Below are 228,649 nucleotides of genomic sequence, written 5' to 3'. Positions count from 1 at the left end.
CGCCAACCTGTCGGTGTCGCATGCCGAGTCGATCCGCAAGTTCCGCATCCTGCCGGTCGACTTCACCGAGGACACCGGCGAGCTGACCCCCACGTTGAAGCTCAAGCGCAATGTGGTGGCCGAGAAGTTCGCCTCCGATATCGAGGCGCTCTACCAGAAGGACTAGCGGCCCTCAGGCCAGCGTGGCCGGAGACGGCTGACCGCGCAGCAGGTCGGCCAGCCGGGCGGCCAGCGTGTCCCAGCGCCAGTGCGAGGTAACCCAATCGCGTCCGGCCGCGCCCATCGTGGCGGCCCGGTCCGGGTCGGCCAGCAATTCGGTGACGGCGTCGCCGATGTTGCGCACCGAGTTCCCGTCGACGACGAGTCCAGTCTTGTTGTGCTGCACGGCTTCTGGAGCACCTCCTGAATCGCCGGCGATCACCGGGACGCCGGTCGCCGAGGCCTCCAGGAAAACAATGCCGAGGCCCTCGACGTCCATGCCCGCGCCGCGAGTGCGGCACGGCATCGCGAACACGTCGGCCAGTGCGTAGTGGGCGGGCAGCTCGGCCGACGGCACCGCGCCGGTGAATGTCACGTGGTCGGCCACGCCGCAGTCGGAGGCCAGCGTGCGCAGCGTGTCGAGGTAGGGGCCGCTGCCGACGATCACCAGGGCGGCGCCGTCGACGCGTTGCCGGATCGACGGCCACGCCTTGATCAGCATGTCCTGGCCCTTGCGCGGCACCAGCCGCGACAGGCACACGACGGTGGGCCGCTCCCCCAGCCCGTAGCGGTTGCGCAGCTCGGCGCGACCGGCCGGGTCTGGGCGGAACCGGTCGGTGTCGACTCCCGACGGCAGGTACTCCAGCGACGCCGCGGGCCCGAACGCCGTCGCGAACCGGGACCGTGTGTAGCGGCTGACGAACGTCACCACGTCGGTGTCGTTGCCGATGCGACGCAGCACCGACCGCGCCACCGGAAGCATCGACCAGCCCACCTCATGACCGTGCGTGCTGGCCAGCACCCGGGTAGCCCCGGCCTGCCGGGCGCGGGCCGCGAGCAGCGCCAGCGGTGCGGCGGCGCCGAACCACACGGTGTCGATGCCGTGGTCGCGGATCAGCCGGCGCATCCGGGCATCGACCGCCGGCCCCGGCAGCATCAGCGTCCCCGGATGGCGCACCACCCGGTAGCCGGCCGCTTCGGCGTCGAAGGCGTCGGCACCCTTCCATTGCGGCGCGTACACCAGCACCGCATGCGACCCGGTGCTCACCAGCCGGCCGACGAATTCGCGCAGGTAGGACTGGATGCCGCCACGCCGCGGCGGAAAGTCGTTGGTTACCAGCAGGACCCGGCTCACTTGCGTCAGGCTAGCCTGACGACGATGCAGACCGGGCTGGGGGCACCTCCCGCTTGCGGGGGCGGTCTGAGGTGGGGGAACCCCCAGCCGCGTTGGGGGCACCTCCCGCTTGCGGGGGACGGCAAGGGGGCGAGTCGGGCAATCAGGCCCCGCCGACCATCCATTGCTGCCAGCGCGCGAGCAGGCCGGCCGGGTCGATGTCCAGTACGTCGCGGCCGGCGTTGTACGGGTCGGCGTGTGTGACGCCGCAGACGGCGAGATAGTAGGCGCGCAGCATCGGCGTCCCGAAGGTATCGGCGACGAAGCGAGCGAACCACCAGGCGCGGTCGTAGGCCAGCGAGCGCTGCGGCCCCGGGGTGTCCAGGTCGAAGTCCGACGGTAACGACACGGGCCGCGAGCGCTCCTCGGCCGGGACCGGGCCACTGGGCCGGGCAATGAAATCGGCGACGCCTTCGGCCAGCCATCGCGGCGCGTCGAGCGCGGTGTCGGCGCGCGACGCGTAGTGAAAAAGCTCGTGGGTCAACACGATTCGCAACGCCGAGTCGCTCATGGTGGCCGCGCCCGGGGCGAACACGATCCGCTGGCCGACGACCACCCGATGCGCGGGATCGATGCGATCGGCGACGGTGATCGCCGCGATGTCCGCCCACTGCTCCGGCGGTCCGCCTCCGGCGGCGGCGCGGAATTGGTCGTCGGAGCCGGCGGCAACCACCGAGATGTCGCGCGACCAGTCGACCCCCCAGAATGCCTCGACCTTGTCGATCGCGGTGCGTAGCTGCGCTGCGATACGGACCAGCAGGCGGTCGGCGGCCGCGCCACCCAGGCCGATCAACCGGACCTGGCGGTCACCGACGATCAGGGGCGCCCGCCCGGCGCTCGGTTGGCTGGGTGCGGGCGCGACCAGCTGTGCGGGTCTCATCCGTGCCTCGCGGGCGTCCAGCGGCACGGCGGCCGCCACCACGATCTCGACGACAAAAACCCAGGCCAGCAGGATCGGAAGCCATCGGCGCCGCCGACGGGATTGTCCCCGCGCGGGCCGATCAGTAACGGCGGGCGTCGTGAATCGGGCCTGCGGAGTTCATCGGCACCACCCGCACCGGCACGCCGTACGTGGAGGAATGGATCACCATGCCGTCACCGACGTAGATGCCGCTATGCGACGCGTCGGAATAGAAGGTCACCACGTCGCCGGGCTGCAGATCGGACAGCGCCACCGGCTGACCGCCGTTGGCCTGCGCCTGGCTGGAGTGCGGCAACGAGACGCCGGCCTGCTGGAAGGCCCACATCACCAATCCGGAGCAGTCGAATCCACCGGGTGCGGCACCACCCCACGAGTACGGCGTTCCGACCTGGGTCAGGGCGGCCTGAACGACGCTGGCGCGGTCACCGCCGGGGCCGCCCGGGGCCATTCCCGGCATCGGCATGCCGGGCAGCATTCCACCCGGAGGCGGCGCGTCACCCGGTGGGAACGCGCCGGGTGCCGGCGGGGCACCGGGCGGCAACGCGTCCGGCTCGGGTGCGCCGGGAGCCGGAGCCGCGGCGGGCAGCTGCCCGGGGTCGGCCAGCGCGGTGCGCTGCTGTGGTGTCAGAGATACGTACTGCGACTTCACGACGGCGATCTGTACCTGCAGCTGGCTCTGCTTGGACTGCAGGCTGGCTCGCACCGCGGCGGCCTGCTCGGCCGCGCTCTTGGCGTCGGCGGCGGACTTGGCCGAAGCCTGCTCGGCCCTGGCGGCCTGCTCACCCGCAAGGCGGAAACTCGCCATCTGCGTTGACATTTGGGTCGCCATCACGCGCTGGACGGCCAACTTGTCGATCAGCCCCTGCGGCGATTGGGCGGTCAGCATCGCCTCCATGCCGTCGACGCGGCCACCCATGTAGGTCGCGGCGGCCAGCTTGTTGACGGCGCTCTGGAAGCTGGCCAGCCGGGCCCGCGCCCCATCGACCGCGGCCTGGTCATCGGAGTGCTTCTTGTCCGCGGCCTGCTGGGCGGCGACCTTCTCGTTGAGGTCGAGCTGCGCGCTGTGCATGGCCTCGGTGGTCTGCTCCGCCTGCCGCGATAGTTCGGTCAGCTTTGCCAGGGCGTCGTCGGCCGGATCGGCCGAAACATTGGCGGCACAGACACCCGATAAGACCATCAGGCCTGCCAGCGTCCCGATGACTGACCGCGTGATGACACTCGAGATCAAATGCACGGAGCCGAAACTCAAAGTATTGCTTCCTTAAACTGCCATCGACATTCGAGGTCGAGCTGGGTTTAGGTCTCAGACAGGTTACGAAACGATAAAGGCGTTTGTCCAAACAAGATCGTTAAGAAAATGGAAAGATTTCTGTCATAACTATGTGAACGAGACGGGGCGGGTGGGGCGGCCAGGGGTTTTGGCACCCAGGGCCATTACGCGACACCGGACCCGCGGTTTCGATGAATGGGCACCAAACGCAACCGCGGTGCCATCCCCACCTCCGCGAGCACCTCGAGCGCGGCCCGCTCGTCCGCCAACAAAGTATCCGGTACCCCGAGTAGCACGCTGACCACGCAATCCCGGCATCCCGGGCCGCGCGCCGCGCAGTCGTCGCAGTCGATCACCACCGGCGCACCCGGTCCTGAGGCGGCGACACCTTTGCTGTCGGTTGGGCTGCTGGTTGGGCTGCTGTGGGCCATCGGAATCGGTCCTCTCATCCGGCTTGTCGTGCTCGACCCGAACGCTAACCGCGGGCACCGACATCTTTTGGCGCCCGCGACCCCGGCGTGGGAACGCCGCCGGTGTCGGTCCCGATGCTTAACGTCACGCCCATGGGTGTGACTGGTGGGACTCAACTGAGTTTTGCCGACTTGGAAACAGACCGGAAATCGCGCGGGGACCCGGGCTGGACGCCTTCCGACGACACCCCGTTGCGCGAGACCACCTTCGTCGTCGTCGACCTGGAGACGACTGGCGGACGCAGCCGCCCAAAAGACGGGGCGGCTGCCGACGCCATCACCGAGATCGGGGCGGTCAAGGTCCGCGGCGGCGTCGTGCTCGGCGAGTTCGGCACCCTGGTGGACCCGCAGCGCAGCATCCCGCCCCAGATCGTCGCGCTCACCGGCATCACGACGGCGATGGTGTGCGATGCCCCGACCATCGACGCCGTGCTGCCGATGTTTTTGGAGTTCGCCGGCTTGGACCAGGCGGCGGTGCTGGTCGCCCACAACGCGGGGTTCGACGTCGGGTTTCTGCGGGCAGCCGCCGAACACTGCGAAATCCGTTGGCCCCGACCGCAAGTGCTGTGCACGGTGCGGCTGGCGCGCCGCGTGCTGAGTCGCGAGGAGGCGCCCAGCGTGCGACTGGCCGCCCTGGCGCGGCTGTTCGCCCACCGGGTCGGGGGGGCCACCCAGCCCACCCACCGGGCGCTGGACGACGCCCGCGCCACCGTCGACGTGCTGCACGCGCTGATCGAGCGGGTCGGCAACCAGGGCGTGCACACCTACGCCGACCTGCGCGCGTATCTGCCCGACGTGACACCGACCCAGCGCCGCAAGCGCGTGCTCGCCGATCACCTGCCGCACCGGCCCGGGGTGTACCTGTTCCGCGGCCCGTCGGGCGAGGTGCTCTACGTCGGCACCGCCGTCGACCTGCGCCGCCGGGTCGGCCAGTACTTCACCGGTGCCGACCCCCGCGGCCGGATCAAGGAGATGGTGACGCTGGCCGGCTCCGTCGACCACGTCGAGTGCGCACACGCCCTGGAGGCCGGGGTTCGGGAGCTGCGGATGCTGGCCGCACACGCGCCGCCGTACAACCGCCGCTCGCGGTTCCCGCAGCGGTGGTGGTGGGTGGCCCTGAGCGACGAGGCGTTCCCGCGGCTGTCGGTGGTGCGGGCCCCGCGACACGATCGCGCCATCGGGCCGTTTCGGTCCCGCACCGACGCCGCCGACACCGCGCTGCTGCTGGCGCGGTTCACCGGAATCCGCACCTGCACAACGCGACTCGGCCGTTCGGCTCGCCACGGACCGGCCTGCCCCGAGGTCGAAGTGTCGCCCTGTCCGGCCGCGCGCGACCTGAGCGCCACGCAGTACGCCGCGGCCACGCAGCGCGCCGCGGCCCTGATCGACGGCGCGGACAACTGCGCCTTCGGGGCGGCCGTCGACCAGGTCGGCGCGCTGGCCGAGCATCGCCATTTCGAGAGCGCGGCGCGACTGCGCGACCGCACGGCCACCGCCGTCGAGGTGCTGTGGCGGGGCCAGCGGTTGCGGGCGCTGGCCGCGCTGCCCGAGCTGATCGCCGCCGCCCCGGACGGCAGTGGGGGCTATCACCTCGCCGTCATCCGCTACGGCCAGCTCGCCGCGGCCGGCACCGCCCGCCGCGGCGTGCCACCGATGCCGGTGATCGACGCCATTGTGGCTGGGGCACAAGCGATTCTGACGGCTGCGGCCCCGCTGGGCGGTGCGCTGGTCGAGGAGACGGCGCTGATCGCGCGCTGGCTGGTCACCCCGGGAGTGCGCGTCGTGCGGGTCGCCGGCGACATCGGCTGGGCCTCGCCGCTGCACTCGGCCGGCGCCTGGGCGGGGTGGGCCGCGGCGGCGCGCTCGGCGCGGCTGGCGGGCGAACAAGCGGCGCGAGGGCCGGACTCAGGCCTGCTGGCTGAACCGCACCCAACGCGCCAGCAGCTGTTCGGCGGCCCCGGAGTCGATGGCCGCGCCGGCCCGCTGCAGCCCGTCCTCCCACGCCGGCAACCATTCGGCGCGGCTGGATAGGCCCGCATGCGCGACGATCGCGCCCGCGGCGTTGAGCACGACGGCGTCGCGGACCGCGCCAGTGGCACCGCCCAGCACGGCGCGCACCTCCTCGGCGTTGGCGTTCGCGTCACCGCCCAGCAGCTGGTCGAGATCCGCGCGAGCGAACCCGAATCCCGCGGGATCGAACGTCAACTTGTCCACCGTGCCCGCCTGCACGCGCCAGATCGTGCTGGTGGTGGTCGTGGTCAGTTCGTCCAGGCCGTCGTCGCCGTGCACGACCAGCACGCTGGCGCGGCGCGCGGCGAACACCCCGGCCATCACCTCGGCGAGGTTGGCGAACGCGCAGCCGATCAGCCCGGCCCGCGGCAACGCCGGGTTGGTAAGCGGCCCAAGGAGATTGAAGACCGTCGGTATCCCGATCTCGCGGCGCACCGCCGACGCGTGCCGGTAAGACGGATGGAACGTGGGCGCGAAGCAGAACCCGATCCCGACCTCGGCGAGACTGCGCGCAACCTGATCGGGCCCCAGATCGATGCGCACGCCGAGGGCCTCGAGCGTGTCGGCGCCACCGGACAGCGACGACGCCGCGCGGTTGCCGTGTTTGACCACCGGTACCCCGGCGGCGGCGACCACGATCGCGGCCATCGTGGACAGGTTGACGGTGTTGACGCCGTCACCGCCGGTACCGACGATGTCGACGGCGTCGCCGCGGATCGCTTCGGCCGGGATGCGGCGCGCGTGGCTGAGCATCACCTCGGCCAGCTCGCTGACTTCGGCGGCGGTGGGCACCTTCATCTTCATCGCGACCGCGAAGGCGGCGATCTGGGCCGGGCGCGCATTGCCGGTCATGATCTGGTCCATCGCCCACGCGGCCTGACCGCGGGCCAGGTTCTGCCCGTCGGTCAACCGGCCCAGCAGCTGCGGCCAGGTCGGTGTGGCCCCGGGAGCCGACGCGGAAAACGCGCGGGGCGAGGGAGCCTCAGGTGAGAGAGCCACGCGCCGATGGTCCCACGTGGACCAACCGACACCTAACCGTCGTTTCCAGTCCCGGAAAAGTTCCACAAAAGCGACGCGCGGAGGCGAATTTCCGCCCCGGGTAGAGTTCAACAACTACAAAGCGTCATACTTGCGGATGTGACGAGTGCTGTAGGGACCTCGGGGACCGCGATCACGTCGCGGGTTCATTCGCTGAATCGGCCCAACATGGTCAGTGTCGGCACCATCGTGTGGCTGTCCAGCGAGCTGATGTTCTTTGCCGGCCTGTTCGCGTTCTATTTCACGGCGCGGGCGCAGGCCGGCGGGAACTGGCCGCCGCCGCCCACCGAGCTGAATCTGTACCAAGCCGTGCCGGTGACTTTGGTCTTGATCGCGTCGTCGTTCACCTGCCAGATGGGCGTGTTCGCCGCCGAGCGCGGCGACGTCTTCGGCCTGCGCCGGTGGTACGTGGTCACCTTCCTGATGGGACTGTTCTTCGTCCTCGGGCAGGCCTACGAGTACTTCCACCTGGCCACCCACGGGACGACCATCCACGGCAGCGCCTACGGCAGCGTGTTCTATCTGGCCACCGGCTTCCACGGCCTGCACGTGACCGGCGGGCTCATCGCCTTCATATTCCTGCTGGCCCGAACCGGGATGACTAAGTTCACCCCCGCGCAGGCGACGGCCAGCATCGTCGTCTCCTACTACTGGCATTTCGTCGACATCGTGTGGATCGCGCTGTTCACCGTGATCTATTTCATCCGCTGAAGGCCGGCGCTTTCAAAGAGGAATGAACAGGAGTGCTCGGTTGAAGAAACTGGGATTCACCCGATCCCGCGGCCGTAAGCCGCAGAGTCAGCCTCGCAAAAAAGCGCTGCAAGAGCAGAGCAGGCGGCGCCTTCGCCGTCGGCTGTCCGGCGGGCTGCTGCTGATGATCGCGCTGACCATCTCCGGCGGGCTGGCTGCGGTGCTGACCCCCACCCCCCAGGTCGCGGTCGCCGACGAATCGAACTCGGCGCTGCTGCGCAACGGCAAGCAGCTGTTCGACACGTCCTGTGTGTCCTGCCACGGCGCCAACCTGCAGGGCGTGCCGGACCACGGACCCAGCCTGATCGGCGTCGGCGAAGCGGCGGTGTACTTCCAGGTGTCCAGCGGCCGCATGCCGGCCATGCGCGGCGAGGCCCAGGCCCCGCGTAAAGCGCCGATCTTCGACGAGGCCCAGATCGACGCGATCGGGGCCTACGTCCAGGCCAACGGTGGCGGCCCTACTGTGGTGCGCAACCCCGACGGCAGCATCGCGATGCGCTCGTTGCGCGGCGACGACCTGGGCCGCGGTGGCGATCTGTTCCGCCTCAACTGCGCCTCGTGCCACAACTTCACCGGTAAGGGCGGCGCGCTGTCGTCGGGCAAGTTCGCGCCCGACCTGGGTGAGGCCAACGAGCAGCAGATCCTGACCGCGATGCTGACCGGCCCGCAGAACATGCCGAAGTTCGACGACCGCCAGCTTTCCTTCGAGGCCAAGAAGGACATCATCGGCTACGTCAAGAACGTCACCGAGGAGCGGTCGCCGGGTGGCTACGGCCTCGGCGGGTTCGGACCCGCACCCGAGGGCATGGCGGCGTGGATCATCGGGATGGTCGCGGCCATCGCGTTGGCATTGTGGATTGGGGCACGGGCATGAGCTCGGAAAGCACCGGCGTCGGTAAAGAGCCGGACCAGGCCGCACTGGCCTCGATGTCCAACCAGGAACTGCTCGAGCTGGGCGGCAAGATCGACGGCGTCGAGACCGTCTTCAAGGAACCGCGCTGGCCGGTCGAGGGCACCAAGGCCGAGAAACGTGCCGAGCGCGGCGTGGCCCTGTGGCTTTTGCTGGGCGGCGGGTTCGGGTTGGCCCTGCTGCTGATCTTCTTGTTCTGGCCGTGGGAGTACAAGTCGGACGGGCAGGCCGGCAACTTCCTCTACTCGCTGGCCACGCCGCTGTACGGCTTCACCTTCGGCATGTCGGTCCTGTCGATCGCCATCGGCGCGATTCTGTACCAGAAACGCTTTATCCCGGAAGAGATTTCGATCCAGGACCGCCATGACGGCGCCTCGCGCGACATCGACCGCAAGACGGTCGTCGCGAACCTGACCGATGCCTACGAGACGTCGACGATCGGGCGCCGCAAGCTGATCGGAGCGTCGTTCGGCCTGGGCATGGGCGCGTTCGGCCTTGGCACCCTGGTGGCGTTTGCCGGCGGTCTGATCAAGAACCCGTGGAAGCCGGTCGTGCCCACCGCCGACGGCATGAAAGCGGTGCTGTGGACGTCGGGCTGGACCCCGCGCTACCACGGCGAGACGATCTTCCTGGCGCGTGCCACCGGCGCCACCGACGGTGCTCCGTTCGTCAAGATGCGTCCCGAGGACATGGCCGCCGGCGGCATGGAGACCGTGTTCCCGTGGCGCGAGTCCGACGGCGACGGCACCACGGTGGAATCGCACGAAAAGCTGATCGGCATCAAGATGGGTGTCCGTAATCCCGTGATGCTCATCCGGATCCGGCCCACCGACATGCCGCGGGTGGTCAAGCGTCAGAACCAGGAAAGCTTCAACTTCGGCGAGTTCTTCGCGTTCACCAAGGTCTGCTCGCACCTGGGCTGCCCGTCGTCGCTGTACGAGCAGCAGTCCTACCGAATCCTGTGCCCCTGCCACCAATCGCAGTTCGACGCTTTGCATTTCGCCAAGCCGATCTTCGGCCCGGCGGCCCGCGCGTTGGCGCAACTGCCGATCACCATCGACTCCAACGGGTATCTGGTTGCCAACGGTGACTTCATCGAGCCCGTCGGTCCTGCATTCTGGGAGAGGACGACGACATGAGTCCAAAACTGAGTCCCCCGAAGATCGGCGATGTCCTGGCCCGCCAGGGCGAGGACATCGACACCCGGTATCACCCGTCGGCCGCGGTCCGCCGGCAGCTCAACAAGGTCTTCCCGACGCACTGGTCGTTCCTGCTCGGTGAGATCGCGATGTACAGCTTCTTCGTGCTGCTGATCACCGGCGTGTACCTGACGCTGTTCTTCGACCCGTCGATGGTGGACGTCACCTACAACGGCGTGTACCAGCCGCTGCGCGGCGTCGAGATGTCGCGGGCCTACCAGTCCGCCCTCGACATCTCCTTCGAGGTCCGCGGCGGCCTGTTCGTCCGCCAGATCCACCACTGGGCCGCGCTGATGTTCTCGGCGTCGATCATGGTGCACCTGGCGCGCATCTTCTTCACCGGCGCGTTCCGCCGGCCCCGCGAGGCCAACTGGGTGATCGGCTCGCTGCTGCTGATCCTGTCGATGTTCGAGGGCTACTTCGGCTACTCACTGCCCGACGACCTGCTCTCCGGTATCGGTCTGCGGGCCGCGCTCTCGTCGATCACACTGGGCATGCCGGTGATCGGAACCTGGCTGCACTGGGCACTTTTCGGCGGTGACTTCCCGGGCACCATCCTGATCCCCCGGATGTACGCCCTGCACATCCTGCTGATCCCGGGCATCATCCTGGCGCTGATCGGGTTGCACCTGGCCATGGTGTGGTTCCAAAAGCACACCCAGTTCCCCGGCCCCGGACGCACCGAGCACAACGTCGTCGGCGTGCGCGTCATGCCGGTGTTCGCGGTCAAGTCCGGCGCGTTCTTCGCGGCCATCGTCGGTGTGCTGGGTCTGATGGGCGGCCTGCTGCAGATCAACCCGATCTGGAACCTGGGCCCCTACAAGCCATCTCAGGTGTCGGCCGGCTCGCAGCCCGACTTCTACATGATGTGGACGGAAGGCCTGGCGCGTATCTGGCCGCCGTGGGAGTTCTACTTCTGGCACCACACCATTCCGGCCGTGGTCTGGGTCGCGCTGCTGATGGGTGCCGTTTTCGGCCTGTTGATCGTCTACCCGTTCCTGGAGAAGCGGTTCAGCGGCGACAGGGCCCACCACAACCTGCTGCAGCGGCCGCGCGACGTGCCGGTGCGGACCTCGATCGGCGCGATGGCGATCGCCTTCTACATGCTCCTGACGCTGTGCGCGATGAACGACATCATCGCCTACACGTTCCATATCTCGCTGAACGCGACGACGTGGATCGGGCGTATCGGCATGGTGATCCTGCCGCCGTTCGTCTTCTTCATCAGCTACCGCTGGTGCATCGGGCTGCAGCGCAGCGACCGGGCGCTACTTGAGCACGGCGTCGAGACCGGCATCATCAAGCGGCTGCCGCACGGTGCCTACATCGAGCTGCACCAGCCGCTCGGCCCGGTCGACGACCACGGCCACCCGATTCCGCTGGAATACGCGGGCGCGGCGATTCCCAACAAGATGAACAAGCTGGGCTCGGGCGGTACGCCGGGCAGCGGCAGCTTCTTGTTCGCCGACCCGGTGTCCGAGGATGCGGCGTTGCGCGAGGCGGCCCACGCCTCGGAGCAACGCGCGCTGACCGCGCTGCGGGAACGCCAAGAAACCAACGGCTCCACCAACGGCTCCACCAACGGCGAACACTAGCCGCCGCGGCCAGCGTCAGTCGGCGGCGCGCTGCTCTTGGGCGGCGCGCAGGATCGATCCCGCGGTCACGAAGACGGGCTTCTCCCGGTCGGCGGGACAAACCGAGAGGTCAGCTGCGCAGCGCAACACCATGAGCGCCAGCGCGTTGTAGGTCCCATACGGGATGACCAGCAGGTTGGCTTGACGGTCGCCGCCGCTGATGGTGATGATGTGGTGGCGCTTCTGGTCCCATCCCGGCCAATTGAAGTCCGGTGGTCGTTGCAGCGGTTGCCAATTGACGTTGATCGACGTGATGTCGCCCAGCATCGGCGTCAACATGGCGACCAGGTCGGGCAACTCAATGCTCATGCGGTCAGCGCGCGGCCACCACGCGCCGTCGATGACGCGGCCGAGCTCACGAGCCACCGATAACCGGACGGGTTTCGCTCGGCCTCGGGTGGCGAGGGGACGGCTCATCGCGGATGTCGGCTTGCGCTGCTGAGTGTCATACACTTCATGGGCGATCCCTTCACCGTCGACATCGCCCTCAAAGTCGGGGGCGGCGGAGCGGGGCGCCGATGCGGTTGTACCACCGCTGACAACGAGGCCAACTCACGCTTGACGCTACGCCACAGGTAGGCGATTCCCGAATATGACTGCGTGACGCGGCCCGAAAGTGGGGATGGCTGTCTTATGGCAATTCAAGACTGGAACGACGCACCCGAGATTCATCCGTCGCAGATTCGAGTGGGTGACGTCATCGGGACGATTCGCCCCACCGGTCAGCGCTACACGGTCAAGATGATCGGCTCACCGCACACCGGTCCGCGGCAGTGGACGTTTTTCTGCCGGGACGACGGGGGCCTGCAGCACACCAGCACGTTCCGGGACGGCGAGTTGGTCCGCCGGTACGCCAAAGCTTCGTGACACCCGACGACTAGGTTGCCGCGACTTCGCGGCGTAGCTGCCGAACATAGAGCCATTCGACTGCGGGCATCGCCGCGGTGAAGGCCGCGGCCACCCCGTAGCCGACCCAGGACGGGCCGTCCTGCCCGACGGCCATCGAGTACGTCGCCGCGGCGACGGCAATGAGTGCGATGCCCATCGTGCCGGTCAGCACGACGGTGCCGCGCAACCAGATCCGGTCCACGGCCTCCCCGGACCACTCCCCGTTCGCGCCGGCGATCGGTGTGCGCTGCGGGCGCACCCGTTCCACCACGGTGCGCGTGCCGGCCGGCCGGCTCGGCGGCCGTCCCTGCAGTGCCGTCGACCGAACGATCGGCGGTTCGGCCTTGGTCATCCGGCGGGCCCGCAGCAGCACCGGGATGGCCCCGGCGATGATCAACGCGGACACGATGATGACGGTGTACAACACCCAGGGCGTGCTGTGCGGATTGCGGGCCGCGCTGTGCAGGCCACCGCCGAGGTCGGCCAGCGCGACCGCGGCGGCCACGCTGACACCCAGCAACAGCAGCCAGATCGCGGCGCACGACCCCAGCAAGAGTCGATCGATGACATCCGGCGGAACGGTGTCGGATCCGCGTCGATACGCGGAGTATCTGCTGACCATCAGCAGCTCGTCTGGGGTTGGTCAGCATTGTTCGACGACAGCACCGTTCCGTCACTGGTGGTGATCGAGCAATTGAGCCGGCTAACCCGGAAGAGGCTGGACGCCTGCACGGAGCCGACGTCGGATTGCGAGATCGGTGTGACCGTCATCGACCACGGGATGTAGACGTTGTGCTGGGTGCGTGAGCGGCCGGAGGCGTCGACGTAGGTCACCGAGATGATGTCACCCGGTGCCTTGGTCCCGGTCACCGAATAGGTGACCTGCCGTGGACCGGCCGGCGTCGTCGATGGCGGTGGCGCCGGAGGCGGGGCCGCGGTGGCCGACGTCGTGGCCGGCGGCGGTGCGGTGGACGGCGCGGGTGGCGGCGGCGGAGGAGGCGGGGGCGGTGGGGTCACCGTCACGGTCTGGGTCTCCGTAGCTGTCGGGGGCGGTGGCGGCGGCGCTTCGGTGGTGGTCGGCGGCGGCGGCTTGGTCGTGGTGATCTCGTCCTGCACCGGCGGGGTGGAGGACGCGGTGGTGCCCGGATTGGCGAGTTGGCTGGTGTCGGTGCGCGCAAACAGTAGCGACACCGAAATCACGAGCGCGATCGCGGCCACGATGGCGGCGACGCCGACCACCCACGGCCAGCGCGGGGCGCCGGCTTCGTCATCCTCGTCGGCTGCGTCGTCGTAATCCTCGTAGTCGTACAGCCCCAGATCGGCCGGCACATACGGGCCGCTGATGAAATGCTCGGACTCCGGTGCGGAGTAGGCACGCGAATATGCGTCCGTCTGGCCGGTCTGCCCCGCCGCCGGTATTGCGCCGCTGTCGCTGAAGGGCTCGAGTTCGTGACGGCCAGGCAATTCGTCGCGCTCGTCTAATTCGTCGTCGGGCTCGCCGTCGGAATTCGGTTCGTGGGTGAGCTCACTGGCCGAATCGGATTCGTCGGGTTCCCATCCCGGGGGTTTCGGCCCGCTCATGTCTGCCTGCCCTGTCCAACTGCGTCACCTGCGCACGCGGCTTCAGGGGTACCTCGTGTCGCACGCGCTCGGGAGATTCTCATGTGCTTGCGCAAAACCCTACCGAACCGGGTAGCGCAAAGAAGTCTTGGCAAACGGGCGACGGCTCAACTGATGCCCAGATTGTTACCTTTGAGACGCAAATCAGTGCTTCTCGGGGCCCACGTAGTACTCGAAGACCAATCCGGCGGCCGAAGCAAGGATGAACACCACACCGGCGACGATCAGCCACGGCAGCCACAGCGCGATACCGACCGCGGCGACCGAGCCCGACAATGCGAGCATCAGCGGCCACCAGCTGTGCGGGGCGAAGAACCCCAATTCGCCTGCACCGTCGCTGATTTCAGCGCCCTCGTAGTCCTCGGGCCGGGTGTCGAGGCGACGGGCCACGAACCGGAAGAAGGTGGCCGTGATCAACGCCAAACCGCCCGTCAGCGCCAGCGCGGTGGTACCCGCCCACTCCTCGCCACCGGTGGCGTACAGCGCGGTCAGTACCCCGTAGAGCACCGCGCAGAAGACGAAGAACGCGGCGACGAATTCGAACAGCCTCGCTTCGATATGCATGGGGTGTCCTAACCGACTGGTTGGGTCTGTTCGCCGCGGCGAGTGTCGAACGGATGAGTGGTCACCGCCAGCGGAGACTGCGCGATCGCTTGCAGCGCTTGAGCGTTCGTCTTTCCCTCGCTGCGTTGCTGCAAATAAGCCTTGAAGTCGTTGGGCTCAACGACACGGACCTCGAAGTTCATCATCGAGTGATACGTGCCGCACATCTCCGCACAGTGGCCGACGAATGCCCCGGTCTTTTGGATCTCTTCGACCTGGAACACGTTGACCGAGTTGTTCTGCTTGGGGTAGGCCATCACGTCGCGCTTGAAGAGGAATTCCGGCACCCAGAAAGCGTGGATGACATCGGCTGAATTCAACACGAATTCGATGCGTTTGCCGGCCGGTAGCACCAATACCGGAATCTCGGTGGGCGTTCCCAGCGTCTCGATCTTGTCGAAGTTCAGGTAGGACCGGTCTTCGGTGTTGATGCCGCGGACCGGGCCGACGCGCTCTTCGCCGCGCTCGTCCTTGCCCTCGGGCTTGGAGACCATCGCCTTCTTGCGGGCCTCGTCGGCGCCGTCGTAGGTCAGCGTGCCGTCCTTGAAATTGACGCTCTGATAACCGAACTTCCAGTTCCACTGGAAGGCCGTGACGTCGATCACAACCTCGGGGTTCTTGTCCAGGTGCAGCATCTTCTCCTGCACCACGACGGTGAAGTAGAAGAGCACCGAGATGATCAGGAACGGCGTCACCGTGAGCACCAGCTCCAGCGGCATGTTGTAGCCGAACTGCCGCGGCAGTTCGGTGTCGGTGGCCTTCTTCCGGTGGAACGCCGCCGACCAGAAGATCAGACCCCACACGATGACCCCGACGACGAGCGAAGCGATCACCGCGCCGATCCACAGCTCCCGGTTGAGGTGGGCCTGCGGCGTGATGCCCTCGGGCCAGCCCAGGGCAAACACCGTCTGCCAGCTGCAACCACTAAGGGTGACCGCCAGCACTCCCAGCGTTCCGGCCAGCGCCAGCGGTCGAAATATGCGATGCGACAAACGCTGCGAACGGAACTGCCCGCCGGGTGTCACGTTGGCGCCTCCTGCTCGAACGTCGAATACTACGCAGCGTAGACCACGCCGCTCGGCCCGGCGACTAAACCCCGGCCGGTCGGGCGCCGCGTCGTCGCGACCGGCCCGGTGCGGCGTCCACAAGCGTCGCCGAAGTACGGCATATTGGTGGCCGTGTGTGGACTGCTGGCGTTCGTCGCGGCCCCGGCCGGCCTGAACGACCGGGCGGGCGGCCCCGGCGCTGCCGGGACCGATGACGCCATCATCCGCTCGCTACGCCTGATGCGGCACCGGGGGCCCGACGAGCCCGGCGGTTTGTTTGACCCAGACCATGACGGGGCCGTCGTGTTCGGCTTCAACCGGCTGTCGTTCATCGACATCGCACATTCGCATCAGCCGCTGCGCTGGGGACCGCCCGAGGCACCCGACCGCTACGTGCTGGTGTTCAACGGCGAGATCTACAACTACCTCGAGCTGCGCGACGAACTGGCCGCCCGGTACGGCGCCGCCTTCGCCACCGACGGTGACGGTGAGGCCATCGTCGCCGGCTACCACCACTGGGGCACCGAGGTGCTGACGCGGCTGCGCGGCATGTTCGCCTTCGCGCTGTGGGACACCGTCACCCGCGAATTGTTCTGTGCCCGCGATCCTTTCGGCATCAAGCCACTGTTCATGGCGACCGGCACCGGCGGCACGGCGGTGGCCAGCGAGAAAAAATGCCTGCTGGATCTCGTCGACCTGGTCGGGTTCGACACCGCGATCGATGAGCGCGCGGTGCAGCACTACACCGTCCTGCAGTACGTGCCGGAGCCCGAGACGCTGCACCGCGGGGTGCGCCGGCTCGAATCGGGTTGCTACGCGCGCATCCGGCCCGGATCGCCGCCGCAGGTCACCCGCTACTTCGCGCCGCGGTTCGCCGCGGTGCCGTTGACCCGCGACACCGAGCAGGCCCGCTACGACGAGATCACCGCGGTGCTCGAGGACTCGGTGGCCAAGCACATGCGCGCCGACGTCACGGTCGGGGCGTTCCTGTCCGGCGGCATCGATTCCACCGCGATCGCGGCGCTGGCCATCCGGCACAACCCGCGGCTGATCACGTTCACCACCGGATTCGAGCGCGAGGGCTTCTCCGAGATCGACATCGCGGTGGCCTCGGCCGAGGCCATCGGGGCCCGCCACATCGCCAAGGTGGTCAGCGCCGGCGAGTTCGTCGCCGCCCTGCCCGAGATCGTCTGGTATCTCGACGAACCGGTCGCCGACCCGGCGCTGGTGCCGCTGTTCTTCGTCGCGCGTGAGGCCCGCAAGCACGTCAAGGTGGTGCTCTCCGGCGAGGGCGCCGACGAGCTGTTCGGCGGGTACACGATCTATCGAGAACCGTTGTCGCTGAAGCCCTTTGACTACCTTCCCCCGCCGCTGCGGCGATCGATGGGCAAAATGAGCAAGCCGCTGCCCGACGGTATGCGCGGTAAGAGCCTGCTGCATCGCGGTTCGCTGACGCTCGAGGAGCGCTACTACGGCAACGCCCGCAGCTTCTCGGACGCGCAGCTGCGCGACGTGTTGACCGGGTTCCGCGAGCAGTGGACGCATACCGACGTGACGGCCTCGGTGTACGCCGAATCGGCGGGCTGGGACCCGGTGGCCCGCATGCAGCACGTCGACCTGTTCACCTGGCTGCGCGGCGACATCCTGGTCAAGGCCGACAAGATGACGATGGCCAACTCGCTGGAGCTGCGGGTGCCGTTCCTGGATCCGGAGGTGTTCGCGGTCGCGTCGCGGCTACCCGTCGAGGCGAAGATCACCCGAACCACCACCAAGTACGCGCTGCGGCGCGCGCTGGAACCCATCGTCCCCGCCCACGTGCTAAACCGGCCCAAGCTGGGCTTTCCGGTGCCCATCCGGCATTGGCTGCGCGCCGGCGAACTGCTGGAGTGGGCCTACGCGACGGTGGACGCGTCGCAGGCCGGTCACCTGGTCGACACCGCCGCCGTGCGCCGGATGCTCGACGAACACCGCAGCGGCGTCAGCGATCACAGCCGACGGCTGTGGACGGTGCTGATCTTCATGCTCTGGCACGCGATCTTCGTCGAGCACACCGTGGTGCCCCAGATCAGCGAGCCGGTCTACCCCGTACAGCTCTAGCAGCTGCGTGAACTCAGGCCGGCACTAGGCCAGTACGGAGGCGATTTCGGCGGCCGCCTCGTCGCCGTAGGCATCCGCCAGCCGCGTCTTGGCTTCCGCGTGGTCCCACGTCCACTCCTGCGTGCCGGTCGATTCCAGCACCAGCACGGCCACCAGCGAGCCCAGCTGCGCCGACCGCTCGATGCTCAGCCCGGCGCTGCGCCCGGTGAGGAAGCCGGCCCGAAACGCGTCGCCGACGCCGGTGGGGTCGGTCTGACTCTTCTCCGGCACCACGCCGACGTGGGTGGTGGTGCCGTCGCGGTCGACGATGTCCACGCCCTTGGCACCCAGCGTGGTCACCCGCAGGCCGACCTTTTCCTGCACCTCGTTGTCCGACCAGCCGGTCTTGTTGAGCAGCAGCTCCCACTCGTAGTCATTGGTGAACAGGTAGGCGGCCCCGTCGACCAGCTTGTTGATCTCCTCGCCGGACAGGCGCGGCAGCTGCTGGGACGGGTCGGCGGCGAAGTCCAGGCCGAGCTTGCGGCACTCCTCGGTGTGCACCACCATCGCGTCGGGGTCGTTGGCCCCGATGATGACCAGGTCCGGCTTGCCCACCGATGACACGACGTCGGAAAGCTTGATGTTGCGGGCCTCCGACATCGCGCCCGGGTAGAACGACGCGATCTGGGCCATGTCCTCGTCCGTGGTGCAGGTGAACCGGGCGGTGTGCGCGGTCTTGGAGATCAGCACGTTCTCGCAGTTGACCCCGTGGCGCTCCAGCCACTCGCGGTATTCGCCGAAGTCGTCGCCGGCCGCGCCGACCAGCGCGACGTCACCGCCGAGCACGCCGATGGCGAAGGCGATGTTGCCTGCCACGCCGCCACGGTGAATCACCAGGTCGTCGACCAGGAAGCTGAGCGAAACCTTCTGCAGATGTTCGGCCAGCAGATGCTCGGAAAACCGGCCAGGAAAACGCATCAGATTGTCGGTCGCAATCGAACCGGTCACCGCGATCGTCACGAAATATCCACCCTTCATCGGTAAGCGCGTCCAGCCTACCTACGCGTTTCGCCGGCCAACCAGACAGCGCCAGCGTCCGCAGTGGGCGCGAGGGGGTGCGCTAGCCTCCCTAGGGAACTCACTGAAGTCGCCGGGGCCGAATACTCGGGCGGTACCCGCTCGTGGTCGGTGTCTACCAACGTAGGAGAACCACAATGGGCGGTCCGCATTCGCCTAACCACGCTCTCGGCGGCGACCGACCGGTGCCCTACACCGAGCCGGTCGACTTCCCGCACGACGCTGCGGGTGGCGAAACTGCCTTCGCACCGCGGCCGGGCAACGAGCCTCCCCCGGGCGCCTACCCCGGCCCGACGCCGCCGCCGGGCTACCCGAAACGGCGCTCAACGCGACGGTTGGTCATCGGAGTGCTGGCGGCGATCGCGCTGGTCGCGGCGATGACGGCAGCGATCGTGTACGGCGTCCGCACCAACGGGGCCAACACCGGCGCCGCGTTCTCCGAAGCCTCGGCCAAGACCGCGATCCAGGGCTACCTGGACGCGCTGGAGAACCGCAACACCGACGAGATCGCCCGCAACGCGCTGTGCGGCCTCTACGACGGCGTCCGCGACCGCCGGTCCGACCAAGCGCTGGCCAAGCTGAGCAGCGACGCGTTCCGCAAGCAGTTCTCCCAGGTCCAGCTGACGTCGATCGACAAGATCGTGTACCTGTCGCAGTACCAGGCTCAGACACTGTTCACGATGCAGGTATCGCCCGCCGTCGGCGGCCCGCTGCGTGGACAGGTTCAGGGAGTCGCGCAGCTGTTGTTCCAGCGCGGCGAGATCCTGGTGTGCTCGTACGTGTTGCGTACCGGGGGCTCGTACTAACCCCGCGTCCTGGACCCCCAGGACGCCGGCGTCAGTTGAAGGAATCCCCGCAGGCGCAAGAACCCGTGGCGTTCGGGTTGTCGATGGTGAAGCCCTGCTTCTCGATGGTGTCCACGAAGTCGATCGAGGCGCCTTCCACATACGGAGCGCTCATCCGGTCCACCGTCAGCTTCACGCCACCGAAGTCGGCGGTCAGGTCGCCGTCCAGCGCACGGTCGTCGAAGAACAGGTTGTAGCGCAGGCCAGCGCATCCGCCGGGCTGAACGGCGATACGCAGCGCCAGGTCGTCGCGTCCCTCTTGGTCCAGCAGAGACTTCGCCTTGGTGGCGGCGGCCTCGGTCAGGATTACGCCATGGGTCTTGGCGGTCGACTCGTTTTGCACCGTCATTACTTCTCCTACATGCCTGTTGTTGGTTAGGTGCCCGGGCACCCGAACCGCTCGGGTAGAACCCAATGCCTCAACGGTACCTCGCAGGACCGCTATTCCCGAGTCGCGCCGCCACCTGTGACGCTAATCCCATCAGCTGGTTTGCGGCGTCGGCCAGCGCCAATCCCACCGAACCGGCGTACTCGGCCATGGACAGCGCGGACATGATGCCCGCCGTGCGCACCGCGGTTTTCTCCAGGCCGACCTGCCCGGCCAGCACGATCACCGGAATTCCCAGCGGGCCGGCCGCCGCGGCGAGCGATCCGACCACCTTTCCGTGCAGCGACTGCTCGTCGAACTTGCCTTCGCCGGTGACGATCAGCTCGGCAATGTCGAGGTCGTCGGCCAGATGGGTGTGCTCGGCGATGATCGCCGCGCCGGACTCGCAGCGGCCCCCAAGCGCAAGCAAACCCGCGCCGATACCCCCGGCGGCGGCGGCCCCGGGCTCCGAACTCACGTCGCGTCCGGCCACCGCTTCCAGCTGCAGCGCCCACGCCTCGAGGCGGACTTCCAGCGCCGCGACGGTCACCGTGTCGGCGCCCTTCTGCGGGCCGAACACCCTTGCCGCACCCCACGGCCCCACCAGCGGATATTCCGTGTCCGAGGCGGCGATCAGCTCGACGTCGGCCAGTTGGTGCCGGGCGACCTCCAGGCCGCCCAGCTCGGCGATCATGCCCTGCCCGCCGTCGCTGCACGCGCTGCCGCCCAGTCCCACCACGATGCGCCTCGCCCCGGCGCGCAGCGCCTCGGCGATCAGCTGCCCGACTCCCCTGCTGTGCGCAGCCAGCGCCGTCTCGGGGTCGGCGGGACGGCCAAGCAATGCCAGACCGCAGGCCTGCGCGATTTCCAGGTAGGCGGTCGCCGTCTCCGGATGCCAGACCCACTCGGCTTCGACGGTCGTGTCCAGCGGCCCGACGACCTCGACGCGCCGCTTCTGGCCCAGCCGGTTGGCCAGCACCTCGATGAAACCGGGGCCGCCGTCGGACTGCGGGGCGACGATGAACTGGTCACCCGGGCGGGACCGTCCCCAGCCGGTCGCGATAGCGGCGGCAGCTTCTAGCGCCGAAAGACTGTCGCCGTAGCAATCCGGGGCCACCAACACCCGCATAGCCGGCAATTGCAAACGACCCGGAGAAAGACCAGTGGCAACATCGTCCGAGGCCATCGAGCCGTTGTCCATCACCCGTAGCCGTTCATCACTGTTAAGGGTAGGTCCAACTAACGTGCGGCCGCAGAGCTATCGCGATGCCTGACGGGCCCATTCACCGAACCGGGCGAGTCGCGAAGTAACCTGGCGGTTGTGAAGTTGTTGGGCCGTAAGAAAACCCATGAAGAGGTCGGCGAAGGCGATCTCGTGACACCGGTCGTGTCCGATGCCGCCCTGGAAGCGGCGTCGCGCCGGTCACGCAGAACCGACCCCAAGGGCCGGCCCACACCCAAGCGCGAAGCCGGCCGGCGCAGCGCGAAGAAGGGCCCCGTCGCCCCGGCGCCCAAGACCGCCGCCGAAGCGCGGGCTCGCCGCAAATCGCTGGCCGGCCCGAAGCTCAGCCGTGAGGAGCGCAAGGCCGAGCGCACCGCCGGTCGGGCCCGGATGACCGACCGCCGGGAACGCATGATGGCCGGCGACGAGGCATACCTGTTGCCACGCGACCAGGGTCCAATCCGCCGCTATGTGCGCGACGTGGTCGATGCCCGGCGCAACGTGCTCGGCCTGTTCATGCCGGCGACGCTGGGTCTGCTGTTCGTCATGTTCGGTGCTCCGCAGCTGCAGCTCTACATCTCCCCCGCGATGCTGGTGATCACCGCGATCATGGCCATCGACGGCCTGATCCTGGGCCGCAAGGTCAGCAGGCTGGTCGACGAGAAGTTCCCGAGCAACACCGAAAGCCGTTGGAAGCTCGGTATTTACGCTGCCGGCCGGGCTTCCCAGATGCGCCGCATGCGGGCGCCGCGGCCTCAGGTCAAGCGCGGCAGCAGTGTCGGCTAGCCGTTGCCGGAAAGCCTCCTGACCGCAGTGCGCACCCTGGTGCTCGGCGGGATCAGGTCGGGCAAATCCGAGTGGGCCGAGGAAGAAATCGCCGCGTCGGTGCCGCCCGGGCAACCGGTCCGTTACCTGGCCGCCGGACGAAGCGACGACACCGATGCGGACTGGGTCGATCGGATCGCGAAACACCGCGGGCGTCGGCCCGCGCACTGGTCGACGGTCGAAACCCAAGACATCACCACCGAATTGCGGCAGTCCCCGCACACCCCGACCCTGATCGACGACCTCGGCACCTGGCTGACCGGGACCCTGGATCGCCACCAGGCCTGGGCGCACGGATCGGCGGCCGAAGCGGTGGACGAGATGCTCGACGCGGTCGGTGCGTTCGAATCCACGCTGGTGCTGGTCAGTCCCGAGGTCGGGTTGACCGTGGTGCCCGCCACCGCATCCGGCCGCCGTTTCGCCGACGAGCTGGGCTGCCTCAACCAGCGCGTCGCGGCACTGTGCGATCAGGTGGTGTTGGTGGTGGCCGGTCAGCCGTTATCGATCAAACCGTCAAGGAAATAATGGAATTCGCGCCGATCTCGTCACCCGACGCGGCCGCTGCCGCGGCTGCCCGCGCCCGGCAGGACACCCTGACCAAGCCGCACGGCGCGCTGGGCCGTCTCGAGGACCTGTCCGTGTGGATCGCATCGTGCCAGGGGCATTGCCCGCCAACGCAATTCGCGCGAGCCCGGGTGGTGGTGTTCGCCGGCGATCACGGCATCGCTAAATCCGGGGTGTCGGCGTACCCGCCGGAGGTGACCGCACAGATGGTCGCCAACATCGACGCCGGCGGCGCGGCGATCAACACGCTGGCCGCGATCGCGGACGCGACGGTGCGCGTCGCCGATCTGGCGGTGGACGCCGAGCCGCTCTCGGAGCGGATCGGAGCGCACAAGGTGCGGCGCGCCAGCGGCGACATCGCCGTGCAGGACGCGCTAACCGACGAGGAGACCGCCAGCGCGATCGCGGCGGGCCAGCGCATCGCCGACGAAGAGGTCGACGCCGGCGCCGATCTGCTGATCGCCGGCGACATGGGCATCGGAAACACTACCGCGGCAGCCGTTCTGGTGGCGGCGCTGACGAACGCCGAGCCGGTCGCGGTGGTCGGCTTCGGCTCCGGCATCGACGACGCGGGCTGGGCCCGCAAGACGGCCGCGGTCCGCGACGCGTTGTACCGGACCCGGCCGGTGCTGCCCGACCCGGTCGCCTTGCTGCGCTGCTGCGGCGGCGCGGATCTGGCCGCGATGGCCGGCTTTTGCGCACAAGCCGCGGTGCGGCGCACCCCGCTGCTGCTCGACGGCATGGCGGTGACGGCCGCCGCGCTGGTCGCCGAGCGCCTGGCACCGGGCGCGCGGCAGTGGTGGCAGGCCGGCCATCGATCCACCGAGCCCGGTCATGCGCTGGCGCTGACCGCGTTGGACCTGGACCCGATCCTGGACCTGCGGATGCGGCTGGGCGAGGGCAGCGGCGCGACGCTGGCCCTGCCGGTGCTGCGTGCCGCCGTGGCCACGCTGTCGTCGATGGCGACATTCTCCGAAGCCGGTGTTTCGAACCGGCCCGACGACGCTGCACCATCCCCGTGATTCGTTCGCTGGCAACGGCTTTCGCATTCGGAACGGTACTACCCGGGCGCGGCGGCGCCCCGATGGGCCGCGGCGCCATGACCGCGCTGCCGGTGGTCGGTGCGGCCCTGGGAACACTGGCCGCGGGCATCACCTGGGGCGGCTCGCTGGCCTTCGGTGCTTCCAGCCCGCTGCCGGGACTGCTTGCGGTGGCGGCACTTCTGCTCGCGACCCGCGGACTGCACATCGACGGCGTCGCCGATACCGCCGACGGACTGGGCTGCTACGGGCCGCCGTCGCGCGCCCTGGCGGTAATGCGCGACGGGTCGACGGGACCCTTCGGTGTCGCGGCCGTGGCACTGGTGATCCTGTTGCAGGGCTTGGCATTTTCGGCGCTCGACGCGACATTTCGACACGGGCTTCCCGCGATCGTCGTGGCGGTTGCCGCCGGCCGGGTCAGCGCCGTGCTGGCCTGTCGCCGCTCGGTGGCGGCGGCCGACGGTAGCGCCCTGGGCGTCCACGTCGCCGGTACTCAGCGGCTGCCGGTCGTCGCCGGCTGGATCGTGGCGCTGCTGGGGGTTTCGCTGCTGGCGGGTCCGCGGCCCTGGCAGGGGCCGGCCGCGGTGGTGCTGGCGTTGTGCTGCGGCGCGGTGCTGGTCGCGCACTGCGTGCGCCGCTTCGGCGGCATCAGCGGCGATGTGCTGGGCGCCGCAATCGAACTGACCACGACGGTCGGCGCCGTGGCGCTTGCCGCGTTGGTCCGCTGCTAGCCCAGCCGTGTCATCCAGCCGTGCGTGTCGGCGAAGGTCCCCCGCTGAATGCGGGTCAGCGTGTTGCGCAGCGCCATCGTCACCTCGCCCGGCTGGCCGTCGCCGATGGTGAACTCGCTGTCGGCGTACTTCACCCGCCCGACCGGCGTGATGACCGCCGCAGTGCCGCAAGCAAATACCTCGGTGATCTCCCCCGCGGCGGCCTTCTTCTGCCACTCGTCGATATCGATCTTGCGCTCTTCGACCGTGAAGCCCGCGTCAAGTGCCAACTGCAGCAACGAATCCCGCGTGATGCCCGGCAGCAACGAGCCGGACAGCTCCGGGGTGACCAGCCGCGAGGTGCCGCCGCTGCCCAGCACGAAGAACAGGTTCATGCCGCCCATCTCTTCGACGAAGCGACGCTCGACCGCATCGAGCCAAACCACTTGGTCGCAACCGTTTTCCGCGGCTTCGGCCTGGGCCACCAGCGACGCGGCGTAGTTACCCCCGAACTTCGCCGCACCGGTACCGCCCGGGCAGGCCCGCACGTAATCCGTTGACACCCAAACGTCGACGGGGTTGATGCCGTTTTTGAAGTATGCGCCGGCGGGCGAACCGATCAGCAGGTACCGGTAGTGCTTGGCCGGCCGCACCCCCAGCCCCGGCTCGGTCGCGAAGATGAACGGCCGCAGATACAGCGCCTCTTCGCCGCCCGCCTTGGGCACCCAGGCGTTGTCGACAGCGACGAGCTGGCGCAGGGATTCGAGGAAGAGCTCGTCGGGCAGCTCGGGAATCGCGATGCGCCGCGCCGACGCGCACATCCGGGCGGCGTTGGCGTCCGGGCGAAATGACACCACCGAGCCGTCGGCCCAGCGGTATACCTTGAGCCCCTCGAACACTTCCTGCGCGTAGTGCAGCACGATCGCGGACGGGTCCAGCTGGATTGGGCCGTACGGGATCACCCGCGCGTTGTGCCAGCCCTGGCCCTCGTCGTAATCGACCGAAACCATGTGGTCGGTGAAGAACTTGCCGAATCCGGGGTCGGCCAGGATGGAGTCACGTTCTGCGCCACTTGCGGGATTAGACGCGTGTTGAACGGTGAACTCTAGAAGGCCACTCGTCATGCGCCGATTGTATATGCGCGTACCAACAGGTTTTTCCCGCGTGAAGCGGCGGTGGCTAGCGCGTTTTCAGCTCGACGAACGGCGGGCGCACCACTTCACACTCCGCCGCGCGGCCGCGCACGTCGACCGTGACCCGCTGGCCGTCGTCGACCCCGGCGTCGGTGTCGATCAGCGCCAGCGCGATGCCGGCCTGCAGCGTCGGCGAAAACGTCCCGGATGTGGTGACCCCGACCGGGTTTTCCCCGACCTGCACCGTCAGCCCGGGCCGCAACACACCGCGGCCCAGCATCTTCAGACCCCGCAGCAGCCGCCTCGGCCCCGCCGACTTCTCCGCCAGCAGCGCTTCGCGGCCGAAGAACGCGTCCTTCTTCCAGCCGATCGCCCAGCCGCAGCGGGCCTGCAGCGGCGAAATGTCGAGCGACAACTCGTGGCCGTGCAACGGATAGCCCATCTCGGTGCGCAGGGTGTCGCGGGCGCCGAGACCGGCCGGTTCGCCGCCCGCGTTCGACACCGCCGTCACCAGCGCGTCGAACACCACGCCCGCGGTATCCCAGGGCGGCAGCAGTTCGTAGCCGTGTTCGCCGGTGTACCCGGTGCGGCAGACCCGCACCGGCACACCCGAGAAGACGGCGTCGGCGTAGGCCATGTAGTCCATGTCCGTCGGCAGCCCCAACTCGGCGAGCACGTCGGCCGAGCGCGGGCCCTGCACCGCCAGCACTGCGTAGGAGCGATGCTCGTCGGTGATGGTCAGCCCGTCGGGCCCGTTGCTGGTTTGGAAGGCCTGCAGCGCCTCGACCACCGCGGCCGTGTTGGCGGCATTGGGCACCAGAAAGATCTCGTCATCGTCGACGTAGTACGCGATCAGGTCGTCGATGACGCCACCAGAATGGGTGCAGCACAACGTGTATTGCGCCTTGCCCGGTTCGATGCGGCCGAGGTCGTTGGTCAGCGCGGAGTTGACGAACAGCGCGGCACCCGGACCGCGGACCAACGCCTTGCCGAGATGGCTGACGTCGAACAGGCCCACTGCATTTCGCGTCGCGTGGTGCTCGCTGACGGTGCCCGCGTACGACACCGGCATCAGCCAGCCGCCGAATTCGGCAAAACTGGCGCCCAACTCGCGATGACGATCTTCCAGCGGTCCGTGGTAGGGGTCCCGCCCGCTTGCCGGGGATGGCTCCGTCGCATCGCTCACGACGATCCACCCTAATCGTGCCTGCACCTGGCAGACTTCTGTAGGTGTCCGATTCCCTGGATTTCGAGGCGCTGGAGGCCGCTGGGGTGGCGAACGCGCGCGAGCGGGCCGACCTGATCAAATATCTGGACGACCTTGGCTTCACGGTCGACGAGATGGCGGAAGCCGAACTGCGCGGCCGATTGTTCGGCCTGGCCGGTGACGTTTTGTCGTGGTCGGGGCGACCGATTTACACGGTGCAGACCGCGGCCGAGAAACTCGGGATAGCAGCCGAAGAGGTCGCACGCGCCTGGGCTTTACTCGGCCTGACCGTCGCCGGTCCCGATATTCCGGTGCTCAGCCAGGCGGACGTCGACGCCCTGGCGACCTGGCTGGCGATCCGGGCGGTAGTCGGCCGCGAGGGCGCCTTCGGTCTGTTGCGGGTGTTGGGTGCTGCCATGGCCCGGTTGGCTGAAGCCGAGTCGACGATGATTCGCGCCGGCACGCCGGATATTCAGATGACCCACACCCGTGACGAGCTTGCCACTGCGCAGGCGTACCGCTCCGTCGCCGAGTTCGTCCCCCGGCTCGGCGCCCTGATCGACATCGTTCACCGTCACCATCTGATCAGCGCTCGAACGCATTTCGAAGGCGTTCTGCGCGACACGTCGGCCTCGGTGGTGTGTGGTGTCGGTTTTGCGGATCTGTCCGGCTTCACCGCGCTGACTCAGGCGCTGACGCCGGCGGAGCTGTCACATTTGCTCAACGAGTTCGCCGGCACCGTCTCGGATGTGGTGCACGCCGACGGCGGCCGGGTGGTGAAGTTCATCGGCGACGAGGTCATGTGGGTGAGTTCGGCGCCCGAGCAGTTGCTGCGGGCGGCGGTTCATCTGGTGGAGCACCCCAAAGCCCGCGACGAAGGATTGCAGGTCCGCGCCGGCCTCGCGTACGGCACCGTCGTTGCCATCAACGGCGACTACTTCGGCAACCCGGTCAACCTGGCCGCCCGACTGGTGGCCGCAGCGGCCCCCGACCAGATCCTGGCCACCTCCGAGCTGCGCGACGAGTTGCCCGATGTGCCCGCGGTCGCGTGTGGCCCGTTGGCGCTCAAGGGATTCGACGACCCGGTGCCGGCTTTCGACCTGAGTTCGGGGACGCTGCCGAGCTAAACCCCACCCCCGGTGACTAGGGTGTTTACGCGTGAGTACCGAACCGGGTTACCAGGCTCCTTCTGTCACTGTCGCCACGTCGCTGTCCAAACGCGGTGCGGGTTCGTCGGTATTGGTCTTGCCGGTCGTCTCGACCGGTGACGAAGACCGGCCGGGCGCGACCGTCGCCGCAGCCGAACCCTTCCTGTCCGAGGAAGCCGTCGCCGAGATCCTGGCCGGCCTGCAGGCACTGGACGCCACCGGCGCCAGCGAGCAGGTGCATCGGCTGGTGGTGTCGTCGCTTCCGGTCGCCAGCGTGCTCACCGTCGGCCTCGGGAAGCCGCAATCCGAATGGCCCGCCGAGACCGTCCGGCGCGCCGCCGGGGTGGCCGCGCGCTCGCTGGGCAAGGCCGAGTCGGTGATCACCACGCTGGCCGAGCTGCCCGGCGCGGGCGTCGCCGCCGCCGCGGTCGAGGGACTGATCCTGGGCAGCTACCGGTTCACCGCCTTCCGCAGCGACAAGACCGCGCCCAAAGACAAAGGGCTGAGCAAGATCACGATGCTTGCGACCGCCAAGGACGCGAAGAAGCAGGTCGCGCACGGCGCGGCCGTAGCGACCGCGGTGGCCACCGCCCGCGACTTCGTCAACACCCCGCCAAGCCACCTCTTTCCCGCCGAATTCGCCAAGCGCGCAAGGGCTTTGGGCGAGTCCGTCGGCCTCGAAGTAGAGGTGCTCGACGACAAGGCGCTGCAAAAGGGTGGCTACGGCGGCATTGTCGGTGTCGGGCAGGGCTCGTCGCGTCCGCCGCGGCTGGTGCGGCTGATCCACCGCGGCTCGAAGCTGGCCAAAGCGAAGAAGGGCAAGGCTGCCAAGCGAGTGGCCCTGGTCGGCAAGGGCGTCACGTTCGACACCGGCGGCATCTCGATCAAGCCCGCCGCCTCAATGCATCACATGACCTCGGACATGGGCGGTGCCGCCGCGGTGATCGCGACCGTCACGCTGGCCACACAGCTCGAGCTGCCGATCGACGTGATCGCGACCGTGCCGATGGCCGAGAACATGCCGTCGGCGACCGCGCAGCGGCCCGGCGACGTGCTGACGCAGTACGGCGGGATCACCGTCGAGGTGCAAAACACCGACGCCGAGGGCCGGCTCATCCTCGCCGACGCCATCGTGCGGGCGTGTGAGGACAAGCCGGACTATCTGATCGAGACGTCCACGCTGACCGGTGCGCAGACGGTGGCGCTGGGCGCCCGCATCCCCGGGGTGATGGGCAGCGATGAGTTCCGCGACCGGGTCGCCGCGATCTCGCAGCAGGTGGGCGAGAACGGCTGGCCGATGCCGCTGCCCGACGAGCTCAAGGACGACCTGAAGTCGCAGGTCGCCGACCTGTCCAACATCAGTGGGCAGCGCTTCGCCGGCATGCTGGTGGCCGGGGTGTTCCTGCGCGAGTTCGTCGCCGACGGGGTGAGTTGGGCGCACATCGATGTGGCGGGGCCGGCCTTCAACACCGGCAGCCCGTGGGGCTACTCCCCGAAGGGTTCCACGGGGGTGCCGACCCGCACGATGTTCGCGGTGCTCGAGGACATCTGCGAAAACGGCTAGCGGGTCAGCCGGCCGAGGAAGGCCTTTGCCGAGCCGACGGCGCGGCCAGCCGGTCACCCCATCGCCCGCGAGCGCGGCGCGGGCCGCGTTGCGTCCGCAGGCACCGTGCACCGAGCCGCCCGGCGTCGGCCAGCATCGAGGCGGCGACTAGGCCGTGGTGTCCGGCTCCGATGACGACGGCGTCGGCCGTAGCGTCGGCCACGGGCTACTTGACCTGGCTCGGCTCAAGGCGCTCGGCCAGCGCCGCCAGCCGCAACAGGCACTCGCGGTTGCGTGGGTAGACGGCGGCCAACGCCAGCCGATCGGGGATGATCTTCATCGGACCCGCCGCGGGCACCTCGATCATGTCGATCCGGCAGCCATCGCCGATATCGGTGAGCCGCAGCGTAATCCGGGCAGCACCGAGCGCGCCCAGGTGAGCGCGGAGCACGAGTTCCTCGCCCGGAGTGCAGCATTCGACGACGGTCTTGTCATTGATCACCAATGGCCACACGCCCACCGAGTGCCGGATCGCCGAGCCGGGCTGCGGCCAGTCTGAATCGACGGCACGGGTGCGGCTATTGCCCACCACCCACTGGGTGTAGGTCCATCCGTTGGCCATCGCGTCCCAGACCTGCTGGCGGGAAGCCCGCACCTCCCGGCTGGTGGCCATTTGTTCCGTCGACGTCATGTGAAGTCCTTCGCATCGGGGTCTTGGCCCGGGTACCCCGGGAAGTACGGCCCAAGCGCAGCAACCACGTCTGCGGTCCGACTGGCGCACAGATCACCGTTTAGCCACCTGTTTCGGTGGATAACCTCCCCACCGATCAGTACTCGAACGGGAGGCGAATCATGACGGTGCGTCGGTTGATCCTTGCTGTGGCAGCCGTGCTGCTACTGGCCGGTGTGATCGGGCTCTTGGTGCCGGTGTCGGTATCCGACGGCAATGGCGGTTCCTTGGGGTGCGGGAACGCTGTCGTCGCGGATCTCACCGCGGCGCGTAACGCCAACGACAAAAGCGTGGCAAACATCCCGATCGTCAACCAGGTGGTGCCGCACACCGATTACGTGGCGCGCTGCGAGTCGGAGCTGGGCAGCCGGCGCACCTGGACGATCCCGTTGACGGTCATCGGGCTCGTCGCGATAGCGGGCACGTTGCTCGTGCGCCGCGAGGGAGCACCGGCTGCCTAAGCCGGCGGCCAAGCACGCTGCCTGAGTCGCGCCATTTGGCGCCTGAGCGGGCTGGCGCCGGGCCGCGTGGGCTGACGCCGGGTCAGATCACCCGGAAGCGCGCCGTGCTGCGCAGCGCTTGCGGCAGCAGTCGCGAAACCCCGTACAGCGCATAGGCTTCCGGTGCCACCGGGCGAATCGGTTTGTTCTTGCGGACCGACGACAAGATCGCGTCGGCGACCTTCTCGGGCCCGTAGCGGCGCATCGCGAACATTTTGCTCAGCTGACCCCGTCGGCCGTCGACGTGCTCGTCGTGCTTGCCGGCGGCCGCGTCGAACCGGGTGGTGTTGATGATGTTCGTGTCGATCAGACCCGGGCAGATCGTGGTCAGCCCCACGTTGGCGGCGTCGAGTTCGGCGCGCAGGCAATCGGAGAACATGTACGTCGCCGCCTTGGACGTGCAGTAGGCGTTCAGCGACTGCAGCGGGGCGTAGGCGGCCATCGACGACACGTTGACGATGTGCCCGCCGGTGCCGCGCTCGACCAGGCGCCGCCCGAACGCCCGGCTGCCGTTCACCACGCCGCCGAGGTTGACATCGAGCACCCGGTCGAACTGTTCGGCGGGTGTGTCCAGGAACTGGCCGGCCTGCCCGATACCCGCGTTGTTGACCACGACGTCGGGCACACCATGTGCGGCGCAGACCCGCTCGGCGAACGCCTCGACCGCGTCGGTGTCGGACACGTCGACCACGTAGGCGTGCGCGACCCCGCCGCGCGCGGCGATCGCGGCCGCGGTCTCCTTGACGGCGGCTTCGTCGATGTCGCTGACGACCAGCTCCGCTCCCTCGGCGGCGAAGGCGTATGCGGTCGCGCGCCCGATACCGCTGCCGGCGCCGGTGACCGACACCAGCGTGTCGCCGAAGGCCCCGCGGGGACGGCCCACCTGCGCACGCAGCAGCGCGCGGCTGGGCGCCATGCCGTCGGTCAGGTCCGCGAGGTCGTGCACGGCGGCCGCCATCACTTGCGGGTGTGACATCGGCGAAAAGTGCCCGGCCCTGATGTCGCGCCGCCACAGCCGCGGCACCCACCGCCCGGTCTCGTCGTAGCCGTACGGCCGGACGTATTGGTCGCGGGTGTTGACGATCAGCTGCACCGGCACGTCGACGACGTGGATGGGTTGGCCGCGCACGGAGAACGAACGAAAGTAGTTGGCGGGATAGGTTTTAACCGAGCTGGCCGCATCCGCGGCCATGTTCGGGGAGTGATGGATCTGCTCAGCGGGAATGTTATCGACGACCATGCGCCGCAGCGCACGCACCGAGAAGGCCGCCCGAATCAACAGCGGCGCCAGCACCGGGATCGAGAAGAAGAGCATGTAGGTCAGCCGCAGCGCCTGGCTGATCGAGCGGGCGAACCGACGCGGGCGCCACGGTTGGCGCAGGCCGCTGAAGATGTATTCCACGAGCTGCTCGTGGCTTGGGCCCGACACCGACGTGAACGAGGCCACCCGGTCGCCGGCGCCCGGGCGTTTGAGGTACTCCCAGATACCCACCGAACCCCAGTCGTGGGCCAGCACGTGCACCGGCGCCCCGGGGCTCAGTTGGCTGGTCACCGCCGCGAAGTCGTCGGCGAAGTGCGCCATCGTGTACGACGAGACTTTCTTGGGCGACCCCGACAGCCCGACGCCGCGGTTGTCGTAGCGGACCACCCGGAACCGCTGCGCCAGCATCGGTACGACGCCGTCCCACAGCACATGCGAATCGGGCCACCCGTGCACCAGTACGACGGTGGGACCGTCGGGGTTGCCTTCCTCGTAGGCCGCGATGCGGACACCGTCGGCGCTGTCGACGAACCGCTGTATTGCCGGCATTGAACTTCCGCCTCCCCGCGATCTAGCAATGACCGACCCCGACGGTTCGGCACACCGCAGCGAGCGGGTCAGCCCTGGTTGTGTGCCGACGCAGAGGCAATGACAGGATAGTTTCGACGTCAACTTGCAGTACACCGCGGTGTGGTAAGTCAGATGTTGACCTGCGCAGACCCACGAGCGATCGAGGAGTCAAAAGACATGGCCTTCTCCGTCCAAATGCCGGCACTCGGTGAGAGCGTCACCGAGGGGACGGTCACCCGCTGGCTCAAGCAGGAAGGCGACACGGTCGAGCTCGACGAACCGCTTGTCGAGGTGTCGACGGACAAGGTCGATACCGAAATCCCCTCGCCCGCCGCGGGTGTGCTGACCAAGATCGTCGCCCAGGAGGACGACACCGTCGAGGTCGGCGGCGAGCTCGCCGTCATCGGCGACGCCTCGGAGAACGGGGCCTCCGCCGCGCCCGCCGAGGCGCCAAGCCAACCGGCAGCCGAATCCGCGCCCGCGCCTGAACCGGAACCCGAGGCCCAGCCGGAGCCGGAGGCCCAGCCGGAGGCCGACGCCCAGCCGGAACCCGAGCGTCAGCCCGAACCCGCCCGGCAGGCCGCGAGTTCAAGCAACGGCAGTGCGACGCCGGTCCTGATGCCCGAGCTCGGCGAGTCGGTCACCGAGGGCACCGTGACTCGCTGGCTCAAGAAGGTGGGCGATTCGGTCCAGGTCGACGAGGCACTGGTAGAGGTCTCCACCGACAAGGTGGACACCGAGATTCCGTCACCGGTGGCCGGAGTACTGATCAGCATCACCGCCGACGAGGACGACACCGTGGCGGTCGGCGGCGAGCTGGCCCGGATCGGCAGCGGATCCGCTGCGGCCGCCACACCGCCGCCCACGCCGCCGCCCGCGCCCAAGCCGGAGCCCAAGCCCGAGCCGGCACCGGCGCCCAAGGCCGAGACCCCGCCGGCCCCGAAGCCCGCTTCGGAGCCCACGCCTGCGCCCAAGCCCGAGCCGACCCCAGCCGCCAAGGCCGCACCGTCCGAGCTGGTTGCCGAGCCCCAGGGTGACGGCAGCCCGTACGTGACCCCGCTGGTGCGGAAACTGGCCAGCGAAAACAACATCGACCTTGCCGCGGTGAAGGGCACCGGCGTCGGTGGCCGCATCCGCAAGCAGGACGTGATGGCCGCGGCGCAGCGCAAGCAAGAGGCCGCGAAGGCCCCCGCGCCGGCCGCTCAGGCTCCCGCCGCACCGGCGGCCAAGGCTGCCGCGGCGCCGACTCCGGCACCGGCGCTCGCACACCTGCGCGGCACCACGCAGAAGGCCAACCGGATTCGGCAGATCACCGCCAAGAAGACCCGCGAATCCCTGCAGGCCACCGCGCAGCTCACCCAGACCCACGAGGTCGACATGACCAAGATCGTGGGGCTGCGCGCGAAGGCCAAGACGTCGTTCGCCGAGCGTGAGGGCGTGAATCTGACCTACCTGCCGTTCATCGCCAAGGCGGTGATCGACGCGCTGAAGATTCACCCCAACATCAACGCCAGCTACGACGAGGATTCCAAGGAGATCACCTACTACGACGCCGAGCACCTCGGTTTCGCCGTCGACACCGAGCAGGGCCTGCTCTCCCCCGTGGTCCACAACGCCGGCGACCTGTCGCTGGCCGGGCTGGCCCGCGCGATCGCGGACATCGCCGAGCGCGCCCGCACGGGCAACCTGAAACCGGACGAGTTGTCCGGCGGCACCTTCACCATTACCAATATCGGCAGCCAGGGCGCGTTGTTCGACACCCCGATCCTGGTTCCGCCGCAGGCCGCCATGCTGGGCACCGGGGCGATCGTCAAGCGCCCGCGGGTGGTGGTCGACGAGAGCGGTAACGAATCGATCGGCGTGCGCTCGATCTGCTACCTGCCGCTGACCTACGACCATCGGCTGATCGACGGGGCCGATGCCGGACGATTCCTCACCACCATCAAGCACCGGCTTGAAGAGGGAGCGTTCGAGGCCGACCTGGGGCTTTAGAGAGGCTTGAGCACGTTGGCCAAGCCCGTCGTCGCAATTGCGGGTTCCTCCGGCCTGATTGGCTCAGCCTTGGCTGCGGCCCTGCGCGCCGCCGACCATCGGGTGTTGCGAATCGTGCGCCGGACACCGACGAATCCCGATGAGCTGCACTGGAATCCGGAGAGCGGCGAGTTCGATCCGGACACGCTCACCGAGGTCGACGTCGTCGTCAATCTGTGTGGTGTCAACGTCGGCAAGCGCCGGTGGTCGGGCGCGTTCAAGCAGAGCCTGCGGGACAGCCGCATCACTCCCACCGAGGTGTTGGCCACCGCGGTCGCCGACGCCGGCGTCGAGACCCTGATCAACGCCAGCGCCGTAGGCTACTACGGCAACACCAAAGACCGCGTGGTCGACGAAAACGACCGCGCGGGAACGGGTTTCCTGGCCCGGCTCTGCGAGGACTGGGAGGCCGCGACGCTGCCGGCCCAATATGGCGGTGCCCGTGTGGTGCTGGCCCGCACCGGCCTGGTGATGGCCGCGGCGGGCGGAGCGTTGCGCCGGATGCGCCCGCTGTTCTCGGTGGGCCTGGGCGCCCGGCTGGGCAGCGGCCGTCAGTACATGTCGTGGATCAGCCTCGAAGACGAAGTGCGGGCGTTGCTGTTCGCGATCGGGCACCCGTCGCTGTCCGGCCCGGTGAACATGACCGGGCCCGCGCCCGTCACCAACGCCGAGTTCACCACCGCGTACGGCAGCGCGGTCAACCGTCCGACCCCGATGATGCTGCCGGCCTTCGCGGTGCGGACCGCGCTCGGGGAATTCGCCGACGAGGGCCTGCTGACCGGGCAGCGTGCCATCCCGTCGGCGCTGGAGCGCGCCGGATTTCAGTTCCACCACAACACCATTGGGGAGGCGCTGGCCTACGCTACCGCCCGACGCGACCAGGACTAGCGCCCTACGCGGCGTCCGGGTCGCCATCCTCGTCGAGTAGCAGTTTGTTGGGGTGGTGGTAGGTGTTGGTGCGGGGTTGGCCGCGATCCAAATGTGGTGGGGGGATCCATTCGGTGTGGCCGTTGGGGTGTTTGCGGGTCGTCCAGCCGCGGGGTTGCAACAGTCGGTGATGCGGTCCGCAGGCCAGGGTGAGGTTGTCGATGTCGGTGCTGTGGCATATCGCGTAGTCGCTGATGTGGTGGACTTCGCAGTAGTAGCCGCCGACGTCGCAGCCGGGTGCGCTGCAACCACGGTCTTTGGCGTACAACACAATTCGCTGTCCGGGTGAGGCGATGCGTTTGGTGTGATGCAGGGAAGCAGCTTTGCCCTTGTCGAAGATCGCCAGGTAGTGATGGGCATGGCGGGCCAGGCGGATCACGTCGGAGATCGGCAGCCGGGTGCCTCCGCCGGTGATCCCGTGGCCGGCGGCGGCGTCGAGCTCTTGCAGGGTGGTGGAGACGATGATCGAGGCCGGCAGCCCATTGTGCTGACCGAGGTCGCCGGAGGCCAGGACCGCGCGCAGGGCGGCGTTGAGTCCGTCGTGATTGCGTTGCCCCGGCGAGCGGGAATCGTGCTCGATGGCGTCCTGGCTGGGTGCGCCGTCGATACACGGGGCGTCGTCGGTGGGATTGCACATGCCGGGGGCGGCCAGTTTGGCCAGCACTGCCTCCAAACTTGCCCGCAGCTCTGGCGTCAACCAGCCACTCAGCGCCGACATGCCATCGGGTTGCTGGTGGCCCAGGGTCAGTCCCCGCCGCCGCGCCCGGTCCTCGTCGGTGTAGTTGCCGTCGGGGTTGAGGCAGTCGGCCAGCGTGTCGGCCAGCCCGGCCAACTGCTCGGGACGATATTGGGTGCCCTCCTTGGCCAACTTCGCCTCGACCTGCTCGCGCGTCACGGCGTCGATCCAGCCGGGCAACTGGTGATAGAACCGCCGGATCACCGCGATCTGCCCCGAACCCAACATGCCGTCCCGTTGCGCGGCGGCAGCAGCAGCCAACACCGGTGCCAACGGCTCACCGGTCAGTCCGCATCGCTCACCCAGATCGGCCGCTTCCCGGATCCGGCGGGCGGCCTCGGCACGGCTGATCAACGCCGACTCGGCGATCGCGTGGGAGAGTTTGCCGCCTAACTCCGCTGGAGTGGCTTGACGGGCAATCTGGTTGATCAGCCGATGGTCGATGGCCGGCAATCGCCGCCGCACTCGCTCGGTGCGCTCCAACAGCGCCAACCATTCCGGCGTGGTCAAGGCGTCAAGATCCAGCCCGAGCACACCGTCGACCGCGGCGTCCAACGCATCGAAGGCCGCCGTGACCTCCTCACGATCCATGACAGCCGCGGAACACATACCGTGAAACTATCCGCAGGCACCGACAGAAAATGCCACCTTGTGACCACTGGAACCAAAGTGGCGCAAGGTATTTCAGTATTCACGGTGGTCATCGTTTGTCGCTCGAAGGCAGGCAAAATCACCACGCCGCCCATCCGGTGTCCGGCGCGACGCCCACCCGAGTAACCTCGCCAACGTGACAAGTTCCATCCGGTCGCAGACCACCGCGATCGACGTCCGTCAACTGGGGACGGTCGAATACCGCACCGCCTGGCAGCTGCAGCGCGACCTGGCCGACACCAGGGTCGGCGGCGGCGGCGACACCCTGTTGCTGTTGGAACACCCCGCGGTCTACACCGCCGGGCGGCGCACCGAGCCGCACGAGCGACCGGTGGACGGAACTCCCGTCGTCGACACCGACCGCGGCGGCAAGATCACCTGGCACGGGCCGGGACAGTTGGTCGGGTATCCGGTGATCGGGCTGGCCGAACCCTTGGATGTGGTGAATTACGTTCGGCGCCTTGAGGAATCGCTGATCAAAGTGTGCCGCGATCTGGGCCTGGATGCGGGCCGGGTCGACGGCCGTTCCGGCGTCTGGCTGCCCGGCCGGCCCGCGCGCAAGATCGCCGCGATCGGCGTGCGGGTATCCCGGGCGACGGCCCTGCACGGGTTCGCGCTCAACTGCAACTGCGATCTGGACGCCTTCGGGGCCATCGTGCCCTGCGGCATCACCGATGCCGGGGTGACGTCGTTGTCCGCCGAACTCGGGCGCACTGTGACCGTTGACGAGGTCCGCGCGGCCGTCGCCGCGGCCGTGTGCGACGCCCTGGACGGGGTCTTACCGGTGGGGGCACACGACGCCGCCCGCGTAACATCTGCCATGTGACTGTCGCTCCGGAAGGCCGCAAACTGCTGCGGCTGGAAGTGCGCAACGCGCAGACCCCGATCGAGCGCAAGCCGCCGTGGATCAAGACGCGGGTCCGGATGGGGCCGGAGTACACCGAGCTCAAAAGCCTGGTCAAACGCGAGGGGCTGCACACCGTCTGCGAAGAGGCCGGCTGCCCCAACATCTTCGAATGCTGGGAGGACCGGGAAGCCACCTTCCTGATCGGCGGCGACCAGTGCACCCGCCGCTGCGACTTCTGCCAGATCGACACCGGGAAGCCCGCCGAGCTGGACCGGGACGAGCCCAGGCGCGTCGCCGAAAGCGTGCAGACGATGGGATTGCGGTATGCCACCGTCACCGGCGTCGCCCGCGACGACCTGCCCGACGGCGGGGCGTGGCTGTACGCCGAAACGGTGCGCGCCATCAAGGAGCTCAACCCGTCGACCGGCGTCGAGCTGTTGGTTCCCGACTTCAACGGCGAGCCCGCCCGCCTGGCGGAGGTGTTCGAGTCGCGTCCAGAAGTGTTGGCGCACAACGTCGAAACGGTGCCGCGTATCTTCAAGCGGATTCGGCCGGCGTTCACCTACCAGCGCAGCCTGGGCGTGCTCACCGCGGCCCGCGAGGACGGGCTGGTCACCAAGAGCAACCTGATCCTCGGCCTCGGCGAGACTCCCGACGAGGTGCGCATCGCGCTGGCCGATCTGCACGCCGCCGGCTGCGACATCGTCACGATCACCCAGTACCTGCGCCCGTCGGCGCGCCACCACCCGGTCCAGCGCTGGGTGAAACCCGAGGAGTTCGACGAGTTCGCGGCCTACGCCGAGGGGCTGGGCTTCGCGGGCGTGCTGGCCGGGCCGCTGGTGCGCTCGTCATATCGGGCCGGCCGGCTCTACGAGCAGGTGGTACGCGGCCGCGCCTCCGACGCCCTGGGGTAACTCGGCGCCGTCGCCTCGTATCCTTGGTGATTATGGCTAAACCCCGCAATACCGCCGAGAGCAAGGCCGCCCGGGCAGCGGCGGCCGCCGAACGCAAGGCCGCGGCCAAGGAGCGCCGCGGCCAGCTGTGGCAGGCGTTCAACGTTCAGCGCAAGCAGGACAAGCGCCTGCTCCCGTACATGATCGGCGCCTTCGTCCTGATCGTGGCCGTCTCGACGACGGTCGGCGTGCTGGTCGGCGGGTTCACCATGTTCACCCTGATCCCGCTCGGCGTGGTGCTGGGCGCGTTGGTGGCGTTCATCATCTTCGGGCGCCGGGCTCAGAAATCGATCTACCGCCAGGCCGAGGGGCAAACCGGCGCGGCGGCCTGGGTGCTGGACAACCTGCGCGGCAAGTGGCGGGTCACGCCGGGGGTGGCCGCGACCGGCCACTTCGACGCGGTGCACCGCGTGATCGGCCGGCCGGGCGTCGTCTTAGTCGGCGAGGGAGCGACGACCCGCGTCAAACCGCTTCTGGCCCAAGAGAAGAAGCGCACCGCGCGGCTGGTCGGCGACATCCCGATCTACGACATCGTCGTCGGCAACGGCGAGGGCGAGGTTCCGCTGTCCAAGCTGGAGCGTCACCTGACCAAGCTGCCGGCCAACATCAGCGTCAAGCAGATGGACACCCTGGAGTCGCGGCTGGCCGCGCTCGGGTCGCGCGCCGGCGCGGCCGTCATGCCGAAGGGGCCGCTGCCCAACTCCGGCAAGATGCGCGGCGTACAGCGGACGGTGCGCCGCAAGTAGGCGCTTCGCGGCTCAGCGGCGATCGCAAGCGCGGCGAAGCCGGGCGCCGGCGGGTCGTCGCCATCAGACTCAGCGGCGAACCACGGCGGTGTTCGTCACCCGGTCCTGAATGCCCCGCCCGTCCCAGTCGGTGAACAACGCCGGCACCACCAGGGCGACCAGCAGCCCGCGCACCACCACGCGGCCCACGCCCAGGCGTCCGTCCAGTGCGGTCACCCGAAGGCCGAGCGCCAGCTGACCGGGCGTGAATCCGTACAGCCGCACCGCCACCACACCCAGCAGAAGCCAGATCACCAGCACCGCCGTCGACAACATCCGTTCGGAGAACATGCCGAACGCCATCGCCAGCGCCGCCAGACCGTACGCGATCAGCCAGTCGACCATCAATGCCGCCAGCCGGCGTCCCAGCGACGCCAGTGAGCCCGGGCCGCTCTTCGGCAGGCCGAGCGTCTCGCCGGCGTACGCCGGGCGCGACTCCGGCATCATCGCCTCTTCGCCGGGTCGGGGCCGGCCGCGAAGGGCAGGGACGGGTTGCTGCGCCCGCGTGGCCGACCAGATACGATTTTGCGGTCCATGGGCCTCACAATAGAACCCGCCGTTGCTGCACTCCGATCTGTGGGACGCGTGGTCACGTAACCTCCGCGCAACACGGGGTTGATGGGCGGGCAACATCATCTCCATAGCGTCAGGCCGCGGATTACCAAGCAAAGGAGCATTCAGTGACGGAAAAGACGCAGGACGACGTCTTCAAACTCGCCAAGGACGCAAACGTCGAATTCGTCGACGTCCGATTCTGTGACCTGCCCGGCATCATGCAGCACTTCACGATTCCGATTTCGTTTTTCGACGAGAGCGTTTTCGAAGACGGTCTGGCCTTCGACGGCTCGTCGATTCGCGGGTTCCAGTCGATCCACGAATCGGACATGTTGCTCCTGCCCGACCCGGCTACCGCGCAAATCGATCTGTTCACCCAACACAAGACGCTGAACCTCAACTTCTTCGTGCACGACCCCTTCACCCTCGAGGCGTACTCGCGCGACCCACGCAACGTGGCACGCAAGGCGGAGAACTACTTGATCAGCACCGGCGTCGCCGACACGGCGTACTTCGGCGCCGAGGCAGAGTTCTACATCTTCGACTCGGTGAGCTTCGACTCCCGCACCAACGGCTCGTTCTACGAGGTGGACGCGATCTCCGGCTGGTGGAACACCGGCGAACCCACCGAGAACGACGGCACCCCCAACCGCGGCTACAAGGTCCGTCCCAAGGGTGGGTACTTCCCGGTGGCGCCCGTCGACCACTACGTGGACCTGCGCGCCCAGATGCTGTCGAATCTGATCGAAGCGGGCTTCAGCCTGGAGAAGGGCCACCACGAGGTGGGCACCGGCGGTCAGGCCGAGATCAACTACAAGTTCAACACCCTGTTGCACGCGGCCGACGACATGCAGTTGTACAAGTACATCGTCAAGAACACCGCTTGGCAGAACGGCAAGACCGTCACGTTCATGCCCAAGCCGCTGTTCGGTGACAACGGATCCGGCATGCACACCCACCAGTCGCTGTGGAAAGACGGCAGCCCGTTGATGTACGACGAGACCGGGTACGCCGGCCTGTCCGACACCGCGCGCTACTACATCGGCGGACTGCTGCACCACGCGCCGTCGCTGCTGGCGTTCACCAACCCGACGGTGAACTCCTACAAGCGTCTGGTGCCCGGCTACGAGGCCCCGATCAACCTGGTGTACAGCCAGCGCAACCGGTCGGCCTGTGTGCGTATCCCGATCACCGGCAGCAACCCGAAGGCCAAGCGGCTCGAGTTCCGTTGCCCCGACTCGTCGGGCAACCCGTACCTGGCGTTCTCGGCCATGCTGATGGCCGGCCTGGACGGCATCAAGAACAAGATCGAGCCGCAGGCGCCGGTCGACAAGGACCTCTACGAGCTGCCGCCGGAAGAGGCCGCCAACATCCCGCAGGCGCCCACTCAGCTGTCCGCGGTGATCGACCGGCTGGAAGAGGACCACGAATACCTCACCGAGGGAGGCGTTTTCACGCCCGACCTGATTGAGACGTGGATCAACTTCAAGCGCGAGAACGAGATTCTGCCGGTCCAGATCCGGCCGCACCCCTACGAGTTCGCGCTGTACTACGACGTTTAAGGACGTCCAAGTCGGCTTAAGACAACACCCGCGTGGCAGTCGCCGCGCGGGTGTTGTCGTTTATGTGACACGGATCCCGCCTCGCCGCCCGGGACCGGCGCCGCGTATCGACCAATCGCCCGACAATGTGGCGATACTCCCCGATCCGGGATTAGCGCTGATCCGGTGCTGGCCACGGCCTCGCACCGACTCTGCCGAAATGCAGCGAGCGCGAGGAACAGAGCTTAAGGTCGCGTTATCCCTGATCGTCGATGACGTCGGAAGGGGAGCAGTGGACGGAACGCCGTTCGGCCGCTACCGGCTGACCGAGTTGCTGGGCCGCGGCGGCATGGGCGAGGTGTGGCGCGCCTACGACCCGGAAATGAACCGCGTTGTGGCGCTGAAAGTGTTGGCGCCCAGCTTTGCCGACGATCAGGCGTTCCAAGAGCGGTTCCGCCGCGAAGCGCGATCAGCCGCCGGGCTCGACGAACCGCACGTAGTCCCGATACACGACTTCGGTGAGGTCGACGGTCGGCTGTACGTGACCATGCGGCTGATCCATGGCCGCGACCTACGCGATCTCCTCAACGACGGTCCGTTGCCCCCAGCGCGTGCAGTCGGGATCATCGAACAGATCGCCTCGGCGCTGCACGCCGCGCACGAAATTGGGCTGGTGCACCGCGACGTCAAACCGTCCAACATCTTGGTTGCCGAAGACGACTTCGCCTATCTGATCGACTTCGGAATTGCCCGAGCCGCAGCGGAATCCAGCATGACCATCACCGGCGCGACGCTGGGTACGCCGGCTTACATGTCACCGGAGCGGCTCAACGCGGGCCGCGCCGACGCCCGCGCTGATATCTACGCCTTGGCGTGCGTACTGCATGAGGCGCTGACCGCCCAACGCCCCTACCCGGGTGAAAGCCTCGAACAACAGCTCGTCGGGCACCTGACCTCGCCTCCGCCCCGGCCGTCCACGCTGCAACCGGGAGTGCCGGAAGCGATGGACGCCGTCGTCGCCACCGGTATGGCCAAAGATCCCGACCACCGGTACGCGACGGCCAAGGACCTCGCCCAAGCCGCGCGCGCCGCGCTGACAACCTCGGGTCAACGCGAGGCGGACTCGCCCCAGACTTCGGCGACCGCGGGCGTACCCACCCAATTCGCTGCGGTCCCCAACACGGCTCAACCTCTCCCACCGACTCCGGCATCACCCGGACGTACCAAGCTCGTCGTCGGTGCGGTCGGCCTGCTCGCCGTCGCGACCGTCGTCATGGTCATCGTCATCGCAACGACGTCATCGTCGGGCGGTGGAGTCGCGTCGTCGTCGCGAGTTTCGACGGCCCGCGGTACGGGGGCAGCGCCAGCCGGCAACCCCGTGTCGCGATTGCTGGCCGTGGTGCCCAACAGCGAACGTTGCACACCCGTTGCGCCGGCCCACCCCGGGTCGCTGGCGGCTGTACATTGCCCGACGGCGATAAGCGGCAACAGCTATTTGGAGGTGGTGTATCACCTATTTCCGGACCAAGCCACGCAGAACGACGCCTTCAATAACCTCAACTTTGTGCCGTGCCCGGGAGCGGCCTCGTCGCCCCAACCGTGGCAACGTCCTTCGGCCCAGCACACAGAGGGTCAGGTGGGGTGCCTGGTCAGTGACGGATTCGAAGTGATTTGGACGATTCAATCCCAACTGGTCACCGGTGACGCACGAGGCCAGCCACCAAATGCGAGCCTCGACAACGTGTACCAATGGTGGGCTGCCCAATATCAATGATCCATTGACTGTCACCAACACACCGAATTCAGCCGTAACTGAGGAACCCGCAATGACTTTATTCGTGAGCTACTCGAGCCAGGATCGGTCACCGGTCGACGCACTGGCGGCAACTCTTCGGCGGGCCCATCAACAGGTTTGGTTAGACCAAGAGCTCGGCGGCGGCGATTCCTGGTGGGCCCAGATCCTGGAGCAGATCCGCGCCTGCGATGTGTTCGTTGTGGCACTGTCGAGCAACTGGTTACAGTCCAAACCCAGCCAGTCCGAGCTGCGTTACGCGCAGGCCCTGAACCGGCCGATCCTTCCCGTTCGGATTGGCGACATCGGCAGCATGCGTGTCAATCCCCTTGCCGCGCTGCAGATCATCGACTACCGGGACCCCACGGTTGACGCCAGCATCCAATTGGTCACCGCCATCCACTCGCTCGTCAGTAATCCCCAACCGCTGCCCGATCCGCTGCCCGACGAGCCGCCGGTGCCATTCGGCTACATCACGCGGTTAGGCAACCAGCTCTCCGAAAAGGAGCTGAGCCCGCAGCAGCAGCTGCAACTCTTGGTCGAACTCAGATCCGGACTCGACGAGGACGGCGACGACCCCAGCGCCCGCGGCGATATCGCCCAACTGCTGCGCATGATGCGTATGCGGCACGACGTTACCTACCGCACCCGAAACGACATCGACAACGTCCTCGCTTCGATCGAGCCTTCCGACTCCGTAGCGGATCCATCGGCCACCATCGAGGCGTCGATGATCGCTACCCAACCCAATCCGGCCGGCCCACGCGACAGCAGCCCGGATGCGGTTACTTTACCTGCAGCACAAGGAGTTTCATCGACACAAGCCCGCAGCGCAAGCGCCACCCGGGATTCCCGCAAGCGACTAGTCATCATCGGCGGTGCCGCGGCCGCGGTCGTCGTCGCGATCGTCGCGGCAATTGTGCTCGTCACCCAGGGCTCGGGAAAGAAGCCGGCGGCGACACCGAGAGCCGCGCAACCGGCACCAACACCGCCCGGCTCCGCCGTGGCGGGCGGAGCACCTCCGGCAGCACCGGGCGGCGTGGTCCCCACGCCGACACCGTCCACCCCCCTGGACTATGTCCTCCTCGGCGCTCCGGAAGTCGCCACCATCATGGGGGTACCGAGTCTGGACATCGGCAATCAGACGCAGCAAATGGCCCCGGAATGGCAACTGTCAAACCCGAACTGCCTCAACGCGTTTTATCCCACCCAGGATCCGGCTTACGCGGGCAGCGGCTTCACCGGGGTGCGCGGCCAGTTGTTGCATGCCGGCGGCGATTATCGAGTCTACGAGGCCGCGGTGAGTTTCCCGACCGCCGACGCGGCCAACGCCTTTGTGGCGGCATCGGCGAACAATTGGAAAGCGTGCGCCGGATCAACCGTGACCGTAACCGCCGCCGCCGGTACGGCTCACTGGAATTTCGGGAACCCCGCCGGGGCCGCCCCCAAGATTACGCTGGAACGCACCCGTAAAGATGGCACCAATCAATGCCAGCGCGTGCTGAGCGCGGTGTCCAGTGTCGTCCTCGACGTGCTGGCCTGCGCCCCCGCCGTCCAGAACCGGGGTGTCGAGATCGCCGATCAGATGGCAAACAACGTCAAGCAGTGATCCGGGCTGTTGACACTGCCTGACCCCGACGGAGTATCGACCCCACCGCATACCCCGCGAACGCTCAGAATCCGGAGTCTCCGCCACCACCGGAGTCGAATCCGCCACCACCCGAATCGAATCCGCCACCGAAGTCAACGCTGCCACCGGAGTCGTAACCCCCGCCGTCACTACCACCGGCGAAGCTGACGTCGCCGCCGCCGGAGTAGGAATCGTCCGAGCCTTGGTAGTTTCCGTCGAACCCGACGTTTCCCTGCTGGCTGTCGTAGTCAACGTTCTGGCCGCCGCCGTAGCCGCTGTCCGTCCATGCCGAGTCGCGACCCGCCTCGAAGCCGTGCTCGTAGCTGCCGCCCCAATGGTCGTCCAGGAGCGCGTCCATCAGCAGGACATCGGTGAGCCCCCAGCCCCAGCCCGGCCCCCAGAACGCGTACGGATAAAAGCCCGGATAGAAAAACATCCCGTTGTAGTAGCCGCCGCCGTAGTAGTGCGGGTATCCCGGCTGCGGCGAGGTGCTGTAATTGTTGTTGTTGATCGTCACGCTCTGACCGGTTTCCGGGTTGGTCGTCTGCACGCTCGCCTGCTTGCGGTCCGCCACCGGGACTGAATTCACGGCGTTCACATCGGGTTTGGCGTCCGGGTACAGCTTCTGGTAGGCCCTGGCCACCGTCGCCTGCACGACCCGCAGGTGCGCCCGCGCGGCGGAGTAGTCACCGGACTGGTAGGCGTGCCGCGCCTCGTAGAGGCTTGAATTAGCCTTCGTCGCTTCGGCACTGACGTCGACATCGCTGCCGGTGACCAGCGCATTGTTGATATCGGTGACACCGGATTCGGCGTTGATCAACTCTTGCTTGATTTGGTCTTCCGCCTCGGCGTCCCTGCGGCGCTTACCATTTCGGCTCACGGCGAACACGATCAGACCCACCAACGCCAGCACAACCCCGATGACGATCAGCATCGTCCACAGCCACGCCCAGCTGGTGTGCTTCTGGCTCGAAACAGGAGACGTGGTGACACGTGAACCGGATGCCACGTCGACGTTCGCCAGCTTCCCGACGAACTCACTGGTCGCACCGAAGGGATCATTGCGGTGATCTCTGGCCGACTGACTCAGAAGTGGGTCGACGTTGTCGGCAACGGGCTTCGGCACGTTATAGGCGCGCACGTGGTAGCCCTTGGCGTCGATGACCAAGATGACGCCACTGAAATCCGGATGGCGACCCAGGATGACGTCGTGGATGGCGTCCGGTGTGGTCACCCCGGTCTGGTCGGGCGCAACCGCCGCAACCCACAGCGGCGGTGCACTGCTCCACGCCCAACGGGTGGTCAGAATCTGCTGGTTGACCTGGTCGGCATTCTGCAGCGGCGGCCTGCCCGCCGAGTCCGCCACCACGTGCGTCTGCGCGTTGAAGCGCGCCACCACCTGATCCGTGTAGGTGTCGGCCACCGCGGACGGCGCGAACAGCAAAGCCAGCGCCATGCTGATCGGGATCAGTGCAAAGCCCCGGCCACGTTGTGTCACGATTCTCCTGCAGCTAGTTCGTTATTGGTGGTGGCCGCAGGTCGGGTTGGCCACAGGCACGGTCATCGCGACGGCCGCCGCGATGTACGACTGATGTCTCACGTCCACCCCTTCGTGCGATCTTCGGGCCTCAGGCCACTCTAACGAGTCGGTCTGACACCCAAGATCCCGCGCGATGCGCCGGCGGGCTGCCCGTCGGCCATGTCGACAAGCTCGAGCCAACTTCCCGGAGCGATGTAGTGCCGCTTGACGTCCGCCCGGTGCATGTCGATCACCAACACGCCCGCATCCGTGACTTCGTACCTATCGAATGCTCCATAGTCGCGCGGTTCGCCGTTGCTGAACACAACCGTGAAAGGCATGGGTTCGAGTATGGCCGCGACCGAACTCGCCGTCTAGCCGTCGAGCGCGAGATCCTTGCGGAAGCGCTGCAGACCGTCGATCTTGTCGTCGAGCGTCGCGTCGGGTCCGGAGTAGAACATCCACGGCATCGTGATGATCCCGGTGATACCGGCATCCGCGACACGTTGATAGTCGGCGGTGGTGAAGGCGTCGGTCAGCGGCGTGAGAATGGTGAAATCGTCCATCGACAAACCCTTTTGAGCGCGCAGTTCACGCAGCTTGCCGACCGCCTCGATCGCATGCTCGGTCTTGATCAGGTCGCCGATCCAACCGTCGTTGCGCGCGGCCCGGCGCAATGCGGCATCACTGAGCCCGCCGACGTAGACCGGTATCGGCGGCGGAGTCGGTTGCATCTCCAGCCGTGGCGTCTGGTAGAACTCGCCGTCGAATTCCGTCCAGCCCGGCGACCACAGTGCGCGCATCAATTCGATCATCTCGTCGGTGCGCTTGCCGCGGCGGTCGAATTCTTCGCCCATCAGCGCGAATTCCTCACGGCACCAGCCGACTCCGATGCCGAGCTCAAGACGTCCCGACGCCAAAACAGCCGCAGTGCCAATGGCTTTGGCGGCCGAGTACGGATTGCGCATCGCGGGAATGTAGACCGTGGTGACGAACCGCAACCGAGTGGTGACCTGGGCCAGCGCGCCGGCCAACACCCAGGGATCGAGCCAGTCCGTGAACGGCTGCCAGCGCCGTTGTCCGTCTTTGGTGTACGGGTACGGCGTCTCGAGGGTCTCCAGGTTAACCACATGATCGGGTATACCGATGCCGTCGTAACCGAGTTCGTCTGCAGCCCTGGCGATCTCGATGATCTCTCGGGTGTTCAGAAACGCACTGCTGACGTAGAACTTCATTGGCCGTCCCGCGCCCACGCCGGTTCGATGAAGACGCCGTCAGCCTCCACGGTCACCCCTTTCGAATCCGAAATAGTGCCCCTCGCAAAGACTTTGACGCCCTCCGCGCGGTCGATCCACGCATCGCAACGGAGCGGGCCCAACGGAGTGCCGCGCAGGTACTTCACGCTGATGGTTCCGGTGAAACGCGCCTTGGACAATCCGTCGCTGGCCGCCTCGCCGAGCATGTGGTCGAGCACCAGTGCGCTGACGCCGCCGTGCACCAGGCCGGGCGGGCCCTCGTACGCGGTTCCCAGCACGAACTCGCTGTGGCAGCGCCCGTCTCCGTCGTGTTGGACGACGACGGGCGGCGCGATCGGATTGCAGGCACCGACGACGGCATTGCCCAGCGGCAGCGGACGGTCATCCACGCGAAAGCTGACGCCGACCGGCCTGGTCCGTTGCCGCAGCAACCGGGTGACGGCCTCGATCTCGGTGCGCGCCTTGGCGACGACGTCGTCGTCGGCCTCGGTCCGGATGGTGGCGTCGATGAGCTCGCGAACCGCGTCGGCCAACGGCGCGTAGAGACCCGTCACCCGATCAGCCTCTGCGGTGCTGAGCACCTCGAACATCGCCTCGAACGCGCCGGCTCCCTGGCTCAACTCCCGAACACCTTGCGCACCACCGCTTTTGCATGTCGCGTCACCCGCAAATAGTTGTCCAAGAACTCACTTCCATCATCGTTGTGCCAGCCCGCCGCGACCGCGACCGCATTCAGCTGACGTCCGGGCCCTGGCAGCTGATCGGTCGCCTTGCCCCGCACCAGCACCAGCGCGTTGCGCGCCCGCGTGGCGGTCAGCCAGGCCAGCCGCAGCAGCTCCACCTCGTCGGCGGGAACCAGCCCCGTCTCGGCGATCACGTCGAGCGATTCCAGCGTCGAGGTGTTGTGCAGCGCCGGGATCTCGTGCGCGTGCTGCAGCTGCAGCAGCTGCACCGTCCACTCGATGTCGGCCAGTCCCCCACGCCCCAGCTTGGTATGGGTTTTGGGGTCGGCGCCACGCGGCAATCGTTCCGATTCGACACGGGCCTTCATCCGGCGGATCTCGTGCACCGTCTCGGCGGACACGCCGTCGGCCGGGTAGCGCGTCTTGTCCGCCATCAGCAAGAAGCGCTGACCCAGTTCGGCGTCACCGGCGACGGCGTGGGCGCGCAGCAGTGCCTGGATCTCCCACGGCTGTGCCCACTGGTCGTAGTAGGCGGCGTAGGAGCCCAGGGTGCGGACCAGCGCACCGCTGCGGCCCTCGGGTCGCAGGTTCGCGTCGACTTCCAGCGGCGGGTCGACGCTCGGTGTCCCCAACAGGGTGCGCACCTGCTCGGCGATCGTGGTCGCCCACTTGACCGCTGCGGAATCTTCGACGCCACTGGCGGGTTCGCAGACGAACATCACGTCGGCATCCGAGCCGTAGCCCAGCTCGGCGCCGCCCAACCTGCCCATGCCGATGACCGCGATCGCCGCGGGCGCGCGGCCATCTTCGGGGAGGTTGGCCCGGGTCAGCGCGTCCAGGGCCGCCTGCAGCACTGCCACCCACACCGACGTCAGCGCCGTGCAGACGTCTCGTACCTCGAGCATGCCGAGCAGATCCGCCGAACCGATGCGGGCCAGTTCTCGGCGGCGCAGCGTGCGGGCGGCGGCGATGGCGCGCACCGGGTCGGGATGACGGGCCGCCGAGGCGATCAGCCCGCGTGCCACCACGGCGGGCTCGGTCTCGATCAGCTTCGGGCCGGCCGGGCCGTCGCCATAGTCCTGAATCACCCTGGGCGCGCGCATCAATAGGTCCGGCACGTAGGTGGAAGTCCCCAGCACGTTCATCAGCCGCCTGGCCACCGCGGGCTTGTCACGCAGCGTGGCCAGATACCAGGTCTCGGAAGCCAGCGCCTCGGACAGGCGCCGGTAGGCCAGCAATCCGGCGTCGGGATCCGGTGTGTACGACATCCAGTTCAGCAGCCTGGGCAGCAGCACCGACTGCACCCGGCCGCGGCGGCCGCTCTGGTTCACCAACGCCGACATGTGTTTCAGCGCCGTCTGCGGCCCCTCGTAGCCCAGTGCGGCCAGCTGGCGCTCGGCGGCTTCCGACGTCATGCCGTGCGAAATCTCCAGGCCGGGCGGCCCGATCGACTCCAGCAGCGGCTGGTAGAAGAGCTTGGCGTGCAGCTGGGACACCCGCACGTTCTGGTGCTTGAGCTCCTCGCGCAGCACCCCGGCCGCGTCGTGGCTGCCGTCCGGACGGATGTGGGCCGCGCGCGCCAGCCAGCGCACCGCCTCCTCGTCGTCGGCCTCCGGCAGCAGGTGCGTGCGCTTGAGCCGTTGCAGCTGCAGGCGGTGTTCGAGCAACCGCAGAAACTCATACGAGGCAGTCAGGTTCGCCGCGTCCTCGCGTCCGACGTAGCCGCCCGCACCCAACGCCGCCAGCGCATCGACCGTGGAGGCCACGTGCAGGGACTCGTCGCCGCGGCCGTGCACCAACTGCAGTAGCTGCACGGCGAATTCGACATCGCGCAGTCCGCCGCTGCCGAGCTTGAGCTCGCGAGCGCGGACCTCGGAAGGCACCAGCTGCTCCACCCGCCGCCGCATCGCCTGCACTTCGCCCACGAAGTCCTCGCGCTCGCAGGCGATCCAGACCATCGGCATCAACTCGTCGAGGTAGCGCTTGCCCAGTTCGGCATCGCCCACGGCGGCGCGGGCTTTCAGCAGTGCCTGGAATTCCCAGGTCTTCGCCCAGCGCTTGTAGTAGGCGACGTGCGATTCGACCGTACGGACCAGCTCACCACTGCGGCCCTCCGGGCGCAGTCCGGCGTCGACTTGGAAGCATGCGGTCGACGCGACCCGCATCATCTCGGTGGCCACCCGGGTGGACAGCCCGTCGGCCTGCTCGGAGACGAAAATGATGTCGACGTCGCTGACGTAGTTCAATTCGCGGGCACCGCATTTGCCCATCGCGATCACCGCCAGCCGCGGCGGCGTCTTGTCGCCGCAGACGGTCGCCTCCGCGGCCCGCAGCGAGGCCGCCAGCACGGCGTCGGCGGTGTCGGACAGCTGGGCGCCGACCACGGTGAACGGCACCACCGGCTCGTCCTCGACCGTCGCCGCCAGGTCGAGCGCCGCCAGCACCAGCAGATGGTCGCGGTACAACGTGGACAACCGCGGCACCACCGAATTCGGCACGGCCAGCGCGTCTTCGACGCACCCGATGAACGCTTCGTGCAGCTCGTCGCGCGTCGGCAATTTGACGTTGCCCCGCAGCAGCTTCCACGACTTCGGGTTTGCGACCAGATGATCACCCAGGGTCAGCGACGAGCCCAGCACCGAGAACAGTCGCCCGCGCAGGCTGCGCTCGCGGAGCAGCGCGGCGTTGAGCTCGTCCCATCCGGTGTCCGGGTTCTCCGAGAGCCGAACCAATGCCCGCAGCGCGGCGTCCGGATCGGGTGCTCGCGACAAAGCCCACAGCAGCTCGATGTGCGCCTTGTCGTCCTGGGCCGTCCAGCCCAACTGCGCCAGGCGGTCACCCGCGGGCGGATCCACCAGACCGAGCCGCCCGACGCTGGGCAGCCGGGGGCGCTCGGTCGTGGGTCTGGTCACGCCCAAAACGGTAGCGCAAGCCGCCGATCTCTTAGACCAACCGGCAGCGTCTGTGAGCTACAGCGACAGGTAGGTGCTCAGCTCGAAGGGCGTGACGTGGCTGCGGTAGTTCGCCCACTCCCGGCGCTTGTTGCGCAGGAAGAAGTCAAAGACGTGCTCCCCCAACGTTTCCGCGACGAGCTCGGAGGCCTCCATGGCGTGTAGCGCGCTGTCGAGGCTGGTGGGCAGCTCGCGGTAACCCATCGTGCGGCGCTCTTCGGGGGTGAGGTCCCAGACGTTGTCCTCGGCCTGCGGACCGAGGACATAGCCCTTCTCCACCCCGCGCAGTCCGGCGGCCAGCAACACGGCGAACGCCAGATAAGGGTTGCACGCCGAGTCGGGGCTGCGGACTTCGATGCGCCGTGACGACGTCTTGTGCGGCGTGTACATCGGCACCCGCACCAGCGCGGACCGGTTGGCCGCGCCCCACGACGCCGCGGTGGGCGCCTCGCCGCCGTGCACCAGGCGCTTGTAGGAGTTGACCCATTGGTTGGTGACCGCGCTGATCTCCGAGGCGTGCTCGAGGATCCCGGCGATGAACGACTTGCCCACATCCGACAGCTGCAGCGGGTCGTCCGGGCTGTGGAAGGCGTTGACGTCGCCCTCGAACAGGCTCATGTGCGTGTGCATGGCCGAGCCGGGGTGTTCGCCGAATGGCTTGGGCATGAACGACGCCCGCGCGCCATTTTCGATCGCGACTTCTTTAATGACGTAGCGGAACGTCATCACGTTGTCTGCCATGGACAGCGCGTCGGCGAAACGCAGGTCGATCTCCTGCTGGCCGGGCGCGCCCTCGTGGTGGCTGAACTCCACTGAGATGCCCATGAATTCGAGCGCCTCGATGGCGTGCCGGCGGAAGTTGGACGCGGAGTCGTGGATCGCCTGGTCGAAGTAGCCGGCGTTGTCGACGGGTTCCGGCGGGGTTCCGTCGTTGGGGCCGGGCTTCAGCAAGAAGAATTCGATCTCGGGGTGCACGTAGCAGGAGAAACCAAGGTCATTGGCCTTCTGCAGCTGACGTCGCAGCACGTGCCGCGGATCGGCCCAGGATGGCGAACCGTCGGGCATGGTGATGTCGCAGAACATCCGCGCCGAGTGGTGGTGGCCGCTGGGCGAGGCCCACGGCAGCACCTGGAAGGTCGACGGATCGGGGTTGGCCACGGTGTCGGATTCCGAGACGCGTGAAAAGCCCTCGATCGAGGAACCGTCGAAGCCGATGCCTTCTTCGAAAGCGCCCTCGAGTTCGGCCGGGGCGATGGCGACCGACTTCAGGTAGCCGAGCACGTCCGTGAACCACAACCGGACGAAGCGAATGTCCCGTTCCTCCAGCGTGCGGAGGACGAATTCCTTCTGTCGATCCATACGTCGAACAGTAGGCAATTGCTGTTAATTCCGTGTTACACGGGTGCTTAGTGCTCGGCACCCTTGTTACAGCCACCAGCGCAAACAGCCCCACCGGGCGCCGCGCCGGCTTCCACCGTTGCGAGACGCCTGGCGTGTCGCTCGCCCCAACCCCGCAACCATGCCCAGGCCGGCCGGTGAGCGGACGCTGGAAACGTCGTCGCGCCACGACAGCAAACGGCGTCGAAAGCCGCATTCCGATGATTCCTCAGCGCCGGCTCACCGACGAATCCGTACCGTCGGGCGCCAAGAGCAACACGGGGTTACGTGGCCCCACCACGGCACTGACAAACCCATAACCGACTCGGTCTTCATCCGAAATATGTAACCTGTTAAAGTGGTTACACGCAGTAAGATGCATTAGCAGGAGGTACTGAACGTGGTCACCAAACTTCTGGCCGTCGGAGCTATCGGTCTCGGTGTCGTTATCGGACAAGGCCCAAGCCAGGCCGCACCCGTCGTGGCGGATCCCGCGTTTCACGACCTCAGCTGCACCTGCCAGGCGCCGCCGCCAGTCCCGGGCCAGACCACCGAGGACCGGATCAATCAGGGTCTGCAAGACGCGCTCAACAGGTGAGACGACGAGCGCATCGACCGGGGGCGTCTGATTCTGACGTCGCTGAGGGTCGCTGATCGGTAGGTCGGCTCAGGGTCGGCAATGCAACGCCGGTGGCGGTGTGCCCGTTACGAAATAGCGCATGACGGAGCTGTCCACGCATTGGTTCCCGCCGAATACCGCGGTGTGCTGCGTCCCGTCGAAGGTGATCAGCGGTGCACCTAGCTGACGGGCCAGGCTCACGCCCGCCTGATACGGGGTTGCGGGGTCATGCGTGGTGGAGACCACGACGACCTTGCCGGGCGGCATCGCCGGAGCGGCGTGCGGCGCGGACGTCGCCGGCACCGGCCACAGTCCGCACAGATCGCGCGGCGCGTCGCCGGTGAACTGGCCGTAGCTGAGGAACGGCGCGGCCTGGCGGATCTGTTGGTCGGCGGCTATCCAGGTCGCGGCATCCGTTGGCGCCGGCGCATCGACACACCGGATGGCGTTGAATGCGTCTTGGTCGTTGTCGTAGTGCCCCTGCTTGTCGCGGCCCTGATAGTCGTCGGCGAGCAGCAACAGGTCCCCCGCGTCACTGCCGCGCTGCAACCCGAGCAGGCCGCTGGTCAGGTACTTCCAATGCTGCGGGGTATAAAGCGCATTGATCGTCCCGGTGGTCGCGTCGGCATAACTCAGGCCGCGCGGGTCCGACGTGCGTCCCGGCTTGGCGACGAGCGGGTCGATCAATGCGTGGTAGCGGTTGACGAACTGGGCCGGGTCGGTGCCCAGCGGGCACGCCGGCGAGCGAGCACAGTCCGCCGCGTAGTCGTTGAAAGCGGTTTGGAATCCCGCTGTCTGGCTGATGTTTTCCTGGATCGGGTCGACGGTCGGGTCGATGGCACCGTCGAGCACCATCGTCCGCACGCGGTCGGCGAAATGCTCGAGGTACGTGGTGCCCAGCTCGGTGCCGTAGCTGAAGCCGAGATAGTTGATCTGCTCGTCGCCCAGCGCCTGACGCACCATGTCCATGTCGCGCGCGACGGACGCGGTGCCGGCGTTGGCCAGGAAGTCTTTGCCCATCCGGCCCACGCATTCTTGCGCCAGTTGCCGGTAGATCTGCTCGATGTGCGACACGCCTGTCGGGCTGTAATCGACCATCGGTTCGGTGCGGTAGGCGTCGAACTCGGCGTCGGTGCGGCAGCGCAGCGCGGGCGTGGAGTGCCCGACGCCGCGCGGATCGAATCCGACCAGATCGAAGTGGCGGGTGATGTCACTGTTCTGCAGATCCGGTGCCATCCCGGCCACCATGTCGACGGCCGACCCGCCGGGTCCGCCCGGATTGACCAACAGCGACCCGATGCGCTGGCCCGTCGCCGGCACCCGAATGACCGCCAACTTCGCTTGTGCCCCAGTGGGATTGTTGTAATCAATCGGGACCGACACGGTGGTGCACTGTGCGGTGGGAACGTCGCTGCTGTCGGTGAGAACTTGGCTGCAACTACCCCAGTTCGCCGGCGAAGCCGCGGCCGGCGGCGCCGGGTTCGGGGTCTGGCCGGCCCCGGGTTCCGGCGTTGCGCCGGCCACGGGCAGGGACGGCTCGACGGCAACCAAGAGGCCTAACGACAGCAGCGCAGAGCTCAGCGATCTCAGGCGCGACATGGCTGTCAATCGTCGCAGCCTTCGGTACCTGTGACGGCGCGAATCGGTCACGCCTTGGTCTCGGGGCCGGCGCGTCGCCACAGCGAATCAGCTTTCGGGTGCCACTAGCACTTCGCGCCGTTCGGCGGGGTGGTGCCGCCGATCAGATACGCCGTCACGTAGTCGTCGACGCAGCTGTCGCCCTGGAACACGACCGTGTGCTGCGTGCCGTCGAAGGTGAGCAACGAGCCGCGCAGCTGGTTGGCCAGATCGACGCCGGCCTTGTACGGCGTCGCCGGATCGTGCGTGGTTGACACCACGACGGTCGGGGCGAGGCCCGGCGCTGACACCGAGTGCGGCTTGCTGGTGGGCGGCACCGGCCAGAACGCGCAGGTGCCCAGCGGGGCGTCACCGGTGAACTTGCCGTAGCTCATGAACGGGGCGATCTCGCGGGAGCGGCGATCTTCGTCAATTACCTTGGCGCGGTCGGTAATTGGCGGCTGGTCGACGCAGTTGATCGCGACCCGCGCGTCGGTGGCGTTGGTGTAGTGCCCCTTCTGATCGCGGCGCATGTACATGTCGGCCAGCGCCAGCATCGTGTCGCCGTGGTTGTCGGTCAGTTCCCGCAGGCCGTCGGTGAGGTGGTGCCACAGCGTCGGCGAATACAGCGCCATGATCGTGCCCACGACGGCGTCGCTGTAGCTCAACCCGCGCGGGTCTTTGGTCGGGATCGGCCTGCCGACTAGTTCATTGGTCGGGTCGACCATCGGATCGATCAGGCTGTGGTAAACGTCGACGGCCTTGGCCGGGTCGGTACCCAACGGGCAGTTCGCCTGCTTGGCGCAGTCGGCGGCGTAATCGTTGAACGCGTCCTGGAATCCCTTGGCTTGCCGCAGATCGGCCTCGATCGGGTCGGCGTTGGGGTCGACGGCACCGTCGAGGATCATCGCCCGCACGTTGTGCGGGAAGGCCTCGGCGTACGCCGCCCCGATCCGGGTGCCGTATGAGTAGCCCAGGTAGGTCAGTTTGTCGTCGCCGAGGGCCGCGCGGATGGTGTCCAGATCCTTGGCGACGTTGACGGTCCCGACGTTGGCCAGAAAGTCCTTGCCCATCTTGTCGAGGCAGCGGCCGACGAACTGCTTGGTCTCGTCCTCCATGTGCGAGACGCCGGCCGGACTGTAGTCGACGTTCGGCTCGGTGCGCAGCCGGTCGTTGTCGGCATCGGAGTTACACCAGATCGCCGGGCGCGACGACCCCACCCCGCGCGGGTCGAACCCGACCAGGTCGAACCGCTCGCGGACCCGCTTGGGCAACGACTGGACGACGCCGAGCGCGGCCTCGATGCCGGATTCGCCGGGGCCGCCGGGGTTGATCACCAGCGAACCGAGTTTGTCGCCCGTCGCGGGGAAACGAATCATCGCCAGCGTCGCGACATCGCCGCCCGGGTGGTCGTAGTCGACCGGCACGGCGAGCCTGCCGCACATCGCGCCGCCGGGAAGTTTCACCGATCCGCTGACGACCCGACACGGCGTCCACTCCACTGGCTGCCCCAATTTGGGGCCCGCCATCAGCGGATGTCCGGCGACAACGCGTACGCAGCCCCCCAGCAACAGCGTCACGGCAGCGATCGCTGTCGAGACAACAAGCATGCGCGCGAACCTGTCGCGGCGAGTCAGACTCATGCCAACACATGCTGCCAGAGAGAACCTGAGACTTTCGTGTGCGGCCGCGGCAGGTCGGCTACCAGTGGTTATCCCCTGTCCCCCGGCGCGCGCAATGGCACGTCTCACACTCTCGCGACGGTGCAACTGCACCCAAGAGATGGCAGAATAGCGAAAGTCAGACGAACCCGGGGACCTTTAACGGCCACGAGGATCGACCCGACCACCATTTAGGGACAATGATGTCTGAGCAGAACGTTTACGGTGCAAACGCGTCGGGTGAAGCGTCCAAAGCGCCCCGAACCAAAATCCGCACACATCACTTACAGAAAATGAAGGCCGAAGGCCACAAGTGGGCGATGCTCACGGCCTACGACTATTCGACCGCCCGCGTGTTCGACGAGGCCGGCATTCCGGTGCTGCTGGTCGGCGACTCGGCGGCCAACGTCGTGTACGGCTACGACACCACCGTCCCAGTCTCCATCGACGAGCTGATCCCGCTGGTTCGCGGGGTTGTCCGGGGCGCACCACACGCGCTGGTCGTCGCCGACCTGCCCTTCGGCAGCTACGAGGCCGGGCCCGCCGCCGCGCTGGCGTCCGCCACCCGCTTCATGAAGGAAGGCGGCGCGCACGCCGTCAAGCTGGAGGGCGGCGAGCGGGTCGCCGAGCAGATCGCCTGCCTGACCGCGGCCGGCATCCCGGTGATGGCCCACATCGGCTTCACGCCGCAAAGCGTCAACAGCCTGGGCGGCTTCAAGGTGCAGGGCCGCGGCGACGCGGCCGAGCAGACCGTGCACGACGCGATCGCCGTGGCCGAAGCCGGCGCATTCTCCGTCGTGATGGAAATGGTGCCCGCCGAATTGGCCACCCAGATCACCGGCAAGCTGACCATCCCGACCGTCGGGATCGGAGCTGGCCCGAACTGCGACGCGCAGGTGCTGGTCTGGCAGGACATGGCCGGAATGAGCAGCGGCAAGTCAGCACGATTCGTCAAGCGATTCGCGAACGTCGGCGACGAATTGCGCCGGGCCGCTACTCAATACGCGGAAGAAGTGGCCGGCGGAGTCTTTCCCGCCGACGAACACTGCTTCTGAGCTACTGCATTTGGCATCGACTCTTGAAGTCGGTCAGCGGCTGCCGAATTGCTTCAAGGTCGGCGTGCGCCTGCGGGTTGGCGTCCATGTACTGCTTGATCTGATCGCCAATTTCGCTGCGTGGCTGGCCTTTTAGGCTGGTGAAGTATGCGTTGACGTCCGGGTGGCTGAACAGATACACCGACGTCGCGGCCGCGACGCCCGACGAAACCTGGGCGAGATCGGCTGCCGTGCAGTTCGGTGGCGGCGGCCCCGCGTCGGGGTCCGCTTGAGCCGAGCCCGCGGCGGCCAAAAGGATGGCACCGCCGATAGCGCCGGCGGCAATTCCGCCGACGACCGCGCGCGAAGTGGCGAGAGCGAAAAACACCATCGTTAGCTCCTCCATCAGGTATCCGATACTTACCCGCACGCAAACCATAGGCGGTTCTGCGATTCCATGGACCAAATCCATTCATGTGGCAAAGAAGCAAAACCCCGCCGCGGTGGCCGCCGGGGCCGATATGCTTGCGAAATGAATCGGCGCCGCTGGATCGGGACACTGCTGGCAGTGTTGGCGATGATGCCAATTCCCGGAATCGTTGTCGCGACGGGATCTGCCGGGCAGGCGCAAGCCACGGTCTGTGTCGGCGCGGGCCGACGTGTATCGGTCAGCGGTTGCGCCAACGTCGGCGACGCGATCCAGCGTTACGTGCCGCCACCGGGGGATTACGCGCCGATGCCGGAGGACACTCCGCCGCCTCCCCCGCCCCCGTAGTCGGTCGCCCGGCGGGCCAATCCGTCCGCCCAGGCCAACGGTCGCGGACACGCCGCAGCAACGATCGCTGCGGGCGGCGCAAGTGTGGTGTGGCACCCTATGGGTAACCATTTACGAGCGTCGATGACCGTGTAATGCCACGTCGGCGCGCCCCCCTACGGAGCCGAAAAAATGCCAGAAACCTCGCGCCATCTGGAGGTCGAGCGCAAGTTCGACGTCCTCGATTCGACGGTCACACCGTCGTTCGAAGGCATCGCGACGGTGGCCCGGGTAGAGAAGTTGCCGACGCAATCGCTGGACGCGATGTACTTCGACACGCAGACGCAGGACCTCGCCCGCAACAAGATCACATTGCGTCGCCGCACCGGCGGCCATGATGCCGGCTGGCACCTCAAGTTGCCGGCCGGGCCCGACGCCCGCACCGAGATCCGCATGCCCCTGGGCTCCGCGGACGACGACACCGTGCCCAGCCAGTTGCTGGACGTGGTGCTGGCGATCGTCCGCGACCGGCCGCTGCGACCCGTTGCCCGGATCACGACTCAACGTGAAAGCCAGGTGCTGTACAGCATCGAGGGCGCACCGTTCGCGGAGTTCAGCAACGACCACGTGCGAGCCTGGTCGGCCAATGCGACAGACAGCCCCGACTCGGAGCCCGTCGTCCAGGAGTGGCGCGAGTGGGAACTCGAGCTCGACGAATCCCGTGGGGCGACCGACACCGAGCTGCTGAGTCGGTTGAGCAACCGGCTGCTGGACGCCGGCGGCGAACCCGCAAATCATGCGTCCAAGCTGGCGCGGGTGCTCGGTACAACGTTGCCGACCAACGGGTCTGAGCCGCCCGAAGATCCGGTGCAGCGCGCGATCGCCGAGCAAATCGACGAGCTAATCGTGTGGGACCGCGCGGTGCGCGCCGACGTCTTCGACTCCGTACACCAGATGCGGGTCACCACTCGCAAAATCCGCAGCCTGCTCAAGGACGCCCAAGCGGGATTGTCCGACGAAACCCACGCCTGGGTCCTCGACGAACTGCGCGAGCTCGCCGGCGTCTTGGGCGTGGCACGCGATGCCGAGGTGCTCGCGCAGCGCTACGAGCAAGAGCTCGACCGGCTTTCGCCGGAGTTGGTGCGTGGACCGGTGCGCGAACGCCTGGTCGAGGGCGCCAAGCGCCGCTACCAGTCGGGGCTGCGGCGGTCGCTGATCGCAATGCGGTCGCAGCGCTACTTCCGGCTGCTCGACGCGCTCGATTCGATAGTGGCCGAACGCCCGACTACCGCTACCGGAGAGCAGCCGGCACCGGTCACCATCGACGCCGCTTACAAGAAGGTACGCAAGGCCGCCAAGGCGGCCGCCGAAGCAGACCAGGCCGCTCAGGCGCACGAGGAGCAGGTCGCCGCCGGCGTCGACGAGGATCAGGACGACGACGAAGAGCACGATCGTGACGAGGCGCTGCACGTAATTCGTAAGCGCGCCAAGCGACTTCGCTACACCGCGGCGGCGACCGGGGCGGAGGACGTCTCCAAGCAGGCCAAGGCCATCCAAACGTTGCTCGGCGATCATCAGGACAGCGTGGTCAGCCGCGACCACCTGCTGCAGCAGGCCGATGCCGCGCACGCCGCGGGCGAGGACACCTTCACCTACGGTCTGCTCTACCAGCAGGAGTCCGATCTGGCCGAGAGCTGCCGCCAGCAGCTCGACGAGGCGCTGCGCAAGCTCGACAAGTCGGTGAAAAAAGCGCGCTGACTAGCGCTGACTAAGGGCGGGCGAGTTGGCCTGTAAGCCGGATTCTGTTCCCCACCGCCGCGGCATAAGCAACGGCGGCACGGCGGCGACCATCCATCTGGACACTCCGTTGCCGGGTGCCTCGAGCGGCCTACCCGCAGGCTCGGGCGAGCTACCCTCAATCGCCTGCGCGGCCGCACCTTTCGGGGCGGCCTTCTTGACCTTGCTTCGGGTGGGGTTTGCCTAGCCACCCCGGTCACCCGGGATGCTGGTGCGCTCTTACCGCACCGTTTCACCCTTACCACCGCGTGGGTGGCGGTTTGTTTTCTGTGGCACTTTCCCGCGAGTCGCCTCGGATTGCTGTTAGCAATCACCCTGCTCTGTGAAGTCCGGACTTTCCTCGACTCGTAAACACGAGCCGCGGCCGCCCAGCCAACTCGTCCGCACGAACACCGTACTCGCTGGTTAACCTCCTGGCCAGCGCCACGACGGCGGTGTGGGCGACCGATCGCGGCTGCCCGGCTATTACACAATTTTTCAAATCATTGCCTAAATAAGAAGTTGGTGCGACGCTGACCGCATGACAGATGCCCAAGGGTTCGTCGACCAGTCGGTCACGGGTCTCGCGGAGCCGCAGCCCATGTACAAGGTGTTGCGCGAATCGAACCCGGTATTCCGATCGGAACAGGCGGTGGTGCTCAGCCGCCTCGCCGATATCGAGATGGCACTCAAGCACACTGAGCTGTTTTCGTCGAACATGGACGCGGTCAACCTCGGCAACATTCGACCGCTGATTCCGTTGCAAGTCGATCCTCCCGAGCACGCGAAGTACCGCCGTGTCCTCGACCCGCTGTTCACTCCGCGGGAGATGGCCCGACGTGAACCACGCGTCACGGAGCTGATGAACGAGATGATCGACCGCTTCGCCGGGCGGGGCGAATGCGACTTCCACGCCGAATTCGCCGTGCCGCTGCCCTGCACCGTCTTCCTACAACTTCTCGGCCTGCCATTGGCAGACCTCGACAAATTCCTGGAATGGAAGGACGGCGTGATCCGCCCTGAGGGCGACTCCGGGTTCGACCGCCGCCACGAGAGTTCCGCGCCCGTGGCACAACAGATCTACGAGTACTTCGACCGTGCCATCGACGACCACATCGCCGTCCCGCGCGACGACGTGCTGTCCGCGATGATCGCGGCGAACCTGAGCGCGGAGGGCCGCCCGCTCTCGCGCGAGGAGTTGCTCGACATCTGTTTCCTGTTCCTGATCGCGGGCCTGGACACGGTCACCGACTCGCTCGACTGTTTCTTCGTGTATCTGGCGCGTCATCCCCAGCACCGTCATCAGCTCGTCGAGCAGCCCGATGTGCTGCCGCACGCGGTCGAAGAGCTGTTGCGTTGGGAGACACCGGTTCCCGGTGTTGCCCGCGTTGCCATGCAAGACGTCGAGGTGGGCGGATGCCCGATCAGCAAGGGTGAGCGGGTCAGCCCGCTGCTCGGCGCCGCCAACACCGACCCCGCCGAGTTCCCCGACCCCGAGTTGGTGGACTTCAACCGCAACCCGAACCGGCACCGCGCGTTCGGCGGTGGACCGCACCGCTGCCTCGGATCTCACCTGGCCCGGATGGAGCTGCGGGTGGCGTTGCGCGAGTTCCATCGGCGCATACCGGATTACGAGATCAAACCCGGCACTCAGCTGACTTACACGGCCGCACTGAGATCGGTGGAGTCGCTGCCGCTGGTCTTCGAAGTGTCATGAGTCGGGTGTCCGTCGACCCCGACCTGTGCACCGGGCACGGACGCTGCTACAGCCTGGCACCCGAGGTCTTCGACGCCGACGACGTCGGCCATTGCGTGGTGCTCGTCGAGGACGTCTCGGGTGAGCTGGAAGAGCAGGCCGCCGTCGGGGAGAAGAACTGCCCCGAGCAAGCGATCACGCTGTCGCGCTGAATAGACCACCCGGGGCCGCCCGGGAGTGTGCGCTGACGGCTAGGAGTGGGCACTGACGGCTTCGAGTGTGCGCGGGCGGCTTCGAGTGTGCACGCAGGGCGGAATTTGGGCGATTTCTCCGCCCGGGACGCACACTCAATGCCCGCCTATTTGCGGGCAATCGCGTGGTAGGCCATGTCGACGATCGCCGCACAATATTCCTCTTCGACAGGAGCGTCGGAGTAGAGCGCGCGAATGTTGATGGGCGCCAAGAGAACCTGGGTGGCGGCCACCGTGGTGATTCCGTCGCGTAGTTCGCCGCGCTGCCTAGCCCGGTCGATGATCCGGCGCACCACCCCGAAACGGGCCCGCCAGAACATCATTCGGGTTTCTTCGTCGTGACGCCCGCGCGGCCCCATCACCAACGCCCGCAGGAATGCGCGGCCCACTTCGGTGTTGACGCGCTTGGCGACGCTGATGGCCAATGCTTCCAGGTCCCCGCGCAACGAGCCCGTGTCCGGCACGTCACCCCAGGTCTCGAGATCAGCGAGCGCCGCATCGACGATCAGCCGTTGACGATCGCCCCAGTGGCGGTAGATCATTTCCGCGTCGATGCGATGACGCTCGGCCAGTGCCTCGATGCTGAATCGCTCGACGCCCCAGCGGGCCAACTCGTCGAGCACCGCCGGCATCACCTGCGCCCGGATATCTGCCGAGACGGCGTCCGGCAATTCGTCGGGTGGTTGATCCGGCGGCATCTACTACTCCTAGCGGCTAAAGGTAGCCGGTTTGATTCACGAGTCGCACCGAAGACGCCCCATCCGAATAGAACTCAGCGATGCTCAAGGATGCCAGGTCAAGATGCAATCTGTACAGGATCCCGGGTCCGGCATCCAGCGCCAGGCGCAGCAACATCTTGATCGGCGTGACGTGCGAGACGACCAGCACCGTGGCGCCGGGATGGCTGGCCATGATTCGCTCCCGCGCCTGATACACGCGTTCGAGCGCGGCATCGAAGCTCTCGCCGCCGGGCGGCTCCGTGCTGGTGTCGCGCAGCCAGCGGGTGTGTAGTTCGGGATCGCGTTCGGCAGCCTCGCCGAACGTCAGCCCCTCCCAGCCGCCGAAGTCGGTCTCGATCAGGTCGTCGTCCACGGTCACGTCCAGGCCCAGCGCCTTGGCCGCCGCGGACGCGGTGTCGTAGGCACGCTGCAATGGCGAGGAGATCACGGCGGCGATGCCGCCCCGCTCGGCCAGATACCGCGCCGCCGCTTGGGCCTGCCGGCGGCCCAGGTCGGTCAGTTCCGGATTGCCGCGCCCGGAATAGCGCCGCTGCACCGACAGCGCGGTCTGCCCGTGGCGCAACAACAACAGCCTGGTCGGGGTGCCACGCGCTCCGGTCCAGCCCGGTGGCGACGACGATTGCGTCGCAGCGGATTTCGCGGCGGGAGCCGCTGCGGGTTCGGTCGGCGCCGGCTCGGCGACCGCCGACTCGCCGTCCTGCGAACACACTTCGGCCGCGGCGTCCATCGCTTCGTTGGCCAGCCGATCGGCATGCTTGTTGCGTTCGCGCGGTATCCACGTGTAGCTGACCCGTTCGAAGCGCACCGCCAGCTTCCGGGCCTGCGCGTGCAACTCAATCAGGTCGGGGTGCTTGACTTTCCACCGCCCCGACATCTGCTCCACCACCAGCTTGGAATCCATGAAGACGTCAGCCTCACTGGCACCGAGCTTCGCGGCGTCTTCCAAACCGGCTATCAGCCCGCGGTATTCGGCGACGTTGTTGGTCGCCCGGCCGATGGCCTGCTTGCTTTCGGCCAGCACGGTGCCGCGACCCTCGGCGTGCACCACCGCACCGTAGCCGGCCGGCCCGGGATTGCCGCGGGACCCGCCGTCGGCTTCGATGACGACCTTCACTGGCCGGGCCCCTTGACTCGCAACAGGATCGCGCCACATTCCGGGCAGCGCACCACGTCGTCGTCGGCCGCCGCGGAGATGCGGGCCAGCTCTCCCCGGTCGATCTCGATCCGGCACGCGCCACACCGATGCCCGAGCAGCGGCCCGGCACCCGGTCCTCCCCCGGCGCGCTGCCGCTCGTAGAGGGCCGACAAGTCGGGATCCAGGGCCGCGGCCAGCCGGTCCCGTTGCGACGCGTGCGCCTGGCGGGTCTGGTCGATTTCGGCCAGGGCGGCGTCAAGCCCCTGCTGTGCGCCGGCCAGCTCGGCCTGCAGCGTCTCCATCGCGTCCTGCTCGGCGCTCACCTGGGCCTGCAACTCCTCACGACGTTCCATGACTTCCAGCAGCGAATCTTCCAGGCTGCGCTGACGACGCGTCAGGGTTTCCAGTTCGTGCTGCAGATCCGCCAGTTGCTTGGCGTCGGTGGCTCCCGAGTCCAGCAACGACCGGTCGCGGTCTTCGCGCTGGCGCACCGCCGTGATCTCCGACTCGTAGCGCGACACCTGAGTGTCCAAGTCCTCCAACGCGATTCGCGTCGCGCTCAGTCGGTCGTTGGCGGCGTCGTGTTCGCGCCGCATCCGCTCGATTGCCTCGCGCTGCGGCAGACGAGTGGCCCGGTGCGCTATCCGGGACAGCTCCGCGTCCAGCTCGGACAACTCCAGGAGCGAACGCTGCTGTGCTACTTCGGCTTTCATGAATTATCTCCACATGTTCCGTGGCCGAGATTCCAGGGGTCGGTACGAGTCGCGGACACGTGTACCGGGAAGTCCGCGCCGAAACGGGAGCGCAGTACCTCGGCGGCTTGTGCGCACCAGGGGAATTCGCTGGCCCAATGCGCGACGTCGATCAGCGCCACCTCCGAAGCCCGGCGATGCTCGTCGGCCGGATGGTGGCGCAGGTCGGCGGTCACATAGGCCTGTACGTCGGCGCGGGCAACAAGGCCCAGCAACGAATCTCCGGCGCCGCCGCACACCGCGACCCGCGACACGACGCTGTCGGGGTCGCCGGCGGCGCGCACGCCCCAGGACGTCTTCGGCAACGCAGCACCGATGCGGGATACGAAGGCGCGCAACGATTCGGGTTGGGCCAGCGTGCCGATGCGGCCCAATCCGGCCGCGCCCGGCGCAGGCACCAAGGCGAGGATGTCGAACGCGGGCTCCTCGTAGGGGTGGGCGGCGCGCATCGCGGCCAGCACGGCCGCTCGGGCCCGCGCGGGTGCGATGACCTCGAACCGGTCTTCGTCCACCCGCTCGAGGGTCCCGACGCTGCCCACCGCGGGTGTGGCGCCGTCATGCGGCAGGAATTGCCCGATACCGCTGACGCTCCAGCTGCAGTGCGAGTAGTCGCCGATATGGCCGGCGCCGGCCTCGAACACGGCCGCCTGCACCGCTTCTGCGTTCGCGCGCGGCACATAGATCACCCACTTATCGAGATCGGCCGGCTCCGACAGCGGTTCGAGCACAGCTTCGACGGTGAGACCAAGAGCGTGTGCGAGCGCGTCGGAGACACCGGGCGATGCCGAGTCGGCGTTGGTGTGCGCGGTGAACAGCGAACGCCCGCTTCGGATCAGCCGGTGCACCAGCGCGCCCTTGGGCGTGTTGGCCGCGACCGTGTCGACCCCGCGCAACAGCAGCGGGTGATGAGCCAGCAGCAGGCCCCCCTCGGGGACTTCGTCGACGACCGCCGGTGTGGCATCGACGGCGATCGTCACCGAATCCAGCACGTCGCCGGGGTCGCCGCACACCAGGCCAACCGAGTCCCATGATTGGGCAAGCCGGGGCGGGTAGACCTCGTCCAATACCTCGATCACGTCGGATAGCCGTGCGCTCACCGTTGCCTCCCACTGTTCGAGACGGGCAGGGCCGCCGAGATCGCCTGGACCAGCAGCGGCCACTCCCGGCGCACGGCGACCCGCAGATAGCTCTCGTCCAAGCCGACGAACGTGTCACAGCGGCGCACGGCAATCCCCTTGTCGTGCAGTTTGTTCCGCACGTTGACAGCATCGGGGACGCGGAACAGCACAAACGGGGCCCGGCCACCGACCACCTCGGCGCCCACCGCCGTCAGAGCGGCCACCATCTCGGTGCGCAAGGGCGCCAGCCGCGCGGCGTCGGCTTGCGCATCGGCAACCGCATCCGCGGCACAGCAGGCGTCGATGGCCGCCAGTTGCAGCGTGCCCACCGGCCAGTGCGCGCGCCGGGCGGTCAACCGCGCCAACACCTCTGGGGCGCCCAGCGCATAGCCCACCCGCAATCCGGCCAGCGCCCAGGTCTTGGTCAGACTGCGCAGCACCAGGACGTCGGCCAGCGAGTCGGCGGCCAGTGATTCCGGCTCGCCGGGAATCGAATCCGCGAACGCCTCGTCGACCACCAGGATTCGTCCGGGCCGCCGCAGCGCCAGCAGCTGCTCGCGGCGGTGCAGCACCCCGGTCGGGTTGGTCGGATTGCCCACCACGACGAGGTCGGCGTCATCGGGCACATCTGAAGCCTCCAACGCTGCGTCAAGGCCGAACGGCGGGTCGAGGACGACGTGGTGCACCGGCACGCCGGCCGCGCCCAGCGCGACGGCCGGCTCGGTGAACGAGGGCGCGATCAGCGCCGCCCGGACCGGCCGCAGGTTGGGCAGCAACGCGAACCCTTCGGCGCCCCCGGCCAGCGGCAGCACCTCGTCGCGGGCCCGGCCGTGCCGACGCGCGACCGCGTCTTGCGCCCGGCGCAGGTCCTCGATGCCGGGGTAGCGCCCCAGATCGGGCAGCCGCGCGGCCAGCCGCTCGATCAGCCAGTGCGGTGGCTGCGCAGGACGGACGTTGACGGCGAAATCGAGCATGCCCGGCGTGGCGGCCTGATCACCGTGATAGCGCGCCATCGCAAGCGGGCTCGGGTCTGGACTCGCCATCCGTGAAACACTAGTGCGCCGTCCTGGGAGCCCGGCAGGAACACCGTCACACCGCGTCGCTGCCCATCCAGGACAATGGTGGCGTGACAGGTGCAGTTTCGGCCGATGGCCAGGCCCCCCAGTTGGTGATCTTCGATCTCGACGGCACCCTGACCGATTCCGCGGCGGGGATCGTCGCCAGCTTCACCCATGCACTCGAGCACGTCGGCGCCAAGGTGCCCGAGGGTGACCTGGTGGCCCAGATCGTCGGCCCGCCGATGGACGAAACGTTCCAGCTGATGCTCGGCGAGGACGCCGACGCGGCGTTCACGGCGTTCCGGGCCGAATACGGCGCCCGGGGCTGGTCGAACAACAGCCTGTTCGAGGGGATCGAGCCGCTGCTGGCCGATCTGCGCGCAGCCGGCGTGCGGCTGGCGGTGGCCACCTCCAAGCTGGAGCCGACAGCACGCCGCGTCCTTGCCCACTTCGCGCTCGATCACCATTTCGAGGTCATCGCGGGCGCGTGCCCGGACGGCACGCGCCGTAATAAGGAAGAGGTGCTGGCCCATGCGCTCACTCAGCTGCAGCCGCTGCCCGAGCGCGTGCTGATGGTCGGTGATCGCAGCCACGACGTCGACGGGGCGGCCGCACACGGCATCGACACGGTCGTGGTCGGCTGGGGCTATGGCAAGGCCGACTTCGCCGACGGCTACGCCGTAACCGGAGTTACCCACGCGGCGACGATCTCCGATCTGCGGAGGGCGCTGGGTGTCTGAGGCATTGCACGTCACTTTCGTCTGCAGCGGCAACATCTGCCGCTCGCCGATGGCCGAGAAGATGTTCGCCGATCAGCTGCGGCAGCGCGGTCTCGCCGACGCGGTGCGGGTGACCAGCGCGGGTACCGGAAACTGGCACGTCGGCAGTGGCGCCGACGAGCGGGCGGCCAAGGTGCTGCGGGCCCACGGGTACTCCACCGCTCACCGCGCCGCGCAGGTCGACGACGACCACCTGGGTGCCGACCTGGTGGTGGCCTTGGGCCGCAACCATCTTCGGATGCTGCAGCAGCTCGGTGTCGAGAACGACCGGATCAGGATGCTGCGCTCGTTCGACCCGCGATCGGGCGTCCATGCCCTCGACGTCGAGGATCCCTACTACGGCGACCACGCGGACTTCGAAGAGGTGTTGGCCGTCATCGAGGCCGCATTACCCGGCCTACACGACTGGGTCGACGAACAGCTAGCGCAAAACGGGCACGGTTGATGCGTCACTTTCTCGCACGGTTGGCATTTTTGCTCCGGCCCGGCTGGATAGCGCTGATCCTGGTGGTCATCGCGTTCACCTACCTGTGCTTCATGGTGCTCGCGCCGTGGCAGCTGGGCAAGAACGCCCGCACCTCACGCGAAAACCACCAGATCGAGAACTCGCTGAACACCGCCCCGGTCCCGTTGAAAACCTTGTTGCCGCAGCAGGATTCGTCGGCGTCGGCGGCGCAGTGGCGACGCGTGACCGCGACCGGCCATTACCTGCCCGACGTGCAGGTGCTGGCCCGCTTGCGGGTCGTCGAGGGAGATCAGGCCTTCGAGGTGCTGGTCCCGTTTGTCGTCGACGACGGGCCGACGGTGCTCGTCGACCGCGGTTACGTGCGCCCCGAGCCCGGCTCGCACGTCCCGCCGATCCCCCGCCCGCCACAGGACAAGGTGACCATCACGGCGCGGCTGCGTGACTCCGAGCCCGCCGTTACCGACAAGGAGCCCTTCTCCAGAGACGGTGTGCAGCAGGTGTATTCGATCAACACCGATCAGGTCTCGGTGCTGACCAAGGTGCCGCTGGCCGGGTCGTATCTGCAACTGGTCGAAGACCAGCCGGGCGGTCTCGGCTTGATCGGCGTGCCGCACCTCGACGCCGGACCGTTCCTGTCCTACGGCATCCAGTGGATTTCGTTCGGCATCCTGGCCCCGATCGGGCTGGGCTATTTCGCCTACTCCGAAATCCGGATCCGGCGTCAGGAAAAGCAAGCGAAAGCGCCCGAAACCCCGATGACCGTCGAGGAGAAACTCGCCGACCGCTACGGCCGCCGCCGTTGAGTGTGCGGTGCGGGCGCCCTAGCCGCGCACTGGCCGCCATCCGCGCGCACTCAACGCCCTGGGCGCGCACTCGATAGCGCGGCCAGCAATGCCGCGGCCCCCAGCTGCACAACCCGCGACAGCGCGACCGCGCGGCGCAGATCGGCCGCGATGGGCTGACGCCCGTCGCCCAGGGTCGGGCGGATCTGCAGCTCGTGGTGATACTGCGTGGGCCCGCCCAGCCGCACACCCAGCGCGCCCGCGAAAGCCGCCTCGACGACGCCGGCGTTGGGGCTGGGATGGCGAACCGCGTCGCGGTGCCAAGCCGCGGCCGCGCCCAACGCCGACCCGCCGACCAGTGGAGCGCACGCCACCACCAGCCCCGCGGTTATCCGGGCCGCGACGTAATTGGCCACGTCGTCCAATCGTGCTGCGGCCCAACCGAATCGGATGTAGCGCGGCGAGCGGTGGCCGATCATCGCGTCCAGGGTGTTGATCGCGCGGTACATCAGCACACCGGGTACCCCGCTCGCGCTCGCCCACAGCAGCGGGGCCACCTGCGCATCGGAGGTGTTCTCCGCGACGGACTCCAGCGCCGCGCGGGTCAGCCCCGAGCCGTCCAGCCGGGACGGGTCGCGCCCACACAGCGACGGCAGCAGCCGCCGCGCGGCCTCGATGTCATTGCGGTCGAGCAGCTGCGCCATGTCCAGGCCGGTGCGCGCCAGCGAGGTTCCGCCCAGCGCGACCCAGGTCGCGGTGGCGGTGGCGGCGATCGACCACAGCGGGTTCCGGTTCGCGGTGGCCCGCTGTACCGCCGTGCCGATCAGGCCCACCGTGCCGACCGCGAGGCTGACGTGCAGTACGCCGGCGATCTTCGCGTCGCGGTAGGTGAACCGCTCCAGCCAGGCCGCCCCGTCGCCGAATGCCGCGACGGGATGGCCCCGTTTCGGGTCGCTCAGCGCGAGATCGGCCAGGCAGCCGACCAGCACGCCGACGATCCGGGTCCGCATCGCACGCACTTCGGCAGCGTCTCACATGCGCCTTGCGCGTCGCATCATTGCGCTCTGCCCACTTTGGGCGGGACCTAACGTCTGGGCCGTCGACGTGGTCTACTCGCCTGTATGAAGCCCGTGACCCGGGTCGCCGACCTGCTCAACGCGGCCGCGCCGCTGCTGCCCGCCGCGAACGTGATCATGCAGCTGTCCCTGCCGGGGGTCGGCTACGGCGTGCTGGAAAGCCCGGTCGACAGCGGCAACGTCTACAAGCACCCGTTCAAGCGGGCCCGCACCACCGGCACCTACCTGGCGGTGGCGACCATCGGGACCGAGTCCGACCGGGCGCTGATCCGTGACGCCGTCGACGTCGCACACCGCCAGGTGCGGTCCACGGCCGTCAGCCCGGTGTCCTACAACGCGTTCGACCCCACGCTGCAGCTGTGGGTGGCCGCCTGCCTGTATCGCTACTTCGTCGATCAGCACGAGTTCCTCAATGGCCCACTGGACGAGGCCAGCGCCGAGGCGGTCTATCAGGACGCCAAACGGTTGGGCACGACGTTGCAGGTGCCCGAGCGGATGTGGCCGCCGGACCTCGTCGCGTTCGACGAGTACTGGAAGCGTTCGCTCGACGCGCTGCGCATCGACCCGCCGGTGCGCGAGCATCTGCGCGGCGTGGCCGCCATGGCGTTTCTGCCGTGGCCGCTGCGGATGCTGGCCGGTCCGCTCAACCTGTTCGCGACGACGGGGTTCTTGGCCCCGGAGTTCCGGGCGATGATGCAGCTGGACTGGTCGCAACGTCAGCAGCGCCGGTTCGAGTGGCTGCTGTCCGCCTTGCGGCTGGCCGACCTGTTCATCCCGCACCGCGCGTGGATCTTCGGCTATCAGCTTTACCTGTGGGACATGCGATTTCGGGCCCGCCGCGGCTGGCGGATCGTCTAGATGACGACGCCGTCGACGGTGGCTCGGCCAGCGGCCCGATGCTGGGCCGCGCCCGTACAGTCGAATCATGACCTTCCCCGCCCTCAACCACGTCGCGGTCACGGTGCGTGACATCGGCGTCAGCGGCCCTTGGTACCGCAGACTTCTCGGCACCGATCCCATGCTCGACGAACACACCGACGCCGGATTTCGTCATCAGGTGTGGCTGCTGCACGACGGCACGGTGTTCGGCATCCATCAGCACGATCACCAGGCGCCCGACGAGAAGTTCAGCGAGCACCGCGTTGGCCTGGACCATGTCGGCTTCGGCTGCGCCAACCGTGCGGAGTTGCAGAGCTGGGTCGACCGGCTCGACGAGCTGGGTATCGCGCACGGCGGCATCGTCGACGAATCGTACGGCTCGGGGTTGAGCTTTCGAGACCCCGACGGCATCGCGCTGGAGTTCTTCGCGCCGCCGGGGTGACGCAGCGGGCCCCGCACCCGCCGAGCGTGAACTCCACGACGCACACCCGGCGTGTTGCGTCGTGAAATGCACACTCGAGCACCGTGGACGGCTGAGGGCTCAGCGAACCGTGCCGAAGAACGCACGCAGGTCCTCGACGAACAGCTCGGGTTGTTCGAACGCGGCGAAGTGACCGCCGCGCGGCATGTCGGTCCAGTGCGTGATGTTGTAGTTCGGCTCGCACCAGCTGCGGGGTGACTTCAGCAGCTCACCCGGGAAAGCGGCTACGCCGGTGGGCAATTCGACGCGGCCACCCCCGCCCCAGACGCTGAAGCTCTCCCAGTACAGCCGAGCCGACGACGCGGCGGTGTTGGTCACCCAGTACACCATCACGTTGTCGAGCAGCTCGTCTCGGCTCACCGCGTTCTCGGGGTGACCGTCGCAATCGGCCCAGTCCCAGAACTTCTCGACGATCCACGCCAGCTGCCCGACGGGCGAGTCGGCCAGACCGTAGCCGAGCGTCTGCGGCCGGGTGGACTGCTGCTTGGAATAGCCGGTGCCCCACTTGCGGTGGTTGGCCAGCCCGGCCAGAGCGGCTTTCTCCTGCTCGGTCGGATTGTCGAGGTTACCCGGACGGCCGATCGGCATGTTCAGGTGAATCCCCGCGCAATGGCCACCGTTTCGGCCGATCTGCGTGGTGACGGCGGCACCCCAATCGCCGCCCTGAGCGCCGTAGCGGTCGTAGCCGAGGCGACGCATCAGCTGCTCCCAGGCCTGCGCGATCTTCTCCACGCCCCACCCGGTGCGGGTGGGCTTGCCGGAAAACCCGTAGCCGGGCAGCGACGGACACACGACATGAAACGCGTCTTCGGCACGGCCGGACGCCGGATTGGTCAGCGGCTCAATCACCTTGTGGAACTCCACAATTGAGCCCGGCCAGCCATGCGTGATCACCAGCGGGAAGGCGTCGGGGTGCGGGGATCGCTGGTGAATGAAATGAATGTCCAGCCCGTCGATATCGGTGACGAACTGGTCGAAGCGGTTGAGCGCGGCCTCGCGAGGCCGCCAGTCGTATTCGTTGGCCCAGTAGTCGGCCAGCTCGCGGGTGTAGGCCAGCGGAATGCCCTGACTCCAGTCGTCCACACATTCGGCTTCCGGCCATCGAGTCCGCGCGAGGCGCGACCGCAGATCATCGAGTACGTCGTCGGGAACGTCGATTCGAAACGGCTTCACGCATTCATAGTGCCGCCGGGGTTGGACCTGGCGGCAGCCGCCCCGTCTGCGGTCACGGCCGCGTCGCTCTTACCGTTCTCTTAATATTTGTGTAACGTGTCCGCCATGGCCGAAGCGATCGCGACCGGCGCGCACCGCCACCTGCGCTCCAGCGCCGACGCCGCGGCGGCGTACCGCCTCGTGCAGGGACGCGTCGATGCGCTGCTGCGGGGCCGCACCGACGTGTGCGAGCGCGCCGTGCCGGCCTGCCCCGCGTGGTCGATTCGCCAGACGGTGTGCCACCTGGCCGGCATCGCCCAGGACGCGGTCGCGGCCAACCTCGACAACGCGGGCACCGACGAATGGACCCAGGCCCAGCTCGACCGTCTGGCCGGCCACAGCCTCGACGAGGTGCTGGACCTGTGGGCGACGGCGACCGAGGCGGTCACCGAATTCTTGGCGGCGAGCCCGAAACTCGTTGGTGCCCAAGCAGTTTTCGATGCCCTCATCCACGAACACGACATCCGCGGCGCGCTCGCCGAACCCGGTTCTCGGACAGCGGATCCGGCGTTCGCCGTGGCCGTCGGATTCTTGACGACGATGATCGACCGGACCATCCGGCGCAATGCGCTTCCATGCCTGCAATTGACGACCCCGACCACGGGAACCACGCAGCTCGGCGACCCCGCCAAGGCGCCCGGCCAAATCGCGGTTGAGCTCAGCGATTTCGAGGCGCTACGCGTCTTCGGCGGGCGGCGCAGCCGTCGTCAGCTGGCGACCCTGCCCTGGGAAGGGGACGTCGCGGAGCTGCTGCCGATCTTCCACACCGTCGCGGTGCGGCCGCCCGCCGACGATCTCTGCGAATAGAGCGGGCTGCTGGTCGGGGTTGGCACTGCCCGGTCTCAAGGTGCGACCCTGATCAACCCCGGCTCCTTCGGTGGCGAAGTCGGCGGAGGCGGTGGCGCGGGCGGCGAGGGCGGCGGCAACTGTTGCGGAGGAGGCGGCGGCGGTTCCTGTGGCGGAGGCGGAGCCACTTGTTGCGGAGGAGGCGGCGGCTCCTGCGGCGCGGGCGGCAGCTGCTGCGGAGGCGCAGGCAACTGTTGCGGAGGCGGTGGCTCCTGTGGCGGAGGCGCAGGCAAACGTTGAGGTAACGGCTGCTGTGGTCGAGGCGGTGCCGCGATCGGCGGCGGTGGTGCCTGGAGGTGCGCCAAAGGCGGTGGTTCGGGAATCGTCGGCGGGTCCGGATCGGCGATCCCTGCGGGGCGAACAATTCCGATCAGCGAGACGGGCGCGCTGCCATGAACCTGAAAACCCGCCGGGTGAATGCCGTCGGCGGCCCGCCGGGTCGGCTCATTCCATCCCGCTTTGGGACGGGTGATGAGGACCGCGAGTTTGCTCTTGTCGTATGGGCAGTAGGCCCCGACTGCTGCAATGACGAAGCGCCCCTCGGTGCGTGTGAGGGGGCCGCGGGCGATCTGGCTCTGGGACGGATCATCGCTCACGGCATTGTCAACCAGAGTGTCCACAACGCGGTTCGCCGGCGTGCCGTTATCCAGTGCCTGACAAACCTTGTGAGCCGTCTCGACGAGGCTTGGCACGCCTGCCACGGCGGGGACGCCTTCATCATCGAGAAGCGCCAGAAATTTGTCGTCGTTTGGGTCAGCCGCTGCTGCACCGCCGCGCACTATTGCAACGCCGCCGAGCAACGCGATGGCGGCAATCGGAATGCCGACATAGCTGGTGATGCCATTGAATCGGGAGGTGCCGGTTAACATGAGAGGGCTTCCATTCTGCAAGAGCCCGTCCCGACGGACTTCGGATAATCACCTAGGCCGCAGGTGTGATCGCCTGCGGGTGTCGTCGTTGACGGGCGCCGGATCCGTCTCTCAGGAGACATCGGCAGTAGGCGTCGTCCGGCGAAGTCGCCGGTGCTCGGTATTCTGAGCGATGTGCCGCCGGGCAAACGGAGATGACGGGCGAAGTGAACTTCGTCCATCTCAATGCATCCCAGCAGCCGCAGGACGATGCGCCTGGCAATCGCACTGCCGCTGGCCAACGACATAGCAAGATCGTACCGCCGGCGCTCGGCGTTGGCTGACTGTGAGTACGAGCTGCGAAAGATGTTTTGCCGATTGTGAAACATCAACTGAACGAACGTCTTTCGAGCGGCGAATCGGCTGGTTAGGGTGCTATAACACCGGCACAGCGCGACGATCCCGCCGACGGAGACCCATCACCACGCGTCGTCGAGACCGTCGCGATCGTCGCCCGTCGCGCGCTCGGCGTCGGTCACCTGACGATCCGCTTCCTGAATCAGCTTGCGGACCTCGTTCATCAGCTCGCGCATGTCGGCGCGCAAGGCATCGACGGCGGCGTACAGATCGGCCTTGGTAGCCGGTTGATTCGCCGCCGACAGCGGCCCGACGCCAGGTGCCGTGTGGGCCGCACTGGCGCTCTGAGAACCGGGTACCTCGCTCACGCTCCCAGACAATGCCATACCCAGGCAAGCAGCGACAACGGAACGCCGCGTTATCCGAACGGCTACCGCGCATTCACCCGTCGTCGCGGCCTAGCCGCCCCGTCCTGCACCGGCGGCGTCCTCGAGAAGATCGGCTGCCCGCGCAACGCTTTCGGCGGGTGCGGTCGTGGTGGTCGCTAGCTCGCGGGCCCGCGCAACGCAGTCCGGCGCGAGAATCGAGCGCAGCCCCGCGATCAGCAAATCCGGAGTGGTGGACCAGAATTCGCGCCCGAAGCCGACTCCCAGCCGGGTGACCGCCGCCGCCCACACCGGTTGATCGTCGCCGGCATGCCACAGGATCAACGTCGGAACGCCGGCGCGCATCGCAGTGGCCGTGGTTCCGGCACCGCCATGGTGGACGACCGCCCGACAGGCCGGGAAAACCGCCGCATGATTCACCGCGTCCACCAACTTCACGTGACCGGCAGGTGCAATGCCGGGCGGCCCGCCACCGATCAACGCCCGCTCCCCCAACTGCGCACACGCCGCGGTGATCACGGCCACCGTCTCGGCGGGATTGGGCAGCGTCATGGCGCCGCCGAACCCGAAGTAGATCGGCGGCGTTCCCGCGGCGATCCACGACAACACCTCCGCGTCGGCGTCCGTCGGCAACTCCATCGTCAGTGCCCCGACGAAGGGCCGCCGCTTACCCCGTTGCGCCCATTCGGCGGCCAGCCCGGGAAAGCAGAACTCGTCATATGCCTGGATTTCCAAGGGTTCTCGCGCGGGCGCGGCGACGTCGGGCAGGCTCAGATCGCGACGTTGAGCGTTGTGCGCCTGCTGGGTCAGCTCCCCCATCAGGCCGCCCGGGATCGCGGGGTCGCCAGGGAAGAAATGCAATGCCGCATGCGGGATTCCGTAGTATTCCGCGACATTGGCGGCCACGCGTTGCTCGCCCTTGCCCGTCACCAGCAGGTCGGCCCCATTCGCCAGCGCCTTGAAGCCCGTGCTCCAGTCCGCCAGGATCTGGGTGACGCGCCGCACGACGTCGTCCACGCCGCCCAGCGGCGGCGGATTCGTGCCGAACGCGACCGCGGCAAGCCCCGTCGACTCGACGAAGCCGAGCATCCAGGGCGGGACCGCCAGGCACACGTCGTGACCCCGGCTGCGCAGCTCGCGAGCGAGCGCGGCGAATGGCTCGACATCGCCGCGAGTGCCGTAGCCGGCCAGCACGAACTTCACGGACACTCCTGCTAAGTAGTTGTTGTATTCGGAGAACACAACCGCATTGCCCTCGCTATCGCTAGCCAGCAGGTCCTGCTCGCGCGTGTCCTCGACCGAATTGACGACCAAACCGGCAGAGCCATTGGCACGCAAGTGCCTCTTGGCGATGAACGTGTCGGCGAGCATTCCCGTGACCACCCATCCGGCGAGCGCTGCGACCGGAACGCACCTCGACATGGGCTTCCCGGCTAGGGCTGAAAAGCAGGAAGAATAGAGCCGGAATCGCGAATCTCCCAGATGCTGTTCTTGCTCACGCCATCGAAGTTGATCTTGTTCAACGTTTCTCGCGAATACGTGAGGTCGATGGCAACGTGAGTTGCGGTATTGCCGTATGGATCGGTCATCGGGAAGGTGCCCTGAACATTCACGGCGGAAGCGTCCGGGTAGGTCGCTCGTGCGTATCGGAGAATGTCGATGGTGTCGTGCCGCGCACCGTCTTTGATCATCGTCTCGGTGTAATTGTCCCGAATGGCGAATCGGGCGTCGACGACGTCGCCATCCGGGCCGCGAGAAATGGCGAAGGCCACTCCGTCTGGCTTCTTGGGGCCGATCGGGGTCGGTGGCATCGCCTCGGTCAGTGTCGACGGTCCAGCCGCGCCCGGACCGCTCGACGACGACGTCGCCTGGCTGTCATTCCTATCGTCGAAACCCCAGCTTTTGCCGATGATGATGAGCAGACCGAGCGCGACGAGTGCCGCCACGGCCAGGGCCGCCTTTCTCGAGATGTCCTTCTTCGACGGGTCCGCGGGTGAGTCCTTGAGCGGCTCCGCGGCGAAAGCCCACTCGCTGGTCCACTGCCGGCCGTCGAAGTACCGCTGCAACCCATGGCCGACCCCGGCAGGGTCTGGGTACCATCCCGGCGCCGACTTGGGCGGGGGCGGCGCATGTTCAGATGACATGTTGCACCTTTGTGTAACGGTGCCCTTCCGGCTACCCGGCACGACGGCCACTCAAAACCATGCTAATGGTCGCGCGACATCACGCTGAACGGGACGAACATTGGTGGACGCGGCCTGCGCTGGCGATGTCGGCGGACGCGGCGGCAGGGCAGCACCGCGGGCAGCATGCGCACCATCCTGAGCTGGTTGACAGTGTCAACCATGGTGCCTACTCTGGTAGACAGTGTCAACCAGGCTCGGGAAACGGGAGCAGCCATGCAGACTAGAGCGACTGCGACGACGTCGGCGTTTGCGCGTCGCTATGGACCGTGGGCGCTTGTGACCGGCGCCAGCGACGGCATCGGCCGCGAGTTCGTCACTCAGTTGGCGGCACGAGGTCTGAATGTCGTTCTGGTGGCCCGCCGCGCGGCGATGCTGGAGGCCTTGTCCGCTGAAATCGTTGAGCAACAACATGTTTCGTGCCGTGTGGTCCCTTTGGACTTGTCGCAACCCCACTCAGTCGACCGGCTGGTCGCAGCAACCAGCGACCTCGATATAGGACTCGTCGTGGCAGCGGCCGGCTTTGGGACATCAGGGCGATTGATCGACGCACCTTTGACTGCCGAAGTCGAGCTGTTGACCGTGAATTGCGCTGCAGTACTTGAGATGACGTGGCACTACGGGCGCCGGCTTGCCGAGCGGGGCCGCGGTGGCATCGTCCTCATGAGCTCGTTGCTGGGTTTCGCCGGCGTTCCACAAGCCGCCAACTACGCCGCCACCAAAGCCTACATTCAAAGCCTCGCCGAGGGCCTGAGCCGAGAATTCGCCCCCAGGGGCGTCGACGTCATCTCGTCCGCGCCCGGGCCGGTGCACAGCGGTTTCGCGGCTCGCGCGAATATGCACATCGCCGCCGCGACGAAACCCGCGGTGGTCGCCCGCGCGACGTTGAACGCCCTGGGTCATCGCAGCACCACCCGGCCGGGCGGGCTGGCGAAGCTACTGGGCTGGTCCCTGTCGCTGCTGCCGCGACCGCTTCAGGTCCTGGTGTTGGCGCAGGTGATGAAATCGATGGCGGTCGACGCAGAAAAGCCGCAGCCGGCGCCCGCCTCGTTAATCTAGGTCGTGACCGCCAGCCAGTCAGACAACACTGCCAGCGCCCGTGAGGCCTACATCGTGGCGGCTCAGCAAGTGATCGCAGAGCGCGGTGTGGAGAATCTGAGCTTGCGCGAGGTGGCACGCAAACTCGGCGTCTCTCATCAGGCGCCGTACAAGCATTACCCCAGCCGCGACCATCTGCTGGCCGAGGTGATGCGCCGCTGCTTTCAACGGTTCGCCGAATATCTGGACGCCCGAGAGCATTTCGATGACCCCGGCGACGAATTAGCCTCGCTGGGACGCCGCTACCTCAGCTACGCCCAACAGCACCCATTGGAATATCGGCTGATGTTCTCCACCCCCTGGCCGGAAACGGCCGAAGGCCCCGAGTTGGTGCGTGACGCGATTCACGCATTTGACGTACTACGGCAAGCCTTGCGTCGCATCCACGGCCCCGCAACGTCGAGCTCAGATCAGGTTGACCTCGACGCGCTGTTCATTTGGTCATCGATGCACGGACTGGCCGGTGCGTTGAACGGCGACGTCGTCGGCAGACTGCAGTTGGCGCCGGATGTGCTCGACCGCGCCACCACCCATGTCATGCAACGCATCGGGCACGCGCTGGAGGATTGACGGTGGGCAGGAAGTGAGCCGCACCTCTGATTGGGTGGGCGCGGACGGTATCGAACCGCCGACCGCTGGTGTGTAAAACCAGAGCTCTACCACTGAGCTACGCGCCCTTCACGCCGGACGCAGGCTACACGCCCGTCGGCCAGGACCCCAAACCCTCAGGCCCGCAACGCGGCCAGCGCCTCGGTCCACAACCGCTGATCACGAGCCTCACCGGGCTCTTTCATCTCGGCGAACTGGATGATCCCGGACCGGTCGACCACGAACGTGCCGCGGTTGGGATAGCCGCCGTGGTCGTTGAACACGCCGTAGGCCTGGCAGACCTCGCCGTGCGGCCAGAAGTCCGAGAGCACCGGAAACAAGAAGCCGCTCTCGATGGACCAGATCTTGTGCGTCGGCGGTGGCCCCACCGAGATCGCCAACACCACACTCTCGTCGTTTTCGAATTCGGGCAGGTGATCCCGCAGCAAGTCCAGCTCACCCTGGCAGATCCCGGTGAACGCCAACGGGAAGAACACCAGCAGCACGTTCTTGTCGCCGCGATAGCTGCTCAGGGTGACGCGCTGCTGGTTCTGGTCACGCAGCGTGAAATCGGGGGCCGTCGTCCCGACGGGCAGCATTAACGCTTCCCGGCGCGCGACTTCGGTTGCACCAGCCGGCTGGCGCTCCAGTCCCCCAGGTTGACCGACGACGTCGGCATCAGGCCGGCGGTCGGAGCCGCTTCGGCGATCTCGGCCGGCAGCACGTGGCCGGGCTTACCGGTCTTGGGCGTCAGCACCCAGATCACGCCGTCCTCGGCCAGCGGGCTGATCGCGTCCATCAGGGTGTCCACCAGGTCACCGTCGCCGTCGCGCCACCACAGCAGCACGACGTCGACCACCTCGTCGGTGTCCTCATCGAGCAGCTCGGAGCCGCAGGCCTCCTCGACCGCCGCGCGGATGTCGTCGTCGGTGTCCTCGTCCCAACCGAACTCCTGGACAACCTGGTCTCGTTGGACGCCCAGCTTGCGAGCGAAGTTCGAGGCGTCATCCGCCGCGACCACCGTGGAACCTCCTTCAACAACAACCTGCGCGCCATGCGATTGGGGATTATCGTCGCACAGCCAAAAGCTGGTTCACACTCCGCCTCAGAAGGACGCCAGGCACAATTTCAGCGCCTTGGTCTTGGTGTCGTTGAGTTGGTCGACCCGACGGTTGAATTCACCGGTCCCCGCGTGGGTGCCGATCGCGTTGGCCACGCCGCGCGCGGCGTCGATGTAAGCGTTGAACGCGTCCTTCAGCTGGGCCGATAGCGCATCGTTGAAATTGTTGCTCACCGTGGAGGCGCTGTTGTTGAGGGCGTCGATGGCCGGGCCCTCGAACGGGCCGGTACCGCGGCCGCCGTTGAACGCCCCGACATAGGCGTTCACCTTGTCGATGGCTTCCTTGCTGGTGGTGGCCATCGAGTCGCACGAGCTGCGGATCGCCTTGGTGGTCAGCGATTGCTGCCGCTGAGACTCCCGGACGCTGGACGTCGCGATCGAGGCCGACACCGACGACGAGACCGACTGCCGGTAGGCGGGAGCGACCTTCGTGTCGGGTGTGGCCGTGCCGTTCGTGACGGTGGTGCACCCCACGATGCCCATCAGCGCGGTGGCGATGCAGCCAAGCGCCAGCACGCCACGCTTGGGGAACTGTCCCCCGCGCGTCCGAGGGACGACTTTCCATCCGGTGAGCACGGTTTCTGACGTTACCGGGTGGCGATTGCCGGTGCCGTCAACGCACCGAGGTTTCGTGTCGCCGCGTGATGTTCGCCAGCGATCCGATTGCGGCTACCCGCCCGAGGCGCCGGTACGGCACGATAGAGAGACCGACACCCGTGCAGGTAACCGCCGACAACAGGAGCGGAAGTTGACGACCGAGTTCGCGCGCCACGATCTGGCCAAAACCCCAAGCAATGGAAGCGAACCCGACCGCGTCCGGGTGATCCGAGACGGTGTCGCGTCGTATCTACCCGACATCGATCCCGAGGAAACGTCGGAGTGGCTGGAGTCTTTCGACGCACTGCTGGAGCGCTCGGGTCCGGCGCGGGCCCGCTACCTGATGTTGCGGTTGCTGGAACGAGCGGGCGAACAGCGGGTGTCGCTGCCGGCGCTGACGTCAACCGACTACGTCAATACCATCCCGACCGAGCTGGAACCGTGGTTCCCCGGCGACGAGGACGTCGAACGTCGCTTCCGGGCCTGGATCCGCTGGAACGCCGCGATCATGGTGCACCGCGCCCAGCGTCCGGGAATCGGTGTGGGCGGCCACATTTCGACGTACGCTTCGTCGGCGGCGCTCTACGAGGTCGGTTTCAACCACTTCTTCCGCGGCAAGGCGCACTCCGGCGGCGGCGACCAGGTGTTCATCCAGGGGCACGCGTCCCCCGGGATTTACGCGCGCGCGTTCCTGGAAGGCCGGCTGACCGCTGACCGCCTCGACGGCTTCCGGCAGGAGCACAGCCACCCGGGCGGCGGGCTGCCGTCGTATCCCCACCCGCGGCTGATGCCCGACTTCTGGGAGTTCCCGACGGTGTCGATGGGCCTGGGCCCGATGAACGCCATCTACCAGGCCCGCTTCAATCACTACCTGCACGACCGTGGCATCAAGGACACCGCGGATCAGCATGTGTGGGCATTCCTCGGCGACGGCGAGATGGACGAACCGGAGAGCCGCGGCCTGATCCAGGTGGCGGCCAACGAGGCGCTGGACAACCTGACCTTCGTCATCAACTGCAACCTGCAACGCCTCGACGGCCCGGTGCGCGGAAACGGCAAGATCATTCAGGAGCTGGAGTCGTTCTTCCGCGGCGCCGGATGGAACGTCATCAAGGTGGTCTGGGGCCGCGAGTGGGACGCCCTGCTGCACGCCGACCGCGACGGCGCGCTGGTGAACCTGATGAACACCACGCCCGACGGCGATTACCAGACCTACAAGGCCAACGACGGCGCCTACGTCCGCGACCACTTCTTCGGCCGCGATCCGCGCACCAAGGCGCTCGTCGAATCGATGACCGATTCGGAGATCTGGAATCTCAAGCGCGGTGGCCACGACTACCGCAAGGTCTATGCCGCCTACCGCGCCGCCGTCGACCACAAGGGACAGCCGACGGTGATCCTGGCCAAGACCATCAAGGGCTACTCGCTGGGCGCGCACTTCCAGGGCCGTAACGCCACGCATCAGATGAAAAAGCTTGCGATAGAAGACCTTAAGTATTTCCGCGACGCCATCCGGATTCCGATCAGCGACGCTCAACTCGAGGAAGACCCCTACCTCCCGCCCTACTACCATCCCGGACCCGACGCCCCCGAGATCCGCTACATGCTGGACCGGCGTCGCCAGCTGGGCGGCTTCCTGCCCGAGCGCCCGACGAAAGCCAAGGCACTCAAGCTTCCGAGCCGCGACATCTACGCCCCACTGAAGAAAGGCTCGGGGCACCAAGAGGTCGCCACCACGATGGCACTGGTGCGCACCTTCAAAGAAGTGATGCGGGACAAGGAGATTGGCCCGCGTATCGTGCCGATCATTCCCGACGAGGCCCGCACGTTCGGCATGGACTCGTGGTTCCCGTCGCTGAAGATCTACAACCGCCTAGGACAGCTCTACACGGCCGTGGACGCCGAATTGATGTTGGCGTACAAGGAAAGTGAGACCGGCCAGATCCTGCACGAGGGCATCAACGAGGCGGGCTCGACGGCGTCGTTCACGGCGGCCGGCACGTCTTACGCGACGCACAACGAGCCGATGATCCCGCTCTACATCTTCTACTCGATGTTCGGGTTCCAGCGCACCGGCGACGGCCTGTGGGCCGCGGCCGACCAGATGGCACGCGGATTTGTGTTGGGCGCCACCGCCGGTCGCACCACGCTGACCGGGGAGGGCTTGCAGCACGCCGACGGTCACTCGCTGCTGTTGGCCGCCACGAACCCGGCGGTCGTCTCGTACGACCCGGCGTTCGCCTACGAGATCGCCTACATCGTCGAGAGCGGGCTGGCGCGGATGTTCGGCCCGAACCCGGAGAACATCTACTTCTACATCACCATCTACAACGAGCCCTACGTACAGCCGGCCGAACCGCACAACCTCGATCCCGAGGGCGTGCTGCGCGGGATCTACCGGTACCAGATGGCCAGCGAGCGGCGCACCAACACCGCGCAGATCCTGGCCTCCGGGGTGGCGATGCCGTCGGCGGTGAAGGCAGCCGAGATGCTGGCCGCCGAGTGGGACGTCGCCGCCGACGTGTGGTCGGTGACCAGTTGGGGTGAGCTCAATCGCGACGGGCTGGCGATCCAGCAGGCTCAGTTGCGTTATCCCGACAAGCCGGCCGGCGTCCCGTACGTCACGAAAGCGCTCGAAGGCGCCGGCGGGCCGGTGATCGCCGTCTCGGACTGGATGCGGGGCGTGCCCGAGCAGATCCGGCAGTGGGTGCCGAACACCTTCGTCACGCTGGGCACCGACGGGTTCGGCTTTTCCGACACCCGCCCGGCGGCCCGGCGGTTCTTCAACACTGACGCGGAGTCGCAGGTGGTGGCGGTTCTCGAGGCGCTGGCCCGCGACGGCGAGATCGACCCGTCGGTGCCGCTCGCGGCGGCGCGCCAGTACAAGATCGACGACGTCCAGGCCGCGCCGAAGCAGACGTCCGACCCCGGCGTCGCCTGACCGGCGCGCCCTCGCCCGTCGGCCACGCCGCGCCCCCGTCCCGCCGAGCGGCCGACACCCGACCCCCTTTGGCGGAAAGTTCCATAAATCGGGCGTAGGTTTTAGGGGTGAATGACAATCCCTTTGCCGGCCCGTTCGCCAAGCATCCGAGGTCGCCGCTCGAAACCTTGGACACGGTCCCGGACTCCGTGCTGCGGCGGCTCAAGCAGTACTCCGGGCGGCTGGCCACCGAGGCCGTCAATGCCATGGGCGAGCGGTTGCCGTTCTTCGCCGAGCTGGAAGCTTCCCAGCGGGCCAGCGTGGCGCTGGTGGTGCAGACCGCCGTCGTGAACTTCGTCGAGTGGATGCAGGACCCACACAGCAACGTCAGCTACACCGCGCAGGCCTTCGAACTGGTGCCCCAGGAGCTCACCCGCCGCATCGCATTGCGCCACAGCGTGGACATGGTGCGGGTGACCATGGAGTTCTTCGAAGAGGTCGTGCCGCTACTGGCCCGCTCCGAGGAGCAGCTGACCGCCCTGACGGTGGGCATTTTGAAGTACAGCCGCGACCTGGCGTTCAGCTTCGCCTCGGCCTACGCGGACGCGGCCGAGGCTCGGGGCAGCTGGGACAGCCGGATGGAGGCCAGCGTCGTCGACGCGGTGGTGCGCGGCGATACCGGCCCCGAGCTGCTATCCCGCGCGGCCGCGCTGAACTGGGACACCACCGCGCCGGCGACGGTGGTGGTCGGCACCCCGGCCCCCAGCCGCGACAACACCAACGGCGAGGTCGCCAGCGAACGAGCCAGCCAAATCGTCCGCGACACCGCCGCTCGTCACGGCCGCAATGCCCTCACCGACGTGCACGGCACCTGGCTGGTGGCCATCGTGTCGGGGCAGTTGTCGCCGACCGACAAGTTTCTGGGCGATCTGTTAAGCGCATTCGCCGAAGGCCCCGTGGTCATCGGGCCCACCGCACCGATGCTGACCGCGGCTTATCACAGCGCCAGCGAGGCGATCTCCGGCATGAATGCCGCCGCGGGCTGGGCCGGTGCACCGCGGCCCGTGCACGCCCGGGAGCTGCTGCCGGAACGTGCCCTGATGGGCGATGCCTCGGCCATCGTCGCGTTGCACACCGACGTGATGGGACCCCTGGCCGACGCCGGGCCCACTCTTATCGAAACTCTTGACGCTTACTTAGATTGCGGCGGCGCGATTGAGGCCTGCGCGCGCAAGTTGTTCGTTCATCCAAACACCGTGCGCTACCGACTCAAGCGCATCACCGACTTCACCGGGCGTGATCCCACTCAGCCACGCGATGCGTACGTGTTACGAGTCGCCGCGACAGTCGGCCAACTCAACTACCCCACCAACCCCTCTAGTGTTGGTAACAGCCCGGCAACGGCGGTTCCGCTGCCGGTCAGAGGAGGTTCTGCGGCGTCATCCGTGCGATAGTGATCCAGGCAACAGATCGCGGCACGGTATCGAATACGTAGCTTGTGGAGCGGTTTTGTGGAGTACCTACAAAAACCTAAGACGAGGTTCATAATCTGTTACACCCGCTAAAACCGTTTCCACAGTGTTCTCTTAGACACGTGATTGCATTACTCGCGCCCGGACAGGGCTCGCAGACTGAGGGAATGCTCTCGCCGTGGCTGGAATTGCCGGGGGCGACCGAGCAGATCACTCTGTGGTCCAAGGCCAGCGGCCTGGACCTCGTTCGGCTGGGCACCACCGCATCGAACGAAGAGATCACCGACACGTCGGTCACTCAGCCCCTGGTCGTCGCGGCCACCCTGCTCGCACACCAGGAGCTGACCAAGCGCGACGTGCTCGCCTCCCAATACGGCTCAGAAGACCTCATCGTGGCCGGTCACTCGGTCGGCGAGATCGCGGCCTACGCAATCGCCGGTGTAATGGCCGCCGATGACGCCGTCGCCCTGGCCGCCACCCGTGGCGCCGAGATGGCCAAGGCGTGCGCCGCCGAGCCGACCGGCATGTCCGCGGTGCTGGGCGGGGACGAGACCGAAGTCCTGGCCCGCCTCGAGCAGCTGGACCTGTTCCCCGCGAACCGCAACGCCGCCGGCCAGATTGTCGCCGCGGGTCCGCTGACCGCGCTGGAAAAGCTCGCCGAAGACCCGCCGGCCAAGGCCCGGGTGCGCGCTCTCGGCGTGGCCGGAGCGTTCCACACCAAGTACATGGCGTCCGCTATGGAGGGCTACGCCGCCGCCGCGGCCGCCATTGCGACCGCCGAGCCCACTGCCACGCTGCTGTCCAACCGCGACGGAAAGCCGGTCGCTTCGGCGGCGGAGGCGATGGAAACGCTGGTCGCTCAGTTGATCCAGCCGGTGCGGTGGGACCTGTGCACCGCAACGCTGGCTGAGCACGATGTCAAAGCGATTGTGGAGTTCCCGCCCGCGGGCACTCTCGCCGGCATCGCCAAGCGTGAACTTCGGGGGGTAACGGTACGTGCCGTCAAGTCGCCCGCAGAACTGGACGCGCTGGCTGACATCTGACAGCAGCCGCGGCCAGTACAACCGCATAAAAGCACATCAAACCGATTGCAACACAACATATTACGAAGGGAAGTAAAGGCTGTGGCCGTTTCGCAGGAAGAAATCATCGCCGGTATCGCCGAGATCATCGAAGAGGTCACCGGTATTGAGCCCTCTGAGGTCACCCCGGAGAAGTCGTTCGTCGACGACCTGGACATCGACTCGCTGTCGATGGTTGAGATCGCCGTGCAGACCGAGGACAAGTACGGCGTGAAGATCCCGGACGAGGACCTTGCCGGTCTGCGCACCGTCGGCGACGTCGTCTCCTACATCCAGAAGCTGGAAGAAGAGAACCCCGAGGCTGCCGAGGCGCTGCGCTCCAAGCTGGTCGCCGAGAACCCCGAGGCTGCTGCCAACGTCCAGGCGAGGCTGGAAGCGGACAGCAAGTGACCAAGCCTTCCACTGCTAACGGCGGTTACCCCAATGTTGTGGTAACCGCTGTCGCGGCGACGACGTCGATCGCGCCGGACATCGAGAGCACGTGGAAGGGCTTGCTGGCAGGCGAAAGCGGCATCCGCGTCCTCGAAGACGAATTCGTCGACAAATGGGATCTGCTCGTCAAGATCGGGGGGCACCTCAAGGAGCCGATCGATAACCACATGGGACGACTGGACCTGCGACGCATGTCGTATGTCCAGCGCCTGGCCAAATATCTCAGCGGCCAGCTGTGGGAGTCGGCCGGCAACCCGGAGGTCGATCCGGACCGGTTCACCGTCGTCGTTGGCACCGGTCTGGGCGGCGCCGAGCGGATCGTCGAGAGCTATGACCTGATGAACGAGGGCGGCCCCCGCAAGGTGTCGCCGCTCGCCGTTCAGATGATCATGCCCAACGGCGCCGCAGCCGTGGTCGGTCTGGAGCTCGGAGCGCGGGCCGGGGTCATCACCCCGGTCTCTGCGTGTTCGTCCGGCTCCGAGGCAATCGCGCACGCCTGGCGGCAGATCGTCATGGGTGACGCGGAGGTCGCCGTCTGCGGCGGTGTCGAGGGTCCGATCGAGGCGCTGCCCATCGCGGCGTTCTCGATGATGCGGGCCATGTCGACCCGCAACGACGAGCCCGAGCGCGCGTCGCGGCCGTTCGACAAGGACCGCGACGGCTTCGTGTTCGGCGAGGCCGGAGCCCTGATGCTCATCGAGACCGAAGAGCACGCCAAGGCCCGCGGCGCCAAGCCGTTGGCCCGGTTGATGGGTGCCGGTATCACCTCGGACGCCTTCCACATGGTGGCTCCCGCGGCGGACGGCGTGCGCGCCGGCCGCGCAATGAGCCGGTCGCTGGAACTTGCGGGCTTGTCCCCCAAGGACATCGACCACGTGAACGCACACGGGACGGCGACGCCGATCGGCGACACCGCAGAGGCCAATGCCATCCGGGTTGCCGGATGCGAGCAGGCCGCCGTGTATGCGCCGAAATCGGCGCTGGGGCACTCAATCGGCGCAGTCGGGGCGCTCGAGTCGGTGCTGACAGTGCTGACCCTGCGGGATGGCGTCATCCCGCCAACCCTCAACTATGAAACCCCCGATCCCGAGATTTCGTTGGACGTCGTCGCGGGCGAACCTCGCACCGGCGATTTCCGTTACGCGATCAACAACTCATTCGGGTTCGGCGGCCACAACGTGGCCCTCGCCTTCGGGCGTTACTGAGAGCACGACGTCCGGCGACGAGGCGGGCCGCAAACGGCCCGAGGAGGAGCCGGACGAATACGGAAGGAACGTTCGCCACACCCATGACAGAACTTGTTACGGGGAAAGCTTTCCCCAACGTAGTCGTCACCGGCATTGCCGCGACGACTGCCTTGGCACCCGACGCGCAGGAAACCTGGAAGTTATTGCTAGACGGCCAGAGTGGAATCCGCACCCTCACCGACCCGTTCGTTGAGGAGTACAACCTGCCGGTTCGCATCGGCGGGCATCTCGTGGAGGAGTTCGACAGTCAGCTCACTCGTATCGAGCTGCGTCGCACCGGTTATCTGCAAAGAATGTCGACCATCCTGGGCCGCCGGGTGTGGGAGAACGCAGGTTCGCCGGAAGTCGACACCAACCGGTTGGCGGTGTCGATCGGCACCGGCCTCGGCTCGTCCGAGGAATTGGTGTTCAGCTACGACGACATGCGCCAGCGCGGCATGAAAGCGGTCTCCCCGTTGGGCGTGCAGAAGTACATGCCCAACGGTGCGGCCGCGGCGGTCGGGCTGGAGCGGCAAGCCAAAGCCGGTGTGATGACCCCGGTTTCGGCGTGCGCGTCGGGTAACGAGGGCATCGCCCGGGCCTGGCAGCAGATCGTGCTCGGTGAGGCCGACATCGCGATCTGCGGTGGCGTCGAGACCCAGATCGAGGCGGTGCCGATCGCGGCGTTCGCCGCGATGCGCGTCGTGATGTCGACCACCAACGACAACCCCGCCGGCGCGTGCCGCCCGTTCGACAAGGACCGCAATGGCTTCGTGTTCGGCGAGGCCGGCGCGCTGATGGTGATCGAGACCGAGGAGCACGCGAAGGCTCGCGGCGCCAACATCCTGGCCCGCATCATGGGTGCCAGCGTGACCTCGGACGGGTTCCACATGGTGGCACCGGATCCCAACGGGGAACGTGCCGCGCATGCGATGCAGCGGGCGATTCAGCTCGCGGGCATCACCCCGGCCGAAATCGACCACATCAACGCCCACGCCACCGGAACCCAGGTCGGCGACCTCGCCGAAAGCAAGGCCATCAACCGGGCCTTGGGCGGCAACCACCCCGCGATCTACGCGCCCAAGGCGGCGCTGGGTCACTCGGTGGGTGCGGTCGGTGCGTTGGAATCGATCTTGACGGTCCTCGCGTTGCGGGAGCAGGTAATCCCGCCGACACTGAATTTGGAAAACCTCGATCCAGAAATCGATTTGGACGTGGTGGCGGGTAAGCCGCGGCCGGGCAACTACCGGTACGCGATCAACAACTCGTTCGGATTCGGCGGTCACAACGTGGCGATCACCTATGGACGGTATTAGAACCCAGCGGTATTGAACCCCGAGCACACCGGAAACAGGAGATCTGCGATGACACTCATGGCCCCCGAGGCGGTCGGCGAGTCGCTCGACCCCCGAGACCCGTTGCTGCGTCTGAGCAACTTCTTCGACGACGGCACCGTCGAGCTGCTGCACGAGCGTGACCGCTCGGGTGTGCTCTCCGCGGCGGGCACCGTCAACGGCGTACGCACCGTCGCGTTCTGCACGGACGGCACCGTGATGGGCGGCGCGATGGGCATCGAGGGATGCCAGCACATCGTCAACGCCTACGACACCGCCATCGAGGAGCAGAGCCCGATCGTGGGCATCTGGCACTCTGGCGGGGCGCGGCTGGCCGAGGGCGTCAAGGCATTGCACGCTGTCGGAACGGTTTTCGAGGCAATGATCCGCGCGTCGGGTTACATCCCGCAGATCTCGGTGGTCGTCGGCTTTGCCGCCGGCGGTGCCGCCTACGGGCCGGCGCTGACCGACGTGATCATCATGGCGCCGGAGGGCCGGGTGTTCGTCACCGGGCCCGACGTGGTGCGCAGCGTCACCGGCGAGGACGTGGACATGGCCTCGCTCGGCGGCCCGGAGACCCACCACAAGAAGTCCGGTGTCTGCCACATCGTCGCCGACGACGAGCTCGACGCCTACGCGCGCGGCCGCCGGTTGGTCGGATTGTTCTGCCAGCAAGGGCTTTTCGACCGCACCAAGGCCGAGGCCGGTGACACCGACATCAAGGCGCTGCTGCCCGAGTCGTCGCGGCGGGCCTACGACGTGCACCCGATCGTGACCGCGATTCTCGACCAGGACACTCCCTTCGAGGAGTTCCAGGAAAAGTGGGCGCCGTCGATGGTGGTCGGGCTGGGCCGGTTGTCGGGTCGCACCGTCGGCGTGCTGGCCAACAACCCGCTACGTCTGGGTGGCTGCCTGAACTCCGAAAGCGCGGAGAAGGCAGCACGTTTCGTGCGGCTATGCGACGCGTTCGGTGTTCCGCTGGTCGTGATCGTCGACGTGCCCGGCTACCTGCCCGGTGTCGACCAGGAGTGGGGCGGCGTGGTGCGCCGCGGCGCGAAGCTGCTGCACGCCTTCGGCGAGTGCACCGTCCCCCGCGTCACGCTGGTGACCCGAAAGATCTACGGCGGGGCCTACATTGCGATGAACTCCCGCTCGCTGAACGCGACCAAGGTGTTCGCATGGCCGGAAGCCGAGGTCGCCGTGATGGGCGCCAAGGCCGCGGTCGGAATCCTGCACAAGCGCAAGCTGGCCGCCGCGCCGGACCACGAGCGCGAAGCGCTGCACGACGAGTTGGCCGCCGAGCACGAGCGGATCGCCGGCGGCGTCGACAGCGCCATCGAAATCGGCGTTGTCGACGAGAAGATCGATCCGGCACACACCCGCAGCAAGCTCTGCGAGGCGCTGGCCGGGGCACCCGCACGCCGCGGTCGCCACAAGAACATCCCGCTGTAATTTCTGCTCGCGACTCACTATCGACGTAGCAACGTCGAAAGCACCTGGCGTAGTTCGCCTTCCGGGTCGGCGGGCAGCTGCTCGGCACGCCAGCCGACGAAGTCGTCCGGGCGGATGAGCAACGCGCCTTGCGGCGAGAGTCCGGTCGCCGCCGCCCACTCGTCGCCGTCGATGCGATGGGCGGCGATCGACGCCGAAGCCGCGGCGGCACACCATCGCTCGTCGCCGCTGAGCACGGTGAACTCGCCGCCGATCAGATCAAGCGTCGAGACCCCGTCGCCCACCCACACGTGTGGCACCCGGGTGCCCGGCTGGCCGCGCAACTCCTCCACCAACTCGCCATCGGACGGATCATCCGTGACGATCGCGGCCGAGCGGTAGCGGTAGCCCACCAGCAACGCGAACATCGAGCACTCTTCCTGCGGCGGCAGCAGCGGCCGGTCATCCTCGAGCCGGAGCAAGGGAATCGTTGGGCCGGAAAGCGATTGGCGGGCGGCGAACCGCCCGACCGGATGCCGTTCGGTCTGGTAGGTATCCAGCAGCGCCGGCCCGGCCGTACCCTGCAGCACCGCGGCCAGCTTCCAGGCCAGATTGTGTGCGCTCTGGATCGCGGTGTTGGCTCCCCCTGCTTTGAACGGCGGCATGGTGTGCGCCGCATCTCCGACGAGAAATACTCGCCCACAAGCGAATTGGTTGGCCACCTGCTCGTACGGCTGCCACGCCGCGATCTCGATGATGTCGATGTCCATCTGCTCACCGATCGCTTGGGTGAGCATCTCGCGGCACCGCCCCGGGGTGAACTGGTCCGCGGTTTCGCCCTTGCCGGGAAAATAGGTGGTGATGAACATCCCGAGGTCGCCGTCGGCGGCAATGAAGATGCCTTGTACGTCAGCATTTTTGACCTGCACGCCGCCGCCCTCGCCGATGTGCGCGACGAACTTGCGCCAGGGCGCCCGAAAATACATGAAAACCACGAAGATTGGCAGCGCTCCGTAGCCGGAGGTCGCGATGCCCAGCGCTTTGCGGACAGGACTGTGCACCCCGTCTGCGCCGACCAGATAGTCGGCCCGGACCGTCTCCGTCTCCCCCGAGTCTCGGTCGCGAATGACCGCGGTGACGCCGGTCGCGTCCGATTCGAACGACAGCAGCTCGGTGCCGTACCGCACCTCGCTGCCGTGGCGGCGCGTTGCCCTCAGCAGCATGGGCTCGGACCTGCTCTGCGGGCAGTACTGCAGGACCGGCTCGGGGCTCAACCCGTCCAGGCCGCCGAAAATCGCCTCGAAGTCGATCGCCGGTTCTTCCCTCGTGCTGTTGAGGGTCGGTTTGGTCACCACGACCGGCTCGTGCGCACCGATCGCGTGAACCTCGTCGCCCAGGCCGAGGCCGCGAAGGATCTCCAGGCTGCGGAAGCTCAGGTTGCGGGCTTTGGGATAGATGAACACCTCGCGGCGCTTTTCGACCACCAGCGACCGAACGCCGTGCTGGGCGAGCAGCGCAGACATGGCCAGGCCGCCCGCGCCGGCGCCGACAATCAGGACTGGAACCCGCAATATGATAGCCACTATGAAATGATAGCTCATGTCATATTCGAGAGTTGGCTAGCTGCCGGCGACCCCCGCGAGGAACTCCGCCGCCACGGCCACTACCCGCTCGCGATCGCGGGGCACCAGGCCGATCCGGGTTCGGCGGTCGAGGATGTCGTCGACGTCGAGCGCGCACTCGTGGGTGACGGCGTATTCGAACTCCGCGCGGGTCACGTCGATGCCCTCGGCGACGGGTTCGGTCGGGCGCCCGCAGGTGGCGGTCGCGACGACGGTGGGCGCCTCGGCGCCGTAGCGGGCGATCAGCGAGGCGGGCAGCCCGTCCGGCGAACCCGCGACCGGCCCGGGGTTGGATGGCGCCCCGATCAGCGGCAGATTGTGGGTCCGGCAGGTGGCGGCCGCTAGATGCCGCAGGCTGACGGCGCGGTCCAGGACGTCCTCGGCCATGAAGCGGTATTCGGTCAGCTTGCCGCCGATCACGCTGATCACCCCGGAGGGCGACTCGACGACGGCGTGCTCGCGCGACACGTCGGCGGTGCGGCCCTCCCCGGTGTCGATCAGCGGCCGCAGGCCGGCGTACGCGCCGATCACGTCGGCGGCCTGCAGCGCGGTCCCCACGGCGGTGTTCACCGTGTCGAGCAGGAATTCGACCTCACCGGCAGACGGCTCCGGCACATCGGGAATCGGGCCCGGCGCGGCTTCATCGGTGAGCCCGAGGTAAACCCGGCCCAGTTGCTCGGGCATCGCGAACACGAAGCGATTGAGCTCGCCGGGAATCGGAATCGTCAGCGCCGCAGCCGGATTCCCGAAAGCATCGGCGTCGAAGACCAAATGCGTCCCACGACTGGGCCGCAGGCGCAGTGAGCCGTCGATGTCGGCCGCCCACACCCCGGCCGCATTGATCACCGCGCGGGCGGACACGTCGAACGACTGATCGGTGCGCTGATCGGTCAGCCGCGCGGACGTGCCGGTGGCCTCGGATGCCGCGACGTAGGTGAGGATCCGGGCGCCGTGCTGAGCCGCGGTCCGTGCCACCGCCGTGACCAGGCGCGCATCGTCGATCAACTGCCCGTCGTAGGCCAGCAGTCCACCGTCGAGACCCTCGCGACGCACCGTGGGCGCCATCTCGGCCACCCGCTGGGCGGACACCCGGCGCGAGCGCGGCAAGGTCGACGACGGCGTTCCCGCCAGCGCACGCAACGCGTCACCGGCCAAAAATCCCGCACGCACCAGCGCACGCTTCGGGTGACTCATGGACGGCAGCAACGGCACCAGTTGCGGCATCGCGTGCACGAGATGAGGGGCGTTGTGCGTCATCAGGATTCCGCGTTCGATGGCGCTGCGCCGAGCGATGCCCACATTCCCGGTCGCCAGGTAGCGCAGACCACCGTGGACCAGTTTCGAGCTCCAGCGGCTGGTGCCGAATGCCAGATCGTGTTTGTCCACCAGCGCCACCCGCAGGCCGCGCGACGCGGCGTCCAGCGCGATTCCGGCCCCGGTGATGCCGCCGCCGATCACGAGCACGTCCAGCGGCGCGCCGTCGGCCAGTGCGCTCAGGTCGGCGGTACGACGTGCAGCATTCAAAGCGGTCATCAGGACAGGTATCCGTTCAGCGAATGAGTGAGTTCGACGGCCAGCGCATCGGCATCGAGAATCGGACGCACGATCCGCTCGGACTGAATCGTCGACTGCGCGATCAGCAACACCATGGTGGCCATCTGCAGCGGATCGCCCGCGCGCACACTGCCGTGGCGCTGGGCCACCCGCAACCGGTCGGCAAGCGCGCCGATCAGCATCTGCTGGCTTTCGCCGAGCCGCTCGGTGATGTAGATCGGCGCCAGGTGCGAGTGCATCACCGACATGATCAGCTCGTCGCGGCGCAGCAGATTGGCCACCGAAACAATCTGGCGCACCAGCGATTCACGGTCTTCTCCCAGCAGCGGCGCTTCTTGCATCACACCGGTGATCCGTTGGGTCAGCAGCGCGGCCACCACCGCGGGCGTGTCCGGCCAACGGCGGTACACGGTCGGCCGGCTCACACCCGCGCGCCGGGCGATTTCGGCGAGGGTCACCCGGTCGACCCCGAAATCGACCACACAGCTGGCGGCCGCCGCGAGGATCCGGTCGGCCACATCCAAACCTGCGTTACTGATTGACAGCATGTGTAATACTGTAACGCATGACGCATGATCTTGGGACCGAGCAACTCCTTCCGCCGATGAAATGGAACGCGTGGGGAGATCCCGCTAGCGCCAAACCGCTCTCGGACGGCGTTCGGTCGCTGCTGAACCAGGCTGTCGGCCTAGAAGATTCGAATCAAGCCGAACTCGGCCCCGATCAGGTGCAGCTGCGTCCGTCCGCGCTGCCGACGCAGGATCGCGATGCGCTCGCGGGGATCGTCGGCGCCCAGTATTGCCGCACCGACGATCGCGATCGGCTGCTGCACGCCGGCGGCAAGTCCACCCTCGACCTGCTGAAGCGAAAAGCCGCAGCTCAAGATGCGCCGGACGCCATTCTGCTGCCCGGTGACGACGAGACCGTCCTGAAAATTCTGCGTTACTGCTCCGAGCGCGGCATCGCCGTGGTCCCGTTCGGCGGCGGCACCAGCGTGGTCGGCGGCCTCGACCCCATTCGCGGCGACTTCACCGCCGTGATCTCACTCGACCTGCGTCGCTTCGACCAACTCGTCTCGCTCGACGAGGAGTCCGGGCAGGCCGTCCTCGGGGCGGGCCTCACCGGTCCCGACGCCGAACGCCTGCTCGGCGAACGCGGCTTCTCGCTCGGGCATTTCCCGCAGAGCTTCCAATTCGCCACCATCGGCGGCTTCGCCGCGACCCGCTCCTCTGGTCAGGACTCGGCCGGCTACGGCCGCTTCAACGACATGGTGCGCGGGCTGCGGGTGATCACTCCAGCCGGAACGCTGGACCTGGGCCGCGGACCGGAGTCGGCGGCCGGACCCGATCTGCGTCAGCTGCTGATCGGGTCGGAGGGCACCTTCGGCGTTATCACCCAGGTGCGGCTGCGGGTGCATCCGGTACCGGAGGCCGTCAGCTACGAAGCCTGGTCGTTCCCCGACTTCGCGACCGGAGCGGCCGCTTTACGGGCGGTCGCCCAAAATGCGACCGGCCCCACCGTGATTCGGCTTTCCGACGAGGCCGAGACCGGAGTCAACCTGGCTACCACCGAGTCGATCGGCGAGAACCAGATCACCGGCGGCTGCCTGGGCATCACGGTCTTCGAGGGCACCAAGGAACACGTCGAGAGTCGGCACGCCGAAACCCGCGAATTGCTGGCGGAAAAGGGCGGCACGTCGTTGGGCGAGGGTCCCGCGCAGGCCTGGGAGCGCGGCCGGTTCGGCGCGCCATACCTGCGCGACTCGCTGCTCGCCGCGGGCGCACTCTGCGAGACGCTGGAGACCGCCACCGACTGGTCCAACATCGGCGCCCTCAAGGCCGCCGTCACCGAGGCACTGACCACCGCGTTGGCCGAAAGCGGGACACCGGCACTGGTGATGTGCCACATTTCGCACGTGTACCCCACCGGCGCATCGTTGTACTTCACCGTCGTCGCCGGGCAGCGGGGCAATCCGATCGAGCAGTGGCAGGCCGCCAAAAAGGCCGCATCGGACGCGATCATCGCCGCCGGTGGCACCATCACCCATCACCATGCCGTCGGTGCCGATCACCGGCCCTGGATGCGCGACGAGGTCGGCGACCTCGGCGTGCAGGTGTTGCGTGCGGTCAAGGCCACGCTGGATCCGGCGGGAATCCTCAATCCCGGCAAGCTGATTCCGTGAACCAGCTGCGCCGGCGTGAGATCGCCAAGGTGACCGCGCTGACCAATCCCCTCTCGGGGCATGGCACCGCCGTGCACGTGGCGCAGACCGCCATCGCGCGACTGCATGCCCGCGGTGTCGAAGTCAACGAGATCATCGGCGACGACGCCGAAGACGCCCGCCATCTCGCCGCCGCGGCCATCGAACGCGGCACCGACGCGCTGGTGGCGACCGGTGGCGACGGCGTCATCTCCAACGCGCTGCAAGTGTTGGCGGGCACCGACATTCCACTGGGCATCATCCCGGCGGGCACCGGCAACGACCACGCCCGCGAATTCGGCATCCCCACAAAGGATCCCGAGGCCGCCGCGGACATCGTCGTCGACGGCTGGACCCAGACCATCGACCTGGGCCGCATCCAGTGCGGCAACGGCCGCACAATAGAGGCCAAGTGGTTCGGCACCGTGGCGGCCGCCGGCTTCGATTCCCTGGTCACCGATCGCGCCAACCGGATGAGCTGGCCGCACGGGCGGCTGCGCTACTACGTCGCGATGCTCGCCGAGCTGACCCAACTGCGGATGTTGCCATTCCGCATGGTGCTCGACGGCACGAAGGAGATCGACGCCGACATCACGCTGGCGGCCTTCGGCAATACCCGAAGCTACGGCGGGGGCCTGCTGATCTGCCCGGACGCGGATTACACCGACGGCCTGCTCGACATCACGATGGCGCACACCGCATCCCGGACGAAATTCGTCCGGCTGTTCCCCACCGTGTTGAAGGGGACCCACGTCCAGCTCGACGAGGTCACCACGGCGCGCGCGAAAACGATCCACGTCGAAAGCCCCGGCATCAACGTCTACGCCGACGGCGACTACGCGTGCCCGCTGCCCGCCGAACTCTCCGCGGTGCCTGGCGCACTGCAGATCCTGCGCCCAGTCGTGTAACAACTCGCGCGACAAACGCGACATCAGGGCAGACACGCGCCGTGGGAGCGCTGCCCTGGGAGGAACGATGTCGGGACATCGCAACACGGCGCTTGTCGCCATAACGGTCATGTCGTTGGGCGGCTCGCTGTGGCTTGCGCCCTCGGCTTTCGCGGCCGATCCCGTGTGGAACGGCAAGTATCAGGTGACCTTCGCCGGCACCGCCAAGACGGGCACCAGCGTTGCCGCGGGAAAACCGGAAGGCAACAGCGTCGTCGACTACGGCTTCAGGTCCAGCTGCTCAACCGGGACCTGTGTCGCCACGGTGTATGACGCGCCGCCACCAAAGAATCCGTATATCCCGCGCCCGATCACCTACACCTGGAACGGGTCTCAGTGGGTGCGCACCACAACCTGGCAATGGGACTGCCAATTGCCCGACGGGACAATCGAATACGACCCGGCTAAATCGGTTGTCGCCTTCACACCCGGCGCCGACGGGACACTGTCCGGTGTCTTTCACACCGACATCACCAGCGGAGCGTGTCACGGCAACGTCGACATGCCGGTATCTGCCGCCCCCGCCTAAACGGTGGCGTACCCGCCGACCGAACCCGCCGGTCGTTAAGCCGGGCGTACCCGCCGACCGAACCCGCCGGTCGTTAAGCCGGGCGTACCCGCCGACCGAACCCGCCGGTCGTTAAGCCGGGCGTACTCGCCGACCGAACCCGCCGGGCGTTTAGCCGACGCCCCGGTTGAGCCAGGTGACTTCGCCGGCGTCGCCGCCGTCGCGGTAGACCTCGAGCGCCTCGTCCCACGCGGTGCCCAGCACCGAGTCCAGCTCGGCGGCCAGCGTGTCGGCACCCTGCGCCATCATCGACCGCAGCCGCATCTCCCCGACCATGATGTCGCCGTTGGCGCTCATCGCCCCGGTCCACAAGCCCAGTTGCGGCGTGTGGCTGAAGCGGTGGCCGTCGACGCCAGGGCTCGGGTCCTCGGTGACCTCGAACCGCAGCACTGACCAGGACCGCAGCGCGTTGGCCAACCGGGCACCGGTACCCACCGGACCGACCCAGTTGGTGACAGCACGCAGCTGTCCTGGCATCGCCGGCTGCGGTGTCCAGACCAGGTTGGCCTTGGACTGCAGGGTCGACGACAACGCCCACTCAACATGCGGGCATACCGCCGCGGGCGAGGCATGGATGTACACCACACCTGCCGTCACGTCGGCGAATTGATTCGACGCACGCATATACCTGCTCCTTCGGTTCCACGAGGGACGTCTTCCCCAACGACCTGGCGAACCCGACAAACAGATATTTTGTTTCGTGCGTGTCTATTGTGCCCTGTGATACCCGTGTTGCGCTAGTGCTCGATGCCTATTTGATGTATTGGTGTAGGACCGCGTCGGCGAGGGCCGGCCACAAGTCCAGCGCCCAGCCACCGAAATCGCGGTTCGTGAGCACCACCAGCGCCAAGTCCACGTCGGGATCTGCCCAGATGAAACCGCCTGCTTGGCCGAAATGGCCGTAGGTTCGCGCCGAGTTGCGCGCCCCGGTCCAGTGCGGCGATTTCCCGTCCCGGATCTCGAAACCCAGGCCCCAATCGTTGGGCCGCTGCACGCCGTAGCCGGGCAGCACCCCGTCCAGGCCGGGAAACTGCACGGTCGTCGCCTCGGCGTGCATCTCGGCCGACACGGTCGACGGGCGCAACAGGTCGCCGGCGAACGCCGCCAGATCCGCGACCGTCGAGGTCGCCCCGTACCCGGCCTCCGCCGCGCCGCCGGCCAGCCGGGTCGCGCCCATGTTCAGCGGCTCGCACACCGCCTCGGTGAGGTAGCGGCTGAAGTCGATGCCCGACTCGCGCTCCACAGTCTCGGCCAGCACGGCGAAGCCGTAGTTGGAATACATGCGCCGGGTGCCGGGCTTGGCCAGCACCCGGCCGTCCAGCATCGCCAGGCCCGACGCGTGGGACAGCAGATGCCGGACCGTCGCGCCGGGCGGGCCGGCCGGAGTGTCCAGCTCGACGACGCCCTCTTCGATCGCGACCTGCGCGGCGCGGGCCACCACCGGCTTGGTGACCGACGCCAGCGTGAACACCCGCTCGGTGTCGCCGTGCGTGGCCAGCACCCCGCCGGGTCCGACCACCGCGGCGGCGGCAGCCGACACCGGCCAGTCGTCGAGCGCGTCGAGAGCGGCCATCAGATCGGGCGGGTCACTAACGTCGCCGGTAGCGGCGGACGGGCACATGGCCCCGGATGAGGACACCGACTTCGACGCCCGCCGCCCCCACCGCCTTCACCGTGAATTTGTAAAGATCACCCAACGGGCTGGGAAACACCTCGCCCACCTGCTCCTCGATGTACCACAGCACGCCTGGCTCGTTAGAAGGCGGCTTGGTTGCCCTCTCCTCTTCGACGCGCCACTGCACGTCCGGGTGCTCGGCAGGGAACTCGATGTTGTCACCCGGTTGGATCTCCTCCGCGCGGATGGCGTCGTAGTCCTGGTGCATGGTCACCGCCAAGAGGTTAATGCCTATCAGCGACTAACGGTCACTTCGTGGCGATGTAGTAGTTGTTGATCGGGTCGGAGTCGATCTCGAGCACCCGGACGTCGTCGAACCCGGCGTCGACGAGCATCGAGGTGGCCAGCTGCGTGCCCCAGGCCGTACCGAGTCCGGCGCCGCCCAGCGCCAGCGACACCGTCATGCAGTGCATCAGCGAGACGGTATAGAGGTAGGTGCTCATCGGGAGGTCGACGTTCTCCTCGAGCCGGCTGGATGCCTTGATGTCGGCCATCAAGAACACACCGCCGGGTCGCAGCGCGCGTTGGATGTTCTCCAGCACCCGGGCCGGCTGCGCCTGGTCGTGGATCGCGTCGAAGACGGTGATGACGTCGTAGGCGTCCGTCTTGTCCAGATCGGTCAGGTTGTGGGCCTCGAAGCTCGCATTGGTCAGGCCGAGGCTGGCCGCCTCGGCGATACCCGTCGCGATGGCCTGCTCGGAGAAATCGATACCGGTGAACCGGCTCGCCGGAAAGGCCTTTGCCATCACGTTGATCGCGTGACCGCTGCCGCACCCGAAATCGGCGACGTCGGCGCCGGAGCGCAGCCGGTCCGGGAGGCCGTCGACCAACGGCAGCACGACATCGACCAGCGCGATGTCGAACACCGCGGCGCTCTGCTCGGCCATCAGCGCGTGGAAGCGGGGAAACTCGCTATAGGGCAGCCCGCCGCCCGCGCGGAAACAGCCGATGATTTTCTGCTCCACCTCGCCGAGCTGCGGCAGGAACATCGCCACCAAAGCCAGGTTGTCGGGCCCGGCGGCACGGGTCAGCACCGCCGCGCGATGGGCCGGCAGCGAGTAGGTTCCGGTGCCCGGGTCGTAGTCGACGACATGTCCGGTCGTCATGCCGCCCAACCACTCCCGGACGTAACGCTCGTTGAGGCCCGCGGCGTCGGCGATCTGCGCGCTGGTGGCCGAACCGAGTCCGGCCATCGTGTCCAGCAGACCGGTCTGGTGTCCGATACTCAGCAGGATTGCCAGGCTCGCGCTGTCGATTGTCGAGACCATTCGTCCCGCGAAATCTTCGACAGTCTCTTGACTTTGGCGCGGTGCGCCGTCCGAACTCTTGTCGAGTGTCGTCACGCTCTGCAGACGCTACACCCGGTTCACCGCCCCCGGAACGGCGCTTGCTGATGGGTGGACACCGAGCTGCCGAGTGTATGGCCCCCACAGTAGGTTGGAGCCCATGAGTCAGACAGTGCGCGGAGTGATTTCACGCAAGAAGGGCCAACCCGTCGAATTGGTGGACATCGTCGTCCCGGACCCCGGCCCCGGCGAGGCCCTGGTGGATGTGATCGCCTGCGGGGTCTGCCATACCGACCTGACTTACCGGGAGGGCGGCATCAACGACGAGTACCCGTTCCTGCTCGGCCACGAGGCCGCGGGCACGGTCGAAGCCGTCGGGCCGGACGTGACGTCGGTGGCGCCGGGCGACTTCGTGATCCTGAACTGGCGCGCGGTCTGCGGCCAGTGCCGCGCCTGCAAGCGGGGCAAGCCGCAGCTGTGCTTCGACACGTTCAACGCCACCCAGAAGATGACGCTGACCGACGGCACCGAGCTGACGCCCGCGCTGGGCATCGGGGCTTTCGCCGACAAGACACTGGTGGCCGCCGGCCAGTGCACCAAGGTCAATCCAGAGGCCGACCCCGCGGTAGCCGGGCTGCTGGGCTGCGGAGTGATGGCCGGGATCGGCGCGGCGATCAACACCGGCGCCGTCACTCGCGACGACACCGTGGCGGTGATCGGCTGCGGCGGTGTGGGTGACGCGGCGGTGGCCGGAGCCGCGCTGGTCGGTGCGAAGAAGATCATCGCGGTCGACACCGATAACACCAAGCTGGACTGGGCCCGCGAGTTCGGCGCCACCCACACCGTCAATGCCCGCGAGCTCAACCCCGGAAAGGACTTGGTCGAAACCATCCAGGACCTCACCGACGGCTTCGGCGTCGACGTCATCATCGACGCGGTCGGCCGGCCCGAGACCTGGAAGCAGGCCTTCTACGCCCGCGATCTCGCCGGAACGGTGGTGTTGGTGGGCGTGCCGACGCCGGACATGAAGCTGGAGATGCCGCTGGTCGACTTCTTCTCCCGCGGCGGATCGTTGAAGTCCTCGTGGTACGGCGACTGCCTGCCCGAACGCGACTTCCCCACCCTGATCGACCTCTATCTGCAGGGCCGGCTCCCGCTCGAGAAGTTTGTTTCCGAACGAATCGGGCTAGACGGCATCGAGGAGGCATTCGAGAAGATGCACGGCGGCAAGGTATTGCGTTCGGTGGTGATGCTCTGATGGTTCAAATCGACCGCGTGGTTACCCACGGCACCTTCGAACTCGACGGTGGCAGTTGGGAAGTCGATAACAACATCTGGGTCATCGGCGACAACTCCAATGTCGTGGTGTTCGATGCGGCCCACGACGCGGCACCCATCGTCGAAGCCGTCGGCGGGCGCCACGTGGTGGCGGTGGTGTGCACCCACGGCCACAACGACCACGTCACGGTGGCACCCGAACTCGGCAAGACACTGGACGCACCGGTGCTGCTGCACCCCGCCGATGAGGTTCTTTGGCGAATGACCCACCCGGACAGCGACTTTCGCGCCGTGTCCGATGGGGAAAAGCTGAAGATCGACGGCACCGAACTGACCGCGATACACACGCCCGGACACTCCCCCGGATCGGTGTGTTGGTACGTGCACGACCTCGGAGTGGTGTTCAGCGGCGACACCCTGTTCTCCGGCGGCCCCGGCGCGACGGGCCGTTCGTACTCCGACTTCCCGACCATTCTGAAGTCCATCTCCGAGCGCTTGGGCGCGTTGCCGGATGAGACCGTCGTGCACACCGGCCACGGCGACAGCACCATCATCGGCGACGAGATCGTGCACTACGAGGAGTGGGTCGCCCGCGGCCACTAATGCCGGTGGGGCCGCTCAGTGCCCGTCGAAGATCCGCCGCTTCTCGGCCTGGAACTCCTCCTCGGTCAACGCCCCGGAATCGCGAAGCGCCGCAAGCGTTTTCAGGCGCTCGAGCCGAGCGCCCTCGTCGCTGGGTTCCTGCGCCGTGGTGGGCGGCTGCTGGGGTGTCGCCACCGAAACGACCGGCCATGACCCCTGCACGACGGCCGTCGCCGCCTTGCGTCGGGTGCTGCGCAGCCAACGCCCCGCCAGAATCGAAGCGGCCAGCCCCACCACGAACATGCCGACGAACAGCCAGATCAGAAATCCGTAGGAGCTCGAGTGGCCGAAGGCGAGTCGCGGTGCGATGAATCCGTTGACCTGGCCGTCCGTCGTGATGTCGTAGGTGCCGTCGGCCGGAATCTGCGCCACCCACACCCGCACGTGCGCGTCGTTGTTGACTGAGGTTGTGCTGCCGATGTTTTCCGTCATCGTCGGCTGCGCGACGCCGTCGGGCGGCGAGATCGTGACGCCGAGCGGCGGCACCGGCAACCCGCCGTTGGGACTGCCGATCACGACGGTGTGCAGGCTGACGGTGACTTCACCCTCCGGCAGATGCAGCCTGCCCGACCCGGGGACCGGCACCTCGCCGTACGCGTTGTAATCGTCCAGGAAAAATACGTTGAGCACGATGGCGACGACGATGCCGGCCAGCGACATGATGGTGACGACGACGGCGGAGATAAATGAAATCTTGGCGGGCAATCTGCTCCACATCCCCGGAGTGTGTCACCGCTAGTGACCCGGGGCCAGCGAAAGAGCACACTGGGACCCATGTCGAACGATCTCGTCGCCACCGTGCCGGACCTCACCGGGAAGCTGGTCGTCATCACCGGAGCGAACAGCGGTCTGGGCTTCGGGTTGGCCAGACGGCTCAGCGCGGCCGGCGCCGATGTGGTCATGGCCATCCGCAATCGGGCCAAGGGTGAGGCGGCGATCGAAGAGATCCGCCACAGCGTGCCCGACGCGAAGCTGACCATCAAATCCCTCGATCTGTCGTCGCTGGCGTCGGTCGCCGCGCTGGGCGAGCAACTCAACGCCGAGGGCCGCCCGATCGACATTCTGATCAACAACGCCGGGGTGATGACGCCCCCGGAACGCGACACCACCGCCGACGGCTTCGAATTGCAGTTCGGCAGTAACCATCTCGGGCACTTCGCGCTGACCGGGCATGTGCTGCCACTGTTGCGCGCCGCGCAGCGTGCCCGCGTCGTCTCGCTGAGCAGCCTCGCGGCCAGCCAAAGCGGCAAGATCCACTTCGACGATTTGCAGTTCGAAAAGTCCTATGCGGCGATGTCGGCCTACGGCCAGTCGAAGATCGCGGTGCTGATGTTCGCCCGCGAGCTGGACAAGCGCAGCCGCGCCGGCGGCTGGGGCATCGTCTCCAACGCCGCACACCCCGGCCTGACCAAGACCAACCTGCAAATCAGCGGACCGTCGTACGGCCGCGAAAGGCCGGCGCTGATGGAGCGCTTGTACAAGGCGTCATGGCGTTTTACGCCGTTCCTGTGGCAGGAGATCGACGACGGGATCCTGCCCGCCCTGTACGCGGCGGCCACGCCGCAGGCCGAGGGCGGCGAGTTCTACGGACCCCGCGGCTTCATGGAGATGGCCGGCGGTGGCGTGAAAGTAGCCAAAACGCCCGCGCGTGCCCGCAACGACGACGATTGCCGGCGACTGTGGGAGATCTCCGAAGAACTCACCAAAGTCAGCTATCCGGCGACCAACTAGCAACTGCTGCATAGCTTTTCGCGGCGGGCACTGCGTACTTCCGTCAAATGCACCCCGGTGCATATGCGCTATCGCCATCCCCATGACCGCTGGTCAGGCAGAAATGATTGCGGCAACGAGAGTTTCGACACAGCGCGGCAACGGGTAACCGACAGCGAGTTGCGGTCGACACTGCGACTCAAAGGGGGAACACGGATGAGCGTGCAGGACGACAAAACAGCCGGTCAAGACAAAGCAGCCGGTCAAGACGAAGCAGCCGGTCAAGACAAAGCAGCCGGTCAAGACAAAGCAGCCGGTCAACACGACGAGCAGCAGGTATCCGAGGAGACCGGGCAGTTATCCGAGAAGCCCGAGCCTGACGACGACGCGAAGCAAAAAGCCGCGGAGATGATGGTGGCCTACGAGGACCGGCCTACGCTGGTGCTGCCGGGTTCCGGCGGAGCAATCTCGGGTACGGCGGTCAACGATTGGATCGACGAGGATGGCAGCCCGAAGTACAGCGGTGAATCGGGCGACGATCGTTCAGGCGACTCAGAGTGGCAGGAGCAAGTCGAGAAAGACAAGACCTTGAACGAAGAGCTCAGAAAACTCGCCGCCGAGGAAAACAAGGGCGAAAAGCGGCCTACGCCCGGTTCAAAGTAGTTACGGGCCACTAAGTCCGGGAATTGGCAAGCCCAGTCCGGGGATTCGCGGGATGGGCGGAATCGCGGGAATCGGCGGGACGCGAGGTGCGGGTGCCGGTATCGCGGGGACCGGCGGCGGTGCCGGCGCGTCAACGGGAGGTGGCGGTGGTGCCGCCGGGACCGGAGTATCGATCGCCGCGGGCGGGGGTGTGTCGACTGGAGCGGGAGCGTCCGCCGGAGCGGGAGCGTCGGCCGTGGGCGGCGGTGCGGCCGGTTGGGGCGCGGCCTGACCCGTCATCGGCGCCTGGCTCGGCGGCGCGGGTTGCGGAGCAGCTCCCTTGGCAGACGGCGCGGTAGCCGGAGTCGTCTTGACACCCGGGTTGGGCGTCGTGGCCGGTTTGTCGTCGGACAGGCCGATCGCCAACGCGATGCCGACCAGCAGTACCGCCACAGCCGTACCGATGACGACCATGCCCGGCAACCGCGACCAGGGAACGACCGGGGACTTCTTCTCCCGGCGTGGCTGCCCGGGTTGCTCGAAGTTCAACGCCGGACGCGCCGACGTATACCCGGACCCGCCAACATGATTCGGGATCTGCCCGGACGCAGCGGGCATCATTTGCGACTCGTCGCCGGCCTCCGACCACGCCAGCGCCGGCATCAGACTCGATACCGGTTCCGAGGTGTGAGTGAGCACGGACTGCCGCTCCTCGACCGCCACCGGTGCTGCTGGTGCCGCCGCCACGGCGGCCGCGGTCGCGCGGGATACCGACGGGGTCAGTAACGTCGCGCTGGTCTCCGTCGGCCCACGCGTCGCACGCAACGCCCCACCGATGGCCGGAGCCAGGTGCGGCCGCGGCGTCGTCACGACCGGAACCCTCAAGTGGCCGGAGAGCATCGTGGTGACCGCCGGGATGTTGGCGCCGCCGCCGACCGACACCACCGCGACCAGATCACGAATCCCGTTGCGCGCCAGCGTTTCATCCAACACCGCAACGAAATTGGTCAGGGAGGTACGGATCGCGTCGTCGAGTTCGTTGCGGGTGAGCCGGATTTCGCCGGGAATCCCCGGCAGCCCCTCGGCCAGCGTCGCGACCGTGCTCGACGACAGCTGCTCCTTGGCGGTGCGGCATCCGGTGCGCAGCCGACTCAGCGGACCGATCGCCGAGGTGCCGGATGGATCGAAGGAATCGGCGCTGGGCAGGTTGGCCAACACGGTCGTCAACAGCGCCTGATCGATCAGGTCACCGGAGAAGTCGAGGTGCCGCACGGTCGGCGCGAGCGGCTGATAGTCGCCCGCGGCGTCCATCAGCGTGATGCTGCTGCCGCTGCCGCCGAAGTCGCACACCGCCACGGTGCCGCGTGCCGGGATGCCGGGGTTGGCCCGCGCGGCGAACAGCGTCGCGGCGGCATCCGGGATCAACGTCAGCGGCCGGTCGCGGTTCGCCCATTCGGGCACCCGGCTCAGCGCGGAACCCAGCGCGTCGACGGCGTTCGATCCCCAGTGCGCGGGGTGCGTCACCGCGACGTTTTCCGGCAGGTCGGCGCCGTTGGTGGCGGCGTAGGCCAGGGCACGCAGCCCGTCGGCGGCCAACACCTCGCTGCGGTGCACGGAGCCGTCGGCCGCCACGATGCCGATCGGGTCGCCGACGCGATCAACGAAGTCGGTGATCACCAGGCCCGGCTGGTCCAGCCGGGGGTTCTCACCCGGCACCCCGATCTCGGGCACGCGCTCGCGAAACAGCGTCATGACGGGCTTGCGCGTGATGGCCTGGTCGGCGGTGACCGCGGCGAAGTTGGTGGCGCCGATCGAGAGCCCCAGCGCGGGCGTAGCTCCGTCTGACATGGCCCCAATCCCCGTTATCCAGCGGTATGCCCCCGCATCCGCCTATCCCCGATTTTGTCGGTTATACATATAGCCAATCTCTGCGCCGGCTATGCGTGAGCTGTATAACGACTCGGCCTCAGTATAAGCCCTGGTCACCGTATATTGCCGGCTCCGGCAATCAGCGGAAGATCCAGCGGGGTGACCCAGCCGGGCCGCAAGTCATTGACCGCCGGCACCGCATTCAGTGCCCGCAGCCCGGTCGCCAGGCACCCGGCCGCGGCGGCGTCCCGCCCGGAGCCGTCGGTGAATCGGAACGCGGTCTCCTGGAAGATGCTCGGGGTTCCTTCGATGTCCACCCGGTAGACGTCGTTGTCATGACCGGTCGGCCAGTCGGGGGCGGCGTCGAGCCCGATGCGGTTGACGTGCTCGAGCTGGATGCGGGTCTCGCCCTGATAGACGCCGTTGATGGTGAACCGCACCGCGGCGACGTGCCCGGGCTTGATGACGCCGCGCGCGGAGTTACGTTCGGTCGGTGTCACCCACTTGTCCCAGGTGGTGGTGATCTCGTCGAGCATGATCCCGGCGGCGTGCGCGATCATCGGGACGGTCGCACCCCAGGCGAAGATCAGCATGTCGCGGTCTTCGAGCATCGGCTTGAATTCGGGCTCGCGGCCGATGCCCATCTCGAACTCGTAGTCGCCCTCGTAGTTCGTGTAGTCGAGCAGCTCGGACGCCCGCACCTTGCGGATCTCGGAGCACAGGCCCATCAGCGTCATCGGGAACATGTCGTTGGCGAATCCCGGATCGATGCCGGTGGTGAAGCAGGACGACTCACCGAGCTCGCACGCTTCGGTGATCGGCTCGATCCAGTTCGGCGGGTTCAGGTGCATCGTCGGCCACACCCACGGCGTCATGGCCGTCGAGCACACGTCGATGCCGGCGCGCAGGAAGCTGGTGATCAGCTTGATGTTCTCTTTGGCGTGCATCGCCGTCGGGCCGTAGTGCACCAGCGCGTCGGGCTTCTGCGCGATCAGCGCGTCCATGTCGTCGGTGGCGGTAATGCCGACCTTCTCGGACATGCCGCAGATGTCGCCGACGTCGCGACCGACCTTGTCCGGATTGCTGACGCCGACGCCCACCAACTCAAACAGCGGGTGCTTCACGATCTCGGGGATCACCATCCTGCCCACGAAGCCGGTACCGAACACCACCACGCGCTTTGAGCCGCTAATCGACATACCCAACCTTCCGGTCACCAGCCCCCCGCTTCACATTAAGTGGGCGACCGGGATGGCACCTAACATCTGACTGTGCGAACAGTGATGCCGCGATGAGTCGCACCGACGCGGTTATTCGTAAGGGCCCGACCTGGCTCACCCGGAATGTGTGGGTGCTGTCGCTGGTGTCACTGCTGCAAGATGCCGCGAGCGAGCTGCTTTACCCGCTGCTGCCGATTTACTTGACGAGCGTTCTGGGTGCGCCGCCGTCGGTCGTCGGGGCGGTGGAAGGCGCCGCGGAGGGCGCCGCGTCCATCACCAAGCTGGTGTCGGGTCCGTTGGGCGACCGGTTTTCCCGCCGACCGCTGATCGCGACCGGATACGGGATGGCAGCACTTGGCAAGGTCTTCGTTGCCGTCGCCAGCGCGTGGCCCGGAGTGTTGCTCGGGCGGGTTGTCGACCGACTGGGCAAGGGACTGCGCGGTGCGCCGCGCGATGCCCTGCTGATCGACGGAATCGATTCGGCCGAGCGTGGCCGGGTGTTCGGGTTCCACCGCGCGTGGGACACGCTCGGTGCGGTCATCGGGCCGCTGCTCGGGCTGGCCGGATACGAGCTGTTCAACCACCAGATCGGTCCGGTCCTCTATCTGGCGGTGATCCCCGCTGTGCTCAGCGTGCTGGTGATCGCCTGGGTCCGGGAACGACCGCGAGACGTGCCGCGAGCAACCCGGGTGCGGGTGTTCTCCCAGGCCCGCCTGCTGCCCGGCCGGTACTGGGCGGTGGTTTCCTTTCTGGTGGTGTTCAGCCTCGTGAACTTCCCTGACGCGCTACTTCTGTTGCGGCTCAAGGAGATCGGCTTCTCGGTGGCCGGCGTCATCTTGGCCTACGTCGGCTACAACCTGGTCTACGCGGTGGCGAGCTTCCCGGCCGGGTGGCTGGCGGACCGTTTCGGTCGTCCAGTCACCTATGGTGCCGGTCTGGTGTTCTTCGCGATCGGGTATGTCGGCCTGGGCGTCACCACAGACGCGGCGATCGCCTCGGCCCTGATCGTCGCGTACGGGCTGTTCACCGCCTGTTATGACGGTGTCGCGAAGGCCTGGATATCGACGCTCGTCGGGGAAGCGCTGCAATCGAGCGCCCAGGGCGTCTTTCAGGGGCTCAGCGGGTGCGCGGTGCTCGCTGCGGGGCTGTGGGCGGGCTTCTTGTGGGGCGCCGACGGTCGGCTGCCGTTGCTGATCTCGGGTGTGGCCGGAGCGGCATGCGCTGTTGTTCTGCTGGGCGCCCTGGCCGTTCGCCGGCGCCGCACCGGGCCGGTGTCCTGAAGGCGTGCGACGCCAACCGCTTCCCTACCGCCGCCGGTGGTGACACGATGCAATTCATGAGAACGCACCTCGCCGCACCGTCGATGCTGCTGGCTATCGGTTTCGGGTTCGCAAACGCCTGCGGCGTCGCGCACGCCATTCCTCAGATGCCTCAGGTCCGTTACGAAGTCAATGGCCCGGCGGTCGCCCAATTCATCTACTACCAAACCGACACCGGTCAGCTGCACCAAGTCAACGCACCGCTGCCCTGGTCGACGGAGTTCACCGCGTTCGGTGGGCAGGTGTTCGCGATCAGCGCGCAGGGGCCGGGTCCCATCTCCTGCAAGATTTTGATGGACGGCAATCTGGTCAGCGCCGCGACGGCGACGACGGGCGTTCCCGCGAGAACCGTCTGCACGCACTGATCCGGGTCTAGGCTCCCCAGTGTCACCTCTTCATATCCCTTTCAAATCCCTTTCAACGTCCTTTTCAACGTCCCTTTCAAAGTCGAAGGGAAGGCCACGTGAGCATTGAGACCGGAATTGCGTCGCGACCGAATGGGACACCCCCGCCCGAAGTCCCGCTTGCCGAAGTCCAGCTCGAGTCGCTCGATTTCTGGGTGCGCAACGACGACCTGCGCGACGCGGCTTTCGCCACCTTGCGCCGGGAGGCCCCGATCTCGTTTTGGTCGCCGATTCAGTACGAGGGCTTTGAGACCGGCAATGGGTATTGGGCGCTGACCAAGCTCGACGATGTCCACTTCGCCAGCCGTCATCCCGATATCTTCAGCTCCGCCAGCGGCATCACGGTCAACGACCAGACACCGGAATTGGCCGAGTATTTCGGCTCGATGATCGTGATGGACGACCCGCGACACCAGCGGCTGCGCTCGATCGTCAGCCGGGCGTTCACCCCGAAAGTCGTTGCCCGCATTGAGGCTTCGGTCCAGGAGCGGGCCCACCGTTTGGTCACCTCGCTGACCGCCAACCATCCCGACGGCCAGGCCGACCTCGTCACCGAGCTGGCGGGGCCGCTGCCGCTGCAGGTCATCTGCGACATGATGGGCATCCCCGAAGAGGACCATCAGCGAATCTTTCACTGGACCAACGTGATTCTCGGGTTCGGCGACCCCGATCTGACCTTGGATTTCGAAGAGTTCATGCAGGTGTCGATGGACATCGGCGCCTATGCGACCGCGCTGGCCGACGACCGCCGGTCCAACCACCACGACGATCTGACCACGGCTCTGGTGGAAGCCGAGGTCGACGGCGATCGGCTTAGTTCCCAGGAGATCGCGTCGTTCTTCATCCTCTTGGTGGTGGCCGGCAACGAAACCACGCGCAACGCGATCAGCCATGGCGTGCTGGCCTTGTCCCGCTTCCCCGAGCAACGGGACAGGTGGTGGTCCGACTTCGAGGCCCTGACGCCCACCGCGGTCGAGGAGATCGTGCGGTGGGCCTCCCCGGTGGTCTATATGCGCCGCACCCTGACGCGGGATTTCGAGTTGAGCGGTGTCAAGATGGCCGAAGGCGACAAGGTTGCGCTGTACTACAACTCGGCCAACCGCGACGAGTCACGGTTCGACAATCCGTGGGCTTTCGATGTCGCGCGCAACCCGAATCCGCATCTGGGTTTCGGTGGCGGCGGCGCGCATTTCTGCTTGGGCGCCAACCTGGCTCGTCGCGAGATCCGGGTCGTCTTCGACGAACTGCGCCGCGAGATCCCCGACATCACCGTGACCGGCAAGCCGGCGCGGTTGCTGTCCCAATTCATCCACGGCATCAAGACCCTGCCGGTGTCCTGGACTACCCCGAGTTAAGCCCGTTTCCTGCGCGGCCCGGGATTACGCTGGCCCGATGACCGCCCCCGCGTTTCCCGCCCCCGACGTGCTGGCCGCGCGCCAGAAACTCGTGCTCGACCACTTTCACGACGAGGTTCGCCAGGACTGGGACGACGTGCTGGCGACCTTCCCGCACCCCCACTACGAGCTGATCCCGCAAATGGTCATCCACGACGGAAACGATGCGGTGCGCGGCTACTACCACTACACGCGCACCGCGTTTCCCGATCAGGACCACGAGATCATCGCGCTGCGGCACAGTGCCGACGCGGTGATCGTCGAGTTCTGGTTGATGGGCACGCATCGGGGTTTCCTCGGCAAGGTTCCGCCCACCGGCAGTCGCTTCCGGGTGCGCATGAACGCGTACTTCGTGTTCGACGACACCGAAACGCTTGTCTGCGAACGCATTTACTTCGACACGCTGACGATGGTCAAACAGCTCCTCGGCGGGCTGGACATGAAGAAGCCGTCGAACTGGCTGCTGGCCGCCCGCGCGGTGCGCGGCCTGTTGTCGATGTCCTCGGAGAAGCCGGACCCGGCGCTGACCAATACCGCGCCGCCGGCTTTCACCCAAGCCAGCTAGAGGTCGCCGTGCGGATGCGTTAAGACGGCCACCAGACGCCCAGCTGATCGGCGAGGTCGAGGAAGTCCGAGGCGTTGATGTCGAACTCGTCCGAATACTCCACATCAGGATCGCCGTCGGCGCCGAATTCCAGCGGCCGCGCGATGAACGCCGTGCGAAAGCCGAGTTCGGCCGCCGCGCGGAGGTCGTATTTGTGGCTGGCCACCATCATGATCTCGGCGGGTTCCAGGCCCAGGTAGGTCGCGCCCATCCGATAGATCGCCGGGTCCGGCTTGAAAACCCCGGCCATCTCGGCGGCGAAGATCGCATCCCAGGGCAATCGCGCGCGCTTGGAGATATTGATGACCGCGGACACGTCGGCATTCGACAGCGTCGCCAACGTGAAGTCGCTCTTCAGCCAGGAGAGCCCGGGGGCGACATCCGGCCAGGGCTCGAGTCGTTGCCAGGCCAGCGTGAGATCCTCGCGCTCGGCATCGGTGAAGCCGATGCGGCACTCGTCCAGCAGGGTATCCAGCGCGGCGCGGTATACCGAGTGCACCGAAACCCATCCACTCTGGCGGCTGCGCGCGTCCTCGAGCACTGCGAAGTAGCCTGCCCGCCAACGGCGGACCAGGTCGGGCCAATCGATATCCGGGTGACGTCCCGCGCTGATCAGTTGCGCTTCGCCGCAGACGGTCGAATGGAAATCCGTCGCGGTGCCCTGCACGTCGAACAACAACGCCTTAACCACAACCTTCATCATGCAACGGCGCGGCAGAAGGCGGCGTGGTCAACCCCGCGGTTAGTTAAAATCATCGGTAAAGCAATGCTTGTTCCCGTCAGCCCTGCGAGGTAGCCGTGTCCGACAAGGCCGTCACCGAGGGCCACCCAGACCGCGCGGAAGAGATCGAGCCCGACTACCGGTTCACCATGGCCAACGAACGCACCTTCCTGGCCTGGCAGCGCACCGCGCTGGGTCTGCTCGCCGCCGCGGTCGCCCTGGTGCAGCTCGTTCCGGAGATGACGGTGCCCGGTGCCCGCCGGCTACTCGGCCTCGGCCTCGTGGTGCTGGCGATCCTCACCAGCGGGATGGGGCTGCTGCGCTGGCAGCAGGCGGATCACGCGATGCGCCGCGGCGACCCGCTGCCCCGGCATCCCTCGCCGGCCTACCTCGCGGTGGGTCTCAGCCTGGTCGGGCTCGTCGCACTCGGGTTGGTCGTTCTGAAGGTCGTCTGGGGTTGACGGCGGCGCACGGCAATCCGGTTCGCGGGCTACAGGCCGAACGCACGACGCTCGCCTGGTCCCGGACATCGTTCGCGTTCCTGGCCAACGGCGTGCTGCTGGCCATCAAGGAAATCCACGGCGCACGGGACTGGCTGCCGTTGATCCCGGCGGGCGTGGCTCTGCTTGCGGCGATGTGTACCTACCTGATCGCGTTCCGGCGCCAGGCGATACTGCAGCGCCGACCACTCCCGGCTCACATCAGCCCACGTCGCCCCGTCTACATCATCGGGATAGCCACAATGCTGCTCATCGTCATGGCCACGGCCGCACAGCTGGTGTAGCGACGTTTCACCCACCCTTTGCGTTCATCATGGCCAAACCTGCTGTTTACCATAACTTTTCGCTGCCACGGTGCGGATGCGGCTCGCTGAATAGCTCCTTACAATCGGCCTGCCGCGTGGATGCAGCGCGACATCCTGGGAGGCTTGAAATGACGACGACAGGTTTGCCGGAAACGTCGCGCGGCGTCCGCCTTCGCAGGCAGGGAAATCTGGTGGCCGGCTTCGGCCTGGCGTTGCCGGTCGGCGCGGGCGCGCTGGGCGTTGGCCTGCTGACCCGCAGCCGTCGGCGCGGGCTGAACTTCTTCCGGTCCACCTGGCCCCGGTTATTGCTCGCCACCAACGGCATTCGCTACCGCGTGATCGGCACCGAGAATTTGACGGCGCAGCGCCCGGCCGTATTCCTCTACAACCACCGCAACGGAGTCGACCCCTTCATCGCCGCCGCATTACTGCGCGACGACTGGATCAAAATCGCGAAGAAGGAACTGGCGAGCGACCCGATCATCGGCACGCTGCTCAAGTTCAACGAGGGCGTCTTCCTCGACCGAGACGACCCGGCCGCCGCGGTGCAAACCCTGCGCGAAGTCGAGGAACGCGCGAAGGACGGCCTGTCCATCCTGATCGCCCCGGAAGGCACCTCGCGCGACGCCATGACCGGGGTGGGGCCGTTCAAGAAGGGGGCGTTCCGGATCGCGATGGCCGCGGGCATTCCGATCGTGCCGATCGTGATCCGCAACGCCGAGATCATCGCCGCGAAGAACTCGCTCAAGATCACCCCGGGCACAGTCGACGTCGCCGTGCTGCCGCCGATCGCGGTCGACGGGTGGACGCTGGAGACGTTGCCGGATCGCATTGCCGAGGTGCGTCAGCTCTATCTGGACACGCTCGCCGATTGGCCCACGGATGTCCCCAAAGAAGCCGTCCCGGGCTGAGTTTCACCGGCCGTTCAGAAACGCGACGATCCCCTGTGTGACGGCTGCGGCGTACTTCGCCCGCCCGTCCGCGCTTTCCATCAGCGCCGCTTCGTCCGGATTCCTCATGTTGCCGAGTTCGATGAGCACCGCCGGGTACTGGGCCAGGTTCAGGCCGGCCAGGTCTGCGCGCCCGTAGAGACCATCCGCCCCGACATAGGTGGATGGGTGAAAACCCGCTTGCACCAGGGCATCTCGCATCGTATGTGCCAGTTGCACGGCCGGGCCCGCCTGGACGTCGTTGAGCGGTGGGGCCGAGTAGTTGACGTGAAATCCGCTGCCGGACGCCGGACCACCGTCGGCGTGAATGCTCACGATCGCATTGGGATGCATCGCATTCGCCTGTGCGGCGCGTTGGTCGACGCAAGGCCCAACGGAGCTGTCGTTGTCGCGAGACAGCGCGGTATTCACGCCCATTTGCCGCAGCGAGTCATTGATCAGGCCGACCACGGCCCAATTGAACGCATGCTCCGGATAGCCGCCGTTCGTCGCGGCGCCCGACGTTTGGCACGCTTTGGTGCCGCCCCGGCCATTTGGAACTTGCTCATTTATCGAGGCGTCATTCACGGCGTTGTGGCCCGCGTCGAGGAAGACCGATGAGCCGGCGAGCCCGGCGGACGCCCGCGGGGCAACAAGCGTTGTCACACCGAGCAATGCAGGGGCCACACCGGCAAGTTTCAAGACGTCGCGTCTAGAAACAGATTTCACCCGGGCGAACCCTCGATGCGCAGGATCGCTCACCGCGCGATGGTAACAATCCCGCGCTATCCTCGAGATCAAGCCGATTGATTGGTAAAGGCACGACGTCGGGACCGGCCAGCAGTCCTTCGGTATTGACCGGGGATATCGCGCCAAATAAGACCACTGCCACACTTCTGCGTGTCGCTTTTGTGGTCATTGGCAACGGTGGTCAACTGGTCGTGGAACTCAGATGTTTGGGATGGGCACCGATGGGAATTTATTTCGGCATGATCGCCGGTCACATCACTCGATTCGTCAAACCCACCGCGATAGCAGCCGTGGGCCTTGGCACCAGTTTCCTTGTCTCCCCTACTCCGTCGGCTTTGGCCGAGCCGTGTCCGGACGCCCAAGTGGTGTTCGCGCGCGGCACCGGCGAGCCCGAAGGTATCGGTCCGACCGGGCAGGCCTTCGTCGATAACTTGCGTGGGCGCGAAGGTGGCAAGTCCGTCGACGTCTATGCCGTCAACTACCCCGCCAGCAATGAGTGGCAGACCGGGCTCGACGGCATTCGGGACGCCGGCACGCACGTCGTGTCGATGGCGAACAGCTGCCCCAAGACCAAGATGGTGCTCAGCGGCTTTTCCCAGGGCGCGGCCGTGATGGGCTTCGTCACCTCGGCGTCGGTGCCCGATGGCGTCGATCCGGCGACCGTGCCCAAGCCACTGGCGCCCGAAATCGCCGACCACGTCGCCGCGGTGGTGCTCTTCGGCACGCCCAACGTGCGGGCCATGAACTTCCTGGGCCAACCGCCGCTGGTCATCGGACCGAGCTACGCGGGCAAGACCCTCAAGGTCTGCGCCACGGACGACCCGGTGTGTTCGGACGGCATGAACTTCGCCGCCCACGACACCTACGCCGACGGCGGAGCGTATATCGACAAGGGTGCGGCGTTCGCCGCCAGTCGACTCGACGCGACCCCCACCGGACCGGCCGTCGTTGTGCACGCGCCCACCGGCGGCGGCTTCGGCGACTGACCGGATTTACATACTAAAAAGTATGTAAACGTGACACTGCCGCGGGCCATGTCGTGCTCGACTGTGACGTGAGCCGGGAGTTGGCCGGGTCGTTGGCGAATGGCGCCGAGATCTCGCCAATCGCGATGGTCTGATTACTTCACTTCGAATCCGCCAGCATCAGGTCCAGGAAGCGCTCGTGTCGAGCCAGCTTCTGCGCTTGGCCGGGCGAGGCGGTGAGGTGTAGTAGTCCGATGCCCGCCGCGAAGGTCAGCTCCGCGCGCAGTTTGGCGTCCTCATGGCTGAATCCGCACTCGCCGTAGGCCTTTGTGACGGCGCGAAGCAGGCGGCGATCCGCGTCGCGAATGTTCGCGGCGGCGGTTTGATCGGTGCGGGCCCACTCCCGCATCGCGCGTTCGAGCATCCAGTGTTGCGGCCTGACCAAGGAAATCATCATGGCGGACAAGCGTTCCCGGGGCGGAAGCGTGTCGATCTCGGCCAGGATTTGCCGATCCTCCTCGCGGAACGCGTTCCACGAGTCGACAAGTGCGCCGCGGTAGCCGTCCATGTCCTCGAAGTGCCAGTAGAAGCTGCCGCGGGTGGCGCCGACTTGTTGGCAGAGGCGTTCGATCTTGAGGGCGCGCGCCCCCTCCTCGGCGAGCAAGGTGTAGCCGGCCTGCAGCCAGTCGTCGGCTGACAGGCGCGTCGAGCGCTTACGCGCGGCCACGTCGTCCAACGTTACGGGCAATAAGGTCCGCATCGTTAGACTTGTGGAAAATTAGTCCCGCCCGTCAATTGGCAGCGGCGGCAGCCGCGCGGTGTCGTCGAGGTCGACGTCGAGCGCATTGAGCATCAGCGCCAGGCCCGCGTATCTGCTGATAATCATCAGTACTTCGACGGTGGCCTCCGGCCCCAGTGCCGTCTGCACCTGATCGAAGAGCGGGGCCTGGACGGCGCGCGTGCTGACAAGTTCGGTGGTCAGCTGCAAGACCGCGAGTTCGGTTCCCTCGAAATAGCCTGTCTCCCAATCGGACGCGGTGGTGACGACGGTGATCTCGTCGGCGGTGACGCCACCTTCGAGCGCGACGTCTCGGTGCTGGCCGAGTTCGTAGGCGCTGTCCATCAGATAGGCGGTGCGCAGCGTTACCAATTCGCGCAGCCGCCGCGGCACCACCGGACTCGTCAGGCCACCACGGCCGGCCATCATCCAGCCGGTGTACACGTTCTCGGCGTTCGCCATCGTTCGATAGACGTTGAGATTGCCGCGCTCCAAGGTCAATTCGCGAGCTTGCTCGTTCATGTCCTCTGGCCGACGATACGGGATCCGCGTCATTCGACTTCGCCTTCGCGAACCGGGGCGTCGATCTCCAGATCGACCGCGTTGAGCACCAGCGCCAGCCCGTAGTAGCAGCCGACGAGCGTGAGCAATTCCGTCAGCGCCGCGTCGCCGAAGACGGCCTGGGCCGCGGCGAAGGACTCGTCGCGAAGATGGTGGGTGGTGCACAACTCGGTGACGACGTCGAGTGCCGCGCGTTCGTCGACGCTGAAGCCGGCGTCGTCGAGGTCGCCGTTGGCCAGTGCCTCGAGCTGGTGTTCGGTCAGCCCGGCGGCGCGGCCCAGCGGGAGGTGCTGCGCAAGTTCGTAGGCGCAGCCCTGCAGGTTGGCCACGCGTAGGACGATCACTTCGCGCATCCGCGCGCTGAAGGTCGGGCTGGCGTACAGCTCGTCCATCTGTTGTGTCCACCCGGGAAATACGTTGGGCGCGTTGGCGAGTAGCCGGAAGACGTTGAGGTTGCCGCGACGGGCGGCCCACTCGCGGATGGGCTGCGGCTGCTGGTCAAGGTCGGCGAGCGCGATTCGTGTCATCGTTTCACTGTGCCGCGAGCGTGAACGTCCAGTCCAGCGTGACGAAGGGTTCGTCGACTGTCGTTCCGTCCGGCGCGATCCCGGGTTCGTGGCCCACGAAATCGGCTTTCAGGGACTCCTGCGCCGAGAACACGGCATCGCAATCGATGTAGGGGTCGTCCTTGAGGAACAGCTGCGTGATCAGTGGTTGGTAGCCGTCGGCGTGGAACCAGAAGTGCACATGTTGGGGTCGCATCACGGATCGGTTGGCCGCACGCAGGATTTCCCCGCACGGGCCGTCGGTGGGCACCGGGTAGTAGCGCGGCGTGATCGAGCGATACCAGAACTTGCCGTTGTGATCCGTGGTCAGCAGCGCGCGCATGGCGAATTCGCCGTGCAGTGGTTCGGTCATTTGCACGTCATAGAAGCCGGTGCCATCGCTGTGCCAGGTGTCCACCTGCGCGCCGGCGATCGGCCTGCCCTGTTCGTCGACGACCCGGCCGGTCATGAACATCGGTGTTCCCGCAACACCATTGGCGATGTCGGCGCCATTGGGTGCGGTCGGACGACCTTTGACAAAGAACGGGCCGAGCAGCGCCGAGTCGGTGGACGATCCGCCGGTCTGCTCGTTGATCTTGTCCAGCAGCATCGACAGGCCGAGGATGTCGGAGAGCAGCACCACCTCCTGGCGGGTGGGGCTGGAGATTTTGCCGAGCCGTTCGATGAAGTCCATCGCGGTGAACCACTCGTCTCCGGTCAGCCGCACCTCGCGGGCGAAGTCGTGTAGGTGCTGCACCAGGCTCCGGAAGAGTTGGCGGAAACGTTCGTCGGTGGACGTGTCGAAGGTCTTCAACACTTCGTCGGTGATGGTGTGTTCGGTCAGATCGGTTGCCATTGTGGTTGCCTCTCTTAAGGTTTGATCACGACGCGGCCCGGAATGTGGCTGGCGACCGCGTTATAGGCTGCTGTGCTGTCGTCGAGGTCGTGGCGGGCGACGATGGGTCGGGGCCGAAACTCGCCGGATTCGAAGTAGGGCAACATCTTCCGCAGTAGCTGCGCGCAGTCAACGACGCTGAGTTTGCCGCTGTCGACGCCCAGGATGCGGGTTTCGTTGCGGTACAACGCCCTTATGTCGATCTCGACCTTTGGCGAGCCCACGGCGCTGATGATGACCAGCCGGCCGCGCCGGGCGAGCGAAGCCAGCGCGGCCTGTGTGGTGACCCCGCCGACCGCGTCGTACACGACTTGGACGCCATTGCCTTGGGTGATGCGTCGGATCTCCGCGGCGGCGTCATCATCGAGGACGACGAATTCGTCGATGACTGTGGCGGCGGGGGTTTCCGGGTCGGGTTTGCGTCGGCCCACGCCGATCACCCGGGCGCCGAGCGCGTGTGCGATCTGCGCGACGGCGCCGCCCACTCCCCCGGAGACTCCGAAGATGGCGATCGTTTCGCCTTTAGCGAGTCGTGCCGTCTCGACCGCGCCGGCCCACGCGGTGACGAAGTTGACGCCGACGGTGGCGGCCTCCTCGAAGCTCAGCCGCTCGGGCTTGCGCGCCAGCGCTTCGACGGGCACCTTGATGAGCTCGGCGTGTGAGCCGTCGCGGGTGAAGCCGACGTCGCCGCCGGTGCCCCACACTTCGGCACCTTCCCATCCGGGTGGGCCACCGACGACCACCCCGGCGAAGTCGCGTCCGGGGGTGCGCGGCAGCACCGTCCAGTCCATCAGTCCGGCAACGTTTTTCACATCGGAAGGGTTGACTGAGGCGGCCTCGACGCGGATGACCGCTTCCCGCGCCGTTGCCGTCGGCTCGGGCAGATCCGCAATGTGCAGGACGGAGGGGTCACCGAACGTGTCGAAACGCAAGGCCCGCATTCTTGTGTCCTCCTGAGAGCTGATGGTCACTTTAGCTGTCGAATTGTCCGCGGTCCCGGGCCCGTCCGGTGCGAGTTCGGCCGGGAATGGGTCCCTTGCCGTGAACGCTGCGCGGCTCACGATTTTGCCGGACGTCGGGTGGGGGCATTTACTTCATCGCGCGACGCGGGGCGTCGGTGCGGGTCCCAGTGCGGGTGCGTTGGGGGTGCCCGCTGCTCGACGGCAACGTGGTCGCATTCGAGCACGCCGGCTCTAGCGAACGCGGGTGCCAGACAAGGCTGTCAACGTTGAATTTCACGATGCAGTTGCTGCGCGTATCGCGAACGAATTTCTTGATGCCCCAACCCGTTTGAGCGTTGATCCGGTGCTGGTCATGACCGGCGGTGAGCTACCTAGTTGGTTGTTGGTGGTGGTTGCGGCTGGAAGGGTTGATACCACCACCACTGGGCGCGTTCGCCGGTGGGACCGGGACACGGCGAGACATCGGGCAGGGGACGGTTGGGCGGGCGCGCGAGCGATCCTGCGCGCAGCGGTCGGCCGGAGCTGTCGGTGATGATGAGATCGTCTGCGGTTCCGTTGATGGTGATAACGCCCCGATGGTGCAACCGATGGTGATACGGGCACACCAAGACCAGGTTGGCCAACTCGGTGGGGCCGCCGTCTTCCCAGTGGCGGATGTGGTGTGCGTGTAGACCGCGGGTGGCGCCACACCCGGGAACCGCGCACGTGGGATGGCGGTGCTCGAGCGCACGCCGAAGCCGCCGGTTGACCACCCGGGTCGCTCGCCCGGCGCCGATGACCTCGCCGTTCCGTTCGAACCAGACTTCACCGTTGGCATCACAGGTCAGGTAGCGGCGTTCGGCGTCGGTGAGTAACGGACCCAAATGCAGCGCCGCGGCGCGCTGCTCCACATCGAGGTGCACCACCACAGTGGTGTGCTGCCCGTGTGGCCGGCGGGCCGCCTCGGCGTCCCAACCCGTCTCGACCAGGCGCATAAACGCCTCGACAGTGCCCGGCAACGGCGGCACCTGATCGCAGCCGCGGTCACCATTGTCGTGGTCGTGCTTCCACTCGGCCAACAGCGCATCACGATGAGACGCCAGTGCCGCGTCGAATTTCGCCGCGTCCAGGTGCGGAAGTTTGATCCGCCAACACGTGAACTCCTCGTCGGAGGTCTGGGTGATCGAGGCCTGCGGGCTTTGCCGGGCAGAATCGGGTTCGGGTCGCGGTTCCAGCTTGACCGCGGTGCGCAACTGGCTGACCGTCGCCACCGCGGCCAGCTCCGCATAGTGCTCATCGGATCCCTCGCCCGCCCGCGCCGCGATCACCCCGACCTGATCCAGCGACAGTCGCCCCTCCTTCATGCCCTGTGCGCAGCGGGGAAACTCCGCCAGCTTGTGCGCGACGGTGGCGATCGTGTGGGCGTTTGCCGATGATGAGCCGGTCTTCCAGGCCATCAGCGCCGCCACCGACCGCGCGCCGGTGACGCCGCACAGCTCGTTGCGATCTATATCGGCGGCGATCTCCACGATGCGCCCGTCGATGGCGTTGCGCTGACCGGTCAACTCCGCCAACTCGTCGAACAACACCTCAAGCCGCTCATCGGGACGCGATACAACGGCGCTAGACGATGCGGTCCGAGACATGACCCCATCATCGCAGCAGGGTACGACAGAACTCGGCCGCCGATCCGCGCCGGGAAGTGGCCGTCATCAACTGCCAACAGCAGGTCATACCGCTCAGCCCGCCGCTGACGTGGACGCTGCATCTGGCTTCCACTGAGTCCCAAACCGGCGCCGTCAACGCGCTCGTGGACACGATCGCGCCATACGTCGACAACTAAATTCATTGCACCGCAAGCGATCTGCGCCGGGTACCGTCGTCGAAGTCGGCGCCGAGCGCGGCGTAGGCGCCCGCGTACTTATTTGTCAGTCGGGCACGGTCGGACTCGGTCAGGGTCGCCATGCGTTCGGGGTCGGTGTTGTCGGCCAGATCCGCGAGCTTCACTTCCCGGGCGGTCGGGTGCTCGCTGATGCGCTGGTAGTAACTGGCCGACGGCTGGTCGCTGCGGCGGGTGAGCAGCTCGATCGCGTCGATTGCCGCCTGCGGAATGCCGCGATCGCTCAGTTCCGCCGCGTCGATGTCGGTGTCCTCGATGACGTCGTGCAGCAAGGCCGCAACCACGGCCTCGGTGTTGGTCGGATCGACGTAGGACGCCACCCGGCGGACGTGTCCCACGTAGGGCATGCCGGCCTTGTCGACCTGGCCCGCATGCGCCTCGGCCGCAATTGCGTCTGCCACAGCAATGGGGTCCAACGCGTCCGTCCTTTCACTCGCCGGGGTGGACGCCTTCCGACTTCAGGATGTCGACAACATCAATCGCCGGTAGATCATCTTCGGCGCGATCGACATTAATTGCGATGGAGTCGACTTCGCCGCCCTTTTCGTACAAGAAGCGCTCGCGGTACGCCCAATAGGCAGCATCGGCAATCGCGTTGACCGCCTTCCAGTTCAGGGCTGCGCCGATACCGACTCCGATGACGGGCACCAGCTGACCGAGCTTTTTGGTCGCCAGCGACTCGGCGAAGTTCACGGCGAACTTCTGAACCACTTTGGCGAATGTCTGTTGGTCGAGTTCCTGCCAGGCCTTGTCGCGAGCAAGGCTCTCGGTCAAGGTTGCAAGCTGTTGGTAGGCAGCGGCTTTCGCCGCTACCGAGCCTGCCAATCCCAACCCGATCACTTGCATCATGAATATCTCTTCGGCGGGTTCACGCGGGTCGTAGCCGTAATAGAGCGCATGCTGAGCCACCACTCCTGTGCACGCGGTCAACAACGCTGCGGCATCGACACCCATCGCCGTCGCGACCGCGCCCAATCCGGGAACGGCCGCGGCTCCAGCAGTTGCCGCCGCCCCCGCGGCTGTCACCGCCTCGCCGCCGCTGATGACGAGGCCGGCTGCTGCACCTTCTGCGGCTGCCGATAGTGAGTAGGCGTGATGCAGGAGCGTGAAGGACGCCACGTCGTCGATGGTCTTCAGGTCGAGCTTCCCGATGTCGTCGAGGTTTTGTACTGCGTGCCCCTTTTTCGCGTACGCACTGACGACGCGAGTATCCGACGTCGTGAGTTGACTGGTCCTACTCATAACCTTGCCGACACCCTCGGCCGTTGCGTCCACCACGGACACGACGGGTTCGGTCACCGTTTTGACTCCTGGCGCCTTCACCAGCTTGTTGACCAGCCCGGGACCAATGCCTCTGACATCGAACGGCAGGAGTCGGCGTGACTTACGACCGAGGACACGCTCCTTATGCGCGGTGACCTTCGCGAGCTGTTCCTGCTCGTATTCGGATAGCGCCACCCGCTGCTCCTGACGTGATCGTCCTTAGCAACATCACAGCACAGCCGGGAGGAGTCAGCAGGCCGGTGCCAATCCTGATCCTCCTTCGGGATACATCCCGCCCTCGGGCTTTGGACTTGCGTCAAGTGCCACTGGCTGCGCGCGTAACTGCGAGGTGAGCAGGACTTACTTCGACCGACCGGTGCCGCCGTGCCATGAGCCGGACCCTTGCTTGTGTTGGGAGTGGCTGTATGTGCCATCCCCGTCGGGAAGATTGCTCCGTGTGTGGTCCGGAGATGGTACGCAATTCCCATCGACGTTGACGTAGCCGCCGCACGACGGGAGCGGGCGCAATGGCGAAAGAGGGGCCACGACTATGGGCTTGGCGCTCGCGATAGGCGGCGCACAGGTAAGGGCTCCCATCAATATTGCAGCCCCGACGAGTACCGAACGAACCATATGCGTCATCCCCCGAGTCTCCCGACGGTTCTCTGCCGCCGATGCCGGTATCACCTCGGGAGGGTCACTCGACGGGCGTCATCGAGTTGCCGTTTTCATACCCAGCCACCGAAGGCGCGCAGAAATCGCGTCATAGCAGCGGGATGAAATTTGCTGCTTGAACCTGCGGCGTAGCGTGGCCCGCGCTCGCACCAGACACTGTTGCGTGACCACGAGCTGGCGTGGCGCGCAAACGAGCATCACATGCCGTCGACTGTCACGCTCGTATGCCAGTATGAGCGGCTCCCAAGCTGCAGAATGGCGGAGTGGTCGCGGCAGTCAGCGAAGATACCGTGCGTGCCCTTGCCATCGAATGGGTTCACCAGCGTTCCCTCGGTGGTACGGTGCCGATCAGTCGTGATGCGCTGGCCAACGACTTCCATATCGGCGACACCCGATTTCCGCTCATTGACCGGGGGCGTGGGATTCGTAAGCCTTCGGGTTGGTCGACGGCGTTGTCCATTCTGACGGTTTTTCCCAAGGGAGGCGTACGCCCCTATGAAGACTCGACGGGAACGGACGGCTTGCACCGGTATAAGCTCCGGCGTGATCAACTGGGAACTACCGAGAACGAAAGTTTGAGAAATGCGGTCCGCCTCGGAGCTCCACTCATTTGGTTCGTTGGAGTCGCACCCGGCCAATTCAACGTAGTCGCTCCCGTCTTTTTGTTAGCGGAGGAGCAGAGCGAAGCACAATTCGTTATGGCGTTGACGGCCGAGCAATTGGGAGTCGATGTGGACTCGCCGATGGAATCGGCATTGCGTCGCTACCTTTTGGCCGAGACGAAGCGTCGACTTCACCAGCCCGTCTTTGCGAGCCAAGTCATGCTGGCCTACGAAAGTAGGTGCGCGGTTTGCAACCTGCATCATCGCGAGCTCCTCGACGCTGCGCATATAGTTCCCGATAGCGTCGCCGGTCCAATGGGCGAGCCCGTCATAGCAAATGGCTTGGCTTTGTGCAAAATTCACCACGCGGCCTACGACAACAACATTCTTGCTATCCGGCCAGACCTCGTCGTCGAGATCCGCGATCGACTCCTCGATGAGATCGATGGCCCGATGCTGAGACATGGGTTGCAGCACCATCATGGACGCAGGCTGATGAAACTCCCAGCAAAGCGAACCGAGCGGCCGGACCCCAGGCGGTTGGCTTTCCGCTATCGGCAGTTCACAGTCGCGTGAAAGCGTTTAGCCGCGTATCAGCAGGTGATTGGGGGCTCGAGAGCGGGCGCGTTTGAGCAGCCGTCTCGCACTACGGCTTCGGCGGTAGCGCCGCCAGCCATCCATCCGTGACCAACTCGATGATCTGCCCATCGGGGTCGCGGATGATGCCCATCATTTCCGACACCGCCTCCTCGACCACAGATCCCCCGAACTGCGGAACCTTCGCCAACACGGCTCCCAGATCGGACACCGACAGCGAAATGTGGGTCAGCCCAACCTCATCCATGACGCGCGTCGGCCCGGCGTGCACCTGCCGCTTGGAGTAATCGATCAACTCCAGCACAAAGCCATCGCGCACCAGATACGTCGCCTTCACGCCGAGCGGCTCGGGAAGCTGCACCACCTGCGCCGTCATGTTGTCCGGCGGTTCGAGCTCCCACCAGTACTGGAAACCGAGCACTTCCTCGTAAAACCGGCGCGACCGCTCGGTATCCGCGACGCATAAGCCCACGTGATTGAAGGTCGTTCGGTAGCTAGTCATTGCTCCTACTTCAGTCGCCCGGCCCAAAAGCGTAATAATGCAAAGATAGCCAGGAAGGCAACCCATTGACTCACCGCCCCGGCGTCGCAGCAGACGCGATAGTCGACTTCGACCATCACTCCGACGAGTTCAACCTCAACCAGGACACCGTCAACGCCGATCTCAGGCAAAAGTGTCCGGTCGCGTGGAACACGAAATACGACGGCTTCTGGTATCTGAGCAGCTACGACGCCGTGAGCACGACGGCAAGGGACGGCGACACCTTCGCCCACAAGTACGAACCGAACTCGGAAGACGGCGTCGATTACCAAGGCGAAATGGGCGTCCCGCGCCCCGAGGGTCAGCCGGCGCTCGGTATCGGTGAAATAGACGGCCCCTATCACCTGGCCCTTCGGCACGCACTCGCCCCGTTCTTCTCCCCCGGCGCCGTCGAAAAGATGAAGCCGTTCATGGAGGAAAAAGCCCACCAGTTCCTCGACAAGCACATCGAAAACGGCGAGATGGATCTGGTGCTCGACTACGCCAGCCCGGTGCCGGCCATCCTCACGATGAAGTTGATGGGCCTGCCGCTCGACAACTGGCACATCTACGCCAGCATGTTCCACAACGTCATGGCGGTCCCGCAAGACAGCCCCGAATACGCCGAAGCCATCGGCAAAGTCCCGGCCATGATGGAAGAAGTCCTGCAGCACGCCGCGCAACGACGCGCCGATAAACGAGAAGACTTGACCAGCTTCCTGATTCAATTCGAGTTCGACGGGCAGCACCTCACCGACGAACAGCTGCTCAACATCCTCTGGAACCTGATCGCCGGCGGTGTCGACACCACCACCTCGCAAACCGCGCTCACGCTCAAACACCTCGGCACGCACCCGGAACTCAGACAACAACTGATAAACCACCCCGAGCTCTACCGCACCGCCACCGACGAATTCCTGCGCTACTTCACCGTCAACCGCTCGCTGAGCCGCACGGTCACCAAAGACGTCGAGCTCAACGGCCAACAGCTGAAGAAGAACGATCGGCTCATCATCAGCTGGGTCTCGGCGAACCACGACGAAAAAGAATTCGACAATCCCGACGACGTCATCCTGGACCGAAGCCCTAACCGCCACTTAGCCTTTGGGCTCGGACCCCACAGATGCATTGGCTCGCACCTGGCGCGACTGATGTCCGAGGTGATGGTCAAGGCGGTCCTCGACCGCATCCCCGACTACCGGGTCGACTCCCAAAACGCCCATCAATATTTGGGCAACCCGAGCATGACGGGCCTGAGCAAGCTGCCGGTTACGTTCACGCCCGGAACCAGGCGCGGCTAAGCGACGCTCAGGGTCCTTCGCCGCCTTTGTGCTTCTTCGGCCGCTTCGGCGGTGGCGGCGGCGGTTCCTCGAGGCTGCTGCTCGGTGTGGTGGTGGTGAGGCTGGTGGTCGTCGGTGGCGGCGTGGGCGTCGTTGTGTTGACCGGCGCCGGCGGCGTCGACGCGAACGGCGGGTCGATCATGAGCAAGATGAACCCCAGCACGAACAAGGCGATAATCGCCGCGATCCACAGTTTGCGTCGCGACGGGCCGGGGCCCGCGGGGGTGTAGCCCGTCAGCGCGGGCAGCGGCGCCTGCATGACCCGAGTGGGCACCCGCACGGGAGACGGCAGGGGAAACACGCCGGTCAGCGCGGCTCGCATCGCGTTGGCATGCTCGAATCGCCATGCCGGGTCGCGCGCCATCGCCCGTTCGACCGTGGCGGCAAGGTTCGGTGGCACATCCGGGCGCAGCGCGGCAATCGGCGGCGGCGACTCGTGCAGAATCGCGTGGGCCAACGGACCGAGGTCCTCCTGCGGAAACGGCCGCCGGGCGGTCATCGCCTCATACCCCACCACGCCGAGCGCATACAGGTCGTCGGCCACCGTGGCCGGCTTGGCGGCCAGCCGGTCGGGGCTCAAATAGGCCATGCTGCCGATGATTTCGCCGGCCCGCGTGTAAGCAGCGCCGGATGTCTTGGCGATGCCGAAATCGGCGAGCTTGGGTTCGCCGGCGGCGGTGAACAAGATGTTGCCCGGCTTGACGTCGCGGTGCAGAATGCCGATGTTGTGCGCCTCGGCAAGCGCGTCGAGAACCCCGTCGAGGACGGCATGGACGAACGGCACCGGCAGCGGCCCCCGCGCGATGTGGTCGGCCAGCGACATTCCCGGCAGCCGCTCCATCACGATGAACGGCAACCCGTCGTGCTCCCCCACGTCGTGGACCACCACGACGTGCCGACCGGTCAGCTGCGCGGCCGCCCGCGCCTCCATCTCGAACCGGGGACGGCTGTCCGGCCGAGCATTTGCCCCGGGATAGAGCAGCTTGACCGCGACGGGGCGGCTCAATTTCATATCCCATCCGTCGCGCACCTCGGCCATCGCGCCGCGACCAAGCAGACCGCGCAGTTCGTAGCGACCGCCGACGACAACCGCGCCCGTGGAAGTGGGCACCCCGTCAGTGTCCTGGGCGCGGTGACGCTGAGTACCGTCGAGCTTCAGGTCGATCCCGCCGTTCGGTTCCGCAATTGATGGCAGTCTCCTGGTTTAACCCGAGATCCCGAAACTGAAACGTCGCGCCACCCCGCGCGGCCTCCTTGACCAGCGGTCAAAGCAGGTCCACTGTCGGAGACATGGACGACCCCGTCACGACGCTGGACGACCTCAAGAACGACCTGGCGGGCCGGCACAAATGGACACCGAGCAGCGGCGCTTCCGTCGACTCCGCGATCGTCGACGCCGACATGGCGGCCCTCGATCGCGACGGCTATGTCATCTGGGAGAACCTGCTCAGCGCCGACGAATGCCGGCAAATCCGCGATACCGTCACACCGTGGCTGGAGCACACCGGGCGCAACGCCTTCGAAGGACGACGCACCCAGCGCATCTACAGCGTGCTGAGCCGGACCCGCCAGTGCGACCGGCTGGTCGAGCATCCGCGCGTGCTGGCGGTGCTCGATCGGCTGCTGATGCCCAACTATCTGCTTTCGGCGTTGCAGGCCATCAACATTCAGCCCGGCGAGTCCGCGCAGCTGCCTCACCATGACGACGGGTTCTACCCGATTTCCCGGCCGCGAGACCCATTGGCCGCCGCGACCATCTGGGCGATCGACGACTTCACCGCCGACAATGGCTCGACCGTGGTCTTCCCCGGCAGCCATCGTTGGCCCGCCCGCCCGCCCGGGCCCGACGACACTTCAATGCCCGTCGTCATGCCCGCCGGCTCCTGCGTCTTCTTCGTCGGAACGCTCTGGCACGGCGGCGGCGCCAACACCACCGACCAGTCACGGCTTGCCGTCACCGCCCAGTACTGCCAACCCTGGCTGCGGACGATGGAGGCCTTCACACTGTCGGTGCCGCAGGACGTCGCGCGACGGCTCTCCGCCGACATCCAACGCATGATCGGCTACAGCATCCATCCGCCGTTCGTCGGCGCGGTCGACGGCCTGCACCCCTTGCGACTGCTAGAAAATCCGCAATGAGCGACATCGCGAACCGCCTCGCCGAAATCGTCGGAACCCACAACCTCCTCGAAGGCGACGCCATCCCCGACGACTATTGGCACGACGAGGAGCTGAATCATCCGCCGCAGCGTCCGGCGTACGTTGCCAAACCGGCCACCGCCGAAGAGGTGGCCCAGCTGCTGAAAGTGGCTACGGAGCACCAGGTTCCGGTGACGGCTCGCGGATCCGGGACCGGCTTGTCGGGTGCGGCGATGCCGAGCAAAGACGGGCTGGTCATCTCGTTCGAACGCATGAATAACGTCCTCGAGGTCGACACCACCAATCAGGTCGCCGTCGTCCAACCCGGCGTGACGCTCACCGAGCTCGACGCCGCCACCGCAGCAGCAGGCCTGCGCTACATGGTCCAGCCCGGCGAGCTGTCGTCCAGCGTCGGCGGCAACGTCGGGACCAACGCCGGCGGCATGCGCGCGGTCAAATACGGGATCGCCCGCCACAACGTGCTGGGGCTGCAGGCGGTGCTGCCGACCGGCGAGATCATCCGCACCGGCGGCAAGATCGCCAAGGTGTCCACCGGCTACGACCTGACCCAACTCATCGTCGGCTCCGAAGGCACGCTCGCGTTGGCCACCGAGGTGATCGTCAAGCTGCATCCGCGCCTTGACCACAGCGCCACCGTGCTCGCGCCGTTCGCCGATTTCGACCAGGTCATGGAGGCGGTGCCGCAGGTCATCGCCAGCGGCCTGGGGCCCTACATCCTTGAATACATCGACAATCTGACGATGGCCGCGCTCGTGCACACGCAGAACCTCGAACTCGGTATCCCGGACAAGATCCGCGACAGCTGTCAGGCGTATCTCGTTGTGGGACTTGAGAACCGGACCGCGGACCGACTCGACGAGGATGTCGAGCGGGCCGGTGAGCTGCTCGCCGAGCTGGGCGCCGTCGATGCCTATGTGCTGGAAGGCGGTTCGGCACGCAAGCTGATCGAGGCGCGCGAGAACGCGTTCTGGACATTGAAGGCGATCGGCGCCGACGACCTGATCGATACCGTCGTGCCGCGCGGGGCCATGCCGAAGTTCCTCGAGGCCGTGCGCGGCCTGGCGACGGCGGCCGGCGGCGGTGCGGCGGGCTGTGGTCACGCCGGCGACGGCAACGTGCACCTGGCGATCTTCTGCAAAGACCCCGACACGCGCAAGCAGCTGCTAACCGACATCTTCGCTCTCGCAATGGAATTGGGCGGAGCGATCTCCGGCGAGCACGGCCTGGGCCGCGCCAAGGCTCCCTACTGGCGCGAGCTCGAAGACCCGGTCAAAGTCGACCTGCTGCATCGGATCAAGGAGTCCTTCGATCCGGCCGGCATCCTCAACCCCGATGTCGTCTTTGCCGCAGAACACAAGTGACGCCGCATCACTGATTTCGACTGCATTCCCGAATCGCAATCATCCGAGTAGTTCTGGTATAACCGGCAACCCACCTCGTAACGACCCGAAGACTTTTCAGCGAAATTGTTAAAAGGGCCACAATAGAGAGCACGGACGCCCTTGCTGTGGCTTATCCTGCTTCGGACAACCGCATACGACAGGGCAGGAGAAATGTTCTCACTGACACGACGCCGAACTGCGCTCGCTCTGTTGGCGACTGTCGGTCTGCTCGTGTACGGCGTGTTGTTGTTCACCAGAAGTGGCCCTTCGGATCGAGCGCTCACCGGTCCGGTCGGACTCTGGATTCTGAGCGTGTTTTCGAACGGCTGCGCAGTGGTCGCCGCCCGGTCCTCTCGAGGGCGCCAACGGCTCGCGTGGACGGTGCTGAGCATCGGCTTGTCCGCCTGGACAGCCGGCCAGGCGGTCTGGTGGTACGTCGCCCTCGGCGGAATTCCACCGATGATGGGCATCTCGGCGGCCAACCTGGGCTTCGTCGTGTTGCCCCTCGGCGCGCTGGCCACCGCCGTCACGATTCCCAGCCGCGACGACTCTCGATTCGGAATCGGCCTGCTGCTCGACGGCATCCTCGTCGCCGCGTCGTTGTTGATCGTGCTGTCCATTCTGGTGCTGGGGCACTTCGGCCGACCCGAACAAATCGTCACCATGCCCTTGATGTTGTTGGCCGCCGCCACCGCGGTGTATGTCGGGCTTTTCGTGATGTCGACCGTGACCGTGCGGAAAGCCGAACCGGGCCGCAAACTCTCCCCGACATTTATGACCCTGGGCTGGGCGGCCATTGCGACGGCCGGAATCATCCACGTCTGGGATAATCATCCCGACCGTGTCCCCAATAACTGGGTCATTTTTGGATGGGCCGCCGGTATCTACTTTGTCGCGCTGTCGGCAATTGCGTCTCGACCCGGCCCCGAGCTCGACCTCGGCTTCTCTCAGACATTATCGAGAACGTCGCTGTGGCTGCCATATGGGCCCGTGCTGTTGGCGATTGCCGTCGGAGCTGTGCACTTTTGGCCCAGTAGCCAGGCCGAAGCGGTCATCTTTTCGGTCTGCGTGGTGCTATTCCTAACCACGGTCGCCCGCCACTTGTTATTGCTCGACCGCAAACAACATCTGGCCGCCGCACTGTCCGAAGTGGCCCTGCGGGACCCGCTGACGGGGTTAGCCAATCAGCGACTATTCGACGATCGGCTCGCGCACGCGGCCCGGCTGCACATTTACTCTGGCGTCCCGGTCAGCGTAATTGCGCTCAATATCAGTGATTTCAAGATGGTGAATGACACGCTCGGGTATGCGGTCGGCGACGAGCTACTGCGCAGTGTCGGTGAGCGGCTCCACGTCAACGTGCGGCCCGCCGACACGGTCGCGCGGATGAACGGGGACGACTTCGCCATCCTGGTCGAAGACCGCTCCGAGGTCGCCGCACAGGTCGCCAGAAAACTCGTCTATGCCTTCGCGGAGCCTCTCGAACTCGAGAATCATCGGCTGCACATACACCTCAACATCGGCCTGGCCTCGTCTGGATCCGAACCTGGCTCGGCCCTGATCCCGGGCGAGCTTCTCGACCAGGCCAGCGCGGCCCGCAGCTGGGCCCAACATGCCAGCTCGACCGATGTGCAGACTTTCACTCCCGGCATGGCGGCCCAGCTCGGCAGACACCCGACACACGACGACAGCATGGCCCGTCTGCAACTGCTGGGCGAGTTGCGACGGGCCATCGACGATCGCCTGCTGACGCTGCTGTACCAGCCGAAATTCGACATGACGACCGGATCCGTCTGTGGCGCCGAAGCATTGGTGCGATGGGAGCATCCCGAACTCGGCACGCTGGAGCCCGGCGAGTTCTTACCGTTGGTCCGCGACCACGGGCTCATGGACGCTGTGACGGATCTGGTGCTGTCACGGGCGGTCGCCGACGCGTCGGATTGGTACGCGGCCGGCGCGGCCATCCCCGTCGCGATCAACCTGTGGGCACCCTCGCTGGACGAAGACGCGCTGCCCGACCGCATCATGTCGGTGCTCGAGGCGCGCGGCATGTCCGCCAGTTCGCTCACCGTCGAGATCACCGAGGACCTGTTGGTGGCCGACCTCGCGAAGGCCCGCGCGGTACTCAATCGCTTGCGCGAGTCCGGCATCCGGGTGGCGATCGACGACTTCGGCAGCGGTTACGCCTCACTCACCTACCTGCGCGAACTGCCCATCGACGATGTCAAACTCGACCGCCTCTTCATCGCGCCGATCCTGCACGACGAACGCGCCGCCACGATTGCCCGGTCGGTGATCGAGTTGACGACGAAATTCGGCATCGCGACGATCGCCGAAGGTGTCGGAGACGCGGAAACAGCCCTGCGGCTTAAGGAATACGGTTGCGACGCGGTGCAGGGCAACTTCTTCTGTCCCCCGGTGCCCGCCACCGAGATTCCGCGTGTTCCTCAGAACGCCACGCTCGCGGCGCAGTAATCACGCCAAGGCATAGGGTTGCGCCGTGCACATTGACGTGATGACGGTTCCGCAACCGTTGACTCAGATCGGCGGCGTGGCCCAGCGCGCTCAGGCCGCGGGCTTCTCCGGCATGCTGTTCACCGAGACCGGCCGCACCGCCTACCTCAACGCCGCGGTGGCGTCGCAGGCCGCTCCCGGACTCCAGCTGTCCACCGGTGTCGCGGTGGCCTTCCCGCGCAGCCCATTCGTCACCGCCGCCGCGGCGTGGGAGCTACAGGAGGCGACCGGCGGCAACTTCCGGCTGGGTCTGGGCACCCAGGTGCGCACGCATGTCGTGCGCCGCTACGGCGTTGCCTTCGAACGCCCCGGCCCGCGGCTGCGCGACTACGTGCTGGCAGTCAAGGCGTGCTTCGCGGCATTCCGCACCGGCAAGCTCGATCACCATGGCGAGTTCTACGACCTCGACTTCATCACGCCGCAGTGGAGCGCGGGCCCGATCGACGAGCCCGATCCGAAAGTCGATGTGGCGGCGGTCAATCCGTGGATGCTGCGGATGGCCGGCGAAGTGGCCGACGGGGTACACGTCCATCCGCTCGGCGAGCTCGGCTACCTCAAACGTCATGTGCTGCCGAACATCACCGCCGGCGCGGAGAAGGCCGGGCGCTCACCGTCGGACATCGCGATCATCATCCCGGCCATGACGATCGTCGGCGACAGCGACGAGGACCGCGACTCGCAACGCGAGACGGTGCGCACCAGCATGGCCTTCTATGGCAGCACCCCCAACTACGCGTTCATCTGGGACGAGGCCGGGTTCGAGGGCACCACGGCCCGCATCCGCGAGAAGCAGAAGGCCGGCGATTTCGCGGGCATGGCGGCCCAGATCAGCGACGAGCACATCGCGGCGTTCGCCACCGAGTCGACGTGGGATGGCCTGGCCGACGCGCTGACCCAGAAGTACGGCGGAATCGCCACGCGCGTAGCCCTTTACAACGCCCTGGGCGATCACGACCGTTTCGAGCGCTATGGAGAGATCGCGCGCCAGCTGCGTCAGTAGTCACATACCGAAGTGCGTGTGACGCACCGCCGCCACCGCCTCCGCCGGGCCGCTCACGTCGACGTGCGCAACCGCTTGACGCCCAAAGACGTAGAGCAGGAGCTCCCCCGGCTCTCCGGTGAGCAGAGCCGCGGGATCTCCTGCTACCGCCGTCACCCGCTCGTTGGTTCCGGCCCACCGGATTTCGAGCCCAACGCCCTCAAGACGTCTACTCAGAAAGCGACCACCCCGGCGGACATTTCGCCACAGTGCGGCATCCATCGGGGGCGTGAGGTTCCGAGCGCCTTGCCCATTCGCTCGGCGCAGGTCCTCGTGATGAACGAAGAACTCATTGAGATTCGCCATCGCGCGAACCCATCCGATGCGGAAGAACCCGACGGGCGGCCCGGACCGGATTCGAGAGATGAGCCACGAGAAGTCCTCGCGGCGAGCCAATCCCGCTCTGCGCCGCTCGGCGAACCGGCCAAACGGCCCGGGTAACACGAGGCAAGGCCCGGCAAGCAGATCACGTTCGCGCAACACGAGATGGGCGGCGAGATCGCGGGCGGTCCAGCCTTCGAGAAGCGTCGGGACCGACGGGCCGAGCTCGTCGAACAGATCGCAAAGCTCTAGGCGCTCTTGCGTGTCCAGCCAAACGTCGGCCATCGCGGTATTTCAGCCCGAAGATCCACTGGTGAGCCGGTCGACGTCGATGACTTCACCGCGATCGATGCTGACCCAATCGCGACCGTCGAGGTACGGACGCATACTCTTCCCGATCAGCTCGACGTCGGCGGCCGACTTGGGCCGTTGCAGCTCGTAGACGTGCGGCAGCTCGGCCATCCCGGTCACGACGTCCCACAGTTTCAGCGCCGCGGGGCCGGTCGGCGGATCTACCAATACCGGGCCGAACAGGCACTGTTCGTCGATGAACAGCGTCGGGACACCGTAGCCACCCGCATTTAGCACTCGCTGATGCTCGGCGCGAACCTCGTCGTGGGTGGTCGGGTCGTCAAGTGCCGCATCGAGATTCGCGTCGTCGACGCCGATGTCGCTCAACAACTTTCGCGCCACCGCGGGCTCGTGCGGCCTGCCGCCGAGGGTGTGCAATTCGCGGCCGATCGCCGCGTACCACCGGTCGAGCAACGCCATGTCGGTTCGACGCAGCAGCGCGCCGATCCGCATCAACGACCAGCCGTAGGACCAGTCGCGCTCCCAGGGATGCTTCTTGCCGTCGACCCGGTTGATCTCTTCCAGGCTGAAGAACCGCCAATTGACGGCGATGCCCAGTTGTTCACGCACATCGCGGATCCACAACGACGTCTGGAAGGCGAAGGGGCACATCGGGTCGAAGTGGAAATCCACGACGGTGTTCATCTATTGACCCTACGACTTGGGACGCACTCCCGCGGCGCGATACACGAATACCGGGTCAACCGGGAACCGCAGTGAGGTGGTCGGCAGCCGATCCAGCACCTCGTCGGGCACGTGCCGCTTGTAATGCAGTTTCATCGACCCGCTGAAGGCGCGATCCACACCACGCAGATCGATGTCGATCAGCAGTCCCTTCTTGGTGATCGTCGCCGCGGCCGGACCCTTGTTGGTGTCCCAGGGACAGTCGATGGACCGCAGATTGGCGTCCCCACGCGTCGGGAAGGTGGCGACGATCCGCGCGGCGCTGAACGCGAACGCACCCCTGTAGCGCGAGACACCCGAGGACGAAAAGACGCCCGGGACATGCCCACTGAAGTGCCGCACGACGCCGACCCGACCGGCCAGGAAGATAAGCCCCTCGGCCTCGAGCTCGTCGTGCAGCTCGGCAGGCAGATTGGTCAATTGCGACCACTTGCGGAGGAAGCCAAGCACAGCCAGACGGTAGCTGAGGCGCGGCTCGTCCGCAGTGGTTTACTGCACAGTCACGACCGCGGTGTACTGGCACACCGGCGCGGTGTTCTTGCCCACGAAGCTTGAGTAATAGGTGGAAATCGTCGTCGTCCCCGGCTTCAGCGCCGTGAACATCCACACCTCGGTGCCGGGCGCGCCCATCGCGTCGCTGCTCGGCTGCATGTACTGGTGACTGGTTTGCTCGATGATCGAACCGTCGGCGATCTTCGTGTCAACCTGCCACCGGAACGGGGTGCTGTAATTCGCGCCCAACTGCAGTTTGAGTGTGTTGCCCACCGCCAGGGTCACGTTCTGGGTGATGCTGTTCTGCTTCAGCACCTGTTCCATCGGAACCACAAGCGACTTGGCCGTCGGCGGGTTTCTGCTCTCGAAGTGGCAACCCACCAACATCGACGAGACGAGAATCGCGACGGTCACGGAGAGCCTGATCTTCACGAAAGTCATCACCACCATTATGGCGGGGCGCGGAATGCGTCCTAGCCGAGGGATTGTGATGATCACCATGTTGGCAGCGCGACTTTCCCTTGCCGCAATCTTTGCCCGCGCCCAGGTAAGGCCGGCGTTTTTGGGCGCGCGTTTGCTGTGGGTCGGGTAGCTTCTGTGCATGTTCGGCATCATCCGGCCCTGCCGTCATCGACTCGGCAGTGAGCTCGCAGCAGCCTGGACCGCCCAACTGTGCGGACTGTGTCTGGCACTCCGCGACGACTACGGGCAGTCCGCGCGGATCGCCACCAATTACGACGGCCTCGTGGTGTCGTTGCTGGTCGAGGCGCAATCCCCCGAGCAGCCCACCCGCCGCAAGGCCGGGCCGTGCCCCGGGCGTGGCATGCGGCGCGCCGACGTGGCCACCGGCGACTGCGCACGACTGGCCGCCGTCGTGTCGCTGGCCCTGGCCGCGGCCCGGGTCCGCGATCACGTCGACGACCACGACGGCATGGTCGGTGCCGCCGGTGTGCGACCGGCCGCGCGCCGCATCGCCGAGCGCTGGGTGCGCCAGGGCACCGACACCGGCCACACCCTGGGCTTCGACACGGGCGTGCTGGTCGCGGCGATGGACCGCCAGGCCGATCTCGAGGCGGCGGCCGGGCCGGGCAGCTCGCTCTTAATCGTGACCGAGCCCACCGAAACCGCGGTCGCCGCAGCGTTCGCCCACACCGCGGTGTTGGCCGGCCGCACGGGCAACCAGGCACCGCTGCGCGAGATCGGTCAGCTGTTCGGACGAATCGCGCACCTGCTCGACGCGGTCGAGGATTACGACGACGACCTCGCCCGCGGTAAGTGGAACCCGTTGGCCGCCACCGAAACTCCGCTGGAGCAGGCCCGCGTCCTGTGCGACGACGCGGCGCTGGGCATCGAATTGGCCTTGGCCGAAGTCGAGTTCACCGACGGCCGCCTGGCCCAGCGGTTGCTGACCCGCGAGGTACGACGGGCGATCTCGCGCACCTTCAGCCGGTCCGGCCATCCCACCTGCGGCACCCCGCACGGCCAGCAGGAAGGCATCAACTTCGGCAACCAGCCCGTCGGTGCCGGCTATCCGACCGGCGAAAACCCCGAGGGCGAAACCCCTAACCCCGGGAACAAGCGCAAGGGCGGGCGCGGTGACGGCACCTGCATCTGCTGCTGCGATGGCTGCGAGTGCTGCTGCGACTGTGGAGACTGCTGCGACTGCTCGTAAGGCAGCTCGTCGAACCCGTTGCGCCATTACGTGTTTGTGACGTGTTTCGGCCCAAGTAACTAGACGCCGTCCCATACGGCAGGATGGGCACGTGTTTGGGCTCGAAGTCATCGTTGCGCTGGTGTCGGCCGTCATCGCCGGAACGGTGCTGGGCCGGCGCTATCGCGTGGGGCCGCCGGTGCTGCTCATTTTTCTGGGCACGCTGCTGGGCCTGATTCCCGCCTTCGCCCACATCCACATCAACGGCGAGATCGTCTTGCTGCTGTTCTTGCCGGCGATCCTGTATTGGGAGGGCCTGGGCACCAGCCTGCGCGAGGTCCGCGCCAACCTGCGGATCATCATCTTCCTGTCCGTCATCCTGGTGATCGTCACCGCGGTCGCCGTGTCGTGGACGGCACGCGCCCTCGGCATGGAATCCCACGCGGCCGCGGTCCTGGGCGCCGTGCTCTCCCCCACCGACGCCGCCGCCGTGGCCGGCCTGGCGAAAAAATTGCCGCGCCGGACGCTGACCGTGCTGCGCGCCGAGAGTCTCATCAACGACGGGACGGCGCTGGTGCTGTTCTTCGTGACCATCCACGTCGCGATCGGCGGGGCCGAAATCGGCCCGACCGATCTGGTCCTGCGCTTCGTCGGCTCCTACCTCGGCGGTATCGCCGCAGGATTACTGGTCGGCGGGTTGGTGACCCTGGCGCGCAAGCGAATCGACGCGCCGCAAGAAGAAGGTGCCATGAGCCTGCTGACGCCGTTCGCGGCGTTCTTGCTGGCCCAGGCGATTGACTGCAGCGGTGTGGTCGCGGTGCTGGTATCGGCCCTGGTGCTGGCCTACGCGGGGCCGGTGGTGATCCGGGCTCGTTCCCGCATGCTGTCCTACGGCTTCTGGGACATGGCGACGTTCCTGATCAACGGTTCGCTGTGGGTGTTCGTCGGAGTGCAGATCCCGGGCGCGGTGCGCGGCATCAACGGCGTCGACGGCGGCATCCGCCACGCTTTGTTCATCGCCTTCGCCGTCACCGCCGTCGTCATCCTGTCCCGGATTTTCTGGGGCGAATTCACCACGCTGCTGCTGCGTGTGATCGACCGCCGCGAGGCACAGCGGGCCCGTCGCGTCCCCTGGCGTCAGCGCTTCGTGACCGCGTGGGCCGGATTCCGCGGCGCGGTCTCGCTTGCCGCGGCGCTCGCCGTCCCGGCGACCACGCTGAGCGGGGCGCCGTTCCCCGACCGCAGCCTGCTCATCTTCGTCGTGGTCGTCGTCATCCTCACCACCGTGCTGGTCCAAGGCATCACGCTGCCCGCCGTCGTTCGGTGGGCGAACATGCCCGAAGACGTCGCCTACGCCCAGGAACTCCAATTGGCTCGCAGTGTCGGCGCCAAGGCCGCGCTGGACGCGCTGCCGGTGGTGGCGGGCGAACTCGGCGTCAGCCCGAAAATGCTGAGCCGCCTGCAAAAGGAATACGACGAGCACGCCGCGCTCGTGACGGAGTGCGAAGACGGCACGTCGACCGGGGACCTGGCCAAGCGCGACGACCTGGTTCGGCGGGTGCGTCTCGGGGTGCTCGAGCACAAACGCCGGGCCATCATCGGGCTACGCAATCAACGGGTCATCGACGACATGGTGTTGCGCGAGCTGCAGTCCGAGATGGACCTCGAAGAGGTGCAACTGCTCGACCCCGCCGACAACTGACAACGCGTCAGAGGGTGACCGTACAGTCGGCGACATGTTGCAGACGGTCGCGATCCGCGGGTATCGCTCGCTGCGCGAGGTCATCCTGCCGCTGGGGCGGCTGTCGCTCATTACCGGCGCCAACGGCGTCGGAAAGTCGTCGGTCTACCGCGCGCTGCGGCTGTTGGCGGACTGCGGCCGGGGCGAGGTCATCGGCTCACTGGCCCGCGAGGGCGGGTTGCAATCGGTGCTGTGGGCCGGGCCCGAGCAACTGAAGGGCGCGCGACGTTCCCAGAAGACACAAGGCACCGTACGCACTCGGCCTGTCTCGCTCGAAATGGGCTTCGCTGCAGATGATTTCGGCTATCTTGTCGACCTCGGCATCCCGCAGTCGGCCGGGCCGTCGGTCTTCGTCCGCGACCCCGAGATCAAGCGGGAAATAATATTCGCCGGGCCGGTGCTGCGGCCCAGCGCAACGCTGGTGAGCCGATCACGGGCTTTTGCCGAGGCCGTCAACGCCGACAACGGCTTTGACGAACTGAGCCGATCGTTGCCCCTGTACCGCAGCGTGCTTGCCGAGTACGCCAACCCGCACGCGCTTCCCGAACTCGCGGCGGTGCGGGAGCGACTGCGCGGGTGGCGGTTCTACGACGGGTTCCGCGTCGACGGCGGAGCGCAAGCCCGGCATCCGCAGGTGGGCACACGCACCCCGGTGCTGACCGACGACGGCAGCGACCTGGCCGCGGCGATCCAAACCATCCTCGAATCGGGATCCGACGAGTTAAGCCGGGTAATCGCAGACGCTTTCGACGGCGCCACGATCTCGGTCGCGATCCACGACGGGTTATTCGACCTTCAGCTGCGCCAGCGCGGCATGCTGCGTCCGTTGCGCGCGGCCGAATTATCCGATGGCACACTGCGATTCCTGCTGTGGGCCGCCGCGCTGTTGAGCCCGGAAGTGCCGTCGCTGATGGTGCTCAACGAGCCGGAGACCTCGCTGCATCCCGACCTGGTACGACCGCTTGCCTCGCTGATCCGCGCCGCGGCCGAGCAGACTCAGGTTGTGGTCGTGACGCACTCGCGGTCGTTGCTGCAGTTTCTCGACACGGTTCCGGTCGCCGACAGCGATGGCAGCGAAGCCGTCGAGATCGAGCTCTACAAGGACTGGGGTGAAACCCGAATCACCGGCCAGGACCTGCTCAGCACACCGCGCTGGGACTGGGGAAAACGCTGAATCCACTGTTGAGCGTGCGTCCAGGTCGGCGCCGCCCGGCGTGTCGCCGCCCTGGCCGCACAGTCAAAGTCGTGAGCGCGCAGCCAATCTCATTACCACCGTTTAGCAGGGGAATTCATGGACTGTTAAGGCACACGTCAGTTCTGCATCGTTGAGTGCACACAAGCGCCGCGTGTCCTCTGCTTATGCGTGTTGTACAGGTCGCCAATTTCTATGGCCCGCGGTCCGGCGGCCTTCGTACCGCGGTGGATCGGCTGGGCGCGGAATACAGCGCCAACGGGCACGAAGTGTTCTTGGTCGTTCCCGGTCCACGCGCAGAACGTACCCTGCTGCCGACGGGTGTGGTGCGAATCACTATGCCCGCCTGGCTGATTCCCTTCACCGGCGGTTACCGCGCGGTGATGCCGGGTCCGGTCAAGGCGCTGCTGGAAGCACTGCAACCTGACGCGCTGGAAGTTTCCGACCGGCTGACACTGAGGTCACTGGGCCGCTGGGGCCGCGACCACGGCGCCACGACCGTGATGATCTCGCATGAGCGACTGGATCGCCTTGCCGGACAAGTACTTCCGAAGCGGCCGGCGCGCAGCCTCGCCGACTTTGCCAATGGCCGCACCGCCGCCGACTATGACACCGTCGTCTGCACTACCGGATTCGCGCGCGAGGAATTCGACCGCATCGGCGCCAAGAACGTCGTCACCGTGCCGCTGGGTGTCGATCTGAAGACCTTCCACCCCAGTCGGCACTCTCCGCTGGTCCGCCGGCAGTGGGCCACGCCCAATCAGCTTCTGCTGGTCCACTGCGGCCGGTTGTCGGTGGAGAAGCGGGCCGACCGCAGCATCGACGCGCTGGCCGCGCTGTGCGACTTCGGCGTCGATGCCCGATTGGTCGTCATGGGCGAGGGACCGATGCGGGCCAAGCTGCAGCGTCAGGCCACCGGGCTGCCGATCGACTTCACCGGGTTCGTCTCCAACCGGGACACCGTCGCCGGGCTGCTGGCCTCCGCGGATGTCACCCTGGCCCCGGGGCCGCACGAAACATTCGGGTTGGCCGCGCTGGAATCGCTGGCATGCGGCACTCCGGCGGTGGTTTCTCGCACCTCGGCGCTCACCGAGATCATCACCCCGGACAGCGGCGCGTCGGCCGACAACCACCCCGAGGCCATCGCCAGGGCCGTCGGCACGGTCATCAGCCTCCCCGAATACCACCGCCGGACCTCCGCGCGGCGCCGTGCGGAGAACTTCACCTGGCAGCGGGCGGCGGCCGGCATGCTGGCGACGTTGGGGCCCGTCATCGGCGGCCCGGACGACGACACCGAGAACACCGCCTAGAAGTCGGACGCACCCCACGAGCCGGGTGGGTAGGGCGGCACGTGGCCGGCAAGGGCGCCGTCGGTGAGACTGCACAGGGTGTCGGTGATGGTTCCCGCATTCGCGAGCACGCTCGGCGGGCTGCCGGGAACGACGCGCGCCACCACTGCTTGCCAGAAGTAGCCCGCGCCGCCGTGCTCGTACCAGAGGAACCAGTCGGCGTCGCGGTTGCCGGCGCGGATCAGGCGCCGGAACGGCAACGACGGATCGTTGACCGAATCGGTCTTGTTGAACGGCGCGCCGACGTCGGCGATGGGCGGCAAGAGTTTGACGAGCTCCGGCGGTAACTGCGACAGGCTGTGCACTTCCGTCACCGGTGTCGCCAGCGTGCACTGGGTATTTGGCATCGCATTGGCCGGAATCGCCGTCACGACAGCAAGCGCGACGCCCGCCGCCAGCGCTACCCGATAGACGTTGCCCATATCGGCTCCCATCGACGGCCGGTGATGATCGCCGACCCTACGCCGTTGTTTGCTGAGACGAGACGCTTTCGGTCCGAGGGCTAGTCTCGCTGGAGACGACCGGGAGACGACGAGGAGGTGGACCGTGGAAGCGCGCGACCGGGTGTTGATCACCGCCACGGAGCTGGCCGACCTGATCGAGGCCGACGATCCGCTGACCATATTGGATGTCCGTTGGCGGCTCGACCAACCCGACGGGCGCGCGACCTACCTGGACGGCCACCTCCCGGGCGCCGTCTATGTGTCGCTCGACGACGAACTCAGCGATCACACCGTGTCCGGCCGCGGCCGTCACCCGCTGCCGTCGGGACGAAGCCTGCAGGACGCCGCACGCCGTTGGGGTATCCGGCAGGGCTCGTTGGTCGTGGTCTATGACGACTGGAATCGAGCGGGTTCTGCGCGCGCCTGGTGGGTGTTGACCGCGGCCGGGCTAGCGAACGTCCGCATCTTGGACGGCGGACTGGGCGCATGGCGGGCAGCCGGGCGAAGCCTTGAGACGGGCGAGGTCACCCCGCAGGCGGGGAATGTGACTGTGCCCCACGAGGATTTGTATGCCGGAGCTCTGCCCACCGTGACGGCCGAACAAGCCGGCGCGGGCGCCGTGACGCTGCTCGATGCGCGCGCACCCGATCGCTATCGCGGCGAGGTCGAACCCGTCGACGCCGTCGCGGGTCACATCCCGGGGGCACGGAACCTGCCCAGCGGCTCGGTGCTGGCGGCCGACGGCACGTTTCTTGGTGACTATGCGCTCGCCCAGCAATTGTCCGATCGCGGCATCGACAGCACCGGCCCGTTGGGCGCCTACTGCGGGTCGGGCGTGACCGCCACCATCGCGGTCGCGGCGCTCGCGGCGATGGGTCGCGAGACCGCGCTGTATCCGGGGTCGTGGTCCGAATGGTCGTCGGATCCGAGTCACCCGGTCGCTCGCGGGCCCGAATAGATCAGGCACCCGGCCAGCGCCGCAGGAACGCCGCCGTCACTCGCGCGGCGTTGACGGCGGCGACCCGCTTGTAGACGAAGAACTGAAACGGAAAGCCCGGCAACCGAAGTGGATCACCCGGTCCGTCCGACATTCCGCGTATCCCTAGGAACGGCACGCCACGCGCGTCCGCGACGGCCTGCGCCGCCGCGGTCTCACTGTCTGTGGCATCGAATGCCGGATCCGCCGCCGAAACGACCTTCGCGTTGCTGATCAGGCCGTGCCTCAGCCATGGCCACGCGGCCTGAAAGAAGTTGCCGGTGTGGAAGACGGAGCGATCCGGTGCCGTTCGCGGTTGGCAGCCGAACACCGCGCCACCGAGCGGGATATTCGGGAATGCCCGCCCATTGTTGTTGTCGTAGCTGCAGCCGTCACCACCGACCAGCAGCTGCGGCTCATGCCGCATCCGTTTCGCGCTTTCCAATGTGACGGAAAGGGTCTCGGCAACAGTCAACATGTCGGCATCGACGGGGTGGAATGTTGCGCCGTTGTCCAGCGTCCAGCGCGCCGGTACGGCCACATCGGCGATGCCGGTCCGCCCGGCACCGCCCGCCACACCCGAAAACACCACCGCGCCAACGGTGCTGGAGAAGTAGGTCAGCGCGGTATCGGTGGCCTCGGTAGCGTTGACCATGCCAATGCCGGTCATCGCCACGATGACCTTCTTGCCGCGAATCGAGCCGAGATAGAAATGCCGACGGTCGGCGACCACTACGGGGTCGAGGTCGAGCGTGGTGTGGGACAGCACCTCATCTGCCTCGACGGGGAAGGCCGTCAAGACCAGCGTGCGCTGTTCGGACGAATCCACCGTCACGTCGGACACTCCTCAGGTTCGGCGGCACCCACCATTATCGTCTTTTTCCCTCGTTACGGGTGACCAGAAGCTAGTCTCAGGGCGCGACAAAGGAGTCTGCCCATGCTCGAGGTGATCGAAAAGAGACCGGGCCGCGATTCTGCGAAACCGCCGGTGCTTTTTGTCCACGGCGCCTGGCATGGCGCTTGGTATTGGGACGAGTACTTCTTGGACTTCTTCGCGGACAAGGGCTATCGGTCGCTCGCGGTGAGCCTTCGCAGCCACGGAAAGAGCGCCGAGCCGAAGCGAAATCTCTTCTGTTCGATCGCCGACTACGTCGACGATGTCGCATCCGTTGCCACCGAATTGCCTACTGCGCCGATAGTGATCGGGCACTCGTTGGGCGGGTTCGTGGTCCAGAAGTACCTGGAGTCACACGACGCTCCAGCCGCCGTGTTGCTCGCCTCCGCACCACCGAGCGGGGTCACCGGATTCATGTTGCGCCTCGGCAGGCGGCATCCGTGGCATACCGCGCGAACTCTGTTGACTACCAAGTCGTTACACGCCGTAGGCGGCACGCCCAAATTAACCCGCGAACAGTTCTATTCTCGATACACCCCGGAGGCCGACGTGGTGCGCTACACCGCACCGCTGGGCGAAGAATATGCGGGCAGATGGTTCCTCGATATGTTGCTGCTCAACCTGCCCAAACCTGATCGGGTCAAGGCTCCGGTATTGGTCCTGGGCGCCGAAGACGACGGGTGCTTCACCCCGCGGGAAGTGCATCAGACCGCACGGGCCTACGGCACCACCGCAGAGATCTTTCCCAACATGGGCCACAACATGATGGTCGAGCCCGAATGGGCCTTGGTGGCCGCACGAATTCACGCCTGGCTGGAAGGCGTAACCTCAACGCGCACTACACGGCAGGCGCTTGATGCCGTGGAAGAACGACGAGCGTAACCGGTCGGGCGGCCCAGTGACCGTCAGGCCCGGCACATTTGGGTACAGCTCTTCGAGCATGACCCGCAATTCCAGCCGGGCGAGCTGAGCGCCGAGACAGAAGTGCACTCCTCCGCCGCCGAACGCGGCATGACCGGCGTCCGGGCGAGTGACGTCGAATTCGCCGGCCCGATCGAAGACCTCCTCGTCGCGATTGGCCGACAGGTAGTGCAGCAATACCCAATCGCCGGCGGGAACGTGCTGGCCACGGATTTCGACGTCGCGGGTGACGGTACGACGAAAATGCATGACCGGTGAGGCCCAGCGCAGCAGTTCCTCCACGGCGGGCTTGACGGCCTCGCGATCACGGGCAAGCAGGGCCTGCTGCTCCGGGTGCTCTGACAGCGCCAACACCCCGTGACTCAGGGTATTGCGGGTGGTTTCGTTGCCGGCGATCGCCAGCAGCAGGAAGAACTCGTTCAGCTGGTCGCGGTTCAGCTTTTCGCCGTCGACCTCCGCGGCCAGCAGCGCCGACAAAATGTCGTCGGTGAGCCCGTACTTGCGTCGGTGGGCTACCAATTCGCCGCAGTAGGAGAACATTTCGGCAGCGGCCTGCCCAAGGGCTTCCGGAGTCGGAGCGTAGTCGGGGTCTTCGATGCCCAGGCTGCCGATGGCGTTACTCCACCGGAAAACCTCCATCCGGTCTTCGGCGGGCACCCCGAGCACGTCGGCGATCACCTGTAACGACATCTCCGCGGAAATGTCTGTCACGGCATCGAATTCACCCTTGGCCGTGATGTCGGCGACGATGTCTTGGGCGACCTTACGCATGTGTGGTTCCAGCCGCTGCACATTGCGGACGGTGAAGCCCTGGTTGATCAGCTTGCGGTACAGGACGTGACGCGGCGGGTCGATGCCGGGCAGTAGCGCCGAGTTCGGTGCCGCCTCGACCTCCACGAGTGTGTTGCCCTTGCTGCTGGTGAAGGTATCGGTGTCGCGGCTGACCAGTCGCACATCGGCGTGCTTGGTGAGTAGCCATGCCCTGGGTAGTCCGGGTAACTGCACCGGGTGCACCGGTGCGTCGGCCCGTAACCGCGTCAACGCGTCGAACGGGGCACCGCCGACGAAGGTGTCGGGATCGAGCACCGCCGCGGCATCGCGATCGGAAGCGGTCTGCTGGTTCTCGACAACCAGGGACCCCAACACATTCGGCTTGGGAATACTCATCTAAGCACCTAGGACGACGACTTGATTCCGGCGACGATCACATCGAGACCGGCGCGAAAGTGGTTGGCCAGCTGGCGTTTAACACGGGGTGTAGCGTCCGCGGAGCGTGTTTCCTGCAGAGCAATCGAGCCCAGCAGGTACGTGTACAAGACCGTATGAGCAGCGGCCGCAGCGGGTTTCGCGAGGCCCGCCTCGGCGAGCAGGCCGCGGCTGTGTCGATCCAGACGGCGCGCGGGCTCGTTCCCGACGCTGGTCTGCAGGATGCTCGCGACACCGGGGACTCCCAGGATCATTTCCCTCGCGGCGCAATAGAGCTCGATCAGCCTGGCGTCCCATCGTCCCCCTTCCGGGAGGGGGATCTCTGCGAGTACGGACTCGGCAACCAGCTCGAGAGCCGTCTGCTTACTGGGGACGTGGTAGTACACCGAGGGCACGGCGGCGCCGAGCTCAGTGGCCAGTTCGCGCATTGTCACGCGCTGCACGCCCACCCGCTTCGCCAAGTCACGCAACGCGACCACCACCTCGTCGCGATCGAGGCCCCCGTAGGCGCGGCGTGCGCCGGCCGGCGCTGTGGCCTGATTCCCGGTTGCAACCACTACGTCATTCCCCCGTCAGTTTCGATCGTCGTTAGAAAGTAATTCGAGCACCGTTCGAATCTACCCGGTATCGGGCTCCGTAACCAACGAATCCGCTATGTAATATTTGCCCAATGACGGGCAGGTTAGCGGGCAAGGTGGCGATTATCACCGGGGCAAGCACCGGCCTGGGACCAGTTCTAGGATCGGTGTTCGTCCGCGAGGGTGCGCGGGTACTGCTCGCCGCCCGGCGCGAGGAGCTGGTCCGCGAGGCCGCGGCGGCGGCAGGGCCCGGCGCGATCGCGATGCGGGCCGACGTCACCAACGAAAAGGACGTCGCGGCCATGGTGGCACGCGCGGTCGGCGAGTTCGGACAGGTCGACATCCTCTGCAATAACGCCGCCGCGCCGGGGAAAGACCACTGGATCTGGGAGCAGACGCTCGACAACTGGAATGCCACGATCGCCATTGATGTCACCGCGGCGATGCTGTGCACCCGCGAAGTGCTCAACCAGTCGATGCTGCAACGGCGCAGCGGAGTCATCCTGAACTTCTCCTCTACCGCGGGCTATAACGGCATCGTCCGCAAAACCCACTACGTGACTGCGAAGGCATCACTGCGAGCCTTCACCAAGACCGTTGCCCTCGAAGTCGGTCCGCACGGGATCCGGTGCAATTGCATCGTGCCGGGCGCGATCGATACAGATCTTTATCGCAATTGGTTACAGCGCACCGCCGACGAGCAGGGTGTCGAGGTCGAGGCCGTGCGCGCGAAGTCTCTCAAAGACGTCGCTCTGCGCGATATTTCGTCGCCCGACGATGTGGCCAACCTGGCGTTGTTCTTGGCCAGTGACGAGAGCCGAACCATCACAGGGCAATCGATCCCCGTCGACGCCGGAGGGTATATGCAGGGATGAGTACCCCGTCGGTAAAGCTGTCGCTGTCCACACCGGTCGTGATCACGATGCCCGGCGCCAGCGCCGCCTGGGAGCAGGATGCTTCGATCGAGGAGTTGGCCCAGCTCGCCGAAACCGCAGACCGGTTGGGCTATCACCACCTGACCTGCAGCGAGCACATCGCGCTGCCCGCAGTGGAACATCAACGCCGGGGTATGCGGTACTGGGATCCGCTGGCGACGTTGGGCTACCTGGCCGCGCGCACGCAGCGGATCCGGTTGGCCACCAACGTGTTAGTCCTCGCCTACCACCACCCGCTCGAAATCGCCAAGCGCTATGGCACGTTGGACAAGGTCAGCAATGGCCGGCTCATCCTCGGCGTCGGCGTCGGCAGCCTCAAAGAGGAATTCGACCTTCTCGGTGCCCCTTACGACGACCGCGGACCGCGCGGCGACGACGCGCTGCGAGCGCTACGCGCGTCCCTGTCGGTTTCAGAACCCGCCTACCACGGTGAGTTTTATTCGTTCGACGGTCTGGTCGTCGACCCGTGCGCGGTTCAGGACCACGTCCCCATCTGGATCGGCGGACGCACACTGCGATCACTGCGCCGCGCCGTCACCCTGGCCGACGGGTGGGCTCCTTTCAATGTGACGTTGCAGCAGACCCGAGAATGGCTGGGCCGCTTCGAACTTCCGGCCGGCTTCGAGGTGGTGCTGCCGCCGCCGGCACCGCTGGACCCGATCAATGATCCCGACCGCACCCGCGAGATACTCGCCGACACCGCCGCGCACGGCGCGACCACCATTACCACCTGGTTCATCCATAGGTCTCTGCAGCACTATTTGGAGAACCTGCACGCCCTGGCCGAACTCCATCCCCCCGGCGGTGCCGCATGAACCGGGTCAAGGCAGGCATTTTCAGCTTCACCGCACCGTCCGACGACGAAAGCGGTTACCTGCGTTGGCACCTGCTTGATCACATGCCGGAGCAGTATCAACTCCCGGGCATCGTGCACGGATTGCGCTGGATCGCCGACGGCGATTACCTCAACCATCGCCTCGCGACGGCCGGACCACTGGGCGAAGTCGGCAACGTCGTGCACTATCTGGTCGGCGACCCGGTCGAAGAAACCTTCGATGACTTCGTGGCACTCGGCCGTGAACTGCGAGAGAACGGTCGCTTCCCCGTCGCACGGCCGTTACTGCAAATCGCGGGATTGCGGCTGCTGCAGTGGCACTCCTCGCCGCAGGCTCTCGTTTCCGCCGAGGTCGTGCCGTTTCGGCCGCACCGCGGAATCCTGTTGATCGTCGAGGAGCCCACCGACGGCCGTTCGAACGAATGGCTGCAATGGCTGCATGCCGAACACTTTCCGGCATTGCTCGCCACCCCGGGCACCGCGGGCGCCTGGACATTCGGTTCGAGTACCGGATGGAGCCATTTACCCCGGGGATGGCGAGCCGACCACCAATACATCACCGTCGTTTACCTCGACGGGGATCCGCTGAGCACAACAACGGCCCTCGCGCCGCTCGTCGAAGAACGCTGGCGAACGCACGCGGTACGCCCCGTATTCGCCGGTCCGCTGCGCACGATGATCCATTGGGACGCCTGGCGGTAGCCCGATGGGGCCCGGCACGCGCTGAACAGCGCCTTCGCGGCTACGGTAGGCACGGCGCGGTGCGCGCCTTCGGAGAAGACCTCTAGGAGGACTTGCGATGAAGAATCCGGACACTCGCCGGCGAATCAGCTGCGGGGTTGCCGGGCTCGGCGCGGTCGTGTTGACCGTCGGCCTGCCGGCCTGTTCCAACAGCGGCAGCAAGCCCGCGTCGCCGACGAGCTCGAGTGCGCCTCCGTCGAACACCATCCTGATGCTGGACCAGCACACCCACACGATCACTGCCAAAGTCAGCTGCACCAGCTCAGCCTCGGCACCGCACGCAACACCTCCGGAATCGGGCGATCTGACGACGCGAATCAGCGTCCACGACGATTCGGCGTCGCTGTCCTTCGCGCTGTCGGACGAAAAGCCGCCCAGCGTTGACGGCTTTTCGATTTCGCTGAAAGTCGGAGACGGTGAGTACCAGCTGCCCTATCAGCCGACCCAATCCGTGAACCAGGTGATGGTCACCAAAGACGGCCCGAAATACACGATCACCGGCAACGGCCAGGGGACGATGCCCGGCCAAACCGGGATGCGTCAGATCACATTCGGGATACACCTGACTTGCCCGTGAACGCCCGAATCGCGAAACATCGGTTGTCTAACCACGATCGCCTCTGAGATGCTGGCATCTTGGACATCTTCGCGGAGTGGCAAAAGGGCGGGACCGAACTTCGCTGGCGGTCGACTACCGCCGCCAACGACGGGCAGGAAGTGGGGGTGTTCAGTCGCCGCTGCGGCACGGCTGGGGCACCGCCGCTCGTGCTCGTTCATGGCTTTCCGACGTCGAGCATCGACTACTTCGAGTTGGCGCACGAGCTGAGCTCCGACTTCGACATCTACCTGTTGGACTTTCCGGGTTACGGATTGTCGGACAAACCGCCCGAGCCGTACGTCTATTCGTTGTACGACGATGCGCGTCTGCTCGTGCACGCGATCACCGAAGTGTGGCAACTGACCGAATTTCGCATGCTCACCCATGATCGCGGCAGCAGCGTCGGCATGATCGCGCTGGGCATGTTGGCGGCGTTGGACCCGCCGCTCGCGCCTCTCGACCTCATCTTGACCAACGCCAACCTGTACCTGCCGCTGGCGAATCTGACGCTGTTCCAAACCGCGCTGCTCGATCCTGAAACCGGGCGAGCCACCGCGGCGGCGACCACACCGGAGACGCTGGCGGCCGGCATGGGGGCCAGCACCTTCATGCCGAGAAGGAAATTGACCGACCCTGAAATCGACGCGCTGGCCAAGTGTTTTGCCCACAACGACGGAATCCGGGTACTGCCGGACACCATCCAGTATCTGAACGAGCGCGCCGCCGACGAAACTAGTTGGCTTGAAGCACTTTCCACCAGCCACGTGAACACCACCGTGGTGTGGGGACTGCACGACAACGTCGCGCCGCTGCGCGTCCCCAACCACGTGTGGCAGACGTACCTCAAGGCCAAGCCCGGTCGAAATCGCTACTGGGTGGTGCCGGGCGCCGATCACTACGTGCAGTGCGACGCTGCCCGGCAGTTGGCCCAGATTGTCCTTCTGACGGTCCAGGACGAGGACATTCCGCTGCACACCCTCGGCAACCAGCCCGACGGCGCGGTGCTGGTGGACCAAAGCATTTTCTAGGCGTTGCGACACAACCTGTTTCGAACGCGAAGTTACCTTCACGTTCGCGGTCGAGTGTGAAACTAACTTCGCGCTCGTGACTTATCCCACGAGAACAGGCAAACGCGCCCAGCCGCGCACGCTTGCAGTATGCGCCCGCTGGGCGTTCGCGTAGTCGACTTCCCAGTCGGGCCAGCGCTTGAGGACTTCTTCGAAGGCCACCCGCGCTTCCAACCTGGCCAGCGCCGAGCCCAAGCAGAAATGCAGGCCCTGCCCGAAGCTGAGATGACTTCCGCGGCGGTGGATGTCGTAACGATCCGGATCCGTGAAGTGGTTTTCGTCGCGGTTGGCGGACGCGTTCAGCAGCAGCATGAACGACCCCTCGGGAACCACGCGACCATAGTGCTCGGCATCGCGCGCGACATAGCGGGCCTGCACCGGAGACGGCGGCTCGTAGCGCAGTGTCTCCTCGATCGCGCCGGGGATCAGTGACGGGTCCGCGACGAGCTCACGGCGTTGGTCAGGGTGATCCGACAACAGCTGTCCCATGAAACCGATTAGGCGAGCCGTGGTTTCGTTGCCGGCACCCGCGATCATCGCGGTATAAGCCAGCACCTCGGTCCGCGATAGCGGTCGCCGCGTCCCGTCCGGCTCATCGATCTCGGCGCGCAGCAGTTCGGTCATCAGGTCGTCGGACGGATGACTGGCCCGCCATTCGATGTACTCCGCGAACAACGCGATGGAATTCGCGAAGACGTTCGCATCGATTGCGGCGGGGTCGCTGTCCTTGGACAGCTCGATGTTGGCGACGCTCCGATCGCGGATCTTCTCTTGATCCTCTTCGGGGATGCCCAAGAGATAGCCGATGGTTCGCATCGGCATCATCGCACCGAGGTCCGCGATGAAATCGAACCCGCTCCCGCCGATCAGGGGGTCCAGCTCACGGATGCAGAATCCACGCACCATGGACTCGACTGCCAACATGCGCCTGGGCGTGAAAACACGGGATAGTAGTTTGCGGTGCAGATCGTGCAGCGGAGGATCCTCGAACAACAGAATGCCCGGTGGCACTTCGATATTCGCGAATAAGATATCGGCGGTGGTGCCCCGGCCTGAGCGGTACGTCTCCCAGTTCGGCAGTTCGCGGACCACGTCGTCATAGCGGCTCAGCGCGTAGAAGTTGTACTTCTCGTTGTAGTACAGCGGCGCTTCTTCGCGCATGCGCTTCCACACCGGATATGGGTTCGAATCGATCTCGACGTCGAATGGGTCGTAATACAACTCGACGGCATTGGCGCTTGTCATAGTCGGATCCCTAACTCAGTCGTTGCGGTGCAAGAAGCCGTGCAAGAGCGCTTGAACGAGTTCCTCCACGATCACCTCCCGCGGCGGTGGCGTGTCCCCGAAGTAGGTCGAACGCAGCGCGGCCATTCCCGCGATCATCGAAACCGTTGAGTGGGCCGGCAAGTCGGGATGGTCCGACCGCAACCCGCGCAATTGCATTCCCTCGACGCTGATTTGGCCGAGCACCGTGACCGCCCGGCGGATCTCGGCGATGCCGGCGTCGGCCTTTTCCTCGTCGCTGAGATTGTCGGCCGCCATCAGCGTCAGCAGCAGGCCCTGGTGTTCGACGAACACGTCGTAGAGCCGCGATACGAACAGCCGAGTCAGCTCCTCCTCGTCGGTCTCCTCGGGGACCACCGACTGCCAGGTCTTGCCGAACTCGTCGACGAAGTTCACGAAGGGCACGACGAGTGCCTCGCGGAACAGCGCCGCCTTCGAGCCGAAATTGCGGAACAGCAGGTGCTCGGTGACGCCGGCGGCCTGAGCGATTTCACGCGTTGTGGTGCTGCGGTAGTCCTGGCCGGCGAAGAGCGCCCGGGCGGCGTCGAGCAGCAGCCTGCGCGGCTCGCCGCGGGGCCGACGCACCACCGTCGCCGGTATCGGCTGCTTAATCGCTCGCTCGGGCACTGCTGTCCACCCCTCCTAAACCTCACGCCTTGGGGATAGTATCCACTATCTAGATAGGATAGTATCCACTACCTTAAAGTTGCGCATCGTCGAAAGGTGACACCATGGGCGCTGTCATCATGCTCGGCACGCTGTTCGGCCTGATCATCCTGATTTTCGGGCTGGTACTCCGCTTCGATCCCGAAGCCCGGGGCGCGCCGATCGAAAAGGGCCGCCAGTGAACACCGAAATGACGCCGGTGATGGCCGGGGCTCAGTACTTTTCCTACGTCGCGAGCATCACGTTCCTGGTGATCGGCATCTATTTGAGTTACCGTCGCCGCCGCATCCATCCGCTGTTGCTGCTCGGCGTTTCGGCGATCTCGTTCTCGTGGATCGAGTCACCCTACGACTGGGCGATGTACGCACAGTTTCCGCCGGCGCTGCCCCGCATGCCGTCCTGGTGGCCGCTGAACATGACGTGGGGCGGGTTGCCGTTGGCGGTGCCGGTCGGCTACGTCTCCTACTTCATCATTCCCGCCGTCACCGCGGCGGCCCTGGGACGCTGGCTGAGTGCAAAGTTCAACTGGCGCAGGCCGATTACCCTGCTCGTGGTCGGCCTCGTCGTCGGGTTCTGCTGGGCACTGTTTTTCAACGCCTTCACCGGAGCCCAGCTCGGCAACTTCTACTACGGCTACGTGATTCCCGGCCTGGCGATCTTCGAGGGGACCAAGCACCAATACCCGCTGTACGACTCGCTCGCGATGGGCATCCAGATGATGGTCTTCACCTATCTGCTCGGCCGCACCGATGAACAAGGACGCAATGTCATCGATATGTGGGCCGACAAGAGATCGAAGAGCCGGGGGCAGTCCGCGGTGCTGTCCATCGTGGCCGTCATCGTCGTCGGACACCTGGTGTACGGCGCGGTCTTTGCGCCCCATCTCATTACGAAGCTGGGCGGCTATGTGACCGCGGGACCGACCGAGCAGCTGTACCCAGGCGTACCGAACCAACCCAAGTGAGCCGTCAGCCCAGCGCCTCGGGCAGCACCTCTTCGCCCACCCGTTTGAGATACGGCCACGCGATGTCCGGCGGCAGCCCGCCACACAACGGCGACAAGTTGAGCATCTGGCCGGCGCGGACTCGCGAAATCGCCTCTGGCACAGAGATAATGATGTGCGACGTCGGCTTGGCGCGCAGCTCGTCGACCGTCTTCACGTGCGAGAATCCCGCCGTCGTCTCGTCGCCGGGATTCCATGCCGCATAGGTTTGCACGTCGTGCAGCAGATGCTCCCCGATCTCCTTCCACGCCTGGTCCAGATCGTCGGCGACGAAAACGACCGACGGGGTGTTGCGATCGGGAAACATCGTCGGACCGGGCTGATGGCCGTGCTCACGGCAGGCCTGCTCGTAGGCCTCTTGCATGCCGGGCTCGTTTGCATTGCCGAGCATGCCCAGCCCGTATCGGCCGGCACGACGGGCCGCGGCCACCGTTCCACCGCCCCACATCAATCCCGGCCCCCCGGGCGTCAGCGGGCGCGGCGTCACCGTGATGCGCCGTCCGTCTTCTTCGACCGTTTCACCGGCAAGCAGTCGCCGTAACAGCGCCAGTTTCTCGTCGCAGACGCGGCCGCGCTTCTTGATCGGCACGCCGAAGTGCTCGAACTCCTCGGGCCGGTAGCCCAGCGCCAGGATGTACGACGCCCGCCCGTTGCTGATGATGTCGAGCACCGCCATGTCCTCTGCCAGGCGCACGGTTTCATAGAACGGCAGGATCAGAATTAGGTTCAGCGCCAGCCGCTGCGTTCGCGCGGCCACCGCTGAGGCCAGCAAAAACGGCGACGGCAGATAGCCATCCTCCGACCCGTGATGCTCGCAGATAACGGCGGCCAGACCACCGTGATCTTCAGCCCACGCGCACATCTCGGGCGCCGCGGCGTAGAGATCGGCGGGGGGCGCAGCCCACTCGGGGTCGCGCATGTCGAAGCGCAGTGTGTACACGGCAAACTCCTAGATGGCCTAATCGTTGTGATGCACGTTACATGCTCAGTCGAAGGCGTAACGCGGCAGCGTCGTCGGGATGCCGAGTGTGAATCCTGCGACGCGACACGCCGCCGCAGCGTCGTCAGATTCACTCTCGCTGCCCGGTTGGTCCGGAGGTCCTCGCGGCGGCCGCGGCGCGTTCGAGGTACGGCCACGCCACATCGGGTGCGACGCCGCCGCAGAGCGGAGCCAGTGGCAGCAGTTGCCCGCCGCGGACGTAGGCAGCGGCCTCGTCGGACGTGAAAATGCGGTACGGGCCGTTGTCTTCGCGAAGTGCCGCCACGCTGTCGGCGCGGGTGATGCTGGCTACCGAATCGTCGTGCGGCCGGTAGGACGCCGCTGTTTTCGCGTCGTGCAACAGGTGTGGCCCGAGCTCCTCCCATGCCTCATCGACATCGTCGGCCACGAAAACCGCTGTCGGAGAATCTGGTTGGGGGAATTGGATGATTCCGGGCTCGTACCCGTGCGCACGACACTGCTCCTCGTAATACTCCTTGAGGCCGGGCAAGGCGGTCTGGGAGATTAACCCGAGCCCGTGGCGGCCGGCGCGGCGCGCCGCGGCTTTGCTGCCGCCGGCGATCAGCAGCGTCGGCCCGTTGGGCGACGCGCACGGTGGGGTGACGCGGACCTCGCGGCCTCGGTATTCGACGGATGCGCCCCGCACCATCGGGCCCAGCACGGCCAGCATCTCGTCGGCGACTCGACCGCGCGTGCTCATGTCGATGCCGAAGTGGTCGTATTCCTCACTGCGATGACCGACGCCGAACGCGTAGGACACCCGTCCACGGCTGATCAGGTCCAGCACGCTCATCTCTTCGGCGAGCCGGACAGGATCCCACAGCGGAATCGGCACGGCAGCCAGCAGAATCGCCAAGCTATTGGTCCTGGCCGCGATCGCCGACGCCAGCGTGAGCGGTGCCGGCAGGTGACCGTCGTCGGTGCCGTGGTGCTCGGACAGCACGGCCAGCACGCCGCCGCGGGTCTCTGCCCACGCGCACATGGCGATGGCCGCCGCGTACACATCGGCGGCCGGACCAGCCCACGCCGGGGCGCGCATGTCGAACCTCAGTGTGAACATCAGCGCGCCGCCAGGAGATCGATTTCCCGCCGGTCGACCCTCACACCCCGCACATTAACCTAAGATTTGTTCTTTAGGATAGTACTTACTCTCTTAAACCCTTGACCGTGTTGGCTCGCGGCTGTTAGCTTCCGTTTCGAACGTTGGGTAACTGTCGGCGTAAGGGCAACGGCCGCCTCAGCTTTCATCACGCACGCAACTGAGGAGGAACGACATGACGGCTCAGCGGGTAGTGGTATGGGCAACGGGCGGAATCGGTTCCATCGCCATCCGCGCGATCGGTCGGCGCCCCAATCTGGAATTGGTCGGGGTGTGGGTGCACTCCCCGGAGAAGGACGGCAAGGATGCCGGCGAACTCGCCAACGGTGAGCCGATCGGCCTGAAGGCCACCACCGACGCCGATGCGCTGATCGCGTGCAAGCCGGACTGCGTGATCTACGCGGCCAGCGGCCCCGAACGCGACGCCCTGGCCATCCCTGACTACGTCCGGCTGCTCGAGGCCGGGATCAACGTGGTCACGACGAGCACGACGCGTCTGGTCAATCCGCACGCCTACGAACCCGCCGAGTGGCGCGACCAGCTGGTCGCCGCGGCCAAGCAGGGCCAGGCGTCGCTCTACGCCTCGGGGATCGAGCCGGGCTTTGCCGCCGACTATCTGCCGTTGGTGTTGTCCACGCAGTCGTCGTCCATCGACCAGATTCACGCGTGGGAGATCGGCCTGTACGACGACTACGGCGTGCCCGACATCATGAGCGACGCGTTGGGCTTCGGCCGGCCGCTCGACTACCAACCGTGGATCGGCTTCCCGGGCGCGATCGCCGGCGAATGGCAGGGGCAGATCCGGTTGATCGCCGACGCGCTCGGAGTCGAAGTCCAGGAAGTCCGTGAGTATTTCGACCGCGCGGTCACCAACCGGACGCTGGAGGTCGCGATGGGTACCGTCGAGGCGGGAACGTGCGGCGCGCTGCGCATGCGCGCCACCGGCATCGTCGACGGCCGCGAAGCGATCATCATCGAGCACGTCACGCGACTCGCGCACGACGTCGCCCCGGACTGGCCGGAAGGTATCGGCGACCTGTCCTACCGCGTCCAGATCAGTGGTGATCCCGATATCGACTGCACCCTCGCGGCAACGCTGAAGGATCCGCAGCAGGCCGGCGTCGGGGGTATGACGTCCGGCGCGGGCGCCATGGTCGCCACCGCCATGCGCGTCGTCAACGCCGTGCCCTATGTCGTCGCCGCCGAGCCCGGACTTTTGAGTTCAGTCGACTTGCCGTTGACGATCCCCAAGGGCGCGTTTGTGACCGGCTGAGCCGGCACGCCACACCCGCGGCTTAGTCTGGCGGGAATGACGGACAATCCACTCGAGGAACTCACGCTGGGGCAACTGCAGCTCCGCAGCAGCATGAAGTGGCGCGCGTATCCCGCCGACGTCCTGCCGCTGTGGGTCGCCGAGATGGACGTCAAGCTCCCACCCACCGTCGCCGATGCCCTGCGCGTGGCGATCGACATCGGCGATACCGGCTACCCGTCGGGCACCGCACTCGCCGAGGCCGTCGGTGAATTCGCTTCGCGGCGTTGGCAGTGGCACGACCTCGAGGTCACCCGTACGAGGATCGTCCCCGACGTCATGCTCGGAGTCGTTGAGACGCTGCGGCTTATCACCGACCCGGGCGATGCGGTCGTCGTCAATTCTCCGGTCTACGCGCCGTTTTACGCGTTCGTGTCACACTCGGGTCGGCGGGTGATCGAGGCGCCGCTCGATCCCGACGGGCGAATTGCGTTGGAGGCGTTGGAGGAAGCGTTCACGCGCGCACGGGCGTCGGGCCGAAAGGTCGCGTATTTGCTGTGCAATCCCCACAATCCGACGGGCACGGTACACACCGTCGACGAGTTGCGCGCGGTGGCCGAATGCGCGCGGCGGACTCGCGTGCGGGTGGTCGCAGACGAGATTTACGCGCCAGTGATCCTGGCGGGATCGCAATTCACGCCGTACCTGAGTGTTCCGGGCGCCGAGGACGCGTTCGCCCTGACCTCCGCCTCGAAGGCGTGGAACCTTTCCGGACTCAAGGCGGCCCTGGCCATCGCCGGACCGGAGGCGGCGGCGGATCTGCAGCGGATGCCGGAAGAAGTCAGCCACGGACCGAGCCACCTGGGCGTCATCGCGCACGCGGAAGCGTTCCGAACCGGCGACGACTGGCTCGACGCGCTGCTGCAGGGCCTGGACGCCAACCGGACGTTACTGAGCGACCTGGTCGCCGAACACCTTCCACAAGTGGAATATCAAGGCACCCAGGGCACTTACCTGGCCTGGCTCGACTGCCGCCGTCTCGGCTTTACCGAAGATGCCGACGATGGCCTCGCGGTGGTGGCCGACCTGTCCGGGCCGGCTCGCTGGTTTCTTGACCACGCCGGTGTCGCGCTGAGCTCCGGCCATGTGTTCGGCACCGGCGGAGCCGGCCATGTGCGGCTGAATTTCGCTACCTCGCAAGCGATTCTCACCGAAGCCGTATCACGTATGGGCCGTGCACTCGTCGATGCCCAGTAACCCTGCGCGACAACGCCTTTCAACTATGCGGGAATTTCCTCGGCGCCGCGGCCCAAATTGCGGAATCCCTCGGCGGGCTTCCTGAAGCCCAGGATGAAGGGCAACGAATTCAGCTCGAATTTCGCCTTGGCGCCGAGGCGTCCGGACAAGCTGCGTTGTGCAACCAGCGGTGGCACCTCGGAGACCGACAGATCGATGTAATGTGTCAACGTTTCTCCGATGCCCTCGAAATCGTGGGTCAAGGGCAGGCAAAGCTTGCGGACCGACTCGTCGAGACCCTGGACGACGGCGTCCGTCATCAGCACATACTCCGAGACGGGCACGTGGTTTTTGAGCATGCGATGCACGAGGATGACGTCGACGCTGGCGAGCTTGCGCTGGCGCTTGATCTTTTGCTCGGCCGCCTCGCCCTCGTGAGTGACGAATTTGATCGTCAGATTGTCCAGTTGCCCGCACGAGTCGCAGTCGCAGCTGAAGTCTCGTTTGATCCGCTCGCGTCGAGCGAAAAACGACCGCCGCATCTGCGATAGTCGCTCGCAAACCAGGACTTTGGCGTCACCGTCAGGCCCCCAGAAGAAGACGGCGTCGCCCTCGAGTTCCGCCACTTTGAGGCCTTTGCCAGCATCGATGACGGATTCCAGCAGCTGCGCCACCGCCAATTGTGCGTGGGCCAGGTGCATCCGGTTCCAATTCATGTAGTCCGTGTAACCGCTGATGTCCGCGATCAGCAGCACGCCGCGCCGGATGGCCATAAATTCGCTAGTTTAGTGGCCTGCCGGGTTCTCCCCCAAGGAAATTTCGTACTGGACGAAGTGGCGTAGCGGAGAGAGGCTAGCAGGGGTGCCCGTTCACCGGAGGAGCTGAATATGGATGTGCTGCGAACCCCGGACTCCCGATTCGAAAACTTGGAAGGCTATCCGTTCGTAGCGAACTACATTGAGGTGGCGGCAAGCGATTCCCCGCCGGTGCGCATGCACTTTCTCGACGAGGGGCCGGCCGACGGCCCGCCGATCGTGCTGCTGCACGGCGAGCCCACCTGGAGCTATCTGTACCGCACGATGATTCCGCCGCTGGTTGACGCGGGAAACCGCGTGCTCGCCCCCGACCTGATCGGCTTTGGCCGATCCGACAAGCCCAGCCGGATCGAGGATTACACCTACTTGCGCCATGTCGAGTGGGTGACGGCGTGGTTCGAGCGCCTGCGGCTGAAGGAAGTCACGCTGTTCGTCCAGGACTGGGGGTCGCTGATCGGTCTGCGCATCGCCGCCGAGCAGGGCGAACGGATCGCGCGCATCGTCGTGGCGAACGGCTTTCTGCCCGCGGCCCAGCGGAAGCCCTCTCCGGGGTTCCTGGCATGGCGGGCCTTCGCGCGCTACTCCCCCGTGCTGCCCGCCGGTCGCATCGTCGCGGCGGGCACAGTCCGCAGGGTCCCGCCCAAGGTGCGGGCCGGCTATGACGCCCCCTTTCCGGACAAGACGTACCAAGCCGGGGCCCGGGCATTTCCGCAATTGGTGCCGACTTCACCCGACGACCCGGCCGTTCCGGCCAATCGCGCGGCCTGGGACGCCCTGGGCCGATGGGAGAAACCCTTCCTCGCCATCTTCGGGGCTCGCGACCCGATCCTGGGCCAGGCCGACCGCCCCCTGATCAAGCACGTCCCGGGGGCGGCCGGCCAGCCTCATGCCAGCATCCGGGCCAGTCACTTCATCCAGGAAGACAGCGGGCCCGAACTGGCCGAACGGGTCCTCGCCTGGCAGAAGCCCCTGCTGTGAACCGTCACCGGGCGTTGAGCTAATCGTGCGACACCGCGCATGACGACCCTGCTGTCCTGATCGCTCATCGAGCCTGTCCGCCGGACAATTTTCCTGTTGTCGCCGGGCCCCGAGTGCAACGATCAGCCAATGGACATGATGACGATGGGCCTGATGGGCACGGTCGTGGGTGCTTCGGCCATGGGCATCGCGGGCATCGCGAAGTCGACCGTCGACAACCTGCTACCCGGGATGGCGTTAAACGGCAACAACAAACATCAGATGCGCAGCCAAATACATTCGCAGCGATGCGATGCGATCCAACAGTGGCGCAGCGGCCTGGCCGGGGCTCGTGATGCCTACCGGCAGTGGTCGTGCGGACCACGCGTCGATGATCCGCCCAACGTGGTCGGCGACGAGTGGTTCGAGGGCTTGCGACCCCACCTACCGACCACCGGCGAAGCGGCGAAGTTTCGCACCGCCCACGAAGTCCACTGCGATAACCCGACTCTGATGCAACTTTCGCTGGAGATCGGACGGGTCGAAAAGGAGTGGACCGAAGAGGCGAAGGGACGTCGACGCCGAAGGAGAAACCACCAATAGCACGAATGGCCAGATTAATTTGACAGCACTAGACTCTCTGTATGATCACTGATCCCCGTGCCGGCCTGCGTTAGGGCCGTCCGCAATGGGTCGAAAGGGTTGGGGCGGAGCACCACCCGCCGATGATGAGGAAGCGCGCAAGCGCATCATCGATGCGGCGCTGCGCAGCATGGAGCGGCGGGGACCGCAACACACCAGCCTGTCCGTGATCGCGGACGACCTCGGCGTCACGCGTCCCACCATCTACCGCTACTTCGCCACTCTGGACGAGCTGGTAACGGCGGCAAGCGACGTCGCCCTCGGAGGCTGGACCGCGCGGATCGCCGATCTCACCGCAGGCAATGGTGAGCCGGTCGAGCTGTTGGTCGAGGCCGTCGCCTACCTCGTGGAGCAATTGCCCAAAGAGCCGGTGCTGATGATGTTGCTGGAGACCGACCAGAGCCGGCTGATGAGTCGGCAGATGGTCTTGGGCGAATCCATCCGGCGATCGCGCGTGATCCTGGAGCGCACCGAAATCGATTGGGCTGCATTGGGTTATCGTGGCCGGGATTTCGACGATTTGGTCGAGTACCTGCTGCGCATCATCCAGTCGATGGTTCTGGTCCCGCCGGACCCGCCACGGTCGGCGGGACAGTTACGCGCTGTGCTGCGGCACTGGATCGGGCCGGTGGTGCGGACTCCCCCGGCCCGCAAGAAGCGCTAGGACGGCTTGCGCGGCGCCTCGGCGACCGGAACGACCGCCGTGGCCGGCTGTTCGGGCAAGTCGTCGGCGTGGAACCAGCGAAACGACATCAACCCTTCCGGGTGATCCTTGGTCGAGATGGCGTTGGGGTGGTCGAGCTCCTCGCGGCTGATCACGATCGTGATGCTGCCGTCCCGGTTGGGGACAGCGGTGCCGGAATTGATTCCGCCACGGCCATATTCGAGGTCGGGCGCTGCCATGTACTGGTTCCACAGCGTGAGGTTCCAGAACCGGCACTTCGGGTGGTGCGACGTGATCACCAACGCCTCGCCGGGCTCGAGGGCGTACGCGCCCAGGCTGTAGACGGCGTTTTGCATCGAGTAACCGTGTGTGGCGGCACCGGCCCGGTACGGCGGGGCAAGAACATTATGCGAGAGGTTTTGCCCGTCGGCGAGTTCGGTCGGCTTGCGCTCTTGCAGCACCAGCGGCACGATCGCGAGCATGTCCTGGGTGTAGCGCAGCGCCGAACGCAACGACTGAGCCACTGCCGCATCGGTTTTCAGTGGCTGAACGGGCAAGTCGCCGTGGTAGACGACCTCGATCGACCAATCGACGCGCCGGCTGTGGGCGGGGTCTTCGTGGTAGTCCCGGGTGAGCACCCCATGCGCGTCCTCGTCGAGAGCAATGAAGGGCCCGTCGTAGTCCCGCGGGCGTTCGGGGCCGAGCACGCAGGAGAAGCACCCGTCCTCATCGAGCGGCATGTCCTCGTCGTAGAGCACGCCGATGGTCCGGTTGGGCCATGCCCCGGGTTCGGGTTCGTTGTATACGGCGACCGAGTACATCACGCTCTCGTTCGGCGTTCCGCTGATGCGGTAGGTACGCCGCGGGTCGATGACGACGTAGCTGTAATACGCGTCGGTGTTGTCCCCGCCCCAGCGGCGGTCACGGCGAAACGGCGTCAGCACATCGTGGAACCGGGGCGCCACCGGGTCCGCGAACAACGTCACGTCCAACGACAAACCCAGCATCGTGGCGAGAAACTCGTAGCCCTCGGCTACGGCCAATTCTCCGCGCACCGCCTTGGGGCCTTCGAGGAACAGATTCTCGAAATCAGCGAAGGCGGTGAGCAGTTCACGCCACGCGGCTGAGCTTTGAAGATTGGCCATGAGCAGCATCATAAGCGCGCGTCAAAATACAGCACAACGTCTCTTGTAAAATGTGTAACGACATATGTATGGTCCGGATGTGAGCGACGCGATCCACATCACCGATCTCGCCAAACCGACATTTACGCCCCAAGCCCAGGCGATCATCGACGGCATGGCCGCGATGGCCGACTACTGTCCGTTGAGCACCGATGCCCTGCATGAACAAGCCACTGCGCAGACGGGTTTGACCGACTTCGGCGAACAGGATTATCGGGAGCGGATGGCGGTGCTGCTCGAGGCGTTCCACGAATTACCGCGGCTGACCCCCTTCGGCCGCACCTACGCGTTCTCCCTGATGCTGACCTTCCTCAAGGGCAGGCTGCGCGTCATCGACCATCTCAAGCGACACCCCGAGATCTTCGACGTCAGCATCGAGGCGCCCATGGTGATCGCCGGGCTGCCGCGCACCGGCACCACTCATCTGCACAGTCTGTTGGCGGCCGACCCTGCGCTGCGCTCACTTCCGTACTGGGAAGCCCAGGAGCCACTGCCCGCCCCCGGCGAGGAAGGCACCATTGAGCCTCGCCGCCAGCGCACCGGCGACGCCCTCAACATCTCCAACACGCTGATGCCGTACTTCACGCTGATGCATGAGATGACGGTCGACCACATTCACGAAGACATCGGGCTGATGGTGCAGGATTTTTCGAGCGGCTTCTTCACCACGCTCACCCATCTGCCGCGCTGGTCCGACTACCTGCGCGAGCACGATCAGACCCCGGCCTACCAGTTTCTGCGCATGATGCTGCAGGTGCTGCAGCACCAAGACGGCTACCAGCGCCGCTGGGTACTCAAATCGCCGCAACATCTCGAGCAGTTCATCCCCATCCTCAACGTATTTCCCGACGCAACGTTCATCGTCACCCACCGCGACCCCGTCGACGTCGCGGTGTCGATGGCCACGATGATGACCTACACCATGCGTATGAGCGTCGACGAGGTCGACGTGCACACCGTGGCCGAATACTGGATCACCCGCATCGACGAGTTGCTCAGCGCGTGCATGCGCGACCATGATCGGCTGCCGGCCGACCGCACCATCGACGTCCGCTTCGACGAGTTCATGGCCGACGACCTGGCGATGGCGCAGCGTGTCTGGGACACGGCCGGCTACTCACCGTCCGAGGAGTCGAGAAAGGCTGTGGCACAGTATCTGGCCGGCCATGAGCGCGGTCGGCTGGGCCGCGTCGAGTACCATCCCGAAGACCTGGGGCTCGACAAGGAGGAGCTGCGTCGGCGGTTCGCGCCCTACGTCGAGCGGTTCGTCAAGCCGGCTGCCGCGAGCTCGGCGTAGCCGCCTGGCGCGACAAGTGATCTCGTTGAATCGCGCACCGCACTGAGACGTCGTGCGGCTCTCCCTAGCCGACCGCGGTGTACCACCGAACGACGTCCTCGCCGCGCTTCCAGCGCTCGAACCACTGATCGGCGAATTGCGGCAGCGGCTCGTGTTCCGGTTTGTGATAAGGAGTTTGGCTCATCAGCACACGTCCGGCGGCGACAAGTATCTGCTTGCGCGGCACGCTCGCGAAGGCCGACGGAACCGGTCGACTACCCGACGCCAGCTTGTGTTTGAGAGTCTCCCATGCCCCGTAGGCGGGAAGCAGCGTTCGCGCGTCAACCTTGCGATCGCCTAGTGGCACGTGCACGTTGACACCGTCGACGATGACGGCCATGACCCGCAGCAGATGCTTGACCACCGCCGGCAAGACACGAATGCGATACCAGTTGTCGCCGACGACGGCGTCGTAAATCACCAGTGCCGAGCTGCGGTGCTCGACCTCTTCGACGAAGTGCCACAAGAACAATGACGCCACTCGATCGTCGCCCGGACGGAAAAGCGTCGCCTCGTTGTCGAGCATCAGCTTGAACGACGGCGTGAAGGTGGCCTCCAGATCGGCGATGTAGGCCAGTCGGAATTTGAGCGATTTCGTCGCGGTGAGCGTGTCGAAGCACGCCATCGCATCGTCGAAGGTCTGCTGCAGGCCCGGATAGAGCTTGATCAATGCGTTGACATGCTTGCGATGCGAGCTGGAGTGTTGCGCCTCCTGGCGCAAGAACGCGGTCGCCTCCGCTGCCACATCGGCGTCGGTCATCCGCGGTTTGGCCTCCTGCACCGCGGCCACGATCATCTGCTCGAAACAGATGGCGATGATCGACGTGGCGTTCATGAAGAAGGAAAAGGCGGGGTTCTCCGGATGCCAAACCCACGGGACGTCGTCGGTGAAGTCGAACTTAGGCCGTCGCACCTCGAGATCAGTCACTGGTCCATTCCCGCGGAACATGATTATACAGAGTTACATCTGGTGTAAGATCTGATTGTTGCGGCCTCATGAGGATGAGTCAAGGCCTCATGGGGCGCAATAATCAGCCCCCAGGTGCAGATCACCTGGGGGCTCGATCAGTTCGGCGGCGTCAACCGGTGACGGCGAGGACCGCTTGCGCAAGCTCGGGGCGGCAGACCACCACATCCGGCAACTTCGGATCGGCCTGGTTGTAGAGCAGCGCCGACCCGTCGATGCGGGAGGTGTGCAAGCCGGCCGCACGCGCCACCGCGACGGGGGCGGCCGAGTCCCACTCGAACTGTCCGCCGGCGTGCACATAGACATCCGACAGCCCCTGAATTACCGACGCGACTTTTGCCCCGGCAGAACCCATTTCGACCAGTGTGCCGTCCAACGCGTCGCGCACCGCCAACGCAATAGCGGGTGGGCGAGTTCGTGATACGACGATGCGCGGCTGGGCCGGCGCGGCGGGCGGCGCGGCAACGTCGGGCGTCGCCAGCGTGATGCCCTGGGCCGGCAGCGCCACGGCGCCGGCGACCAGCTCACCGGCCTGCCAGAGCGCGACGTGCACCGCCCAGTCGTCGCGTCCGAGCTCGGAGAATTCCCGCGTGCCGTCCAGCGGGTCGACGATCCACACCCGCTCGGAGCGCAGCCGCACCGGGTCGTCGGCGCCCTCTTCGGACAGCACGGCGTCCTGGGGCCGCTCGGCGCCGAGCGCTTGCATCAGAAAGTCGTGGGATCGCTTGTCCCCCGCCGCTTTCCGTTCGCTCGCATCGGCGTCGGCGAATTCCTCGCGCACACCGAGCAACAGCTGCCCCGCCTCGGTGGCCAAACGCGCAGCCAGTGCGTGGTCATTCATCGGTTACTCCTAACCCGTCGCGAGAGTCTCAATACTTCCCTATGTTGGTAGCGTTGACCAAATTTACCGTGCCATGTTGCTTGAACAGGCGGCACCCCGCAGTCGGCATCTGACATAACCTGGAGAACGTGAGCGGCAACGTCTCTGAAACGGGCGAATTGCGGCACATTCCGCGGGGGCGGCTGACGGCGATCGGCATCGTCGTGGCCCTTCTACTGGTGGGTGTGCTGATCTTCGCCGGCGTGAAACTGAACCAGGGCCAGCAGAGCACGACGGCCCAGTCCCCCAGCCAACCACCCGCCCCGCCGGACAGTTACGCCATTCCGGGCTGCTACAACCCGTCGGTCCAGCCGAGCGCGCGTCCGAAGAAGCTCACTGTCCTGGGATGCGCGGGTGTTGCCGTTGCGCTGCAAGACATGTCATGGAGTTCGTGGGGACCGCAGGGCGCCGACGGGACCGGAACCGCCGTTTTCAAGTTGTGCGATCCCAATTGCGCCACCGGCACCCAACTCACCGAACCGGTTGTCGTTCATGCGTGGAATGCGCAGAAGCCACGTCCGGACGCGATCTGCGTGGTGGGCCTCAAGATTTTCAGCGACATGATCCTGGCCTTCCCCAAGGGCGTCCCGCCCCCCAACGCGCAACCGATCAACACTCAGTACAACGGAATGCCCGCGGTGCACTTCGTCAACTATTCGCCCAGCGATACCCGCCAGACCGAGTTCATCGGCTACACGTTCTGCAACTGAAACGTCTCTGGTACCGCATACGCGCCGAACGTGCTCTCACTGCGAAAAAATCGGCAAAATCCCGCCGTCAGAGCACGTTCGGCAGAGCGAAAACTCGCTTAGACCTCGACGACGACGGCGCCGCCCTGGCCACCGCCCGCGCACATAGCGGCAACACCGATACCGCCACCGCGGCGAGCCAGCTCGTAGACCAGCGTCGTGACCATGCGCGCGCCCGAGGCGGCGATGGGGTGGCCGAGGCTGCAGCCACTACCGGAGAAGTTGACCTTCTCCTCGTCCAGGCCGTACTCCCGGCAGGCCGCGATCGGCACCGAGGCGAACGCCTCGTTGATCTCCCACAGCGCCACATCCGACGGCGACAAGCCGGCCCGCTGCAGCACCTTGCCGATGACCTTCACCGCGCCCAGACCGCAGTCCCGCGCCGGCACACCCGCGGCAGCCCACGCCTTGACCGTACCCATCACGTTGAGCTTGTTGGCTTTGGCGTAGTCGCTGTCGACAAGCGCGACGGCCGCGGCGGCGTCGTTGGTGCCGCTGCTGTTGCCCGCGGTGATCGAGAAGCCCTCGATCTCCGGGTGCAGCACCTTCAGGCCGGCGAGCTTCTCGATGGTGGTGTCACGACGCGGGTGCTCGTCGACGGCGAACTCGGTGACCGAGCCGTCGAACTGGGTGATCTTCAGCGGCAAGATCTCGTCGGCGAACTTGCCGGCGTCCTGGGCCGCGACGGCGCGCTGGTGCGAGCGAGCGGCCCAGGCGTCCATCTCCTCGCGGGTGATGCCGACGCTCTGCGCGGTGTTCCAACCGACGGTGATCGACATGTCCTTGGCGGGCGCATCCGGCGTCTCAACGTGCGTCGGCGGCATCCAGCGCTCCTCGAACTTCAGCTCCGGGCCCGGGATGCGCCAGTTCGTCAGCGGCGTCATCGACAGCGACTGCACACCGCCGGCGATCAGCACCCGCTCCATACCCGAGCCGATCTGCGCCGAGGCATTGCCGATGGCAGTCAGGCTGCCCGCGCAGTGCCGGTTGACCGACTGACCGGGAACGTGCTCAAGACCGGTAGCGGTGGCGGCGTAGCGCGCCAAATCTCCACCGCCGTAATGCGATTCGGCGAAGATGATGTCGTCGATGTCGGCTGGGTCGACGCCGGACCGGCGGACCGCCTCCGGAAGCACCGCGGTGATCAGGGTCTCCGGCGGTGTGTTGACCAGCGTCCCCTTGAACGAACGGCCGATGGCCGTCCGGACAGCTCCGACGATGACAGGTGTACCCATGTTCTTAACCTCGCTGCGGTGGGCGGTCAGACGACGCGAATCGTATCAAATACTGTATAGGCAATAGTAATGCTCTAAATTCGGTACGCCGGGGCTCTGTGACGGCGCTAACAATTAAGCGTTTCGGGTAAAGACGGAGGCCGACCGTTGAAGACCAAAGGTGCGCTGGTCTGGGAGTTGAACGAGCCGTGGTCGATCGACGAGATCGAGATCGGCGATCCCCGCCGCGGTGAGGTGACCGTCCAGCTGGAGACGGCCGGCCTGTGCCACTCCGATCAACATCTGTTGACCGGCGACTTCCCGATCCCGAGCTTTCCGGTGCTGGGCGGCCACGAGGGCGCCGGCATCATCACCGAGATCGGGGAGGGCGTCGAGAATCTGGCGGTCGGCGACCACGTGGTGATGTCGTTCATCCCGTCGTGCGGGACATGCAAGCCGTGTCAGACGGGGCTGCGCAACCTGTGCGACCTCGGTATGGGCCTGCTGTCGGGCCAATCGGTATCCGACGGGTCCTATCGGGTGACCGCGAAAGGACACAACGTCCTGCCGATGTCACTCCTGGGGACCTTCTCGCCGTACGTGGTGGTGCATCACACCTCGGTGGTCAAGGTCGATCCGACGATCCCGTTCGAAGTCGCCTGCCTGGTGGGCTGCGGGGTGACTACCGGCTTTGGCTCGGCGGTGCGCAGCGCAGCGGTCAAACCCGGTGAGGACGTGGCGGTCATCGGCATCGGCGGTGTGGGTGTCGCCGCATTGCAAGGTGCCCGAATCGCCGGGGCCCGAAGGGTATTCGCAGTCGACCCGTTCGACTGGAAGCGCGAGCAAGCGTTGAAGTTCGGCGCCACAGAGGCTTTCGCCGATGTCGCCAGCGCCTTCGGCCGAATCGCGGAGGTGACGCGCGGCTTCATGTGCCACAAGGTGATCGTCACCGTCGGGCGCACCGAGGGCAGCGAAGTCGAATCCTGGATGGGCCTGACCGCCAAGGGCGGGGTGTGCTGCCTCACCGCGATGGGCGGCGTGATGGACACCGACGTCACGCTGAATCTTGCCGGGCTGTCGCTACTTCAGAAAAGTCTGCAGGGCAGCATCTTTGGCGGAGGCAACCCGCAACACGACATCCCGGCGATCCTCGAGCTCTACAAACTGGGTCAGATCAACCTCGACGACATGGTGACCCGCGAATACCGTCTCGAGCAGGTCAACGACGGCTATCGCGACATGCTCGAGGGGCGCAACATCCGCGGCGTCATCCGGTTCACCGACGCCGACAGGATTTGACGCGCCGCTTTGCCGCGAGCGTAACGCCACGGTGAAAAATTCGGCGGAATCCCGACGTGGCGCTACGCTCGCGGTCCGGGCGTGAGCACAATGAGTCCATGACCACCACCCCCGTAGCCCAACGTGAGGCCCAGACCGCCGCATACCGAGTCGCAGCGATGTTGATGGGTATCGGCACCGTGCACTTCCTGGCCCCCAAACCGTTCGACACCATCGTCCCCGTCGAGCTGCCGGGAGATCCGCGCTTCTACACCTACGCATCGGGTGTCGCCGAGATTGCCACCGGCGCCCTGCTGGTGCCGCGACAGACGCGGCGGTTCGCCGCGCTGGCCGCCGTCCTGCTGTTCATCGGGGTGTTCCCGGCCAACGTCAACATGTGCCGGTTGTGGTGGAACAAGCCGTGGCCGATGCGCATCGCCGCCTTCGCCCGGCTACCGCTTCAGATTCCGATGATCACCACGGCGTTGACGATCATGCGCAACAGCTAACCGGAGCATTCGATGAATACCACCGGAATCGCGGTGCTGCTCGCATTGGCGGCTGCCCTGATGATCGGCATCGGAGACGTCCTAGAACAGCGATCCGCTCGGCAGGTCACCGACAAACCGGTCAGCACCCCGGCGCTCTTCCATCGGCTGCTGCGCGATCGCCGTTGGTGGCTAGGCAGTCTCGTGGCCGCCGCCGGGTTCGGGCTGCAGGCTGCGGCGCTCGGCCTGGGTTCGGTGGTTCTCGTGCAGGCACTGTCGGTGACTTCGCTGCTGTTCGCGCTGCTCATCAGCAGCACGGCGAATCACCGCAAAATATCTCGCTGGCAAGCTATTTGGGCCGTCCTGCTCGTCGCCGCCGTCGCAGTGGTGGTGACCGTCGGTAACCCCCAGGCTGGCATTCCGCGCGGGTCAATCAAGACATGGACGATCGTGGCCTTAATCCTGGGGCCTGCACTGATCGTGTGTGTGATCGGCGCTCGCTTGTCCTCGGGATGGCTCAGCGCGTTGCTGCTGGGGCTGATGTCGGGCGCGCTGTGGGGCCTTTTTTCGGTGCTGACGAAGGGCGTGGTGGACCAACTCGGCCGCGGCATTCCGGAGCTGTTGCGAACGCCCGAGTTGTACGTGTGGGCGGTGCTGGGGATCGCCGCGACGGCCTGGGAGCAGTCGGCGTTTCGGGCCGGCCCGCTGACCGCGTCGCTGCCCGCGGTGACGGTCGCCGAGCCGCTCGTCGGCTCGGTGCTCGGCGTCATCGTGCTGGGCGAGACGTTGAGCACCAACCACGTCGGCATGGTTGTGCTCGGCATGTCGGTCGCGGTGATGATCGCCGCGGCGGTGGCGCTGGCGCAAAGCCAGGCCGCTGGAGCCCCGGCCACCGATGCGCCGACCGACGTGCGATCAACTTCTCCGCGAACCGATCCGGTGTAAGGTCCCGTCGGGATCGATGTAGGCGAATTCCCTTAAACCGTAAGGCGTATCGACCGGTTCCACCAAGCGGCCCTCGAGATCCTTCAGCGCCGCCCACTCCGCGTAAAGGGCGTCGGCGTCGCTGACATAGAAGTACACGCTGGATGCGGTGCGCAGTGGATCGTGTTCGGCCCACTCGCTGAGGTGCATCGACACCGAGCCGCGGTCGACGAAGCCGTAGCGGTCGGGGCCTTCGTAGCTGCGGGCATCGAACCCGAGTCGGCGGTAACGATCCAAGGCGATGTCGAGATCTCGAACGGGAATGATCGGGGCTACCGAGGCGAAATCGATTTCGGGCACACCGTGAGTCTGTCAGCTGTCGTCCCGATCGCGCTGCGAACGCTGTCGTATGCTCCACCCCAGTCGACCGCAGCAGGAAGGCACTCAATGATGAGTCAGCTACCAGCCTTCGCCGCAGTCGCCGCCACCGTGATGCTGGCGGCGGCTTGCGACAGCAACGGGGGTGGCACCGGCACCCCTTCCTCAGCGCCGACCCCAACGAGCGCCTCGAAGCAAGCGGTCGCGCCGGCGGCACTCATGGATCTCTTGCTCACTCCCGCCGACGTCGACAGTGTTCTCGGGGTTACCGGCTCGAGGACCGACAAGGTTTCCGACTCGCTGCAAGAAGACCAAACCGCCGGGATGGGCCCGAAGGGCTTCAGGTTCCCGGAGGAATGCCTGTACATCACCGGACCCGCCCTCGCGCCGGTATACGCCAACAGCGGGAGCACATCGGTGCACGGCGAGAGAATCACCGAACCCACGCCTGGGGCATCGAGTGAGTCGAGCCCCGACGCAAACCAGTACGTGGTGATGTTTCCGGCCGCCCAGCAGGCGAGCGCCTTCTTCAGCACCTCCGCCCAGCGCTGGCCCGCGTGCGCCAACCGCCAAGGCACCGTTCCCGACGGCGCGAATTCCCCGGGCTTCCAGTGGACGGTGGGGCCGGTTTCCAATGACAACGGAGTTCTGAGCACAACCGTGTCCGTAAACCTTGTCAAGGATGGCGAGCACATCGTCAAGACCTGCCAGAGAGCGCTGACCGTACGCAACAACGTCGCGATCGACGTTGACGGCTGTCGCCAAAGCCCCGGCAACGTGGGCGTCGACATCGCCAATCTGATCGCTGGCAAAGTCGACAAGCAGTAGGCGTTGCGCCCTCGGCACGAATTCAGTAGTTCGCGCTGCGATCTCGCTGGACGTTTTGGATGTGTCTCGCTACCCGCAAACACCACAGGACCCGCGCAGCTGTCGTATGCTCCATCCGCAAACACCCTCCGAACAGTCGACGCGCGCAGTGCGCGCATCACTCGCCCCCAGCAGGAAGGCACCAACGATGCGCCCATTCGCACTCGCCGCCGCCGTCGCCACTACCGGGATACTGATTGCTGCTTGCGGCGGTAGCAACGGGGGTGGCAGCGCTTCGTCGTCGACCACCACCACGACTTCGTCGAAGCCTCCCCTGGCGCAGGCCGCGCTGGCGAGCCTTTTGCTCACTCCCGCCGAAGTCGACAGCGTGCTGGGCGTCACGGGTTCGAAGTCCGACAAGACATTCGACACGCTCCAAGAGGACAAAAGCACCGAGGTGTTCCCCAAGGGATACAAATTCCCGGCCGAGTGCCTCTACATCACCGGCGAGGGCTTGACGCCCGTTTACGCGGGCAGCGGCAACACCGCGGTGCATGGGGAGCGTGACACTGCGCCGATCCCCGCGGGGTCGAACGATCCGAACCCTGACATCAGCCAATTCGTGGTGTTGTTTCCGTCCGCCGACCAGGCGACCGCCTTCTTCAACACGTCGGCCCAGCGTTGGCCCGCCTGCGCCAACCACCAGGAAACCGTTCCCAGCGGCGGCGACCCGGACGCTCCTGACATTCAGTGGAAGGTGGGACCGGTTTCCAACAGCAACGGAATACTGAGCACCACGGTGAGCGTGAGTCTGAGTAAAGGCAGCGACACGATGGCGCAGAGCTGCCAACGGGCGCTGACGGTGCGCAACAACGTCGTGATCGACACCGAAGCGTGCCGTAAGGATCCGGGAGACGCCGGCGTCAGCGCCGCCAAACAGATCGCGGCCAAAGTCGACAAGCAGTAGCCGTCGCGTATCAGTTCCCCTGGCGTTCAGTCGATTCGAGCAAGCCCGACACGACAGCCGCGACTTTGGTAAGAATGGGTTGCTATGCCGCGCTCATTCGACGTCTCCACCGAATCGCCCGCCAGCGTTGAACAGATCTATTCGGCGTTCAGTCGCGAGGACTACTGGCTGGCCCGAATCGCCCTCGGGGACGCCGCGACCACCACGCTGGACTCGCTGGATTTCGACCCCGCCGGCAGGGTGACAGTGCGGGTAACGCAGCACCTGGGACGCCAGCTTTTGCCCGGCCCGGTCGCCAAGTTCACACCCGGCGAGCTGAAACTCGTCCATGAGGAGACGTGGAAACCCAACGGCGACGGCCAGGTTCTCGGCCAGGTCAAGGTCTCGACGTCGCCCGGGGTGGGCGGGGCCCGCGCCCAAGCTTGGCTGGAGCCCAGCGGCGACGGCACACAGTTGCGGTTCGCGGTCAATGTGCACGTCAAAATCCCATTGGTGGGCGGCAAACTCGAGAAGACTCTCGGTGCAGGTTTGTCTGACAGCATCCCCGCTGTGCAGCGCTTCACCACCACCTGGATCGCCGACCACTTCTAGGCGACCTACTGCCCCGGCGCTTCGCCCTTGCCATGCAAGTACGTCGAGGTGTTAGCTCTGTACTCGTTAGCAACCAACGCTGCCTGGCTAATGAGAGGTTTTGCCCGATGCTTCGTCAGATGTTCGCCGTGGGAGCAATTGCGCTAGGGATAGCGGGGACGCCCACAGCCCACGCGGCCCCATCCACCACCACAACGTCTCCTGCACCGACGACGGGTTCGAGCGTGTACTACCCGAACTGCAAGGCCGCCTGCGATGCCGGTGTGGCTCCGATTTATCGGGGACAGCCGGGCTATCGGCCCCCTCTTGACCGGGACAACGACGGCATTGCCTGCGAAATCTGCCACTGAGAGTGCACCCTTGTTCCGATTGATCGCCACCAGCGCGATGTGCTGTATCGCCGTAACGGCGTGCGGCTCGCACCTGGCGTCCGACCCGAGTAAGTCGGGCTCCAGTTCGGCGAAACCTTTGGCGAGCAGCAGCATTGCCGCTTCGCCCCCTGTCACTACGACCGTTTCGCCGGCGACGACGAGCAGCGCGCCGCCCGATTGTGTCGGATTGTCGATCTGCACACCGCCGCCGCCGGACGCCGAGGGGAATCCCGCGTGTTACTACTCCGATGGCTGGCAATCGAATTCAGCCGGGGCGGGAATTGAAGTCTGGTACTTCCACGAGCCGCAGCACATGTCGAAGCCGGACAAGGTCACGGCAATAGTGCGTAAGAAGGACGGCACCAACGAGTCTCAAGATGCCGCCATCGAGGCGGGCCAACAAACGCATCGCTTCGAATTCCCGACCATCGATAAGTCAGCGGTTCAGGAGGTGCTACTCGCGTCGAGCAGCGGCCGCTGTTTCGTGATCGGCAGTTAGAAACGTACCCGGCTCTCCCCCTTGTGTTTTCGCGTCCTTGAGAGGGACCTGCTTCCTTCTGGAAGGGTAAAGCTTTTAACCGCAGGGTGTTTGGCCGCCGGTCAACTAGGTAGGCTGCGTCGTTAGTGCAGGCGACGGATAGAGGAACCACCAGATGACCCGTATACGTACCATGACAGAGGCAGACATCAACGCGGCCGCACGGATCTGTTACGAAGCCTTCAACGCGATCGCTGCCCGGCACAACTTTCCGTCGGACTTTCCCTCGGTCCGACATGCTCACGATCTCGTCGGTGCGTTGCACCCTCACCCCGGATACTTCAGTGTCGTAGCCGAATCCGATGGTCGGGTCGCACGGGGAGCGGCCAAGGTCGTCGAGCGCGACGGCCAAATAACCGGCTACACGACCGACGTCGGGTTCACCGGCCACTCCGTCGCCGTGAGCAACGAAGATCTCGAGGCATTGATCGCCGATGCAGAGAAGTTCTCCTGGAATGGATTTCTTGTTCCGTTGCGCAACGCCGAGTTGTTGCGATGGTGTTTCGACCACGGCCTGCGTGTCGTCTACCTGCTGAACATGATGGCGCTGGGTCACTACCAGGAGCCGCGCGGTTCCTTCTTGGCATCGATCGGCTACTGACGACGCTTGCAACCCGGCCTGCCGCGACCGCGGACCAGGGATACTGGCACACCATGGACAACACGCATTGGTGGATACCCTGGCTGCCCCTGCTGGGGTCAATACTCGTCACCGCGACCGCATTCCTCGGCGTCATGATCAACAACAAAAACAGCCGCGCCGCCATCCGATCGGCGCGCATACTTGATCATCACAAGTGGTTACGAGAAACGCTATTGCAGCTCGGATCGCACGCCGCTGGGCACGCATTCGAGATCGACCGCCTCTACAACGTGCGCTCCTTTGCCACCAACGACGAGGTGTTCACCCAGAACATGCTCACCCTGGCGGGTGAAATCCGGCGACTGTCCGCCACAGCAGACAGCCTGAGCCTCATCGGATTTCCCGAACTGGCGGCCACCTGTGCGGAAATTCGTCACGCGGCCGATCGAGTGGTCGAACCCGCCAACACCCACCGCGAAACCATCCGATCCTCGGCACCCGAGCAACACGTTCACCAGACTCGCGTCGCCGTCGACAACCAGCTGGCGGCACTAAGCGAGGCGCGAAAACGGTTCGTGGACCACGCCCAGCAGACCTTGAAGGCCCACGCGCTGCTGCAGGTCGATGGCATTTGACCGCTACCCCGGGCGGTTGACCGTCATGCCGGACGCCACCGAATCGAACAGTTGCGTCACCAGATCGACCACATCTTCTCGCGTCACGTCCAAGTCACCGTCCAGCCACGCGAGCAAATAGGCGTCGGCGGCAGCTACGACACCGACGCCGAGCAACAGCCGGCTACGGTCGTCGACGCCGTCCACCGCCGGCAAGAGGTCGGCGACGAGCTGGGCCAGTTTGCGAAGCCCTTCTTGGCGGTGGACCGCAACCATCGGCCCACCGGAAAACACCTCGCGAAGCTTGATGCGCGCATGGCCGGGGTTGCCGTCCAGGCCGCGGCTGATCGAATCAATCATCGCCCGCGCCCCTTCCGAGGCCCCGGCGGTGGCGGCGATCGCGGCGCGGCATTCACTGACTTCCTCATCGATGAGCTGGTCGTAGGCGGCCGCCAACAGCGCATCGAGATCGGCAAAGCTCTCGCCGAAATACCGATCGCGCAGTCCCGCCTGACGCAACACCGCGCGGATGGAGGTGCCGGCGTAGCCATGCTCGCCGAACAACTCGATGCCGGCATCGACCAATCGCGCGCGGCGCTCCGCGACCCGTTCCGTCGCGGTCTTTCCGTCGTAATCCCTCATTCAAGACTTTCTGATTGCGCGCGTCCCATGATGAAAAGCATAAGCCACCTGCGCACATGCGACCGCACCATGTGGGGTCAGTCACCATCTGATTGCACGTGACCTCAGATATGAGTACGTTGGGCACATGACATCTTCACGGCAAGTTTCACCACACAATTCGTTCGACTACGTGATCGTCGGGGCTGGCAGCGCTGGATGCGTGCTGGCCAATCGGCTGTCCGAAGACCCGTCGATTCAAGTCCTCCTTCTTGAGGCGGGTCCCGAGGACACCCAGGACGCGATTCGGGTCCCCGCCATCTTCAGTTCCCTGTTCGGGACCGAAGTCGACTGGGATTATCGCCTCGAACCGCAGACGCACTATCAGGGATCGGCGACCTACCCTCGCGGCAAGACGCTGGGTGGTTCATCCGCGATCAATTTGATGGTCTACATCCGCGGAGACCGCGCGGACTTCGACGGCTGGAGCGAACGCGGCTGCGCTGGGTGGGATTACGACAGCGTGCTGCCCTACTTCATCAAGGCGGAGAACAACAACCGCCTCGGTGAACCGCTGCATGGTCAGAGCGGCCCCCTACACGTCGAGGACCGGATGTTCACCCATGAGCTCTCGCACAAGTGGATCAGCGCGGCGAGTGAATGGGGTTTGGAGGCCACCGAGGACTTCAATGGTGTATCCCAAATCGGTTCGGGCGCTTACCAAGTCAGCTGCCATGAAGGTTGGCGATGGTCGGGCGCCGATGGCTATCTGCGACCGGCACTCGGGCGGCCCAACCTCACCGTGCGGGTCAATGCCCAAGCGACCCGGATTCTCGTGGATGGGGTTCGTGCGACCGGCGTGTCCTACCTGCACGATGGCGCGGAGGCGACCGTCTATGCCGCGGCGGAGGTAATTCTGTCCGGCGGCACGATCAATTCCCCGCAACTGCTGCTGCTGTCGGGAATCGGCCCGGCCGATGCGCTGCGTGCACTCGGCATCGATGTCAAAGCCGACCTCCCGGGTGTCGGAGAGAACCTGCACGATCACACGATGACCCCCATTGTCTGGGGGACTCAGGATTCGACGGATCTGTTGGAGATGGCCAGCCCGGAAAACCTTGAGCTGTGGCAGAACCGGCGCGGTGGCCCCTTCTCCTCCAACGGCGGCGAGGTGGGGGGATTCCTGTCCACCGTCGGCGATGGCATCCCGAACATCCAATTCATCGGCGGACCAACATCATTCGTTGACCACGGACACTTCAGTCCGCCGCTGCCGAATTTCACGATGAATGCCGCCCCCACCCACCCGCGCAGCCGCGGCCGGCTCTGGCTGGGCTACGCCGACCCGCTGAAGCCTCCGCGCATCGATCCCGCCTACTTCTCCGACCCGGCAGATATTCACGACGTCATCGCGGGCCTGAGCGCGGCAATCGAGATCGCCCACCAGCCCTCGTTGAGGAAGTTCCTCAAGGGGATTAATCTCCCCGCCGAAGAGAACCTGGACCAGAGCACCCTGGCCGCTCACGCGAGGAACTGGTCGCAGACCGAGTACCACCCGGTCGGCACCTGCGCGATGGGTATCGACGAACGAGCGGTCGTCGATCCCGAGCTCAAAGTTCATGGTATCGAGGGACTTCGGGTTGTCGACGCATCAGTGATGCCCGCGATCATCAGTGGGAACACCAACGCCGCGACGGTGATGATCGCCGAAAAGGGTGCCGACCTCATCAAGATTTCCCGCCGCCCGAACTTCGATACGCGGCGCTGACAGCGGAGAGTCAGGTAGCAATCCGACTCGCAACGAGATCGGCGATCGCGGCTCGCCCTCTACCGCCCCGACGAAGAACACGTGACGACTGCTCTACTGTGGCCACGTCTCGCCGTGCGTCTCGGGCGCCAGCGGAATGATGAAAAGCCCAACCACGAATACGTGCGGGCACCACCTGTTCTGTCGTCGAACTCATCTCGCCCTCTCGCTGAAACCATCGGCCGAACGGCCATCGCGTGAGCAAGCAGAGCGGCAGAGCTGAATTCGCTTTGGCATTTCGCGATTTCATGCGCGGCTGCGATGGCAATCGTGTCACGACAGCCTATTTCGGAGCGGCGTGCCAGCGAAGGCTCACGATGAGCTCTTCCTCAGAAGGCAATGCGTGTTGTCGTTCGCCTATCGAGTTTCGATCGAGGCATTCACGACTCAATCGCGTGGTGGCGCTACATTGAGTAATCGCCTACTGGGTTCAACGCGGAACGAGGCCATCATGGGATTCATCACGCCCGACCTTCCCGACGTCGACCACGACACCTGGCCCACACTGCCCCGGTCCACGCGGATGCAAGTGGTGACCCGGCATTGGGTGGAACACGGCTTCGGCACGCCGTCGGCGATCTATCTGCTGTATGTACTGAAGATGGCCGCCTACGCCGGCGGGGCTGCGGCGGTCATCGCGTTGACCCCGGGGCTGGGCGGCCTCGATCGCATCGCCCAGTGGTGGACCCAACCGATCGTGTACCAGAAGGTCGTGGTGTTCACGCTGCTGTTCGAGGTCCTCGGCCTGGGTTGCGGTTCCGGGCCGCTGACAGCGCGGTTCTGGCCGCCCATCGGAGGTTTCCTGTTCTGGTTGCGACCCAACACGATTCGCCTGCCACCCTGGCCGCGCATGATTCCCTTCACCCGCGGGGATAGTCGCTCGATCGTCGACGTGGCCCTCTACGCGATCGTGCTTGCCTCCGGCGTCTGGGCACTACTCTCTCCCGGCCGTGGCGGCCCGGTTACCGCGACCGGCGGCGATGTCGGCCTGCTCGACCCGATGGTGGTGGTGCCGGCGATCGTCGCCCTGGCGTTGTTGGGCCTGCGCGACAAGACGGTGTTCTTAGCGGCCCGCGGCGAGCACTACTGGCTGACCCTGTTCGTGTTCTTCTTTCCCTTCACCGATCAGATCGCGGGCTTCAAGATCGTCATGCTCGCGCTGTGGTGGGGCGCGGCGACATCCAAGCTCAATCATCACTTCCCGTACGTCGTGGCGGCGATGACCAGCAACCACCCGCTATTGCGCAGCAAATTGTTCAACTGGGTCAAGCACCGGCTCTACCTGGACCCGGTCAATGACATACGTCCCTCCTGGGTACCGAAAGTCATGGCGCATGTCGGCGGCACTACGGCCGAATTTCTGGTGCCCCTGGTCCTGGTCTTCTTCGCCGATGGCCATCGCTGGGCGTGGTTCCTGATCGCCTTCATGGTGATCTTCCACCTCAACATCATTTCCAACCTCCCGATGGGAGTTCCGTTGGAGTGGAATGTATTCCTGATCTTCTCGCTGTTCTATTTGTTCGGGCACTACAACGCAATTCACGCCACCGACCTTCAATCGCCGCTGTTGCTGGCCATCCTCGTCGTCGCCCTGGCCGTGGTTCCAATTCTGGGAAACCTTTTCCCCCAGCAGTTTTCGTTCCTGCCCGCGATGCGCTACTACGCCGGTAACTGGGCGACCAGCGTCTGGTGCTTCCGCGCCGGCGCCGAGGAGAAGATCGAAGCCAATGTCGTGAAAAGCTCAGCGCTCACTGCCAAGCAACTGGCCAGGCTGTACGACGAGGCGACCGCCGAGATCACCATCGACAAGGCCGGTGCCTTCCGGTCGATGCACACCCATGGTCGCGCACTCAACGGGTTGCTGCCTCGCGCCGTCGACAACGAAGCCGACTACCGGATGCGCGAGGGTGAAGTCGTCGCCGGTCCCCTGGTCGGCTGGAACTTCGGCGAAGGCCACCTACACAACGAGCAACTGCTGGAGGCCCTGCAGCGGCGCTGTCAGTTCGACGAGGGCGATGTGCGGGTGGTCATTCTGGAAGGCCAACCCATTCAGACCCAACGGCAGTGGTATCGCATCGCGGACGCCAAGGCCGGGGTGATCGAGGAAGGCTACGTCACCGTCGCGGACATGCTGGCGCGTCAGCCCTGGCCCGAGCCGGGCGACGAGTTCCCGGTGCACCTGACGCGCGCGGAGAAGCGGCTGTCCACCGCCGACTAGTTGCACCCGGGCGCTTGTATCCGAAGTTTGCGCGGACGACGGCTCGCGGGGGCGGTAAACCCGCCGGTGTCGTCGAAAAAAGCCCAGGAACCGTCGTCGTCGACCTCCATGCGCCAACCCAGCTCAGAACTGCCCGCGATGGTGTCCATAAACCATGCGTGTGCAGCTTCTGCGCTGTCGAAATTCTTCGCTGCGACTATCTCGCCATGCGGGTCGATAGCTCGAAACGTGGGCATGCGATGGGATTATCCCCTTCGGTCATGTTTCAACCGCACGCAATTTCGACCGAGGGGCGCGTTTTGCCCGTTTACAGTGTGCGAGTCAACTGATTCGCCAGTAATTCGGCGAATCTGGCCGGATCCTCGAGGGCACCGCCCTCGGCTAATAGCGCAGTTCCGTACAACAATTCCGCGGTCTCGGCGACCGTCGGATCGTCGGCGCGCTCTTGGTGAGCCTTACGCAGCCCGGTGATCAGCGGATGGTCGGGATTGAGTTCCAGGATGCGCTTTCCGATCGGGATGTTCTGCCCGGAGGCCTGGTAGATGCGCGCGAGCGCGGGACTTATCCCGAAGGCGTCGGTGATCAGGCACGCCGGCGATTCGGTCAGGCGAGTGGACAGTCTGACCTCCTTGACGTGGTCGGTCAAGGTCTCTTTCAACCAGGTCAGCAGGTCGGCGAATTCTTTCTCCCGCTCCTCACGTTCGGCGTCGCTCGACTCGTCGCCGGAATCCAGGTCCACCTCGCCCTTGGCCACCGACTGCAGGGGTTTGCCGTCGAATTCGGTCACGGTGCCGACCCAGACCTCGTCGACGGGATCGGTGAGGATCAGGACCTCATAGCCCTTGGCCTTGAATGCCTCCAGATGCGGCGACTTGAGGATTTGCTGCCGCGTCTCGCCGGTGGCGTAGAAGATCTGCTCCTGCCCATCCTTCATGCGCTCGACGTATTCGGCCAGCGTGGTCGCGTCCTCCTCGCTGTGCGTCGACGCGAACGAGGAGATTTGCAGCAAGGTGTCCTGATTGTCGGCATCGGAAAGCAGGCCCTCTTTGAGAACCCGGCCGAACTGGGTCCAGAAGGTGCGATAGTCCTCGGGCCGCTCCGACTGCAGATCCTTGATCGTGGACAGGACCTTCTTGGTCAAGCGGCGACGAATCGCGTTGATCTGCCGATCCTGCTGCAGGATTTCGCGAGAAACGTTGAGCGACAAGTCTTGCGCGTCGACCACACCCTTGATGAACCGCAGGTACTCCGGCATGAGCTGGTCGCAGTCGCCCATGATGAACACCCGCTTGACGTACAGCTGCACGCCGATCTGGGCGTCCCGGTTGAACAGGTCGAAAGGCGCGTGTGACGGAATGAAAAGCAGGGCCTGGTACTCGAAGGTGCCCTCGGCCTTCATCACGATGACCTCGAGCGGGTCGTCCCAGGCGTGCGCGATGTGCTTGTAGAACTCCTTGTATTCCTCGTCGGACACTTCGTCCTTAGGCCTGGCCCACAGTGCCTTCATGGAGTTCAAGGTCTCGGTCTCGATGGTGACGACCTCTTCGCCGCCCTCCGCCCCTTCTTCCTGAGAGGGGGGAGTGCGTCGCTCGACCTCCATCCGGATGGGCCACGCGATGAAGTCGGAGTACTGCTTCACGAGGCTCCGCAGCTTCCACTCCGAGGTGTAGTCGTGGAGCTCGTCTTCGGCGTCTTCGGGTTTGAGGTGCAGGGTGACGGCCGTGCCCTGCGGGGCGTCTGGTACGGATTCGATGATGTAGGTGCCCTCGCCGGTCGACTCCCACCGGGTGGCTTCGCTTTCGCCGGCCTTGTGCGTCAGCAGCTCCACCTTGTCAGCCACCATGAATGACGAGTAGAAGCCGATACCGAACTGGCCGATCAGCTCTTCGGATGCCGCCTCGTTCTTGGCCTCCCTGAGCTGTTGGCGCAGCTCGGCGGTACCCGATTTGGCGAGGGTGCCGATCAGGCCGATGACCTCTTCGCGCGTCATGCCGATGCCGTTGTCGCGGATGGTGAGGGTGCGCGCGCCCTTGTCCACCTCGATCTCGATGTGGAGGTCAGAGGTGTCGACGTCGAGGTCCTTGTTCCGAAACGCCTCCAGCCGAAGCTTGTCGAGTGCGTCCGACGCGTTCGAGATCAACTCCCGCAGAAACGAGTCCTTGTTGGAGTAGACCGAATGGACCATCAGGTCGAGAAGTTGGCGCGCCTCGGCCTGGAACTCTAACTGCTCAACACCGGCATTCATGGGATTCAAATTTACCGAGTTGGGAATCGTTAACGTCTAGGGGTCCGGCCTGCCTACCCTGAACAGGTCAGCCCACCCGGTGAAGGGAACTCAGGTGTCTGTTGCTCAACGCGAACGTGCCGCCCTCGTCGACACCATGCGCAGCGTCGGGCCGGATGCGCCCACCCTGTGCGACGGCTGGACCACGCGAGATCTAGCCGCCCACCTTGTGATTCGTGAATATCGTGCGGATGCCGCACCCGGCATCCTGATCCCGTTCTTCGCCGCCCATACCGCCAAGGTGCAAAACGAGGTGGCCGAGCGGACCGAGTGGGATGCGCTGCTGAACAAGGTCGCGTCCGGTCCGCCGGCCTACTCGCCGCTGAAGCTGCTCGACCCGGTGGCCAATGTTGGCGAGATGTTCATCCACCACGAGGACGTGCGGCGTGCGCAGCCGAACTGGGCGCCGCGCGCCCTGGAACCGGCCCTGGCCAAAAGCCTGCGGCGCACGCTGCCGTTGATGGCCCGGATGACGCTGTCGAAAGTTCCAGGCCGGGTCGCATTGCGCACCCCGGAGGGCAAGACGGTGCTGATCGCGGGCAGTGGCCCGACCGTCACGGTAACCGGTACGGCCGAAGAGCTGCTGCTGTTCTCCGTCGGGCGCGAGGCTCGCGTCGAGTTCGACGGCGATGCGTCCGCGGTGCAGACCGTCCGCGATGCACCTAAGGGTTTGTAAACTCAAAGTCACACGCGCCACATCAGCACCGCGAAGCGCTGGACCACATCTTTTGAAATCGCGATAGCATATCCGATATCGCGTGTTAAAACCGTTATAGGCCAGTCTTTTTGGTACGGGTGCGTCAGATGTGATCGAAATCCCGTGGATTACGGACGGCCGAAGGCCTCGCGCAGATCCTTCTTGATGACTTTGCCGAACTGATTGCGCGGCAAGGCTTCAACGATGACGAGGCGCTCGGGATGTTTATAGCGGGCCAGACCCAGCGAATGACAGTGCTGCACCAGGGATTCCAATGACACGCCGTCGGCCGACGCGGGTACCACGACGGCGCACACCCGCTCCCCTGCGCTGTAGTCGGCAACTCCGATGACGGCGACATCGGCAACGGCGGGATGGGTGGCTAGCACGTTTTCAATCTCGAGGGCCGAGATGTTCTCCGCATTGCGGATGATCGCGTCCTTGATTCGGCCGGTGACGCGGACATTGCCGTCGGCGTCGATCAACCCGAGATCGCCGGTGCGCAACCAGCCGTCGCGGTCGAATGCGCCGGCGTCCAGTGCGGTGTCTGCGTAGCCGAGGAAGCATTGCGGTCCCTTGAGCCGCAATTCCCCCTCTTGCCCGACGGGCAACTCATTCTCGTGGTTGTCGACGACGCGCACGCTAACCCCCGATACCGGTGCGCCGACGGTGTAGTCGAGCACCTCGGGCGCGGCGTCGAGCGGTGGTGAGGTCGCCACGGGAAACTCGGTCATCCCCCAGGCGTTGGCGATTCCGGCCACACCGAAGGTCTCGCGGACCTGTCGCCCCAGTTCGGCGGTGATCGGTGCACCCCCTGCGATGCAACCCCGCAGTGCGCCGAAGAGTGGCGTATCGCCATGAGCCCGTTGCGCTTCCAGAAAAGCCACGAAGAACGGTGTGGCGGTGCCTAGGAACGTCGGGCGGTGTGCCGCGATAGCCAGCGGTGTCGCGGCCGGATCGAATACCTCGAAGAGCGCCAGGCGCATACCGGTCATCAGCGCGGCGGCCACCATTGCGGCCCCGCCGATATGGGCGATCGGAAAGGCGATCGGATCCACATCACCGGCGGTGATACCCATCGCACGCACCATCCCTCGCGCGCCGGCGATCACGGTGCTGTCGGTGTGACGAATTCCTTTGGGCGCCGCGGTGGTTCCCGACGAGTAGTAGATCCACTGGTTGTCGCCACCGGGCGCCGTCGCGAGTGCATCGGCGTCGGCACGCGGCAGCCGCAGCTCATCGGCCTGCGGAGCTGTTGCCAGATCGACCGAGACGACCTCGAAGCCCTGAGTCGAGGCCAACGACCGGGCTAGTGCGCCGTGATCGAATCCTCGCCAAACTTCGGGCACCACAAGGAATTCGGTGGACAGCTGCCCGGTGATGAAGCCGATCTCACGTCCCCGCAGGATCGGGATGATCGGGTTCTGCACCGCGCCGAGCCGAGCCAGCGCCGCCATGACAACCACGGTCTCGAGCGTGGTTGGCAGCTGCCAGGACACTACCGTTCCCGCGCCAATCCCACGTTCGGCGAACGCGGCCGCCGTCGCGCATGCCGCATCGTGAAGCTCGCGCGCGGTCAGGCTCCGGCCATAGTCGTCGGCGAACAACACCCGATCCGGCTGGCGCTGTGCCGCTTCGGCGATCAACGTCCAGTAGGTGACGTCCGTTCCGGTCGTCATCAGACCGACGGCAAGTCCGAGGGTGGTCGAAATCCGGAGTGCGCGATGGACACGGACACCGCGCTGCCGATTGGACCGAGGTGGTCTAAGACAACGGCTGAACCGTTGGCCACGCCGTCGTCGCTGTAGTGCGTCAGTGCGGCCAGCCCGATATGAGGTCCTTCGGGCAGTCGGCTCAGGGTGAGCGTGTAGTCCACGTTGATGAACTCCAACGCCTTCGTCCCCCAGTTGGCGATTGCCGCGGTGACGTCGGCACACAGCGCCGCGCGAGCGAACGGTGTGAGCGGCTCGTCGTCGATCAACGGCCGCATTTCATGTAGCCAGGTGTACTTCGGTCCGGTCATGTCCCACTCGGGATCGGGATTCTGGAGGTCTCCGCCCCAGCCGTAGGTCCGCAGAAACAGCGTCGGCTTGTCGCCGTCATCCTCGATGGGCAGCCGCGGCATCTGCAGGGGTTGTGACCATACCTTGCCGTCGGGCTGCGAGCCACGCCGCAGAAACAGCGCGCTCGCTCGCGCGACGGGTTCGCCACGCTGGGTGAGAAGCGCCTCGACCAGACGCAATCGCCGACGTTCGTGCTGGACCTTGGTGTGCACTTCGAACGGCTCCAGCGCAGCCGGTGCGGGCAAGTCGACCGTCAGCCGCGCGGGCTGCAACTCCGGGTCGTCGACCGTACCCTCGAGGACCGCGGCCAAGATGCCACCGACCACATGGCCGCTCATTGTCGGACCCCACCCGCCGCGTGCTACCGCCGTTGGCACGTAACGACTTTCGTCGCGCACGAAGTACGGCCCGGGCGTCGTCGAATCGACGTCATCCGGCAGGATGTTCGGTTCGGTCACCACGTGAATCTCCGCGCGACCACGGCTTTCATCAAGATTCCTCCTCTGAGGTGAGCAACAGTAGATGTTACAGTTCGTCTTCCTGGTCGCGCGACGTACGGTCGCTGTTTGAGTCAAAAGTGAACGCGCACAGCAGTATTGACTAACTCGAGAAAGCCGGTAGCCCGCTGGCTCACCCGCCGGGCGCCGAAGGCCGACTGATCAACCAAAGGCGTCGCAGGGGCAAGTCACAGCCGACTCATAGCCAGGCTATCTAGCGTCGAGTGAGTTGGGGGTCAGCATTCGATATATCCACTAATTAATACGTGGGGGGAAATAAGTATGAAATTCAAGCAACTGATAGCGGCGGGCACGCTGGCCGGCGCCTTTAGCGCGGCAGCGCTGGGCGTGGGCGCCGGTTTGGCAAATGCCGCTCCTGGTTCACCACCTTCGGCCCCGGGGGGCCATGGCGCTCCCGGGCCAGGAGGCGGCCACGCTCCGAACGGGCCAAATGATCCCGGTGGTCCCGGTGGTCCCGGCGGCCCCGGTGGTCCTGGCCCGGGTGGTCCCGGCGGTCCCGGTGGACCGGGTGGTCCCGGTGGACCGGGTGGTCCCGGTGGACCGGGTGGTCCCGGCGAACACGGCCCGGGCGGACCCGGTGGTCCTAACGGTCCCGGTGGGCCTGGTGGCCCCGGACCCGACGGCCCTGGTGGCCCTGGACACCCAGGCGGCCCCGGTTTCAATGGACCGGGCGGGCCTGGTGGCCCCGGCGGTCCGGGTGGCCCCGGCGGCCCGTGGCACGGGGATCCCCATCGGGGCTACTTCAACAACGCACCGTGGGGCGATGGGCCCGGCCCCTGGGGGCCGGGTGAGCCGCCTCGACCAATGTGGGATCGACCGCTCCCGCCGCCCGGGGGTCCGTGGAACTACGGCCCGATCAACTACTGGGGCTACCAGGAAACCCCTGTATGGGATCCCGGCTTCAACGCATGGGGCTTCTGGTTCTTCGGAGTGTGGATTCCGCTGTAAATAGCTGACCAACGACCCACCACGACGCCCGTTTCGCCGCTTGGCGAGGCGGGCGTCGTGCGATCTGCCAACGGCCTGCGCAAAAGGCGAAGTTTGCCGGGCTCGCGCAGCGCGTCCGATCGGAACGCCTTACACTTCTCGCGTGAAAACTGCGGATGATCGCCAACGTCGGCGCGCGCGTGAAATCACGATGACCATAGGAAGTTTCGTTGCCATCGTCGTCGTGGCGGTGCTGGCGACGAGCTGGGCGCCGGCGCGGGCTGCCGGTAATCGCACTATCACGTTGACGCTGGTGCGACATGCCCAGTCGGCGGCCAACGCGTCGGGATTAATCGACACCACGGTCCCGGGCCCTGAACTTTCGCCCCGAGGGTTCTGCCAGGCAGACGTGGCGGCTGGGCAATTGGCGCCCAACCATTACGACGGCGTCTACGCCTCGACCATGATCCGCACCCAGGAGACGGCCACGCCGACGTCGCAATTGCTGGGCGAACAGATCACCGTGCTGCCCGGGCTGCGCGAGATCGAGGCCGGCAAGTTCGAGGGCACACCCGAGGCCGACATCCAGCAGACCTACTTCGCCGCTCCGGCGCGTTGGCTGCAGGGTGACCGCAGCGCACGAATCCCCGGCTCGGTGGACGGCAACGAGTTCAATGGGCGGTTCACCGAAGCCGTTCAACGCATCTACGACAGCGGCGAGCAGAATCCGGTCGCGTTCTCGCACAGCGCGGCGATCATGTTCTGGGTGCTGATGAACGCGCGCAATGCCGATCCGTCGTTGTTGAAAACCAAGTCGCTGACCAACGTCGGCCACGTAGTCCTTACCGGAAACCCGTCCGACGGCTGGACTATGACCGAGTGGGACGCCGATCCCCCGCCGTGCTGATTTCCGGAACCGGCCTCAGCTCTTGATGCCGACGGTTACCACGTCGGAAACGAACCGGAGCCAGAGGGGCCGCGGGATCCGGTGCTGATCGACGACGGTGAATCCGGCGCCCTCGAAGATCGACCGCACCTCGGCCGACGACGCGTTGTGTTGCGGTTTCCACCTGTTCGTCGACACATGCAGCACCGTTTGTCGCGTGCTCAGCGCGGAGACGACCGCTAGACCGCCCGGAGCCAGTACGCGATGGAACTCCCGGAGCGCGGCCGGCTGGTCGAAGAAGTGGAAAGCCGAGGTCGTCACGACCGCGTCGAGTGAGCCGTCGTCAAAAGGCAGCTGCTCGGCCGGGCCGCGCAACCATTGCACCCGATCGGATCTGGCGCGAGCCTGGGCGAGCATGCCGTCCGACATGTCCACCCCGTAGATCGCCTCGGGGTGTAGTTCACGCTCGATACGATCACTGAGAATGCCTGTCCCACAGGCGATGTCGGCGATCTGGCGTGATTGATGGTCACGCAGTCGCGCGATCACCTCGTCGTGTGGCGGGCGGTATACCCACTGCTGCAAAGTTGGATGATCGTAGGCGGGGGCCAGTAAACTCCACACCCCGGTGATAACACTGTTGAACCCCCGGCGTCGCGGTGCGGTCATACAACATGTCTAGTGGTGCCCCGGCACTCCGGGTCCACCGGGGCCCCCGGGCCCACCCGGTCCGCCGGGACCGCCCGGGCCACCCGGTCCGCCGGGACCACCCGGCCCATTCGCGGCCGGAAGCACGAACACGCATTGGTTCAGTTCGACGCTCCAGGCCCATCCCGGCGCGCAATACGGGTCGGCCCGGCTGACCGCGGGAGCAGCGATCCAGGCCATCGGCAACCCGGCCAACACGAGAGCGAACACGCCTACCGCGCAACGCCGTAGCAATGGCGGGCGGTTGGGCAATGTCATGGTCTTGGTCATATCGGCTCTCCTCCGCGAAAACATCTGGCCAGCGGCCGGAAACATCATTGTGCGCCAGCTGAGGCGTTTGCGGTCCGGATTCGCCGGCGCCATCGTGGCGGGCCACGCCCGAAGGCGATGGCGCAACATCGCCGCTGCGCTGCGGCGCATTTCAGGGGATCCGTCAGCCGATGGCACTAAACGCTTGCAGCACATGGCAATCACTAAGTTCAGACATAGGCAAGCGGATTAGCGTGGCGTTGTGACTGATCGCCAAGAACGCGCAATGTCCTTCGGATCGATCGCTGAAGACTACGACGGGCTGCGGCCCCAGGCCCCGCCGGAGGCCGTGGGCTGGCTGGTGCCGCCCGGTTGCGGGGTTGCCGTCGACGTCGGGGCTGGCACCGGCCTATTCAGCCGCACCCTGGTCGACAAGGCGGCCGAAGTCATCGCGGTGGAGCCCGATGCACGAATGCGCAAGGTGCTGACCGAGCGGTCCCCGGAAATCCGTGCGCTCGAGGGGCGCGGCGAATCGATCCCGCTTCCGGACGCCGCCGCGGACGCGGTGTTCGTTTCGTCGGCGTGGCACTGGATGGATCACGCACGGGCCCTGCCCGAGATCGGTCGGGTGCTGCGCGACGGTGGTCGCTTCGGCCTGATCTGGACGAGTCGCGACCGCGAGGTGGACTGGGTGCGTGACCTCGGCCGGCTGCCCGGCCAGGACCTCGAAGAAGTCCAATCGGTCGATCGCTTCCGGCAGCGCCTGCACTTCGACCTTCCCGAACCGCAGATCTTTCACAACATCGAGCGCGAGATCTTCCGGTTCGTGCGGACGATGACACTCGAGGACGCCGTCGCGATGCTGGCGACTTACAGCCGCGCGATCATTGCCTCCCCGCAGGACCGCGCCCAGACGCTCGACGCGGCGCGCTCGGCGATGCAGGCACGCTTTCCGGGTGACGACGTGATCGATATCCCGATGCGCGCATGGTGCTGGCGCGCCGACCGCGTTTCGCGCGGGGCCGAGCATTGAAGGTGCACCGCGATTCCTCTGCGTCACAACGAGGCCGGGGTATGGCCGTTCACGAACGCGATGTCGGGTGCGCTATCAACACCTGCTCCATTTTGCTAGCGGAGCACGTTACGCTGAGCCGGCACCACCCCACCGATGCCCCCTGAGGTCGGATTAGGCACACCACAACTGAAGATCCGGGATCCGCAATGAAATTTGTGCTCGCAAATTATGGAACTCGGGGGGATATCGAGCCGTCAGTCGCTGTCGGCCGCGAACTGCTGCGCCGAGGGCACGACGTGCAGATGGCCGTGTCGCCGGATCTCGTTGATTTCGCCGAAGCCGCCGGGCTTTCCGCGGTCGGCTATGGGCTCGACACGCAGGAGTGGCTGGATACTTACCGCGACTTCTGGACGTCCGCCTTCCACAACGCATGGAAAGTCCCCGCTCTGATCGGGATGTGGCGCGAACTTCGCGACTCCGTCATCCGCAGCTGGGTACAGATGAGCGAAACGCTGACGCCGCTGGCCGACGGGGCCGACGTGCTGTTCACCGGCGAGAGCTTCATGGAAACCGCGGCCAATGTCGCGGAGTACTACGACCTGCCGCTGGCCACCCTGCACTACGTCCCGATCCGGGCCAACGGCCAGCTCGTCCCGATTCTGCCCGCGCCATTGGCGCGCTCGGCCATGAGCGTGTCCAACTGGCTGACATGGCGGATGACGAAACATCTCGAGGATGCGCAGCGCCGTGAATTGGGCCTGCCCAGGGCAACTCGTCCCGCCTCGCGACGCATCACCGACCGTGGATCGCTGGAAATCCAGGCCTACGACGACGCTTGCTTTCCCGGCCTGGAAGCCGAATGGGCGAAATGGAAGGGGCGGCGGCCCTTCGTCGGCGCGCTGACATTGGAATTGATGACGGATGCCGACGAGGAAGTCGCGTCCTGGATCGCCGCCGGAACGTCGCCGATCTGCTTCGGCTTCGGCAGCATGCGCGTCGAATCTCCGGCCGAGACGGTGGAAATGATCAGCGCGGCATGCGCGGAACTCGGTGAGCGGGCGTTGGTGTGCTCCGGGTGGAGCGACTTCGGCGACGTGCCGCATTTCGACAACGTCAAGGTGGTCGGCGAAGTCAACTATGCGGCAATCTTTCCCGCTTGCCGCGCGGTCGTGCACCACGGCGGCACGGGCACCACGGCCGCGGGCCTGCGCGCAGGAGTTCCCACGTTGGTCCTGTCGATGGACCTCGTTCAGACGATCTGGGGAGCTCAGATCACCCGCCTGAAGGTCGGTGCCACCCGGCGGTTTGCGAACACAACCCGCGAATCGTTGGTCGCCGATCTAGGCAAGATCCTCAGCCCGGAGTGCGTGACCCAAGCCCGCGAATTCGCGACTCGGATGAGCAAACCCGATGCGAGCGTCGCCAAAGCCGCCGACCTCCTGGAGGCATTTGCCGGCGCGCAGCGGTCTGCCTGAGGCGTGGTCAGCCCAGTTCTGCGCTCAGGTAGCTGATGGTGCGCCGAAACTCGGCCAGCAGTTCGTGATCCGGCAGCTCGAATCCGTTTTCGGCGTAGAGGTCTTCGGTGAGGTGCCGGGTGACAGTCCAGCCGGTTCCCGCCAAGTGCTCGCCGGCTTGACGCCGCTCACCGACCCACACCAGATCGGCGACGTCGAAATCGAGTCCGTGCTTTTGCCAACCGCTGCGTAATGCCCGCGCGCGCTCGTCGGTGAACACGCTCATGTCGGTTATGTTTTCGGTGGCCAGCCGACTGCCCGGCGCGCTGAGTGCGGTGATGTTGTCCAGCAGCCGGTCCTGGGCATCCGGTGGCAGATAGGGCAACAGACCCTCAGCGATCCACGCTGTCGGGGCCGCGGTGTCAAAGAAGTTGTCGCGCAAGGCGGTAGGCCAGTCATCGCGCAGGTCGACGCCGACCGCTCGGCGTTCGGCGGTCGGCTCGGCGCCGATCTGAGCCAGCGTGGTGCCCTTGAACAAGATCACGTCCGGCTGGTCCACCTCGAACACCACCGTGCCCGCGGGCCACGGCAACCGGTAGGCCCGGGCGTCGAGCCCGGCCGCCAAGATGACGGCCTGACGGATCCCACTCGCGGCTGCTGCAAGAAAGAAGTTGTCGAAAAACCTTGTGCGCACGGCCATCTGCTCGCAGCGCTGCCGTGCGGTCAGGGGTACGTCCTCGTCCAGCGGAATATCGCCGTCGAGCATGCGGGTGAAGAACGGGTGCCCCACCGCCCGGACCAACGGCTCAGCGAACCGATCGTCGAGCAGCGGATCCGGTTCACGTGACGCCAGCGCGCGAGATGCGGCCACCATCGTTGCCGTCGCTCCCACACTGGAGGCGAGATCCCAACTGTCCCCTTCGGTGCGCGCTGGGTGATCCGATGACACCGTTACCACCATCCTGAAACCGGCCGCGAGAGCAGAAAATCGATAGCAGCCACCTTAACTTGGGCCGCGTCGGAACGATCCGTTGGTAGCGAACCGACCAGAAACGACGAAGATCGCCACACACGTCGCACGCGACACTAAAGTGCTCTAAGTGAGCAGGAACGTGTTAGCCATCGGCCGGAACCGCTGGATGGCGATCGCGGCCTCGCTCGTCGTTTCTGCCGGCATGATTTACGCCCAGGGAACGAAGTCCACGAGCTACGTCGAACCCCCGACGGCAACCCCGACGGTGACCGCCGCCCCGCCCCCGAAGGACCCGGCGACCGGACTGGGTCCGCACGTCGCCACTCCCGCGGAGGCCGAGGCACTGACGGCCCTGGCCGCGGCCGCGCCTACCGGGGCGCAGAGCTTCCAATTCCCGTTACCCCCCGGCATCGCGTCGGAGGACAGGTTGCAGGTCAAGACCATCTGGGCGGCCCGTGTTATCAGCGTGCTGTTCCCGCAGATCAAGACCATCTACGGGTACCGGCAAGATCCGTTGCCGTGGCATCCCAACGGATTGGCGATCGACGTGATGATCCCGGACCATGGCAGCCCCGAAGGCATCGAACTCGGCAATCAGATCGCCGGATATGCACTGGCGAACGCGAAACGCTGGGGCATCAACCACGTGATCTGGCGGCAGAAGATCTACCCGGGCCCCAATTCGGGGGCCTGGACAGCCGACCTTGGGTCCGAAACCGCCAACCACTACGACCACGTCCACATCGCCACCGGCGGGGGCGGATATCCCAAGGGCAACGAGGTCTACTACATCGCGTCCATGACCCCTGCACCGCCGGAGTAAAGGCGTTAGCTAGCCCGCGGGGCAGAGGACAGCCGCGAATTGCGTGCCGCACCTTTACTCGATCTTGACCAGGTATTGAATTCGGCCACCGACGATGGCTGACGTGAGTACCCTTTCTTCGGTGGAACTGGGGGTTTTGGGACCTCTCCAGGTCCGGCAGGACGGAACGCCCGTCGCTATTCCGGGCGCCAAGCCGCGCGCCATCCTGACCATGCTCGGGCTGCACGATGGGTCGGTTGTGCCCGCCGACGCATTGATCAAGTTGCTGTGGGGTGACGATCCACCGCGCACCGCCGCTAAGGCCCTGCAAACCCATATCTCCGCGCTGCGCCGCGCGCTTGGCGACGGCTTCGTGGTCACCGAGGGAGCCGGCTGGCGGCTCGACGGCGCCGAGGTGGATGCGTCGCGCTACAAATCGGCGGCCAAGACTGGACGCGATGCGGCTGCCGTCGGCGACACCAGCCAAGCGGTGATGTGCTTGGAGGAGGCGCTCGTCCTCTGGCGCGGAATCCCCGAACTACCCGACGGGCAGCGGGGACTCTCCGAGAAGACGCGCTGGATCGAAAGCCACGCCGCACTCGTCGAGGATCGAGCAGACGCACTGCTCGCCACCGGACGCGCCGCGGAGGTCATCGGCGACCTCGAGGCGGCCGTCGCCGAGGCGCCGCTACGTGAAAGACGATGGGGCCAGCTGATGCTCGCCCTGTACCGGGCCGGCCGGCAAGGTGAAGCCCTCGGGGCGTATCAGCGGGTGCGGTCGCTGCTCGCCGACGAACTGGGCGTCGATCCCGGGCCGGAGCTTCGACGCCTCGAAACCGCGATCGTTGCTCAGGATTCGTCGCTGGACGTTGCTGTGACGCAGCATCTTCCGTCGGTCACACGTGCTGTGACCTTCCTGCTCACCGATATCGAGGGATCAACCGCGGCATGGGAGGCCGAGGCCGATGCCATGGCGATCGCCCTCGCTCGTCACGACGAGCTGGTCGAGCAGGTCGTCACCTCGCGCGGCGGCCGGCTGATCAAGACACGTGGCGAAGGCGACGCGACGTTCTCGGTCTTCGAGCGGCCGTCCGCGGCGGCCGCCGCGGCCATTGAGTTGCAAGACGCAATCACTCACGAACCGTGGGTGTCTCGGGAGCCGATCCGCGTCCGGATGGCGCTACACACCGGTGAGGTCGAGCTTCGCGACGGCGACTACTTCGGCCGGGCGGTCAACCGGGTGGCGCGCCTGCGCTCGCTGGCCGAGGGAGGCCAGATCCTGTGCTCCGGTGCGACCGCCGAGCTCGTCATCGACTCGCTGGCCGACGACGTCATGCTCAAGGACCTCGGGACTCGTCAGCTGAAGAACCTCGCGCGCCCCGAGCATGTTTTCGAGCTGCGACTCGAAACCGCCGCGGCCCAGCCCCAACCGCAGCCAGCCGAGCCGCCGATGGAGCGACCCGGCCTCCCCGCGGTCCTCGTCGGACCCGGGCCGTTCGTCGGACGGGGCCGCGAGCTCGAGCGGCTGCTGTCGGTGTGGCAGACCGCGCTCGCAGGCGGTGTGCCCACCGTGCTGATCGCCGGCGAGCCGGGGGTCGGCAAGACACGACTGGCCGGTGAATGGTCGCAGCGGGCTTATGCGCAGGGAGCGATCGTGTTGTACGGCCGGTGCGACGAGGACCTCGGTGCGCCCTACCAGCCGTTCGCCGAGGCGTTGCGTTCACTGGTGCCGTGCGTGGGCGCTGACCGACTGCGGCGACTGCGCGGCGTCGAAGCGCTGCTACCACTTGCACCGGGGCTGACCGATGTCCTACCCGATCTGGTTTCCCGGGCTCACCCGGATCCCGACACCGAGCGCTACGCACTTTTCGATGCCGTGGTGGCGCTGCTGGAAATCGCGTCCAAGAGTGCGCCGGTCCTGCTGATCCTCGACGACCTGCACTGGGCGGCCAAGCCGACGCTGCTGCTGCTGCGGCATCTGCTGCGCTTCGGCGACCACGGCCGCGTGCAGATCGTCGGCACCTACCGCAGCACCGACCTCGACCGCGCCCATCCCCTGGCCGCGATGCTTGCCGATCTGCACCGCAGTGCCCCTACTGGCACCGCAAACCGCTTGAGCCTCAGCGGACTCGACGAGGACGATGTGACCGCATACGTCGCCGAGGCCGGCTACGACGACGAGGAGCTCGCCCACGCGTTGGCATCGGTCACGGGCGGTAACCCCTTCTTCCTGATCGAGGCTTTGCGCCACGTCGACGAAAGTGGCGGCGTGTGGGATCAGAGCACCCTGCCGCAGGGCGTGCGAGAAGCGGTGAGCCGCAGACTTTCTCGGCTCCCGATTGAAACCAACAAAGCTCTCGCCGCCGCTGCGGTCGTCGGCAGCAGGTTCGCCGTGGAACTGGTCGAGCAGGTCGTCGGAAACGACTTGATCGATGCGTTCGACGAGGCGTGCCAAGCCGGCATCGTCGTCGAAGAGCCCGGCGGCAATTACCGCTTCAACCACGCGATCGTGCGCCAGTCGCTGCTGGCCGAGTTGGCATCGGTGCGGCGCATGCGATTGCACCAGCGCATCGCCGCGACGCTGGAGACGCTACCGGGCGCCGACGACGAACTGTTGGCCGAACTGGCTCATCACTACTACGAATGTGCTTGGGCGGGAAACGCGGCCAAGGCCGTCTTCTACTGCCGGCGTGCCGCGGACCAGGCGATGGCACGACTTGCCTACGAAGGTGCGGCGGACCTGTATCACCAGGCCTTGCACGCGCTGGAGGAAATTGACGACGAGCTGTCCGATCGCGACACCCAGACGGCCGAGCTACTGGTTGCGCGCTGCGAAGCCCTGCTCGCCGCGGGCGATGTGACTTCGGCCGCGGGTGCGGTCTCCCAATTGCAAGAGACGACAGTCGATTCGGCCCGGCTCACAGCATGGGCCGCATGCTTCGACGGCCAACTCTCGTTGTTGATTCACCCCGAGCGATTGGACGAGGCCGAATCCACACTGAGCACGGCCGCCGCCAAGCTCGCCCAACTGGACGATGCCGCCGGAGAAGCCAAGGCGCACACCGTCCGCGCGGGGTGCCTCGCCCGCCTGGGCCGAATCGCCGACTGCGAAATCGCCCTCGACGACGCGCTGACCGCGGCGCGCCGGGCACGCGAACACCGCAGTGTGAACGCGGTTTTGGCGGGCGCACCACTCGCGGCGTTGTGGGGACCCAACCCCGTTCCGCGCGCGGGCGGACGGTGTCTCGACGTGGTGCGGCTGCTTCGCATCACGACCGACTCGCCGGCCGTCGAGGCCACCTCGACGCGATGCCAGGCCGTGTTGGAGGCCTTCCGAGGACGTGCCGCCGCGGCCCGGCGAATGATCGACTCGGCCCGGCGCACCGTCACCGAACTCGGCTTACGCCACGCGCGGCTCGAAGTTGAACAATTCGCCGGGATCGTCGAACTCATCGTCAATGAGCCTGCTGCGGCGGAGCCGCATCTTCGCAAGGCGTACGACGGCTTTCGTCGCATGGGTCTCGACGCCGACACTGCCGAGACCGCCGCGTTACTCGGCCGCACCTGTCTTGCGCTCGACCGTGAGGCAGAGGCTGACGAGTTATGCACGGAGAGCGAACGTCTCGCCGGGCATGCCTTGAAGGCGTCGATGGGGTGGCGCACGCTTCGGGCGCTCCTGCTGGCCCGCGGCGGCGACCATGAGGCAGCTCGGCGGGTCGCCGAGGCCGCGGTGGCTTTGGCCGAGCGGACTGACGCCCTGGTCGATCACGGTGACGCGTGCCTCACGCTCGCAACCGTATTGGCCGCGGCCGGCAATACCGCCGGAGCACGAGCCGCCGCCGAACAAGCGGTCGCCCTCTATGACCGCAAAGGCGCTGCGGCACTTGCCGAGATGGCGCGCAACGTGCTCGGCGAGCCGGTCGTGCCGATCGACGCTCCCCTAACCGAAACGCCAGCTCTCGAGCTGGACAACGAATGCGTGCGAGTGGGCGAACGCGTGATGGCCGCTATCCACCGTCAGGACTGGGACGAGTTCGAGCGGTTGTTCGCACCGAACGCCTTGGTCGAAAGTCGCCGGAAGGTCGTCGGCCTCACGGTACAGTCGGCTGCGATGCGCCTTGAGATGCGGCGGGAGTTCGAGACTGGCGCGATCCGGATCGACCATGTGATGGTAGCGGCGCGAGGCGACCGATTGGCTCTGTCTAAATTGACGACGACAACCGCCGACGCGAGCCCTGGAGCGCCGCAGGACGAGCTACTTCAGCTATTCGCTATCGACGACAACGGTCAAGTCACGCGACAGGTCTGGTTCGACGTCGACGACGTCGACGACGCGATGGCCGAACTCGATGCCATGCAGGCCCGGTTCGAAGAAAAGCGCACAGCCAGGCTCGAGAACGCAGCAACGCGAATATTCCAACGGTTCTGGTCCTACTTCGCCGCCCGCGACTGGGATGCGCTGGCTGCAACCATGGGCCGCAACGTTTCCAGCATCGATCATCGGCGGGTCGTGAATGCTGGGGCCCAACATGGTCGAGATGCCGAGATCGACGGCCTGCGGGCGGCTGCCGATCTCGGCTTCACAATATCGATGGTGGACGTCGTGGCGATCCGCGGTGAGCGGCTGGCCCTCGCATGTGTGCGCGCCGCCGGCCGCGACCCTGAGACGATCCAGAACGATGCCCTCAACGTCGTCGAGATCGACGCGGACGGGCTGATCGCGTCGGTCAATGTCTTCGATGCCGAAGAGTTCACGACTGCCATTGCCGATCTCGAATCCCGCTACCTGGCAGGTGAAGCGAGTGCTTACGCACGCACGTGGTCGGTCATCGCCGACGCCTTTGCAACGCTCAACCGGCACGAAATCCCCCCGATGACCCCTGATTGGATAACAGTCGACCACCGACCTGTCATCGCGATCGGTCCAGATGATCTGGAGACATATCTGCGTTCCTCGTGGGGTGCTCTCCCGGGGGTGAGCCTCTATGTGGAGGTGGTGCATGAGCTTTCCGGCAGCGGGGCAGTTCTCACCCATGCTGCGCATGGGACCTCGCAAGAGGGCTTTGATGCCGAGTGGCGGATGATCGAACTGCTGACAGTCGAAAATGAAATGCTTAGTCGTGGAGAGATTTTCGACGAGGCGCACTTGGATGCCGCGATCGCGCGGTTCGAACAGCTCACCCGGCCATCGTCGGGGCTAGAAAGCGCGGCAACACTCGCATTCGAGCGCTTCCGGTCGCAGTTCGCCGCACGCGATTGGGACGCCATCGCTGAAACCCTGGCCGAGGGTGCTTTCCACGACGATCGTCGGTTGGTGGTAGGCGTCGGAGTCCGAGAGGGCCGCGATGCCGTCATCGCCGAGATGTCGGCACTCGCCGAAATCGGGGTAAAGCGCCTTGATTCAGCCATCATTGCGATCCGAGGCGGCCGTCTCCTCCTCAACCGTTCGCATGCTTCCGGCCACGACCAGAGACCCGATTCATTCCGCACCGATGTCCTCAATATCGTCGAGATCAACGCCGACGGGCGGATCACGGCCCTCATCACGTTCGACCCCGACGACTTCACGACAGCCGTCGCCGAACTCGAATCCCGTTACCTGGCCGGGGAAGGGCGCGTCCATGCACACACGTGGTCGGCTATTCTGTGCGCCTACGCCGCGGTTAATCGACACGAACTCCCATCGACGACGCCAGATTGGGTGAATATCGACCACCGGCAAGGAAGAGCTTTCGCGCCTGGCGAGCTGTTTAGATACACCCATGCGACCTGGGATATCACGCCAAAGTCCGAGATCTATATCGAAGCCGTGCATCGGTTGAGTGATCGTGGAGTAGTCGTAACCAACGCGATGAATGGCAGCTCACGAGAGGGCTTCGACGCAGAGTGGCGGGAAGTCTTTCTACTAACGATACAAGGTGAAATTCTCAACCGCTGCGAGCTTTTCGACGAGGCAGACTTGGACGCCGCACTCGCGAGGTTCGAACAACTAACCCGGCCCGCAGCGCGACCTGAAAACGCCGCAAGTCAAGTGGCAGAGCGCTTCCTGGCACGGTTCACCGCGCACGACTGGGACGCATTGGCGGAACTGCTAGCGGACGACTTTTCCACTGAGGATCGCCGTCGGTTGGTTGGCGTTGAAGCCCGACAGGGTCGAGAGGCAGAAATCGCGAGCATGCGCGTCGTCGCCGAACTCGGCGGGACCAACATGACGTCGACGGTCGTTGCGACGCGCGGCACACGGCTCATCCTCACCCGTTTGCGCTATGCGGATTGGGACCAGGCTCCCGGCGCCTTCCATACCGATGTTCTTGACGTCATTGAAATCGACGCCGATGACCGGATCGTGACGCGGATCGTGTTCGACCCCGACGATATCCAGGGCGCGCTCGCAGAGCTCGATGCACGATATGTCGTTGGCGAAGCCAGAGCCTGCGCGCGCGTCTGGTCAGTCGTTGCGGCCAGCTACGCGGCACTGAACCGCCATGAACTGCCGCCGATGGCGCAAGACTGTGTGAGCATCGACCACCGACGGGAGACGGCTTTCGGCCCGGGCGACGTCATCGCCTATATCAACGCAGGATGGGATTCCAAGCAAGACATCAACATCCATGTCGAGGAAGTGCATCGGCTGAGCAATATCGGATCGTTAATCACATACTCCGCAGAGGAAACTTCGCGCGACGGCTTCAATGCCGAGTGGCGTGGCATCGCCCTGCTGACGGTCGAGGGTGAAATGGTGAACCGCTGCGAGGTTTTCGATGCGGCAGACATCGACGCCGCGCTCGCCCGATTCGATGCCCTGCACCCGACGGCGAGACGGCTGGAAAACGCTGCGAGCAGAGTGGCCGACCATTTCCTAGCGCATTTTGCCGCTCGTGACTGGTCCGGTCTCAGCGAAGCACTCGCCGACGACTTCTCTAGTGACGACCGCCGTCGAGTGGTAGGCGCGGGAGTCCGGCACGGTCGAGACGCCCAGATGGCGGACATCCGGTCAATTGCCGACGTCGGGACCACGCACATAACGTCGAACCCTATTGCGCTGCGAGGACAGCGCCTCGTACTCACCCGCGGTCAGCTCACGTTCCGCGATCAAGGAGACGACGCGTACTTCACAGAGTCGTTCTCCATCGTCGAGATCAACGCCGAGGACCGGATCGTCGCACTAGTCTCGTTCGATCTCGAAGACATCGACGCCGCCTACGAAGAGCTCGAACATCGGTACCTGGTCGGCGAGGCGGCACCATATGCGCGCGTATGGCAGATGGGAATCGACACTCTGGGCGAGGCTAATCGTCACCAGCCGGGGCCAATGATGAGACAAATCGCGTACACCAATCATCGACGAGTTCCTTTCGCGCCTGGGGATTTCGCGCACGCTGTCGAAGAGCTATGGTCTCTCGTACCCGATGCTCGCTACCGTACGACGGTGGCCCATGCGCTCGATACCCATGGGATCGTGTCCGGTCTCGTCATCGAAGGCAGCGATGAACATGGGAACGAATTGCAATGGGCACGAACACTTTTGTTCGTTGCCGACGGACCCCAGATGGAAGTGTACGAAGAAGACGACATCGACGCCGCGCTCGCGCGGTTCGAGGAACTGCGCCCACCAGCGCTACGGCTGGAAAACGCGGCAACCCGAGTGGACAAGCACTTCGTGGCAAATTTGGGGCAACGCAACTGGCCGGCGGTAGCCGATGCCTTGGCCGCCGATATTTTGGTCGAGGATCGTCGACACGTGGTGAATGCGGGGATTTGGCACGGTCGCGACGAAGTGGTCGAGAAAATGAAAGCCTTGGCGGTAGACGGCGGGGCGAATACCACATTGGCCGTTATCGCTACCCGCGGCGAGCGCCTCGCGCTCACCCGCTTCTGCTCTTCCAACCGCGCACTGCGGCACGGCGAATTCGGTGTTGAGCTGCTCGGCATCACGGAGATCGACTCCGACGAAAGGATATTGGCACGCGTCGCCTTCGACCCTGACGACATGGATGCCGCCTTTGCCGAACTCGATGCTCGCTACCTCGCCGGAGAGGCGGCCCCCCAGTCGCGTACGTGGTCTGCCATCACACGGGTGTTCGAGGTGCTCAACCGAGGCCAATTGCCAACGACGACAAAGACCTTCGAAGATGTCGACCACCGACGCGGGGTAATGCTAGCGCCCGGCGATCTGATGGACTTCCTCCGTGCCGCGATGGGTGAGACAAAGCGCAGCATCGTCTACGTTGAAGCAGTTCATCGGCTGACCGGTCGCGGCGCCGTCGTCACCCACGTTGCTCAGTCGACGACACCAGATGGCTTCTACGCCGAGTGGCGCATGGCCGACGTCTTTATGGTCGAAGGCGATCTGATCAACCGCTACGAATTCTTCGAAGAGACAGACCACGATGCCGCCCTCGCGCGGTTCGATGAGCTCGCCCGGTAAGCAACCGGGCCGAGCCCGATTGACGATCGCGCTTGCCGATCAGCTGTGGTTGTTGATTCGGTCGAGACCCCGCGGTTCGCCGCCGGCGGTGTCCGAACATCGCGAACAGGCCGTCCGTCCACCCCTGCATCGAGGGACGCTCGTCGATCTCCACCGCGTCGGAGCTGCCTGCGCCCAGCAGATCAGGCAGCGTCAGTCGGCCGGACGACGCCTGCCGCCGAAGATGACCGGTCACGGTTTGAGGAGTGGCCGCCATGCCCGCGAGCATGACAGCAAACCACACCGATCGCCTGATTGCCGTCTCAAGTCCCCCAATTGGTCCTCGCAGCCTCGTGAACTGTGGGCTCGCCCGAACCCCGTTCAAAGGGCCCGAGCAACGCGAACAGTGGGCGCTACCAACGACCCGCGCCCCTTTTTGTTCAACGGAATTGCGGTCTCTGTTCACCTGCCGACCGGGGCCGATGCACGCGGTGAATCGTATTGCCGCCATACCTGATTCGGCGATAGGGTAAGGGTCATGATCAACAACAGCATCGAGACAATGTTCATCGGCCACGGCGGTGGCGCCGGCGGCGGCCGTGGTGGTGGCGCTGGTGGTGGCCGCGGCGGTGGCGCCGGCGGCGGCCGCGGTGGTGGCGCTGGTGGTGGCCGCGGCGGCGGCGCCGGCGGCGGCCGCTAAATCTCATACTTTCCTCTGCGCCCCTTCAACTCTCACTGAGTAATCGTGGGGCGCTAGGAGTTGCACTACGTTCGTCCCGCCCAGGCGATTAAGCCTGAGGCGGAGACCGCCATCGCAAGCACACTGCGATAAACCGTGATACGGCCGTCGGGTCCATGACCCGGCGGCCGTTTGCGCGATCGCAAGTCTTGGGTGCCGACGACGAAGCAGCGAAATTGCACCCGCGATTCGCAGGCAAACCGAGCGGCTGGAAGACTGCTGGCATGCAAGCGATCAGCGGTACCGTGCGTTCGGCTACGCCGCAGGATGCGGCCGCCTGCGTGGCGATCTACCGCCCGTACGTCGAGAACACGCTGATCAGTTGGGAACTCGAGGCACCCAGCGCCGACGAGATGGCGTCACGTATCGCCAACGCCCAACGGGCGCACGAATGGCTGGTCCTCGAACATGACGATCAGGTCATCGGCTTCGCCTACGGCCACGCATTGATCAGCCTGCCTTCCTTCAAATGGTCGGCCGAGACCGGCATCTACATCAGCGGCGACCGTCACCGCGCGGGTTGGGGGCGCAGACTTTATGCCGAAGTGCTGCACCGGCTCGCCGAGCGCGGATACCGGCGAATCTTCGCCGGCATCACCCAACCCAACGAGGCCAGCAACGCATTTCACCGATCCTTCGGATTCGAAGATATCGGCGCCTGGCCGCGTGTCTATTTCAAGAACGACCGCTGGCACGACGTCGCGTGGATGCAACTCGATCTGGGCCCCGGCGAGCCGCTGGGACCGCCCCGGCCAATCGGCTAATTACCGATGATGTTGCGGCGCAGCAGCATAACCGCTCTCACTTGCGCGTGCGCAACGCGACGTAGTACTCGTGCCGCCGGGTGTTGTCGACGGTGTAACTGACTGCCCTCGTGACGCCGTCATGGTCGACATCCACCCATCGCTCGGTGCGTTGGCGCTCAAATTCGCTCCAGGACGTCACGGTGAACCGCTCCAGGAACGAGTTGGGTTCCTCGACACTGTGATAGAGCCGCCAACTGTGGCCGCCCGTGCGCAGCCGTGACTGCCTGACGTCCCGCATCGCTTCGATGAATTCATCGAGGTTCTCGGGCGGCACCTGGTAGCGGACGGCTACGAGCACCGGCCCATCCTGTGGGCACGGTTCGAACACGAGCGTCGGCGTCGGCCAGGCGCTGGAAACCTCGACACTCTCCGTGCCGGTGCACGGCCGCAGCGGCAGCACGACAACACTGACGGCAGCAACGCCCAGCACCGCGGCCGACCACAGCATCGCGACGTCAAGTCCCCACCGGGTGGCAAGGAGGCCCCAGATATAGGCGCCGAGCGCCTGAGATCCGGTCGAGACCAACAGATACACCGACAGTCCACGGGCCCGAACCCAGCGCGGCAGCGACAGCTGCGCTGCGGCGTTCAACGTCGTCAAAGTGATCAGCCACGCCGTCCCGGACAACATCAGAAACGGAATCGCGGCCCCGAACGGCAGCCAGACCACGGCTACCGGCGCGAGGCCATACGCCGCGGCAGAGATCGCCATCAGCCGGTTGTCCGATATTCGTGCATGCAACGGTTCGGCAGCTATGACGCCGAGTATCGCGCCAAAACCAATGGCCCCCAGCGCCACACCGTAGCCGCCGGCTCCGAGGCGCCACGTGTGCGCGGCGGCCACCGGCAAAAGTGCGAGAATGGCCGACGCGGGAAACAGGAAAAGGGCTGTGCGCAAGAGGATCCTGCGAAAAATCGGACTGTTCTCGACGTATTGCAGCCCGGTGACGATGGCCTGGCCGATGCGTTCTCGCTCGATCGGCACGATTTGCTTCGGCCGATTCCACGCCCGCAAAGCGAAGATGATCGCCGAGAACGACACCGCGTTGATCGCGAAGACCGCCGCGGGACCGAGCCAAGCCACGACGATACCGCCGATCGCCGGTCCAATCGCTCGGGTGGAGTTCGCCGAGACGCTGCCCAACACCGAAACCGCCGGTATCTGCTGGCGCGGAACAACCTCGGGCTGAATCGCCTGCCAGGCCGGCCCGGTCAATGCGGAAGCGAACCCGATGGCCAAGGTAAACATCAACAGCGCGGTCGGGGTGAGGCGACCAAGGTTGGTCAGCAGCGCCAGCGCGAGCGCCACCAGCACGGCATATGTTTGCAGAAATATCAGGAGGCGACGCCGGTCGAACAGATCGGCGAGCACGCCGGCGAACAACCCCAAAAGCAGCGTCGGCCCCAGACTTGCCGTCTGAACCAGCGCCACGATGACGTCCGGACTGTGGCTTTCCACCAAGAACCATTGCGCCGCCACGGCCTGCATCCACGTTCCGATATTGGAGACGAACTGGGCGACGAACAGGCCGCGGTACACGCGGTTGCGCAAGGGCGCCCACGTCGACGGTTTACGCTCCTGGTCCTGAGTCACCACACAGTCGATGTTCGACAGCCCCTCTGTTCGGCCAGTGCCCAGCGACGAAGCTGACTGGCGCTATCTAACGTGCGGGCAACCCGCCCCGCGTTGTATCAAGGATTAGAAGTTTAAGACACATACACCCACCACTCGCATCATGGAGCCACCCCCAGAACATGCCCGGGCAAATGTCGAGAAGCCGATCATCACCCCGGACGACCAACACGGATCGACTTGCTCCGTATTCCCTGTGAGACAACGATTCTGGCAGTAGCCGCACCGCCTGGACACGCACATCGACGACACTTGGGAACCGAGCCGAGCGCAGCGGCACTTCGCCGATAGGGTGACTTGCATGTCCGACGCCGATCGGAAGCCACTCCAACCGCTGTATCTGCTCGCGGACAGTCAGCTCCTGTTCTGGAAGCACCGTGGCCGCCCGTTGCTCGAAGCGGCACTTGACGGGTTGACGCGCGACACACGACTCAGCGCGGCGTACATCGGAGCCTCCAACGGCGACCGTCCGGAGTTCTACGACATCTTCGAGGCGGCGATGGATGCGATCGGAATCCCGGACCGCCGCATGATCGATTCGTCGTTCGGCCCAGACGACCGCACCTTCTTGGAAGGCGCGCAGTTGATCGTCCTCGCGGGCGGCGATGTGCGCCTCGGCTGGATGACGTTCGAGAAAACCGGGATGAAAGACGTGTTGCTGGACCGGCATACCCGTGGCGCGATCCTGGTGGGCATATCAGCCGGCGCGGTCCAGCTCGGACGGTACGGAATCGTCGAGACTTCGGCTGCCACCGAATTGCTCGACGTGTTCAACCTCGTCCCCGCGGTTATCGACACCCACGACGAGCAGGCTGACTGGGCGCGACTGTCCCGCGCGATCGCCTCGCTCGACGGCGCGGCCACGGGGCTGGGAATCCCGTCCGGGGGCGGAGTCGTCGTACACACCGACAACACCATCGAGCCGCTGCGGCGCCCTGCACACCAATTCCGTTACCAGGGCACCCGCGTCGCCCACTCACTGCTACCCGCCGACGCCGGCGACTGACGCTGCTTTTCCGATACGGCTGTACCTGGTCAGCGCGGGAATTACGCTGAGGCCATGGCCAAACTTGATGACCGGGCACCCGTCCCGTCCGCGGATCTTGCCGCGGCGTTAGCGCCATTCGGTCGATCGCGCATGCTGCCGCGAGAGGCTTACGTCGATCCCGAGGTATTTGAATGGGAACAGCGCCACATCTTCTCGGGATGGACCTGCGTCGGCCATGCCAGCGACATCGCTGAGGTCGGCGCCCAGCTCGCGGTCGGCTCCGGCGTGAACGGTGTGTTGCTGGTGCGGTCCGAGGAGAGTGACGTGCGTGCGTTCGCCAACGTCTGCCGTCACCGCGGCCACGAACTGCTCCCCTGTGGCGAGTCGACCAAAAAGCGCAGCATCATCTGCCCGTACCACTCGTGGTCCTTCCGGCTGGACGGCGCGCTTCGCAATGCGCCCGGCTTCCGCGATGCCGCCGACTTCAACCCGGACGAGTTCGGGCTCACCGAGCTGCGCCTGGTGGATTGGCACGGCTGGCTTTTCGTCGACCCGAGCGGACACGACACGGATTTCTCCGGAAACGTCGCGGGGCTCGAGGACGTAATCGGCCCCTACCGGCCCGAAGAGTTGATCATCGTCGCTCGGCATTCCTATGAGCTCGCCGCCAACTGGAAGGTCATCGTCGAGAACTACCAAGAGTGTTACCACTGCCCGACAATCCACCCGGAACTGTCCCGAGTCAGCCCGCCGACCAGCGGCGCGACCCTCGGCCTTGAGGGAACCTGGCTTGCCGGCTGGATGTCGATCGGCGAGGGCCTGGAGACGATGTCCCTCACCGGAAAGAGCGGCGGCGGCGCGATCGCCGGATTGTCCGAGCAGCAGCTATGCACCGTCATGTACGTCGTTGGATACCCGAATCTGCTGGTGAGCTTGCATCCCGACTACATAATGACTCACCTCATGACGCCCCTGGCCATCGACCGCACGCACGTCGAATGTGCCTGGGCCTTCCCCAAAGACGTTGCGAGCCAAGACAATTTCGACCCTTCATATGCGGTGGACTTCTGGGACCTCACCAACCGCCAGGATTGGGGGGCCTGCGAGTCGGTGCAACGCGGCCTCACCTCTCCGCTCGCCCGTCCGGGCCCTCTGGCCCCGGATGAGGAGGCCGTCTACCAGTTCGTCACCCGGGTGGCTCAGGCGTATGCCTGCACTACCTGACGTGCGCCCAATCGAAATAGCCTGTGCAACTGACTGATTGTGAGAATCGGTTACTAACCGTCGTCGCCTGCCGATGCGGCTTCCAGGGTCGCAACCTTGTCCAAGCCGGTGATCGTGAGGACCCGAATCAGCAAGCGATGGACGATGACGTGCAGCCCGTCGACCTTGTCGGCATGGTCGAAAAGCGCGTTGATTCCGGCACTGTCGAGATACTTGACCGTACTGAGATCGATGGTGATCGGACTTCGGGTCCCCGCGCTCGCGGTGTTGAGTGCCTCGACGAGCTGGGCGACGTTGCTGAGATCAATCTCCCCCGTCGCGGTCACCCGGGGGGTTCCGTCAGGGCCTTGGTCGGTGTTCAGCGTGAGCTCTGCGGGCATTAGGGGATCCTCGCGTACAAGTGAACTGTGGTGCCGGCCTCGGTGGAGCGAATCGTGATGTCCTCCACCAGACCTCGCATCAGGGTGATGCCGCGGCCCCGGTTGGCTCCAGGGATGGTGCGCGGTGTCTTCCAGGTGCCGCCGTCGGTGACGGTCACGTGCAGTGCGTCGACGACCGCGGTCGCGCGCAACGAGACGGTGCCCTCGCGTTGATCGCGGTAGCCGTGTTCGATGGCGTTGGCGACAGCTTCACCGACGGCGGTGAGCAGGTATGCAATTTGATCGGGCTCGACGCCTGCCTGAGCCAGCCAGCTGCGCAACGCATCACGGCTCGGTGCGAGGTGATCGACGTCGGCGGCGAATTTCATCGTCAAGGGCGCAGGCTGCCGATAGAGCAGCATGGCCACGTCGTCCGAATAGCCGCCTCCGGGTTCGAGCCGGACCATGAGGTGGTCTGCCACCTCATCGAGGGACTGGGACCGACCCACCTGAATCAGATCCGTCGCACTGGCGATGCCCTCGTCGATCGACTGGCCGCGGCGTTCGACGAGACCGTCGGTGTAGAGCAACAACGTCGACCGCGGCGGCATCTTCACGCGTATTTCGGGTCGCGACCAGTCCGGCCGCAGCCCCAGGGGAAGCCCATGTTCGCCATCCAGCTGCTCGCTAGTTCCATTGGCATGCCCCATGATCGGCGGCGGGTGACCCGCATTGGAGTACACCAGCTCGCCGGTGTCGAGGGTGAGCACCGCGCAGAATGCGGTGGTGCAGCGGGCGCCGGGCAGGCGCGCAGCGAAGCGGTCCAACCCAGCGAGAACCGCACTGGGACCAGGCTGGTCGAGCAGCAGCGCACGGCACGCGCTGCGGAGCTGACCCATCACCGTCGCTGCGGCCAGCCCGTGGCCGACGCAGTCGCCGACGATCAACGCAACCCGCCCGTCGTCGAGATCGACGACGTCATACCAGTCACCGCCCACCTGCAGCGGATGGCTGGCCGGGTGATACCGCACCGCAAAGCCTCCCGGCAAATTCGTCGGACCGAGCATCGCGTGTTGCAGCGCCAGCGCGGTCTCCCGTTGCTCGTCCAACTGATAGACGCGGTGCAGACCTTGGCTGAGCCGCCCGCCCAACACCTTCAGCAGGTTGTGATCCTCCGAAGTGAACGGGCGCTGCTCGGCCAAGTCGATCCACACAACGAGTACTCCGCGGGGATGCTGCAGCGAGATGCCCGCTCTACCAGGCTCTCCGGCGACCGTGGTCAGCAGATCGGAATCGCGCAGCGACTCGATTAACAGCCGGTGACCCGGCGGCAGTTCGTCCCAATCACACGGCTCACCGGCACACACCAGTGCCGGGGTGTCGTCCTGGGAAGCGTCGCGGGCGAACGTCGCGGCCAGAACGCGGCGCGCATTCCACGTCTGGCGTAGTTCTCCGATCGCGCCCCGCAGCGTGTCGTCAAGCGTATCCGCTTGTGCCAGTTGCTGATTCAGTGCAGCCAGGGCGAGCTGACTCTGCACGATGTAGTGCTCGGTCGTGATGTCACGCAGGGTGCCGACCATGATTCGGCGGCCGGTGTCCGGGTCGTCGACGTGGCTGAAGTTCGCCGCGACCCACAGCCGGTGCCCGTCCCGGTGGACCACCGGCGCGGTGAACGCGCCTTGGGTTTCGTTCAGCAGCTGGTCGAAGACCCCCTGAACTTGGCGATGGGCTTCCGGGGTGGTCTCGGCGTCCGGCCACCACGGGTGGGGCGGGTCATAGGGCAGCTGTTCGGGGCCGTAACCCATGATCTCGCTGAATGCGGCGTTGATCTCGATGACGGCACCCTGTTCGTCGCAGACGAAGAAACCTTCCTGCAGCGAATCCACCAGGGCGGTGCGCCACCGGTTGTGGTGGCTGCGCAACCGCGACAGTTCGACGTTGGCGCGCACCCTGGCCAGGAGCTCGGCGGCGGCGAACGGCTTGACGAGATAGTCGTCGGCGCCGGCCAGCAAGCCTTCGATCGAGGCTTCTTGCCCGGCGCGCGCCGAGAGCAACAGCACGGGTAATGCCGCGGTGCGGGGGTCACCGCGCAGCGCCGAAAGCAGTTGCAGACCATCCAGCCCGGGCATCATCACGTCGCTGATGACAAGGTCGGGAACCTGCGCACGGATGGCGTCGAGCGCCTGCTGCCCATCGGTGACGTCAGTGACCTGGTAGCCGGATGTCTGCATCAGGCTGATCAGGTATTCACGCATATCGGCGTTGTCGTCGGCGATCAACACGCGGGTCCGTTCGCCGTCTCTCCCGGCGGGCGCGACTGCGGTCATCATCGCTGTGCTGCTGGCGTCGGACGCTGCGGCGCCGGTGTCGCCGGGCAGCCAGCGCAAGGCTTCCTGTACAAACGGTTCGGCGATCACGCCGGATGCGGGACGTGCTGCCGGTGGTGTCGAGACTTCGTCGGTGGGCAGATGGGCCGAGCCGAAGGCCAAGCGGATGGTGAAGGTGGTGCCGACGCCTTCCTGACTGTCGACCGAGATGGCGCCGCCGTGCAGCCCGACGAGTTCTTTGACCAGAGCCAGCCCGATTCCGCTGCCCTCGGTGGAGCGGGCGCGTGCGTTCTCGATGCGGTGGAAACGCTCGAAGAGCCGGGGCATTTCGGCGGCGGGCACCCCGACCCCGGTGTCGGACACCGTGACGATGGCATCGGTGTCATCGCGGCTCACCGCGACCCGTATCGTCCCCTCGAAGGTGAACTTCAACGCGTTCGACAGCAGGTTGAGGATCACCTTCTCCCACATCTCGTGATCCAGATAAACCGGTTCGTCGAGCGGCGGACAGTCCACCGAGAACGTCACACCGGCCCGGTCGATCGCCGAGCGGAAGACGCTGGCCAAATCGGCTGTGACGGTTGACAAGTCGACGGGCTCGAATCGAGCGCGCATCCGCCCCGCCTCGATGCGGGAAAAGTCCAGCAGCGTGTTGACGAGCTTGGCCAGCCGTAAACCGTTGCGGTGCACCAGTTCCAGCTCCTGACGCGCCCGCTCGTCCAACCCGGCTGCCCGGCCGCGCAACTCCTCGACCGGTCCAAGAATCAACGTGAGCGGGGTGCGGAATTCGTGGCTGACGTTGGAGAAGAACGCCGTCTTCGCCCGGTCGAGTTCGGCCAGCTCCTCGGCCCGCTGTTGCTGAGCCCGATAGCTGCGCGCGCTGCCAATGCCTCCGGCGATGTAGCCGCCCACCAGCTCCACGAAGCCGCGGTAGCCGTCGTCGAGCTGGCGATACCGATTCAGGCCGGCCACCAGGAAGCCGACTGGCGCTCCGCCCTGCTGCAGAAGCGGCACCACGAGCGCCTGCGTGGGCGGCTCCGGCCAGGCGCCGGTGGGCAGACCAGGTGCTTCGTTGTCGAGGTCGATCAGTTGGGTTACACCCTGCGCCAACGCCTCGGTGCGCCAGGCGGTAAGGCCCTCGGCGGGAAGCATTTGCGGCGCCGTGGGATGCCCGGGCTCGATTCCGCTGACCCCGGCCAGCAGTGCCTCGCCGTGCTCGCCGAATAGATAGGTCGTCGTGAAGGGAAGGTCGTAGGGGTTGTTCGCGAGCTGCTGGGCCGCGTGGTCCAGCAACTGACGTTCGGTGCGCACGACGCTCGGATCCGAACCCAGGTCGCGCAGCGTTGCCATCCGCCGCTGAGCGATCACGCGATCGGTGTCTTCCCGCACCACGCAGAGCATCCCCACGATGCTGGCGTCCTCGTCGCGCAGCGCGCTGTAGGAGAACGTGTGGTACGACTCCTCGGGGTATCCCGACCTTTCGATGATCAGCAGTAAGCCCTCGTCCCAGGTGGGCTCCCCGGTCACCAACACGCTCGCGATCCGCGGACCGATGTCGTCCCAGATCTCGGCCCACACCTCGCTGGCCGGGCGGCCCAGCGCCCAGGGGTACTTGCGGCCCAGCGTGTCGCGGCGATAGGCGGCATTGCAGAAGAAGGTCAGCTCCGGACCCCACGCCATCCACATCGAGAACCGGGACGACAGCAGGATGTTGACGGCAGTGCGGAGGCTTTGCGGCCAATTCTCGACTGGCCCGAGCGGGGTGGCCGCCCAGTCGACGGCGGCCAGATCGAGGCCGATCTCCTGGTCTGCCCGGAAAACCACTGACATCCCTTCCGAATGTGCTCAGACCCAGAGACGGTCGCTTACCGCTGCCCGTTGCGGCTCCCTCATAGAGAACCATTGACCGAGGTCTCGTCGCCAGTTTTTCGCTGGATAGTCCACAATTGTGCCGTTTGCTCGGGCGGACGGTTTCGGTAAGTCGACTATCGGGTTTGCAGCCGCACGCTACTGCGCGTGGGCGGCTAGATAGTCCGCGACGGGGATCGGTGACGACGCGGCGTAACCGATGGGCAGCAACACGTCGCCGGCGGTCGTGACGTAGTAGACGTCCCAGCGGTAGAACGTGCCAAACGCCGCGGGATCGGCCCCGATCAACGCGGCGTAGTCGTCGACCGCCTGCACGTATTGGTGCGCGTGGTTGTAGCTGTAGATGGCGCGATCGGGGTCGTTGGCAAATCCGTTGGCGTTGAGCATGCGGCCCGCCGCCATGATGCTGTCGTGGGGCGAGTTGACGTCACCGCCCTGGCCGTAGGAGGCGAACGTCGACGGCAAGAACTGCATCGGGCCTTGGGCGCCGGCGGTGCTCACGCCGTTGATACTGCCGAAACGCGTCTCGACCAGGTTGATCGCGGCCAGGTAGTTCCAGCCGACGCCGGACTCGGCTTCCGCCGCGTGGTAGTAGCCCATCAACTCGTCGACCGGAGCCGGCGGGTCGATGCGCCAGGCCGGTACGGTGTCCCGCACTTGCGCCATCGCCTGGAGCTGTCGACGGGCGTCGACATTGCGGTCGTAGACATCGAGTAACGACGCCGGGACGAGCGGTCGGACGGTCGCATCCCATTCCGGATGCCGCCCGATCGCCCGGTAAGCCGCTTGCTCGCGATGCGCCGCCGCGGCCAGCGCGGCCTCCGGTGTCGACGGGTCGCGCAGCGCGAGTTCGTCAGCGACGAGATCTTTGGCCAGCTGCGCGGGGTCGGATGCCAGCTGCGGCTGCACGCCGAGGGGCACGCCCGGCGCCTCGGCGAACATCGCCGGTGACGCCGCCGACTGCCCACAGCCGACGATTGCGACGACGATCATCGCGAAGGCAACCGGCGCGGCGCACACGTGTCTACGGTTCATTGCGTCCACCACCAACGATTACGTGAAGTCCTGCGGCTGGTTGGCCCGCACCGAGTCTTTCGCATCCGACCGCGTGACTTCAACGGGCGGGCGAACCCACCCGGCGATTGAATGCGCAGGAAGCGCGCCTCGATCGACGTAATCTGAGTCGTCACACGAGACGGCTGGCTGGGAGGTCGATCTGAGCGTGAAGGGCAGGCCCACCAAGGCCGACGTCGCGCGCATGGCGAACGTGTCGACCGCGACGGTCAGCTACGTGCTGAACAACTCTGTCGGGCGCACCATCTCGGCGCAGACCCGCGCCGCGGTCCACAGTGCCGCGGCCGAACTCGGGTACCGGCCCAACCTTGCCGCCCGCAACCTCGCCCGCGGCAAAAGCGGCGTGATCTTGTACATCGTGCCGCAGCTCGCCGGCGGTGAGATGCCCATGCAGGTGGGCACGCACATGACCACCGAGTTGACCCGCCGCGGCATCGTGCAAGTTCAGCTGTTCGAGACCGAGCACGACGATGCGGTCGCCGACGCCATCAATCATCTCCAGCCGATCGCTGTGACGAGTCTTTTCCCCTTGGGCCGCAGAGCATCTGGCGCCGTCAAGGACGCAGCCATCCCCCACATCTGCGTGCACACCCTGCCGGGGCTCGGCGACCCGCAGTATTCGGTCGGACAGCTGCGCGTCGACCATCTCGCCTCGCGAGGTCATCGCAACCTCGGATTTGCCTACTCCGGCGATCGTCGATGGCGCGCTCTCGGCGACTACTGGATCGACGGTGTCCGACGCGCCGCGCACCAGCACGGTCTGCCCGACGTCGTGGTGACGGCGTTGACGCCGGACGACAGCGCCACACCGGTCCGCGAATTGCACGATGCGGGCGTCACCGCGGTCTGCGCACAGAGCGACGAAGTGGCCTTCGTGGTGCTCGACGGCATTCGGCGCGCCGGACTGCGTTGCCCGGAGGATCTCGCGGTCATCGGTGTCGACGCCACAACCCTGTCCCCCTTCAGCGTCCCCGCGCTAACGACAGTGGTGTTCGACCGCGCGGCGATTGCCGAGGTGGCACTGTCAGCGGTTTTGACCGAGCTCGGCTTACCCGACGAGCCCCTTCCGGCTGCCCGGGACATCGCGACGCTGGTCATCCGCGAGTCCACCTGAGCCGTACTAGACACTCACTAGTTACGCGCGTAACCTCTGTCGGGCAACGACGCCACTCCGGCGGCTCGCCGAAAGGATGAAGGACATTGGCTGACGCCATCGCGGTCTACAACCCCTCCAACGAGGAGCTGATCACGGAGGTCCCCGATTCCGACCAAGCGGCCGTCGACGCGGCCGTGGCCCGCGCGCGGGAGACCTTCGAGTCGGGGGTGTGGCGCAAGGCGCCTGCGTCGCACCGCGCAAACGTGCTCTTCCGCGCCGCTCGCATCATCGAGGAGCGCACCGACGAACTCGCCGCGCTCGAGGGCCAGGACAACGGCATGAACCTGACCGCCGCGCGTCACATCATCCCGGTGTCGGTCGACATGCTGAAGTACTACGCCGGCTGGGTCGGCAAGATCCACGGTGAGTCGGCCAACCTCGTGTCCGATGGCCTGCTCGGCAGCTGGGAGACCTACCACACGTTCACCCAGCTCGAGCCGGTCGGCGTCGTCGGCCTGATCATTCCGTGGAATGGGCCCTTCTTCGTCGCGATGCTCAAGGTCGCACCCGCCCTGGCGGCGGGTTGCAGCGCGGTGCTCAAGCCCGCCGAGGAGACGCCGCTCACCGCGCTGAAGCTCGAAGAGATCTTCCGCGAGGCGGGCCTGCCCGACGGCGTCCTCAACGTCATCACCGGCTACGGGGAGACGACGGGTGCGGCAATGACCGCGCACCCGGACATCGACAAGATCTCGTTCACCGGATCGACGGAGGTCGGACGGCTGATCGTCAAGGCGGCGGCGGGCAACCTCAAGCGCCTCACCCTCGAGCTCGGCGGCAAGTCACCGCTGATCATGTTCGACGACGCCAACCTCGACAAGGCGATCATGGGCGCCGGCATGGGCCTGCTGGCCGGTTCGGGGCAGAACTGCTCATGTACCTCGCGCATCTACGTGCAGCGCGGCATCTACGACCAGGTGGTCGAAGGGCTCGCCGGCTTCGCTCAGATGCTGCCGATGGGTGGCAGCGACGATCCCGACTCCGTGCTCGGGCCGCTGATCAGTGACAAGCAGCGCAAGCGCGTGGAGGGCATCGTCAACGACGGCGTCGCCGGCGGCGCGCAGGTGATCACCGGCGGTAAGCCGATGGACCGCAAGGGCTACTTCTACGAGGCGACGATCGTCACCAACACCACACCCGACATGCGGCTCATCAAGGAGGAGATCTTCGGGCCGGTGGGCTGCGTGATCCCGTTCGACGACGAGGACGAGGTGCTCGCCGCCGCGAACGACACGCACTACGGGCTGGCCGGCTCGATTTGGACCGAGAACCTCAGCCGGGCCCATCGCGTCGTGAATGAGCTTCGCGCAGGACAGATTTGGGTGAACTCCTCGCTCGCGGCCGACCCGTCGATGCCGATCAGCGGCCACAAGCAATCGGGTTGGGGCGGCGAGCGTGGCCGCAAGGGCATCGAGGCTTACTTCAACACCAAGGCGGTCTACATCGGCCTTTGACCTTGGCCGCCACCCGGCTCCCGCGAGCGCCTACGCGAGGCTCTTGGCGAAGCCGCTGAGATCGCGGATGCTGGCCGCGAAAACCTCGGGCATCGCGCCGGCGAACATCAGATCGCCCCCGTGACAGGTGCCCGGGACCAACCGGCCCACGGTGGGTACACCCGCGCGCACCAGGCGGCGGTAGTAATCCAGTCCCTCGTCGCGCAACGGGTCGAGTTCGTTCACCGAGATCACATGTGGTGGAAGACCATTCAGATCCTCGTCGGTCGCGACGCCGGCAAAACAGGAGGGGTCGTTCGAGTTCTTATCGTCGGGGTCGTAAAGCGAACCCAGTAGCTCCAGCTGTTGAAGACTGATGAAGTAGCCGTCGCATTCTCGCAGTGAGGGCAACTCATCGGGGGGTTCATGCCATCGATTAGAGATGTACGGGCATTGCGCATAGAAGCCCGCGATGTCCTGCAGCCACCCCTCGCGTTTGGCTTTGTGCGCCACGGTCAGAGTGAGATTGCCTCCGCCGGACTCGCCTGCCACGACCAGGTGGCTAACGCCGAGTTCGGCGCGATGCGATGCAACCCAGCGAACGCCGGCTGCGCAGTCGTTCAGTCCGCCGGGAAAGGGGTGTGGGCCGAGTTTTCCGCCGGAATTGCGGAACTCAACGCCGACCACGACGAGGCCGGTGCCCGCGATGTACTCCCGCAGCCGCATGTATGTTGCGTCGGCGGCGCTGGCGATGGCCATGCCGCCACCGTGCAGGTGCACTACGGCAGGCAATGGACCATCCGCATCGGGGCGGCTGACGTAGAGCGTCACGTCGTTGCCGTCTTCGCCGGTGATCGTCGTCGCCGTAGTGGTCACGCCGTCCGCGTCCGGAACACCCGCCGCGAACAGGCCGATAACGGCGCCCATCCCCTCCTCGGCCATCGCGGCATATGCCAGCAATTCCTCGAGTGGCGCATCCCGTGTTAGGGCCACCGTCGGCGCATTGCTGTCGAGACCCACTGACGCGAGAGCTTCGACCATTCGCGGGTCCGCCCGAGGCTCGGTTCGCAGACAACAATCCGGATCAGCAAGACGACCGTTGGCCATTGTGCGACTTTACTGTCGTCCGCCGCGCCGCCGCTAGACCGAAATGATCGGGGCGAGTGAAACACTGGGCTCGAGCGGTCTGCGCTGGCATCGTGACGTTCATGCGGGTGTGGCTGAGCGGCTAGGCAGCGGCCTGCAAAGCCGTACACACGGGTTCGAATCCCGTCACTCGCTCCAAGGATTCAAGGCCGCGCGTGCGGCGTCACGAGGAACTTCTCTCCGGTCGCACGCTTGAGGTAGTCGTTGAACGCGTCGGGCCGCAGCATCCCGGCGAGCGACACCTCCCGGGTGTAGTTGCTCGCGAACGTCGTCGTGAGCTCCGCGGCCACCCGGGCGCGCAACCTGCCAAAGGTCTCGGCGCCTGCGCGCTGAATAAACGGCGTCAGCAGCCACCCTCCGACGCCCCACGCCATGCCGAAGCTCCTCGTGAGAATCGTGGGACCGGTATCGAGAGCGCCGTAGATATACACCTGCTTGTGGACGCTCGATCCGTAGCGCGAATACTCCGCCGCGGTCGCATTGGCTGCCTTCTCCATGCCATTGAGGATCTGGCTGGCCAACGTGCCACCACCGGTCGCATCGAAAGCCAGCGTCGCGGATGTCTCTTTGAGGGCTTCGACGAGGTCGGCCGCGAATGAGGGTGAGGACGAGTTGAGGACATGGGTTGCACCGAGCGAGCGCAGCAGCTCCTCTTGCTCGGGCTTGCGGACGATATTGACCAGCGGTATCCCGTCTTTGCGGCAGAGCTTGACCAGCATTTGTCCGAGGTTCGACGCCGCGGCGGTGTGCACGAGGCCCGAATGTCCTTCGCGGCGCATGGTTTCCGTCATTCCCAGTGCCGTCATGGGATTGACGAACGACGACGCACCGTCGCGCGCCGTGGCCCCGTCGGGCAGGACCAGACAGGCCGACGCGTCGACCGCTCGGTATTGCGAGTACATCGCACCGCCCGCGATCGCCACGGTCTTTCCAACGAGGGCCTGGGCCGCGTCCGACGATCCCGCGGCCACGACGGTGCCCGCGCCTTCATTGCCCACCGGAAGCGACTTGTCGAGTCGTGCCGACAGCGCGCCCAGGGCGCCCTCCCCGAGGGAGGCGGTGACGACGGGGCGTTCGGCGGTGCCCGCGACCGTCGCCTTGGTCATGTCGGCACTGGCAACCAGCAGACCCAGATCCGACGGGTTGATCGGCGAGGCCTCCACTCGTACCAGCACCTCGTTGGCGCCGGGCGTTGGGACGGGAACTTCGTGCAGCGAAAGTTCGAGCGTGCCTTCCGAGGTCACCAGCGAACGCAGCTCCAGTGCTTCGCCAGGTAGGTCTGCGGTCATGGGCGGTGCCTCGTTTCTGTTGTCGGTCTGCCTTAAAGCGTGTCAACGCGAAAGGCAGCTACACATCTTCCGCCGCACGGTCTCCAATGGCGTCGACATAAAACCATCGGCCGGCCCGGCGCTCGAAGTGACTGCGCTCGTGCAGGCGGTCGGCACGGCCCCCGGACTCGAACAGGGCGTCGAACTCGACCTCACCGCGATCGTCGTCGGGACCACCCGCCACGGTGTCGATCACCTGAAGCCCCTTCCAGGTGATGCCGGGGTCGACGGTCACCTCGGCCGGCCGGGTCCGCGGGTGCCAGGTGCGGAATAGATAAGCCGCATCCCCGTAGGCGAATGCCGAATACCTCGAACGCATCAATTCCTCGGCCGACCGGGCCTGCGACTCGCCCGCGTGCAGCGGCCCGCAACACGCGCGATAGCCATCGCCACTGCCGCAAGGACAGGGCGGCCCGAGGATTTCGTCCACGTCAACAGCCTGACAGACGCTTACGGTCCTGCGGTGGCCGCCGCACCCTGCAGTATCTGCTGCAACTTGTCGAGCGGATCGCCGCCGGCCGGGTCGAGCCGACGCGGCAGTATCTCCCGGCCGTCGGGTGTGAGGGTGGCAAGCGCTGGCGGCGGCGGTGCGGGTGGCGCCGCCGGGGGTGGTGGTGGCGGGGGCGGTCGCACCGCGGACGGCGACGCGTTGAGCTTGGTCGTCAGTCGGTTCGCGGTGCCCTGCCTTATGGCCCGCCGCTGCGGGTCCGAGTCGGTGTTGCCCGAGAAGCAGTCTGGCGCTGCGGCGTCGACGACGGTCAGCGCGCTTCGATAGCGTTCGGCTGCGCGGGCCCGGTCCCCCGCCGCCGCGGCCTTATCGCCCTGGGTTTCACGGACCAGTTCGAGGTTTACTCGCACGGGGCAAGAGCTTGCCGCATCGGTGCGGGCGAGGGCAGCCGAGAAGTGCGAGTCGGCATCGTCGAGCCGGCCGTCGAGGACGGCGGCCACACCCGACGCGAACCACGCCTTCGCCGGTTCCACTACATTGGCGATGCCGAGGACCTCTGCATCAGCTCGGACCGCACTCGCGTCGCCGTGGGCGAACGATGTCCCGGCCGAATTACCAGCTACCACAACCGAAATCAGCTTGACGATCGCCAACAGAGCAGCGGCGGTCGGCGGGGCCGAGTAGATCAGCAGCCGCCGTCGTAGCCGTAGCCTTGCCGGTCCATGCATCATGATGCCAAGTCTCTTCGGGCAATACGGCCCCGCCGGAACTCGCGCGCCGAAAGGTAGATCTCGGCCAGCAGCAGTCCCGCCGCAAGCAACGCAGGCAGCCAGTACAGCTCAACCCGTGCGACCTCGATGTCGGTGTCGTGCCCGGTGTCGGGGAGCTCGACCCGGAAAGGCTGGCCGGGCTTACGGTGTAGGTACGGCACATTGAGGTGCCGCGCGATTTCCCGCAATTCGGGTTGATTGATCGCATCGGCACGGCCGTAGCCCAGGACCGCTCCCCCGGCCGCCGCACTGATGTCGAAATCGCCCTGCGGGGCGCGCGAACCGAAGTACAAGAGCACGTTTCGCGAGCCCGGATATTGCTGAGCGGCCTGCGGCAGTTGGTATCGCAACACGTTGGCCGCTGCCGCCGCATTCACCTCAGCACTTTTCGGGTTGGCGCTCAGGGCAGCGACGGTCGGCCGCAGACTCCAACCATCATCGGACAACGGCCAGTCCAACGAGGCCTTCGAATCGAAGTCGATCAGCGCATACCGCGCCGCCGGATACTGCTCGATCAATTCCGTAATGTCGTCGCGCATCCCGGCGATCCGCGGTTCACCGGTGCCGTAGTCGTCGACATCCGAGTCCGCGGACCGATCGACGACGAGGAAGAAGTTCAGATTGGCGCCGGCCGCGGCCGTTGTCCCCCGCTGACTTTCGTCGCTTGGAAGTGCGGGGCGGGTGGTCGCCACGATGAGCAGCGACACCGCCAGGGTCACGCCGCTCCACCGCAGCACCGCGCGCAGACGTCGGCTCCCCGCCGATACCAGCACCCGCCACAGTGCCACGCCGCGAGCCAGGGCAAGCGCGGTGGCGACGACCGCGAGGATCGGCCAGGGCAGCACGGGTTGAAACGTCATCGGCGCAATACCAACAGGGCGACCGAGAGCACCGCCGCGGACAACAGCGCGACCGCCAGCGGTACCACCGGCGCATCACGGAGGTCCGCAGTTACGACGGTGCCGTCCGCGAGACGCGCCGGTGGGGTGTGCGCGCGAATCTCGTTGAGCGCCGCGGTGACTGAAATCGTCCCAGCCCTGACGTACCGGCCGCCCGTCTGCTGCGCGAGCGCGACCAGCGCACCGCTCGCGGGCGACGGGGCCAGGTCGACCACATTGACTTGAGCCCCGGTACGTTGGGCCAGTTCTCGCACAGCGTTGTCGGTGAACAGCGAGGCACGCGACTCCCCGGCCGCGCGAAGCTCCGAGGGCCCAAGATAGATCACCGAGCGCCGATGCGGGCCATGCTGCTCGTTGGCGGGGAACCCTGAGAGGCACAGCGCGATAACGTCATTGACGCTAGGGGCATAGTCCGTGTAGGGCACCGGAGGGGAGAACGACGTCAACTGCGCCTCATGGGCACCGACGTATCCGCTGAATTGCCCCGCCGCGTATTGGTGATCGCGCGTCAACGGCACCAGGCGCCGGTTCACCGATGTCAGGCCGATGCGTTGGGTCGGTGGCGAGGCGGTGGTCTGCCGCGCGAAGTAGTCGAGCAGGTCAGTCGTCGCAGGATCGGTCACCGGCTGCCCGACACACAGCATGATGTCCTCGGGGTGAATGGTGTCAAAATCATTGCCGGCCTTGGTTGGTCGCGCTGCGGCCCACGTCGCAGCGCTGAACATGACCGTGAGCACCACCAGTGTCACGATCGTCGAGAGCGAACGGAGCCGGGCCACTCTCGTGTACTCGGGCAAGCGGGTCAGCCGGGCGATGTTGGCCAACGGCCGTAGCCGTCTGCGGGCAGCGGTCATGGGCAGCGACGCCGCCAGCGCCACGGCTGCGACGAGGCAGAACGATCCAATGGCCGCTACCGGCCACCACTTCAGGTCCACGAGCGGATCAACTCCTGCGCCGAGGTACTCACCTCGCCGACGTCGACCCGCGTCTTGGCGTTGAACTGCGCGTCGCCGAGACGGGTCAGCAGGGGCGCGGCCGTAGCCAGATCCCCGTCGGCCACCGCGTCGATGTGCAGGTACTGAGCGCGCTCACCCGTCGCCTGATGCAGGAAACTGCGTACCGTCCGGCTGATGGCCGCACATGCCTCCGTAGCCGACGTTCGGCCCGCGTCGTACTCGGCGGCAACACGCTGTACACCGCGAGCGAACCGGTTGCGGATGAGCCGGGAGTGCACCCGCCGCACGACGGGGATACGTCGCAACCGGGGGGACGGCAGCGTCCACACGAAAATGCCTGCGTACCAAGCGGTCACGGCAAGGCTCAACAGGACGGCCCACACCAGCCACCACGGCGAGTACGGCTGCGGTCCGAACACGTGATGCAGCAAGTCATCCGGCACGAGCGGCTACCTCGGTTAGACCGACAAGTTCACGCCGGATGTCATTGCTGGCGCCGACGGTTGCGTGCGGAATCGCATGTCCGGTCAGGAACGCGCGGAGACGGGCGCGGCGCCCCCGCTCGGCTCGGCGGTAAGCAGCGACGACTCGCGGGCCGAGGTCGGCTCCGTTCAGGACGAAACGACCGGTGGCGACGTCATACCCGTCTGTATCGTCGGGGCCCACCGCGGGCATATCCGACACCATTGCCCACATGATGTCGTGGCGTGCGCTTACCCGAGTGAGTACTGTGCTGAGCCGGTCGTCGATGTCGGGTTCGTCGGACACCACGATGATCAGCATGGTGTGTCGATAATGCGTTGCGACGTAATCGAGTTGGGCGGTGATATCACTGGCGCCGGGCTCGGTCGTGGTGTGCTGGTACCACCGGTGCAGTAGTCCCTCGACGTGCGACTCACCGCGCTGCTGGGTGATGTTCACACAGCCGCGGCGGTCGCCGTAGACCATGCCGATTTGATCCGAGCGCCGCAGGCCGATCAACCCCACTGCGCCCATGATGTGCGCGGCTATGTCGCGCTTGCACTCCCCGCTCGGGGCGAGCGCCGACATATTGCGACCGGCGTCGGCGACGAGCAGGATCTTGTGGTGCTTTTCGGAGACGAACCGTTTGATGAGCACACTGCCCGACCGTGCAGAAGCCTTCCAGTCGATATCTCGGACGTCGTCACCGGGAACATACGGGCGTAGGTCGTCGAATTCCATACTGCGCGTGTGCAACAACGCGTAGCGTCCGCCTTCGAGCAGGCCACGGGTGTCGCCGCCGAAGTGGGCCTTTGCCCGGTTGAGGTGCTTACCCATGACGACTTCAGGGCACCTCAGGGGACCCTGACGGCCCGCAGCGCGGCGTCCACGACGACCTCGGGGGTGACATCGGCACTGGCGGCTTCGAATCCGAGGATGAGCCGGTGCCGCAACACCCGGTGGGCAAGCTTCGCGATGTCCTCGGGCAGGACGTGCGCACGCCCGGATAACACCGCCTGCGCCCGGGCCGCCTTGCAGAACGCGATCGTGGCGCGTGGGCTGGCACCGTAGTCGACCAGCCGCGCGATCTGCTTGGGCAACGATCGCGCGGGGTGGCGGGTCGCGTCGACCAGTCGGCTGGCATAGAGCATCAGCGCACGATCCATGTGGACGTGGCGCACGACGTGCAGCAGTCGCAGCACGTCGTCGAGGCTGACCACCGGCGGGGTGGGATGTTCCTTGTCGTAGACGCCGGCGTCGATTCGCGACATCACTTCCACCTCCTCCTCCGGGGAGGGGTAACGCACGATCTCCTTGAGCAGGAAGCGGTCGGTCTGTGCCTCCGAGAGCGGATACGTGCCTTCCTGGTCGACGGGGTTCTGGGTAGCGATGACCAGGAACGGATCCGCAATAGGGTGTTCCTGTCCGGCGATTGTGGTCTGCCGCTCCTCCATCGCCTCGAGCATCGCGCTCTGGGTCTTCGCACTGGACCGGTTGATCTCGTCGAGCAGCAGGATGTTGGCGTGCACGGGACCCAGACGGGTGACGAACGAGTTGGTCGCAGAGTCATAGATTTGCGTGCCGATGATGTCGCTGGGCAGCAGGTCGGGCGTGCATTGGATGCGGTGGAAGCGGCCGTGAACCGACTCGGCGAGTACCTTGGCGGCGGTGGTCTTAGCCAGGCCCGGCACGCTTTCGAGCAGGATGTGACCGCCCGCAAGCAGGCCAATAAGCAGCGATTCCCTGAGGTCTCGCTGCCCGACGATCTTGGCGGCGAACGCCTCCGAGATGGCGCCTATGATCCCCCGCACGCTGTCGAGTTCGCCCTGATCCGGTTGCGTCCGTGCTGTGCTCATACGCTCGACGGGATACCCGTACACCGAATTTCCACACGTCGGACGTCGGGATTGTCCGAGGTCCACCAGCTGCAGGGCGTAGCGTCCTTGAGCCGCGGCGTCCGCACCGCCGAGGCTCGGCCCCGCTGCCGGTGGACATCGCCGGGGGCAGCGCGACACCGGGGTCGGCGTCGGCATCAGGAACCCGTAGGGATCATCCCGTCAGGATCCGGTACTGGGCCGCCATCTCCTGCTGCACATTGTCGAGTTGGCGGGCAATGGTTTTGATCGTGTAGCGGCCGGCAGCGGCCAGACACCAGTAGCGGGGCACCAGACCGTTGGATCCGGCGACTCGGGTGCAGTGACTGTCCGGAAGACCGGGAACTGGTGAAGCCGCCTGTGCAGCAGGCGTTTTAGCAGCGAGATCGCTGTAGGCTTGAGCGAGAGTCTGCGCGGCCGAGGGGTCTTTCGTTTGGTAAACGGTGGTCAGGTTCACCGAAACGAAGTCCACACCCGCCGCGGAGAGCAAGGGCCCGGTTTGCACCGGGTCGTCTTCGAGGTGCAGCGCGCCCGCGGGTGGATAGGCGGCTCCGGACATCGAGGTGGTCTGGTCGGCCGGGAGCGGCAAGGTTCGGGCGACAAGGCCCGTGGGATCCAGTGCCAGCGTGGGAAACTCGACGGCTTCGGTTGGCACAAAGGTGTCGATGAGCGGAACCTGACGATCCAGTGTGCGCCCGGCGAGTTGGGCTTCACAGTCCGGCCCGGACGCACACCGCACCACTTGAACGAGTACGTAGGGACCACGTGCGGTAAGCACCGTCAGTTCACGAACGGTTTGGGTGCCCTCCTGGAAGGTAAGCACCGTGCCGTCGGCGTCGGGATGTCCTGGAATGGGTAGGGGGCTTTCCGGTTCTGTCACGATCGGGGTGGCGGTGGGATCTCGGGGCATATGCCTGGCCGCCGTGGTCATGTTCTGCGCCGCCTGCGATGCCTCCGCAGGGCTGGCGAAGCGCAGCACGGAATTGCGCAGCGCCATCTGCGGATTGAGGCCCGGGCTTTGTCGCTCAGTGACGAATCCGACCACCAACGACAAGTTGTACGCGCCGCCGCCGATCGGTGCCCACACCGCGCGCGTCAGCCCCTTGGATTCGGCGATGACAGCCGGCCCGGAAGAGCTCAGGCCGATCAGCGTGGGCTCAACCTCCCAGGGACCGACGACGTAGGCGGCCATCCGCCGGCCTTCGACCAGCCGCCCCGCGTGGTCGGAGCCGGCATTGCCCAGCGGCGGCTGCGGCGTGACGGGATAGCTCCCAGGGTCAAGCATGGAAGCGTTCACCGGCGCCGTGGCGGATGACCTCGACTCGGGCGCGCGGGTGGCTTCTCCGCCGGTGGTGTGGCTGCAGCCCACCAGCAGCAGCAGCGCGAGAGGCACGCTTAAAAAACTTGGGTTTAGTTGTGGCAGTGTACTTTTCATATCGGTCCGGGGCTTGAGCGACTGGTCACGACGTCTTGCAGATCTTCCACCCGTCTTCGAGTTTCAACGGCAAACTGACGGTGCGAGTGCCTAAGGTTTCGTTTTGAGCCTCAAACGTGGCATCGGCGGTATCACCGGTGATCGCGATGTTGGTGATGTTCTTGATCGTGGTGACGCCGTTTTGGGCGCGGCCCTTCTTAACGTAATTAATTGCGGTGCCGCTGAATTGGCTCCTCATCGCGGTGCACATCAATTGCAGGTAGGCGTCCCAATTTTGGGTGTTGTACGCGTCCTGAAACGCCATCAAGGTCTCGCGGATCTGATCCTCGGCGGAAGGAGCGGCCGAGGGGGCCGGTGGAGCCGGGCGACCGGACGGGGCCGCGACGGTCGGCGAGGCCGAGACACCCGTCTTCTGGGGCAGTGCCGAGCCCCCGGTCACCGTCGTACACGAGGTCGCCAGCGCAGCGGCTACACCGATGGCCCACAGGCGGGCAACGACCGGCGCGAAAGTATCCATCGATATCCCCCTTGTCGCCTTATTGTCGAGGCACTTTGTTGGCGGTGGCGCTGACCAACGCGGCGATGTCGGCGCCTCCCGCGGCACGGCATTGACGAATGTCGACTAAGACGTTGCCGCGCACCATCATTCCGTGGTCACACGATCCGCCGCCGCGTAGGGTCGCCGCCAGGGTCAGCACACCAGCGGTGGTCTGCGGCTGGCCGAAGTCCCAGGTTCTGGCGGGCGTGCCCGGTTCCGTCACGGTGATGGATTTTCCGCCACACAAGGACCACTGCCCCTCCTGCGAGGTGAGGACGGGCACGGCCTGGTCGCTGGGGAAAGCGATAACCGCTTGGGTGACGCTGTCTTGCCAGGCCTGTTCGTTCATGCCGCGCAGCGTTTGTGCGGCCACACCCGTGTAGCCCTTTTGTCCATAGACGCTCTGCTGCGCGGGCGCCCACGCGCCGAGGCATTGCTGGTTGTCGACCGCCGCGGAATCGTCGAGCAGGCTGGCGCTGTCTTGCTCCAGAACCAGCGGATCCCCATCGGCCGCGACCGGAAGCTGCGCCGCGGACAGCAAAATGGCGCGTAATTGGGCGGCCGCGACGTTGGTGGCCGGCGGCCCCTGAGGCGACGCCGGCGCACCCGGCGATCCAGCGCCCCGGCGGGAGTCAGCGCTTGGTCCCGCGGCGTCGGGCCAGACCAGCACGGTGACCGCGGCGACCAACAGCACCACGCCGGCCAGCGCGGCGGCGATCAGACCGCGCCGACGCTTAGAAGCCGGACCGGGCGGCGGGAAGGCGCCGGACGGGGAGCCCGGCCACGCGGACACCGTCGCCGGCTGCGAGGTATGCGGGTAGGAGCTGACCGCGCCACTGGGTATCGGCGGCAGCGGCGCGTAGCGGTTGCGATCGTGCAGCGCCGAAACGGCGGCGTCGGCGAGTGCGCCCGCCGTCGGGAACCGGGCGGCGGGATCTTTTGCCATCGCGATCGCGATCACGTGGTCGAGGGCGGGAGGAAGCGAAGGCACCGCGTCGGTGACGCGCGGCGGCGGTTGGAACAAGTGGGCCGTCATCACGGCCGCGGCACCGTTGGTTGCCGCGAAAGGCGTGTTGCCGGTAAGCAACCGATACAGCGTGCAGCCCAGTGAATAGATGTCGACCCGTCCGTCGATGCGTCCATTGGACAGCACCTCGGGTGCGGCGTAGCCGACGGTGGCCACCACCGCCCCGGTGGCGGTCAGCCCCACGTCGTCCAGAGCGCGAGCAATTCCGAAGTCGCCCAGCAGAACTCGCTCGCTGGGGCCGACGGGGCCCGACAGCATGAAGTTGCCCGGTTTGACATCGCGATGAATGACGTGGTTGGCGTGGGCGAAATCGAGCGCCTGCGCGACCTGCGTGATGATGTGTACCGCGCGGTGCGGGGTCATGGTTCCGTCGCACAGCGCGGCCTCGGCATCAGTGCCGTCGACGAACTGCATCGCGATCCACAGCTGGCCTTCGTCGGTTTGTCCGCGGGTGTAGACCGACACGATCTGGGGGTGTGCCAGGGCGGCCGCGGTGTCGGCTTCGCGGATGAAACGTGCCCGAAAATCCCGATCGCGCGACAGCTCGGCCGATAGCACTTTGAGCGCGACGCGGCGAGGCAATGCCGGGTCGGCGGCCAAGTACACAGTTCCCATGCCCCCACTGCCCAGCACCGCCTGGACGCGGTATCCGCAGACCAGGGACCCGTTTGCCAGCACCCATCAACCCTACGGTCCGGCGGCCCTCAACCGGGTCAGAACCGACCGACAGTCACCGATCCCCTTGCTCATCGTGCAGACGTGGTGCCCCGGCGCCGTGGTGCACGGTGGGCTGCCAGCACGTCGGCATTTGCCAGCGTCTGCGCATGCGCGGCCAGCGTCGATGCCCCGTTGGCATGCGCGATTGCCTCGGCCTCGTTGCTCGCTTCCTTCCCGCGTGCGGCCGCCAAATGCCGTTTCGCCTCTTCGAATCGGCTCTGGGCCTCGGCGCCGATGCTCTCGCGATGCTTGGCGACGTAGTCGGAGATTTGGCGCAATCGAGCCTCCGCGATGGGCAATGCCTGCCCCAACGACTCGACGCGCTGCCCATCGCGATGGTCGACCGGGCGCGCGGAGCGCCGACGTCGGGCGCGATACAGCAGAAGAACCACCACGACGATGACCACGACGGCGATGACGCCGATCGCGATCCACAGCCAGATCCGATTCGACGGGCTGGGCGCATTATTCGGCGCTGGCGGGTTGGTCGCCGGTGCCGACTGGTCCAACCCGGCGGCCGCAGCGACCGCAGCACCGCTCCAGTCTTTAGCGCTTACTGCCGGTTCAATCTTGTTGCTGCGCAGACTGTTCAAGTCGGCAGCGGTGAGACCCCGCACCTTCCCCGGCACGGAGAACGCATACGCCTTGGTATTGGTGGCCACTGCCAGCAGCGCGTCATGATCGTCCATCCCGCTGGCGGCGCGGGTTTTGTCGGCCCAGTTCTCGGGTTTGTACCTGGAGAAGTTGTCGACATAGACCACCCACAGTTGAATGTGCTGATCCTGAGAGAGCCGGTCGATCGCCGAGCTGATCGTCGCCCGATCGGAATCCGTCAACACCTGGGTGTTGTCGGTGATGTGATCGGTGAGCTTGGTCGGCGGTTGCGCACCGGCGGGCGTTGCCGGCAGCAGGCCCACCAGCAGGGTCGTCAGGACTACACCGACCAGGCGGACGATTCGCATACGGGTAATCTAGCCCGCCGCCGACCGATAGCCGAGATCACGCATCTAAGCGGTGCAGCAGGCGGGTGCCGGTAGCACCTTTATCGGCGGTCAAATATCCAATCACAATGGCCGCCAAGCATTTACAGCTTGTTACTTCTTGCAGCCGACCTTACCGCCCGGCACGCGGATGAGTGTTCCGGTGCAGGTGTTCACCCGGGCAGGGTCTCCCTCCAGAATGTGCGCACCGACTGGAATGCCGCCCGCGGTTCCCGGCTGGCCGACACTGCCGCGGTAATAGTGGTGGCACATATCCAAGTCCCAAACCACGTCCGGTTGCGGCAACGGACTGCCGGGACACCAAAGTCGGCTACACATCGCCAACCTGTTGCAGATGTGCGTTGACGGGTCGGCCTGCGCGCGGCCGGTGCCGAGCCCCAAACTGGCCGATGCCATGGCGATCAAGAACAATGCTCCGACAATGCTTCGCTGCATGATGTGTTGTCCCGATCGGAGTGTCGCCGGTGTTGGCATTGTTGGCAATGGCACCCGCGAAAAGCCCAGTATTGGGTTCCCGATCGTCATCGGTCACGAGTAGTGGACTACTCGTTTTCGGCTCAATGGCTGTGCGGCGCGTCCATACCGCGTGACACTCGAAACCTCCGACCGTGATGCAAGATGAGCGAATGCAGCGCGATCTCCTGGCCAACCTTTGCGCACGCCCGATGACGGCTTCACCATGAACTCCCAGAGCCTTGTCCGGCGTCGGCTCGACTACCTCCTGCTCCCGGCCTTCGTGCTCGGCATCATCAACGCCGCCTTGTTGAGTCTGCCGGAGGCCCTCGGATTTCCCGTCGCCTCTGACAGCCCATGGCCACCATTGCGTGCCCTACACACCTGGGCTGTCGAGCAAGAGCCGCAGCACCTCGTCATGCCGCCCGCCTTGCGAGCCTCACTCTTGTACGACGGTTTCGTTCAACTTCCGCTGCTCGTTTTGCTCACCATCGGCGTCTGGAAGCTCAAAGCCTGGCCGTGGCTGGGCGCACTGGCCATGGCCTACGCCGTCAGCGCCGTGATGAATATGTACTTCTACTTCATGCAGACATTCCTGGGACCTGACAGTCCCCCACACCTGGCGACCTACCTGCCACTGAACCTTCCGTGGCTGATCGTGCCGATGCTGGTGGCGTACCGATTCTGGCCGCGCACGGCCTGAGGAGGAAGCGTTACGCGTCATTCGCAATGCCAAATGGCATGCCGTCAGCCGCTTTAGGCGATCAGCAAGGCGACACCGCTGTCAGTGACTTCGACACTGACGCAGGATAGATCGGTTACGACGACGTCGGCGTCGGCCAGTTCGGCCGCATGGTGAGTGGTCGTGACGGCGAGTACTTGCGCCCCTGCGGCTCGGCCGGCACCGACGCCCGCGGGCGCATCCTCCACCACCAGACACTCGTGCGCCTCGAAGCCCAGCACAGCGGCCGCCTTCAGATAGCTCTCGGGGTCCGGCTTGCCGATTGACACGTCTTCCGCGCCGATCAGCAACATCGGAGCCGGGAGCCGCGCTGCCGCCAGTCGGGCAGCCATCAACGAACGGGGCCCGGAGGTCACCGCCGCCCAGTGACCATGCGGTAGGGCATCGAGCAACCGGTGCGCTCCCGGTAGCGCCACGACACCATCGAGATCCGCGGACTGTTGCAGCGCGAGTAGCCGGGCTGTCGCTGCGGATCGCTGCTGTGGTGCGACGAATTGCGCGACAGTGTCTTCGGTTCGCCGGCCGTGACAGACCTTGAGTACCTCGTCATATGCGACGCCGTATTCGTCGGCCCAGGTGCCCCAGGAGCGTTCGACAGTGGCGGTTGAGTCAACCAAGGTGCCATCGATGTCGAACAAGACTCTCTTGCCGTGCAGAACCGCCATCGACTGCAACCCTAATGCGGGTAGCGCCCGTGCATCCGAGGGTGTGTCCTACGGAACAGCGCGGCGAGCGGGTCTTCGACACGTT

At 66.1% G+C, this 228,649-nt stretch carries 221 protein-coding genes, 2 tRNA genes, 1 other RNA gene and 2 pseudogenes (1 of these 226 running past the window's edge); 112 read left to right on the top strand and 114 right to left on the bottom strand.

Annotated features, from left to right (window positions below):
- Positions 1-166: the final stretch of an AMP-dependent synthetase/ligase gene (locus SKC41_RS22105; protein WP_330979818.1), read on the top strand. Its footprint begins 1,637 nt before the window's first position; the window shows 166 of its 1,803 coding nt (coding positions 1,638-1,803); its start codon lies off the left edge, out of view; it ends in the stop codon at positions 164-166.
- 6 nt (positions 167-172) lie between these two features.
- On the opposite strand, the gene pimB is transcribed toward SKC41_RS22105, so the two are convergent.
- The 4 genes from pimB to SKC41_RS22085 all read right to left on the bottom strand — a co-directional run bounded on the left by pimB (position 173) and on the right by SKC41_RS22085 (position 3,995).
- The gene (gene pimB, locus SKC41_RS22100; protein WP_330979817.1) at positions 173-1,333 is read right to left on the bottom strand and encodes a GDP-mannose-dependent alpha-(1-6)-phosphatidylinositol monomannoside mannosyltransferase; all 1,161 of its coding nucleotides are present in this window, start codon (positions 1,331-1,333) and stop codon (positions 173-175) included.
- A gap of 142 nt (positions 1,334-1,475) precedes the next feature.
- Positions 1,476-2,252, bottom strand: a complete 777-nt coding sequence (locus SKC41_RS22095) for a hypothetical protein (RefSeq protein ID WP_442931764.1) — start codon at positions 2,250-2,252, stop codon at positions 1,476-1,478.
- Positions 2,253-2,373: 121 nt separating this feature from the next.
- Positions 2,374-3,543 carry a peptidoglycan hydrolase RipC gene (gene ripC, locus SKC41_RS22090; protein ID WP_330979816.1) on the bottom strand — a complete coding sequence of 390 codons (1,170 nt, stop codon included), beginning with the start codon at positions 3,541-3,543 and terminating at the stop codon, positions 2,374-2,376.
- 185 nt (positions 3,544-3,728) lie between these two features.
- Complete coding sequence (locus tag SKC41_RS22085) at positions 3,729-3,995, bottom strand: hypothetical protein (RefSeq protein ID WP_330979815.1); 267 nt, start codon at positions 3,993-3,995, stop codon at positions 3,729-3,731.
- Between the two features lie 114 nt (positions 3,996-4,109).
- Between SKC41_RS22085 and SKC41_RS22080 the strand changes: the two are divergent.
- Positions 4,110-6,002, top strand: a pseudogene (locus SKC41_RS22080) (DEDD exonuclease domain-containing protein); the annotation flags it as partial.
- On the opposite strand, the gene trpD reads toward SKC41_RS22080, so the two are convergent.
- Positions 5,940-7,043 carry an anthranilate phosphoribosyltransferase gene (gene trpD, locus SKC41_RS22075; RefSeq protein WP_330979814.1) on the bottom strand — a complete coding sequence of 368 codons (1,104 nt, stop codon included), beginning with the start codon at positions 7,041-7,043 and terminating at the stop codon, positions 5,940-5,942. The pseudogene SKC41_RS22080 and the gene trpD sit on opposite strands and share 63 nt — an antisense overlap.
- 138 nt (positions 7,044-7,181) lie before the next feature.
- On the opposite strand from trpD, the gene ctaE reads away from it, so the two are divergent.
- From ctaE to qcrB, 4 genes are read left to right on the top strand one after another with little or no spacing between them, the layout of a single operon-like run.
- A complete protein-coding gene (gene ctaE, locus SKC41_RS22070) occupies positions 7,182-7,793 on the top strand; it encodes an aa3-type cytochrome oxidase subunit III (protein WP_330979813.1) in 612 nt (203 codons plus the stop codon).
- 40 nt (positions 7,794-7,833) lie between these two features.
- Positions 7,834-8,706, top strand: coding sequence for a cytochrome bc1 complex diheme cytochrome c subunit (qcrC, locus tag SKC41_RS22065; RefSeq protein WP_330979812.1), 873 nt, complete (start codon positions 7,834-7,836; stop codon positions 8,704-8,706).
- Complete coding sequence (qcrA, locus tag SKC41_RS22060) at positions 8,703-9,881, top strand: cytochrome bc1 complex Rieske iron-sulfur subunit (RefSeq protein ID WP_330979811.1); 1,179 nt, start codon at positions 8,703-8,705, stop codon at positions 9,879-9,881. Before qcrC ends, qcrA begins: the two co-directional genes overlap by 4 nt.
- On the top strand, positions 9,878-11,536 hold the full coding sequence (gene qcrB / locus SKC41_RS22055; protein WP_330979810.1) for a cytochrome bc1 complex cytochrome b subunit: 1,659 nt from the start codon (positions 9,878-9,880) through the stop codon (positions 11,534-11,536). The genes qcrA and qcrB overlap by 4 nt, the downstream gene beginning before the upstream one ends.
- 15 nt (positions 11,537-11,551) lie before the next feature.
- Here the strand turns inward: qcrB and SKC41_RS22050 are convergent, their stop codons facing one another.
- Positions 11,552-11,992 (bottom strand): DUF5994 family protein, encoded by a 441-nt coding sequence (locus SKC41_RS22050; RefSeq protein WP_330980083.1) that lies wholly within the window; start codon positions 11,990-11,992, stop codon positions 11,552-11,554.
- Between the two features lie 216 nt (positions 11,993-12,208).
- Here SKC41_RS22050 and SKC41_RS22045 point away from each other — a divergent pair, with 216 nt between their 5' ends.
- Complete coding sequence (locus tag SKC41_RS22045) at positions 12,209-12,442, top strand: hypothetical protein (RefSeq protein WP_330979809.1); 234 nt, start codon at positions 12,209-12,211, stop codon at positions 12,440-12,442.
- Positions 12,443-12,452: 10 nt separating this feature from the next.
- Here the strand turns inward: SKC41_RS22045 and SKC41_RS22040 are convergent, their stop codons facing one another.
- From SKC41_RS22040 to ctaC, 4 genes are all read right to left on the bottom strand, one after another.
- Complete coding sequence (locus tag SKC41_RS22040; protein ID WP_330979808.1) at positions 12,453-13,085, bottom strand: DUF2561 family protein; 633 nt, start codon at positions 13,083-13,085, stop codon at positions 12,453-12,455.
- Positions 13,085-14,044, bottom strand: coding sequence for an MmpS family transport accessory protein (locus SKC41_RS22035; RefSeq protein ID WP_330979807.1), 960 nt, complete (start codon positions 14,042-14,044; stop codon positions 13,085-13,087). Before SKC41_RS22035 ends, SKC41_RS22040 begins: the two co-directional genes overlap by 1 nt.
- Positions 14,045-14,227: 183 nt before the next feature.
- Positions 14,228-14,647, bottom strand: a complete 420-nt coding sequence (locus SKC41_RS22030) for a cytochrome c oxidase subunit 4 (protein WP_090603396.1) — start codon at positions 14,645-14,647, stop codon at positions 14,228-14,230.
- A gap of 8 nt (positions 14,648-14,655) precedes the next feature.
- A complete protein-coding gene (gene ctaC, locus SKC41_RS22025; RefSeq protein WP_330979806.1) occupies positions 14,656-15,711 on the bottom strand; it encodes an aa3-type cytochrome oxidase subunit II in 1,056 nt (351 codons plus the stop codon).
- Positions 15,712-15,864: 153 nt separating this feature from the next.
- Between ctaC and asnB the strand changes: the two genes are divergently transcribed.
- Positions 15,865-17,829 carry an asparagine synthase (glutamine-hydrolyzing) gene (asnB, locus tag SKC41_RS22020; RefSeq protein ID WP_330979805.1) on the top strand — a complete coding sequence of 655 codons (1,965 nt, stop codon included), beginning with the start codon at positions 15,865-15,867 and terminating at the stop codon, positions 17,827-17,829.
- 24 nt (positions 17,830-17,853) lie between these two features.
- On the opposite strand, the gene SKC41_RS22015 is transcribed toward asnB, so the two are convergent.
- On the bottom strand, positions 17,854-18,828 hold the full coding sequence (locus SKC41_RS22015; protein ID WP_330979804.1) for a carbohydrate kinase family protein: 975 nt from the start codon (positions 18,826-18,828) through the stop codon (positions 17,854-17,856).
- Between the two features lie 194 nt (positions 18,829-19,022).
- Between SKC41_RS22015 and SKC41_RS22010 the strand changes: the two genes are divergently transcribed.
- Complete coding sequence (locus SKC41_RS22010) at positions 19,023-19,691, top strand: Rv0361 family membrane protein (RefSeq protein WP_330979803.1); 669 nt, start codon at positions 19,023-19,025, stop codon at positions 19,689-19,691.
- A gap of 31 nt (positions 19,692-19,722) precedes the next feature.
- Here the strand turns inward: SKC41_RS22010 and SKC41_RS22005 are convergent, their stop codons facing one another.
- Both SKC41_RS22005 and SKC41_RS22000 read right to left on the bottom strand, forming a co-directional pair.
- A complete protein-coding gene (locus SKC41_RS22005; protein WP_330979802.1) occupies positions 19,723-20,079 on the bottom strand; it encodes a HesB/IscA family protein in 357 nt (118 codons plus the stop codon).
- Positions 20,080-20,149: 70 nt separating this feature from the next.
- Positions 20,150-21,226, bottom strand: a complete 1,077-nt coding sequence (locus SKC41_RS22000; RefSeq protein WP_330979801.1) for a glycerate kinase family protein — start codon at positions 21,224-21,226, stop codon at positions 20,150-20,152.
- A gap of 246 nt (positions 21,227-21,472) precedes the next feature.
- On the opposite strand from SKC41_RS22000, the gene SKC41_RS21995 reads away from it, so the two are divergent.
- The 4 genes from SKC41_RS21995 to SKC41_RS21980 are packed head-to-tail and all read left to right on the top strand — an operon-like array spanning position 21,473 to position 24,479.
- On the top strand, positions 21,473-22,105 hold the full coding sequence (locus SKC41_RS21995; RefSeq protein ID WP_330980082.1) for a DUF3043 domain-containing protein: 633 nt from the start codon (positions 21,473-21,475) through the stop codon (positions 22,103-22,105).
- Between the two features lie 27 nt (positions 22,106-22,132).
- Positions 22,133-22,669 (top strand): bifunctional adenosylcobinamide kinase/adenosylcobinamide-phosphate guanylyltransferase, encoded by a 537-nt coding sequence (locus tag SKC41_RS21990; protein ID WP_330980081.1) that lies wholly within the window; start codon positions 22,133-22,135, stop codon positions 22,667-22,669.
- Positions 22,666-23,730: a nicotinate-nucleotide--dimethylbenzimidazole phosphoribosyltransferase gene (gene cobT / locus SKC41_RS21985; protein ID WP_330980080.1), complete on the top strand. Its 1,065-nt coding sequence runs from the start codon at positions 22,666-22,668 to the stop codon at positions 23,728-23,730. Before SKC41_RS21990 ends, cobT begins: the two co-directional genes overlap by 4 nt.
- Positions 23,727-24,479 carry an adenosylcobinamide-GDP ribazoletransferase gene (locus tag SKC41_RS21980; RefSeq protein WP_330979800.1) on the top strand — a complete coding sequence of 251 codons (753 nt, stop codon included), beginning with the start codon at positions 23,727-23,729 and terminating at the stop codon, positions 24,477-24,479. Before cobT ends, SKC41_RS21980 begins: the two co-directional genes overlap by 4 nt.
- Here SKC41_RS21980 and SKC41_RS21975 read toward each other — a convergent pair.
- Entirely contained in the window at positions 24,476-25,582 is a 1,107-nt protein-coding gene (locus SKC41_RS21975) for a branched-chain amino acid aminotransferase (RefSeq protein ID WP_330979799.1), read from the bottom strand. The genes SKC41_RS21980 and SKC41_RS21975 overlap by 4 nt on opposite strands.
- Before the next feature lie 55 nt (positions 25,583-25,637).
- Positions 25,638-26,777 (bottom strand): glycine cleavage system aminomethyltransferase GcvT, encoded by a 1,140-nt coding sequence (gene gcvT / locus SKC41_RS21970; protein WP_330979798.1) that lies wholly within the window; start codon positions 26,775-26,777, stop codon positions 25,638-25,640.
- A gap of 44 nt (positions 26,778-26,821) precedes the next feature.
- Between gcvT and SKC41_RS21965 the strand changes: the two genes are divergently transcribed.
- Together SKC41_RS21965 and SKC41_RS21960 are read left to right on the top strand one after the other, a co-directional pair.
- Entirely contained in the window at positions 26,822-27,925 is a 1,104-nt protein-coding gene (locus SKC41_RS21965) for an adenylate/guanylate cyclase domain-containing protein (RefSeq protein ID WP_330979797.1), read from the top strand.
- A 31-nt stretch (positions 27,926-27,956) separates the two neighbouring features.
- Complete coding sequence (locus SKC41_RS21960; RefSeq protein WP_330979796.1) at positions 27,957-29,510, top strand: leucyl aminopeptidase; 1,554 nt, start codon at positions 27,957-27,959, stop codon at positions 29,508-29,510.
- A 4-nt stretch (positions 29,511-29,514) separates the two neighbouring features.
- Here the strand turns inward: SKC41_RS21960 and SKC41_RS21955 are convergent, their stop codons facing one another.
- Positions 29,515-29,712 (bottom strand): hypothetical protein, encoded by a 198-nt coding sequence (locus SKC41_RS21955; protein WP_330979795.1) that lies wholly within the window; start codon positions 29,710-29,712, stop codon positions 29,515-29,517.
- A 3-nt stretch (positions 29,713-29,715) separates the two neighbouring features.
- Complete coding sequence (locus SKC41_RS21950; protein WP_330979794.1) at positions 29,716-30,180, bottom strand: SRPBCC family protein; 465 nt, start codon at positions 30,178-30,180, stop codon at positions 29,716-29,718.
- A gap of 161 nt (positions 30,181-30,341) precedes the next feature.
- Between SKC41_RS21950 and SKC41_RS21945 the strand changes: the two genes are divergently transcribed.
- Positions 30,342-30,680 carry an aminopeptidase gene (locus SKC41_RS21945; RefSeq protein ID WP_330979793.1) on the top strand — a complete coding sequence of 113 codons (339 nt, stop codon included), beginning with the start codon at positions 30,342-30,344 and terminating at the stop codon, positions 30,678-30,680.
- Between the two features lie 82 nt (positions 30,681-30,762).
- Here the strand turns inward: SKC41_RS21945 and SKC41_RS21940 are convergent, their stop codons facing one another.
- A complete protein-coding gene (locus SKC41_RS21940; protein ID WP_330979792.1) occupies positions 30,763-32,529 on the bottom strand; it encodes an SDR family oxidoreductase in 1,767 nt (588 codons plus the stop codon).
- A 198-nt stretch (positions 32,530-32,727) separates the two neighbouring features.
- Between SKC41_RS21940 and sucB the strand changes: the two genes are divergently transcribed.
- Positions 32,728-34,542: a 2-oxoglutarate dehydrogenase, E2 component, dihydrolipoamide succinyltransferase gene (sucB, locus tag SKC41_RS21935; protein WP_330979791.1), complete on the top strand. Its 1,815-nt coding sequence runs from the start codon at positions 32,728-32,730 to the stop codon at positions 34,540-34,542.
- A 15-nt stretch (positions 34,543-34,557) separates the two neighbouring features.
- Positions 34,558-35,469, top strand: coding sequence for a TIGR01777 family oxidoreductase (locus tag SKC41_RS21930; RefSeq protein WP_330979790.1), 912 nt, complete (start codon positions 34,558-34,560; stop codon positions 35,467-35,469).
- Positions 35,470-35,473: 4 nt separating this feature from the next.
- On the opposite strand, the gene SKC41_RS21925 is transcribed toward SKC41_RS21930, so the two are convergent.
- Positions 35,474-36,853: an HNH endonuclease signature motif containing protein gene (locus tag SKC41_RS21925; RefSeq protein WP_330979789.1), complete on the bottom strand. Its 1,380-nt coding sequence runs from the start codon at positions 36,851-36,853 to the stop codon at positions 35,474-35,476.
- A gap of 178 nt (positions 36,854-37,031) precedes the next feature.
- Here SKC41_RS21925 and lipB point away from each other — a divergent pair, with 178 nt between their 5' ends.
- Genes lipB through SKC41_RS21910 form a run of 3 tightly spaced genes read left to right on the top strand, consistent with a single transcriptional unit; the run spans position 37,032 to position 39,441 of the window.
- Complete coding sequence (gene lipB / locus SKC41_RS21920) at positions 37,032-37,721, top strand: lipoyl(octanoyl) transferase LipB (protein ID WP_330979788.1); 690 nt, start codon at positions 37,032-37,034, stop codon at positions 37,719-37,721.
- Positions 37,718-38,656 (top strand): lipoyl synthase, encoded by a 939-nt coding sequence (lipA, locus tag SKC41_RS21915; RefSeq protein WP_330979787.1) that lies wholly within the window; start codon positions 37,718-37,720, stop codon positions 38,654-38,656. Before lipB ends, lipA begins: the two co-directional genes overlap by 4 nt.
- 32 nt (positions 38,657-38,688) lie before the next feature.
- Positions 38,689-39,441: a DUF4191 domain-containing protein gene (locus SKC41_RS21910; protein ID WP_330979786.1), complete on the top strand. Its 753-nt coding sequence runs from the start codon at positions 38,689-38,691 to the stop codon at positions 39,439-39,441.
- 69 nt (positions 39,442-39,510) lie between these two features.
- On the opposite strand, the gene SKC41_RS21905 is transcribed toward SKC41_RS21910, so the two are convergent.
- On the bottom strand, positions 39,511-39,927 hold the full coding sequence (locus tag SKC41_RS21905) for an RDD family protein (protein WP_330979785.1): 417 nt from the start codon (positions 39,925-39,927) through the stop codon (positions 39,511-39,513).
- A 233-nt stretch (positions 39,928-40,160) separates the two neighbouring features.
- Here SKC41_RS21905 and glnA (SKC41_RS21900) point away from each other — a divergent pair, with 233 nt between their 5' ends.
- From glnA (SKC41_RS21900) to SKC41_RS21890, 3 genes are all read left to right on the top strand, one after another.
- On the top strand, positions 40,161-41,597 hold the full coding sequence (gene glnA / locus SKC41_RS21900; RefSeq protein WP_330979784.1) for a type I glutamate--ammonia ligase: 1,437 nt from the start codon (positions 40,161-40,163) through the stop codon (positions 41,595-41,597).
- 271 nt (positions 41,598-41,868) lie between these two features.
- Positions 41,869-43,350, top strand: a complete 1,482-nt coding sequence (locus SKC41_RS21895; protein WP_330979783.1) for a serine/threonine-protein kinase — start codon at positions 41,869-41,871, stop codon at positions 43,348-43,350.
- A gap of 52 nt (positions 43,351-43,402) precedes the next feature.
- Positions 43,403-44,977, top strand: a complete 1,575-nt coding sequence (locus SKC41_RS21890; RefSeq protein ID WP_330979782.1) for a sensor domain-containing protein — start codon at positions 43,403-43,405, stop codon at positions 44,975-44,977.
- A gap of 64 nt (positions 44,978-45,041) precedes the next feature.
- Here the strand turns inward: SKC41_RS21890 and SKC41_RS21885 are convergent, their stop codons facing one another.
- From SKC41_RS21885 to glnA (SKC41_RS21860), 6 genes are all read right to left on the bottom strand, one after another.
- Complete coding sequence (locus SKC41_RS21885; protein WP_330979781.1) at positions 45,042-46,496, bottom strand: hypothetical protein; 1,455 nt, start codon at positions 46,494-46,496, stop codon at positions 45,042-45,044.
- 140 nt (positions 46,497-46,636) lie between these two features.
- Positions 46,637-46,858 (bottom strand): hypothetical protein, encoded by a 222-nt coding sequence (locus SKC41_RS21880; RefSeq protein ID WP_330979780.1) that lies wholly within the window; start codon positions 46,856-46,858, stop codon positions 46,637-46,639.
- Between the two features lie 33 nt (positions 46,859-46,891).
- Entirely contained in the window at positions 46,892-47,752 is an 861-nt protein-coding gene (locus SKC41_RS21875) for a TIGR03619 family F420-dependent LLM class oxidoreductase (RefSeq protein WP_330979779.1), read from the bottom strand.
- Entirely contained in the window at positions 47,749-48,393 is a 645-nt protein-coding gene (locus SKC41_RS21870; protein ID WP_330979778.1) for a PaaI family thioesterase, read from the bottom strand. Before SKC41_RS21870 ends, SKC41_RS21875 begins: the two co-directional genes overlap by 4 nt.
- Complete coding sequence (locus SKC41_RS21865) at positions 48,390-51,374, bottom strand: bifunctional [glutamine synthetase] adenylyltransferase/[glutamine synthetase]-adenylyl-L-tyrosine phosphorylase (RefSeq protein ID WP_330979777.1); 2,985 nt, start codon at positions 51,372-51,374, stop codon at positions 48,390-48,392. The genes SKC41_RS21870 and SKC41_RS21865 overlap by 4 nt, the downstream gene beginning before the upstream one ends.
- A gap of 51 nt (positions 51,375-51,425) precedes the next feature.
- Positions 51,426-52,766 (bottom strand): type I glutamate--ammonia ligase, encoded by a 1,341-nt coding sequence (gene glnA / locus SKC41_RS21860; RefSeq protein ID WP_330979776.1) that lies wholly within the window; start codon positions 52,764-52,766, stop codon positions 51,426-51,428.
- Positions 52,767-53,184: 418 nt separating this feature from the next.
- On the opposite strand from glnA (SKC41_RS21860), the gene SKC41_RS21855 reads away from it, so the two are divergent.
- The gene (locus SKC41_RS21855) at positions 53,185-53,382 is read left to right on the top strand and encodes a hypothetical protein (protein WP_330979775.1); all 198 of its coding nucleotides are present in this window, start codon (positions 53,185-53,187) and stop codon (positions 53,380-53,382) included.
- 69 nt (positions 53,383-53,451) lie between these two features.
- Here the strand turns inward: SKC41_RS21855 and SKC41_RS21850 are convergent, their stop codons facing one another.
- The gene (locus SKC41_RS21850) at positions 53,452-55,011 is read right to left on the bottom strand and encodes an alpha/beta hydrolase (RefSeq protein WP_330979774.1); all 1,560 of its coding nucleotides are present in this window, start codon (positions 55,009-55,011) and stop codon (positions 53,452-53,454) included.
- A gap of 95 nt (positions 55,012-55,106) precedes the next feature.
- Positions 55,107-56,663 carry an alpha/beta hydrolase gene (locus tag SKC41_RS21845; RefSeq protein ID WP_330979773.1) on the bottom strand — a complete coding sequence of 519 codons (1,557 nt, stop codon included), beginning with the start codon at positions 56,661-56,663 and terminating at the stop codon, positions 55,107-55,109.
- Between the two features lie 221 nt (positions 56,664-56,884).
- On the opposite strand from SKC41_RS21845, the gene panB reads away from it, so the two are divergent.
- Positions 56,885-57,736: a 3-methyl-2-oxobutanoate hydroxymethyltransferase gene (gene panB / locus SKC41_RS21840; protein WP_330979772.1), complete on the top strand. Its 852-nt coding sequence runs from the start codon at positions 56,885-56,887 to the stop codon at positions 57,734-57,736.
- Between the two features lies 1 nt (position 57,737).
- Here panB and SKC41_RS21835 read toward each other — a convergent pair whose 3' ends face one another.
- On the bottom strand, positions 57,738-58,106 hold the full coding sequence (locus SKC41_RS21835) for a heme-binding protein (RefSeq protein ID WP_330979771.1): 369 nt from the start codon (positions 58,104-58,106) through the stop codon (positions 57,738-57,740).
- 141 nt (positions 58,107-58,247) lie between these two features.
- Between SKC41_RS21835 and SKC41_RS21830 the strand changes: the two genes are divergently transcribed.
- Positions 58,248-58,490, top strand: coding sequence for a hypothetical protein (locus SKC41_RS21830; RefSeq protein ID WP_330979770.1), 243 nt, complete (start codon positions 58,248-58,250; stop codon positions 58,488-58,490).
- 171 nt (positions 58,491-58,661) lie between these two features.
- On the top strand, positions 58,662-60,227 hold the full coding sequence (locus SKC41_RS21825) for a CYTH and CHAD domain-containing protein (protein ID WP_330979769.1): 1,566 nt from the start codon (positions 58,662-58,664) through the stop codon (positions 60,225-60,227).
- A gap of 17 nt (positions 60,228-60,244) precedes the next feature.
- Here the strand turns inward: SKC41_RS21825 and rnpB are convergent.
- Positions 60,245-60,646, bottom strand: an RNA gene (gene rnpB, locus SKC41_RS21820) — RNase P RNA component class A.
- A gap of 140 nt (positions 60,647-60,786) precedes the next feature.
- Here rnpB and SKC41_RS21815 point away from each other — a divergent pair.
- Together SKC41_RS21815 and SKC41_RS21810 are read left to right on the top strand one after the other, a co-directional pair.
- Positions 60,787-61,962, top strand: a complete 1,176-nt coding sequence (locus SKC41_RS21815) for a cytochrome P450 (RefSeq protein WP_330979768.1) — start codon at positions 60,787-60,789, stop codon at positions 61,960-61,962.
- Complete coding sequence (locus tag SKC41_RS21810; protein ID WP_330979767.1) at positions 61,959-62,153, top strand: ferredoxin; 195 nt, start codon at positions 61,959-61,961, stop codon at positions 62,151-62,153. The genes SKC41_RS21815 and SKC41_RS21810 overlap by 4 nt, the downstream gene beginning before the upstream one ends.
- A gap of 146 nt (positions 62,154-62,299) precedes the next feature.
- Here SKC41_RS21810 and SKC41_RS21805 read toward each other — a convergent pair whose 3' ends face one another.
- Genes SKC41_RS21805 through cobC form a run of 5 tightly spaced genes read right to left on the bottom strand, consistent with a single transcriptional unit; the run spans position 62,300 to position 66,980 of the window.
- Positions 62,300-62,890 (bottom strand): TetR-like C-terminal domain-containing protein, encoded by a 591-nt coding sequence (locus tag SKC41_RS21805; RefSeq protein ID WP_330979766.1) that lies wholly within the window; start codon positions 62,888-62,890, stop codon positions 62,300-62,302.
- A gap of 16 nt (positions 62,891-62,906) precedes the next feature.
- Complete coding sequence (locus tag SKC41_RS21800; RefSeq protein ID WP_330979765.1) at positions 62,907-64,046, bottom strand: bifunctional RNase H/acid phosphatase; 1,140 nt, start codon at positions 64,044-64,046, stop codon at positions 62,907-62,909.
- Positions 64,043-64,780: a zinc ribbon domain-containing protein gene (locus tag SKC41_RS21795; protein WP_330979764.1), complete on the bottom strand. Its 738-nt coding sequence runs from the start codon at positions 64,778-64,780 to the stop codon at positions 64,043-64,045. The genes SKC41_RS21800 and SKC41_RS21795 overlap by 4 nt, the downstream gene beginning before the upstream one ends.
- Complete coding sequence (locus SKC41_RS21790; protein ID WP_330979763.1) at positions 64,777-65,916, bottom strand: Nif3-like dinuclear metal center hexameric protein; 1,140 nt, start codon at positions 65,914-65,916, stop codon at positions 64,777-64,779. Before SKC41_RS21790 ends, SKC41_RS21795 begins: the two co-directional genes overlap by 4 nt.
- Positions 65,913-66,980 (bottom strand): Rv2231c family pyridoxal phosphate-dependent protein CobC, encoded by a 1,068-nt coding sequence (gene cobC / locus SKC41_RS21785; protein WP_330979762.1) that lies wholly within the window; start codon positions 66,978-66,980, stop codon positions 65,913-65,915. The genes SKC41_RS21790 and cobC overlap by 4 nt, the downstream gene beginning before the upstream one ends.
- A gap of 83 nt (positions 66,981-67,063) precedes the next feature.
- Here cobC and SKC41_RS21780 point away from each other — a divergent pair, with 83 nt between their 5' ends.
- The 3 genes from SKC41_RS21780 to SKC41_RS21770 are packed head-to-tail and all read left to right on the top strand — an operon-like array spanning position 67,064 to position 69,043.
- Positions 67,064-67,735 (top strand): HAD-IA family hydrolase, encoded by a 672-nt coding sequence (locus SKC41_RS21780; protein WP_330979761.1) that lies wholly within the window; start codon positions 67,064-67,066, stop codon positions 67,733-67,735.
- On the top strand, positions 67,728-68,219 hold the full coding sequence (locus tag SKC41_RS21775) for a low molecular weight protein-tyrosine-phosphatase (RefSeq protein ID WP_330979760.1): 492 nt from the start codon (positions 67,728-67,730) through the stop codon (positions 68,217-68,219). The genes SKC41_RS21780 and SKC41_RS21775 overlap by 8 nt, the downstream gene beginning before the upstream one ends.
- Positions 68,219-69,043 carry an SURF1 family cytochrome oxidase biogenesis protein gene (locus SKC41_RS21770; protein WP_330979759.1) on the top strand — a complete coding sequence of 275 codons (825 nt, stop codon included), beginning with the start codon at positions 68,219-68,221 and terminating at the stop codon, positions 69,041-69,043. Before SKC41_RS21775 ends, SKC41_RS21770 begins: the two co-directional genes overlap by 1 nt.
- A gap of 50 nt (positions 69,044-69,093) precedes the next feature.
- Here the strand turns inward: SKC41_RS21770 and SKC41_RS21765 are convergent, their stop codons facing one another.
- The gene (locus tag SKC41_RS21765; protein WP_330980079.1) at positions 69,094-70,032 is read right to left on the bottom strand and encodes a cobalamin biosynthesis protein; all 939 of its coding nucleotides are present in this window, start codon (positions 70,030-70,032) and stop codon (positions 69,094-69,096) included.
- A 111-nt stretch (positions 70,033-70,143) separates the two neighbouring features.
- On the opposite strand from SKC41_RS21765, the gene SKC41_RS21760 reads away from it, so the two are divergent.
- The gene (locus SKC41_RS21760; protein WP_330979758.1) at positions 70,144-70,956 is read left to right on the top strand and encodes an oxygenase MpaB family protein; all 813 of its coding nucleotides are present in this window, start codon (positions 70,144-70,146) and stop codon (positions 70,954-70,956) included.
- Positions 70,957-71,023: 67 nt separating this feature from the next.
- Positions 71,024-71,419 (top strand): VOC family protein, encoded by a 396-nt coding sequence (locus SKC41_RS21755; RefSeq protein ID WP_330979757.1) that lies wholly within the window; start codon positions 71,024-71,026, stop codon positions 71,417-71,419.
- Between the two features lie 99 nt (positions 71,420-71,518).
- Here SKC41_RS21755 and SKC41_RS21750 read toward each other — a convergent pair whose 3' ends face one another.
- Positions 71,519-72,631: an epoxide hydrolase family protein gene (locus SKC41_RS21750; protein ID WP_330979756.1), complete on the bottom strand. Its 1,113-nt coding sequence runs from the start codon at positions 72,629-72,631 to the stop codon at positions 71,519-71,521.
- Positions 72,632-72,736: 105 nt separating this feature from the next.
- Here SKC41_RS21750 and SKC41_RS21745 point away from each other — a divergent pair, with 105 nt between their 5' ends.
- Entirely contained in the window at positions 72,737-73,477 is a 741-nt protein-coding gene (locus SKC41_RS21745; RefSeq protein ID WP_330979755.1) for a maleylpyruvate isomerase N-terminal domain-containing protein, read from the top strand.
- A gap of 35 nt (positions 73,478-73,512) precedes the next feature.
- On the opposite strand, the gene SKC41_RS21740 is transcribed toward SKC41_RS21745, so the two are convergent.
- The 5 genes from SKC41_RS21740 to SKC41_RS21720 form a co-directional block, all read right to left on the bottom strand.
- On the bottom strand, positions 73,513-74,385 hold the full coding sequence (locus SKC41_RS21740; RefSeq protein ID WP_330979754.1) for a DUF732 domain-containing protein: 873 nt from the start codon (positions 74,383-74,385) through the stop codon (positions 73,513-73,515).
- Positions 74,386-74,843: 458 nt separating this feature from the next.
- Entirely contained in the window at positions 74,844-75,089 is a 246-nt protein-coding gene (locus tag SKC41_RS21735; protein WP_239720107.1) for a hypothetical protein, read from the bottom strand.
- 90 nt (positions 75,090-75,179) lie between these two features.
- Complete coding sequence (locus SKC41_RS21730) at positions 75,180-76,310, bottom strand: glycosyltransferase (protein ID WP_330980078.1); 1,131 nt, start codon at positions 76,308-76,310, stop codon at positions 75,180-75,182.
- A 230-nt stretch (positions 76,311-76,540) separates the two neighbouring features.
- Positions 76,541-77,251: a DUF2510 domain-containing protein gene (locus SKC41_RS21725; RefSeq protein WP_330979753.1), complete on the bottom strand. Its 711-nt coding sequence runs from the start codon at positions 77,249-77,251 to the stop codon at positions 76,541-76,543.
- A 62-nt stretch (positions 77,252-77,313) separates the two neighbouring features.
- Positions 77,314-77,454, bottom strand: a complete 141-nt coding sequence (locus SKC41_RS21720) for a hypothetical protein (RefSeq protein WP_330979752.1) — start codon at positions 77,452-77,454, stop codon at positions 77,314-77,316.
- Positions 77,455-77,506: 52 nt separating this feature from the next.
- Between SKC41_RS21720 and SKC41_RS21715 the strand changes: the two genes are divergently transcribed.
- On the top strand, positions 77,507-78,349 hold the full coding sequence (locus SKC41_RS21715; protein WP_330979751.1) for an SDR family NAD(P)-dependent oxidoreductase: 843 nt from the start codon (positions 77,507-77,509) through the stop codon (positions 78,347-78,349).
- Between the two features lie 3 nt (positions 78,350-78,352).
- A complete protein-coding gene (locus tag SKC41_RS21710) occupies positions 78,353-78,958 on the top strand; it encodes a TetR/AcrR family transcriptional regulator (RefSeq protein WP_330979750.1) in 606 nt (201 codons plus the stop codon).
- A gap of 35 nt (positions 78,959-78,993) precedes the next feature.
- Here the strand turns inward: SKC41_RS21710 and SKC41_RS21705 are convergent.
- From SKC41_RS21705 to SKC41_RS21690, 4 genes are all read right to left on the bottom strand, one after another.
- Positions 78,994-79,065: transfer RNA gene (locus tag SKC41_RS21705), tRNA-Val, on the bottom strand.
- Between the two features lie 48 nt (positions 79,066-79,113).
- Positions 79,114-79,575 (bottom strand): peroxiredoxin, encoded by a 462-nt coding sequence (locus SKC41_RS21700; protein WP_330979749.1) that lies wholly within the window; start codon positions 79,573-79,575, stop codon positions 79,114-79,116.
- Positions 79,575-79,997 (bottom strand): DUF3052 domain-containing protein, encoded by a 423-nt coding sequence (locus SKC41_RS21695; RefSeq protein ID WP_330979748.1) that lies wholly within the window; start codon positions 79,995-79,997, stop codon positions 79,575-79,577. Before SKC41_RS21695 ends, SKC41_RS21700 begins: the two co-directional genes overlap by 1 nt.
- Positions 79,998-80,081: 84 nt before the next feature.
- A complete protein-coding gene (locus tag SKC41_RS21690; RefSeq protein WP_330979747.1) occupies positions 80,082-80,672 on the bottom strand; it encodes a hypothetical protein in 591 nt (196 codons plus the stop codon).
- A gap of 172 nt (positions 80,673-80,844) precedes the next feature.
- Between SKC41_RS21690 and aceE the strand changes: the two genes are divergently transcribed.
- The 7 genes from aceE to SKC41_RS21655 all read left to right on the top strand — a co-directional run bounded on the left by aceE (position 80,845) and on the right by SKC41_RS21655 (position 90,611).
- On the top strand, positions 80,845-83,634 hold the full coding sequence (aceE, locus tag SKC41_RS21685; protein ID WP_330979746.1) for a pyruvate dehydrogenase (acetyl-transferring), homodimeric type: 2,790 nt from the start codon (positions 80,845-80,847) through the stop codon (positions 83,632-83,634).
- Between the two features lie 107 nt (positions 83,635-83,741).
- Positions 83,742-85,067 (top strand): PucR family transcriptional regulator, encoded by a 1,326-nt coding sequence (locus SKC41_RS21680; protein ID WP_330979745.1) that lies wholly within the window; start codon positions 83,742-83,744, stop codon positions 85,065-85,067.
- Positions 85,068-85,207: 140 nt separating this feature from the next.
- Entirely contained in the window at positions 85,208-86,128 is a 921-nt protein-coding gene (locus tag SKC41_RS21675; RefSeq protein ID WP_330979744.1) for an ACP S-malonyltransferase, read from the top strand.
- An 81-nt stretch (positions 86,129-86,209) separates the two neighbouring features.
- Positions 86,210-86,557 (top strand): meromycolate extension acyl carrier protein AcpM, encoded by a 348-nt coding sequence (gene acpM, locus SKC41_RS21670; RefSeq protein WP_090603524.1) that lies wholly within the window; start codon positions 86,210-86,212, stop codon positions 86,555-86,557.
- The gene (gene kasA / locus SKC41_RS21665) at positions 86,554-87,804 is read left to right on the top strand and encodes a 3-oxoacyl-ACP synthase KasA (protein ID WP_330979743.1); all 1,251 of its coding nucleotides are present in this window, start codon (positions 86,554-86,556) and stop codon (positions 87,802-87,804) included. The genes acpM and kasA overlap by 4 nt, the downstream gene beginning before the upstream one ends.
- Positions 87,805-87,887: 83 nt before the next feature.
- The gene (kasB, locus tag SKC41_RS21660) at positions 87,888-89,141 is read left to right on the top strand and encodes a 3-oxoacyl-ACP synthase KasB (RefSeq protein WP_330979742.1); all 1,254 of its coding nucleotides are present in this window, start codon (positions 87,888-87,890) and stop codon (positions 89,139-89,141) included.
- Between the two features lie 48 nt (positions 89,142-89,189).
- Positions 89,190-90,611, top strand: a complete 1,422-nt coding sequence (locus SKC41_RS21655) for an acyl-CoA carboxylase subunit beta (RefSeq protein WP_330979741.1) — start codon at positions 89,190-89,192, stop codon at positions 90,609-90,611.
- A 17-nt stretch (positions 90,612-90,628) separates the two neighbouring features.
- Here the strand turns inward: SKC41_RS21655 and SKC41_RS21650 are convergent, their stop codons facing one another.
- Genes SKC41_RS21650 through SKC41_RS21640 form a run of 3 tightly spaced genes read right to left on the bottom strand, consistent with a single transcriptional unit; the run spans position 90,629 to position 94,314 of the window.
- Positions 90,629-92,167, bottom strand: coding sequence for an FAD-dependent monooxygenase (locus SKC41_RS21650; protein ID WP_330980077.1), 1,539 nt, complete (start codon positions 92,165-92,167; stop codon positions 90,629-90,631).
- Between the two features lie 42 nt (positions 92,168-92,209).
- Positions 92,210-93,745, bottom strand: coding sequence for a glycerol-3-phosphate dehydrogenase/oxidase (locus SKC41_RS21645; RefSeq protein WP_330979740.1), 1,536 nt, complete (start codon positions 93,743-93,745; stop codon positions 92,210-92,212).
- Positions 93,745-94,314, bottom strand: a complete 570-nt coding sequence (locus SKC41_RS21640) for a TetR/AcrR family transcriptional regulator (protein WP_330979739.1) — start codon at positions 94,312-94,314, stop codon at positions 93,745-93,747. Before SKC41_RS21640 ends, SKC41_RS21645 begins: the two co-directional genes overlap by 1 nt.
- Before the next feature lie 56 nt (positions 94,315-94,370).
- Between SKC41_RS21640 and SKC41_RS21635 the strand changes: the two genes are divergently transcribed.
- The 3 genes from SKC41_RS21635 (at position 94,371) to SKC41_RS21625 (ending at position 97,442) form a co-directional block, all read left to right on the top strand.
- Positions 94,371-95,948, top strand: a complete 1,578-nt coding sequence (locus SKC41_RS21635; RefSeq protein ID WP_330980076.1) for an FAD-binding oxidoreductase — start codon at positions 94,371-94,373, stop codon at positions 95,946-95,948.
- On the top strand, positions 95,945-96,874 hold the full coding sequence (locus SKC41_RS21630) for a diacylglycerol kinase (protein WP_330979738.1): 930 nt from the start codon (positions 95,945-95,947) through the stop codon (positions 96,872-96,874). The genes SKC41_RS21635 and SKC41_RS21630 overlap by 4 nt, the downstream gene beginning before the upstream one ends.
- A 67-nt stretch (positions 96,875-96,941) precedes the next feature.
- On the top strand, positions 96,942-97,442 hold the full coding sequence (locus tag SKC41_RS21625; protein WP_330979737.1) for a hypothetical protein: 501 nt from the start codon (positions 96,942-96,944) through the stop codon (positions 97,440-97,442).
- Between the two features lie 150 nt (positions 97,443-97,592).
- On the opposite strand, the gene SKC41_RS21620 is transcribed toward SKC41_RS21625, so the two are convergent.
- The 4 genes from SKC41_RS21620 to SKC41_RS21605 form a co-directional block, all read right to left on the bottom strand.
- Positions 97,593-98,105 (bottom strand): DUF3145 domain-containing protein, encoded by a 513-nt coding sequence (locus SKC41_RS21620; RefSeq protein ID WP_330979736.1) that lies wholly within the window; start codon positions 98,103-98,105, stop codon positions 97,593-97,595.
- A 127-nt stretch (positions 98,106-98,232) separates the two neighbouring features.
- Positions 98,233-99,054: a serine hydrolase domain-containing protein gene (locus tag SKC41_RS21615; protein WP_330980075.1), complete on the bottom strand. Its 822-nt coding sequence runs from the start codon at positions 99,052-99,054 to the stop codon at positions 98,233-98,235.
- 16 nt (positions 99,055-99,070) lie between these two features.
- Positions 99,071-99,370, bottom strand: a complete 300-nt coding sequence (locus SKC41_RS21610) for a hypothetical protein (protein ID WP_330979735.1) — start codon at positions 99,368-99,370, stop codon at positions 99,071-99,073.
- Positions 99,371-99,404: 34 nt separating this feature from the next.
- Complete coding sequence (locus SKC41_RS21605) at positions 99,405-100,424, bottom strand: class I SAM-dependent methyltransferase (protein ID WP_330980074.1); 1,020 nt, start codon at positions 100,422-100,424, stop codon at positions 99,405-99,407.
- A gap of 178 nt (positions 100,425-100,602) precedes the next feature.
- Here SKC41_RS21605 and SKC41_RS21600 point away from each other — a divergent pair, with 178 nt between their 5' ends.
- Together SKC41_RS21600 and SKC41_RS21595 are read left to right on the top strand one after the other, a co-directional pair.
- Positions 100,603-101,700, top strand: a complete 1,098-nt coding sequence (locus tag SKC41_RS21600; RefSeq protein ID WP_330979734.1) for an S-(hydroxymethyl)mycothiol dehydrogenase — start codon at positions 100,603-100,605, stop codon at positions 101,698-101,700.
- Entirely contained in the window at positions 101,700-102,323 is a 624-nt protein-coding gene (locus tag SKC41_RS21595) for an MBL fold metallo-hydrolase (protein WP_330979733.1), read from the top strand. The genes SKC41_RS21600 and SKC41_RS21595 overlap by 1 nt, the downstream gene beginning before the upstream one ends.
- 15 nt (positions 102,324-102,338) lie before the next feature.
- Here the strand turns inward: SKC41_RS21595 and SKC41_RS21590 are convergent, their stop codons facing one another.
- On the bottom strand, positions 102,339-103,079 hold the full coding sequence (locus tag SKC41_RS21590; RefSeq protein ID WP_330979732.1) for an SHOCT domain-containing protein: 741 nt from the start codon (positions 103,077-103,079) through the stop codon (positions 102,339-102,341).
- 57 nt (positions 103,080-103,136) lie between these two features.
- On the opposite strand from SKC41_RS21590, the gene SKC41_RS21585 reads away from it, so the two are divergent.
- The gene (locus SKC41_RS21585; RefSeq protein WP_330979731.1) at positions 103,137-104,093 is read left to right on the top strand and encodes an SDR family oxidoreductase; all 957 of its coding nucleotides are present in this window, start codon (positions 103,137-103,139) and stop codon (positions 104,091-104,093) included.
- A gap of 195 nt (positions 104,094-104,288) precedes the next feature.
- Positions 104,289-104,735 (top strand): hypothetical protein, encoded by a 447-nt coding sequence (locus tag SKC41_RS31880; protein ID WP_442931747.1) that lies wholly within the window; start codon positions 104,289-104,291, stop codon positions 104,733-104,735.
- On the opposite strand, the gene SKC41_RS21575 is transcribed toward SKC41_RS31880, so the two are convergent.
- Positions 104,736-106,562 carry an Hsp70 family protein gene (locus SKC41_RS21575; RefSeq protein WP_330979730.1) on the bottom strand — a complete coding sequence of 609 codons (1,827 nt, stop codon included), beginning with the start codon at positions 106,560-106,562 and terminating at the stop codon, positions 104,736-104,738.
- 134 nt (positions 106,563-106,696) lie between these two features.
- Positions 106,697-107,782, bottom strand: coding sequence for an NAD(P)H-dependent amine dehydrogenase family protein (locus SKC41_RS21570; RefSeq protein ID WP_330979729.1), 1,086 nt, complete (start codon positions 107,780-107,782; stop codon positions 106,697-106,699).
- A 92-nt stretch (positions 107,783-107,874) separates the two neighbouring features.
- Here SKC41_RS21570 and SKC41_RS21565 point away from each other — a divergent pair, with 92 nt between their 5' ends.
- The 4 genes from SKC41_RS21565 to SKC41_RS21550 all read left to right on the top strand — a co-directional run bounded on the left by SKC41_RS21565 (position 107,875) and on the right by SKC41_RS21550 (position 111,485).
- On the top strand, positions 107,875-109,083 hold the full coding sequence (locus SKC41_RS21565) for an MFS transporter (protein WP_330979728.1): 1,209 nt from the start codon (positions 107,875-107,877) through the stop codon (positions 109,081-109,083).
- A 56-nt stretch (positions 109,084-109,139) separates the two neighbouring features.
- On the top strand, positions 109,140-109,487 hold the full coding sequence (locus SKC41_RS21560) for an MmpS family transport accessory protein (protein ID WP_330979727.1): 348 nt from the start codon (positions 109,140-109,142) through the stop codon (positions 109,485-109,487).
- Between the two features lie 98 nt (positions 109,488-109,585).
- Positions 109,586-110,881: a cytochrome P450 gene (locus SKC41_RS21555; RefSeq protein WP_330979726.1), complete on the top strand. Its 1,296-nt coding sequence runs from the start codon at positions 109,586-109,588 to the stop codon at positions 110,879-110,881.
- A gap of 37 nt (positions 110,882-110,918) precedes the next feature.
- Positions 110,919-111,485, top strand: coding sequence for an ester cyclase (locus SKC41_RS21550; RefSeq protein WP_330979725.1), 567 nt, complete (start codon positions 110,919-110,921; stop codon positions 111,483-111,485).
- Between the two features lie 19 nt (positions 111,486-111,504).
- Here SKC41_RS21550 and SKC41_RS21545 read toward each other — a convergent pair whose 3' ends face one another.
- The gene (locus SKC41_RS21545; protein WP_330979724.1) at positions 111,505-112,227 is read right to left on the bottom strand and encodes a haloacid dehalogenase type II; all 723 of its coding nucleotides are present in this window, start codon (positions 112,225-112,227) and stop codon (positions 111,505-111,507) included.
- A gap of 167 nt (positions 112,228-112,394) precedes the next feature.
- Here SKC41_RS21545 and SKC41_RS21540 point away from each other — a divergent pair, with 167 nt between their 5' ends.
- From SKC41_RS21540 to SKC41_RS21530, 3 genes and pseudogenes are all read left to right on the top strand, one after another.
- Positions 112,395-112,706, top strand: coding sequence for a YidH family protein (locus SKC41_RS21540; protein ID WP_330980072.1), 312 nt, complete (start codon positions 112,395-112,397; stop codon positions 112,704-112,706).
- Complete coding sequence (locus SKC41_RS21535; protein WP_330979723.1) at positions 112,703-113,029, top strand: DUF202 domain-containing protein; 327 nt, start codon at positions 112,703-112,705, stop codon at positions 113,027-113,029. The genes SKC41_RS21540 and SKC41_RS21535 overlap by 4 nt, the downstream gene beginning before the upstream one ends.
- A gap of 182 nt (positions 113,030-113,211) precedes the next feature.
- Positions 113,212-113,934 (top strand): annotated as a pseudogene (locus tag SKC41_RS21530) (lysophospholipid acyltransferase family protein); the annotation flags it as partial.
- 30 nt (positions 113,935-113,964) lie between these two features.
- On the opposite strand, the gene SKC41_RS21525 reads toward SKC41_RS21530, so the two are convergent.
- A complete protein-coding gene (locus SKC41_RS21525) occupies positions 113,965-114,741 on the bottom strand; it encodes an Rv3717 family N-acetylmuramoyl-L-alanine amidase (protein WP_330979722.1) in 777 nt (258 codons plus the stop codon).
- A 209-nt stretch (positions 114,742-114,950) separates the two neighbouring features.
- Between SKC41_RS21525 and SKC41_RS21520 the strand changes: the two genes are divergently transcribed.
- On the top strand, positions 114,951-115,715 hold the full coding sequence (locus SKC41_RS21520; protein ID WP_330979721.1) for a cutinase family protein: 765 nt from the start codon (positions 114,951-114,953) through the stop codon (positions 115,713-115,715).
- A gap of 139 nt (positions 115,716-115,854) precedes the next feature.
- Here the strand turns inward: SKC41_RS21520 and SKC41_RS21515 are convergent, their stop codons facing one another.
- From SKC41_RS21515 to SKC41_RS21475, 9 genes are all read right to left on the bottom strand, one after another.
- Complete coding sequence (locus SKC41_RS21515; RefSeq protein ID WP_330979720.1) at positions 115,855-116,454, bottom strand: TetR/AcrR family transcriptional regulator; 600 nt, start codon at positions 116,452-116,454, stop codon at positions 115,855-115,857.
- A gap of 18 nt (positions 116,455-116,472) precedes the next feature.
- Positions 116,473-117,027 carry a carboxymuconolactone decarboxylase family protein gene (locus SKC41_RS21510; protein WP_330979719.1) on the bottom strand — a complete coding sequence of 185 codons (555 nt, stop codon included), beginning with the start codon at positions 117,025-117,027 and terminating at the stop codon, positions 116,473-116,475.
- Positions 117,024-117,560, bottom strand: coding sequence for a carboxymuconolactone decarboxylase family protein (locus SKC41_RS21505; RefSeq protein WP_330979718.1), 537 nt, complete (start codon positions 117,558-117,560; stop codon positions 117,024-117,026). The genes SKC41_RS21510 and SKC41_RS21505 overlap by 4 nt, the downstream gene beginning before the upstream one ends.
- Before the next feature lie 4 nt (positions 117,561-117,564).
- On the bottom strand, positions 117,565-118,434 hold the full coding sequence (locus tag SKC41_RS21500) for a dioxygenase family protein (protein WP_330979717.1): 870 nt from the start codon (positions 118,432-118,434) through the stop codon (positions 117,565-117,567).
- Between the two features lie 14 nt (positions 118,435-118,448).
- Positions 118,449-119,414, bottom strand: coding sequence for a quinone oxidoreductase family protein (locus SKC41_RS21495; protein WP_330979716.1), 966 nt, complete (start codon positions 119,412-119,414; stop codon positions 118,449-118,451).
- Between the two features lie 392 nt (positions 119,415-119,806).
- The gene (locus SKC41_RS21490) at positions 119,807-121,060 is read right to left on the bottom strand and encodes an HNH endonuclease signature motif containing protein (RefSeq protein WP_330979715.1); all 1,254 of its coding nucleotides are present in this window, start codon (positions 121,058-121,060) and stop codon (positions 119,807-119,809) included.
- Between the two features lie 199 nt (positions 121,061-121,259).
- Positions 121,260-121,715 (bottom strand): HD domain-containing protein, encoded by a 456-nt coding sequence (locus SKC41_RS21485; RefSeq protein WP_330979714.1) that lies wholly within the window; start codon positions 121,713-121,715, stop codon positions 121,260-121,262.
- Positions 121,716-121,743: 28 nt separating this feature from the next.
- Positions 121,744-122,772 carry an EcsC family protein gene (locus tag SKC41_RS21480; RefSeq protein WP_330979713.1) on the bottom strand — a complete coding sequence of 343 codons (1,029 nt, stop codon included), beginning with the start codon at positions 122,770-122,772 and terminating at the stop codon, positions 121,744-121,746.
- Between the two features lie 165 nt (positions 122,773-122,937).
- Positions 122,938-123,174: a DUF3761 domain-containing protein gene (locus SKC41_RS21475; protein ID WP_330980071.1), complete on the bottom strand. Its 237-nt coding sequence runs from the start codon at positions 123,172-123,174 to the stop codon at positions 122,938-122,940.
- 341 nt (positions 123,175-123,515) lie between these two features.
- Here SKC41_RS21475 and SKC41_RS21470 point away from each other — a divergent pair, with 341 nt between their 5' ends.
- Positions 123,516-124,430, top strand: a complete 915-nt coding sequence (locus SKC41_RS21470) for an HNH endonuclease (RefSeq protein WP_330979712.1) — start codon at positions 123,516-123,518, stop codon at positions 124,428-124,430.
- Positions 124,431-124,500: 70 nt separating this feature from the next.
- On the opposite strand, the gene SKC41_RS21465 is transcribed toward SKC41_RS21470, so the two are convergent.
- On the bottom strand, positions 124,501-124,953 hold the full coding sequence (locus SKC41_RS21465; RefSeq protein WP_330979711.1) for a VOC family protein: 453 nt from the start codon (positions 124,951-124,953) through the stop codon (positions 124,501-124,503).
- A 65-nt stretch (positions 124,954-125,018) separates the two neighbouring features.
- On the opposite strand from SKC41_RS21465, the gene SKC41_RS21460 reads away from it, so the two are divergent.
- Positions 125,019-126,272 carry a cytochrome P450 gene (locus SKC41_RS21460; protein ID WP_330979710.1) on the top strand — a complete coding sequence of 418 codons (1,254 nt, stop codon included), beginning with the start codon at positions 125,019-125,021 and terminating at the stop codon, positions 126,270-126,272.
- 7 nt (positions 126,273-126,279) lie between these two features.
- Here SKC41_RS21460 and SKC41_RS21455 read toward each other — a convergent pair whose 3' ends face one another.
- Positions 126,280-127,422 carry a serine/threonine-protein kinase gene (locus SKC41_RS21455; protein WP_330979709.1) on the bottom strand — a complete coding sequence of 381 codons (1,143 nt, stop codon included), beginning with the start codon at positions 127,420-127,422 and terminating at the stop codon, positions 126,280-126,282.
- Between the two features lie 179 nt (positions 127,423-127,601).
- On the opposite strand from SKC41_RS21455, the gene SKC41_RS21450 reads away from it, so the two are divergent.
- The 4 genes from SKC41_RS21450 to SKC41_RS21435 all read left to right on the top strand — a co-directional run bounded on the left by SKC41_RS21450 (position 127,602) and on the right by SKC41_RS21435 (position 133,367).
- Positions 127,602-128,450, top strand: coding sequence for a phytanoyl-CoA dioxygenase family protein (locus SKC41_RS21450; RefSeq protein ID WP_330979708.1), 849 nt, complete (start codon positions 127,602-127,604; stop codon positions 128,448-128,450).
- Positions 128,447-129,832, top strand: coding sequence for an FAD-binding oxidoreductase (locus SKC41_RS21445; protein ID WP_330979707.1), 1,386 nt, complete (start codon positions 128,447-128,449; stop codon positions 129,830-129,832). The genes SKC41_RS21450 and SKC41_RS21445 overlap by 4 nt, the downstream gene beginning before the upstream one ends.
- 231 nt (positions 129,833-130,063) lie before the next feature.
- On the top strand, positions 130,064-132,328 hold the full coding sequence (locus tag SKC41_RS21440; RefSeq protein WP_330979706.1) for a putative bifunctional diguanylate cyclase/phosphodiesterase: 2,265 nt from the start codon (positions 130,064-130,066) through the stop codon (positions 132,326-132,328).
- A gap of 25 nt (positions 132,329-132,353) precedes the next feature.
- Positions 132,354-133,367, top strand: a complete 1,014-nt coding sequence (locus SKC41_RS21435) for a TIGR03617 family F420-dependent LLM class oxidoreductase (RefSeq protein ID WP_330979705.1) — start codon at positions 132,354-132,356, stop codon at positions 133,365-133,367.
- Here SKC41_RS21435 and SKC41_RS21430 read toward each other — a convergent pair whose 3' ends face one another.
- The 4 genes from SKC41_RS21430 to SKC41_RS21415 are packed head-to-tail and all read right to left on the bottom strand — an operon-like array spanning position 133,368 to position 135,686.
- The gene (locus tag SKC41_RS21430; protein ID WP_330979704.1) at positions 133,368-134,012 is read right to left on the bottom strand and encodes a TIGR03085 family metal-binding protein; all 645 of its coding nucleotides are present in this window, start codon (positions 134,010-134,012) and stop codon (positions 133,368-133,370) included.
- Positions 134,013-134,021: 9 nt separating this feature from the next.
- The gene (locus SKC41_RS21425; protein WP_330979703.1) at positions 134,022-134,723 is read right to left on the bottom strand and encodes a mycothiol-dependent nitroreductase Rv2466c family protein; all 702 of its coding nucleotides are present in this window, start codon (positions 134,721-134,723) and stop codon (positions 134,022-134,024) included.
- A 9-nt stretch (positions 134,724-134,732) separates the two neighbouring features.
- Positions 134,733-135,212, bottom strand: coding sequence for a hypothetical protein (locus tag SKC41_RS21420; protein WP_330979702.1), 480 nt, complete (start codon positions 135,210-135,212; stop codon positions 134,733-134,735).
- Positions 135,213-135,251: 39 nt separating this feature from the next.
- On the bottom strand, positions 135,252-135,686 hold the full coding sequence (locus SKC41_RS21415) for a protease inhibitor I42 family protein (protein ID WP_330980070.1): 435 nt from the start codon (positions 135,684-135,686) through the stop codon (positions 135,252-135,254).
- A 169-nt stretch (positions 135,687-135,855) separates the two neighbouring features.
- On the opposite strand from SKC41_RS21415, the gene SKC41_RS21410 reads away from it, so the two are divergent.
- From SKC41_RS21410 to SKC41_RS21395, 4 genes are all read left to right on the top strand, one after another.
- Positions 135,856-136,926 carry a DUF5685 family protein gene (locus SKC41_RS21410; RefSeq protein ID WP_330979701.1) on the top strand — a complete coding sequence of 357 codons (1,071 nt, stop codon included), beginning with the start codon at positions 135,856-135,858 and terminating at the stop codon, positions 136,924-136,926.
- Between the two features lie 91 nt (positions 136,927-137,017).
- Positions 137,018-138,607: a Na+/H+ antiporter gene (locus SKC41_RS21405; RefSeq protein WP_330979700.1), complete on the top strand. Its 1,590-nt coding sequence runs from the start codon at positions 137,018-137,020 to the stop codon at positions 138,605-138,607.
- A gap of 34 nt (positions 138,608-138,641) precedes the next feature.
- On the top strand, positions 138,642-139,820 hold the full coding sequence (locus tag SKC41_RS21400; RefSeq protein WP_330979699.1) for an AAA family ATPase: 1,179 nt from the start codon (positions 138,642-138,644) through the stop codon (positions 139,818-139,820).
- Positions 139,821-140,005: 185 nt separating this feature from the next.
- A complete protein-coding gene (locus SKC41_RS21395) occupies positions 140,006-141,148 on the top strand; it encodes a glycosyltransferase (RefSeq protein ID WP_330979698.1) in 1,143 nt (380 codons plus the stop codon).
- Here the strand turns inward: SKC41_RS21395 and SKC41_RS21390 are convergent.
- Positions 141,145-141,609 carry a hypothetical protein gene (locus SKC41_RS21390; protein WP_330979697.1) on the bottom strand — a complete coding sequence of 155 codons (465 nt, stop codon included), beginning with the start codon at positions 141,607-141,609 and terminating at the stop codon, positions 141,145-141,147. The genes SKC41_RS21395 and SKC41_RS21390 overlap by 4 nt on opposite strands.
- Before the next feature lie 124 nt (positions 141,610-141,733).
- On the opposite strand from SKC41_RS21390, the gene SKC41_RS21385 reads away from it, so the two are divergent.
- On the top strand, positions 141,734-142,588 hold the full coding sequence (locus tag SKC41_RS21385) for a sulfurtransferase (RefSeq protein ID WP_330979696.1): 855 nt from the start codon (positions 141,734-141,736) through the stop codon (positions 142,586-142,588).
- Position 142,589: 1 nt separating this feature from the next.
- Here the strand turns inward: SKC41_RS21385 and SKC41_RS21380 are convergent, their stop codons facing one another.
- Entirely contained in the window at positions 142,590-143,441 is an 852-nt protein-coding gene (locus SKC41_RS21380) for a 5'-methylthioadenosine/S-adenosylhomocysteine nucleosidase family protein (RefSeq protein ID WP_330979695.1), read from the bottom strand.
- Between the two features lie 102 nt (positions 143,442-143,543).
- On the opposite strand from SKC41_RS21380, the gene SKC41_RS21375 reads away from it, so the two are divergent.
- Positions 143,544-144,383, top strand: a complete 840-nt coding sequence (locus SKC41_RS21375; RefSeq protein ID WP_330979694.1) for an alpha/beta hydrolase — start codon at positions 143,544-143,546, stop codon at positions 144,381-144,383.
- On the opposite strand, the gene SKC41_RS21370 is transcribed toward SKC41_RS21375, so the two are convergent.
- Both SKC41_RS21370 and SKC41_RS21365 read right to left on the bottom strand, forming a co-directional pair.
- The gene (locus SKC41_RS21370; protein ID WP_330979693.1) at positions 144,330-145,589 is read right to left on the bottom strand and encodes a cytochrome P450; all 1,260 of its coding nucleotides are present in this window, start codon (positions 145,587-145,589) and stop codon (positions 144,330-144,332) included. The genes SKC41_RS21375 and SKC41_RS21370 overlap by 54 nt on opposite strands.
- Before the next feature lie 8 nt (positions 145,590-145,597).
- Positions 145,598-146,185: a TetR/AcrR family transcriptional regulator gene (locus tag SKC41_RS21365; RefSeq protein WP_330979692.1), complete on the bottom strand. Its 588-nt coding sequence runs from the start codon at positions 146,183-146,185 to the stop codon at positions 145,598-145,600.
- Between the two features lie 113 nt (positions 146,186-146,298).
- Between SKC41_RS21365 and SKC41_RS21360 the strand changes: the two genes are divergently transcribed.
- From SKC41_RS21360 to SKC41_RS21340, 5 genes are all read left to right on the top strand, one after another.
- Entirely contained in the window at positions 146,299-147,081 is a 783-nt protein-coding gene (locus SKC41_RS21360) for an SDR family NAD(P)-dependent oxidoreductase (protein WP_330979691.1), read from the top strand.
- The gene (locus SKC41_RS21355; RefSeq protein WP_330979690.1) at positions 147,078-147,956 is read left to right on the top strand and encodes an LLM class F420-dependent oxidoreductase; all 879 of its coding nucleotides are present in this window, start codon (positions 147,078-147,080) and stop codon (positions 147,954-147,956) included. The genes SKC41_RS21360 and SKC41_RS21355 overlap by 4 nt, the downstream gene beginning before the upstream one ends.
- Positions 147,953-148,678 carry a hypothetical protein gene (locus SKC41_RS21350; RefSeq protein WP_330979689.1) on the top strand — a complete coding sequence of 242 codons (726 nt, stop codon included), beginning with the start codon at positions 147,953-147,955 and terminating at the stop codon, positions 148,676-148,678. Before SKC41_RS21355 ends, SKC41_RS21350 begins: the two co-directional genes overlap by 4 nt.
- A gap of 97 nt (positions 148,679-148,775) precedes the next feature.
- Positions 148,776-149,294, top strand: a complete 519-nt coding sequence (locus SKC41_RS21345) for a lipoprotein LpqH (RefSeq protein ID WP_330979688.1) — start codon at positions 148,776-148,778, stop codon at positions 149,292-149,294.
- A 59-nt stretch (positions 149,295-149,353) separates the two neighbouring features.
- Complete coding sequence (locus SKC41_RS21340) at positions 149,354-150,343, top strand: alpha/beta fold hydrolase (RefSeq protein ID WP_330979687.1); 990 nt, start codon at positions 149,354-149,356, stop codon at positions 150,341-150,343.
- An 81-nt stretch (positions 150,344-150,424) separates the two neighbouring features.
- On the opposite strand, the gene SKC41_RS21335 is transcribed toward SKC41_RS21340, so the two are convergent.
- Together SKC41_RS21335 and SKC41_RS21330 are read right to left on the bottom strand one after the other, a co-directional pair.
- On the bottom strand, positions 150,425-151,627 hold the full coding sequence (locus SKC41_RS21335) for a cytochrome P450 (RefSeq protein ID WP_330979686.1): 1,203 nt from the start codon (positions 151,625-151,627) through the stop codon (positions 150,425-150,427).
- Between the two features lie 15 nt (positions 151,628-151,642).
- Complete coding sequence (locus SKC41_RS21330; RefSeq protein ID WP_330979685.1) at positions 151,643-152,293, bottom strand: TetR/AcrR family transcriptional regulator; 651 nt, start codon at positions 152,291-152,293, stop codon at positions 151,643-151,645.
- Positions 152,294-152,510: 217 nt separating this feature from the next.
- Here SKC41_RS21330 and SKC41_RS21325 point away from each other — a divergent pair, with 217 nt between their 5' ends.
- Positions 152,511-153,296, top strand: coding sequence for a spirocyclase AveC family protein (locus SKC41_RS21325; protein ID WP_330979684.1), 786 nt, complete (start codon positions 152,511-152,513; stop codon positions 153,294-153,296).
- Positions 153,297-153,300: 4 nt separating this feature from the next.
- Here the strand turns inward: SKC41_RS21325 and SKC41_RS21320 are convergent, their stop codons facing one another.
- Entirely contained in the window at positions 153,301-154,275 is a 975-nt protein-coding gene (locus tag SKC41_RS21320; protein WP_330979683.1) for an LLM class flavin-dependent oxidoreductase, read from the bottom strand.
- A gap of 130 nt (positions 154,276-154,405) precedes the next feature.
- Positions 154,406-155,395, bottom strand: a complete 990-nt coding sequence (locus SKC41_RS21315; RefSeq protein ID WP_330979682.1) for an LLM class flavin-dependent oxidoreductase — start codon at positions 155,393-155,395, stop codon at positions 154,406-154,408.
- A gap of 214 nt (positions 155,396-155,609) precedes the next feature.
- Here SKC41_RS21315 and SKC41_RS21310 point away from each other — a divergent pair, with 214 nt between their 5' ends.
- Both SKC41_RS21310 and SKC41_RS21305 read left to right on the top strand, forming a co-directional pair.
- Positions 155,610-156,707, top strand: coding sequence for an NAD(P)H-dependent amine dehydrogenase family protein (locus tag SKC41_RS21310; protein ID WP_330979681.1), 1,098 nt, complete (start codon positions 155,610-155,612; stop codon positions 156,705-156,707).
- Positions 156,708-156,743: 36 nt separating this feature from the next.
- The gene (locus tag SKC41_RS21305) at positions 156,744-157,943 is read left to right on the top strand and encodes a MalY/PatB family protein (protein ID WP_330979680.1); all 1,200 of its coding nucleotides are present in this window, start codon (positions 156,744-156,746) and stop codon (positions 157,941-157,943) included.
- 23 nt (positions 157,944-157,966) lie between these two features.
- Here SKC41_RS21305 and SKC41_RS21300 read toward each other — a convergent pair whose 3' ends face one another.
- Positions 157,967-158,695 carry a DUF2652 domain-containing protein gene (locus tag SKC41_RS21300; protein ID WP_330979679.1) on the bottom strand — a complete coding sequence of 243 codons (729 nt, stop codon included), beginning with the start codon at positions 158,693-158,695 and terminating at the stop codon, positions 157,967-157,969.
- A gap of 114 nt (positions 158,696-158,809) precedes the next feature.
- Between SKC41_RS21300 and SKC41_RS21295 the strand changes: the two genes are divergently transcribed.
- From SKC41_RS21295 to SKC41_RS21285, 3 genes are all read left to right on the top strand, one after another.
- Complete coding sequence (locus SKC41_RS21295; RefSeq protein WP_330979678.1) at positions 158,810-159,715, top strand: haloalkane dehalogenase; 906 nt, start codon at positions 158,810-158,812, stop codon at positions 159,713-159,715.
- Positions 159,716-159,844: 129 nt separating this feature from the next.
- Positions 159,845-160,297, top strand: coding sequence for a hypothetical protein (locus SKC41_RS21290; protein ID WP_330979677.1), 453 nt, complete (start codon positions 159,845-159,847; stop codon positions 160,295-160,297).
- An 85-nt stretch (positions 160,298-160,382) separates the two neighbouring features.
- On the top strand, positions 160,383-161,000 hold the full coding sequence (locus SKC41_RS21285; protein WP_330979676.1) for a TetR/AcrR family transcriptional regulator: 618 nt from the start codon (positions 160,383-160,385) through the stop codon (positions 160,998-161,000).
- Here SKC41_RS21285 and SKC41_RS21280 read toward each other — a convergent pair.
- On the bottom strand, positions 160,997-162,145 hold the full coding sequence (locus SKC41_RS21280) for a DUF1214 domain-containing protein (RefSeq protein WP_330979675.1): 1,149 nt from the start codon (positions 162,143-162,145) through the stop codon (positions 160,997-160,999). The two genes, SKC41_RS21285 and SKC41_RS21280, sit on opposite strands and share 4 nt — an antisense overlap.
- A gap of 79 nt (positions 162,146-162,224) precedes the next feature.
- Between SKC41_RS21280 and SKC41_RS21275 the strand changes: the two genes are divergently transcribed.
- Positions 162,225-163,481: a sulfotransferase family protein gene (locus tag SKC41_RS21275; RefSeq protein WP_442931742.1), complete on the top strand. Its 1,257-nt coding sequence runs from the start codon at positions 162,225-162,227 to the stop codon at positions 163,479-163,481.
- A gap of 64 nt (positions 163,482-163,545) precedes the next feature.
- Here the strand turns inward: SKC41_RS21275 and SKC41_RS21270 are convergent, their stop codons facing one another.
- Entirely contained in the window at positions 163,546-164,448 is a 903-nt protein-coding gene (locus SKC41_RS21270; protein ID WP_330979673.1) for a metal-dependent hydrolase, read from the bottom strand.
- Between the two features lie 151 nt (positions 164,449-164,599).
- On the bottom strand, positions 164,600-165,328 hold the full coding sequence (locus SKC41_RS21265) for a 3'(2'),5'-bisphosphate nucleotidase CysQ (RefSeq protein WP_330979672.1): 729 nt from the start codon (positions 165,326-165,328) through the stop codon (positions 164,600-164,602).
- A gap of 158 nt (positions 165,329-165,486) precedes the next feature.
- Here SKC41_RS21265 and SKC41_RS21260 point away from each other — a divergent pair, with 158 nt between their 5' ends.
- Positions 165,487-166,077 (top strand): hypothetical protein, encoded by a 591-nt coding sequence (locus SKC41_RS21260; protein ID WP_330980069.1) that lies wholly within the window; start codon positions 165,487-165,489, stop codon positions 166,075-166,077.
- A gap of 98 nt (positions 166,078-166,175) precedes the next feature.
- Here SKC41_RS21260 and SKC41_RS21255 read toward each other — a convergent pair whose 3' ends face one another.
- On the bottom strand, positions 166,176-167,351 hold the full coding sequence (locus SKC41_RS21255) for a thiolase family protein (protein ID WP_330979671.1): 1,176 nt from the start codon (positions 167,349-167,351) through the stop codon (positions 166,176-166,178).
- Positions 167,352-167,498: 147 nt separating this feature from the next.
- Between SKC41_RS21255 and SKC41_RS21250 the strand changes: the two genes are divergently transcribed.
- From SKC41_RS21250 to SKC41_RS21240, 3 genes are all read left to right on the top strand, one after another.
- A complete protein-coding gene (locus SKC41_RS21250) occupies positions 167,499-168,629 on the top strand; it encodes an NDMA-dependent alcohol dehydrogenase (RefSeq protein ID WP_330979670.1) in 1,131 nt (376 codons plus the stop codon).
- Positions 168,630-168,727: 98 nt separating this feature from the next.
- The gene (locus tag SKC41_RS21245) at positions 168,728-169,117 is read left to right on the top strand and encodes a DoxX family protein (protein ID WP_330979669.1); all 390 of its coding nucleotides are present in this window, start codon (positions 168,728-168,730) and stop codon (positions 169,115-169,117) included.
- 12 nt (positions 169,118-169,129) lie between these two features.
- Positions 169,130-170,041 carry a DMT family transporter gene (locus tag SKC41_RS21240; protein WP_330979668.1) on the top strand — a complete coding sequence of 304 codons (912 nt, stop codon included), beginning with the start codon at positions 169,130-169,132 and terminating at the stop codon, positions 170,039-170,041.
- Here the strand turns inward: SKC41_RS21240 and SKC41_RS21235 are convergent.
- Positions 170,012-170,371, bottom strand: coding sequence for a bleomycin resistance protein (locus SKC41_RS21235; RefSeq protein ID WP_330980068.1), 360 nt, complete (start codon positions 170,369-170,371; stop codon positions 170,012-170,014). The two genes, SKC41_RS21240 and SKC41_RS21235, sit on opposite strands and share 30 nt — an antisense overlap.
- A 99-nt stretch (positions 170,372-170,470) precedes the next feature.
- On the opposite strand from SKC41_RS21235, the gene SKC41_RS21230 reads away from it, so the two are divergent.
- The 7 genes from SKC41_RS21230 (at position 170,471) to SKC41_RS21200 (ending at position 174,890) form a co-directional block, all read left to right on the top strand.
- Positions 170,471-171,226: a sensor domain-containing protein gene (locus tag SKC41_RS21230; RefSeq protein WP_330979667.1), complete on the top strand. Its 756-nt coding sequence runs from the start codon at positions 170,471-170,473 to the stop codon at positions 171,224-171,226.
- A 187-nt stretch (positions 171,227-171,413) separates the two neighbouring features.
- Complete coding sequence (locus SKC41_RS21225; RefSeq protein ID WP_330979666.1) at positions 171,414-172,172, top strand: sensor domain-containing protein; 759 nt, start codon at positions 171,414-171,416, stop codon at positions 172,170-172,172.
- An 84-nt stretch (positions 172,173-172,256) separates the two neighbouring features.
- A complete protein-coding gene (locus SKC41_RS21220) occupies positions 172,257-172,763 on the top strand; it encodes a DUF2505 domain-containing protein (RefSeq protein ID WP_330979665.1) in 507 nt (168 codons plus the stop codon).
- A 32-nt stretch (positions 172,764-172,795) separates the two neighbouring features.
- Positions 172,796-173,113, top strand: a complete 318-nt coding sequence (locus SKC41_RS21215; protein WP_330979664.1) for an excalibur calcium-binding domain-containing protein — start codon at positions 172,796-172,798, stop codon at positions 173,111-173,113.
- Positions 173,114-173,321: 208 nt separating this feature from the next.
- A complete protein-coding gene (locus SKC41_RS21210; protein WP_330979663.1) occupies positions 173,322-173,633 on the top strand; it encodes a hypothetical protein in 312 nt (103 codons plus the stop codon).
- Positions 173,634-173,805: 172 nt separating this feature from the next.
- Positions 173,806-174,273 carry a hypothetical protein gene (locus SKC41_RS21205; RefSeq protein ID WP_330979662.1) on the top strand — a complete coding sequence of 156 codons (468 nt, stop codon included), beginning with the start codon at positions 173,806-173,808 and terminating at the stop codon, positions 174,271-174,273.
- A gap of 53 nt (positions 174,274-174,326) precedes the next feature.
- Positions 174,327-174,890 carry a hypothetical protein gene (locus SKC41_RS21200; protein ID WP_330979661.1) on the top strand — a complete coding sequence of 188 codons (564 nt, stop codon included), beginning with the start codon at positions 174,327-174,329 and terminating at the stop codon, positions 174,888-174,890.
- A 3-nt stretch (positions 174,891-174,893) separates the two neighbouring features.
- On the opposite strand, the gene SKC41_RS21195 is transcribed toward SKC41_RS21200, so the two are convergent.
- Complete coding sequence (locus SKC41_RS21195; protein WP_330979660.1) at positions 174,894-175,511, bottom strand: TetR/AcrR family transcriptional regulator; 618 nt, start codon at positions 175,509-175,511, stop codon at positions 174,894-174,896.
- A 127-nt stretch (positions 175,512-175,638) separates the two neighbouring features.
- Here SKC41_RS21195 and SKC41_RS21190 point away from each other — a divergent pair, with 127 nt between their 5' ends.
- Together SKC41_RS21190 and SKC41_RS21185 are read left to right on the top strand one after the other, a co-directional pair.
- Positions 175,639-177,258, top strand: coding sequence for a GMC family oxidoreductase (locus SKC41_RS21190; protein WP_330979659.1), 1,620 nt, complete (start codon positions 175,639-175,641; stop codon positions 177,256-177,258).
- A gap of 490 nt (positions 177,259-177,748) precedes the next feature.
- The gene (locus tag SKC41_RS21185) at positions 177,749-179,515 is read left to right on the top strand and encodes a DUF3556 domain-containing protein (RefSeq protein WP_330979658.1); all 1,767 of its coding nucleotides are present in this window, start codon (positions 177,749-177,751) and stop codon (positions 179,513-179,515) included.
- Here the strand turns inward: SKC41_RS21185 and SKC41_RS21180 are convergent.
- Positions 179,512-179,751, bottom strand: a complete 240-nt coding sequence (locus tag SKC41_RS21180) for a hypothetical protein (protein ID WP_330979657.1) — start codon at positions 179,749-179,751, stop codon at positions 179,512-179,514. The two genes, SKC41_RS21185 and SKC41_RS21180, sit on opposite strands and share 4 nt — an antisense overlap.
- Before the next feature lie 71 nt (positions 179,752-179,822).
- Positions 179,823-181,760 (bottom strand): molecular chaperone HtpG, encoded by a 1,938-nt coding sequence (htpG, locus tag SKC41_RS21175; RefSeq protein ID WP_330979656.1) that lies wholly within the window; start codon positions 181,758-181,760, stop codon positions 179,823-179,825.
- A gap of 94 nt (positions 181,761-181,854) precedes the next feature.
- On the opposite strand from htpG, the gene SKC41_RS21170 reads away from it, so the two are divergent.
- Entirely contained in the window at positions 181,855-182,475 is a 621-nt protein-coding gene (locus SKC41_RS21170; RefSeq protein ID WP_330979655.1) for a TIGR03085 family metal-binding protein, read from the top strand.
- Between the two features lie 149 nt (positions 182,476-182,624).
- Here the strand turns inward: SKC41_RS21170 and SKC41_RS21165 are convergent, their stop codons facing one another.
- Together SKC41_RS21165 and SKC41_RS21160 are read right to left on the bottom strand one after the other, a co-directional pair.
- Positions 182,625-184,175, bottom strand: coding sequence for a class I adenylate-forming enzyme family protein (locus SKC41_RS21165; protein ID WP_330979654.1), 1,551 nt, complete (start codon positions 184,173-184,175; stop codon positions 182,625-182,627).
- On the bottom strand, positions 184,175-185,017 hold the full coding sequence (locus SKC41_RS21160; RefSeq protein WP_442931737.1) for an acyl-CoA thioesterase domain-containing protein: 843 nt from the start codon (positions 185,015-185,017) through the stop codon (positions 184,175-184,177). Before SKC41_RS21160 ends, SKC41_RS21165 begins: the two co-directional genes overlap by 1 nt.
- 321 nt (positions 185,018-185,338) lie before the next feature.
- On the opposite strand from SKC41_RS21160, the gene SKC41_RS21155 reads away from it, so the two are divergent.
- Together SKC41_RS21155 and SKC41_RS21150 are read left to right on the top strand one after the other, a co-directional pair.
- Entirely contained in the window at positions 185,339-186,025 is a 687-nt protein-coding gene (locus SKC41_RS21155) for a chitin-binding protein (RefSeq protein ID WP_330979653.1), read from the top strand.
- Between the two features lie 190 nt (positions 186,026-186,215).
- Positions 186,216-186,911 (top strand): histidine phosphatase family protein, encoded by a 696-nt coding sequence (locus tag SKC41_RS21150; protein WP_330980066.1) that lies wholly within the window; start codon positions 186,216-186,218, stop codon positions 186,909-186,911.
- A gap of 15 nt (positions 186,912-186,926) precedes the next feature.
- Here SKC41_RS21150 and SKC41_RS21145 read toward each other — a convergent pair whose 3' ends face one another.
- On the bottom strand, positions 186,927-187,559 hold the full coding sequence (locus SKC41_RS21145) for a class I SAM-dependent methyltransferase (RefSeq protein WP_330979652.1): 633 nt from the start codon (positions 187,557-187,559) through the stop codon (positions 186,927-186,929).
- Positions 187,560-187,568: 9 nt separating this feature from the next.
- On the bottom strand, positions 187,569-187,868 hold the full coding sequence (locus tag SKC41_RS21140; RefSeq protein ID WP_330979651.1) for a hypothetical protein: 300 nt from the start codon (positions 187,866-187,868) through the stop codon (positions 187,569-187,571).
- A gap of 241 nt (positions 187,869-188,109) precedes the next feature.
- Here SKC41_RS21140 and SKC41_RS21135 point away from each other — a divergent pair, with 241 nt between their 5' ends.
- Both SKC41_RS21135 and SKC41_RS21130 read left to right on the top strand, forming a co-directional pair.
- Positions 188,110-188,880, top strand: a complete 771-nt coding sequence (locus SKC41_RS21135; RefSeq protein ID WP_330979650.1) for a class I SAM-dependent methyltransferase — start codon at positions 188,110-188,112, stop codon at positions 188,878-188,880.
- Positions 188,881-189,068: 188 nt separating this feature from the next.
- On the top strand, positions 189,069-190,337 hold the full coding sequence (locus SKC41_RS21130; RefSeq protein WP_330979649.1) for a glycosyltransferase: 1,269 nt from the start codon (positions 189,069-189,071) through the stop codon (positions 190,335-190,337).
- A gap of 7 nt (positions 190,338-190,344) precedes the next feature.
- Here SKC41_RS21130 and SKC41_RS21125 read toward each other — a convergent pair whose 3' ends face one another.
- Positions 190,345-191,265 (bottom strand): class I SAM-dependent methyltransferase, encoded by a 921-nt coding sequence (locus SKC41_RS21125; protein ID WP_330979648.1) that lies wholly within the window; start codon positions 191,263-191,265, stop codon positions 190,345-190,347.
- Positions 191,266-191,455: 190 nt separating this feature from the next.
- Between SKC41_RS21125 and SKC41_RS21120 the strand changes: the two genes are divergently transcribed.
- The 4 genes from SKC41_RS21120 to SKC41_RS21105 all read left to right on the top strand — a co-directional run bounded on the left by SKC41_RS21120 (position 191,456) and on the right by SKC41_RS21105 (position 202,001).
- On the top strand, positions 191,456-192,112 hold the full coding sequence (locus SKC41_RS21120) for a glycoside hydrolase (RefSeq protein ID WP_330980065.1): 657 nt from the start codon (positions 191,456-191,458) through the stop codon (positions 192,110-192,112).
- Between the two features lie 121 nt (positions 192,113-192,233).
- Entirely contained in the window at positions 192,234-200,519 is an 8,286-nt protein-coding gene (locus SKC41_RS21115) for a BTAD domain-containing putative transcriptional regulator (RefSeq protein ID WP_330980064.1), read from the top strand.
- Between the two features lie 517 nt (positions 200,520-201,036).
- Positions 201,037-201,198 (top strand): hypothetical protein, encoded by a 162-nt coding sequence (locus SKC41_RS21110; RefSeq protein WP_165796427.1) that lies wholly within the window; start codon positions 201,037-201,039, stop codon positions 201,196-201,198.
- Between the two features lie 263 nt (positions 201,199-201,461).
- On the top strand, positions 201,462-202,001 hold the full coding sequence (locus tag SKC41_RS21105) for a GNAT family N-acetyltransferase (RefSeq protein WP_330979647.1): 540 nt from the start codon (positions 201,462-201,464) through the stop codon (positions 201,999-202,001).
- Between the two features lie 37 nt (positions 202,002-202,038).
- Here the strand turns inward: SKC41_RS21105 and SKC41_RS21100 are convergent, their stop codons facing one another.
- The gene (locus SKC41_RS21100; protein WP_330979646.1) at positions 202,039-203,640 is read right to left on the bottom strand and encodes an MFS transporter; all 1,602 of its coding nucleotides are present in this window, start codon (positions 203,638-203,640) and stop codon (positions 202,039-202,041) included.
- Positions 203,641-203,977: 337 nt separating this feature from the next.
- On the opposite strand from SKC41_RS21100, the gene SKC41_RS21095 reads away from it, so the two are divergent.
- Together SKC41_RS21095 and SKC41_RS21090 are read left to right on the top strand one after the other, a co-directional pair.
- Positions 203,978-204,682 carry a Type 1 glutamine amidotransferase-like domain-containing protein gene (locus tag SKC41_RS21095; protein WP_330979645.1) on the top strand — a complete coding sequence of 235 codons (705 nt, stop codon included), beginning with the start codon at positions 203,978-203,980 and terminating at the stop codon, positions 204,680-204,682.
- Between the two features lie 54 nt (positions 204,683-204,736).
- Complete coding sequence (locus tag SKC41_RS21090) at positions 204,737-205,888, top strand: aromatic ring-hydroxylating oxygenase subunit alpha (RefSeq protein ID WP_330979644.1); 1,152 nt, start codon at positions 204,737-204,739, stop codon at positions 205,886-205,888.
- 53 nt (positions 205,889-205,941) lie between these two features.
- Here SKC41_RS21090 and SKC41_RS21085 read toward each other — a convergent pair whose 3' ends face one another.
- From SKC41_RS21085 to SKC41_RS21075, 3 genes are all read right to left on the bottom strand, one after another.
- Positions 205,942-206,268: an STAS domain-containing protein gene (locus SKC41_RS21085; RefSeq protein WP_330979643.1), complete on the bottom strand. Its 327-nt coding sequence runs from the start codon at positions 206,266-206,268 to the stop codon at positions 205,942-205,944.
- Positions 206,268-210,404: a SpoIIE family protein phosphatase gene (locus SKC41_RS21080; protein WP_330979642.1), complete on the bottom strand. Its 4,137-nt coding sequence runs from the start codon at positions 210,402-210,404 to the stop codon at positions 206,268-206,270. The genes SKC41_RS21085 and SKC41_RS21080 overlap by 1 nt, the downstream gene beginning before the upstream one ends.
- 177 nt (positions 210,405-210,581) lie before the next feature.
- A complete protein-coding gene (locus SKC41_RS21075) occupies positions 210,582-211,478 on the bottom strand; it encodes a lytic transglycosylase domain-containing protein (RefSeq protein ID WP_330979641.1) in 897 nt (298 codons plus the stop codon).
- A gap of 223 nt (positions 211,479-211,701) precedes the next feature.
- On the opposite strand from SKC41_RS21075, the gene SKC41_RS21070 reads away from it, so the two are divergent.
- Both SKC41_RS21070 and SKC41_RS21065 read left to right on the top strand, forming a co-directional pair.
- The gene (locus tag SKC41_RS21070; protein ID WP_330980063.1) at positions 211,702-212,631 is read left to right on the top strand and encodes a LacI family DNA-binding transcriptional regulator; all 930 of its coding nucleotides are present in this window, start codon (positions 211,702-211,704) and stop codon (positions 212,629-212,631) included.
- An 86-nt stretch (positions 212,632-212,717) separates the two neighbouring features.
- Positions 212,718-214,124 (top strand): aldehyde dehydrogenase family protein, encoded by a 1,407-nt coding sequence (locus SKC41_RS21065; protein WP_330979640.1) that lies wholly within the window; start codon positions 212,718-212,720, stop codon positions 214,122-214,124.
- Positions 214,125-214,154: 30 nt separating this feature from the next.
- On the opposite strand, the gene SKC41_RS21060 is transcribed toward SKC41_RS21065, so the two are convergent.
- On the bottom strand, positions 214,155-215,210 hold the full coding sequence (locus tag SKC41_RS21060; protein WP_330979639.1) for an alpha/beta hydrolase fold domain-containing protein: 1,056 nt from the start codon (positions 215,208-215,210) through the stop codon (positions 214,155-214,157).
- A gap of 103 nt (positions 215,211-215,313) precedes the next feature.
- Between SKC41_RS21060 and SKC41_RS21055 the strand changes: the two genes are divergently transcribed.
- Positions 215,314-215,387, top strand: a tRNA-Cys gene (locus SKC41_RS21055).
- A gap of 5 nt (positions 215,388-215,392) precedes the next feature.
- Here the strand turns inward: SKC41_RS21055 and SKC41_RS21050 are convergent.
- The 13 genes from SKC41_RS21050 to SKC41_RS20990 all read right to left on the bottom strand — a co-directional run bounded on the left by SKC41_RS21050 (position 215,393) and on the right by SKC41_RS20990 (position 227,139).
- Complete coding sequence (locus SKC41_RS21050; RefSeq protein ID WP_330979638.1) at positions 215,393-216,538, bottom strand: zinc-binding dehydrogenase; 1,146 nt, start codon at positions 216,536-216,538, stop codon at positions 215,393-215,395.
- Positions 216,539-216,596: 58 nt separating this feature from the next.
- The gene (locus SKC41_RS21045) at positions 216,597-217,007 is read right to left on the bottom strand and encodes a YchJ family protein (RefSeq protein WP_330979637.1); all 411 of its coding nucleotides are present in this window, start codon (positions 217,005-217,007) and stop codon (positions 216,597-216,599) included.
- A 20-nt stretch (positions 217,008-217,027) separates the two neighbouring features.
- Positions 217,028-217,756, bottom strand: a complete 729-nt coding sequence (locus SKC41_RS21040; protein WP_330979636.1) for a hypothetical protein — start codon at positions 217,754-217,756, stop codon at positions 217,028-217,030.
- The gene (locus SKC41_RS21035) at positions 217,753-218,655 is read right to left on the bottom strand and encodes a hypothetical protein (RefSeq protein ID WP_330979635.1); all 903 of its coding nucleotides are present in this window, start codon (positions 218,653-218,655) and stop codon (positions 217,753-217,755) included. Before SKC41_RS21035 ends, SKC41_RS21040 begins: the two co-directional genes overlap by 4 nt.
- Positions 218,652-219,629 carry a hypothetical protein gene (locus SKC41_RS21030; RefSeq protein WP_330979634.1) on the bottom strand — a complete coding sequence of 326 codons (978 nt, stop codon included), beginning with the start codon at positions 219,627-219,629 and terminating at the stop codon, positions 218,652-218,654. Before SKC41_RS21030 ends, SKC41_RS21035 begins: the two co-directional genes overlap by 4 nt.
- A complete protein-coding gene (locus SKC41_RS21025; RefSeq protein ID WP_330979633.1) occupies positions 219,620-220,093 on the bottom strand; it encodes a hypothetical protein in 474 nt (157 codons plus the stop codon). Before SKC41_RS21025 ends, SKC41_RS21030 begins: the two co-directional genes overlap by 10 nt.
- Positions 220,083-220,949 (bottom strand): DUF58 domain-containing protein, encoded by an 867-nt coding sequence (locus SKC41_RS21020; RefSeq protein ID WP_330979632.1) that lies wholly within the window; start codon positions 220,947-220,949, stop codon positions 220,083-220,085. The genes SKC41_RS21025 and SKC41_RS21020 overlap by 11 nt, the downstream gene beginning before the upstream one ends.
- 17 nt (positions 220,950-220,966) lie before the next feature.
- Positions 220,967-221,968, bottom strand: coding sequence for an AAA family ATPase (locus SKC41_RS21015; RefSeq protein ID WP_330979631.1), 1,002 nt, complete (start codon positions 221,966-221,968; stop codon positions 220,967-220,969).
- A gap of 193 nt (positions 221,969-222,161) precedes the next feature.
- Entirely contained in the window at positions 222,162-223,379 is a 1,218-nt protein-coding gene (locus SKC41_RS21010; protein ID WP_330979630.1) for a DUF7373 family lipoprotein, read from the bottom strand.
- A gap of 67 nt (positions 223,380-223,446) precedes the next feature.
- Positions 223,447-223,938, bottom strand: a complete 492-nt coding sequence (locus SKC41_RS21005; RefSeq protein WP_330979629.1) for an Rv0361 family membrane protein — start codon at positions 223,936-223,938, stop codon at positions 223,447-223,449.
- Positions 223,939-223,957: 19 nt separating this feature from the next.
- Positions 223,958-225,664 (bottom strand): serine/threonine-protein kinase PknH/PknJ, encoded by a 1,707-nt coding sequence (locus SKC41_RS21000; protein ID WP_330979628.1) that lies wholly within the window; start codon positions 225,662-225,664, stop codon positions 223,958-223,960.
- Positions 225,665-225,732: 68 nt separating this feature from the next.
- Entirely contained in the window at positions 225,733-226,665 is a 933-nt protein-coding gene (locus SKC41_RS20995) for a TPM domain-containing protein (RefSeq protein ID WP_330979627.1), read from the bottom strand.
- A gap of 132 nt (positions 226,666-226,797) precedes the next feature.
- Positions 226,798-227,139: a hypothetical protein gene (locus SKC41_RS20990; RefSeq protein WP_330979626.1), complete on the bottom strand. Its 342-nt coding sequence runs from the start codon at positions 227,137-227,139 to the stop codon at positions 226,798-226,800.
- Positions 227,140-227,383: 244 nt separating this feature from the next.
- On the opposite strand from SKC41_RS20990, the gene SKC41_RS20985 reads away from it, so the two are divergent.
- Positions 227,384-227,860 (top strand): hypothetical protein, encoded by a 477-nt coding sequence (locus tag SKC41_RS20985; protein ID WP_330979625.1) that lies wholly within the window; start codon positions 227,384-227,386, stop codon positions 227,858-227,860.
- Between the two features lie 53 nt (positions 227,861-227,913).
- Here the strand turns inward: SKC41_RS20985 and SKC41_RS20980 are convergent, their stop codons facing one another.
- Positions 227,914-228,564, bottom strand: a complete 651-nt coding sequence (locus tag SKC41_RS20980) for an HAD-IA family hydrolase (protein ID WP_330979624.1) — start codon at positions 228,562-228,564, stop codon at positions 227,914-227,916.
- Positions 228,565-228,649 lie beyond the last annotated feature (85 nt).

Origin of the sequence: Mycobacterium sp. 050128 (genome assembly GCF_036409155.1) — a bacterium.
Lineage (GTDB): Bacteria > Actinomycetota > Actinomycetes > Mycobacteriales > Mycobacteriaceae > Mycobacterium.
This window is presented reverse-complemented; position numbering and strand designations above follow the sequence as displayed.

Bases quoted from the DNA above. Each gene is read 5' to 3' on its own strand.
- SKC41_RS22095 (WP_442931764.1), bottom strand. From the start codon at position 2,252: ATGAGACCCGCACAGCTGGTCGCGCCCGCACCCAGCCAACCGAGCGCC.
- SKC41_RS22085 (WP_330979815.1), bottom strand. From the start codon at position 3,995: ATGGCCCACAGCAGCCCAACCAGCAGCCCAACCGACAGCAAAGGTGTC.
- qcrA (WP_330979811.1), top strand. From the start codon at position 8,703: ATGAGCTCGGAAAGCACCGGCGTCGGTAAAGAGCCGGACCAGGCCGCA.
- qcrB (WP_330979810.1), top strand. From the start codon at position 9,878: ATGAGTCCAAAACTGAGTCCCCCGAAGATCGGCGATGTCCTGGCCCGC.
- SKC41_RS22050 (WP_330980083.1), bottom strand. From the start codon at position 11,992: ATGAGCCGTCCCCTCGCCACCCGAGGCCGAGCGAAACCCGTCCGGTTA.
- SKC41_RS22045 (WP_330979809.1), top strand. From the start codon at position 12,209: ATGGCAATTCAAGACTGGAACGACGCACCCGAGATTCATCCGTCGCAG.
- SKC41_RS22040 (WP_330979808.1), bottom strand. From the start codon at position 13,085: ATGGTCAGCAGATACTCCGCGTATCGACGCGGATCCGACACCGTTCCG.
- SKC41_RS22035 (WP_330979807.1), bottom strand. From the start codon at position 14,044: ATGAGCGGGCCGAAACCCCCGGGATGGGAACCCGACGAATCCGATTCG.
- SKC41_RS22030 (WP_090603396.1), bottom strand. From the start codon at position 14,647: ATGCATATCGAAGCGAGGCTGTTCGAATTCGTCGCCGCGTTCTTCGTC.
- SKC41_RS22010 (WP_330979803.1), top strand. From the start codon at position 19,023: ATGGGCGGTCCGCATTCGCCTAACCACGCTCTCGGCGGCGACCGACCG.
- SKC41_RS22005 (WP_330979802.1), bottom strand. From the start codon at position 20,079: ATGACGGTGCAAAACGAGTCGACCGCCAAGACCCATGGCGTAATCCTG.
- SKC41_RS22000 (WP_330979801.1), bottom strand. From the start codon at position 21,226: ATGCGGGTGTTGGTGGCCCCGGATTGCTACGGCGACAGTCTTTCGGCG.
- SKC41_RS21975 (WP_330979799.1), bottom strand. From the start codon at position 25,582: ATGACGAGTGGCCTTCTAGAGTTCACCGTTCAACACGCGTCTAATCCC.
- SKC41_RS21950 (WP_330979794.1), bottom strand. From the start codon at position 30,180: ATGACGTCGACGGAACAAATGGCCACCAGCCGGGAGGTGCGGGCTTCC.
- SKC41_RS21945 (WP_330979793.1), top strand. From the start codon at position 30,342: ATGACGGTGCGTCGGTTGATCCTTGCTGTGGCAGCCGTGCTGCTACTG.
- SKC41_RS21940 (WP_330979792.1), bottom strand. From the start codon at position 32,529: ATGCCGGCAATACAGCGGTTCGTCGACAGCGCCGACGGTGTCCGCATC.
- sucB (WP_330979791.1), top strand. From the start codon at position 32,728: ATGGCCTTCTCCGTCCAAATGCCGGCACTCGGTGAGAGCGTCACCGAG.
- SKC41_RS21925 (WP_330979789.1), bottom strand. From the start codon at position 36,853: ATGTGTTCCGCGGCTGTCATGGATCGTGAGGAGGTCACGGCGGCCTTC.
- SKC41_RS21910 (WP_330979786.1), top strand. From the start codon at position 38,689: ATGGCTAAACCCCGCAATACCGCCGAGAGCAAGGCCGCCCGGGCAGCG.
- SKC41_RS21905 (WP_330979785.1), bottom strand. From the start codon at position 39,927: ATGATGCCGGAGTCGCGCCCGGCGTACGCCGGCGAGACGCTCGGCCTG.
- SKC41_RS21890 (WP_330979782.1), top strand. From the start codon at position 43,403: ATGACTTTATTCGTGAGCTACTCGAGCCAGGATCGGTCACCGGTCGAC.
- SKC41_RS21880 (WP_330979780.1), bottom strand. From the start codon at position 46,858: ATGCCTTTCACGGTTGTGTTCAGCAACGGCGAACCGCGCGACTATGGA.
- SKC41_RS21875 (WP_330979779.1), bottom strand. From the start codon at position 47,752: ATGAAGTTCTACGTCAGCAGTGCGTTTCTGAACACCCGAGAGATCATC.
- glnA (WP_330979776.1), bottom strand. From the start codon at position 52,766: ATGGATCGACAGAAGGAATTCGTCCTCCGCACGCTGGAGGAACGGGAC.
- SKC41_RS21845 (WP_330979773.1), bottom strand. From the start codon at position 56,663: ATGAGTCTGACTCGCCGCGACAGGTTCGCGCGCATGCTTGTTGTCTCG.
- panB (WP_330979772.1), top strand. From the start codon at position 56,885: ATGTCTGAGCAGAACGTTTACGGTGCAAACGCGTCGGGTGAAGCGTCC.
- SKC41_RS21835 (WP_330979771.1), bottom strand. From the start codon at position 58,106: ATGGTGTTTTTCGCTCTCGCCACTTCGCGCGCGGTCGTCGGCGGAATT.
- SKC41_RS21830 (WP_330979770.1), top strand. From the start codon at position 58,248: ATGAATCGGCGCCGCTGGATCGGGACACTGCTGGCAGTGTTGGCGATG.
- SKC41_RS21825 (WP_330979769.1), top strand. From the start codon at position 58,662: ATGCCAGAAACCTCGCGCCATCTGGAGGTCGAGCGCAAGTTCGACGTC.
- SKC41_RS21815 (WP_330979768.1), top strand. From the start codon at position 60,787: ATGACAGATGCCCAAGGGTTCGTCGACCAGTCGGTCACGGGTCTCGCG.
- SKC41_RS21810 (WP_330979767.1), top strand. From the start codon at position 61,959: ATGAGTCGGGTGTCCGTCGACCCCGACCTGTGCACCGGGCACGGACGC.
- SKC41_RS21805 (WP_330979766.1), bottom strand. From the start codon at position 62,890: ATGCCGCCGGATCAACCACCCGACGAATTGCCGGACGCCGTCTCGGCA.
- SKC41_RS21795 (WP_330979764.1), bottom strand. From the start codon at position 64,780: ATGAAAGCCGAAGTAGCACAGCAGCGTTCGCTCCTGGAGTTGTCCGAG.
- cobC (WP_330979762.1), bottom strand. From the start codon at position 66,980: ATGGCGAGTCCAGACCCGAGCCCGCTTGCGATGGCGCGCTATCACGGT.
- SKC41_RS21770 (WP_330979759.1), top strand. From the start codon at position 68,219: ATGCGTCACTTTCTCGCACGGTTGGCATTTTTGCTCCGGCCCGGCTGG.
- SKC41_RS21765 (WP_330980079.1), bottom strand. From the start codon at position 70,032: ATGCGGACCCGGATCGTCGGCGTGCTGGTCGGCTGCCTGGCCGATCTC.
- SKC41_RS21760 (WP_330979758.1), top strand. From the start codon at position 70,144: ATGAAGCCCGTGACCCGGGTCGCCGACCTGCTCAACGCGGCCGCGCCG.
- SKC41_RS21755 (WP_330979757.1), top strand. From the start codon at position 71,024: ATGACCTTCCCCGCCCTCAACCACGTCGCGGTCACGGTGCGTGACATC.
- SKC41_RS21745 (WP_330979755.1), top strand. From the start codon at position 72,737: ATGGCCGAAGCGATCGCGACCGGCGCGCACCGCCACCTGCGCTCCAGC.
- SKC41_RS21740 (WP_330979754.1), bottom strand. From the start codon at position 74,385: ATGTTAACCGGCACCTCCCGATTCAATGGCATCACCAGCTATGTCGGC.
- SKC41_RS21725 (WP_330979753.1), bottom strand. From the start codon at position 77,251: ATGTCATCTGAACATGCGCCGCCCCCGCCCAAGTCGGCGCCGGGATGG.
- SKC41_RS21720 (WP_330979752.1), bottom strand. From the start codon at position 77,454: ATGGTTGACACTGTCAACCAGCTCAGGATGGTGCGCATGCTGCCCGCG.
- SKC41_RS21715 (WP_330979751.1), top strand. From the start codon at position 77,507: ATGCAGACTAGAGCGACTGCGACGACGTCGGCGTTTGCGCGTCGCTAT.
- SKC41_RS21700 (WP_330979749.1), bottom strand. From the start codon at position 79,575: ATGCTGCCCGTCGGGACGACGGCCCCCGATTTCACGCTGCGTGACCAG.
- kasB (WP_330979742.1), top strand. From the start codon at position 87,888: ATGACAGAACTTGTTACGGGGAAAGCTTTCCCCAACGTAGTCGTCACC.
- SKC41_RS21655 (WP_330979741.1), top strand. From the start codon at position 89,190: ATGACACTCATGGCCCCCGAGGCGGTCGGCGAGTCGCTCGACCCCCGA.
- SKC41_RS21645 (WP_330979740.1), bottom strand. From the start codon at position 93,745: ATGACCGCTTTGAATGCTGCACGTCGTACCGCCGACCTGAGCGCACTG.
- SKC41_RS21640 (WP_330979739.1), bottom strand. From the start codon at position 94,314: ATGCTGTCAATCAGTAACGCAGGTTTGGATGTGGCCGACCGGATCCTC.
- SKC41_RS21635 (WP_330980076.1), top strand. From the start codon at position 94,371: ATGAAATGGAACGCGTGGGGAGATCCCGCTAGCGCCAAACCGCTCTCG.
- SKC41_RS21625 (WP_330979737.1), top strand. From the start codon at position 96,942: ATGTCGGGACATCGCAACACGGCGCTTGTCGCCATAACGGTCATGTCG.
- SKC41_RS21620 (WP_330979736.1), bottom strand. From the start codon at position 98,105: ATGCGTGCGTCGAATCAATTCGCCGACGTGACGGCAGGTGTGGTGTAC.
- SKC41_RS21615 (WP_330980075.1), bottom strand. From the start codon at position 99,054: ATGGCCGCTCTCGACGCGCTCGACGACTGGCCGGTGTCGGCTGCCGCC.
- SKC41_RS21605 (WP_330980074.1), bottom strand. From the start codon at position 100,424: ATGGTCTCGACAATCGACAGCGCGAGCCTGGCAATCCTGCTGAGTATC.
- SKC41_RS21600 (WP_330979734.1), top strand. From the start codon at position 100,603: ATGAGTCAGACAGTGCGCGGAGTGATTTCACGCAAGAAGGGCCAACCC.
- SKC41_RS21595 (WP_330979733.1), top strand. From the start codon at position 101,700: ATGGTTCAAATCGACCGCGTGGTTACCCACGGCACCTTCGAACTCGAC.
- SKC41_RS21590 (WP_330979732.1), bottom strand. From the start codon at position 103,079: ATGTGGAGCAGATTGCCCGCCAAGATTTCATTTATCTCCGCCGTCGTC.
- SKC41_RS21585 (WP_330979731.1), top strand. From the start codon at position 103,137: ATGTCGAACGATCTCGTCGCCACCGTGCCGGACCTCACCGGGAAGCTG.
- SKC41_RS31880 (WP_442931747.1), top strand. From the start codon at position 104,289: ATGAGCGTGCAGGACGACAAAACAGCCGGTCAAGACAAAGCAGCCGGT.
- SKC41_RS21575 (WP_330979730.1), bottom strand. From the start codon at position 106,562: ATGTCAGACGGAGCTACGCCCGCGCTGGGGCTCTCGATCGGCGCCACC.
- SKC41_RS21570 (WP_330979729.1), bottom strand. From the start codon at position 107,782: ATGTCGATTAGCGGCTCAAAGCGCGTGGTGGTGTTCGGTACCGGCTTC.
- SKC41_RS21565 (WP_330979728.1), top strand. From the start codon at position 107,875: ATGAGTCGCACCGACGCGGTTATTCGTAAGGGCCCGACCTGGCTCACC.
- SKC41_RS21560 (WP_330979727.1), top strand. From the start codon at position 109,140: ATGAGAACGCACCTCGCCGCACCGTCGATGCTGCTGGCTATCGGTTTC.
- SKC41_RS21550 (WP_330979725.1), top strand. From the start codon at position 110,919: ATGACCGCCCCCGCGTTTCCCGCCCCCGACGTGCTGGCCGCGCGCCAG.
- SKC41_RS21545 (WP_330979724.1), bottom strand. From the start codon at position 112,227: ATGATGAAGGTTGTGGTTAAGGCGTTGTTGTTCGACGTGCAGGGCACC.
- SKC41_RS21540 (WP_330980072.1), top strand. From the start codon at position 112,395: ATGGCCAACGAACGCACCTTCCTGGCCTGGCAGCGCACCGCGCTGGGT.
- SKC41_RS21520 (WP_330979721.1), top strand. From the start codon at position 114,951: ATGGGAATTTATTTCGGCATGATCGCCGGTCACATCACTCGATTCGTC.
- SKC41_RS21515 (WP_330979720.1), bottom strand. From the start codon at position 116,454: ATGCGGACCTTATTGCCCGTAACGTTGGACGACGTGGCCGCGCGTAAG.
- SKC41_RS21510 (WP_330979719.1), bottom strand. From the start codon at position 117,027: ATGACGCGGATCCCGTATCGTCGGCCAGAGGACATGAACGAGCAAGCT.
- SKC41_RS21505 (WP_330979718.1), bottom strand. From the start codon at position 117,560: ATGACACGAATCGCGCTCGCCGACCTTGACCAGCAGCCGCAGCCCATC.
- SKC41_RS21500 (WP_330979717.1), bottom strand. From the start codon at position 118,434: ATGGCAACCGATCTGACCGAACACACCATCACCGACGAAGTGTTGAAG.
- SKC41_RS21495 (WP_330979716.1), bottom strand. From the start codon at position 119,414: ATGCGGGCCTTGCGTTTCGACACGTTCGGTGACCCCTCCGTCCTGCAC.
- SKC41_RS21490 (WP_330979715.1), bottom strand. From the start codon at position 121,060: ATGTCTCGGACCGCATCGTCTAGCGCCGTTGTATCGCGTCCCGATGAG.
- SKC41_RS21475 (WP_330980071.1), bottom strand. From the start codon at position 123,174: ATGGGAGCCCTTACCTGTGCGCCGCCTATCGCGAGCGCCAAGCCCATA.
- SKC41_RS21465 (WP_330979711.1), bottom strand. From the start codon at position 124,953: ATGACTAGCTACCGAACGACCTTCAATCACGTGGGCTTATGCGTCGCG.
- SKC41_RS21450 (WP_330979708.1), top strand. From the start codon at position 127,602: ATGGACGACCCCGTCACGACGCTGGACGACCTCAAGAACGACCTGGCG.
- SKC41_RS21445 (WP_330979707.1), top strand. From the start codon at position 128,447: ATGAGCGACATCGCGAACCGCCTCGCCGAAATCGTCGGAACCCACAAC.
- SKC41_RS21430 (WP_330979704.1), bottom strand. From the start codon at position 134,012: ATGGCCGACGTTTGGCTGGACACGCAAGAGCGCCTAGAGCTTTGCGAT.
- SKC41_RS21425 (WP_330979703.1), bottom strand. From the start codon at position 134,723: ATGAACACCGTCGTGGATTTCCACTTCGACCCGATGTGCCCCTTCGCC.
- SKC41_RS21410 (WP_330979701.1), top strand. From the start codon at position 135,856: ATGTTCGGCATCATCCGGCCCTGCCGTCATCGACTCGGCAGTGAGCTC.
- SKC41_RS21400 (WP_330979699.1), top strand. From the start codon at position 138,642: ATGTTGCAGACGGTCGCGATCCGCGGGTATCGCTCGCTGCGCGAGGTC.
- SKC41_RS21395 (WP_330979698.1), top strand. From the start codon at position 140,006: ATGCGTGTTGTACAGGTCGCCAATTTCTATGGCCCGCGGTCCGGCGGC.
- SKC41_RS21390 (WP_330979697.1), bottom strand. From the start codon at position 141,609: ATGGGCAACGTCTATCGGGTAGCGCTGGCGGCGGGCGTCGCGCTTGCT.
- SKC41_RS21375 (WP_330979694.1), top strand. From the start codon at position 143,544: ATGCTCGAGGTGATCGAAAAGAGACCGGGCCGCGATTCTGCGAAACCG.
- SKC41_RS21370 (WP_330979693.1), bottom strand. From the start codon at position 145,589: ATGAGTATTCCCAAGCCGAATGTGTTGGGGTCCCTGGTTGTCGAGAAC.
- SKC41_RS21360 (WP_330979691.1), top strand. From the start codon at position 146,299: ATGACGGGCAGGTTAGCGGGCAAGGTGGCGATTATCACCGGGGCAAGC.
- SKC41_RS21355 (WP_330979690.1), top strand. From the start codon at position 147,078: ATGAGTACCCCGTCGGTAAAGCTGTCGCTGTCCACACCGGTCGTGATC.
- SKC41_RS21350 (WP_330979689.1), top strand. From the start codon at position 147,953: ATGAACCGGGTCAAGGCAGGCATTTTCAGCTTCACCGCACCGTCCGAC.
- SKC41_RS21345 (WP_330979688.1), top strand. From the start codon at position 148,776: ATGAAGAATCCGGACACTCGCCGGCGAATCAGCTGCGGGGTTGCCGGG.
- SKC41_RS21335 (WP_330979686.1), bottom strand. From the start codon at position 151,627: ATGACAAGCGCCAATGCCGTCGAGTTGTATTACGACCCATTCGACGTC.
- SKC41_RS21315 (WP_330979682.1), bottom strand. From the start codon at position 155,395: ATGTTCACACTGAGGTTCGACATGCGCGCCCCGGCGTGGGCTGGTCCG.
- SKC41_RS21310 (WP_330979681.1), top strand. From the start codon at position 155,610: ATGACGGCTCAGCGGGTAGTGGTATGGGCAACGGGCGGAATCGGTTCC.
- SKC41_RS21305 (WP_330979680.1), top strand. From the start codon at position 156,744: ATGACGGACAATCCACTCGAGGAACTCACGCTGGGGCAACTGCAGCTC.
- SKC41_RS21300 (WP_330979679.1), bottom strand. From the start codon at position 158,695: ATGGCCATCCGGCGCGGCGTGCTGCTGATCGCGGACATCAGCGGTTAC.
- SKC41_RS21295 (WP_330979678.1), top strand. From the start codon at position 158,810: ATGGATGTGCTGCGAACCCCGGACTCCCGATTCGAAAACTTGGAAGGC.
- SKC41_RS21290 (WP_330979677.1), top strand. From the start codon at position 159,845: ATGGACATGATGACGATGGGCCTGATGGGCACGGTCGTGGGTGCTTCG.
- SKC41_RS21285 (WP_330979676.1), top strand. From the start codon at position 160,383: ATGGGTCGAAAGGGTTGGGGCGGAGCACCACCCGCCGATGATGAGGAA.
- SKC41_RS21280 (WP_330979675.1), bottom strand. From the start codon at position 162,145: ATGGCCAATCTTCAAAGCTCAGCCGCGTGGCGTGAACTGCTCACCGCC.
- SKC41_RS21265 (WP_330979672.1), bottom strand. From the start codon at position 165,328: ATGAATGACCACGCACTGGCTGCGCGTTTGGCCACCGAGGCGGGGCAG.
- SKC41_RS21255 (WP_330979671.1), bottom strand. From the start codon at position 167,351: ATGGGTACACCTGTCATCGTCGGAGCTGTCCGGACGGCCATCGGCCGT.
- SKC41_RS21245 (WP_330979669.1), top strand. From the start codon at position 168,728: ATGACCACCACCCCCGTAGCCCAACGTGAGGCCCAGACCGCCGCATAC.
- SKC41_RS21240 (WP_330979668.1), top strand. From the start codon at position 169,130: ATGAATACCACCGGAATCGCGGTGCTGCTCGCATTGGCGGCTGCCCTG.
- SKC41_RS21230 (WP_330979667.1), top strand. From the start codon at position 170,471: ATGAGTCAGCTACCAGCCTTCGCCGCAGTCGCCGCCACCGTGATGCTG.
- SKC41_RS21225 (WP_330979666.1), top strand. From the start codon at position 171,414: ATGCGCCCATTCGCACTCGCCGCCGCCGTCGCCACTACCGGGATACTG.
- SKC41_RS21220 (WP_330979665.1), top strand. From the start codon at position 172,257: ATGCCGCGCTCATTCGACGTCTCCACCGAATCGCCCGCCAGCGTTGAA.
- SKC41_RS21215 (WP_330979664.1), top strand. From the start codon at position 172,796: ATGCAAGTACGTCGAGGTGTTAGCTCTGTACTCGTTAGCAACCAACGC.
- SKC41_RS21205 (WP_330979662.1), top strand. From the start codon at position 173,806: ATGACAGAGGCAGACATCAACGCGGCCGCACGGATCTGTTACGAAGCC.
- SKC41_RS21200 (WP_330979661.1), top strand. From the start codon at position 174,327: ATGGACAACACGCATTGGTGGATACCCTGGCTGCCCCTGCTGGGGTCA.
- SKC41_RS21195 (WP_330979660.1), bottom strand. From the start codon at position 175,511: ATGAGGGATTACGACGGAAAGACCGCGACGGAACGGGTCGCGGAGCGC.
- SKC41_RS21190 (WP_330979659.1), top strand. From the start codon at position 175,639: ATGACATCTTCACGGCAAGTTTCACCACACAATTCGTTCGACTACGTG.
- SKC41_RS21185 (WP_330979658.1), top strand. From the start codon at position 177,749: ATGGGATTCATCACGCCCGACCTTCCCGACGTCGACCACGACACCTGG.
- SKC41_RS21180 (WP_330979657.1), bottom strand. From the start codon at position 179,751: ATGCCCACGTTTCGAGCTATCGACCCGCATGGCGAGATAGTCGCAGCG.
- htpG (WP_330979656.1), bottom strand. From the start codon at position 181,760: ATGAATGCCGGTGTTGAGCAGTTAGAGTTCCAGGCCGAGGCGCGCCAA.
- SKC41_RS21165 (WP_330979654.1), bottom strand. From the start codon at position 184,175: ATGACGACCGGAACGGACGTCACCTACTGGACGTTGATCGCCGAAGCG.
- SKC41_RS21155 (WP_330979653.1), top strand. From the start codon at position 185,339: ATGAAATTCAAGCAACTGATAGCGGCGGGCACGCTGGCCGGCGCCTTT.
- SKC41_RS21150 (WP_330980066.1), top strand. From the start codon at position 186,216: ATGACCATAGGAAGTTTCGTTGCCATCGTCGTCGTGGCGGTGCTGGCG.
- SKC41_RS21145 (WP_330979652.1), bottom strand. From the start codon at position 187,559: ATGACCGCACCGCGACGCCGGGGGTTCAACAGTGTTATCACCGGGGTG.
- SKC41_RS21140 (WP_330979651.1), bottom strand. From the start codon at position 187,868: ATGACCAAGACCATGACATTGCCCAACCGCCCGCCATTGCTACGGCGT.
- SKC41_RS21130 (WP_330979649.1), top strand. From the start codon at position 189,069: ATGAAATTTGTGCTCGCAAATTATGGAACTCGGGGGGATATCGAGCCG.
- SKC41_RS21120 (WP_330980065.1), top strand. From the start codon at position 191,456: ATGGCGATCGCGGCCTCGCTCGTCGTTTCTGCCGGCATGATTTACGCC.
- SKC41_RS21110 (WP_165796427.1), top strand. From the start codon at position 201,037: ATGATCAACAACAGCATCGAGACAATGTTCATCGGCCACGGCGGTGGC.
- SKC41_RS21105 (WP_330979647.1), top strand. From the start codon at position 201,462: ATGCAAGCGATCAGCGGTACCGTGCGTTCGGCTACGCCGCAGGATGCG.
- SKC41_RS21095 (WP_330979645.1), top strand. From the start codon at position 203,978: ATGTCCGACGCCGATCGGAAGCCACTCCAACCGCTGTATCTGCTCGCG.
- SKC41_RS21090 (WP_330979644.1), top strand. From the start codon at position 204,737: ATGGCCAAACTTGATGACCGGGCACCCGTCCCGTCCGCGGATCTTGCC.
- SKC41_RS21085 (WP_330979643.1), bottom strand. From the start codon at position 206,268: ATGCCCGCAGAGCTCACGCTGAACACCGACCAAGGCCCTGACGGAACC.
- SKC41_RS21080 (WP_330979642.1), bottom strand. From the start codon at position 210,404: ATGTCAGTGGTTTTCCGGGCAGACCAGGAGATCGGCCTCGATCTGGCC.
- SKC41_RS21075 (WP_330979641.1), bottom strand. From the start codon at position 211,478: ATGAACCGTAGACACGTGTGCGCCGCGCCGGTTGCCTTCGCGATGATC.
- SKC41_RS21070 (WP_330980063.1), top strand. From the start codon at position 211,702: ATGGCGAACGTGTCGACCGCGACGGTCAGCTACGTGCTGAACAACTCT.
- SKC41_RS21060 (WP_330979639.1), bottom strand. From the start codon at position 215,210: ATGGCCAACGGTCGTCTTGCTGATCCGGATTGTTGTCTGCGAACCGAG.
- SKC41_RS21050 (WP_330979638.1), bottom strand. From the start codon at position 216,538: ATGACCGCAGACCTACCTGGCGAAGCACTGGAGCTGCGTTCGCTGGTG.
- SKC41_RS21040 (WP_330979636.1), bottom strand. From the start codon at position 217,756: ATGATGCATGGACCGGCAAGGCTACGGCTACGACGGCGGCTGCTGATC.
- SKC41_RS21035 (WP_330979635.1), bottom strand. From the start codon at position 218,655: ATGACGTTTCAACCCGTGCTGCCCTGGCCGATCCTCGCGGTCGTCGCC.
- SKC41_RS21020 (WP_330979632.1), bottom strand. From the start codon at position 220,949: ATGGGTAAGCACCTCAACCGGGCAAAGGCCCACTTCGGCGGCGACACC.
- SKC41_RS21015 (WP_330979631.1), bottom strand. From the start codon at position 221,968: ATGAGCACAGCACGGACGCAACCGGATCAGGGCGAACTCGACAGCGTG.
- SKC41_RS21005 (WP_330979629.1), bottom strand. From the start codon at position 223,938: ATGGATACTTTCGCGCCGGTCGTTGCCCGCCTGTGGGCCATCGGTGTA.
- SKC41_RS20995 (WP_330979627.1), bottom strand. From the start codon at position 226,665: ATGCGAATCGTCCGCCTGGTCGGTGTAGTCCTGACGACCCTGCTGGTG.
- SKC41_RS20990 (WP_330979626.1), bottom strand. From the start codon at position 227,139: ATGCAGCGAAGCATTGTCGGAGCATTGTTCTTGATCGCCATGGCATCG.
- SKC41_RS20985 (WP_330979625.1), top strand. From the start codon at position 227,384: ATGAACTCCCAGAGCCTTGTCCGGCGTCGGCTCGACTACCTCCTGCTC.
- SKC41_RS20980 (WP_330979624.1), bottom strand. From the start codon at position 228,564: ATGGCGGTTCTGCACGGCAAGAGAGTCTTGTTCGACATCGATGGCACC.